The organism is Olivibacter sp. EAT-5, from assembly GCF_044784325.1.
GTDB classification, from domain to species: domain Bacteria; phylum Bacteroidota; class Bacteroidia; order Sphingobacteriales; family Sphingobacteriaceae; genus Olivibacter; species Olivibacter oleidegradans.
The window spans coordinates 4,151,669-4,382,354 of the sequence record NZ_CP173028.1 but is presented as its reverse complement, the minus strand read 5'-3'; the positions used below and the strand labels follow the sequence as shown (position 1 = coordinate 4,382,354).

The following is a 230,686-nucleotide window of genomic DNA, read 5'->3' as shown; positions in this document are numbered from 1 at the left end:
TACCAGCATCAACTAGATTATTGGACACCTGAAAACCCGAATGCATTTTATCCGCGTCCAACGGATCATGAGCAGAATAGAAGCAATAAAAACTTCCTTGTTCAAACGAAGTATCTTCTCGACATGTCTTATTTAAGAGTTAAAAATCTAACTTTTGGATATTCATTGCCTCAAAAATTAATTAGCAAAGCAAAAATTCAAAATCTCCGAATCTTTTTCAGCGGTGAAAACTTATTCGAATTGATAGATAATGTCGACATCCCAATCGACCCCGAAACAGATTATACCTCATTGGGATTAAATGATCCTAACTCTTTCGGAAGAGTCTATCCGTATCGGAGAACTTATTCATTAGGTGTTCAACTAACCCTATAAAAAATATTCTTATGAAACGCACAGCTTTAATATATGTACTAACCGTCCTCCTACTAGCAGGTTGTAAAAAAGATTTTCTCGAACGAGACCCGTTGGACGAACTTACTAACAACGATTATTGGACTAGTGAAAACAATGTTAGAACCTTTTCATATGGTTTTTATGAGCGTTATTTCCGCGGATATGGAAGAGGTAATACATGGGGAGACTATTTTTCGGGTGAGAGTTTGAACGATGATTTCGCTAATACAGCCCCAGCTCAATTCGTTCAGATTGTCCCTTCCTCAGCCGCAGATGCTCTTTGGACATTTGAATGGGTTAGACGAGCCAATGTGATGCTTGCCGGTATACCTCAGGTGCCGATGGATGAGGAGGCAAAAAATCATTGGACAGGTATTGCCCGTTTTTTTAGAGCCATGGAATATCATCGTCTCGTGAGTCGTTTTGGCGATATGCCATGGTACGATCAGGTTATTGACGATCAAGATACCGAGCTACTTTATAAAAAAAGAGATCCAAGACAATTTGTTACAGACAAAATGCTCGAGGATTTTCAATTCGCAGCAGAACATGTACGTCTTCAGAATGGTGAAAAAGGATTGACTGTTAACAAAGATGTTGTTTTGGCTTTTATGTCACGTGTATTTTTATTTCAGGGAACATGGCTTAAATATCATGACATTGATCAGGAAAAAGCAAAAACGTATTTGGAAGCAGCGAAATGGGCAGCCAATGAGCTTATTATTTCAGGACGGTATAGTCTTGGCCAAGACTACCGATCCCTCTTCAACTCACTGGATTTAAGCTCGAACCCGGAAATGATTATGTATAGAAAATATGCAATAGGAATTTTAACACATGCGTTGCATAGCAATAATAACAAAGAATCTCAAGCGGGTATCTCTAAAAATGCGATTGAAAACTACCTATGCACCGATGGGTTTCCTATAACCTTATCCAAAGTATACAAAGGAGATCACTCAATTGGTGACGTACTTGCTAACAGGGATCCACGAATGGCAGGCACGGTTATACCCGAGTTGAGGCTTCAAGGAATTGTAACGAACTATTCGACTTCAGGATATTCTGTGCATAAGTTCCTTAATGAATCTATTAAAGATCTTCCCGAAGGGAACTTAAGTGGAAATCCTACTGACGCTCCTATTATTAGATACGGTGAGGTACTAATCAATTATGCAGAAGCCTGCGCAGAACTCGGTACCATTAGCCAAGAGGATCTGGACAAGTCTATTAACGCACTCCGCAAAAGAGGAGGGCTTGCCAATAGACTACCTGATTTGCAAGTTTCCGGTTCTTCAGCTATGGTTAATAATGTTACCTACTCCGATCCGACAAAAGATCCGGACGTATCCTCTATTGTATGGGAAATAAGAAGGGAACGTCGAGCTGAGCTAATGATGGAGGGCTTTCGGCTTAACGACCTGAGGCGTTGGAAGAAACTCGCCTATACAGATACGAGAAACAACATGAGTATCAATCGTGGTGCTTGGATTAATAAAAATGACTATTTAGATGATGACGGAAAAAGTCGTGTAGCGAATTTGGTACTGGAAGGCGGTGGCGATATCGGATACATTATACCTGCCTTTAGAGCTGAATCTCAGCGAGTATTTGACAATGAGCGGGTTTATTTATGGCCCTTACCGATTGATCAAATTACCTTATATCGTGAAAACGGATCGGAGCTTAAACAAAATCCCGGCTGGTAATCGTTAAGCCGATTCCATTTATATAGGCACCATTTCGGCAAAAGATAAAATATTTATATCTTTTGCCGAAATACCATAAACAGTCCTTAATTAAGAAAAACGTCTATGAAACGCATACAACTTCTCCCCTTTATATTCTCCTTCCTCGCTCTTTTACATGCATCTTGCACGCAAGGTTCGCAAGGCAAGCGGGATACTAGACAAAAAGAAAGTCGCCAAGCCATTACGAAGGATAAAATTCTTACCGGCGCTGATCAGCTTGGAGCTTATTTACCATTGCTAAAAGGAAAAAAAGTCGGACTAATGGGCAATCAAACCTCAGTGGTTGGGCCGGATAAAAAACATCTGGTAGATGTGCTATTAGAAAACAAGATCGACCTTCGATTTGCATTTGCACCGGAACATGGTTTTAGGGGCAGTATTGAACGTGGTGAGAAGGTCTCCAATGAGATAGACGAAAAAACAGGTTTGCCATTATACAGTTTATACGGAAAAAACAAAAAAGCTGACTCCATCGTTAACTCCATCGATATCATGTTATTCGATCTACAAGATGTGGGGGCTCGGTTCTATACCTATATTGCATCTATGCATCAGGTTATGCAATTGTGTGCAAACCATGGAAAGAAAATAATCATTTTGGATCGTCCAAATCCAAATGGAGATCAAGTAGACGGCCCGGTAAGAAAGGATGATAAATTTAAGTCTAATATCAGTTTTCACAAAATAGCAATGATTCATGGCTTGACGATCGGTGAATTGGCTCAAATGATCAATGGCGAAGGATGGTTGGACAAAGGAAAAAAATGCGATTTGACCGTTATATCCTTGAAAAACTGGGATCATAAAACACCTTACTCATTACCCATAATCCCCTCCCCCAGTCTACCGAACGATGTCTCGGTTCGTTTGTATATGTCTCTTTGCCTCTTTGAGGCTACAGACGTGAGTGTAGGAAGAGGCACAGATTGGCCCTTTCAGGTATTGGGTTACCCGGATCCTTCCTTCGGCAAATTCACTTTCACTCCGGGCTCCAAGCCTGGTATGAGTGCCCACGTTGAACAGCAGGATAAAACATGCTATGGACTTGATTTGCGCGATATAGACCCCAAAAGTTCAACTTTTACGCTTAAATACGTATTGGATTTTTACAAGCTATTTAAAAAAGCAGGTATTGCTGACCAATTTTTCGCTCGCCCCGAATTCTTCAATAAACTGGCAGGCAATGATAAACTCATACAACAAATTAAGGCCGGTATGACGGAAGATGAGATCAAGGAAAGCTGGAAACCGGAGCTTGAAATCTATAAAAAAATGAGAAAGAAATATCTGCTATATCCGGATTTCGAATAGCCCCTGTATTAATCGCTCATCATACCCGATGACGTCATCCGGGTGCAAAAACAACTATAAGTGATGAAAAAAATACTCATCCTTCTTTTACTCCTTTTTGTTGAAAAGACCTATGCACAGGATTTTCATTTTGCACATGTTACCGACACACATGTTGGGAGCGAAACCGGTGCGGAAGATTTAAGAAAAACTGTTGCAGATATCAATAAAAATAAAGACTTAAAATTTGTAATTGTTTCGGGTGATATTACCGAATTCGGAGCGGATCATGAACTTAAGCTTGCCAAACAGATACTGGACAGCATAGATATTCCTTATTACGTTGTTCCCGGCAATCACGATGCGAACTGGTCAGAAAGTGGCGGCAATAGCTTCAGGCAGGTTTTCGGTTCAGAAACCTTTTATTTCACCCATGGAGGTTATCGATTTGCCGGCACCAATTCGGGACCAAATATGCGCATGGGACCCGGGCAGATACCTAGAGAAAACCTAGTCTGGCTAGATTCCGTATTAAAACTGAATGACGATTTACCACTGATCTACGTCAATCATTATCCACAGGATTCTTCCCTCAATAACTGGTACGAGGCGATAGACCGTATCAAAAAACATAATGTACAACTTTTTCTTTGTGGGCACGGCCACGTCAATAAAGCTTATGATTTCGAAGGTATTCCAGGTGTAATGGGACGTTCGAACCTACGGGCAAAAAGAAGCACCGGTGGTTATAATATAGTACGCATATCATCCGGCAAAGCTATTTACCAAGAACGAAATCCAGACAGTCTTACTCAATCACCCTGGTTAACTATCCTCTTGAAAAACCACCACTTTGAAAGGGACATTGATGTATATCCTCGACCTTCCTATGCTGTGAATGAGAAATTTAAACAGATACAGGAAGTATGGGGTTTCCAAGACCGGAGCGATATAGGCTCAGGGCTTGCCTTGGCTAAAAAAAAGCTGATTACCGGGAATACATCTGGCGAAATATATGCCTTAGACGTAAACAGTGGAAAGAAGCTCTGGTCTTTTCAAACGCAGGGAAAAATATACGCCACACCGACCATTTGGAAAGACATGGTAATTGCTGCCTCATCCGACAGTTATATTTACGGTATCGACTTACGAAACGGGGTGCAAAAATGGAAAATCAAAACAGGTAAAGCCGTGCTAGGATCTCCCGTGGTCCACAAAGGCATTGCTTATATCGGTGGGTCGGACGGCACTTTCAGAGCCATCAATATCCGCTCGGGTAAAATAAAGTGGTCATTTGAAGGATTAAAAGGCTATATATCTGCTAAACCGCTGATTTATCAAAACAAAATTTATTTCGGCACTTGGGGAAATGAGTTTTATGCATTGGATCTAAAAACGGGAAAAACGTGCTGGCATTGGAGCAATGGAGCCTCAAACAGAATGCTGTCGCCAGCTGCCTGCTATCCCGTAGGAGCCAATAACCGCATCTTTATTGTCGCTCCCGATCGTTATATGACAGCGCTCGACGCAGCCAAGGGAACAGTAATCTGGAGAAAGAAAATGGATAATTACCGTGTCCGTGAAAGCATTGGACTTTCGGCAGATCGTTCAATGGTATATGCCAAGACAATGGACGGGCAGCTCATCGGTGTATCGACAAAGGCTAATGATATGCGAATCGTTTGGCAATCGTCCCTTCAATTACCTTACGAGTTGGCCCCTACAGCTATTGAGGAGTCGAGTAATATCGTCTGGGTTCCAAGCAACTCCGGATTGTTAACGGCCATTAAACGCCAAGATGGAAAACTTATTTGGCAGCATAAAATTTCCAATTGTTTGATAAATCCTTTGTTGCCGTTAGACAAAAAACATATCGTAGTCAGTACAATGGACGGAAAAATTGTAAAATTAAGCGTTAGAAGATGAAAAAGCTTATCTTTTATTGCGCCATCTTTAGCTTTTGCTTTGCTTGCGCATCAAAAAAAATACGGCAAAATCAGCATACCGTGATTCGCATCAATCAATTGGGATATGGTCCAGAAAGTATAAAAGTAGCCGTTTGGGGCTCTTTAAATCAAGAAAGTATTGATTCTTTTAGTTTGATAGACGCCCGCAGTAAACGAAGCGTATTCACATCCGATGTAGGCAGAGACTATGGCGCATACGGTCCATTTAAGCAGAGCTATCGGCTAAACTTCTCTAACTTTGCGGATACGGGAAGCTTTTACATTGTAGCAGGTTCAGGAAAGTCACCGGTCTTTCGGGTAGCGCCCGATGTATATAAAGGAACGGCTGATTTTGTGCTTCGCTATATGCGTCAGCAGCGGACGCTATTCAATCCATTTCTAAAAGACAGTTGCCACACACATGACGGCTTTACCTTATATGCCGCCAAAGCGGGTCTACCTGATAGCACGAAGATTGACGTTGGAGGGGGCTGGCACGACGCGTCAGACTACCTACAATACTCCACTACGTCAGCTAATGCGATCTATCACTTGTTAGCTGCATATCGGGATTTTCCGGGTGTTTTTATCGATGAAAAACGAGCGAACGGGCTCAGCGGTCCCAATGGCATTGCAGATGTATTGGATGAAGCAAAATGGGGATTAGATTGGTTGCTCAAAATGCATCCCGAACCACATCTCATGTTCAACCAAATTGCAGATGATCGCGACCATGCCGGTATGCGGATGCCGGCTGAAGATCCTTTTTACGGCCGTGGCTATGAGCGACCCGTTTATTTCATTGATGGACAAGCCCAACAAAGAGGAAAATTTCTAAACAATACAACCGGCACCAGCTCGACGGCTGCTAAATTTACGAGTGCTTTCAATCTCGGCAGTTTATTATTTACACATGTAGATGAAAGCTACGCTTATAAATTAAGAAATAAAGCCGAAAGCGCATATGATTTCGCAAAAATAAAGCCGGGAGTAACACAGACCGTTTCTGTAAAATCACCCTATATTTATGCCGAAGACAATTGGGTAGATGATATGGAATTAGCTGCGGCAAGTAATTTACAAGTAACAGGTGATATTAAATTTAAGAACGAAGCGCTACAATACGCGAGGCAAGAGAAAATAACGCCATGGCTTGAAACCGACACAGCTTCACATTACCAATGGTATCCATTTATCAATCTAGGCCATTATGAACTGGCAAAACAATTGAATGGAAAAGATCGGGAAGAGCTAATTTCCTATTATCGGCAAGGTATCGAGAAAGTTTGGACGAGAGCAAAACAAAACGCTTTTTTTCGAGGAGTCCCTTTTATATGGTGTAGTAATAACTTAACGGTTTCTTTTGCTATCCAATGTTTATGGTATCGAAACTTGACAGATGACGAATCTTATACAGAACTTGAACAGTCAAATATCGACTGGCTATTCGGATGCAATCCCTGGGGAACAAGTATGGTATATGGTTTACCCCGCAATGGCGATAGTCCAACAGATCCACACTCGGCATTTACTCACTTAAAAAATTTCCCTATCGATGGCGGACTGGTAGATGGCCCGGTATATAGCAACATATTCAATAACCTAATCGGTATTGAATTGGTAGACCCGGATGAATACGAAGCGTTCCAATCCGACTTAGCAGTCTACCACGACGATTATGGTGATTATAGTACAAATGAGCCCACCATGGACGGAAGTGCGTCACTCATTTATTTATTGGCAGCCAAAGAACATGAGTTACAGGGAGGAACTCCGGGAAAAAAGTAGTTTTGGATCGCTATGGTGCTATAGTCAGAGGTGATTGTAGTCGCAAAGAGATAGCTTTAATATTCTCGGCCGACGAATTCTCAGAAGGGGCAACAACTATCCTTCGCCAATTGCAACAGCAGAACATTAAAGCTTCTTTTTTTTTAACGGGCAGATTTTTGGACAATCCAATAAACGAGCCATTGATTTTGAAAATGCTGGAAGATCAACATTATATCGGTGCCCATTCAGACCAACATTTGCTTTATTGCGACTGGACAAACAGAGACAGCTTATTAATTGATCGGCGCACTTTCGATCAAGATCTTTCTAAGGTTTATTACAAATTAAAAAGATTTGGCATCGATAAAACCAAAGCCCCCCTATTCTTACCCCCATACGAATGGTACAATAAAGAAATAAGTGAATGGACTAGTAATCATGGATTACAATTAATTAACTTTACGCCCGGAACGCTGACAACAGCTGACTATACAACGCCCGATATGGGTAAAAGATATCGCTCGTCAGAAGTCATATATGAGTCCGTTCTTTCTTTTATGAAACAAGACATACATGAACTGAAGGGATTTATTATGTTAATTCATTTAGGCGTAGGGCCACATAGGAAGGACAAATTTTACAATAGATTACCTAGCTTAATAAACACATTATTAGATAACGGATATCGTTTCGAAAGAATAGATGAACTGTTGAAATAGCTGTATGCACGTTTTTTAGTTTTGTACACATAAAAACGCATAAAAATGCATATATTAGCTGTGTGGATTTTTGACTGTAATAGTTAATAATAACGATGGAGAATACAACTGAAAAAGAATCTTACTACAACGACCTGGAAAAGATGTCGGTTAACGAGTTATTAACCAATATTAATCAAGAGGATCAAACCGTACCGGAAGCGGTAAAAAAATCGATCCCTCAGATCGAAGCACTCGTAAAAATTACGGTTGAAAGAATGGAAGAAGGTGGCCGTCTTTTTTACATCGGTGCAGGCACCAGTGGACGTTTAGGTATATTAGACGCATCTGAATGCCCGCCTACTTTCGGTGTTCCTTTTGATTGGATTGTAGGATTAATAGCTGGCGGTGATACCGCTATCAGAAAGGCGGTAGAATTTGCAGAAGATGACAAACGACAGGCATGGAAAGATTTGAGCGAACATGGCATTAATAATAAAGATGTAGTGCTTGGCATCGCAGCATCCGGTTCGACACCTTACGTAATTGGAGGGTTAGAGGCTGCCAATGAAGCTGGAGTTACGACCGGTTGCTTAGTCTGCAACGCAAATACACCAATGGCAGAAATTGCCAAATTTCCGATTGAAGTAATAACAGGCCCTGAATTTGTTACGGGCTCAACGCGCATGAAAGCCGGAACGGCACAGAAGCTCGTGCTAAACATGTTAAGTACTTCGGTGATGATTAAGCTGGGCAGAGTAAAGGGAAACAAAATGGTGGATATGCAGCTAACCAACACCAAACTATTCAATAGAGGCACTCGCATTATAATGGAAGAAACAGGCGTTAACCAGGAAAAAGCGAATGAATTACTGGAGAAATACGGTAGTGTAAGGAAAGCTATAGAATACATGCTTCACCTATAAAACCAGTTCAAGCGATTCAAAATCACATAATATAAATTGCAAAAACGTCTATTGAATTATGTCGCCTATTACCTTACTTAGTTTTCTTCTGATTTATTTTGGGGTTTTAATCTTAATTGCTTATTTAACTTCCAGAAAGTCATCAGACAATGCCACCTTTTTTATCGCCAACAAGAGCTCTAAATGGTATGTAGTAGCTTTCGGAATGATAGGTACAGCTTTGTCAGGTGTTACATTCATATCCGTCCCGGGAGCTGTTGGAAACGGTAGTTTCGGTTATTTCCAATTTGTATTGGGCAATGCGGTCGGCTTTATCATGATAGCGTTCGTGCTTTTGCCACTTTATTATAAGATGCACCTCGTTTCGATTTATTCATACTTGGAACACCGACTTGGATTTTATAGCTATAAAACGGGTGCCATGATTTTTTTGATTTCGAGAACGATCAGTTCGGCTTTTAGGCTTTATCTCGTAGCAATCGTATTACAACGCTTTATTTTTGACGCTTGGCATGTTCCTTTCGCCCTTACCATAATCATATGCCTACTGCTCATCTGGCTGTACACCCATAAGGGGGGGCTAAAAACCATTATCATCACAGATTTATTGCAAACCTTCTTTTTACTGCTTTCCGTAGTTTTATCGATTTATTTTATTGCCGACAGTTTAAATCTGAATTTTTTCGAAACGATCGAAACAGTAAAGGATAGCAGTTATTCAAAGATTTTCTTTTGGGAAGACTTTATGGAAAGTAAAGCGAATTTTTGGAAGCAATTTTTGGGCGGTGTTTTTGTTACCATCGCTATGACCGGTCTAGATCAGGATTTAATGCAGAAGAACTTAAGTATGAAAACCATAGGCGAAGCGCAAAAAAATATGCTCACCTTCACAACAATTTTCATATTTATTAACCTGTTTTTTTTGTCTGTTGGTGCATTACTATACATCTATGCAGCCAAAAACAACATTGATATCGCCCAATTGAGGACACCGGACCATCTATATCCGGAAATAGCCCTTAATCACCTCGCTATTGTACCTGGTATTATCTTTATGCTCGGACTAACAGCAGCTACCTTTGCTACAACCGACTCGGCCCTTACAGCACTCACTACGTCCTTTTGTGTCGATTTTTTAAACTTTAATAAAAAAGAAGATCCCAACGACCATAAACTGGTTAAAACAAGGAACATCGTTCACTTTGTGTTTTCTTTTCTCATGCTCGTGGTGATTCTCTTCTTTCGACTAATCAACAATGACTCCGTTGTAAACGCAATTTTCATTGCAGCAGGATATACCTATGGTCCTTTGTTAGGACTTTTTGCTTTTGGCATGCTATCTAAACGATCGGTACAAGATAAATTAGTTCCCTATATCTGCCTCATCTCCCCTGTATTTTCCTACCTCATTGAGTCTTGGCTAAAAAAATCACTTGGTTATACCGTTGGATTTGAGCTGATTTTACTAAATGGATGCCTAACCGCACTGATGCTGTTAATTACCAGCAAAAAAAGAAAGGCATAAGGCTGAGGGTGTGAGACTAATACACTATACCTTCACATAAATTCCTTTCTTGTCCATCACGTAACAAACAGCCCATAGTAAGGAAAGAAAACAAATAGCATACACAAAAGATCCAATCTCCGGAGGCCCGGGAAATTTCGCGCAGATTTCTGTATAAAACCACCGTAATGGCGAGGTATAAATGGGATTACCTGTTTCGTCAAACCCATTTTCAATTCGCATTAACGACAGTGTTTTAGGTATTAGCGCACTCATTACAAAAATGAACAATGGATTTTTGCCAAACACATCAAAGAATTTCGTAACGAAATTTTTATGCCCTTTAATTTCTACAAACCAGATTAATACGCCCAAAGCTGTAATCGCCAATCCGCTACTATAAAGAACATAGGAACTCGTCCATATTTTTTTATTAATAGGGAAAGCCAATCCCCATGTCATTCCTCCAAGTGTTAACAAGGCAGCCGTAACCATCAAGGTGCTGACTGTACGATAGATAGGCATTGGTCCTTCAATGGCTTTCGTGCCGGTTTGTATATATTGTCCCACTAAAAATCCGATAACAACCTGGATAACCGCCGTAAACGTGCTGGCAATACCTTCGGGCTCAAACGGAACGCCCTCCCCTTTGTACATATGAGCAATCTGCAATATAGACACATCGATTTTTGTACCAAACCAGCCCTGCAAACTATAAGGGTCTGAATCGCCCAAAAGTATACATATCAACCAATAAGTAAGCAGTATAAAAATACTTATGAGAACGACTGTTTTAGTTTTAAAGAAATACACTAAGATAGATGCGAAGCAATAGCAAAGTGCTATTCGCTGCAATACACCTAGTATTCGTATACCACTATCGGATTTTATCGGGTTTATCCAATATTTAAACAAAAGAGTGTCGTTACTCCACTGTACAAAAGGATACCAATTAAGTAAAAGACCTATTAGAAAAATAAGAATGGTTCGCTTTAATACCTTTTTCCAAAACACCTTGCCTGCCTGCGTTCGTAACCTTGGGATCACAAAAGACATCGCATTACCTACTGCGAATAAAAAAAAAGGAAATACCAGGTCTGTTGGTGTACAACCATGCCAAGGTGCGTGTTTTAAGGGCGAGAAAGCGTAGCTCCAACTTCCGGGGTTATTAACAAGAATCATGAGGGCGACCGTTGCTCCTCTAAAAACATCCAGCGAATAGTAGCGTTGGTTCATTTAATTTGAGTTTGTTCAGGCTATACAATATGGCGACAATTACATGCGAAATAAAAATACAGATAAGTAATCGAATATGCAATATTATTATAAAAACAAGCATAAAAACGCAGACAAAAACAACACTACTTGCTATTTACGATCGAGCAGATGCATATAATAATTTTTTGCCTTCGACGGCATGAGCGCTATGATTTATGTAACGACTTAGTTAATTAAAAGCTATTTTGTCACAGCTGATTCATAATATCTAAGCAGCGCTCTTAACCTTCGTGACAAAGACTGCCAGACGTTTGATTTGGCTCGTTTTTTGCTATAGAAATACTGCAAAAAAAACTGGATAAAACCCTAAAAATCAGACAACTTTTTTGCTTTTCATTCGTTAATAAGAAAAATAATTTTTGTACTTTTGCACACTTTATTAAAGAAAGGGGCATATAAATAATTAATGAGACAGCTCAAAATAACCCAGTCGATTACTAACCGTGAATCGCAATCGTTAGATAAGTATTTGCATGAAATTGGTAAAGTTGACCTAATTACAGCAGAAGAAGAAGTAATACTTGCCCAAAAAATCAGGGAGGGCGATCAAGCTGCTTTAGAGCGTTTAACTAAGACCAATTTACGTTTCGTGGTTTCGGTAGCTAAACAATACCAAAATCAGGGACTAACACTTGGAGATCTTATCAACGAAGGAAACTTAGGATTGATTAAGGCAGCTAAACGCTTTGATGAAACCAAAGGTTTTAAATTTATTTCTTACGCTGTTTGGTGGATCCGTCAGTCTATCTTACAAGCAATTGCAGAGCAATCACGTATCGTTCGTTTACCGTTAAATCAGGTAGGTTCATTAAGTAAAATCAGCAAGGCTTTTTCGCGCCTCGAACAAGAATATGAACGCGAGCCTTCACCTGAAGAGTTAGCGGATATTTTAGAAACTACGGTGGACAAAATCTCTGATACCTTAAGCAATTCCGGTCGCCATGTGTCCATGGACGCACCTTTTGTTCAGGGAGAAGAAAACACTTTATTGGATGTATTGGAGAATCATGATCCAAATACAGACAGCAATTTGATAGACGAATCACTTTCTGAGGAAATCAAACGCTCATTAGCAACCTTAACGGAACGTGAGCGCGAAATCATCGTGTTATTCTTTGGTTTAGGATCCAATCATCCACTTTCTCTTGAGGAAATTGGTGAGACCTTTAACCTTACAAGAGAACGCGTAAGACAAATCAAAGATAAAGCCTTACAACGTTTACGCCATACCTCACGGAGTAAAATATTGAAGTCTTATCTAGGATAAGTACTTCAATTTAATTCGTAAAAAATATGAAAAGCAGCCGTTTTGGCTGCTTTTTTTTGTTTACAATTGAAAGATGTTCAAAGATCATACCTCCGGTCTTACGGAAAATTAACTCCGCCTACCCGACAATATTTACAAAATTGACAAAAACAATGAATGTAAATCATAATAATTTATAGATTTGTCAAAAATAAACCTTATTAAATTTCAAAATGACAAATCAAAACCAAACGGAATTTCAAAATTGGATTGAAAAAGAAAAAGCAGCTTTACAGCTAATCACTACTGTAGGACAACTTTCGTTTGAACGTTCTATTGAACTCATGCTTTTTAGAAGGCCATTATTCGACATTGGAAGCAGTGAAGCGCTTGCGATTCATCAATACGCGCGCGACATAACAGAAAAAGACATTTCCGTTTATGAGACATTAGAGCTCGCAAAGGCCATTAAAACGAGCAATTTGGCTCCTAGTCGAATCGATTTGGGTATATTGACGCTTAAGTGGATCGAACAACATCAACGATACACTTCCATACACGATTTCATTACCAAGGAACTGGCAAAGCACATAGGTTCAAATAAAGCAAAACTAACACCAAAAGACGTGATTTTATTTGGCTTCGGACGGATAGGTCGGGTGTTAGCCAGAGAGATCATATCACAAACCGGGAAGGGCGAACAACTACGTCTTCGCGCAATCGTTGTACGCGGCCTTCAAGATGGCGATTTGCAGAAAAGGGCTGATTTGTTTAAATACGACTCCATTTATAAAGATTTTAAAGGAACTGTCAGTATTAATCGCGAAAAAAAAGCCCTAATCATCAACGGCCAATTTATTCAACTGATTACCGGCACCGAACCGGAAACCATTGATTACACGCAATATGGAATCGATAATGCATTATTAATCGATAATACAGGCGCTTTTCGGGACCGGAAAGGGCTTGAAAAACATCTCCGTGCCAAAGGGGTTTCCAAAGTGCTCTTGACAGCGCCGGGGAAAGACGACATACCGAATATCGTTGCCGGCATCAATGAGCACCTAATTGACTTTAAAAAAGAAAGCGTTTTTTCATGCGCTTCCTGCACCACAAATGCTGTTGCGCCGGTCCTGCTCATGATAAACAAGCATTTCATGATCAAAAAGGCACATATTGAAACGATTCATGCCTACACAAACGATCAAAACCTCTTGGACAATTTCCATAAGAAAGAACGACGCGGACGAGCTGCAGCTAGCAACCTGGTAATTACAGAAACAGGATCTGCGAAAGCGATTTCCAAAGTAATTCCAACGCTGAACGGAAAGCTGACCGGCAATGCGGTTCGCGTACCTGTACCAAGCGGCTCTTTGGCCATCTTACATTTACAGTTATCAAAAAGTGTGGTAAAAGAAACGATTGAAAGCATCTTAAAAACGGAAGCTTTATTTGGTCCTTTATCGGAGCAAGTTGATTATTCCATATCGAGAGAGCAGGTAAGTAGTGATGTCATAGGAAATAACCACACCTGTGTTATTGATGGTCCGGCTACTATCGTTTCGGACGATGGCAAAACGTTGGTCATCTATGTTTGGTACGACAACGAATATGGATATTGCAGACAAGTTATCCGATTAGCAAAAAAAATTGCAGAGGTAGTTCGTTTAACTTATTATTAATTCCAACATAAAAAAGGCGCCATTTTACCGGCGCCCTTCCTAGTATTTAAATAAGACTGTCAAGCTAATCAATTAAACTCACGCTTCTTTTCACAAAATTTGTCAATTCAGGCCCTGTCAACAAACCATTAGATAATAGTGCTAAATCAAAAGCTTGTTTTGCCAAATTCTCCTTCTCTTCGTCGTTTGAAGACGTTAAAATGCGCTTGATTAGCGGATGATTACCGTTAACCGAAACCTTATAGTTGTCAGGTAAATTGCCATAGAAGCTCATACCGCCGCCATTCTGTGCCATATCCTTCATTCTTCGCATAAATTCATCCATCGTAACCGTTACAGGCATCTCATCGGCGCTTAGGGCAGTAACCTCAACCTGCATGTTATCTTTCTTAATTGCTTTTTCAAAAAGACTTTTGACCGTTGTGCTTTCTTCTTCACTTAAGGCGAGTTCTTTTGTTTCATCCTTCTGGATTAGTTTATCCAATACATCTGAGTCGACGCGTTTTAACTGTGTTTTTTCTGTTTTTTGCTCCAAATAACTTACAAAGTGTCCATCGATCGGAGAATCCAATAGTAATACGTCATAGCCTTTCGTTTTAGCTCCTGAAATAAAACTATCTTGTTTAGCGGCATCATTTGCATACAAGTAAATTACCTGATCATTTTTATCCTTTTGAATATCCTTTACCTTTTCGGCATATTCCTTTAAGGTATAGAATTCCTTGTCTACATTTTGAACCAATGCAAAATCATTAGCCTTCTCCGCAAATTTATCTTCGCTAACCATACCATATTTTACGAAAAGGCCAATATCTTTCCATTTTTCCTCAAAGCCCTTGCGATCAGTCTTAAATAATTCGCTCAGTTTATCAGCAACCTTCTTGGTGATGTAATTACTGATACGCTTTACATTACTATCAGCCTGTAAGAAACTTCGCGAAACATTCAGTGGGATATCAGGCGAATCAATAACACCGTGCAAAAGCATTAAAAATTCAGGAACGATATCTTTCACCTCATCCGTGATAAAGACTTGACGCGAAAATAATTTGATTTTATTTCGCTGTAAGTCGAAATCGTTCTTAATCTTTGGAAAATACAAGATTCCGGTAAGATTAAAAGGATAGTCTACATTAAGATGAATCCAAAATAAAGGCTCTTCGGAGAATGGGTATAGTTCGCGATAGAAATTTAGGTAATCTTCATCCTTTAACTCAGAAGGGGCTTTAGTCCACGCCGGATTTGTGTTATTGATAATATTATCAACTTCAACAGATTTATATTTCGGTTTGCCCTCTTCGTCCTCACCGTCCGGTTCCGACGTTGTTTTTGTTCCGAACTTGATGGCAACCGGTAAAAATCTACAATACTTATTTAAAATGCCGTCTAGCTTCGCCTTGTTTAAAAACTCTTCAGATTCCTTATTAATATATAAGATTACGTCAGTGCCGCGGGTCGTTCTTTCGCCCTCGCTAATTTCATAAGAAGTACTACCATCACAGACCCATTTAGCAGCCTGTGCGCCATCCTGATATGAAAGGGTCTGAATTTCTACTTTATCAGCCACCATAAAGGCTGAATAAAAGCCAAGACCAAAGCGACCTATAATTTCATTAGCATCCTTAGCCTCCTTGAACTTTTCCATGAATTCGGTAGCACCGGAGAAGGCGATCTGATTAATATATTTCTTCACCTCTTCGGCTGTCATACCGATTCCCTTATCAGAAATCGTAATCGTTTTCGCCGTTTCGTCAAATGAAATTTCGATCGTCGTATCGCCTACTTCGCCGGCATATTGGCCCAAAGAAGCCAATCTTTTCAATTTTTGTGTAGCATCAACAGCATTTGACACCAGCTCCCGCAAAAATATTTCATTATCGGAGTATAAAAACTTCTTAATCACCGGAAATATATTCTCGGTATGAATTGAGATGTTTCCTTTTTCTTGCATAATATATCTGAATTAATAATTTCTGAATGGTGAACGAAAAGTCATCAACAAGCAATGTTCCAAAAAGCATACACGGTCAGTATGACAGTCTATACTGACAAAAAAGCCAGATTCGTACGCTGAATCTGGCTTTTCAATTATTTGAAAATATAATACTTGCTGCTACTGCGGAATATTCACAACGGTAGGCTGATCAATCCGATTTAAATGTTTATTAAAATTCTCAGCTAATGTGCTTATGGTTTGATAAGCATATTCACGTTGTTTGTTCCAGCTTCCCTGATTAATGTCTGTCATATCTTTCTCTAACGGAATTGGTTTCACTTTGGCAGGAACCACTTTGCCATAACGATCTTTGATATAGGGTTGGTAAGATAAATCGGTAAACCAATACCGATAGCCATCCCCTGTTTTCTCAAAAACCAGCTTATAATTTACCGCTCCTGCCACATAGTTTCCAATTGTAGCATGTCTCTTTAAAGCCGTTTTGCCTTCCACCGTTACACGTTCCTGACCCTCTGCGTTCAACTTTACTGCTTTCTTGTCAAAAAATTCACTAACATACGATTGAAAATCCTGCTTATCGTCAAGTTTTATTGCTTTCTCTTGATGATAAACGACGTACTTTCCATTTTGATCGGTTATGAATCCCCCGGTATTTTCTTGTCCTTTCACATCGGCAAAAAGCCCTGCAAATAAGAGCATAACAAAATTTACCATCTCAATTTAATTTAGCGTTATCAAATGTTTCTGTATCTTACATAGGGCAGCTCCCACCCTGCCACTACTTATCAAATATAGCAATTTTTACACCAAAAACCTATTTAAAACATTAAAATCCAATTAGAATCGAAATTATGTTCTGTTTGTTAAATTTTTCACTTCAAGTAATTTATAAGAAAACACCTCATTTGTTTTGAATTTCCGTTCAAAACAAATGCGTATTTCATAATGATTACTCACGAAACGAGCCGCAAGCGCACAAATCGAAGAAAACTTAAAATAAAGCGAAATTTCTCTTGATAACATAAGCTGTTTTTTTCCAAAAAAATATCGATATTTATACGCAATCCTAAATAAAAAACAAATCAAGCAATCTTGACTTAAAAAAACACAAAAGACACTCACTAAACTCTGTATTTTCACTGTAAAAATGCTCCAACTAGCTTACAAACCTTATTTTTTAAAAATGGAATATCCTTTCCGAATTGCGGATAACATCCGGACAGGAACTCCGATTATGCTTGTCAAAATTTCCTATAATGGCATAGATGGTTTCGGAGAAGCATCCATGCCTCCCCGTTACGGTGAAAATTTAGACACCGCCACTTCTTTCATAGAACGGCTGGAATTGACGCAATTTCGCTCTCCCTTACCAATCGACCCGATTTTATCCTATATAGACAATAGGCAAACAGGCAATCCTGCCGTTAAGGCAGCATTGGATATGGCGTTGCATGACTTGTGGGGAAAAATAACAGGTAAGTCCATTCATGAATTATACGGGTTATCCAACAGTAAGCTCCATACGGCAAAAACAATTAGTATTGAAACCCCTGAAATTATGGCGAGGCGAGTTACCGAGGCGAAAGATTTTCATTATTTAAAAATCAAGCTAGGCACAACTGACGACCAAGCAATTATCCGAGCCATACGAAATGTAACTGATAAACCTTTATATATTGACGCAAATCAGGGATGGGCAAATAAAGAAGAAGCGGCCAAATTAATTGACTGGTTGAGTACACAGGGCGTCATCTTTGTGGAGCAACCCATGCCTAAAAATAACTTTGACGCAATGGAATGGCTAAAAGGACGAAGCGCCCTACCAATTATTGGAGACGAGGGGATTCAGCGCTTAAAGGACATAGACAATGCCGAGTTATTTTACCATGGTGTAAATGTAAAACTCATGAAATCGGCCGGAATCCGGGAGGCGTATACCATGTTAACAACCGCTAGGAAAAAAGGGCTTCGTACGATGATTGGCTGCATGTCTGAAACATCATGTGCAACCGCTGCCGGCGCACAATTAGGAAGTTTGGCTGAATTTATTGATCTTGACGGAAATTTAGGTGTCACGAACGATCCATTTGTTGCTTTTCCATGCATTAATGGAGAAATCCAGGTTGATAATAGTCCAGGTTTAGGATTAAAAAGTCCGGCATGGGACACCATAGAACCATATATTGAAAACTAGTAAAGCTTATTCCCATTGATGGAAACAACACAGAGTACAAGCCCCTTAATAACAAACGATGCCGTCGTATTTGGTCTATTAATGACTGTATTGGCTTTGGTTTTTTACACTTCAAAACTACAAGCACCTTTTTGGAAACGCTTTTATAGTATTATACCCACAGTGCTACTATGCTACTTTGTTCCTGCTTTATTCAATACATTTAATTTAATTTCAGGAGAAAAGTCTGCTTTATATAGTGTTGCATCTCGTTATTTACTGCCAGCCAGTTTAGTTTTATTTACCATTGGCATCGACATAAAAGGTCTCAAACGCTTAGGCTCCAAAGCGGTTATTATGTTTTTTGCCGGCACTTTGGGCGTTATGCTAGGCGGCCCATTAGCCTTCATGGTAGTGGGATTTATTTTTCCGGACATATTACATTTCGGAGAAGAAGAAACCTGGCGCGGTTTAGCTACTATTGCCGGCAGCTGGATAGGTGGCGGTGCCAATCAAGCAGCTATGCTTGAAGTTTTCGGGGCCAGCAAGACTCTTTTTGCACAAATGATCGCTGTAGATGTACTGGTGGCCAATATTTGGATGGGGCTATTGTTATATGGTGCTCAAAAGAAAGAAAAGATCGATCGCTGGCTACGGGCCGATAACTCAGCCATCACCGATTTAGAAGAAAAAATGGAAGAGTTACACGCTAGCCAACCAAACTCATCTTCGGGGATATCAAGTTGGATCATCGTATTAGGAGTAGCCTTCGGTGCCACCGGCCTTTCCCATTTATTTGCCGATTATATTGCTCCATGGTTTGAAGTCCATTATCCACAAACTGCTCAATATTCGCTAACCAGCAGCTTTTTTTGGCTCGTAATTATCGCTACTACCTTCGGTATGGGTTTATCTTTTACAAAAGCACGTAAATTAGAACAGGATGGTGCTTCCAACATCGCTTCGCTATTTCTATATATTCTAGTTGCTACTATCGGAATGAGCATGGACTTAAAAGCACTGCTTGATAACCCAAAGTTTTTTCTAGTTGGAGTTATCTGGATTTTGAGTCACATCACCATTATGTTGCTGGTTGCTCGTCTTATCCGTGCTCCTTTCTTTTTTGTAGCCGTAGGAAGCCAGGCCAATATTGGTGGTGCCGCATCCGCCCCCATTGTCGCTGCGGCTTTTAGTCGCTATTTGACTCCGGTAGGTGTTTTATTAGCGGTTTTAGGCTATGCGGTCGGAACTTATGGAGCCTATATATGCGGAATTATACTCCAGGCGATCTCAAATTCAATATCCTAACCAAACGTGGCATGCGTTCTGAAATAAACCAATGTTAGTTCTGTTCGACTTTATAATCTTTTAAGATTAAAATAGCGGCATTTGTTTCATGATGAAAGATTTCATTTGTAACGCCGCCAACAAAAAGATTGGTCAGGCTTGAACTTCCTTTTACACCCATAATTATCATATCCATCTTGTAGTTTTGAGCGTGGACAAGGATGGCTGAAGCTATGTGTTTGCCATCTGCCCGCACAGTCTCTATCTTGCCTTCTATCTGATACTGCCTTAACCATTTTGACTTTTTCGCTTCGGTTTCTTCTTGCAAGAGCCTATTAATTTCGGATTGATTCAATCCAAGGAAAAAGTGAACGGGCGCTTTTGCTACGTGAATACAGGAAAACCGACCGTCCGGTATTCCTTTACTAAATGCCTCTCCTAAGGTATAAACTCTATTACTATATTTCGAGAAATCGATTGTACCCAAAATACGCTTTGGTTGAATAAATACGGTCTCTGGAACTAAAAGAATATCGCTAGATAATAACCGTGTGAGTTTTTGTGAAAGTGCCCCACTTCCCTCTAAATGTTGCTTGTTTCCTAAAATCACCAAATCGATCCGCTCATGTTTAGCTATTTGGTCAAAAGCATTTTCACTGAACTCCGCAGTTTCTACACGTATCTCATGGCTAATTGAAGCTAGCCTTACATCTTTCAACTGACGCATTATTCGCTCCTTTACGCGCTCCTTTATTTTGGACAAAGTAGATGGGTGTTTAAATTCGCTCGGTAATTCACGAAGACGGATATTATGTAAAAAAAATAACTTATTTATAGATAACACATCCAAAAGGCCGGAGAGATAATTGACGAGCACTTGGTCCATCCCGGACATATCCATTGCGATCAACACATTGTTTTTGTCTTTTGTTATCATTATTCTCTATCATGAATTGGATCGTTGCTGTCCAACAATCCCTGTACAATTTCCTTATAGCTTTTTTCTTGATGCAATCTTTGTTTTTTCAACTGTTTTCTATGCGCTTCACTTAAGCCTTTAAGTAAACTATAACACATCAACAAAATAATCATAGCGAAAGGCAACCCTGCTATGATTACCGCAGTTTGTAAGGCATTCAATCCTCCACCCCAGAGTAGTACAATAGCGATACCTCCTTGCAAGAAGGCCCAAAACACTCTTTGCAAAGCTGGTGTATGCTCCTTTCCTCCAGATGTTATATTATCTACAACTAAAGACCCCGAGTCTGAGGAAGTAATAAAGAAAAAAGCAACTAAACAAACAGCAATAGTTGACAAAATAGCCGTTAGCGGTATTTTTTGCAGGAAAACAAATAGGGCTGTTGAAATATTATCATTTACGGCCGTTATCATGGATAGGTCTCCATGCAAGATCATATGAAGTGCGGTACCTCCAAAGATAGTCATCCATAAAAGTGTTAATAACGCGGGGATTAGTAAAACACCTAAAACGAACTCCTTAATCGTACGTCCTTTTGATATACGCGCTATAAAACTTCCGACGAATGGTGACCAGGCAATCCACCACGCCCAGTAGAAAACTGTCCATTTATTTTGCCATCCACTTTCCTGATAAGCGTCATTCCAAGTACTTATCTCCACGAGATTTGCCAAATAAGTACCTACATTTTGAACAAAGCTCTTCAGTATAGATAAAGTTGGTCCTAAACAAAAAATGAGCAACATAAGTAAAAAAGCGAGAACCATATTTCCATTACTCAAGAGTTTAACCCCTTTGTCAAGGCCCGAAACAACCGATAATGTAGCAATTGATGTCACGGCAAAAATTAGTATCCCTTGCGTGGATATCGCCATATTCCAATCAAATAAATAATGCAGGCCGGCATTCATTTGTTGAACGCCCAAACCCAGTGAAGTAGAAAGGCCGAACAAAGTTGCAATGGCAGAAAAGATATCGATTGCATGTCCCCACCAACCGTGAATTTTTTCGCCTAAAAAGGGATAAAATAAGGATCTAAACGTTAACGGCAACCCGTGATTGAATGAAAAAAAAGCGAGGGCCAAACCAACAATTGAATAGATTGCCCATGCATGTAAACCCCAGTGCAAGCTTGTGTATTCCATCGCCTGTATAGCCTTTCTAGAACTGTCTAGTACTTCCCTGGGAGGGTTTGCAAAGTGAGAAACCGGTTCAGCAACACTAAAGAACATAATTCCGATCCCCATACCTGCGCTGAAAAGCATGGCAAACCATGAAACCGTGCTAAATTCAGGCTCTGCCTCTTCACCACCAAGTCTTATATTTCCAAACTTACTGAAGGCCAAGTACAAACAGAAACCTAAAATAGTATTCACCGTGATAATAAAAAACCATCCCAGGTTGTCCGTTATAATATACTGCGTTCTAGTGAACCATTCGTCCACCGAATCTTTAAAAATAAGACAAAGTAAGATGCTTAAGAACACGAACCCGATGGTGCAGTAAAAAACCGGCGGATTGATCTTAAAATTCAATATGCTTTTTTTCACCATAGTACATTCCTTCAGCAGGAAGTATAACTAAAAACAAGAACTTATCAAAGAAAAAAGGTTACTAATCAGAACATATTGCTCCTATATACAAAAATCGTCCACCGAAGTAAACAATTTTTTAAGGAAGACGTTTCCCTTCTGCACATAGTTTTCCAAATAGTTGGCATAACACCTCCATTTTATGAATGCTTATTGCGACTGATTTCTCTTATCCTCGTCAATTCTGAAGGAGACTTTACAAACGGCGCCATATGTTGTTATCTGATCATCCTTCACATGCACCTTGAAATCCTTTACATATACAGAGTCAACATTTTTTATTGTTTTTGTGACTTCTTTCACTGCATTTTTTATAGCATCATCAAAACTCACTTCTGATGAAGCAATCACTTCTATTACTTTTACTAAAGCCATAACTTACTCCATTTATATAGTTAAACATCTATTTATAATATTTTCCTGAATCATCTTGGATAATTTGTTCTATTTCCGCTGAGGTAAGGGCTACTACACTTCCATACTTCTTTGCTTCGCGGTCGTCTAAGTAAGGTTCCAATAAGATAAAAGGTTTCTCGGAGCCCTCTGTTAAACCGACATTTTCTGACCGAGTTAAATGCACATGCTTATATCCTGTATCTCTCCACTCCTTTAAGGCATATCGATCAAATCTATGCAGTTTCATACGGTTATATATTAACACATTAATACATCACTATTGATTAGAGCAAATATGTTTCCTTTTAACCGATTTAGGGATTTTTATTATGTTCTGAATTTGAGGATAAGGGTATCGCGCTATTATGGACAACAAGTAAAAAACGTTATAATTTGGCAAATTTTTGCAGGTGTCCTAAAAATAGCATAAAATGTTTACTATTGTAATCGCCTTGGAAAATAAACCGTAAGATATTAGAGTAGACGGGGCTGGCTACCAAGATGGTTCACATATGACTTTCTATAAGAATTTTGGCATAGCCTTTGTTTCTAAAAGAGTAGGTTTAGGTTGATTAAAAAATGAAAAGTCCGGTATCCCCAAAAGCCGGGCTTTTCTATTTAAAATTCCTTCCTTCAGGAAAGATCTTTTTCTGTGAAATATTCTGAATTTGACTTTCTTTATCATGGATGGGGCCCAATTCTTTATTAGTTTCATGAGCTGTTAGTAGACCCAAAAATCTTGAAAGATCAAAACAACGTCTTACAATAACGTGTACCACCTCGCCCTCGCGTTGAAGCTTTCCTTCTACCATCAGTAATTTAGCTCTGAGGATTTCCTTTCTATATTTCTCAAATAATTTTTGAAAGACCACTAGGTTGCTGCATCCAGTCTCGTCTTCCAATGTTATAAAGCAGATCCCACTTGCTGTTCCCGGGCGTTGCCGTACTAACACCAAACCCGCAACCTTTACCGTAACACCATCATTCCTCTCAGCTAAATCTTGAGCCGGCAACACATGAAGCAGGCGTAGTTTTTCCCTCACAAAACTTACAGGATGCGCTTTTAAAGACAAAGACATGGAAGCATAGTCTTGTAATACATGCTCGCCTGCGGTCATTTTTGGCAATTCAATCTGTACTTTAGATTCGTATTCAAGACCTTGATCTATAAACAATCCCTTTGGCCTTTGACGCAGCAGCGATATCTGCCACAAAGCTTGCCGACGGTCCAAGCCAAGCGACTGAAAGGCATCAGCATCCGCCAGTTTCTCCAAAGTTACCTGCAACACACCAATTTTCCATATAGAGTGAATACAAGTATAAGTCGTTTTTTTCCGAGCGTCAATTAGAACAGCGACTTCATCCTCCCGCAAACCTTTCACCTGACGGAAACCGAGCCGCATTGCATGAAACTCGCCTATTTTTTCCTCTAAGCTATTATCCCAATAAGAATAGTTCACATCAACCGGTAATACAGTAACGCCATGCTTTTCTGCGTCTATTACAATTTGAGCGGGTTGATAAAACCCCATAGGCATGCTATTAAGCAGTGCACAAGCAAAAACTTCCGGATGGTAACATTTTATCCAGGCAGAAACATAGACAAGCAGGGCAAAACTGGCGGCATGGCTCTCAGGAAAACCATAGCTTCCAAAGCCTTCCAATTGTTTAAAAATCCGCTTAGCAAAATCCAAGGTATATCCGTTTCTTACCATACCTTGGATCAGCTTTTCTTCAAAATTTGTGACAGTTCCCTTAGCCTTGAATGTAGCCATACTGCGACGTAATTCATCGGCCTCTGCCGCCGTAAAACCCGCTGCCACCATGGCTATTTTCATGGCTTGCTCCTGAAAGAGCGGGACACCTAACGTTCTTTTTAAAATTTCTTCAAGCGCCGGAGAAGGATACTCCACCGCTTCTTCTTCTCTACGGCGCCGCAAAAAGGGATGTACCATATCTCCCTGGATAGGCCCCGGTCGTACAATCGCCACCTCTATTACTAAATCATAGAAATTTTCAGGTCTGAGACGTGGCAACATGGATTGTTGTGCACGGCTTTCTATCTGAAATACACCAATTGTATCCGCACGACTGATCATCGCATAGACTTTAGGATTTTTCTCGTCAATTGAAATATTCGCCAATGAAAGATCGATACCTTTGTGCTGCTTAACTAAATTAAAAGCCTTCCGGATACAGGTAAGCATTCCTAAGGCCAGAACATCGATCTTAAGAAAACCCAACGCTTCTATATCGTCCTTATTCCATTCGATGCAAGTACGATCTTCCATACGGGCATTCAAGATTGGACATAAGTGGGAAAGTTTTCCCTGGGTAATGACAAAGCCGCCCGTATGCTGCCCAAGTTGACGAGGAAAACCAACGTATTGTTGCGTAAGCTGTAAAACTTTTCGAAGATGGGGATCCCTGGCATCAAACCCGTATTCGGTTATATGTCTTTCATCAAACCATTCAGGTGTAAATTCCCAAATCGACTTCGCGAGACGGTTAATGGTATCAACTGACAGCCCCATGGCCTTACCAACGTCTCTGATTGCACCTTTTTCATGTACTTGGGTGACTGTAGCCACAATGGCCGCACGATCTCTTCCATATTTGCGATAAATATATTGTATAATTTCTTCTCTGCGTTCATGTTCAAAATCGACATCGATATCCGGAGGCTCATTTCGAGCCGAAGAAATAAAGCGTTCGAATAATAAATCGAATTTTTCAGGATTAATTGCCGTAATTCCCAAACAATAACAAATGGTAGAATTAGCAGCTGAACCACGTCCTTGACACAAAATTCCTTGCTTATTCGCATAACGGACTAAATCATATACAGTTAAAAAATAAGCAGCATAATTCATCTCTTCAATAAACCCCAATTCATGCGCTATATTTCTTTTAATCTTGTCAGGAATTGTTTCACCATAGCGCTTTTTAGCGCCTAGCCATGCAAGATGGGTTAATTCTTCAAGTGGGCTACGTCCTTCCTCTGTAATTTCTTCCGGATAAACATATTTTAATGTATCCAATGAAAATTGGCAAGCCTCAACTATTTCCTGAGTCCGTAAAATAGCATCTGGGTATTGCCTAAAAATACGTTCCATTTCTTCCGAGGATTTGAGATGACGCTCCGCATTCTGGTGTAAACGAAATCCTGCGTTATAAATAGTACATTTCTCCCGTATGCAAGTCAAAATATCTTGCAGCTCACGGCGATCGGGGCTATGATAATACACGTCATTAGTTGCAATCAGGGGAATGTCATATCGGTTTGCAAGTTGAGAAAGGCGATATATTTTTTTCATATCATCACCTGTATAAGATCTGGTTATGGTCAAATAAAGATCCTTGCCTAATTTTATACGGTACTCTTCCACGTTTTGTATAAATAGCCGTTCAAAATTCAGATCATCATTTAACGTATCAGGCGGTACAATGACGAATTTTATACCTTCTTTAAATGCATATACGTCCATTTTACACAAATGACACGCTCCCTTTTCTGCTCTTAAATTGCCTGTACTGAGCAATGTTGACAAACGGCCGTAAGCAGCCATATCGGTGGGATAGGCCAATAAGCTCGGACCATCCAATAAATCCAACCGACAAGCCGGAATGATCCGTATACCTTTTGCCTTTGCTGCCACATGCCCTCGCACAATACCTGCCAAACTATTTCTGTCTGTAATTGCTAAGGTCTTATAACCATAAAGCGCTGCCTGCTCAATCAGCTCTTCCGGATGCGATGCGCCACGTAAAAAGCTGAAATTTGTAGTAACCTGTAATTCTGTATAATCAGCCATTTGCTTATGCACTTAAGCGAAGAAACCATGAAGGTACCAGATGTTCAATTTACCTTCATTATAATGTCCAACCCTAAAGAGCCAATAACGTTGCCCCTCTGCGTCTTCAACACAATAATAATCCCGATGTTCGTTGTCTTCCAGCCACCATTCATGAGCGATACGTTCAGGGCCATCAGCCTTTTTAACAGTATGTACTTTTCCTCGATAGCGAAAAAGCATGGGCGGATAATCAGGAACGGGGGCAGTCACTTCAATCTTTTCCGGTTTAGTGAGTATTCTGATGGGGCGTGGCCGTATTAGACTCCATTCCATCCCTGGCATTTCCTGTAAGGAACTTGTTGTTTTGAACGAACGCTCCGGCCAATAATGCGCTTCCGGTATATAACGCTTTACGCAATGATCACCCCACTTAGTCTTTATTTTATCAAGTAACTCTGCCACTTCTACATGCCCAACCCCGGCCCGTTCTATCCATAACACTTCTTGCTCGGCTACTAGATGTTCTACTTTTTTAGCTTCCAAAGTAAACAACTCAATGCCAAGCGCAGGCTCCATTGTAGCTATTTTAAGTTCAAACAACTTAAAAAGATGCTGACTATGACGAGAGGCTGCACTAGTTTCTATCTCAATTTTTTCGATTTTACCATCGACACGATATCCCATAAAACATGCGGTACGTAATCCTTTTTCCTCTCGCTCCAAGCGATCACATAATCCGTCCAATAGCTTTTTCAAGGCTATCTCAATCCCTCTAACGTTTATAATGGGTTCTAAGCAAGGTAAACGCTCCTGATAAGGTTGAATAGGCTGTATTGCCTGCACATTTTCTAATGCATGACCCAACGCTTGGTCAAGACGAATGCCTATTTCATTTCCAAAGCGTCTTCTTAAAGAAGCAGAGGGGAAATGGATAATATCGGCAATTTTATATAGTCCAAGCTTTTGAAGGAGAATAAGCAAATCTGAAGATAAACGAAGGGCTGAAAGAGGTAACCTAAGCAAAGCTGTATTCTGCTCCCCGGGAGGTATAATTGCATTTTCCCAACCAAAATGAGCTATGGCCCATGCCGCACCTATTGTGTCTGCCATTGCCATCCGTGTGTGATAACCCTGTTTTTTAAAGCTCATCTTAATGGCTTTGAGATAGGTACTCTCACCTCCCCATAGATGTGCACAACCACTAATATCCAAAACTAAACCATCAGGTGAATCAATAGCAACTACAGGCGTGTAACGAAGGCACCATTCACCCAAGCTTTTCAATAACTTTTCAGATAAATCAGGCCGGTCGTCCAACACTTGTAAAGTGGGGCAGATAGCTCTTGCGTCTGCCACTACCATCCCCACTTTGATTCCCTGTGTCATCGCCTCACGATTAACAGCTGTGATAGCCATACGTCCTCGTTGAGGCGTTGCTAGCACAAATGCTTTTCCACTCAATTCCGGTTTGTGAATGCTAAACCAATCTGTTTTTAAATACTTAAGCCATATGAAAACAAAACGTTGTTGCATATCACCCCCTTTTCAATAATCGCTCATGCACAGAATATTTCGGTTTTGTTATTAATTTAAAGGAATTAGCGCTCCATTCCATCTGCCAACTTCCCGGTCGTCCGTTCCGTATTTTAAGCAGCTCGACCTTCCAACGGGGAAATCCAATTCCCGGTATACCGTCCTCCTCCATCCCACTAGCCAGCGGAGAAATACTCCATCGGGAAATGCAACTTGTATTATTTAAATTTTTAGGCTTATGACGAAAAACAAACCCTGTGACCTGACTTTGTTCTACCGCAAGTTGCAAACGCCTGGAGGCCACCAGATTAATCTCTTGTAGTTCTGCTACAACAGCAATTAGTCGGTTACATTTTAAAGCTTCCTCCATCGCCCATAAAATGTCACGTTCTCGCTTCAGGTGAATAAATATAAGATGATGAGGTAGGATGTCGAATAGTTTACATGCCGGAGGGAAAAGTGTTGGTGAAGAGCTAATCCAAACACAAAGGCCTCTTTGCTGCATAAGTTTTCCTAAAATCCCACATATAAATCCACTGGTTGCGGCAGCCTGCTCATCGGACATACTGATGAACTCATGTATCGCTCCCGTGGGAAAACGAGCGTTGGGAAAGGCCTCTTTTATGGGTTCAAGCCCGGCATGAAAACCTGACTCGTCTAATGCCGGCTTGAACCCTTCTAAAAGAAGGATATCCTTTTGCAATTGGGCAATAATAGCTGCTCTATTTGATAATGTACGCATCAGGATTCTAAACCATAAAACCAAAAACTTTAGCAAAGTTACTAATATTATTAGTAAAACCAAATTTGATTTTATTTGGAATCCGAGTCCATTGCAACAGCTAAAAGGCTGTTCTAAAAGTTGAAAGATTCTTAAATAGATGAATGCGTCCTATTGCTTAAATAAATTTATGGTATAATCGAGCAATTCCTGACCTCCCGATTTTCCGTGCCCCGGAATGATTAGCTCTGCTTCAGGATATTTTTGTTTAATCTTCATAACCGTTTCAGACCAGCTCTCCACGTTTGAATCTCCCAGATATCCCTTTGAAGCATTCATTTCTTTAATCAAACAACCTCCAAACATAACTCTTCGACTTGGGAAATAACCTATTATATTATCCTTCGTATGTCCTTCACCATTGAATTCAGCAATAATTTTTCTTTCACCTACTTTTAGTTCGAGTTTTTTATGAAAACCATGTTGAGGCATGATCAGGTTTTTTGCTTTGGCAAAAGCTATTGTTTTATTGCTAGCATAAGAAGGAATTCGATTCTTATGAAAGGCCGCCAGACCGCCTAAGCAATCATCATGAAAATGGGTTGGAATAACTGCTACTATTGTGCAATCCAAACTATCTTTAACCCAATCAATCAAAATGTCGGCTATAGAATCATTGGTTGGTGTATCAAAAACAATGGCCTCTCCTCCATCATAAACAATCATACCATTGCAGGGCACTTTCCCAAAATCGTCTGTTAACAAATAACTGGTGTGCTCATAAACATTATCTTTTACCTTTTTAATGGTAAAGTCGTCGGAGACGTAACTTTTGTCAGTTTGCGCGCTCAATTTGCAGCTAAGTAAAAGAAAGGCTAATCCGTAAAAAAAACAGTGTTTCATGCAGCTTTATATTAGTAAAATGGTTAAATATCACCTGTAATTCCCCATGTAGCGTATTGCCCAGGAGAACAAAGATAGATTATTATGCTCCAAATCTATTCGATAAGCCTTTAAAAAATCACCGTAAGTGTTGATTGTAATGATTGATTCAGGGACTGCTTTTCCACAGTTATTTCACTCATCTTCACATACATATACATTTTTACGCAAAAAAAACACAAATACAAAATGCCATTTTAGGTTTCTCATCCTAAAGCTTTACCTTTGAAACGTACCAAATAGATTTTGTTATGGTAAGTTCAACAATAGGATCTGTTATAACCAACAACAGTGTACATCCCGCTCATCCTTTCATCAAAACACTAATGGCTATTGCCAGAGGAATGAAAAAAGACGGCTTTTCCGATGCTGAAATCGCAAAGGAGACTAATTTATCCCTTACATTGATCACTAAACTTAAGCAGAAACAACCAACAACACCATAAGTTGGATCGATAAGAACGGTGTAGACATACGAATCAAATTAGCCTAAAATGTTCCTAACTGTGTGATTGCAATTGTTTGGAAGATTCTACTGAACACGCACATATCGCTCGATAATCTCACGATTAATGCCTTCGCTTTCCACCTTTTCCGTTCCTTTCTGCACGAGTGTATCATTAAGAATAGTAACTTGAAAATTAAAGGTATTCCCCTCCCAATTTCGATTAGCATAAAAGTCTAAATATTCGGTATAAGCATTTCCTTTCAGCGTATATCTACCACCGCCGGCGTCAAAATGATGGGACGAATCTTTAGGTGTATTTTCATCATGTCTTAAAAAGGCGAAGTGAGAATCGTTAATAATTTTTATCATACTTGTCCCTTTGCTATAATCGGTCGTAACGCTGTCTTTGTCTGTAACGACGGTGGCAGACAGCAATTTCCAAGTACCCTTTATAGGTACGAGCGAATGATCAGATCCTGTGCAGGAGCATATTCCTACAAAAAGCGTTATAATTGGCCAGTTTAGTTTTTCCATTTGATAAAATTATAAATAAGAACGGATGAACGCAACATAAACATTATCAGATATTAGCCGTTCCACATGTCAAATTGTCCTTCAACGTAATTGCCTTACTACCTAAAGCCGCCAAATTGACCTAAGATCGCCTATACAACGATTTGGTATATTACTTGATAGCTTTAGGTAGAAATAGTTTCATTTTCTTGGTAAATAAATAATTAAATTTAAAAAAGGAGGTTATTTATGTCACTGATTAAAAGAAACGGAAGTAATTTTCCATCATTTCCAGCATTTTTTGATGATCTTTTTGCCAGCAATCTCTTTGACTGGAACAATAGCAATTATTCATCCACGCAAACAACAATCCCATCGGTAAACATCCGGGAAACCCATGACAATTTTGAAGTTGAAATGGCAGCTCCCGGCATGAGCAAGGATGACTTTAAGGTAGAGCTTGATGGCAATACCCTGACCATTTCTTCAAGTAAAAAGCATGAGCAAGAAGATAAGCAGGACGGCTACAGCCGAAGGGAGTTCAGTTATCAGTCATTCCAACGCAGTTTTACTTTACCCAAAGACGTCGTTGATGAAGATAAAATAGGTGCTCAATACGAAAATGGTTTGTTACGTTTAACCATTCCAAAAAAAGAGGAAGCAAAGAAAAAAGCACCTCGCCTTATTGAAATTTCTTAGTAAGAAAGGCTTGTAAATACAAGCCTTTCTTATATCTGCACTTCTTACAAAGAGTAAACACACGCATTCTTGTCATTATTAATTTATTAATTTCATATGTTCTATGAAGATTGCACAAGTATCCCCATTGTTTGAGTCTGTGCCTCCTAAACTATATGGCGGTACGGAACGGGTTGTCTCCTATCTTACAGAAGCCCTGGTAGATCATGGCCATGAGGTCACTTTATTTGCATCCGGTGATTCGGTAACTCGTGCGAAACTTGTCAGTCATACGCAAGAAGCACTGCGTTTAAACCCGAAAGTAATCGATCCCTTAGCCTTTCATATCTTACAGCTACAAGAAGTGATTGAACGCGCACATGAATTTGATATTATACATTTTCACACAGATTATCTTCACTTTCCCGCTTCACAACTTTTACAAAGGCCCTGTATTACGACACTACATGGCCGCTTAGATATACCTGAGTTAAAACCACTATACGATAAATTCGACACGCAAGCTATCATCTCCATTTCAAACAGTCAGCGGAACCCTTTACCGCAGGCAGCATGGATGGATACTGTGTATCACGGTCTTCCCAAAGATTTGTATCAAGCAATTGAAACAAAAGACGACTACGTGGCATTCATTGGCAGAATATCGCCGGAGAAAAGGCCTGATAGAGCTATCGAAATTGCAGAAAAAGCGGGCTGCAAAATAAAAATAGCAGCAAAAATCGATAAAGCGGATCTATCCTATTTTCATGATCATATAAAGCATTTGATCCAAAAGCCTTTTGTAGAATATATCGGCGAGATCGGGGAATCTGAGAAGAATGATTTCCTTGGAAAAGCCAAAGCGTTATTATTCCCGATCGACTGGCCGGAACCTTTCGGAATGGTTATGATTGAGGCAATGGCTTGCGGCACTCCGGTCATAGCGTATGCCCATGGGTCTGTTCCTGAAATTATTGAGCATGGAAAAAATGGCTATCTTGTTTCCTCGGTCGAAGAGGCTGCACATGCCATTGGAAAAGCGTCTGCTTTAGATCCACGAATCATTAGACGTTTGTTTGAAGAACGCTTTAGTTCAGATAGAATGGCCCAGGATTATGTCCGTAATTACGAACTATTATGTAATAGACATCGTATATCTGTAAGTCATCATTCAAAAAAATTCGATTCAATAGACAGCAAATTAACAGCGTAATATTGGAACTATGGAAAGTTACGAGGAGAAGTTTAACGTTTTAAATCATTGCGATACCTTTGCTATACTTAACCGTTGGGGCAATATAGATTCCGGCGGCAACCAAATTCAAGGAATATATAATCGGGATACACGCTTCATTAACCACTTACATCTGTTACTTAACGGAATGCCCCTTGATTTACTCAGCTCAAGCATTACCGAAGAGAACGGGACACTGTCTACCGACTTGAGCAATCCCGGGTTTACATCTTTAAATGGTATCAAGGTCGCCGCTGCTTCGCTACATATTCATCGAAGCCAATTTTTAAAAGATGAGGTTTTTCATGAAAAACTGGATATTCAAAACTATCTGGATCATCCCTGTTCTGTTAAGTTGTCTTTAGTTATTAAGGGCGACTTTGCTGATATTTTTGAAGTACGGGGTGTAAAACGCAAAGCAAGAGGACGACTTATGCCCTTGACCAAAAGTGAGGATGGGCAGTTAGTGATCAGCTATGAGGGACTGGACCATATTAGGCGGAAGGCGATTATATACTTTTCGCAGCCATTTGAAGCAGATTTAGCGCATCAATTGCTTCATTTTCCACTCGACTTAGCAGCCAAAGGTCTCGGTCAACTGGAATACGCCATTCATTTTGAGCAAACAGGACGAGCATCGCAACCGAAAATTGCCTATGAAATGGCAAAAGACGAACTGATACCTAGGTTAAAGCATAAAAATGCATACTTCCCTATTATTGAAACGAGCAACGAGCAATTTACACATTGGCTGAATCGTTCACAGGCTGATTTAGTCTCCTTAATGGCAGAAACACCTTACGGTAAATATCCTTACGCCGGTGTCCCTTGGTACAATACAGCTTTCGGACGGGATGGCATCATCACCGCTTGGCAGACATTGTGGCTCGCCCCACAATTGTCTAAAGAGGTATTGCTCTTTCTTGCCGCACATCAGGCCGAACAAGAAGACAAAGCTTCAGATGCTGAACCAGGCAAAATACTGCATGAGATGAGAAATGGCGAAATGGTTGCGTTAAACGAATTACCTTTTAAAAAATATTACGGAACAATTGATGCTACCCCGCTTTTCATTATGTTAGCTGGCGCTTACTATCAGCGCACAGGCGATCTTTCTACAATGAAGCAATTATGGCCCCACATTGAAGCTGCTTTAAATTGGATCGACAACTATGGTGATTTTGACGGTGATGGTTTTGTAGAGTATCAACATAAAGCGGAAAAAGGATTGACTAATCAAGGATGGAAGGATAGCTTTGATGCCATATCACATGCTGATGGTACACTGGCCAAAAGCCCTATTGCCTTATGTGAAGTTCAGGGGTATGTATATGCTGCCAAGAAATCCGCATCCTATATAGCCTACGACTTAGGTAAAACAGCCGTTGCACAAAAACTGAAAAAGAGTGCCCTTGACTTGAGAAAAAAATTCAACGAACAGTTTTGGATCGAAGAGAAGCAGTGCTTTGCTTTAGCGCTGGATGGCGACAAAAAACCATGTATGATAAACACTTCGAATGCGGGGCATGCGCTGTTTACGGGGATTGCCTATGAACATTTGGCATCAAAACTTGTAAAAACCTTACTCCATCCCGATCTATTTGCTGGTTGGGGTATCCGCACATTAGCAGCAAATGAAGCGAGATACAATCCGATGTCTTATCATAATGGCTCTATTTGGCCTCACGATGTAGCGCTGATAGCCAGTGGATTTGCAAAATACGGTTTTGTTGCTGAAGCAGCCCGATTAACAACTGCGTTGTTTGACGCTTCGCTCTTTATTCCTCTTCAACGATTACCTGAACTTTTTTGTGGTTTTGAAAGACGTCAGGGTGAAGGGCCAACGGCTTATCCGGTAGCCTGCTCCCCGCAGGCGTGGTCCGTGTCTTCGGTATTCTTGTTGCTACAATCATTGCTTGGTTTAGAAATTATTCCTGACAAAAAAGTTATTCATTTTAATAAACCTTACCTGCCGAGCTTTCTAAGCTGGATAAAACTAAGTGGTATCCAAGTAGACAGTTTACGAATCAACTTGGAGGTTCTAAGGCATAAAAGCAACGAGCACGTAAGCATACACTGGAGCAACCAACCCAAAGATTGGAAAATGGAAGTAAGCATGGAATAATGATCGATATATCCGGTATTAGTTCGATTAATAGTGAGGGTTTAGACGTCGTTTCGCTAAAGGCATTCGTAGGGTATAATCGAAAGACGTACAAAAATTGTAAATTAGCTGAGGTAATGATTAACGATGGCTTCAAAAGACGATATAATATTTTTAAAGAAGGCAATTGATTTAGCGGTAACAGGCGTTAAACAGAACAAAGGAGGGCCTTTTGGGTGTATCATTGTAAAGGACGGCAAAATAATCGGCAAAGGATGCAATTCAGTGACGTCTACTATAGATCCTACTGCACACGCGGAGATGGTAGCTATACGAGATGCCTGCAAACACCTTGGTGAATATCAATTGGATGACTGCACACTCTATGCTTCTTGTGAACCATGCCCTATGTGCCTAGGCGCGATCTATTGGGCGCGGCCATCGCGTGTAGTCTATGCGGCGACAAGATTTGTAGCAGCACAAGCTGGCTTTGATGATGCCTTTATTTATGAAGAAATAAATTTAACAGGAACAGAAAGAAGAATTCCCTTCGAATTTCGACAAATTAACGAATCACAGGCGCCTTTCTTAAGCTGGGAGCAAAAAGAAACGAAAGACCTTTATTAATCTACTCGTTAATCCTCAGCTAGTTCACTGTGTTAAAATATTAAAAGCGTTATTAATTAAGTAAGCGTTGCCAGCTCTATACAATATCGATCGATGCACTTGAGTTAGGCGTAGACATGTTGGCGATCTGTGAAATAAGTAGTTCTGCCACCTATCTTTTCCGTTCGGATCGGATTACCTTGTGGATCTTCTTTGGCCTTCACACGATGAACCTTCATAAAATCGCGAATTTCACCGCTTATGATATCGGGGTGTTCTTTTAATATCATTTTTTCCGCCTGCAATAAAACTTCTTTAATACTTTCCACTAATTCGCTTACTTTTTCTTTTGGTATTTTATTGGCGATAGATTGCGGTGCAATCTTTGCCTCCCAAAGAATTTCATCCGCATAGGCATTTCCAATACCACCGATTATATGTTGATCCATTAGAAGTGTTTTTATGATTGCCTTGCTGTTTTGAAGGATCATATACAGTCGTTCAACATGCAGATCATCCGACAAAGCATCTACCGACGCTGTCCGCTTCGGATTTAGCTGAATATGGGCCATCTTTTGAAAGTCTGTTATGAAGAGCGTTTGAGCCTTTTCGAATTTCAAGGATAATAGGGCATACTTAGGGTTTTCTTCGTTGGTATATACCAGTTTACCGTGAAGCATTAAATGAAGAGATAATAACGTATTTTTTCCGAAATCGAAATAAAGTTGTTTTCCTAAGCGATATACTTTCTTTAATTCACGTTTTTCCAAAGCTTCTTTGAGCTCTTTTTCCGGAACACTGACTTTTTTATGCTCATGAACATGTATCCGTTCCAGTTTTTTCCCCTTAAGGATTCTCGTAAGGTTTCTACTAAAAACCTCTAAATCGGGTAATTCCGGCATAACTCCTCCCTACTATAAATCAACGATAACTGTATCTAGGAACAGTTATAAATACAAAAAGTTGTATTTTTTTACAATCTTAATCGGAAAAGCAACTTATCGAACATGATTTGGTCGTCTACGATTAGCGATAAATTTAAGCCCTCTTCTTCGGAGTGAAATGTTAATTGTCCGTCGTTCACTTTTAGCCGATATTTCTTGAAAAGAGTTGAGCAATCGATCATAGGTAATAAGCCCAGCTATTTCACGCTTTCTATCGATGACCGGAAGGCAGTGCTTATTTTCTGTTAACATAACGTTCAATGCAGCTCGTAGGCTGTTATCTGTATAAAGGGGCTTAACCGATTTTTCAATTAGCGTACTTACTTGTGTTTTGTCATTGCCGGTAAATTTATATAGCTCTTTTGTAGCGATAAGCCCCACATATTGTTGTTCCTCATTAACAATGATCAAATAATCGGGTCTTTCCGTCGATTTATTGAACCAATCTTGTGCTTCCAGGATACTTACTGTCTCCAACACGGTCACAGCTACCTGCTGCATGATTTGGCCAACATTAACCATTTCCAATAAATTCGGTTCATATTCATCAGGGGTTAAAACACCGCGTCGACTAATTTTTTCAGTCATGATTGTATTGCGCATAAATAGATAGGATACCGTATAAGAAGCAACACAGGCAGCAAGCAAGGGAATAAGGGCGTTAAAATGACCGGTCGTTTCCAATGCGAATAAGATAGAAGTAAGCAAGGCTCTTGATGCACCTGCAAACATGGCTGACATGCCAATCAGAGCAGCCAGGGCCAGGTTAATATCCAAATCGGGCATTAAATGTTTAAAGACCATGGCAATTAGCACGCCTAAAGCAGCTCCAATCGTTAACAACGGAGCTAATGTCCCGCCTGACGTACCGCTACCTAAGGCTAAAACCCAGGAAAGATATTTAAAAACACACAACGTCAGAACAAAATACAGCGGCATCTTACCCGAAAGGAGATCCGTAATATTTTCATAACCAACGCCCAGTGTGCGAGGAAAAAAATAGCCAATCAGTCCTACAGCAATTCCACCGATTGCAGGCCACCATACCCAATGTATTGGCAATTTTTCAAACAAATCTTCAACCGCATAAACCGACTTGGTCACTAAAATTGCCAAAAAACCGATCAGCAATCCCATTAAACTATAAAGGAAAATCGATACGTTCGAAACCACATCGATGCTGGCACCGCTGAAAAACACAGGAACGGCGCTGAATAATAAGTGATGTCCTGCCGCACCCGTTATACAGGCCAGTGCTACAGGAATAATGGAACGAGGTGTAAATTCGAAAAGGAGTAACTCAATCGCTAGAAAAATGGCCGCTATCGGTGTCCCGAATATGGCTGTCATTCCTGCCACGGCTCCTGCTGAAAGCAAAATTTTCCGTTCCGTATGCGTGATGCGTAATAACTGACCTAAAGTCGAACCTAAAGCCCCACCGGTAGCAATAATCGGCCCTTCAGCACCAAAAGGCCCACCGGTTCCTATCGCTATTGCTGAGGAAATTGGCTTTAGGTAAGTGATAGTAGGACGTATCTTGCTCTCATTCGTCAGAATTTGCTCCATGGCTTCGGGAATACCATGACCTCGAATTGCCTTTGACCCATATTTAGCCATTAATCCTACAATAATGCCGCCCAACGCAGGTATAGCGATGACGATCATTCCCAATTGATTATGGGCAGGAGAAACCTCATGAAATGATAAGTTTTGATAGAACGATAAGTTGGTTATTAGACTGATTAAATAGACTAAAAAACGAGCAATTAAACTGATGGCTGCTCCTACAGCTACGGCATAACAAGATATCATGATTAATCTTTTCTTGTTCCTTACTTGCTGAGGATAAATGGCCTCCGACTCCAAAGTGGATGACAAGGAAACGGAAATAGGAATTCCGGACTTCTTAGTTGACATGTTATAAATTTGATGCAAAAATATGACTTATATCATATTTTAAAAAATCTTTCCATCAATTTTTGTTACATCACAGTCCGAATCACCTTTGAATCAATCTGATAGTGTTTAATTGGCACAATAGGCTTGTAATAGCTTCTTATCTAAAATCTTAATTTTCTTTCCATTTAATTCGAGCGTATTCTCTTCCTCCAGCTGTTTGAGCATTCTGAAGAAGGTTTCATAGACCGTTCCTGCATAATAAGCCAAATCTTGCCTCTTTAGTTCAATTGCAATAAATCCAAGGCTATCGCAGCCAAATTGTGCTTCCAGGGTAATAACCGTATTCGCTACCCTTCCCTTCACTTCCATTAATGCTAAATCACGCATTCTTTTTTCGGCGTCGCGTAATTCATTAATATGAAAGTTCAAAAATTTTCTGGCGAAAGCCGAGTCGGCATCTAACAAGCGGTCAAAGGAATCGAGGCTAAGCGAACATACGTAGCTTTTTTGGAGGGCAGTTGCGGAAATTGGGTATTTCAAGTCGCCTCCCATTCCCCGATATCCCAGAACTTCGCCTGGCCGATTAAAATGGAGTATAAATTCCCGATCTTCGCTCCATTTCATATGGGTCTTGATACAACCTTCTGTAATAAAATAAATGGTATCAGCTTTATCGCCTTCTTTAAAAAGTATTTGGCCTTTAGCTATTTGACCTTGGGTGCCTTTGGCCTTAATCGCTCTAAATATTTCATCGCTAACTTGATTACAGAGAAAACAGGTTGACGCACCGCATAGTCGTTTAATTGAATCCATATCTGCAAATGTAAAGGGAATAAGCCTATAAAGAAATAGTCGACTCAACCAATAGGCAGCTATTGATGAATTTTGCTTGGCTAGCATCATTCTCACGCATGAAATTTAAGGCATTTACAACATTATCTATCGTCATTTGTTCTTTTAGGGATAAGCGATCAGTTGACGGTAGCTGGTCATAATGCATCGAAGATAAAAGAGAAAACGATATGAAGTTCGCAATTAACATGTTAGGGGGGTTAGCAGGAGCCCTTATTTTAAATATCATTCACGAAAGTGCTAAAAAACTGTTTAAAGAAGCGCCGGAAATCGACAAGGTCGGGCAGGAAGCTATCAAGAAAACCAGTCGGACTGTTGGCATAACACCTCCAACCGGAAAAAAATTGTATGCAACTACGCTTTTAAGCGATCTTGCCAGTAATACCATGTATTACAGTGCTATTGGGAAAGGCGATTCACAGGGCTTGTTCTGGAGAGGCGCAGGTTACGGATTAACCGCTGGACTTGGAGCAATCGGTCTTACAAAACCTTTGGGATTAAACGACGCACCAATCAATAAAAGTATGGTTAGTAAAATTCTCACGGTAGCTTGGTACACCCTAGGTGGAATCGTTGCAGCATCAGCTATTAAGCTGTTGGATATGAAGAACGATCATGTAGTTGGCCGGAATAATTAAAATTAACGATTTTATCACTTAGCCATCTGAGATTCAAGGTTTATAAGAAGCATTGAATATCTGTTGTGATGATGAATATTTGCAATCGCACAGAGATGAAAGGATTCATAAAATGAAGTTAATTAGGCGTAACAACACAGCACTTTCACCGTCTATACTATAATAAACATTAATTCCGATTCCACATGCTGGCTTGTCCTCCCGTCCGATTTGAAATAGGCACTTATGTCGGTGAAAAAGTGAAACAATTGATATTTGACGGCATTATAGCAAGTGAAACAACGTTTAAGCCAGGCATGTCATCCGAATGGCATTACCATAGTAACCCACATTTCTCACATATTTTGTCGGGAGGCAGCAGGGAATTGAGAGAAAAGGGGACACAAATACAAATGGCTGGTACTAGTCTGTACTATTATCCCGGAATACCACATCAAAACCTGAACTATGTGCAGGGAACGCGGATATTTAATATGGAACTAACCGCTGACTTTTTCAAGAATTATGATATCTCGATACCGGATGAATCATTTATGTTCGAAGCGCAGCCATCAATCAATACCGCTTGCCTCATGCAGATTATGCGTGAAATTTACTTAAATGATGCGGATACTCCCCTGTCGCTTCAACAGCTTTGTTTAACACTAAACGGTAAATCCAACAAAAGGGAACATCTTTTTCCTGAATGGACAAAAAAAATTAAATCGATCCTGTATGACGAATGGGATAAGCCATTATCCCTTCATACATTGGCTCACTATCTACAAGTACATCCGGTAACAATTTCTCGGTATTTCGCTCGTTATTTTGGCTGTACAGCCGGTGAATATCTGCGCCAGATCAAAGTCGAAAAAGCGCTTATCCTACTGAAATCGCAGCACGCCACACTTACTGAAGTTGCTTACCGCTGCGGCTTTTCCGATCAAGCCCATTTCACGAAAATTTTTAAAAAGCTAACAGGATTCACTCCCAATCAATACAGAAAATTATAAGCAATACGGGAGGCTAATTTCATACAATTTTATATTGGAAAAGCTTTGTACCTTCGTTTACACCTTAATATCAAGCGATTTGTAATTTTTTACTTGTTGGTTTAAACAATGGAACAAAACATACAACAGCATCCTAATAGTTGGTGGAAACGAACCCGCAATTGGTTCCAAAAAGCAATTGCATTTTTCACGCCAAATAATCGAACGCTCAAAGCCAGCGGGATAGGAATTTTCCTTGTCTCATCGCTCTTTTTTGCTTTCAATACAATTGATGGTTTCCTATCGGCTGTCGGATTCGGTTATTATCTGCTCACTCTATTTTGTTACGTTATCGCATCTTATGTCATTGCTGTTATCATCAGTTTTGCCATAGGTCTTGCCGCAAAAACCCCACGCTATTTTCGACAATCCATCGCCTTTGTTATTTTCTTTATTTTATTTTTTGATCGACTGAGTTGGCCATACAATTGGATCGTTATCGGCTTCGTTATTATTTTCCCTGCCTTGATTTTTGGTGCCTTATCTTATTGGAGGCAACATAAAGAAAGCCAACATACAAGAAAAAGGCAATTACCGGCTATTATGATCTTTGGTCTGGGACTTGTTGGTTTGGGACTTGGTTTATTTCTTTTTCTATATCCCGGAAGAAGGGTCGAGTCCATCAAAAATTACAAGTTACTGGCAAAACTTCCCCCAACCATAAAGGCAGCCAATCCAGCGCAGAGAGGTAAATGGCAGGTTTCCTTTTTAAGCTATGGATCGGGGAACGATAAACATCGTACAATATATGGCAAAGATGCTACCATAAAATCCCCCACTGTAGACGCATCCTTTTTGTTAAAATCTTGGACCGGTATTTCAGGTAAATTGCGTACTTGGTATTTCGGTTTTAATGAAACGGCACTTCCATTAAACGCGATGGTCTGGTATCCAAACAACTTACAAGGGCCTGCTCCCCTTGTTTTGATTGTACATGGAAATCATCTGGCGCAAGACTGGTCAGAAAGTGGCTATGATTACTTAGGCGAACTACTTGCCAGCAAAGGCTATATCGTTGCATCCGTTGACGAGAATTTTCTGAATGGGAGTTTTACTGATATGCCCCGAGGTGGTTTGGAAAAAGAAAATGGCACACGCGGATGGTTAATGTTAAAACACTTGGAACTGTGGAAAAAATGGAATGAAGATCCATCAAATCCATTTTATCGGCGCGTTGATATGAATAACATCGCCTTAGTGGGCCACTCACGTGGCGGTGAAGCGATGTCTCATGCCGCCTTGTTCAATAGTCTACCCAGCTTTCCAGATAATGCAAATGAGAAGTTCGACTTTAACTTCTCCATCAAAGCTTATGTAGCGATAGCGCCCGTAGATGGTCAATACAAACCTGCATCCATCTTAGCCCCCCTTCAAGACATCAACTATCTTGTAATACAGGGAACACACGATATGGATATGCAGTCGTATGGAGGACTAAGTACATATAAGCGTATTCAATACAATCCCTCTTATCAAGGTTTTAAGGCAGGCCTGTATGTTCATCATGCCAACCATGGGCAGTTCAATACAAGCTGGGGTAAATATGACGCTAGTCGACCTTTCATCAACCAGTTTAACATGACCAACGTCATGGAGGCAAAAGATCAGGAACAAATAGCCAAGGTTTATATTAGCGCCTTCCTTGACGTACATCTAAGAGGTATGACAGCCTATACACCTTTATTTATGGACTACCGATCTGGTCGTGATTGGCTTCCCGAACAAATCTATTTTAACCAGTATGAATCAAGCAAGTCCATATTCCTGGCACGCTATGAAGAAGACTTGAATCTGACGACAGCTACCATACCTGGTGTAAATATAAATGCAACGAATTTAAGTGTGTGGAGAGAAGCACAACATAAGCTAATGTGGGGAGATCATCTCTCACGTGTAGCCTATATAGGGTGGAATTTGGAAGATGACAAGAAGCTAATTGGTAGATATACATTTAACTTTAATGACAGCATCCATTTGGCAACAGAAGATAAGGCGCTTGTCTTCAACCTTACAACAAGCGACGAAAGTTCGCTTCACCTAACAAAGGGGAAAAAGAGTAACCGAGAGAAAAGACAAGAAAAGGATGCAAGTAGGAAAGAGAAAAAACAAAAGCAAAATATCGAAGAAATGCCGCCCATTGATTTCACAATAGAATTGGTAGACCGTTCAGGAAATCGGCTTAATTTTTTGTTGAGCAACTGTTTCCCTTTACAACCGCAGATACAGAAAAAATTGACAAAATATGCTTTTCTCAATGCAAACGAAGATGCCGAAGCGATCCCCGACTTCTTCTACTTTGATCTAAGCAGGTTGAAAAAAAACAGCGCTTCATTCGATTTAAATAATCTGCAAAGCATCTCCTTTATTTTTGATCAGTCGCCCTCCGGTGTGATTGCTTTGGATGATATTGGCTTTATACCCTCTTTCTAAATTTCTTTTTCTTTACAAATCGCATTACCAACAATAAGCCAAAAAGGAAACCACCAATATGGGCGGCATAGGCAACGCCGCCCGCTTGCTGCCCACCTAGCGCACCAAGACCATTTGATACTTGGAAAAGAAACCATAGTCCCACCGCCAGAAAAGCCGGCACGGAGATCACAACGAATAAAATCCATACGTAAACGCTTCTTCGCGGGAACAAAACCATATATCCTGCTAATACAGCGGAAATGGCGCCCGACGCACCTAAACTGGGAATCAGTAGATCTTGTCCAAGAATAAAAGTACTGAACACATGACTCAAACCGGCTAATGCTCCTGTTAGCAGATAAAAGAGCAAATAGTTGATATGTCCCATACGGTCTTCCAGGTTATCGCCGAAAATACCGAGATACAGCATATTCCCTCCCAAGTGGGCCCAGCCGCCATGCATAAACATGGAAGTTATCAATGTTAAAAAAACCGGTACAGGTGTTTTTTGTAATCCCGGCAGCTCGAAAACATCTCCAGTAAAGGGGTCAGCAATCAGTTGACTCTCAGTGATAATATCCCTACCTGTTAATATTTCCGCGGGGATCGTTGCATAAGCAAAAGTGAAATAAATATTATTACCGAAATGTTGCCAAAAAACGAACACGAATATATTAATAGCGATAAGTGTATAATTTACAAAGGGGATCGTCTTCCGATCCCGATTATCGTCTCCAATTGGAAGAAGCATTTTTTTCTTTTTTTAGCCGTCTTTAAGAGAATCTTTTTAAAGACATTGCAAATCAAAGAAAAAACCCGCTATTATTATAATTGTTTGCATTGTTCCGTGCATATCGCCTCCAGATCCGATCTTACATACAACATTAATAGCATGTAGTTATGTCCTTTATTATTATTATAAACGCGTTCATTATGTATTACCGCCATTCAAAAAGATCGTCACCAAATCTTTTTGTTTGAAGCCTTTAATGCATCTACAACATAATTAGCTACTTCATCATTGTCGGAATGGTTCTTTATCCGTTCGTCTAAGTTACGTTGCCAATTCTTCAACGCCTCCTGCGGCGATAAACCACATGCAAAAATGCCTTTTTTCATATCAGGTCCCAACACACAACAAAAATCATTTCCGTCCTGGAATATGATGGGACGTAGTTCCCGCACCGTTTGCGGTACATCTTTCGCTTCATAATTGAAATGAACTAGCATTTCCTCAGGGATCCTCATTTGCTCCATATACAGTTTATTATCGGATGTATAAAGAAAACAGCCCGGAAATTCGTTTTGTTTACCCGCATGAAAAAAAATCCTAAAAAGCCTCTCCATTGAAAATATAGAAACCCGCGCCTTCTTGTGTGAAACCGATGTCCAAGCGGATATAAATATCCTTTTTTGGAAAGAGTAAATAACGAAGGCCAAAACCACCTGACCATTTTAGATTGGAAAAGCTAAGCGCGTCAATGCTCGGACCTACCGTTGCCATTGATCCAAATACAACCGCTCCTACCCTTTTACTGAACGCTAACGGCAACATTCTAAACTCAACCTGTGAGGCTAACATATTCTTATCTCGATACCGACCTTGGTAATAGCCACGCATCAGCATATCGCCCCCCATCAGGGCTAACAGGTTGAAGGGTACATCTCCACGGACAAAGTTGCCAAAAAGCTGCCAAGCAAGGGTATTGCGCTTGTTTAGCACATGAAAAGACCGTATATCTAAATTAACACTATTAAAGCGGTAATCACTGGCCAACGAGGGGCTGTAGTTCAAAAAAGAAAGCTCCCCAAAGAACCCTTTCCTTACATTTAACACATTATGCCTATTGTCATAAACCAAAGCCGCACCCAGTCCGAGGTTTAACGAACCATCCGCTCCCAAGGGAAGCATCGGCCCCCCTGAAGCAGGTCGATTAAAAGACACATCGGTGAGTTGTTGAAAATCAACCTCAGGGCCAACAAAAAAATCCTTACTGATTTTCCTTAAAACACGTTGCTTAAAGGCAATGCTAAAAGCGTCCACCACCGCATGATTAGATTCTCCGGTACGAGGCCCGATACCATAATAAAACAGAGGAAAACGCTGGATACGCGTTCTTCCCAGCAAAAACCACTTGTCTTTGTCGCCGTATATCGCATTATCAAGCCATAAGCCATACTGAGCCTTAAAAGTAAAGAAAGCGAACGCCTGCAGCTCGCTCAACCTGTTCAATGAATCGTTCTTAGCACGAAATAGCTGAAGGGCCGAAGCCCCCAGCTCTATCCCCGTTTCGGGCGCATAGCCAAAAGTGGGATAAACCGTAAAGCTTTTTTCCGCGGCAGAAGCTGTGTCATTAAAAATCCGGTGGACCTGGCGTCCCACCCAGCTATCTTTTAGACCTTGTGCCCGTAGGTTAGGATTTAGCAATAAGCATATGATTATAGGAGACCCAAAAATTTTTGCACCAGCTTTCATAGTAGATCGATCGCAGCACATGCGATTAAAAGCAAGGATACGCTACAAGTATTAGAATGCCATTATAAACTTCGGAGCAAGGATAAATGGCAACAGATGCAAGTCAATAGTGAATTCGGCTTTCTTGCTAGATTTATCCAAAACAAACAATCTAATCTTAAAAAAAAAGGCAAATAAGCAAAAAACATTAAAAAACAACGAACACTTCAGCACAAAAGCAACAAAAATCAAAAAGAAGTAAAAAAATATTTCCATACAATTACATTTAAAGAATAAAATACCTCACAAAAACCGCCATAAAACCAATAAAAACATCATCATATTATTTTTTTATCAAAAAAAGTCATTTTTTTTTGGAAATAACCAACAACAATTATAGATTTGACAAAAAATTAAAGATATATATATCAAAAAAATAACCTAAAACTAATTTATATAAAAAAAATAGAATAAAATTCCAGTTAAACAACAATTTTAAAAACCATAACAAAACAATTGCATGAAATAAAAAAGACTAAACAGTAAAAAAACCGTTATCAAATTATCCAAACACCGTAAACCAAACGAAAAAAATGAAATCGATTACCAAAATTTCTTCAACATTTATGTTTTGCGCCCTTGCCCTAGGTGCAAATGCTCAAGAGAATGAAACAAGTCCATTAGTCATAACCGGTTCGGCTGACATGTACTATAAGTACGATTTTTCCGGGTATAGAACGGAAAATGGGTATTCCAATATCCCTACCAGCTTTGCTAATGAGCAAAATTCTATTTCACTAGGTATGTTAGACCTAGCTGTCAGCAAAAAGGTGAATAAAGCTTCTTTTGTTGGAGAAATTTCTTTTGGCCCTCGCGGACAAGGTCAATCCATTGTTCCCGGCAAAGATGGCGATTCCTTCCATTTGCAAAACCTGTATGTTAGCTATGATTTTACCGACAAGTTTTCAATGACTGCAGGTTTCATGGGAACCTTTATAGGATATGAAATTATTTCACCTACGGGTAACTTTAACTACTCTACTTCCTATCTTTTTTCGACAGGCCCTTTTCAAAATGCCGGAATAAAGGGCACGTACACCTTTTCAGAGAAGGTAAGTTTAATGGTTGGTCTTTTCAATGACTGGAATCAATACCAGGATCTCAATGGCGTATCACATGTGGGGGCCCAACTTCACGTTTCGCCTGTAGAAGGCTGGGATGCATACCTCAATTTTCTTAATGGCCATTCGGCACCTGACGTAAGTGGTACCGGCACCATCTTCGACTTAACCACTTCTTACCAAATAACCGACGCATTCAAACTCGGTCTGAACGGTGCAAATTATAAGATTTCCGATGACGAAGGTGGTTATCACGGCGGTGCCTTGTACGCCCAGTACGCCTTTTCTGATGCCTTTGCCTTAGGTGCACGAGGCGAGTATTTCAAAAACAAGGACACAACGGTAGATAATGTAAAAACGGAAGGCACTTCGATTAAGGCTATCACTCTTAGCGGGAATGTAAAAGCGGGTCCTTTAACGATCATACCCGAACTCCGGCTCGACTCCGGTTCGGAGGAAATATTCTTCAAAAAGAATTTAAATACGACAAAAACAGCGTCACAGTTTTTAATTGCAGCTGTGTACGCATTCTAAAGAAAATAGTAGAAATCAACTTTAAGTACAATTATGGAAACAAATTCAATCAAACAATCGACACCCTTTCTGGTCTTGATTGCGGTGGCTATTGCCTCAATTTTTATTCAACCCGTCACAGCATTTAATGGTGAGGGCGTTTACAGTGGAGCTGACATTGCATGGGTAATTACGGCAGCAGCCTTGGTTTTCCTGATGACTCCCGGTTTGGCTTTTTTTTATGGAGGTATGGTGCATCGAAAAAATGTAATCTCCACGATGATCAAAAGTGTAGTTGCGGCCGGAATCGTAAGTGTAATCTGGGTTATTGTTGGGTTTAGCCTCTGTTTCGGTGATTCGATAGGCGGTTTCATTGGTGATCCAAAAACATTTCTGTTCTTTAATAACGTAATTTCCGGTGAACCTTGGGGCGGTGGACCTACGATTCCACTTTCCTTATTTGCACTTTTTCAGCTAATGTTCGCCATCATTACTCCCGGATTAGTAGTCGGTGCCGTTGCCGAACGCATCCGATTTACATCCTACATCCTTTTCATCGTATTGTTCTGTCTGTTTGTCTATGCTCCCTTGGCACACTGGAGCTGGCACCCCGAAGGCTTTTTAGCTAAGATGGGCGTGCTTGATTTCGCTGGTGGAACCGTGGTACATATATCTGCAGGCTGCGCTGCACTAGCAGGAGCATTGGTACTAAAACGCAGAAAATCGCACCTTGAACACCAAGAAGTACCACCGGCAAACATTCCCTATGTATTAATAGGCACCGGTTTGCTTTGGTTCGGTTGGTTTGGCTTTAACGCAGGGTCGGCACTGGCTGCAAATGATTTAGCGGTATCCGCGTTCGGCACGACGAATACAGCCGCCGCTGCAGCAGGCCTGTCCTGGATGTTTTTTGATGTCATTAAAGGAAAAAAACCATCTGTACTAGGTTTTTGTATCGGAGCGGTTGTCGGCCTGGTAGCCATTACCCCCGCAGCGGGCTTCGTAGCAATTCCGCAAAGCATTTTCATCGGCGTGGTTGCGGCCATCATTTCTAATCTTGTCGTTCAATGGAAATCTAAGTCAGCTTTGGATGATACGTTGGATGTATTCCCTTGTCATGGCGTAGGCGGTATGGTTGGCATGTTGTTGACGGGTGTTTTTGCCAGCAAAAAGGTGAATCCAATAGGTAACGACGGCCTCTTCTATGGCAATCCAGAGTTCTTTTTCACCCAATTGAAAGCGATGCTTATCGTTGTAGCCTTCAGCTTTGCAGTATCTTTCGTCATCTTTAAGCTGGTTAATTTGATTCAGCCACTTCGTGTTACTTCCGAGGAAGAAGAGCAAGGTTTAGATTTATCGCAACACAACGAAAACTATACACAGGGCACTTTGATTTCATCGCCAAGTGCCTAAACAACGATGCCTGATGCAGCCATTTTCTTTTGAAGAGAACTGCATCAGGAAAGAATATTTACATTTTTTTATTTTTTTTCTTGTTTCATAATAATTCTTACATATATTTGCGGTATCAAAAAGAAAAAATGAAATACACAGCTGCATATTGGTTCTTTGGTTACTTTTACTTTAGCAGTAAGGGCCGGGATTAATATGCATGTATAAAGAAATAAAATGTATAAGAAAGTCCCGGTTGTTCACCGGGACTTTTTTTTTTGAGATTTAAAATGAGCAAAATAAGAGTAGCTATTCAAGGAACACGTGCTTCTTTCCACGAAGAAGCAGCTTTCAAATATTTCGGTCAAGACATCCAGACGGTGGAGTGCGAAACTTTTAAACATACATGCGAGGCTTTAAAGAAGAATGAGGCAGACTATGTTGTGATGGCCATCGAAAACTCCATTGCCGGAAGTTTGCTTCCTAACTACACACTACTGCACGATTATCACTTCCCGATTGTAGGTGAGGTCTATTTAAGCATTCAGCTTAACCTGCTAGCTTTACCAGGAACTAAACTAGAACAGATCAAAAAGGTAGAATCTCATCCTATTGCCTTACGGCAGTGTGCTGATTACTTGGAGGAACACCCTCAATTTAAAATAACGGAAGGTACCGATACGGCCTCCTGCGCAAAAAAAATCGCCGAAAATAAATTAACTGACACGGCAGCTGTAGCGAATCAGTTAGCGGCAAAATTATATGGTTTGGAAATCATTGATCGGAGGATTGAAACAAACAAAAAGAACTATACGCGCTTCCTGATTCTCTCCAAAGAAAAAACAGAAAATCCCAAAGCCAACAAAGCAACGCTGCTCTTTCAAACAGACAATAGCATCGGATCCTTAGCTCGTGTACTCACTTTTTTTGCTGAAGAGCAAATAAACATGAGTAAAATCCAATCGATGCCCGTATTGGGAAAGCGCAATGAATATGATTTTTATGTGGACATTGAGTGGAAAAAACAAAACAACTACGATGCAGCGATTCGGAAAACGCTCAAACATACCATTAATTTTAACATTTTAGGCGAGTATATAAAAAACGATAAGGTATAATAAACTAGGAATTATTAACAGCAATACAAAATATAATACAATAGAACAATGAAGCTAAATTTAGACATCTTGCCCTTAAGCTCATGGTTAGCTACCGGCAAAGAACCCTTAGTAATTGCGGGACCCTGCAGTGCCGAAACAGAAGAACAAGTAGTTGCTACGGCTCATTTGCTGGCTGCCACCGGCAAGATCTCTGTGTTACGCGCAGGCATCTGGAAACCCCGTACTCGTCCGGGCGAATTTGAAGGCATTGGAAGCATCGGCCTGGAATGGTTAAAACGAGCTAAAGAAGAGACCGGCTTATTGACCGCAACAGAAGTGGCTACCGCCAAACATGTAGAGGAGGCGTTAGCTGCCGGTGTGGATATACTATGGGTAGGTGCCCGCTCAACTGCCAATCCTTTTACCGTTCAGGAAATTGCTGATGCCCTACAGGGCGTCGATGTTCCAGTCTTAGTAAAAAACCCGGTTAATCCCGACCTATCGTTGTGGATTGGCGCTTTAGAGCGTATCAATCGCGCAGGAATCAAGAAATTGGGCGCAATACATCGTGGTTTTTCTTCCTATGAAAAAACAGCTTTCCGTAACGAGCCTATGTGGGATCTAGCTATTCAATTAAAAACGGTGGCCCCCGAACTTCCTATCATCAATGATCCTAGCCATATTTGCGGCACAAGAGAATTAATACCTTACGTAGCGCAAAAAGCAGTGGATTTGGACATGCAAGGCTTTATCATTGAGTCGCACATCGATCCATCGGTAGCTTGGACAGACGCAAAGCAACAAGTAACTCCGGCAGCATTAGCAGATCTCATTAACAACCTTTCCCTTCGAAAAGCAGAATCAAATGACCCCGTATTCGAAGATAAACTTGCTGCCTTGCGGAAGGAGATTGATGCTATTGATGATCAGATCATCAAAAAAGTTGCAGATAGAATGAAAATCGTTGAAAAAATCGGTGAATACAAAAGAGACAATAAAGTAACGATTTTACAGGTAAATCGCTGGGAGGAAATCATCGAGAAACGCAGCAAATTTGCAAAGGCCTTAAACCTGGAGGAAGACTTTACTGTTAAATTATTAGAATTGATTCACGGTGAATCTATTCGCAAACAGAATCAAATCATGAACGCCAAACCAGCAGTGGAGGCCTAATGAACACGAAAACACTCAGCGTATCGTATCCGAACGGGGCCATACAAGGCACCGTTCAATTAACCGGATCTAAAAGTGAAAGTAATCGCGCGCTTATTTTAAGCGCGCTCAGCAAAGGAAAAGTTCGCATCGAGAATCTATCCAATGCAGATGATACTGTAACCCTGAAAGCTGTTTTGGACTCGCTGCATACACCGCAGGAAAACCGAACAATTGATGTCGGACCTGCGGGAACGGCTATGCGTTTCCTTACCGCCTACCTTTCAACCATTCCGGGCTCCTTCGTATTAACGGGGTCTGAACGGATGAAACAACGTCCCATAGGTATCTTAGTTGATGCGCTTCAAACCATTGGCGCGCATATAAATTACATTGAACAACCAGGCTTCCCTCCTTTGCAAATACATGGTAATTTCACGCAACAGCAGGAAGAAGTCTTTATAAAAGGTGATGTCAGCAGTCAATACCTATCCGCTTTATTACTTGTTGCTTCGTTTCTTCCTAAGGGGCTTCGTCTAAATATCCTAGGCACCTTAACATCCAAACCCTACGTCGATATGACCTTGGATATGTTAAGAGAAACAGGAATTACTCATGAGTGGAATGAAAATAGCATTACAATCCGCAAGCAACCCGTACAAGATTCGATCCTACACGTAGAGCCTGATTGGAGTGCCGCATCTTACTGGTATGCCTTAGTAGCACTTGCGCCACTGGGTAGTTGCTTATTTTTACCCGGACTTAAAGATCGCAGTCTACAAGGCGATCGTGCAATTGCTGGAATTATGGCAAACTTTGGTGTTCGTTCCACCTTTGAAAATAAAGGTGTTAAAATTGAGAAAACGACTACATCGGACAGCAAACGGTTTTTTGATTTAAAAGAATGCCCTGATTTAGCACAAACCATTATTGCTTGTTGTGCAGCTCTGGGATACGATGCAAGCTTTACCGGTTTAGAAACCCTTAAGATCAAAGAGACAGACCGTATTTTAGCGCTTCAAAATGAATTAGCTAAATTTGGAGTGCAATTGCTTGAAGACAATCAAATTTATCACTTGAGGACATCAAACAAAGCGATGCCAAAAAGCACCGTAATAAAAACCTACGAAGACCATCGTATGGCAATGGCCTTTGCTCCGTTGGCTCTTGCTTTTGACGAGATTGTAATCGAAGATCCTGCGGTGGTGGGTAAATCATACCCCGCTTTCTGGGAGCATTTGGCAAGCGTAGGTTTTATATTAGATTAAGCAAGCGTCCTTCGAAAACATACAATTACTTTAACAAAAATTATTACCTATGGCAGGAAATTCATTCGGACAGAGCTTTCGTATTACTACTTTTGGAGAATCTCATGGAGATGCTATTGGTGTAATCATTGATGGCTGTCCTCCAAATATAAGTGTCGACCTTGATTTTATACAGGCTGAGCTCGATAAACGCAAACCTGGTCAGTCAAAAATCACCACCCAACGAAAGGAAAGCGACACCGTTAAAATTCTTTCCGGCATTTTCGAAGGAAAAACTACCGGCACTCCGTTGGCAATGCTCATTCCAAACGAAGACCAACGCTCGAAGGATTATTCTCATATTCAGGATAAGTATCGTCCTTCTCATGCCGATTATACTTATCAAACGAAGTACGGCATACGTGATTATCGTGGAGGTGGACGTTCTTCGGCTAGAGAAACTGCGGCAAGAGTAGCAGCAGGGGCTGTGGCCAAACTTTTTCTTAAAGAACTTGGTATAAGCATTTTTGCCCACGTGTCAGCCGTTGGAAATATAGAAGCCCCTAATTTGGGAGATCTGGATGTAAATCAATTAGTGGCTATTCGGGAAGCAAACATTGTTCGATGTGCCGATCCTGCTACGGCCAACCAAATGATTACTTTTATTGATTCCGTCAGAAAAGAGGGAGATACCGTTGGTGGCGTGGTGAGTGCGGTTATAAAGGGAGTTCCGGTCGGTTTAGGTGAGCCGGTATTTGACAAATTGCATGCCGATTTAGGCAAAGCTATGTTAAGTATCAATGCGGTTCATGGTTTCGAATACGGATCAGGCTTTAGCGGTGCAAGCATGCGCGGTTCAGAACATAACGATATTTTCGTTAATCCTATTAAGCAGGCGACTTCGCTTAAAACCTTAACGAACTTTTCAGGTGGTATTCAAGGCGGTATCTCAAATGGTATGGACATCAATTTCAGGGTCGCGTTTAAACCTGTCGCAACGATTATGCGTTCACAATCTACGATTAACCAGCAAGGAGAAGAAACAGAGATTTCAGGAAAAGGTCGGCACGACCCCTGTGTTGTTCCCAGGGCGGTAGCGATTGTAGAAGCGATGGCTGCCTTAGTAATTGTTGATCACTATTTACGCAATTTGAATTTAGGTCGCGCGTAACGATCTCTATCTATCGTCGTCATTTCAGTTGAGACCAGTGCGATGAATATAAACTAGAAAATTTCCAGCTTCGCACTGCCTAATCGAAATGACGACTTTTAACTTCTTTTTTAGATAATTTCCGGAAATTTATCAGGATTGGATTCATGCATCATCGAGTAAATCATCTCGATGATATCATCTACAGATGGTTTCGTAAAGTAATCCCCATCCGAACCATAAGGTGGCCGATGTGCTTTAGCGGATAGAGTACGAGGTTTACAATCGAGATGGAAATATCCGTTTTGCTCTTCCAACACTTGTTGCAATATAAAGGCAGAAGCTCCGCCAGGAACGTCTTCATCTACTACCAACAGTTTGCTGGTTTTTGAGAGCGATTGCCCACAAGTATGTAGTTTATCAAAAGGCTGTAAGGTTTGTGCATCTACAATTTCAACCGAAATTCCCATTTCACTTAGTTCACCCGCAGCCTCCTGTACCAAGCGAAGTGTAGATCCATAAGAAACAACCGTAATATCGCTACCCACTCTCACCACCTCAGCGATTCCTAAAGGAACCGTGAAATCGCCCACATTGGCAGGCATTCGTTCTTTCAAGCGATAACCATTCAGACTCTCAATCATCAGCGCCGGTTCGTCCGACCGCAACAAGGTATTGTACATACCGGCAGCTTGCGTCATATTACGTGGTACACATACATGAAGTCCTCTCAAGCAGCCTAAGATCATCGACATAGGCGAACCTGAATGCCATATTCCTTCCAAGCGATGTCCCCTGGTACGAATAATTAAAGGTGCCTTTTGCCCACCCTTGGTACGATAACTTAAAGACGCCAAATCGTCACTCATTACCGTGAGTCCATATAGTAGATAATCTACATACTGAATTTCAGCAATTGGCTTCAGTCCTCTTAGTGCCATACCCAAGCCTTGTCCGATGATAGCCGTTTCCCGAATACCGGTATCAAAAATACGATGTTCGCCAAATTTAGCTTGCAAGCCTGCGAAACCCTGATTCACATCGCCGATAGCTCCTACATCTTCACCGAAAGCCAATAACCGCGGTTCACGACTAAAATTGGCAGCGAAGCAAGCGTTAAGCACCTCGCGCCCGTCTACCATTCTTGCATCTTCATCGTAAGCCACAGGTACCATCTCTACCTTATCCGGCGCCTCCGGCGTATCAGTAAATAGCTTTGAATTATAACGTTCGTAATTGACATTTTGCTGCTTTCTATACCATCGGATTAAAGCATCCTTTCCTTGGCTTTCTTGCCCCCTCAATTCTCTTAAAGCCTTTCTAATGGTACCGTAAATTTGCTTTAAATTCGGTTCTTTGATTGCATTTAGTCGATTAGCTAAAATTTTTGCCGACTTATGCTCAATCGCATTCAGCAATTCAATAGCCTTTGCTTTTTCTTCGGCAAAAGCGCCTATATAATCTTTCCAAGCTCTCACTTGCTCTTCCTTCACAAATTCTTTCGCCTGCTGCTCAATCATGACCAGTTCGTCTTCCGTTGCGATGGCCGATTCGAGCATCCATTTTCTCATCTGCACCAGGCAGTCATATTCAGCTTCCCAGTCGAGCCGGTCTTTTGATTTATATCGCTCGTGAGATCCGGAAGTGGAATGCCCTTGTGGTTGCGTCATCTCTATCACATGGATAAATACCGGAACATGTTCCTCCCTACACATACGAATAGCACGTTCGTAGGTTTCACAAAGGCCTGGATAATCCCACCCGCGCACTTTGAATATCTCATACCCTTCCCCCTTTTCATCTCGTTGAAAACCTCGCAATACTTCCGAAATGTCTTCTTTCGTCGTTTGGTACTTATTGGGGACCGAAATGCCGTAACCATCATCCCAAACAGAAATAGCTAAGGGAATCTGTAACACGCCGGCAGCGTTGAATGCTTCGAAGAAAACCCCCTCCGAAGTGGAAGCATTACCGATCGTGCCAAAAGCCACCTCGTTCCCATTGTTTGAAAAATGCGTTAAATAAGCAAGCTCCTTATTTTCTCGATATACTTTCGACGCCTGCGCTAAGCCAAGCAATCGCGGGATTTGTCCGCCGGTGGTAGAAACATCTGCCGAAGAGTTTTTAAGTTGCGTTTGATTGACCCAACTTCCATCGGCATTTAGCTCGCGTGTAGCAAAATGGCCATTCATCATGCGACCTCCTGATGCAGGCTCCGCCTCAATATCCGGATGTGCATACATCTGAGAAAAAAATTCATACACATTTGATATACCGGTAGCAAAAGCAAAAGTCTGATCTCGATAATAACCCGAACGCCAATCTCCCTCTTTAAAGACCTTTGCCATTGCAATCTGTGCCACCTCCTTGCCATCACCGAAAATGCCGAACTTGGCTTTTCCCGTTAATACCTCTTTCCGTCCTAACAAGCTAGCTTCCCTACTCTCGCATATAATGCGATAATCATTCAATACTGTAGCTTTAAAATCTTCAAAGCTAAGTTTCGAGGTATCAATCGGATCCGTATATTTCAAGTGAGTATCTGACATATCAAGAAATCATGCTTAAAATTCAAAAGTAATAAAAATTATATAAAATTCTGCGTTATGCCTACAAACCCCAAAGCTATTTTAAAATTTCACATAAAGAACAAACAAAATTTCAGCTGTGCACATAAAGCATTATATCATAAATTAAATTGGTTCATTCTTCCGTAAAAGTAACATTATTAGTCGACTATAAAAAAACGGAATTGTTTCGCACTAGTTGGCACCATAAAATGAAGCGCTTCACTATCAAATAGAAACAAATATATTACTTACTTTATTGGCATTATAATTGCCTTTTATCATATTTTTGTTATAAATTTATGCGAAGAATTGAAGTTTGCTTGCTTTTGGACAGCACCGGCAAAGGTGCTGTAAAGCATAGGAAATAGATTCTTATACAAAAACAAAAAGATGAGACTGTCTCAGATAACGGCAGATTACTTCATCGCTAAAAAATGTATGCAAATGAAAAAACTATTAACCATTTTTACGCTTTTAGTGGCTTTCACAGCCTTCACGGCTTGGAAAGTAGATGGCAATGCGGAGTTTAAGTTCGAAAAAGAGACTTATGATTTTGGCAAGATTCCCCAAGGTAAACCCGTTTCGTATGAATTTAAGTTTACGAATGTAGGAACTGAACCTTTGATTATTACCAAAGTCGAGTCTTCTTGTGGTTGTACCGTTCCTAAGTACACAAATGCGCCGATAAAGCCGGGTGAAGCGGGATCCATCAGTGTAACCTTCAACGCAGCCCAGGCGGCACCTTTCAGCAAGTCGGTAACCATCCGTTCAAATGCAAAGACGCCGCTAAAGTCCCTTTATATAAAAGGAGAAGTAGTAAAATAAAGCATTTAATAAGAACAACAGGAAGCCGCTTCATAAACTAAGCGGCTTTTTTTGTTGATTTACTTTAGTAAGTTTGTATCAAAATTGCCAACAATATATTATGCCAACAATATCCAACAAGGGTAAGCGCATGCCCGCTTCCCCTATTAGAAAATTGACACCCTATGCCGACGAAGCAAAAAAAATGGGCAAAAAAGTTTTCCATCTCAATATCGGACAACCTGACATTGAAACGCCGGAAACCATGCTCAATGCCGTTAAAAACATTAACTTCAAGGTGTGGGCCTATACTCCCTCACAAGGAAATGCCAGCTATCGCGAAAAGTTAAGCACTTATTATAATAACATTGGTTATAATATTTCAGCAGATAACATTCTCGTAACCACCGGCGGATCGGAGGCAATTACAATTGCCATGGAATCCTGTTTCGATCCCGGAGATGAAGTGATTATACCGGAGCCTTTTTACGCCAATTATAACGGCTTCGCATGTATGGCCGGTGTGGAAGTAAAGCCAATTCCTTCCAGTATAGATAATGGCTTTGCTTTACCCAATATTGCCGAATTTGAAAAGTTGATTGGTCCGAAGACGAAAGGCGTTATCATTTGCAACCCCAACAATCCTACGGGATACCTCTATTCGCAGGAAGAGATGGAGGCACTGAAAGGACTCTGCCTTAAACACGATCTTTACCTTTTTTCTGATGAGGCTTACCGAGAATTCTGTTACGATGGTAATACTTTCATTTCTCCGATGCATATGGAAGGATTGGAAAATCATGTCGTCGTTTTTGATACCGTATCCAAGAGATATAGCGCATGTGGTGCTCGACTAGGCTGTTTAATCACCAAAAACCGAGAGATACTGGAAGCCGGTTTAAAATTTGCACAGGCAAGATTAAGCCCTCCCGCAGTTGCCCAGATAGCAGGCGAAGCTGCTATTGACACGCCACAAAGTTACTTTGATAATGTAATCAGTGAATATACAAAAAGACGAGATTTACTGGTAGAAGGACTGAATAAAATCCCAGGTGTCTACTGCCCTACTCCGGGTGGTGCATTTTATGTAGTTGCGAAACTACCAATCGATAATGCGGATAAGTTCTGCCAATGGATGCTGGAAGAATTTGACTATAATAACCAGACGGTTATGATGGCACCGGCAACCGGATTCTATTCAGATACCCGTTTAGGTGAACAGCAAGTTAGGCTTGCTTATGTTTTATGCCTGGAAGACTTGGCCAGCGCCATAAGTTGCATTGAAAAAGGACTGGAAAACTATCCGGGTCGTACACAGTAAGTTAAACTATCTCATTTTAATAAAGGCCGGATAACCATTCGGCCTTTGCCTTCAAATAAGACCAACATCTGTTGAACATTGCAGGCCTAAGCAATCACTTCCTTTCGCCCTCGCATTTTTTTTGATTCCGCAACTTCAGTAGCACTTACTTCAATGTAAATCGAGGTGCCTTTATTCGGCGTTGATTGAATTTCGCATACACCCTTTAAAAGTTGTGTACGGGAGAGCAGGTTTTTCAGGCCGAGCCCCTTTGACTTCGATCCCCCGACATCAAATCCCACACCATTATCTTCTATAGTAATTGCTAGTCTATTTTCTGTGGCTACCAACTGTACAATCCCTTCCGTGGCCTCCGAATGTTTTACCATATTGGCAACGGCTTCTTGTATCATGCGATACAATAAAAGTTCGTCGTCTTTTTTGAATTTTGGCAATGTACCAATAACATAGCAATTCAGTTCAAGTGAGGAGCTTCGAACCCGACGGCAGAACTCTTCTATAGCATAGGCAAAGCCTTCCTCAAGTACAGCCTCCGGTGCAAGGTTATGAGAAATATTCCTGATCTCCTTTAGAGCCGATTCGAGCAGGCGATTGACATCATTCCCTTCGGTCTTCGGCTCATTGACGAGCTCCATACCTAAGTGAAGTTTTGCTGCTGAGAGTATGCTTGCTACCCCATCATGCAATTCACGTGCAGTCCGAGCGCGTTCTTCCTCTTCGCCTCTCAACTTCGCTTCCAACAAACGACTTTCTTGCCGTGACGCTTCTGCCTTCCGTTTCAATTTGTTGATAAATCTGCTAAAAATAAAGAAGACGCCGAGTATCACCATTGCCAATATAGAAAGGATTATCCACTTATTTTTGCGTTCGAGTTCACGTTGCTGCTTGCTGATCTTGAGGTCTCTTTCTACCAAAGCTTTTTGTTTCTCCGACGCTTGGTACTTCACTTCCAACTCCTGAATAGTATGATGTGTTTCGCTATTAAGCAGCGAATCACTGAGTTGCTCATACTGTTTACGTAGGTCAAGTGCCTCTCGATATGATCCGGTGGCTTCTTTAATCTCCGCTCCGGAAAGTAGCAGTTCCATTTGCTGCGGCTTAGCAAGCTCATTTTCGGCAAGGGCCAACGCCTTGCTAAAATAAGTATCCGCCTCTCCATATCGCTTCATGTTTTTATAAACTGTCGACAGTCCGGCAAGTATGTACACCTCATTGCCTGGCGGCGCTTTTGCAAGTAGAGCTTGCGCCTTATCGTAGGTTAAAAGTGCCACTTCATACCTTTTTTGTCGACAATAAATGTCAGCGAGATTAATAAGCGCCCTTAGTTGCATAGGCGGATCAGTTAAAGACCGACCAAGCGCCAATAGCTCTAGGCAGTGTTTTTCAGCATCAGCCAGCTTACCACTCATAGCCTCCGCAACCAGCATATTGACTAAACTACTCCCAATGCCGGCCGAATCCTGTAATTCTTCAGCGATTTGATACGATTTTATGGCATAGCGCAAGCCCTTCGCTAAATCGTTCATATCAAGTAGCAATGAACTGAGGTTGTTATAGTATTTTCGTAAAAACGAGCTATCCTGTCGCGTAGGACGATCGATGTCCGATAAAATATTCAGGGCACTCATCAACATTTCAGAGGCTCGTTGCATTTCCCCCAAAGCCTGATATTGCAAAGCCATGTTATTATACGCCGCAGCAGCCCGTGGTAAATCCTTAAGTTTAAGGCTGATTGCTAATTGCTTTTTAGCCATAGCTAATGCTTCATTATATCGAACCTCCTGGTACAAAAAGACACAATAATGACCAGCATACTGCAGCATTCCTTTATCAAATGCCAGACGCTGAGCCAGTTTACCTGCCTCTTTAAAATAGAATTCGGCGGAATCCGCTGATCCCTGCTGCTGTTTCTCTTTCGCCAGATTAACCAGCATATATACGCGGCTCGTATCAGCTTGGCTGATTTGTCCTAGCGCCTTGACCATCATGATACTTAATACAAATAGCAAAAAAAAGCGCTTTAACGTACAGATTCTTTTATAGGTAGGCAACAAAGGAATAACCGCCCGATTACCTGATACAGTTTCATTTTTGGTTTCCATTTAGGTGATTAAATTTCAAAACTAATTTAGAAAATTATTATGATAAAGGCGTATGTATCTGCTAAATACTCTATTCGTTCATGGCATCAATTTAACGCTTATCGCCATTTTTTGATACTTCATCGAATCCTATAAAAAGAGCTTGTTTAAAGGGTCATATTTGTTAAGCCCTTACGGGGGAAAACCAACTCAACTTAATTTAAATGGATACTTTAATCAGTAAAATATGGTATTATACCATACCCCTCTTTTCCCCGGCTATGCTCAAATTACTATTCTTCGGCTCCGTCGCAATTATATCAAACAGTCATTGCCTTTATGAATTACCGGGAAAAACGATTAAAATCCAGCAACGTATATATGGTAAACCAAAATTAAATTTCTTGATATTACACGATGACGAGAACACCGGAAAAGAAGCGGCAGAGATCTATTGCAGTTTAATTGGCGGCTCAATTACCGAACTCTGTTATGGCGAGGTACGCAATATTACGTTTAGGAACAAAAAGGGCAATTACGCTTTTGATCCGAATCAAATGTTTGAATCAACGGGATTATATAAAAGCATGCGGTTTTATAGCAAACAGGCCCCTACTGCCAAAGAAATACAACCAGTACGGTCCTTAGCTGATTCTTTACTCCAACGCTACAAAAACCTCCACACAAACTGTTTTATTACTTTGCATAATAACACCGAGGGCAATTTCAATATTAACTCTTACCTAAGCGGAAAGCTTAAAACTGTAGCGGATAGCGTTTATGTCAACCCACTTATGGACGCTGACGATCTGATATTCGTCACCGAAGCTAGCTACTATACTTATCTGCGGCGGATGGGAATAAACGTGGTGCTACAAAGTACCCAGGCAATAGACGGTTCGCTTTCGGTCTATGCGCAGCAACGTCGCATCCCTTATATAAATATTGAAATTCAGCACGGGCACCTTACCGAAAATCTTCGCTTAATATTGGTAGTAGAGCAGATGCTAAAACAATTAAAAATGATTTAACCTCTGCCAAACTTTAGTAAGGCATGAGCTATTTATTAATGCAAAAAAATGAGAAAGAAATCTTCAAAAAACAACTATGCAGAAATGTTCGGATTGCTGGGCCAGGTTAGACAAAAACGTGCGCTAAGAATTAAAGCCAACGATATGAGTTTGCAGCAGCGATTGCGTATTATTCAAATGATATTCCAACTGAGTGAAGAGCAGGTTGAAGATCGTAGCTTAGCCGAATAAACTGCTAGGCTACGATCCAAAAAATCGATTAGGTTAATTTCGTATTACACGCACCCTTTATTGAATACGGATAAATTCGACCCTCCGATTACGTGTCCTTCCCTTGACCGTTTGATTGTCAGCAACAGGCTCTGATTCACCTTTTCCACTCGTTTGCAAGCTGATTTCTGCGATACCATATCGCGTTGTTAATGCCCGCTTTACCGCTTCCGCCCTGCGCTCACTAAGGATCTGGTTGCTTTTATCATCCCCTACCGCATCCGTATGTCCTACCACCTGTATTTTGGCAGCCTGATCTTCGGCCAATATAGAGGCAATAAATTTCAAAACACCTTCAGACTCCGGAAGAATAGTTGCTTGCCCCGTGCTAAAAAGAATGCCGGTAGTGCTAAATTTTCCTTCTTTCTGTAACTTAGTCCGACCATCCGGCATACCTTTTGCAATTTTAACATTGCTTATATATACACCAACCTGTTCATCCTTATAAGGACTGCTCGACAGGCTGAAGAACACTTGATTAAATTCATTTTCGCCGGGTATTCCTTTTGGTACATCGTACAGCTTCTCGCCATTAAGCCAGATACGCAAGCGTTCCTTTTGGCCCTGGATCGCTATATGTACCGGCTTCCCGTACCATTGAGCTAGCTCAGTATGTTTTTTCGGCATACTATGAAAGTAGCGAGTATAAGCCTGATAGCTTTCCAAGGCGATATTGGCGCAATCAGCAAGCGGTGCCAGTTCAGTATAGAAAGATTTAACACCTTTCGGATCATTCAACAACGTATTGTCTGTAGAAGAAACATTACCCGAGGCCAATAGGCCAAACCGGAAAGATGGCGGCAACCAACCTTTTAAATCAAATTGCATAAGCAAATCAAATTCTACCGTAAAATCGGGTCCGAGTAGCTGATCATTACTACTGAGGCATACGCTGCGCTGGGCTAGTCGCAACCAATTACCCGGAATTTGATTGAGCTTTACAAGCACTGAACCCGCGTTGCTGTTCCAGCCTGAGGGCAGTTCACCATTCACATCGTCCGCAAAATCAGCTGCATAAATAATCGAATCTCCTGGCACAAAATCATATTTTGCAAAAGCCTTGATAAACGTGGTGCTGTCAGGCGTAACCTGTGTCAAAGATGCTTCCGGTTTTTCAGCAAGAACTTTCGTGTTTCCTTTCACGCTAGTGCCATCAATTGCTTTATCGACACCCTCTCCTACCACCTTATCGGCTTTGTTCAGTACTTTTTCTGTGGCCGTTTGTTCCACTCTGTTTTTGATTTTTTTAAAAAGGGACTGAGCTTGCGCGCTTGATCCTACGCCAAGACCTACGAGGTAAATACTCATCCCCAAACTTAGCCTTATTATTCCAAATGCATTCATGTTATTTAATTTATAGCTATCAAATTTACAGGCGTTTAAGAGTTTAGGTTATTATTTTCGACCAACTGCAGCATAAATGGATAAGCGCCTAATAACGTCGACTAAACAATCAAAATCCACACATCCTTTTATACGCATCTTCATCGCTTATAACAGCCATTCGTCGAAAAACTCCATTAACGAGCTGAGTGGATGGCTATACTTGCTCAAAAAAACATGAATCGCAATCAACTTTTCCATGTAGTCCTATTATTAATAGGCATCGTTTCAATTTCATCTTGTAGGAAAGATAAACTACCTGTAGATGAAGAAGTACAACCCGTTTTCGGGCAGCCGACTGCAAAACCAAAGGGTGAAGTGTTAGCTATAGGGGTATCCAAATCAATAGGTCCAGAAGGCGGTGTTTTGTCGCTCAACGATATAATCACCGTGCATGTTCCCGCAGGCGCAGTCGACAAGTCAACTTTATTTCAGATTCAACCTATACGGAATACATTAGACGATGAATCCATACATACGGGTTTCCGATTATTGCCCGAAGGCGTCCATTTCAAACAAGCTGTTCGCATTGCCTTTCCTTATGATACGGCAGATATATCAAATCCGGATACGCGTATGGTGGCCTACCAACGAAGTGATGGTGTATGGTGCGGAGTCCCTACGGTACTTGATAAAGAACGCCGACAGCTTACCGTAGAGACCACCCATTTTAGCGATTGGGTCTGGTTCGATTTCATTTCCTTACGAAAGGATAAAGAGCAGATCGGGGCCAATCAAGCGGTTAACCTGCAGTTACTGGAAATGGTTCTAGGATCACTTATGCCAGTAAACAGCATTGACAGCGTCCCTCTTGCGGCTTTCGATCCCATTGGGTATTCGAAGAGCATGAGCGTGAAAAACTGGAAAATCATCTCCGGCCCCGGCAGCCTGAAAGCAGAAAAAAATTCGCACGGCTTGATGGGAAATGCTTTATATACCGCTCCTGCTACAGTCACAAAAACCACCGATGTGGAGATTCAAGTAGAAATCGAAAGCAAAAACGGCTATATCAGCGACCCACTCGCACCCAACGGCCGGCGAAAGATGGAGAAACTCATTCTTATCACCAAAATCCGTTTAGAACCTAACAATTTTTTTTCTCTTAAAATGAATGGGGTAAGCTATGACATGTCTCATTTAGCGATAGCCGCCGTTCAAGAGAATCAGATCGTCATCAGAGGCACGAATCAAGCGCAATCGCTCGTGATAAACCTGCAATGCTTTGGTACGGCGCTCGGATCGTACGTTGGCGGTATGGAAAAGGGAAAATCCTTTATTGCACTCACACTTCCACGAAACGCAGGAGGCCTGAACAGTTATGTAAATGGGTATGACAAATGTCCCGGTTTTCAGTATAGCGGTACAACCAACATCACCTCTGTAGAGGGCTTCATTGAAGGGACATTTAAGGGGACCGCGTATTACAGAGAACAGATTTGTGGGTTTAGCGATGCCAGAGAACTGGAAATTTCCTTTAAACTAAAACGCAACTGAAACTGATGAATTTTTAATTTAAATCACCATGAAATATAAACTGAATTACCGCAAGCTTTGCGCCGCCCTTTTACTGCTAACTGTTATACCGAGCCTAGCAATTGGATGTACGAAAGAAAATAATTTAGGGTCATTAGACGATAGTGACTCGAAGGCACCTGAAACGGGTTATGTTAGTGGAACTATAAAAAATGATAGGGGTATTCCGATGGAAGGCGTTCGCGTGCTAATTGATCACAGTATCTTTTTTAATTCGGATCTCAGTACAATTACCGATGACGAGGGAAAATACAAAATAAAAGTACCAGCCGGATCTTGGTACGCGTTTGCACAACACACAGCTAAATATAATGGTAAAAATTTTACTTTTTATCTCCATCCTGAAAACGCAGGTGGTTTCGGGAATGAAGGAGCCGTTCGTAATTTTGTTTGGAAATTATCGGGCGACATGCCACAGCCACTATCTGGTTATTATGGAGGATTAGTAACAATTGACAGCTTCCCAGGAGTCTACATCAATGTAAAGGAGATCGATTTCATATTTACACCACTCGCGCCGCTCATTGACGGAAGTGAAGGTAAAATCCTTCATCGCATAAGTAAAGATAACCATCGCATTTTAGATGTTCCTATTGGCAAGTACCAATTAACAGCCCGCTATCAGGGAAAATCGTTGAAGTTCAGAACGTGGAACTCCGAGCAGGAATTTCAAGAGACCTACCACCTCGATTTCCTTCCTCAAGTGACCTCACAATGTGACAATTGTGCTAAAATAGAATATTATTGGGAGCCTTGATGATTGGCTCCCAAACAATAGCCATAGTAGTCTTCGTTATCCACAAAATATTCCATGGTTATTATAAAATAAGTTGTTTCATATTTTCCTGATAATGTTTGCCCACGTTTATCTGCCGGCCGTCTTCCATTGTTAAATACCATCTACCAATATCCCGATAGCAAGCATCAAGGTGTTCAATATTAATTATAAATGAACGATGTACGCGGATAAACAACGACGGATCCAACCTTTTTTCAATCGCACCAATACCAGAAGAGCTTAAATATTGTTTCATCGCGCAATGAATCACGGTGTAATCGCCAGCTGCTTTTAAATAGCAGACATCACCTAAGGAAACTCTTTTCAATCTTCCCCCTTCTTCAGCCAAAATGCTTTTCGGACGATCAGCCCAAAGCACCGCTTGGTGTGTTAGGCCTTCAAAAGCAGGTACCGTGCTAACGATCTGCAAGGCCGTATCGAGTTGTTTGTCATTATAAGGTTTTAAAAGAAACGTCGAATCTCTCCTATTTGCTAGCTGACTGACTCCACTATCGATAGCCGCTGTGTAAATTACCTTTGGCAGATGAGACGTAGTTTGCAAAAAATCAGTATCGTTAGCCTCACTCAACTGAATATCCAAGAAGAGCACGTCAGGTTCCAAGGCATTTACATATCGTATAGTTTCACATCGATTGCGACATTCTCCTACCACGCGGAATCCCGGACGACTGTTGATGTGTTGACGGATCAATTCCCGGTAACGAGACTCTCCGTCAGCGATTAAAATCGTTTTATTCATATTTAATATTATTTCTATGCAAAAACTAAAGGGAATAACCTTTCGACAGCCTATATGTCGTTGCCCAAAACTAGTACAAGGAGTTGGTGAATTTTAGCGCACTATTGCGGAGAAGAAGAATTCAGTAGTACTACTTAAATCCGTTAATCGGTAATGCACCCGAAAATTCAAGCTACCATTACCATTAATTTTGTGGAAGAAAAAAGAACAGAAATGAACCATAAAAACACTTTACGATCAATATCATTGGCGGCGGCCATCATGGTATGTTCAGCGGCTGGTAGACCGGCAGCCACAACAACAATAGTCGAGGAATCACCCTTTGGTAATCAGCACTGGACCATGCAGGCCGCAAGCATTCAGCCAGCCATCGACCTGAATGCTGATGGCAAGTTGGATACAGACTTAATGATCTTAATAAGGCCTTGCGAGCGCGATGATGCGGATCTATTTCGTGCAGATGGATTTATCATCACCCACAGAGGCGCTACCTCCTGCGAAGAAGACGAAGGCAAGGTCGAAGAAACCGGGACCTGGGCTTATAACCCGTCCACGAAAACACTGATTATGGAGCGATATGACGGCAGCAAACCCATTGAGGGCAAACTTGAAACTATTACTCCCAATAAAATCACCTTTGTTTCCACTCACCAATCGAGCAAGGGAAAGCATACTATACGAACCACCTATGTTGCTAAGAAGGTTTAAATACTAAGGTACATTCGCCAATACAACGACTAACATCAACAATACGCTAGTCGTTGTTTAAACGAAGGCGGCCGCGCTAAACCTATATACTCCGCTTTTTTTGTTATTTTGCCTACAAGAAAATACTATAAGATGATTAACGTTGGAATTGTGGATGATCATGCCCTTATCATCAGTGGCTTGGCTCATATGTTAAGCGAACAGAAAGACTGTCAACTAATTTTTACGGCCGGAACGGCTCAAGAATTAATGGAAGCCTTAACGCAGCAAGTACCACATGTACTCTTATTAGATATTGAACTGCCCGATGTTAACGGACTTGATTTATGCACGTTGCTGCAAAAGCAATTTCCAAGTATCCGAATTATAGCACTTACCAACCACGATGAAGTCGTTTATATAAAGAAAATGATGCGTAATGGTGCGCAAGGATATCTATTAAAGGGGACCGACAAAAACACGCTGATCACAGCTATCAAAATGGTATCTCAGGGCCAACAATTTATTGACAAACAGGTTGAAATAGCTGTTGTAAATCAAACAATCTCAGGCAAGCGAACAACCGTAGCGGTAAAACTGACAAGCCGAGAGCAAGAAATTCTCGCTTTGATAGCGAATGAGTATTCTAACCAGGAGATCGCCGATAAACTTTTTTTAAGCATCCGAACCGTTGAATCACATCGCCATAGTCTTAATCAGAAACTCAATGTAAAAACAATGGCGGGCCTCATTAAAGAGGCCTATTTACGTGGACTGATCTAACTGTCGGCTAAAGTCGATCGCAGCGCATTTATCCGTAGTGACACTCTTTTCTACCTTTACTACTTACGATGTCTAGGTATTATTGTATTATGCGTATTAAGGCAGTTTTCTGTAATCTCTTTTTGCCAGACATAGAATAGATAATTTATTCATAATATCGGCTTAACATACTACTTCTATATTTGGAATGATTTGACAACATAATAATAGAGTTCCAAGAAAAGGCTGGTTTGCATTGCAAAATCAGCCTTTTATTATTTTGGTTTTTCCGTGTACCACAATTTAGGAGAAGGGTAACAAGCATTAGGATAGATCACTTTTTCTCATCCATTGGGAAATCGGGTAACAATTAACGGAATGCCTAGAACGTTTCTTGCAATCATCTAATTCATCTAGTACTTTTATGATAAATAGGTTTAGGTTGAGCCCCTCCGCACTTCCCATAAGTGTTTTGGAGGGGCTATCTTTTTCTATTATTTGCGGTGCTGTCAAAAAAGCGTCTCACAAAAGTTGATTGCCGATGCCGGCATTTCTTTTAATATTCGTCCTAATCATAGTGGACGTTGAATTAATCTTTTGTATCTTTGTAACTTATGCAAAAACAGCTATTCACATATTATAATTTGGTGGTTGGAATGATTGCCTAATTCCGAGGGCTTGTTTCTAAAATCGCTGACTTGGTAATTCCTATATTACCAAGGGTGATTTATATGTTGCAAACCGTTCGGATGATAGAGAATTAAGCAATTTTATTTCATCATTTTAAATTATTAAGGCAGTGAATAACTTATCATTATATGGTTGGAACGACAGTTTATTCCAACTAAAACAAAATTCAGCATATAAACATCTTTTTCATGGCCGCGTTTCGGCAGTAAACAAGACCAATTACGAAGTTATCGCCGAGCATGGTGTACTATTATGCGAACTAAGCGGTAATGTGCTTTATGGAAGGTCATCATTTGAACTTCCCTGTACGGGCGATTGGATTATTTTTCAACCCTTTGACGATAACAAAGGAATAATCGTTGATATTTTACCACGTAAACATACCCTGTACCGAAGAAAGAGCGGAACCGTATCTGAAAGACAGGCCATTGCATCCCATATCGATAAGGCATTTATTGTACAAAGCCTTGATGCCAATTTCAGCGTTCGCCGAATGGAGCGCTTTATGTTTCAGGTATTAGAAGAAAACATACAGCCGATATTAATACTCACTAAATCTGATTTGGAATTCAATCGTCACCAAGTCAATGAGTCGCTGAAACATATTGATCGCCAGATACCGGTATTTTTCACGAGTATTCTTTCTCCCGAAACAATCCTTCCTATACGAAAATTTGTCAGCCAGGGAGAGTCGATTGTATTGGTAGGATCGTCGGGCGTTGGAAAAAGTTCATTAATTAATGCACTGTGTGAACGGACGGTATTTTTAACATCTGAAATAAGCAAGTCCTCAGGTAAAGGGAGACATACCTCAACACGAAGAGAGATGGTCTTGATGGATGATAGTGGCATTCTAATAGACACACCCGGTATAAGAGAATTCGGCTTAGCCTCAGACAATGCTGAGGCATTAGCAGATATGCTCGATGTTTCTGCTTTTGCAGAATCCTGCCGTTTTAAGAATTGTATGCATATCAATGAACCCGGGTGCGCCGTTGTTGAAGCTGTAAACAGTGGCATTTTAGAACCGGAAGTATACAATAGTTATCTCAAATTGCGAAAAGAATCTTGGCATTTTTCGACTTCTGAATATGAAAAGCGTAAAAGAGCCAAATCTTTTGCTAGAATTTCAGATGAGGCTAAGAGGATAAAAAAACGTTGATTTTCTGATGATTAAATCCAGGTGTTTCACTGTAAATACAACACCTGGATTAGCCAAGCTTCCTTATGTGTAAAACCATGAACATCAAAGCGAATATTGATATATTCAATTGGTAATGACGGAAATCCGTGTCCTGCGTTCCGCACACTCAAGGCACAGCCATCTCATTAAAGTGGAGTAAAATGTAAAAGACCCGGCAAAAGCCGGGCCTTTTAGGGTTTGGTGGAGCCGGAGGGATTCGAACCTTTATTCATCACAGAACAAGCCATTTCATTAAAAAGCTTTAAATATAGCTTTTACGCATGTTTAAACGAAAAATTTAGAAATAATTTGAAACGCAGATAAAGAAAAATATGCTACCATTTTTGCTACCCTATTGTTTTTAGGTAGCAATTTACGTACCTTTGAATTGAGTTTTAATTGCAGTAAAAATGAAAGGTACTACACGGTTAAACTTGCGGCTTGATAAAGCTAGCAAGAACGGAAAATGCCCTATTGAAATAATCTATTCGGTACGCGGCCAACGTAAATACATCTATCCTGGTGTTAGCGTTTTTCCTGAACAATGGGATGAGGAAAATCAGAAGTTCGTTTATTTTGCTAAAAAATCCCTGTACAAGATCGCTGCTCGCTTTAAGGCGTATAGGATCGCCAACAGTATCAGCATTAAGCAACTATCGAAAGAACTACACATTGACAAAAACGTTATCACCCAAATTGAAAAGGGTATGATAAAGCCTAGCAGCGATATATTAAAAGCACTTTATCAGAAGTACAAGATTGATCCCAATATTATAACTAAAGGAACCACCAGTGACGGTATAGCAATACTTCCGGACCGACAATTTGACAGCCTTGCAGATACTGATGATATTTCCACCTTTGAACGTATTATATCAGAAGCTTTGCTACAACTGGAAAGGATCGAAAAGAAATTCGAAGTCAATGACATACCATTTAGTGCGGAAATGGTTGCGGGCGCCTTCAAGGAGAGTAAAACCGGCCCAACAAAGAAAGAATCATCATCTAAGTTGGTTTACGAGTTTATTGATAGATATATTATAGAAAACGCTCCAAGTCGGGCAAAAGGCAGTTTGGGCGTATATAAGTCACTGCGAACACACCTACAGGCTTTTGAAGCTCACACCAAAAGAAAGGTCAGATTCGACGAAATCAATTATGCGTTCTTCCAATCATTTCACAATTTCCTTATCGAACATAAGACTGAAAAAGGAAAAACACTCAACAACATCACTATAGCAAAACAGTTAAGCACACTAAAAACATTTCTCGGCTACGCCAGAAAACATGGCATAGTTACTAATGATAGCTATCGGGACTACAGGGTCTCAAGACAAGACCTTGAAGTCATTGCACTTACAGAGAGGGAGTTTTTGACGCTTTACCACCTTGATCTATCAGATAACAGCAAAAAAGCTCCCTTATCATTTGATGAACAGGGGAACGTTATAAAATGGATTTCCTATGAATCACTTGCTAAGGTGCGTGACGTCTTTTGTTTCAGCTGTACAATGGGCCTAAGATACTCCGATTTAGCTCAACTTAGATGGAACCATATAAAAACCACCGAAATCAAGATAACCGTCAAGAAGACTAAAAAGCCTCTTATAGTTCCGATTAATGGTTATGCTGAGGAAATATTGTCTCGATACAAAGATTGCGTCTATCCCCTTCCCGTAATCAGCAATCAGAAATACAACGACTATATTAAAGCTTTATGTCGACTTGCAGAAATCAATGGAATGGAGCAGATCATAAGACTTAAAGGAGCTAAAGAAATATCTACATTTCATCCAAAATATGAATTAATCTCCGCCCATACAGGCCGGAAAACCTTCTGTACGCTATCTTTGGAAAGAGGTGTGCCTGCGGAAACCGTCATGGCTACCAGTGGGCACCATGATTATAAGTCATTTAAGCGCTATGTTAAGATTACTGAAGAGCGTAAGCGAAACGAAATGCAGAAAGCATGGGGCGCACCTAAAATATTGAAAATTGTTAATAAATAAAATGCGATGAAAAATCCCATAGAAGGTAAATATTCAACCAAACCGCCAATTAAAGGAGACAGAAAACACGACGCAGAGGCCGCTGCTAGATTCGTCGCTTTCCGGCTGTCAGTTGGCCGGACACAGGCTGAACTATCCGATGAAATTGGAATAAGCAGAAAGACGATAAGCCAAATCGAACGGGCTGTAAGTTCGATAAATAAAAAAGTTCGTGATCACATGCGGTTAAGGTACGGCATGAATTTGAATTGGCTAGACACTGGGTTAGGAGAAGATAGAACGGTAGATAATCGTATTAAAAACGATAACACGACCTTACTTGCTAAAATTTCCAGAATGGAAGTTGAGTTGAATGATTTGAAAAATCTAGTGGTAGACCTAATATCTAAACTTGACGGTTTGGATACGACAAATAAAAAATAAAGGGGGCTATTCAGCCCCCTTAAAAAACACTCTTGAAATCTTTAAATCGGAGGCCCTTGCAACTTCAAGTTCTGCCCTATCTAGCCTCCACTTCGTATTCTTTCCTGCTTGCCGTTTAGTCACCTTCTTTTTCTCAATCCATCTATCCACATTTGAACGGCCATATATCCTGTAAGCTTCGTTTTTACTTAAATCTGGCTTAATCGCGCCAGTTCTTCCAAGAACCTCCGTAACAGCTATTGTTACAGCAGATTGCAACAGGTGCATTGTCTCACGCTCTGAAAAAATCTTCTGTTCCATAATATCTTATTTTAAGTGGTACACAGTGAAATACCGTATATCTTTAAACGTGCACTTAAGTTAATTTAGTTTGCTATGTACGACTGATCCATTATATCCTTAGCCTTTAATATGGGAGCTAACACTAAACATTCTTCTCCCTCGTCATCGATTCTGTATTCCCACTGACGAAAATCATCGTATGGCCACGTGCCACCATGTACCATACAAAATTTCATAATAGCGCGCTCCTTATCTTTAAACGTCTTGCAATGTCTCATAGCCATTATAAACAGCTCGTTCCTAACTCCCACGCAAGCCTGTATACATCTATCGAAAGCGGACACAATGCTTCTTAAAGATTCTAGTGTTTCGGCACGTTTCCTATCTGATAGGTTAACATCCATTGTAGTGGTCCGTTTCATTGCTATAAAGAGGTTGTTTGTTTCTTACCTATTTCAGTATAGTGCGCGACTAGTTCAAACGATTTTTCCTCGCATTCAGAGGTCGACATTTGTTTACCTAAGTAAATCTGATTATATACTGCATAAATATCCATAAGTTTGTGGAAACATTCATTATCAAGAGCATCAAAGAAGCTATGAAGGTTTTTAAGCACATTCCCGGCATCATTGTAGAAGTTGCCCATAACCTCGTTTGCACCTTCAAGTATTAGACACCTGAAAAGTGATACCACCACCTGTTTATAGATCTGTGGGGACAGGTCACTACAGTCAAAGTTTAGAAGTTTAATTGCGTAATCGGTAGCGTCATTAACACTGACACTATCATAAATTTTAAGCAAATTATTTTTAGTGCTATCAGACAGCCAATCGGCATTTTTTACATCGATATTAATATTTTTAAACATAATCTTATGGATTAAAAGTTAAAGAATTTAGTCTTAGTTGCTTTAAGACATAGTGCCGTCCAAGTGTTTCCATACATATTCCCTGGTTGGAGCTACCCACTCACCGTAATTTCCGCTTACGAATATCTGTTCCGTTGGAATAATGAAGTCACGGTATTTTACGGTTGTTATAAATCCCTTCTTTTTATCAATGGATCCGAACTCGATACTGAAATGACTTATTTTAACCCAGTATCGGGTCAACCTATTGACATACTCAATCATAAGATTCGCCGCAATTTCGATTGGATCCATCCACCCATCGAATCGAGGGATTAATTGAACGATCTCTTTAATTTCTCCATCAAGACAGTACAGCGTAGCTTTAACGTACCGATCATTGGGCTTAACAGGAAGATTGTTGTTTGTTCCATTGCAGGTTTCGCTAGCCTGCGGTCTTAATTGGGTAGTTCCCATGGTAATTTTTATTAAACAGCCCGGTCGCTGCGAAACCACTCCAAAGCATGGAAAGTTTCGGTACTTGCAACCGATCGCCGGGCATTATTGTTAATAAATTTTTTTCTGAATTTCTTCAGAGTAGTTTCGCATTACAAACATGCGAACAATGACACAATATTACCAAATTTATTTTCAATTAACCTTAAGTGTTAAAAAATTGCTTACTGTGAGTATTTATTTGGTTAAAGTTGGACAATATTTACATATTAGTTACAAATATTTCACAATATACGCTAACTTCAGATTCCGTATATTTGAGTAAAAGTTCACGTTTGTTAATGATTTAGACAAAATGACTCAGCGGCTTAACTTATTACATAGTTTTACCATTCAGGATGTCCGGTGTTTGATGCCCTATTCGAAGATCCCTGCATCAGGAACACATGAATTTAGTTTAACGCTATGCAACAGAGCAGGTTTATTTATAGAGGTATCAGGTGATATTACAATAAAAGGGGACAGAGGTGTTGCGAACCTTTTGTACTCATTTAGCGGCTCTCAGATGCATCAAAGGATCGGTATAGTGTCGACACCCTCAAATATTGGGAACGGCCGAGTATGGTTCTTTTTTTGCCCTTTTAAAGGGAACAGATGTAGAAGGCTGTACCTATTCAAAGGATATTTCATGGATCGGCATAATTTTGATCATCTATATAAATCTCAAACCCTAACCCCGAACCAAAAGAATTACCTAAAGATTTCAAAAGCTGTAGAAAAACATCGGTTGCTTAATATAGTGGCAGTGGAACGGGATGGCCGCAAATTCTACTATAAAGACAAACCTACTAAGTGGTTTACTCCCCTCCTGTCCGCTCGAAAATTTATTGAAGGTATAGACGTGGAAGCCTACAAAAAAAGCGCATTGAAATACGATTGGGTACGCTATTTCTAAAGATTGACTATGTCACAATCGATAAACAGTTAAAATGTTTAAAATCAGCATATTAAAATGTGATTAATACTACGCAATTGCTAAAATTTGATAAGTATAATGAGCTATCAAATTTTGAGTTTAATACCCACCAAGAGTTTTGCACCTCCATAAAAAAAGGTGATAAAAATCAACTTCACTAATTTAACTCTACTAAAACTAATCAACTCCCCTAGTAGACTTAAAAAACCAGTGGAGTTAATGAAACTTAACTTACCTAACGGAACTTCCCTATAGGGGGTTCCAGGTTAGTAGAGTTGAACTCTGAAAAAACATCAACTCAACTAAACTAAAATTGCTAGGCTAGTAGGTTAACTTAAGACAATCAGCCGTCGGTAATGCCTACATCCAAAGGTGAATCAAAAACACACCTTGACGGAAAAATATCATAAAATTGCCACCATAAACGCTACCAATTAATTCAATGATCTATAATTCAATAATTTACATGTCTAAAATTGGATAAATGTGGATTATAACCTAAAATGGAGAATATCACAAAAAGTTACACGTATAAACCATATATTCCCATATTTTTCAGAAATGTTACATCGTTTTTCAATACATTATATACCTATAAATCAATAATTTATTCACGAATTTGTGCTGCATTTTATTATTTTTTGGTTTATACATGTAACCTACGTAAATTTGTAATACAAAATAGTCAAACTATGTTAGTAGTAAACAACAAAGAAGAATTCAAACATTTGCTTATTGAATCACTACTTGAAGCTGGACTGATTCATGAAGCAAAGCCGGTAAGTACTGAATCTAAACAGCAGGAAATTATCGATAATCTAACACTTATGAGTCGATTAAATATTTCCCAGCCTACTTTGAGGCAATGGCGAAATAAGGGAAAGATAAGATTCATGAAGATAGGCGGATGCTATCGGTACAATTGGAAGCATGTGTTGGAAGATTTAGAAAGAAAGGGGGCTTAGATGGACAAACGAACAACCCCCACTCTACATTCAGAACAACACAAAGATAGCGAGGAAAAGCTTATCTACCAAGCTCTATCTCAAAAACAACCACGAAGTCGAAGGGATCTGTCTAATGCGACCAATCTTGAGATTGCATCACTTTGTAGGGCTTTACACGGTCTAGTCTACTTTACAGGAACCGTAAAAATTGCCTATTACAAAAAATGTCCATTAACAGGGCGATCAGTGATGCACTTTGCTCTAAAAGATTGGGAGGACAAATAATGAAGATCCTTGAAGGTAAGCAACCAATAGCTGACTTTGGCGCTCATATTAGTGATGATGGCTTAGATTGCTCTATTGAGGCGCTGAAAAGCTCATTTCAGATCAATACAGCGGGTGACCTTCTTGCTAGAAACATTAGAGAAATACCAACTCTACTAGACGGTTTTTTCCCCTCCGTGGGGTTAGTTCTTTTAGCCGGTAGTTCAGATGCAGGAAAATCAATGTTTACCAGAAATCTCGCTATCAACCTTTGCGCAGGCAGAGATGAATATATAGGTTTCAAGTTTAATCCTATCCATAGAAAAGCAATAGTAGTGTGCTCAGAAGATGATGACTTAGCGATAAGCTATGTACTGAACAGGCAAACGAAAAACTTTACACCAGACGAAAAGAAGAATTTAAACGACTCCCTGCAGTTCATATTTGACAGCGAAGAGTTGATAGAGAATATTGAAGCCATCCTTAAACGCCAACCAGTGGACCTAATAGTGATAGACACGTTGGGAGACCTTATAAACGATATAAAGGACAATAGTGAGATGCGTAAGTATCTTACTAAATTCAGAAAGCTCACATTGGATCATCGGTGTTTAATTTTATTAATGCACCACACAAATAAAAAGACCGAACACCTGGCTCCAAGCAAGAGTAACATAATGGGTGCAGCCGGTCTAGAGCAAAAAGTAAGACTGGCTCTTGAGTTAAGGTCAGATAGCAACAATCCCGATTACAAACACCTTTCAGTTCTTAAAGGAAACTACCTAAGCAAGGAATATAAAAATGCCAGTTACGTCCTAGCATTCAATGAGGAAGATTTCACATTTTCCAACACAGGAGACAGAGTCGATTTTGACAACCTTGTAACCCAAGAGCCAAACGCTAAGAAGCCTGACCAAAGGAAGTTACCTGATTACTCTGAGATAGATATAGAAGAGTTAAAAGGAATTCTCAGGCCTACGTTCAATGTACGGAAAGAAGGCTATTTGACTACTCAACTTATCCCAATATTCGCATCCAACCTGAAGGCCCATTTTAACTTACCTAAAGCTCCTGGAAGAGATAAGGTAACTGAATTCATAGAGCGACTAAAGAACGACGGAGTACTTGACCAGCGCGCCAAGAGTGGAAGATACGCACAAATAACCTTTAACGATGTAAGAGATGAATAAGACTTTACTACAATCTCAGTGCTCTTTATTCAGGCCTTATGAGATACAAGGACAATGGGCTATGGGTACGACGCCAAACGTGGTAAACTTTGTTGATGTTTTAACAAAACCTGCTCAAACTGAGTTGATAGCGAAGATAAGGTCATTACCGTACAAATCGGATGAGCAAAAAGCACTAAAAAAACAACTTCTAGCTATAACACCTTCAAGTATACAGGTAGGCGGAAGAGGATCGGATTTTCACGAATCACACACGGGCTTTATGGCTTTCGACATCGACAACATTGAAGGTAAAATAATCTCGACTTTTGATCTTATCTCAAGAATACCCTACGTCCAATATTTAGCCAGATCAGCAAGCGGTAACGGTTTGTGGGGGCTGATGAAAATTTCCGATACAGATAAGCATAAAGAGCATTTTGATGCCATGGAGTCATCATTCTTGCGTATGGGCATAAAAATAGATCCTGCCCCAAGCAATGTTGCCTCCATTCGCTTCTTAGCGTTCGATGAAGATGCTTATTTCAACGAATCGGCATTGACATTTGATAAATTAATCAAAGCGCCTGAGACGTCTAAAAAAAGCCTTAAAACAAATGGGTCAAAATCGTTCAGTACATCAGATGGAAGGATGCTTATAGAATGGTTTAATCGTAACGTAGATGAAAGCACGATCGACACCATTTTGGTTAACTACGGATTCACCTTTCATAGCAGGAAAGGTGATAGGATAAGATACACTAGACCTGATAAAGCGGTAAGAGCTGGACTAAGCGTAGATTATCATGTAGATCGCCGCACGCTCTTCGCTTTTAGTAGCGAGACACCGTGCATAGAACACTTTAAAAAAGATAACGGAGGCTGGAGCGCATCGCCTATAACCTTGCTCTTGCATTATTACTGCGGAGGCAACGGTAAAGACGGCTGGCGAAAAGCTTTCGAAACAATTAAATCACTTCAATAAACAATTAAATTCAGAACAAAATGAGTAAAAGAAAAAAATCAGAAAACAGGGTCAAAAGACGATCTAAACTCAAGAAAAAACCGGACAGTGGATATATTATGGTATCGGTGGGCAGCCCGTATTTCTCTCAAGCTATAGCCAGACTTTATGAAGACATCCAGGCTAATTTGGAGTTTGGGATGACTTCTAAGGTTTATGGTGGGATCATGTTTATCAGGCTTTTGACCAACGGTAAAGAGGATATATTCATAGGGGTAAGAAACGGTTATTTAATTACCGTTGTGCAGGAGATAAAAACCAGACACTTTTCAGCAACGATTGATCTTCCCTTTGTGAAGTCTTTGGGTTACAACTCGGTAGAGGAGTTCGTTGGCAGTGACGAGTTCTTAGATGACGTAAATGCGCACAAGGAGGCAAGAGGATTCTTCCCGTTACAGCAAACCGCAAGTGACTTATTTAGGGTTATCAGGGAGGCAAGGTTATGAGCAAAATAGAAAAAATATCAATCCTCGATTACGGAAAGGCTGTAACAGCGTTGAAAAACACTGCCCTCGACAACTATCATGTTCCATTCGTAAAACGTGTCTTCGCCGGTATCATTTTTCTTGAAGTGTACACTGACGGTAAACAATACATCTTCGAGTGCGATAGAAATGACCATGAAGTGTGGTTGTTACATGATATTGAGACGAAAGAGAATTCCTTTTATCTGAGCAAGCCACTTGCATTGTCTCTGGACTACGAATCACTTGAAGCTATGCTCGCTAGCGACGAATTCTTGGACAGTTTAAACGACGTGAAAAGAGATAAAGGGGTGATGCCGATTCAAGAGGATAGCGCCTGCGTGATAAAATCTATAATAAATCAAATTAAAAACCAAAAACAATAAATATGAAAACAGGAAACAAAACCTTTGAACCTATTTTAATCCACGACGGAACCAAAGAGGCTGATAATTTTATACTGAAAATTCAGCGTTTAGCATCTGAGTTAAAGAAATTAAAAGCCGATTTCATTGAATTCGCTGAGCCTTTAGGGGGCGTATGGAATAAACAAACAGCCAAAACCGCTATCAATGGTGTAATGGTTACCTTGATAGATAACCTATGTATCGATTTCATTGGGAAGCAGAATAAATATCTTAGGAACGCTGTGGATAAAGAGCTGGCTAGGTCACGAGGGGGCTTCGATAGCAAATTATACGCTTTTAATAACGCCGTTGAGAGATCAAGAACGGATAGCATATATGGCTACTACCCTAGCGAATTAATCAGCTCAGATTTTCTACCTATCAACGATGTAGGTGAAATTGTTGTTACAGATGAATACAAAGCATTAGTAAAGGAGCAATTCAATAAATACATAACAAATGAAGAAGATGCTATAATTCTATCATCGGTGAAATCACTATTAAAGGAATGGGAGGAGATGAAGTCTAAGCTCGGGAACTTATCTCTCAAGCTATTGGCCAGCATGAAAAAGGATGGTATCGATGGGTCAGATCTAAAGATGCCATCAGGTAAAACCCTAGCGTGGGCAGTTGAACAAAATAAAGAAAAATTAAACAAATAAGGAGGTAATATGAATTTAAGTGAAATAGCTCAACAGGTTGCGGCTGACGTAGAAAAACAAGAAGAAGCAGCCAAAAAATCGGATGCAAACGGAATGCCTGAATGGGCGAAGCAGATGGCGTCGGACATAAAAGCTTTAAAGGGTTACTCGGAAGGTGTAGCACAAAATGAAAACAATAATAGAGTAGCTGAATTATTGATGGCCTTAGCAGAGTCCACCCAATCTCATAAAGAAAAAGCAATTAAGAACATGAAACGTATGAGATTTGAATCAGACGATGATTTTAAGGCGTTTCTAGAAGATGAAAAATCTTATGCTCAATTCTTAGAGCAGGAGTCTACAAATTCAAAATTAGGCAAAGATTTCCCTAAGCCGGGAGTGCCTGGCTTTCGAGAATACGACGGCGGTAATGTGATTGATGAGGTATTTAAACTTTTAAATATTTAAGTATGTACACCCCTCCTTACCAGGGGTGATTTTACATTAAATGCAAATGATAAAATTCAAACTAAAAGCCAAGTTCACGAACGCCGACATAAAAAAACGGGCAAAAGAAATAATAGAGGCAAACCACCGGTACATACACACTTCACTCGATGCGGTTGGACTTCAGTTCATCATAGACGCTAGATCGAAAACCCCTGATCAAGGCGGATTTAATGATGATACAGGTAATCTTAGATCTTCAATAGGCTACCTTATCGCTTTCAACGGGAAGGTTATAGGTAGCAAATTTGACGGTCAAAAATCGGAGGGAAGAACAAAAGGTAAGGAAGCTGCTGAGAAAGTTACAAACGAACATCCCGTTGGGTGGGCAATAATTTTCGTAGCCGGTATGGAATACGCATCGTATGTGGAGGGCTATGGTTACGACGTAATAACAGGATCCGCTATTAAAATAAGTGCAAATGTAAAAGACATGCTGGACCGTCTTGCCTCCAGTGTGTTCGAAAAAATATAGGTTATAATCCTCCTGACTCTTTTAAAATAATCCAAAATTCACTATCAGGCCGATATACAACGGAATTATTGAGGTTTGGTAGTGAAATTGGTAGTAATCCCCCCCTACCCCACAACATTAAATTACTTTTTTGACGGTCTACTTTCCCGTCTCTTCTGGAAAACACGACCGATTTACCACGCTGTATTTAAGGGTTAATTTTATGTGTTTCCTATTGTGTCATTTGGAAACACGAGTGTTTCGTTCGGTTTCATTTAGAACCGAAATTTACATCAAATACAAGCGACATGAATAAAGAGTATTTACGCACACCACAGGCAGCAGAATTTCTTAGCATTTCTGAATTAGCGTTACGCCTTAGAGTGTCAAGAGGATCGATAAGAGCTCACAAAGTCGGTAACAAGCTTTACTTTAAGACTGATGATTTGAGGAATTTTATAGAGAATGGAGGTAAAAGTTGCCATCGCTAAAATATGTGTTAGAGGTTGACGATAGTGCGTTAGAAAGGGCTATAAGAAACGCAGAGAGACGTTTGCATGGTCTTGAGGGGTCAACTACGCAAGCAGCGAACCAGTCTGCCAATGCCATGACCAGGCTAGAGAAAGCCATCATAGGCGCATTCTCTGTTCATACAATCCAAAGTTTTGTATCAGAGCTAGTTAAGGTTCGTGGTGAGTTTCAGCAACTAGATATAGCATTCACCACGATGTTAAAGAGCAAAGAGAAATCAGATAAGCTAATGGCCGAGCTGATCCAGTTTGCTTCTCAAACTCCTTTTGGGCTTAAAGATTCGGCTAAAGCAGCAAAACAACTACTCGCGTACGGATCATCCGCTGAGACTGTCGTAGATGAGCTAAGAATGCTCGGTGACGTTGCCGCCGGTGTATCTGCCAACATCGGCGACATTGTATATCTTTACGGCACATTGAGAACACAGGGACGCGCATATGCGGTGGATATAAGACAATTTGCGGGCAGAGGAATCCCTATTTACGAGGAACTTAGCAAGGTCCTTAAAATAAACACAGAAGACGTTGCGTCATTTGTGGAAGCGGGCAAAGTTGGCTTTAAGGAGGTGGAGCAGGCCTTCAGGAACATGACTGCCGTAGGGAGTATGTTTGGCGGATTAATGGAAAAACAGAGCGCATCTCTCACAGGTCAGATAGAAAAACTCGGTGACGCATGGGACGTAATGTTGAACAAGATTGGCCAATCTAATGAGGGCACTATCGGTAAGTCAATAGAATTGCTTGCGGATCTTGTAGAGAACTATGAAAAGGTGGTGGAAGTTATTTCGCTACTGATAGGCGCATACGGATCCTATAGGGCTGCTTTACTTGTTACAATTGCCCTTGAGAAGTTAGCTATCGCCAATCGCGCAGGTGTAACGGCTTCTTTCGCGCTTCAATATGCTCAATTAGCATTGTTACAAAAAGCTCAAGCCGCTTACAACGCAATACTGGCAGCATCTCCGGTGGCCGCTTATACTGCTATCATAGGTGCTTTAGGGCTAGCTATTTATTCGCTCACTCAGACAGTAACCGCGGCGGAAGAAGCCCATCAGGCGTTAAATAAGGTTCAGGAGGAGAGCGCAAAAACTGTATCATCGGAAATACGCTCCATTGAGAACCAAATTTCAGTCCTTAAGTCCAGCACCGCATCGGCGGAGCAGAAGGCATCTGCTTACGACCGCTTGAACGGTATGACGAAAGGTGCAGTCAAGGGATATTCCCAAGAAGAAATAGCGGCTGGAAAAGCAAAAACAGCAATTGATGAATATATTAAAAGTGTTCAACGTGCTGCTGACGCAAGATTGGCCTTCGCTGAATTTAACAGATTAGGTGATGAGATTGATGAACTGGAAAGAAAGGGTATCGACGCACTTTCTTGGTCGCAAAAGTTAGGCCAGTCTTTGAAGAACACCTTTGCTCCAACTTCCCAAGGTCTTAGTGCCGGCGAATGGTGGGACGGACTGTTTGGTAGCGATTCAGCAAATAAACGGATTGTAGATCAAGTAAGGAACGCCAAAAAGACCGCACAGGAAGAGATAAAGAAACAGTTCGCGGATATTTGGAACGAGGCCGTAACCGGTACTCCTGATGACCAACCTAAGACGAGGTACACCCGACCTCGCACTGTTGATGTTATAGAGGCAGAGATTAAATCCTTGAAGGAAAAACAGGCAGCAGAATCAACAACACAGGAGCAATATAAAAAATTCCAGAAAGAGATAATAGCCCTTGAGAAAGAATTGCAGGCCATTACAGGGAAAGCAAGTAAAGAGAGCAAGAAAGAGTTGAGTGATCGAAAAAGGTTCCTTCTAGAGTTAGCTAAAATTGAGGACGAAGTATCCCGCAAATCCCTGACCGCAACGGAGGAAAAAATCCAGGCAGAACGCGATAGGTTTGCGCAATTACGCAGGGAAGCACAAGAGCTTGGCCTCGGTGATGGAGTCGAAGTGCGTATAGATCGGGCTGAGGCCAAGGCAACTAATGATATTACCTATTCAGAAAATACGGGCATACTGACCAAACAACTTGAACGCCAAAAGCAAATGTGGGAAGATTATTACACCGCATTAGATGGTATCAGCGAGGAATATGCAAAACGAAAATACAATATTGACCTGGACTATGAGAAAAAATTACAGGACGCTATTGCGCCGCTAATGGTGAGAAAACTAGATGGGACTATCACTGGTGTTGAGGAAGAACGGTTAAAAAAGTTCGTAGACCTACAAGAGGACTTCGGGCGTTTACAGGAGCAACGAGAACAAGAAAGGTATGCGAGAGCTTACGATGCAGCCAAGACTTACGGGCAACGTATTGAGGAAATCGAACGCCAGTACCAGGAAAATATAACGGCACTTGGTGATTCTGCCAGTAAAGAGCAGTTAAATCAATTGAAACGTAACAGGGACGAACAGATCAGCCAAGAAACATCCGCCGCAATACGTCTTGAAACTAGTTGGGAGGATACCTTCATGAATATGTTCCGTATGGGACAAAAAGCTACTCGTCAATGGCTGAAGCAAGCTCGTGATAGAATCGAAGTAGCAAAACTTGAAGGCAAGATTACAGCGCAGGAGTACAGCCGGATAGTTAATGAGATCGAGGATAAAACTCATGAGCTAAATCTTCAAAATCCTTTCAAGGGGATTGGCGATTCACTGGACAATTATCGTAAAAAAGTAAAGCAATTCGGGAAAGGAAGCGACGAGTCAAAACTTGCTTTCAAAGATCTTGCGGACGTTGCAAGCGAGTCGTTTAATATTGCTGCTCAATCACTATCGGAATTAGGACAGGGATTGCAGACACTTGGGATAGGCAGCGAAGGATTGCACGAGACTTTAGGCAAGGTCACTAACCTGTTGGGTGGTATTGGCGAATTAGGTAAAAGTATCGCCAATGGAAATGTTGGCGGAATTGTTACCGGTACAATAAAAACGTTAACCTCTGTAATTGACTTGTTCAATACCAAAGATAAGCGACTACAGAAGCAGATAGAAGGATATAAGGTTGCCTTAAAGGCGCTTGAGGTTCAATATGATTCATTACAGAGAAAAATAGATCAAAGTGTTGGTAAGAGCTATTATGATGATAGTGAGGCGGCAATAAGAAACCTTCAAGAACAGATACGCAATCTTGCCGCTCAAAGGGATGCCGAAAGCAAGAAGAAGAAAAAAGATAAAGATGCTATTGAAGCATACAACGACGCAATACGTAATGCTGAATTCGCTATTGAAGACATACAGCGGGCGATAAGTGAAAATCTATTGCAGACAAACTTTAAACAATTATCTGATAACCTCGCCAATGCCTTACTAAGTGCGTTTGAGGCAGGAGAAAACGGTATACAGGCGTTGAATAAGACATTTGATCAGTTCATTAAAAATGCGCTCGCTAACAGTCTTAAGCTAAAGCTTATTGAGCCTCTAATAAAAAATATGACTGATGATCTCACGGAGTATATGTTAGATCACAACAAATCACTTTCAAGTTATGATTTTACTGGATGGAGAGAGCAGCTAAACAAAGCCGGTAAGGATTTCAATCAGGCTCTAGAAGAAGCTTACAAAGGTTTGGGATTGAAAAAAGAAGGTAATACCTCGGCAAGCTCAGGCTTGGCCGGCACAATAGGACGTTCAATCACCGAAGACACGGCCAATAAATGGATGGGAGTTCAGCTAAACATCTATTCGATCAACAAGAACCTTCTTTCGGAAGCACAGACACAGACTAAAATCATGCAATCACACATGGGCTTTGCGCAGCGCAATTTGGATGCAGCACTTAACATTGAAAGAAACACTGCCGGTACGTGGGATGAGATGAAAAACGCTGTGTATGAGCTGAAAGCAATAAATAAAAACACATCTTCTCAACCCTCCTTAAGAGGATATACGGCTTAATTTATGGAATTCATACAAGTTTATAGAGAAGGCAAAGAAACGATCAAGCTTAAACCCACAAGGGACATCTCCTTTCAGCATGGATTAATGGCGGAGCATGCAATAAGTGTAAATAACTATCGGGTTCCTAAACCTATCAATATTCAAATAGGCGATTATATTGAATATAAGGGGATAAGATATACCGTCAACACTGTGCCTGATTATTCAAAGGTAGAACATACCATCCAGCATCAATATAATATTGTTTTTGAGGCACCTATTTTTAGACTTTATGATAAATTCTTTCGACATCTGGGGAATTCCGAATTTGCATTTTTCGGTACCGCTGAGGATCACGTAAGTCTTTTGATCGGCTCAATAAACGAAATTGACGATGGATGGACAATGGGAGATGTCTCTCCTACTGGTGAACAGCATACATATTTCGACGGCGTTTCCTGTAAAGTTGCTCTAACCCAAATCGCCGAAACTTTCGGGTTGGAATGGTCAGTAAACGGAAAGGAAATCACGATGATCAAACAGATCGGTGTGGATCGAAACATAACATTACAGTACGGACGCGGTAATGGCCTTTATAACATTTCCAGAGAGTACGTGCAGGAAAAAAATGTAATAACCAGAGTATACGGCGTTGGTGGGTCTCGCAATTTACCTCAAGCCTATCCATTTAGTAGGTTACAACTTCCCAATGCATTAGAAGCAAACATCGATTTATATGGAATTAAAGAAGGCGAATATAGAAACGATGATCTTTTTCCAACCAGAACGGGAATGGTAACAAATGTTGAGACGTTTGATCCGCAAAGTAAATTTCATTCTCTTCAAGACATTGACCTCGATTTTAACATTAATGATTATCTGGCTCCGGGATTAACTGCAAAAATAGGTTTTCAAAGTGGCGAACTAGCAGGTTATGAATTCGAAATTACCAAATACGACCACACAACCAAAACCATCTCATATTTGAGCAACACCGATACAAGTACCGGATTGACTTTGCCGAATGAGAATTTCAAAGCTGCGGTTGGCGATAAATACAAATTGCTGGACATCTATCTACCTCAATCTTACGTTGATTTTGCATTGACAAGACTTGAAGATGAAACCAGATTATTTTTAGATGAGAATAAAGCTCCTCAAGTTAGATACGGATTAAGTATTGACGTTTTGCATTTCAAGCGCAACGGTTATGACCTTAATCCAGGTGATAGGATAAGGATAATAGATCCAGATATAAAAATAGATACAACAGTTCGCGTCACGTCTGTCAGCTATCCCCTCTCATTATACATAACCGATAGTCTGTGGAACGGAATACAGTACAGTGCAGAGTTGGCTAACTTCGTTCCGTATACTGTGCAAGAGCGAATTCTGAAAGATACAGCGAAAAACAAAAGAGAAATTCGCCAGGTGTCTCGCGCTTCCGAACAAGCTAAACGGGCCTCGGACGAAATATCCCGAGCTGCTGCAATCAACCAGTTCCTACGTACGTATGTAGGTGAATTGGCTGTTTTATCGGGTGCTTTTGTTGCAGGTAATCCCGACCTAGGTGCGGTTGCAGGCATTAGTGGGCTGGAAGACACTTTGGACGCAATAAGAATATGGTCTGGAAGTGATTTCGATAGCCGCGATAGTGCCCCCTATCGTGTAAATCAGGCAGGACAATTTTGGGCTACAGACGCGTTCATAAAAGGAGTTATCGAGGCGTTAAGCGGTAAAATAGGCAATTGGAATATTACTGATGGAGGAATTATTAACGAAGACGGATCGGCATACATTATTGCCCGTGAAAATTTAGGGGTAGACCAAGAAGCGACTGCCATGATCGGGGCAAATGTCCTGTCTGCTGTTACCGGACTGAGAGCAGTAGGATTATTTCGTAATACAGAAAACGCGCCTTTATTTACAAACTATGGCCTTATACTTGAAGTTAATGGAGGTGGCGATAATATCGCATTAGACATTCTATCAGGACAACTTGCATCACTTAACCTTAGATCAAGACAGATAAATTCAACATCTACATTGATGCGTACAGATGTATGGATTTCATCATACAATACTGATCCAATTACAATTTCACTTCCGTCATCACCTAATAATGGAAAGATTGTATACGTACGACAAATGAACAGCTCATCGATTACGTTCAATGGCAACGGAATAAACATCCATGTTGCGGGAAATGTCGGAACAATTTATACTAACATGAATGCAAATATAGGAGATTGTCACCAGTTTGTTTACGACGGCCAATTCTGGTGCTACAATCAACTTTATAGGGAGGTACCTGCTTAATGAAAACAGATCAACTGGCCGAAATGGCCAAATCACATGGTATTTGCGATCCAGGGTTGCAGAGAATACTATCAAGTAAAGACGAAGAATCCTTACTCGAATACTACATTGAAGGGATAGATTTTTGCTTGGAAAATGACTTTCCCTCTAAAGATTATTTAAAAGCCAATGGAGCTGATTTACTGGCCCGTTACGGCGTTTTTATCGACGAGGCCGTACAATTAACCAACCAAAGCATTTGTGTGCTTCTGGGAGCTTGCAGAGCGTCGATTGAATTAACAGAATATTCAGTGAGCCGTATGTACATCAAGCATAAATCAGAAGCTGTTATAACGCTGACTGGTAACAGTTTTGCGATCATTGACATTTTTGACGGCAGTAAATTGAACATTGATGCTTCAGGTAACAGTAAAGCCGTTGTCAACGTATACGGTGATGCGGTTGCCGCAATCCGATTTAAAGAAAATGCACAGGTAAGGGAAATACGAAAGAATAAAGTTACATACTGAAAAAAATAGCCCGACATAGATCGGGCCGTTTTGTTTACTTGGGGAGCTGAACTGCTATTTGTGAGAGCTTCCTATTGAAGCTCGAATTTAATTCAGAGCTACGTTGGTTATACGACATTAACGATCCTTCAGGAGCTTTAGCTAGTCGGATGAATTCGCTTAGGTCGCCGTAGCATTCGGAAATATCCTTGCTTAGTTTCTCATACTTCTTAGGTGGCTCATTTAAAGTCCTCATTATACTGTCTACGACAGCAAAAGAACTATCTAGGCTACCCTCCAATCCTGAATGTTCCATTTCTGATTTAACCAGCACTAATGCATCGTTAAAATCAATGTACGACTTAACTTCCTTCCCATCTATTTTATAATAGACTTCTTTACTAATGGCATCCCTCCATACTTTGGAATACCTGCCTGTAATTGCCTCAGCATAAGTCTGCGCATAAACCATACTTGCAAGTAACTCTCCGGAAGATTTTTCATATTTCTTTTCACTGTTGCATGAAAAAAGTACCAAAACGGCCGTCAAGGAAAGTAAAGATTTTTTCATCTCTAATAAGTTTAAGTTAATAATGAGTGAAGTTAGCGAGAAAAAATGAGAAATGATACGGGAAACCTTATTTGAAAATATTATTTTAGCACCAATAAGTTTAGGTTGATAAAAGCCCCTCCGATCTCCCAAAGTGACGAGGGGTTATTGTTTCTTTTTGTCTTCAACTTTCTTTAATATAAAGACAGTCAATAGCGTTCCTAAGGCAGATACTACGCCTATCATTCCTGCGATACTATGCCCGAGGAACATAAGCCATCCGCACATTCCTGCTATAAAAATAACGATAAAGAATCCTAGCCATTGTCCAGTTGAGCTTTGATTCAATTCCCTTCTAGATATAGTATTGTTCAGATCGTGGCGGTGGTTTTGCTCTTTCTCAGCCATAGCCATTATTCTTTCCGCTCCGTTTGGAATTATGTTGGCATACTCAGCCAAATCTTCAGGAGAAGGCAATGGGCCTGACCTAGATTTTTGTATTGATACTGCAGCCTGACTAAATACCTGAATAATTTCCGCCTTCTTTTTCTGAGAAACCCCTTCTAACACTTTTGGATTTATAGACTTAACAGCCTTAATTAAATCTACCTTTTCCTCGTGGATTTCTTTTTTATCGTCTGACTTTTGGTTTTCGGTATTGTCGGCAGTCATTGATAATTAAAAAGAAAAGTTATTCTTCGATTTTTTAAAGTCGTCAGCTATGTTTTGCCAATCTCCATTTAAAGATTCTTTATCACTTTTGATAAGTGACATAATCTCCTTATGGTAGTAACCGCCAAAAATACCTAACAGGCTTCCTGCCCCTTTAAGATAACTGTTGGTTTTATGTCTTTTAGATGCTCTAAGCTTTTTTGACATATTCCCTCCTTTCTTGATTTTAGGATGTGTGGTACTCATTTGTATGATACAAACATAATACTTTTCGTAAAGTTTTCAACATTGTGTAATAATATTTTTGTTATTATTTTGTAAAACAATAGTAAACCAATAGTAATCTTGTAGTAATGCGCTACCTTGCACCCCATTACCCCTACTTGCGACTAAGCCGCAGCCATCAGCGTAACAATATAACCCCTAGTCTCAAAGGGCGCCCGGCACCAGCGTTATGGTGCCACTCTACAGCTCCCACCAAGACTTGTACTCCCACATGCGTTTGCCTGCATTCGTCGTAACCTCCTTTGGCTGTAGCTTTTCAAATTCAGAGAACAGTATGTCCTTAAACTCCCTGTCCCATTTTTCGGTATCTTTACCGTGCCATTCTCCCGGTACGTACATACCTTTATAAAACACGTGCTCGTCTCCGTTCTTATCGAGTATGAATATTCGCTGCAATCCATATTCCGGGTAGTAGTAAGGTATCTCAATATTACGTCCCTTGTACTGAAATCTGATTTTAGGGAGGTCGGGATTGATTTGTTTCATTGCCAATATTTTTAGCAAAACTAAGCAGAAACGGGTGATTTGTAAAGATTTTACTTGATAAAAAAGCCCTCATGCAAATGCAAAAGGGCTGATGAGTTTTAACCTTACAGTTGAAAGTTGTTACAAATATAGTAAATTATATTCGTGGATAGCTTCTTGTTGTTCGATTTACCACCATTCTTACCACCTATCACTAAAAACAAAAAGCAACTAACTCATTTATAGCCAGTTGCCTTTTATATCAGTGGAGCCGGAGGGATTCGAACCCTCGTCCAAACATGGTACTGTATATGCTTTCTACATGCTTAGCTTCCGTTTAATTGTCGGGAAGTGGAAGGTCGGTCGCTTACCTATACCAGTTTCCGTAGGCACTTAATTTTGCCAACTCATCGTGCCGCTAAGTCAGCTAGCTTCGTTGATCGATGCTCCCGATGTTACAGCACGAAGCAGACTGCAACGGAACAAAAGCTATGCTAATTCTAAATTAGGCAGCTAAGGCGTAGTTATTTTCGCCATTTATAAGGTTGAAAGTTCAGATTATAGTGCTAGACTAACAACGCACTGCATGCTTACATAACCGTCTCCATCCTGTCAATTCCGGTCGACCCCATGTAATATATAGCCTACAAAGATATAAAAAATTTTGCTTTCTATCAAGCCTTCGTGCGTCCCCCCTCCCCGTCTATTTACATTAAATCAACCATAAAGACCCAAGCTATATTTTAACTGAACGATTCTATATTTCACAAGTTTATTTTGCAATTTTTCTTAGATTTATCCATTTTTTTATTAGATTAGTAGTTATATTAACTAATATACAATGGCAACATTCTCCGAAATCATCAAAGGAAAAACCCCCGTACTGGTTGACTTTTTTGCAGAATGGTGTGGTCCCTGCAAGATAATGGCCCCGATATTAGATGAAGTCAAATCGCAATTTGGTGATAAAGTCACCATACTAAAAGTTGATGTAGATAAAAATCCGAAAGCCGCGTCTAATTATCAAGTTCGAGGCGTTCCCACACTGATTCTTTTTAAAGAAGGGGAGATTAAATGGCGACAAAGCGGCGTAGTGCCACAAAATCAACTAGCACAAATCATCGACAGCTACGCGTCATAAGCACATAAAATAATGAGGAACAGGATATTAATTCTCGACGACGATGAGGATATATTATATTTTTGCTCTGTCGTATTTGAGGGCCTGAACTTTGAGGTAATATCGTCTCCTCACAGTAAGGATATTATCACACAAGTAGAACAGGCAGCTCCGGATATAGTCTTAATTGATAATTGGATACCGGGTATGGGGGGCGTAAAAGCGACACAAATACTAAAAAATACACCCCATTTAAAGAATATACCGGTTATTTTATTCTCTGCTAGCAGTAACCTACCTAGTTTGGCGGAAGAGGCGGGAGCAAACAACTATTTGAAAAAGCCATTTGACTTAAGCGAACTGGAAGACTTAGCTTTATCGCTCTTGCAAAAAAAAGCATAAAACCTTTAAGTCTTACGAAACAAAGCCTATAATGCTTTATAAGCATTTCATGAAATCAATCTTGCAAAGTAATAAAGAATGTTCTATATGACGACAAACAAACCTGTAATTAGCAGAAGCGAAAGTGAAATGATGGAATTAATTTTGCGCGTTGCGGCAAAAGACACAAAGATCCTCGGCGTTTTACAAGATGGTTCTCGATCAAATCCCAATGTAAGCAAGGATATATTTCAGGATTACGACATTATTTACGTAGTTGAAAGTCTTGAACCACGTTACCTAAATGCAGATTGGTTGGAGGTATTTGGCGAGCTTATGATTATGCAAATACCGGAAGACATGGAATTATACCCACCAACGCCTGAGATGGCTGGCGCATTTTCTTATTTATTGCAATTTAAAGATGGTAATCGCATTGATTTAACCATCGTGCCGCTCGAACGTTTGCACCATTTTACGAACGATAGTCTTTGTAAGGTAATTTGGGACAAAAACGGCCTTTTCAAAGAAAGGCCACTCCCTCCTGCTAGTGATGCTAGCTATATAGTAAAAAAGCCTTCGGCACGTTCGTTTGAAGATTGCTGCAATGAATTTTGGTACACCACTGCCGGCTTAGCTAAAGGCTTATGGCGTGGTGAATTGGTACTGGTTAAAGAATTATTCAGCCAAGTGATCCATGCTGCTTTGATGCAGATGATGGACTGGTATATTGGATGTCGTCACGATTTCACGGTTAATCCGGGTAAATTTGGCAAATTCTATGAGCGATACCTAGAAAGGGAAGTATATAAAAAGTTCTTAGCCACTTACTCAGATGCACATTTAGATAATACTTGGATTGCCCTCTATAAGACAATCGAGCTATTTAGGGAAGTTGCAACGTATGTAGCTCAACAATTAGGATATAACTACCGTAGGGATTGGGATCAAAATGTAACCAAATATTTACTGCATGTGCAACAGTTGCCAAAAAATGCCATGCGTATTTACAGTGAGCATCAAGACTAGAGAAATATAAATTCAACTCAAAGAAAGGCGCCTTGTCTAGGTTGCAGCATTGTAAGCCAGACAGATGTTTCTGTCATAAAAAGTAGGTATTTACTTCTGATTTGGATGCACACCCATTCAAACCCTATGGGATGTTGCGTAAAATATTAGTAGAAAATTTAGGTGCTTAACATGAAAAAAGTATTTTTGTAAAAAGCAATAAGAAAAGAGAATGCGGAACAAGATACTGATTCTTGATGATGACGAGGATATCCTTTACTTCTGCTCTGTGGTATTCGAGAACTTAGATTTTGAGGTTATATCATCTCCTCACAGCAAGGATATTATCGAACAGGTAGAAAAGGCTAATCCGGACATCATCTTAATAGACAACTGGATACCTGGACTGGGCGGTGTAAAAGGAACGCAAACTTTAAAAGCCACCTCCCATTTAAAAGATATTCCGGTTATTATATTTTCGGCTAATAGCAATTTACCTACTTTGGCGGAAGAAGCAGGTGCCGACAGTTATCTTAGAAAACCGTTTGATCTGGACGAATTAGAAAACTTAGCCCTTTCATTGTTGCAGAAAAAGGCATAACACTTCACTTGTATTTATGTCGTTCCGTAAGATTATTCATGTAGATATGGATGCATTTTATGCATCGGTAGAACAACGGGATAATCCAACATATAGAGGCATTCCCATTGTTGTTGGCGGACAACCGGACCAGCGCGGTGTGGTAGCTACCGCCAGCTACGAAGCGAGGGCCTATGGTATACACTCGGCTATGTCTTCCCGAAAGGCGCAACAACTCTGTCCACAGGTCTTGTTTGTACGCCCGAGATTCGAAGTCTATAAATCTGTTTCCAATCAAATACGATCAATATTTCATCGCTATACCGATATTATTGAACCTTTATCCCTTGACGAGGCTTATTTAGATGTCAGCGAAGATAAACTGGGAATTGGCTCTGCAATAGAAATTGCGAAGGAGATAAAGAATGTTATTCGAACCGAACTTCATCTTACAGCTTCGGCAGGTGTATCCACGAATAAATTTGTTGCTAAAATAGCGTCGGATATGAATAAACCCGACGGGCTTACTTTTATCGGTCCGTCAAGAATCGAAGCGTTTATAGAAGCCTTGCCAATTCAAAAATTTTACGGAATCGGTAAAGTGACGGCAAAAAAGATGAATAGTTTGCAAATCTATAAAGGAGCCGATTTAAAAAAGTTATCAAAGGACCATCTACTGAATCTCTTTGGTAAAGTAGGAAATTTCTACTACAATATTGTCCGCGGAATAGATGAACGTCCCGTTCAAACTTTTCGGGAGCTTAAATCAATTGGTGCCGAGGATACCTTTACAAGCGACTTAATGGAAGAACAGGAACTCATAACGGAACTAAAACTGATCGCGCAACGGGTGGTTAAGAGATTGGAGGCAAAACAAGTACTGGGCAGCACCTTGACACTTAAAATTAAATTTGCTGATTTCAAACAAATTACCCGCAATTACACCCATTCCAATCTCATCCATCTGGACCAAGTGGAAGCCTTTGGAATTGACCTTTTAAAAGCAGCACCCATAGACGGCAAACCTATAAGGCTGCTGGGGCTAACTGTATCCAATTTTAACATTGCTAAATCGGAAGACAATCAGCTCTCATTGTTCTAAAAGCTCGTCAGATTTTTCTAACATTAAGATCACTGTCTAAAAATAAGTACAGCTGTCCAAAAAATTAAATAAAATTTAAAAAGCTTATTTACAGATAGTTGCATTTTTTGGCTTAGCTATTGTAATTTGACTAACAACAATAAAAAGTTAAAAAATAAGAAAATCATGAAAAAGTTATTATTATCGATTACAGCTTTACTTTTTGCAACAGGAGCATTTGCTCAACAGGAAATGGGCTTTGGTTTAAAAGCAGGTGTTAACTTTCCTAAGTACAATTTCTCCAACAATGGAGAAAGCGTATCATCTACCGGTTCAACGACCAATTTCCATATAACTGCTTTTTTGGATGCGCCTATTGCGACTGATTGGTTTTATGTACAGCCTGGTATCTCTTTACAAGGAAAAGGCGGAAAACTTGAAGAAAATCAATTTGGCTCTTACAAACAGAATACTATGTGGATAGAAGTGCCAGTAAACTTTGTGGCTAAATTTCCAACTGCTGATGCAGGTAGCTTCTTCCTTGGGGCTGGTCCTTACATCGCTTTTGGTATTTCAGGTAAGAACAAATGGGAATCTAACAATGGCGGCTCTTCGGAAACAGACATTCCTGATTTTGAATTCGGAGGCGACGGTGCATTGAAATCAACTGATTTTGGTTTGAACTTCATCGGCGGGTTTGAGTTTACCAACGGCTTAATGATCCATGGTGGTTATGGCTTAGGATTGACTAACTTAAACGCACGATTCGAAGGAACAGATATGAAGCAAACCAATCGCGTTTGGACTGTTGGTTTAGGATTTAGAATCTAAACCGAACATTCTCTTCTAAAGAAAACGCTATCGAAGTTCGATAGCGTTTTCTTTTTATATTAAATAAACATAAGATTGTTTAATAGTCAAGCGCCACGCGGAACATAAGCGCTCCGACCGTCAAGTTGGTTCGACTATCAATCAATATGGCTGCTCCATTTGCTTTGTTGTCATCATATAAATCAAATGGAAGTACATCAGCGGTTTTCAACCGTACCCGACCAATATCGTTCAACTTAAATTCGTCAGCACTATGTTTTTCCAGTGTGTTAATATCTACATTGTAGACGATTTCTTGAACTTTACAACGAGATAATTTACTATTGTGTTGTATAAGATAGGTTAACGACAGGTCTAAAGGTCTTGTATCCATCCAACATAAATCGGCTTCTACGGTCTGTGATTGATAAGGTAAACTGTCGCTGTTTACAATGACATCCCCTCTGCTGATATCAATATCATCTTTTAAATGAATGGTTACCGATTGACCGGCAAAGGCCTCGTTTAGGTTTTTATCAAGCTGTTCGATTTTAGTGATTGTCGACTTCGATCCCGAGGGCAACACTGTTACTTCATCATGCACTTTAAAGGTCCCGCTGGCAACTTTACCGGCATAGCCACGGTAATCATGAAGCTCTTCTGTTTGTGGCCTAATAACCCATTGTACGGGCAGACGCGCGTATTCTACATCTAAATCATGGCTGACATCTACGTTTTCCAAATAATTTAACAAACTTTCTCCTTGATACCAAGGCATGTGTTCAGACTTTTGCACGATATTATCTCCTTTAAGCGCGCTCACGGGAATGTAATTGACCTGTTGCAAATTTAATTGATGAGCCAGTGCCTTGTATTTTGAAATAATGGCATCGAAAACCGTTTCACTATAGTCAACCATATCCATCTTATTGATACAAACAATTAAATGTTTGATACCCAATAAAGACGCAAGGTAAGAGTGGCGAATGGTCTGCTCCACAACGCCATTACGTGCATCAATTAGAATAATTGCTAAGTCGGCGGTAGATGCCCCCGTCACCATATTGCGAGTATACTGTATATGGCCCGGCGTATCGGCTATAATAAATTTACGTTTTTCTGTCTGAAAGTATTTATAGGCAACATCAATCGTAATACCCTGCTCCCGCTCTGCCCGTAAGCCATCGGTCAATATGGCTAGATCGATACTGCCATCGTCATTTTTACGTTTAGAATTCTGCAATGCTTCCAGTTGGTCAGCCAAAATGGAGCCTGTATCATAAAGCATCCGTCCAATAAGCGTACTCTTGCCGTCATCCACGCTACCAGCCGTAAAGAATTTCAATATATTCATTTCTCTCTTTGTATTTTAGTACCTTTTGGCACCTTTTTTTATTTCCTTTATCTGCTATACTTACAATTGGCAACCATTAAAAATAACCGCCTTTTTTACGATCTTCCATAGCGGCTTCCGAAACTTTATCATCCATCCGGGCGCCACGCTCACTGATTTTCGATTGACTGATCTCGTCGATGATATCGTCAATTAAGGTTGCGCTCGACTCCACTGCCGCCGTGCAAGTCATATCTCCTACCGTACGAAAACGCACTTGTTTTCTGACGACCTTGTCTTCCTCGTCCATATTGAGAAAGGGTGAAGCAGCCATCAACTGTCCATTGCGTGTAATACAATCCCGCTCATGAGCGAAATATATAGAAGGAAGCTCAATCCCTTCCCTTCGGATGTAATTCCAGACATCCAATTCAGTCCAGTTACTAATGGGAAATACGCGGACGTTTTCGCCTTTGTGAATTTTCCCATTGTAAATATTCCATAATTCAGGGCGTTGTCGTTTAGGGTCCCATTGTCCGAACTCATCCCTAACCGAAAATATACGCTCCTTGGCACGTGCTTTTTCCTCATCTCTCCGAGCACCACCAATACAGGCATCAAAACCATTTTTCGCTATGGTATCTAGCAGTGTTACAGTTTGAAGCGCATTACGGCTGGCATTTTTTCCTTTTTGTTCGATGACCTTTCCTTCATCGATCGAATCTTGTACATAGCCGACGATTAGCTTTTCGCCAATTCGCTCAATCATTTTATCGCGATAAATAATAGTCTCTTCAAAATTATGGCCCGTGTCTATATGTACCAATGGGAAAGGAAACTTCCCCGGTCTAAACGCCTTTTCAGCCAGACGAACCAACGTAATAGAATCTTTCCCACCGGAAAAAAGGAGAGCAGGCTTTTCAAATTGACCAGCCACTTCTCTCAGAATATGTATAGCCTCTGCTTCTAGCTGATCTAAATAATCTAAACTGTTTTTACTCATTTTAATTACATTATGATTGAGCGGCATGTAGGCCGCATTCTTTCTTTGATTGATCTTCCCACCACCATCGTCCCGCACGGAAATCTTCTCCTTCTCTAACTGCTCGGGTACACGGGGCACATCCAATGCTAGGAAAACCCTTATCATGCAAGGTGTTGTAAACGATGTGATTTTCTTTTATATAAGCCTTTACATCAGCCAAAGTCCAATCGAAAATAGGATGAAATTTAATGATCTGATTTCCTTCATCCCATTCGATGTTATCCATTCCTTGTCGATTAGCTGATTGCTCAGCCCGAATACCGGTAATCCAACAAGCATTACCTGCTAAAGCGCGCTTCAACGGTTCAATTTTGCGAATATAGCAGCATTCTTTCCGATTTTCAACCGACTCATAAAAACTGCTGGGCCCTTTCGTGCTCACCATCTCTTCCAGCAAGTTTTTGTCAGGATAGAAGGCGTGAATGGGTTTATTATAAATTTCCAATGTTCGATTCCAAACATAATAGGTCTCTGGAAATAACCTCCCTGTTTCCAGCGTAAATACTTTTATAGGTATATTATTACTGAAGATGATATGCGTTAAAGCCTGGTCTTCCCAACCGAAGCTGGTAGAAAAAACAATTTTGTCATTAAATTCTTTTGCCAAAAATGTTAACGACCCAACTATGTCTAGTCCCCTCAGCTTCTCTTTCAAATCGTGTAAGTCCATTTTGATTTATTTTTGTTCAGCTATTTTTTCTGAACCTCCTTAAAACTTTATCCAACAAATAAATGCGTCAGAAATAGTACAATATTTCTTAAGCTTACGATCAGGACAATGACACCAACTAATACCATAATTGTTTTTGCCGATATCCTATTAGAAACCTTAGCCGCAATAGGTGCTGCCAGTGCGCTTCCCAGAATCAATCCCAAAACAGCTTCCCAATGAGCACCCCCAAGCATGGAAATAAAGGTAAGGGAGCTTAATATAGCGATAAAAAATCGCGTGATCTTAACCGTTCCTAAAGAAAATAATGGATGTCGGCCACCTGCAATTAAGTTGGATAGTACGATGGATCCCCACCCTCCGCCAAATGCCGCATCAATAAAGCCTCCAAAGAAACCCAGTAAGCCAATACGCTCAATTTTTTTTCTTTTTTTATTTTTCTTGATATTAAAGGCCTTCATTAGAATAACTACTCCTAAAATACCGGTATACAAAGCTACTAAAGGTTTTGTATATGCGCTGTAATGCTCTAAGGATGAAAGTAGATAAGCCCCAATCACGGCTCCAACCACACCGGGAATGAGCAGCAACTTAAAAAGCTTCCAATTTACATTGCCCATGCGGTAATGCATCCATCCGGCAATACCATTACTAAGCACTTCTGATAAGTGTATTCCCATACTCGCCGGTGCAGGCGGTATGCCCATTGCCAGGGAAAAAGATGAGGAAGTAACTCCATAGGACATTCCTATTGCACCATCCACCATAGCAAAGACAAAGCCTGCTCCTAAAAAGTAATAGAATACAGGGTCAAGCTCCATTAAAAATGATTGGAATTCCGGCTCTTTATGCCAAAAAACCAAGACACCAATCGTCATCGAAAAAATTATAGCCAACCAGATAAGCCACTTAAAATTCCGACGAACACTTTCCGTTGGTTCCGATGTAACAAGCGTCGCAGTTACTGCATTTAATTTTTTGACTTTGTCAGAAAAATCCCCTTTCAGTTTCCCCCGTAAAGCACTCATTTGCTGAAGCGTTTGGTCAATTTCATCCGGTATGCTTTCAGCTAGTACTTCTTTTAATCGTTTAGCAATTGTGGGTGATTTACCGTTCGTTGATATTGCTATTTTGAGATCTCCCTTTTTAACGACAGATCCAAGATAAAAATCACAAAGCGATGGTTTATCGGCTATGTTGACCAGAAGCTTCCGTTCGTGCGCAGCTTTTCTGATCTCTGCGTTTAATTCATTGTTGTTTGTGGCCGCCACGATTAACTGAACGGCATCCATATCGGTCGGCTCAAATGCCTTTTGGAAGATTTGAAGTTGTGTGTGCGTTTCAGCAAATTGATATACTTCCGGAATGATTTCTTTCGCTACAAGCTTGACTTTTACCTGAGGACTGTTTCCAAGAAGTGCCTGTAATTTCTCCAATGCAACAGGGCCACCCCCGATTACGAGGGTGTGCAAATCGTTTAATTTTAAAAAAACGGGAAACAATTGATTTCCTATAGCGTTTTCATTGCTTGCAGCTAAAAGGGCTGCATCATTCTCCAATAACTGAGGCATACTCCTTTACAATCGATTTATATGATGGGTGCAAAGAAACCACCTCTCCGAATACCAATATAGCTGGAGCTGTAATCGTTTCCTGTTGCGCTTTATCTACGATGTTATGCACGTTTCCTACCACCAACTTTTCGTCCTGCGTTGAGCCTTTCTGTATAATAGCCACCGGTAATTTGTCCTTACCCGCTGCTTTAAAAATTTCTACGATTTCCTTGAGCTTCTTCAATCCCATGAGTACAACTACCGTCGCCTTTGTTTGTGCCGCTTGATAGACATCATGCGAAACCTCTCCTGAAGACGTGGTACCGGTAATCACCCAAAAGCTTTCACTCAGTCCGCGATGCGTAACAGGAATATGTTGCAGACCCGGAACACCGATAGAGCTGGATATACCAGGGATAACAGTTACCGGTATACGGTAAGCGGCAGCAAATTCAAGCTCTTCGTAACCTCGTCCGAAAACAAAAGAATCACCTCCCTTTAGTCGTACCACGTGCCCGAAATTCAAGGCATAGTCCACCATCAATCTATTTACTACCTCTTGTGAGTAGCTGTGATCACCTGAGCGTTTCCCTACATATACCTTTGTAGCGTTTGGTGGAATAAATTGCAAAAGTTCTTCACCAACCAGTGCATCATACAGTACAACATCCGCCCCTTGCAAAGCCTTTAAACCTTTTAAGGTGATCAGTTCGGGATCGCCGGGCCCCGCACCCACCAAGGTTATTCTAGGTGCGTTATTCTTTTTTATATCATTCATGATTGTAATACCGTCTCTCGTTTAGTTCTCGTTAGTTTTAAAAATTCCTCGGCCTGTTTAAAATAGGCCTGAGCAAAATTGGCAGAAGGTTCTTCTTTATTAATTTTCAACACCATTTCCGCGAAGCTTGTTGGAAGATCGATTTCACCACTGTCCACATATTTTGCATCAAAATCGTTGATAACACCGATATGCGTACTGCTATTCACTCCTTTATCCAACAACATCGCTTTTGCACTACTTATCAAGGTGCTATAGGCATGGTAAATGGCGTCTGACCAAGCGCCATTATCCAAGGCTTGGTTAGCCCAGCTAAGTTTCTCTTCTGCTTCCAAAAGTAGGGTCGCTACTAAATCTATCACCACGCCCGCACATTCGCCTACCCCAATAGCCGTCTTGAAGGTTTCCTCATGCCCCCAGTCTACAAATTCCTCCTCGTTCAGGCTGGAAAGATCTGCCAGCGGTTTCAACAATTGATAAAAGTAATCCTTCCCTTGGCGATCGTAATATTGCTGAAATCGCTCCCCCTTTTCCGCATTTGCCTTATAATCATCCAGTAAAGATCTTAAAACGTCTGTAGCGCGCTTTGACGGCGTCTTTATAACGCGCTCAGCTGCACGGCCGACACCATCCCCTACCGTTCCCCCACCAAGCATTACCTGTACAGCAGGCACCACCTTTCCAGCTGCCTTTAACGAACTACCGTGAAATCCTATTTCGGCAAGTCCGTGCTGTCCGCAGGAGTTCATACAGCCACTGATTTTGATCTTGATGTCCTTGTTGAAGACAAACTCGGGGTATTCCTCATACACGAGGTCTTCCAACACCGTTGCCAAGGTCATACTATTGGAAATTCCCAAATTACAGGTATCCGTACCCGGACAAGTAGTAACATCCGCTACCGAATCAAAACCAATTTTAGCAAAGCCGATTTTATTCAATGCGTGAAATAAAGCTGGTAAATGCGCTTCAGGTACGTATTTCAGCAATAAGCCTTGATTTTGGGTGATACGGATTTCATCGGCTACCAAGGGCTGAATCAAGGAAATGAATTCCCTTGCCAGATCCGTTTTTATATCTCCAATAAGCACTTTGATGTATACGCCATAGTACCCCTTCTGTTTCTGTTCAAATACATTGGTTTTTAACCAGTATTCATATTGAAGACGCTCTGCGTCCGATACATCCTCTAAAACTGTATTCACCGGAATATTCGGTGCTTTTACCGCATCAATATCTATTGGAAGTTGTTTAGCTTTGATGGCAATTTTTTCTTTTTCTATAAGCTGTAAGACTTCATCCAAGCCTAATTTTTGAATCAGGTATTTCATTCTCGCCTTATTACGGTTATTGCGTTCACCATACCGATCGAACACGCGTATAACAGCTTCAATGAAAGGAATCAACTGATCCTCAGGCAAGAACTCATAAATAAGATGCGCCAAAATAGGTTGTGCACCTAAGCCACCGCCTATAACGACTTTAAAGCCCCGTTTGCCACTTGGATCAATTTTAGGTATCAACCCGACATCATGCACATAACTGTATGCAGTATCTTTTTCACTGGATGAAAAGGCAATTTTAAACTTGCGCCCCATTTCCTGACAAATTGGGTTTCTCAAAAAATAATCGAAAGTAGCGTAAGCGTAAGGAGAAACATCAAAAGGTTCGTCCGGATCGATACCAGCTGTAGGAGAGGCTGTAACATTTCGCACGGTATTACCACAAGCCTCACGGATAGTCACATCATCGGCTGCCAATTTGGACCAAAGCTCCGGCGTCCGATCCAAACTCACGTAGTGTATCTGTATATCTTGACGCGTAGTTAAATGCAAATTACCACTTCCATATTCGTCGGCGATATCAGCTATTCTCAAAAATTGCTTAAAAGTCACTTTTCCAAACGGAAGCTTTATGCGTACCATTTGTACACCGGGTTGGCGTTGTCCATAAATCCCTCTAGCAAGCCGGAGACTTCTAAACTTTTCGTCATGAATAGAACCTTGTCTAAAGGCATGGATTTTCTTTTCAAGATCTATAATATCTTGCTCCACTACTGGATTCTCTAATTCCGTTCTGAAACTTTGCATCGTTTACCCCTTATTAAATGTTGATGTCGAGTTCATTTGTCAAATGCTCAACCTAATCGATTGCTAAAAACACAAAAAAACTTAAATAACATTAAAAAATCGTTAAGCCAAAAAACAGTATCGAAACGACTTGATAATATTTCCATTTAGCAAATATATAAAGTATACCGTATTAGTAGTATTAATTTTCGACTTTTTTTTAATTTTTACATTCAGCGCACTTATTGCGTGCCCTGAACACGTTATTCAGCATCGCTAATTTACGTAGCCCTAAACTAAACATTTCCCGGAGAAGAACCTAACAAAGAGCGCATCATTATATTATACGACCTTTCACAAAAAAATGGCCATAACCTCAACATACTTAGATTCATCGTTGCAAATAAAGCGCATTTTATCTAAGTTTGAGCGCCTAATCCTGTATGTAGAATGCGGTGGGTGGTATCAAATGAAACAGATGAAACAAAAGAGCTCGATTTTATTGCTATGTGCTATCTATTTCTTTTCCTTTACAAATTTGGTATCGGCAAAGCAACGATATCATTTAGATAATTTTATTGTTAAGGAGAATCTGATCAAAAATAACAAATTAGCCATTATCGCCTGCGATTCGCTGGATGAACCAACAGATAAGCTTAACGGTACGTTCCTATTTGTTATTAATGGATTTAAACAGCAGCTTAATTTTTCCGGAGGGGTCGCCATTTCTCCACAAGAGATTGATAAATCTTCTTTTGTCTTTCTTAAGCATCAAAATGAGCATGGTACGCATAGTAAGTTGTATTATGTCATGAAGAATGATGACGGGCTAAAGCCAATTAAAATCAGTTGGGTCTTCTTATTGTTGATTCCGCTTGTCATAATATTTATAGCAACTATTTATAAAAGGCTTATTTTGTTGGCCATCGTCGCGCTGCTGGCTTTTGCTTATTTCAATTATAACAAAGGACTGAGTTTCGAAGGTCTTTTTGAGACGGTATCTGCGGGGATAAGGAGTTTTTTCTAATATAACTGTTACTTTGTAACGTTGCTGTCAAGGCACAGTATCTATGTCTCTTTATTGTTATGTGCTGGACTTCAAAAGCAACGTTCCGTCGCCGATAGCTAACGCCTAACAACTTACTACTAATACCTAAAAAGGCATACCAATACCAAAATTATATTGAATGAAATTATAAGGATCCGGCCAGTTGGTTAGTTTATAGTTTCGTTTAAATTCGCGACTATTGAATAAATCCGTGATAACCCATTGATCAGCGCCTTCGAATTGTGGGTCTTTGACTTTAATACCTGCGTCAAAACGGAAAACAAAGTACTGCAGGTCAAACCGTAAGCCGGCTCCCGCCCCAATGGCCATTTGCCCCAAGAACTTATTAAACTTAAATTCACCGCCGGGGTTTTCAGCGCTCTCCTTTAATCGCCAAATATTACCGATATCTGTAAAGGTTGCTCCTTTCAATTTAGCGCCGAAGAAATCATTCAACAACTTAAACCGATATTCAAAATTGCTGAAAATCTTAATCTCTCCCAGTTGATCAAGATTTCGGAGTCGATTTCTCAAATCTTCTGTTAAAATCGATCGATTATAGTTGCCGGGACCTAAAGTTCTCGCCTGCCAGGCACGCTGATCATTCATCCCGCCCCCGAAAAACTGCTTTTCGAAAATCAGGAACTCTGAATTATTGCCAAAAGGAACGCCTATACCGGCGTTTATGCGGGCCACAAACTGGCGTTCTCCCCCTAGATGCCTATATATTCTGAAATCAACCTCCGTTTTAACATATTGCAAATACGGAACATTCAATATGGTATTTTGGCCGATATCATTCTTCTTAAAATTAATGATCTTACTGAGTAAGTTAAGCGTATTACCACTTAAATCCAATGCACCCCGGAAATATAAAAAGTTATCGTAAGTATTCAACCGCAAAGTATTGAACGTATAAGTATATTGGCTGCCAATACCAAAATAGGCACGGTCATTACTCTTTACATAAAGTTCGTAGCCATTATTCTGCAGGGAATCCTTGAACGCGTTGTCTAATCGTCCCAGTCGATATTCGAGGGATATTGGCGTAACACTGTGCAATTTATATTTCGTATCATACCAGTTATAGGAGATCGAATTAATAATATAGCGATTGCTATAGGTATTCAACTGATCAAATATCTGCCAGTTGGTTGAAAAAATCGTATGAGGCATACCATTTTTACCTACTAACGGGATACGAAAAGGAACGATCAATCGTGGAATGGATAAATTAGCGCCAAACTGTAAGTCGCGGTTCCAGATCCTGCTCCACAAAGGACCTCCGAGTTGCGAATCGAACAAAGCGCCAAAACGTGCCTTGATCTCAAGCTGCTCAGAACCGCCGAATAAATTTCGATTCGTATAAGTATTACCAATATTGAAACCACTCCGACCCGAGGTGAATACATATTCACCTTCCACACGGTTAGACATCCGCTTCAAGGGCGTCAACTCATAATGAACAGTGAGATGCGTGGAGTCTTTTTTCTTATAGCTGGTTCTTATTCCCCTAAAGCTATTTAATTCATATAATCGATCATAAGTCAGGTTCTCCTTTTCGATGTCGAAGATATCGCCAATTTTGGGATAAATGTACCGCGCAAGTGGCTTTGGCCGAAAACGTTGTGTATAATCCTTTACCTCTAAGCCATGAGCTAACTGAGTGCTATCCGGTTTGTTTATTCCGACTTCGCCATCACTGTTTTTTATGACGACATAACTACTATCGATTTTAAAAACAGTGTGCCCACTCTTGCCCTCGGGATTATCGATGAAAAGCCTAAGATCAGCCTGGCTACTGTTCATATTGGTATCCACTTCAAACCGAACATATTGACGTAGATAATCGTAATATCCATTATGTTTCATAAGGTTATAGATTGACTCACGCTCCTTTACCAGAGTATCTGCATCGAAGCGCATACCCGGTCGCAATACGGGAAAGCGTGCAATATGTTGTTTGTACAATTTATCAGCCTGTGGATCACCAATCTCATGCTCAATATAACGGATCTTAAAAACGCCTCCCTGCTTCACGTCGAAGTCAATTTCCGCCTTTTTACGTCTCACGTAAATATGGCTTTTGACTTCTGCATTAAAATAACCCTTGGATACCAGGAACCTTTCGATTTGGTTTCGGGAAATCTCAACTAAGGAACTGTCTAGTATACTGGGAGGTTCGCCGACATTCCTAATTTTATCCGTTCGATATTTTCCACCTTTACTGTTTGCAAAATTATAAATGAAGAGATTTATCTTGGAGTTCGGACGGATTTCCCGTTGAACATAAGCTTCAGCACCCTCTTTAAATTCTTTATTTATCCCATTTAACTTTACCTTTGTAACCAATGCCTGGTCATCATTCAACAATCTCGTGGATCTGCAAGACGAGAAAAATAGTGATGTGAGCACTATGAATACAAAAAAATACAAGTAAGATAATTGCGATGCTCTCAAAGTCTCAGCTTCAATTTGTTAAATCCTTACATCAAAAAAAGTTCAGAAAAGAACATGGTCTCTTTATTGTAGAGGGTTTTAAATCCATAACGGATTTTTTTCACTCAGATTATGTAATACATAGTATTTACTATACTCCAAAAGTAGGGCCAAAGATCGATATTTTCGGAGAGAAAATAAAACATTATCCCATATCGGAACGTGATTTGGAGGCAATTAGCACACTGAAAACGCCACAGGGAATCGTGGCACTAATAGAAACGCCAAGTGAAGTTGCCATTCAGGAGGATGAATTACGAGATCAATTTTCTCTAGTATTAGATACTATTCAAGACCCCGGCAATCTGGGCACGATTATCCGAACGGCAGATTGGTTCGGCATCAAACATATTATCTGTTCGGAAGAAACTGTAGAATGTTTCAATCCAAAGGTGGTACAGGCTACCATGGGTTCTTTAGCACATGTTTCTATACACTACACAGACCTGCATGCTTTTCTTAAGGATGTCACGCTGCCGAGTTTTGCGACGGTGTTGGACGGCCAATCCATTTACGAAACCGATTTCGGCAGTGAGGGATTCATTATTTTAGGCAATGAAGGGAATGGTATTGCGCCTGATCTGATCAGCAATAAAACACAACGTATCACGATTCCAAGTTTCGGAAACGCTGAATCGCTCAATGTAGCAGTTTCAGCCGCTATATGTTGTTCGGAAATAAGCAGAAAAGATAATTTGCATAAAAGTTGAAAAAAATTAGTAAAGAAAGATAATTTTACTATTTTTGCAAGCCTAAACGGAAAGGGTCGGATGGCCGAGTGGCTAGGCTGAGCTCTGCAAAAGCTCCTACAGCGGTTCGAATCCGCTTCCGACCTCATTAAAAGATTTATTAAAGAATAAAAGCCATGGGAGTTACACGCTTAAAAAGAAAAGATAGAAGAAATAAAACTGTATCACGTTTAGAGGTACAATTCTTAAAGCTTGGCCGCAATATTGAAGTTGGAAGTAGATCGAAAGAGCCAAAAAATAGCCAAGTCGCCAAAAATAATGCTGTTTTAGATAAACTTACTGCAGAAAGCAAATAAGAGGCTAATAACAAAATATTAAAAAAGACCTGAATAAAAATTCAGGTCTTTTTTCTTTATAAGACCAAAGGATGCGTAAATTATCAATGGACGAACTGGGGCGCCCCAGTGTTGACGAATTCAAACAATTAGATAAGTTGCCGGTAACGGTTGTACTTGATAGTGTGCGAAGCCTACATAATGTAGGATCTGTTTTTAGAACATCTGATGGCTTTGCGGTGGAACGCATTCTTCTCTGTGGAATTACCGGTACCCCTCCCCATCGGGATATAGAAAAGACAGCTTTAGGAGCTACACAATCTGTGGCCTGGCAATACAAAAAGAATATTGAGGAAGCGATAATTAATTTAAAACAGGAAGGAAAAAAAATAATCGCCATAGAGCAGGCGGAAGGCAGCACTATGCTGCATCGTTTCACCCCGGTGCTAGGCGAAAGCTATGCGTTAATCTTCGGCAATGAAGTAAATGGTGTTTCAGAAGAAGCAATGAAGCTGATCGATTATTGCGTTGAAATCCCCCAATTCGGGACCAAACACTCCTTTAATGTTGTCATTTCGGCGGGAATCGTTTTATGGGATTTCTATCGGAAACTAAAACTAAAAAGCGGCGACTCCTAGGAGTACCGCCGCTTTTACAATTAGAAAAATCTTATGCGTATGACGCAATCGAATCTTTACTTTCGAGTACCGATTTCCCCATAAGAAATTCATCTACTTTCCTAGCACATTCGCGTCCTTCAGAAATTGCCCATACGACCAATGATTGCCCTCTGCGCATATCACCCGCTACAAACACTTTATCAACAGTTGTCTTATAGCTGCCTTCAGCTGCATTGACATTGCCGCGTGCATCTAAAGAAACACCAAGCTGTTTTAACAAGCCTTCATGTTGTGGATGTAAGAATCCCATAGCCAATAAAGCCAGCTCGCAAGGTATTTCACGTTCCGATCCAGGCACTTCTGCAAATTTAACCGGTCTGCCCAGGGTATCAGTTTCCCATTCCAAATCAACCACCAGTGCACCTTTTAAGTTACCATGCTCATCACCTAAAAACGCCTTGGTATTGATGCTCCAAAACCGCTCACAGCCTTCCTCATGTGATGTGGTATTTTTAAGAAGCATTGGATAAGTAGGCCAAGGCATCGCGGACGTGCGCTGAGCAGGCGGCTTAGGCATTAGTTCAAACTGCGTAACCGTTTTTGCTCCATGACGATTTGAAGTACCTACACAGTCAGATCCGGTATCACCGCCACCGATCACCAATACATTCTTATTGTTTGCTAAGATATCCTCTTCCTGATAGGCAGACTCACCAACACGCTTATTCTGCTGTTTCAAAAATTCCATTGCAAAATAAACGCCTTTCAGTTCTCTTCCGGGAATATTCAAATTTCTTGGAATGGTAGAGCCCCCTGCCAACACGATGGCATCAAAGGCTTTCAATTCATCGGCCGGCACATTGACGCCCACCTCCGCATTACATCTGAAAACAACGCCTTCTTGTTTCATCAGCTCAATACGCCGGTCGATTACCCACTTGTCCAGTTTAAAGTCTGGTATGCCATATCGTAATAAACCGCCCGGTTTATCATCTCTTTCAAACACCGTTACCTCATGACCCGCCTTAATCAGTTGGGCTGCCGCGGCCAAACCGGCAGGGCCTGAACCAACAACCGCAACGCTTTTACCCGATTTAATAGCCACCGGTTTTGCTTTGGCAAAACCTTTTTGATAAGCTATTTCCGCTATGTGTTTTTCAATTTCTTCAATTGCCACCGGTGAGCGATTGATACCCAATACACAAGCCGATTCGCACGGTGCCGGACAAATACGCCCGGTAAACTCAGGAAAATTATTGGTTGAGGATAGTATTTCAAAAGCCTCTTCCCATTTACCGTCGTACACAGCGTCATTAAATTCAGGTATAACGTTTCCGAGCGGACAACCTGAATGGCAAAAAGGGATGCCACAGTTCATACAACGGGCAGCCTGTGTATTTAATTCTTCCTCACTGTACGTATGAACAAATTCTTTATAATTTTTAAGTCTCTCTTCAGGAGTATCTTTTGTGGGGAGCTGTCTTTCAAACTCTTTAAACCCGGTTACTTTTCCCATTTCTCTTACCTAATAATATTATGCTTCAACCAATTTCGTCTGTAAAACACGCTTGTATTCTTTCGGGAATACTTTTACAAATAGACTACGCTCGTTCTTCCAGTTACTTAGAATACTTGAGGCCAGTTTACTATTTGTCAAATTAATGTGCCGTTTCAACAAATTAATAATTTGTGTTTCATCTTCTTCATCCAGCGGATCTAGATCAACCATCTCAAGATTGCAACGATCTTTAAAGGTACCGTTGATATCATATACCCAAGCAATACCACCGCTCATACCGGCAGCAAAATTACGACCTGTTTCGCCTAATATCAGTGCCCGTCCACCGGTCATATATTCACAGCCATGATCACCGACTCCCTCTACAACGGTTGTTGCTCCTGAGTTACGTACTGCAAAACGTTCACCTGCCTGGCCGCATACAAACAAGTGCCCGGAGGTAGCGCCGTAAAGTGCTACGTTACCAATAATAATGTTCTCATGTGGAACCAGCTGACTGCTGCTTGCAGGATAAATTGCCAATTGTGCACCGGACAAGCCCTTACCTACATAGTCATTTGCTTCGCCCTCTAACTCAAAAGATAAACCTTTTGCGGCAAAAGCACCGAAGCTCTGCCCTGCCGATCCAACAAATTTGAAGTTAATGGTATTATCGGGCAGTCCTTCTGAACCATATATTTTTGAAACCTCGTTAGATAATAACGTTCCGATGGTACGATCTGTATTTTTTACATTGAATGTACCGAATACAGGTGTCTTACTTTCTAAGGCTTTAGCAGCCTGTTTCAACATACCCCAATCCAAAATCATATCCATGCCGTGATCTTGTGATTCGGTTTGGTATAGACTCTTACCGGATGGGTTTTGGGGTGCATATAGAATGCCGGACAAATCGAGCTTATTGACCTTCCAGTGATTAATATCTTCACGGACTTTAAGGAACTGTGCCTTTCCAACCATTTCATTAATGGTTTTGAAACCTAAGCTTGCCATGATTTCGCGCAATTCCTCTGCTAAAAATTTGAACAGGTTAACAATATCTTCCGCCTTGCCTGTAAACAACTTACGCAATTCCGGATCCTGCGTTGCAACGCCAACCGGGCAGGTATTCAAATGACATTTACGCATCATGATACAGCCTCCCGCAACCAAAGCAGCGGTAGCTACGCCCCATTCCTCAGCGCCCAATAAAGCGGCAATTGCTAAGTCTCTTCCCGTTTTAAGTTGTCCATCGGTTTGCAATACCACACGGCTACGGAGCTGGTTTTTGACCAAGGTTTGTTGCGCCTCGGCTAAACCAAGTTCCCAAGGTAATCCTGCATGCTTAATTGAGCTAATCGGAGAAGCACCCGTACCCCCATCGTAACCGGCAATGAGAATAACATCGGCATGCGCCTTCGCTACGCCCGCAGCGATAGTTCCTACACCCGCTTTTGACACCAGTTTCACATTGATACGGGCTGCGCGGTTTGCATTTTTCAAATCGAAAATCAGTTGTTTTAAATCCTCAATAGAATAAATGTCGTGATGCGGAGGAGGCGAAATCAGACCTACACCCGGCGTTGCGTGACGAACTCGGGCAATCCACTCGTCCACTTTATGTCCCGGAAGCTGACCACCTTCACCCGGCTTCGCCCCTTGTGCCATTTTAATTTGTAATTCATCGGCTTGCGTTAAGTAATTTGACGTTACACCAAAACGAGCAGAAGCAATTTGTTTGATTGCCGAACGCATTGAATCACCATTAGGCAATGGCTTATAACGGATCTCATCTTCACCACCTTCGCCTGTATTACTTTTCCCTCCTATTCGGTTCATGGCAATAGCCAGCGTGCTATGCGCCTCATGAGAGATAGAGCCGAAAGACATGGCGCCGGTAGCAAAGCGTTTCATAATATTTTCTGCCGGCTCTACTTCGTCTAACGAAATGGGAGCACGGTGTTTAGCAAAATCAAAGAGACCGCGTAAGGTGTACATACGCTCCTTCTGGTTATTGATATGCGCTGCATACTGCTTGTAAATTTCATAGTTACCGGTTCTACAAGCCTGCTGAAGTAAGTGTACCGTCGTGGGGTTAAACAAATGTGCCTCCCCTCTTCTACGCCAAGCATAAATTCCCCCTTCGGGTAACAGATTGGTTTTCTTTTCACTACGGAATCCACGATCATGCTTACTTAAAACTTCTCGCGCAATATCGTCCAATCCTAAGCCACCGATTCGGGATACCGCACCGCAGAAGTATCGATCCACAACATCTTTATGTATTCCCAATACTTCGAAAATTTGCGCACCATTATATGATTGCAAAGTAGAGATTCCCATTTTTGAGAATATCTTAAGTAATCCGCTACAAACAGCTTTAACGTAATTCTTAGACAGCTCAGGCCAAGTGAGGGATGTTTCGATCACACCTTCCTCTTTCAATGTCCTTATAGATGCAAGAGCCATGTACGGGTTAATAGCCGTAGCACCAAAAGCAAGTAAACAAGCAAAATGATGAACTTCCCATACATCACCTGCTTCAACCACTAAACCTACTGCGCCCCGATAGCCCGTTTTTATTAAATGGTGATGAACCGCCGATACCGCCAATAACGAAGGGATCGCTGCGTGTTGCGAATCAATTGCTCTGTCAGACAATATCAACACTTCAAATCCGTCGCGGACGGCGTCCTCGGCGTAACGACATAGACGTGCCAGGCCCTCTTCCAGTGAACCTTCTTTTCCGTCCGCCTTAAAATAGGTTTGCAATGTTTTTGCCTGAAAGATTCCGGTATCGATACTACGCAATTTTTCCAGATCCCTGCTAGTAACAATAGGATGCTCCAAAGCAACGCAATGGCAATGCATTTTATCTTCATCCAAAATATTTCCGGAGTTTCCGATAAAGGTAGATAAGCTCATCACCAAACGTTCCCGAATCGGATCGATCGGTGGGTTGGTTACTTGCGCAAAATATTGTTTAAAATAACTGCTAAGATGTTGTGGATGTTCAGACAGTACAGCCAGGGGCACGTCTGTTCCCATAGAACCTACCGGCTCTTTTCCATCTAGTGCCATCGGAATCAAGATACCCTCGATATCCTCTCTTGAGTAGCCGAATATTTGTTGATATTTAAATACAGATTCTTTCGAAAGATAGGTGAAGGTAACACGCGGTTCTGCCAAATCTTTAATATGGATTTTATACTTGTCAAGCCATTCGCCATAAGGTTGTTTAGTGGCTAATTCATGCTTGATATCCGCATCACTCAAAATTTCCCCTTTTTCCATATCAACCAAGAATATCTTTCCCGGTTGTTGGCGGCCCTTTTTTATAATAATGCTCTCATCTATTGGCAAGGCGCCCGCCTCCGATGCTACCACTACCCGATCATCATTCGTTACCGCATAACGAAGGGGTCGTAATCCATTTCGATCGAGCGTAGCACCAATGGTTTTTCCGTCTGTGAAACATAATGCCGCCGGGCCGTCCCAAGGCTCCATAATAGTGGCATGGTATTCGTAAAAGGCTTTGCGCAACGGATCCATTGAAGTGTTTCCATCCCATGCTTCAGGTACCAACATAAGCATCACGTGCGGCAGAGAACGCCCACTATGTAAAAGCAATTCTACCACATTATCCAAGGAAGCAGAATCCGATAATCCCGGATCTACTACAGGAAGTAAAATATCAAGCTCTTCATCCGAAAAATAAGGTGAAGAAATAGACCTTAAACCAGCGTAGAAGCGATTCAAGTTTCCTGTAAGCGTATTTATTTCTCCATTATGAGCAACAATACGGAATGGTTGCGCCAATTTCCAGGAAGGAAAAGTATTAGTTGAAAAACGCGAGTGCACCAGGCCAAAGGCAGAAACCACCCGCTCATCCGACAAATCATTGTAATAAGAACGCACCTGATAAGTGGTTAGCTGTCCTTTATAAATAAGTGTTTTACTGGATAGGGACGGCATATAGAATTGCTCCTTTGCTTCTGCCAGCTCTTCTTTTATTCTTTTTACAAGTAATCGCCGAAGCACAAACAGTTTTCGGTCGAAATCTTCCGTATTACGAACCTCTTTAGGACGCTCAACGAAAAATTGAATAATGTTAGGCTCAGCACTTAAGGCGGTCACTCCCACTCCTTCCGGCGTTACAGGCACTTCGCGTACGCCGAGAAAATTAAGCCTCAATTGGGCACAGGAGTCCTTAATAAGTTCTCTGCAACCTTCGTTCAGTGATTCCTCCTTGGGTAAAAACGTCATCCCCACGCCGTAGTAACCCGGTTCTCCCAGTCTTATATCCAGCTTACTACATTCTTCCCAAAGAAACTCATGCGGTATCTGAATCATAATACCGGCTCCATCGCCGCTTTCCTCATCACAACCACAGGCCCCTCGGTGCTCCATGTTCTCCAACATCGTCAACGCGTCCTGAACCTGACGGTGACTTTTTAATCCTTTTAAATGAGCCACAAAACCAACCCCGCACGCATCATGCTCAAAATCAGAACGATACAATCCCTGTTCTTCCATATCTTCAACTGTCATTGTTATTGCTTAGTTTAAATAGATTGCTAAAATAACATTAATATTCGACAATATTAAATTTTTATTATTTTTTGTGATAAAAACTTGATGAAATATCTAGAATAACACAATAAACTTAAAAAAATCGTAAACCATGTTTTCGCAAGCGCTTCAAATATGAAAATGCATACAGCATAAAAAAAAACAGTCTGATCTCCAATGATCTAGCACTATTTCAATAAAAAAACTTAGTAAATTAAGTTTTTTTCCTATTTTTGCGATGGGTAAGTCTTTTACGACCAGCTCCCTTTGAACTCCCCCAGGGTGGGAACACAGCAAGGGTAAAAGGTTGAGCGGTGCGATAAAAGGGGCTTGCCCTTTTTTTATTTCCTCTTTTTACACTTATCTTTTACTAAAATAGCAAATATTGGTTACTTTTGTTGCAATCAAAACCAAGTTTTAACAATAATATCTTATGAAATTTTTTATAGATACCGCCAATCTTCAGCAAATCAAAGAAGCGCAAGATTTAGGGGTTTTAGACGGAGTTACAACAAATCCAAGCCTAATGGCTAAAGAAGGCATTAGCGGTGAAGAAAATGTGATCAATCATTACAAAGCTATATGCGATATTGTAGATGGCGACGTAAGTGCGGAGGTGATTAGCACTGATTATGAAAATATTATTAAAGAAGGGCTTGCACTAGCAAAACTGGACGACAAAATAGTCGTTAAAGTACCTATGATAAAAGAAGGGGTAAAGGCGATCAAATACTTCAGCAGTGAAGGTATCAAAACGAATTGCACCCTTGTTTTCTCTGCCGGACAAGCACTCTTGGCTGCAAAAGCCGGAGCCACTTATGTTTCTCCGTTCATTGGCCGTTTAGACGATATCTCTACCGATGGCTTAAGCTTGATTGAAGATATTCGCCTGATATATGACAACTACGGCTATGAAACGCAAATCCTAGCAGCTTCCGTACGTCATGCCATGCATATTATTGAGTGCGCCAAAATAGGAGCAGACGTAATGACAGGACCGCTTTCAGCTATTTTAACATTGTTGAAGCACCCGCTTACTGATAGTGGTCTGGCTCAGTTTTTGGCTGATCATGCAAAAGCCGCCGGTAAATAGGCTATCAAGTATTTCCTCCGGATAGTCTTCCGCATAGGCTGTTCGTCCTAATTTTGCTCTGTACAAGCAAATTGTTTATAGTTACTTAAAGGACCTTCATTGATCGTTCCCTTAAGTAACTTCTTAGTTTAGATACTATGGATATTTTCGACATCGTCATTGTAGGCGGCGGCCCCATTGGTTTGGCTTGCGGAATTGAAGCCGAAAAAGCCGGGCTACGTTATGTGATTTTAGAGAAGGGTTGTTTAGTGAATTCACTCTTCAATTATCCACAGCACATGACCTTTTTTTCGACCTCTGAAAAGCTGGAAATCGGGGGCGTGCCCTTTGTATCCACTAATCCAAAACCAAAGAGACTGGAGGCATTGGAATACTACCGGAGAGTACAGCAAAAATTTTCGCTAAACGTTCGCTTGTTCGAAGAGGTAATAAACGTCACGAAAAAGGATGATCTGTTTACCGTCCAAACCATAAAGAATGTCTTTGGGGCAAAGAATGTGATTCTTGCTACAGGCTTTTACGACAAACCTAACTTGATGCAAATACCGGGAGAGAATTTACCGAAAGTAAAACACTATTATAATGATCCCCATTACTATGCAAATCAGCAGGTAGTGGTAGTAGGTAGTAGCAATTCATCTGTAGATGCCGCGTTGGAAACGTATCGCAAAGGTGCCAAGGTGACTATGGTGATAAGAAGAAATGAAATCAGTCATCGTGTAAAATATTGGGTGCGTCCGGATATCGACAACCGTATAGCAGAGGGTTCAATCAAGGCCTACTTTAATAGTTGTTTAACAGCCATTGAAGAACATGTGGTTCATATCGCTACGCCTGAAGGTCCGATTACTATTAAAAATGACTTTGTGTTAGCTTTAACCGGCTATCAGCCTAATTTTGACTTTCTGAAAAAACTGGGCATTAGGTTATCTCCTGATGATTTATTGATTCCGGAGCATGACGAATTAACAATGGAAACTAATATTCCACATTTGTACCTCGCAGGCGTAGTTTGCGGAGGCATGAATACACACCTCTGGTTTATCGAGAACTCACGCGTTCACGCAGAACAAATCATAAGACATATTAGCGGATAAAGCTTGAACTGTAAACAGGGAAAAGAAATTCGACATCTTTTTGAGCAATTTTTTTATTATTTTTGAACCTATGGAAGATGGTTCTCAAATAACGGAATTTGGCAAGGTCTTTATTTATCTGATCGTTGGAACGTTCTTGGTTCTCTTCACTTTATTGTTAGGAAAACTATTGTCTCCCCGTAAACCTAGTTCGGCAAAAAGCAGCACCTATGAATGTGGCGAAGTGGCGCGGGGAAGTTCGTGGGTTCAGTTTAACTCACGGTTCTATGTTATAGCCCTCGTATTCCTTTTATTCGATGTGGAAATGGTGTTTATTTTTCCATGGACAACCATTTTTGGTGCTGCTGATTTAATCCATGCAGATGGTAGATGGGGCTGGTATACCTTGGCGGAAATGTTCATATTCATTGGAATTCTATTGGTTGGTTTACTTTATGTTTGGAAAAAAGGCGATTTGGAATGGATAAAACCTAACCCGAGCCTCCCTTCCTTACCGGGTACAATCCCACTCGAAGTTTATGAGAACATTAACAGAGCGACTTATAACCTAAGGCCATTTCAAGCAACGAATAAGACGGAGGATATACAGTCGGATAAACCGTCTGCTCTCGCTAAACCTGCTTTTAAACCTAAATTTGTAAAGAAGGATTCGTAATGAGTACAAGCACGCAAACAGATAGTGGTATTGTTGTAGCAAAGTTGGACGACCTCCTTAATTGGGCACGGTTATCGTCCATGTGGCCCGTGAGTTTCGGTATCGCTTGCTGTGCCATCGAAATGATGGGCGCAATGGCCGCTACTTACGACTTGGATCGATACGGTGTTTTTCCGCGGGCTTCTCCAAGGCAGGCAGATGTTATTATTATAGCGGGTACCGTTACATTTAAGATGGCTGATAGAATACGGCTTTTATATGAACAAATGCCCGAACCAAAGTACGTTATATCCATGGGGTCCTGCTCCAATTGCGGGGGCCCGTACTGGCAACACGGTTATCATGTAGTAAAAGGAGTAGACAAGATAATTCCGGTTGATATATACGTGCAAGGGTGCCCTCCCCGACCTGAGGCGCTGATTGGTGCATTTTTAGAACTTCAAAAGAAAATAGGATCGGAACACATTATTAACGAAAAAATAAACTCTTAAAAAATACAATTATTAGTTAAGCTACTCCTTAACTAAACACATCTATGGAAAAAGATTTTTATGGCGATTTACGCTTGGGCATCCTTGGTGGCGGACAGCTCGGACGCATGCTTATCCAAGAAGCGATCAATCTGAACATAAGTGTTTCAGTATTGGATCCAGACCGGGATGCCCCATGTAAAAAATTATGCGATCGGTTTGAAGCAGGATCACTAATCGATTTTGACACAGTTTATAAGTTTGGTAAGCAAGTAGATATGCTTACGATTGAAATCGAAAAAGTAAATGTAGATGCGCTGGAAAAACTAGAGGAAGAGGGTGTTGTCGTTTTTCCTCAGGCGCGTGTCATCCGCTTAATTCAGGACAAAGGACTTCAAAAACAGTTTTTTAAACAAAACGATATTCCAACAGCACCATTTCAGTTGATTTCTTCAAAAGATGCATTAAAAGATTTAACCATCCCTTTTCCTTATATACAAAAATTGAGAAAAGATGGCTATGATGGAAAAGGAGTGCATAAAATTGCAGATGAAGCTGATTTAGCAAATGCCTTTGAGGCACCGAGCTTGATTGAACAATGGGTGGCTTTCGAAAAGGAAATCGCCGTCATCGTAGCGCGAAATGATAAAGGTGATGTATCGACCTTTCCAATGGTTGAAATGGAATTTAACGCAGAGGTTAATTTGGTTGAGTTTTTAATTTCCCCATCCATTTTACCTTTCGAAATACAGGAAAGAGCCGAACAGTTAGCCATAAAGATTGCAGAGGATCTTCAAATCGTAGGACTTCTTGCAGTGGAAATGTTCTTAACGCCGGATGGAAATATTCTGGTAAATGAACTCGCCCCCCGACCGCACAATAGCGGACATCATACAATTGAAGGAAACTATACATCGCAATTTGCACAGCATTTGCGCGCAATCTTCAATTTGCCGCTAGGCAACACCGCTGCACGTAGCAATGCGGTGATGATTAATTTGCTCGGTGAAGCCAATTATGAAGGACTGGCGATTTATGAGGGGCTTGAAGAGGTATTGGCGGAAGAAGGGGTTTATATACACCTCTACGGTAAGAAATTCACGAAACCTTTTCGTAAAATGGGACATGTAACTATTGTGAACGAAGATCGTGAAAAGGCGGTTACCTTAGCTAGAAAAGTACAGGCTACCATTAAAGTAAAGGCCTAAATAAAAATCAAATCCATTATTATGCAAACAAGTCAACTTCCTTCAGTAGGAATCATTATGGGCAGCAAATCCGACCTCCCCGTAATGGAAGACGCGATTAAAATATTAAAAGAACTGGGTGTTCAAATAGAGGTTTCTATCGTATCGGCGCATAGGACTCCGGAACGTATGTTCGACTATGCGCAAACGGCTGCGTCGCGCGGACTGAAAGTAATCATTGCAGGAGCCGGAGGGGCCGCTCATTTGCCGGGTATGGTAGCATCGATTACGCACCTGCCGGTGATCGGGGTACCCGTCAAATCTTCCAATTCTATTGACGGATGGGATTCCATTTTGTCTATATTACAAATGCCTAATGGCATTCCCGTTGCTACGGTAGCATTGAATGCAGCAAAGAATGCAGGCCTTTTGGCTGCGCAGATTTTAGCTACTGCTGATCAGCAATTGGCACAGAATCTTATCCATTTCAAACAAGAGTTGAAGAAAAAAATAGAAGAGACCGCACAAGAAGTGGAAAACATGAACTTCTAGACCGGAAAACAGCCATAACGATAATCGTAATGGCTGTTTTTCATTATTCAAAAAATTAAACCATCCAGCCTATCTTTTTGTGCTAGCTCCGGCACCAACAATTTGCGCTTTCTATTGTTCCATCATAGTATAAAAAAGAACAATCAATTCATTTAAGATTTATGAGTAAATTGAAAGACAAAGTGGCTCTAATAACCGGATCTGATTCCGGCATTGGTCGTGCAATCGCCGAAGCGTATGCTTCCGAAGGCGCTCAGGTTATTATCACCTACCATTCTGACCGGGAAAGTGCTAAAGAGGCTGAACAAAAGATAAAGAAATTAAAAACAAAAGTTTCAACCTATCAATTGGATGTGAGTGATGAGACCAGTGTTCAATCGGTTTTCGGAAAGGCTGTAAAGGAATTTGGTCAAATCGATATACTGGTCAGCAATGCAGGCGTTAACGGCAGTAATATCCCCGTAGTGGAAATGGACACAGAAACTTTCGATACGTGTATCAAAACGAATCTGTATGGTGCATTCTATTGCTGTAGAGAATTTTTGAGGCTGCGAAAAAACAAACTTAAGGGAACTAAAATAATCATTGTCAGTTCTATCCACGAAGAAGTGTGTACAGCAGGCAATGCCGATTATAACGCATCTAAGGGTGGGGTTAGAAACTTCAGCAAAAGCCTCGCTTTGGAGCTGGCACCTAAAGGTGTGTGTGTTAATAACATCGCCCCGGGGATGATACTAACTCCTATGAACCAGCAAGCCATGGATAACAAAAAGGTACGGGAGGAGAAGGAGCAGCACATTCCCATCAAGCGTGCCGGCAAACCCGAAGAGATTGGCCCTTTAGCGGTATACCTTGCGTCGTCAGATAGTGATTATGTTACGGGAACGACTTTTACTATTGATGGCGCCTTAAGTATAAATTTGGGACAGGGAGCATAAAAGGCCTATATTACATTTAACTGACTGCCAAAGAGCTGGCTTTACAAAAATTTAGACTTATCTTTGCGCTTTATTTTTAAGATATGAGCAAGCACGGACGAATTTTAGTAGCTATGAGTGGCGGGGTAGACAGTTCAGTGGCCGCAGTGATGCTTCATGAGCAAGGTTATGAGGTTATTGGGTTGACGATGAAAACCTGGGATTATGCATCTTCCGGAGGAAGCACCAAAGAAACCGGTTGCTGTAGTTTGGATAGCATTAACGATGCCCGTGCTTTAGCAGTTGGTTATGGTTTTCCTCATTATATCTTAGATATTCGAAATGAATTTGGCGACTTTGTGATCAATAATTTTGTGGATGAATACCTGGCGGGAAGAACGCCTAATCCCTGTGTTCTTTGCAATACCCATATCAAATGGGAGGCTTTATTAAAAAGAGCGGACAAACTGGATTGCGAATTTATTGCAACGGGTCATTATGCAAATATTCGCTTACAGGACAGCGGTCGGTATGTCATATCCAAAGGCCGAGATGAGCATAAAGATCAGTCGTATGTGTTGTGGGGCGTTTCCCAAAAAAATCTGGCTAGAACAAAATTTCCCTTGGGAAGCTTTACCAAAGCTGAAATCAGACAGATGGCGCTTGAAATGGGACAAGTAGAATTGGCCAATAAATCGGAAAGCTATGAAATCTGCTTCGTTCCGGACAACGATTATCGATCTTTTTTACGCCATCGCGTAGAGGACATTGATGAGCGTATAGGTGCTGGTAACTTTATCTTATCGGACGGTACGGTAGTGGGCAAACACGCGGGATATCCCTATTATACCATCGGACAGAGAAAAGGCTTGGGGATTGCTCTGGGACGTCCTGTTTTTGTTATTCAAATACTACCTGAAAGCAATACAGTAGTGTTGGGTTCAGAAGAGGAACTCCAAAAAGATACGGCATACGTCAGAAATATCAATCTGATCAAATACGAGCATATACCTGAACCGATGGAAGCAGTAACCAAAATACGCTATAAGGATGCCGGTGCTATTAGTCGGATTGTTGAAGAAAACGGAAGTATGAAAGTGGACTTCGAACATTATGTAAAAGGAATAGCTCCGGGCCAATCGGCGGTTTTTTACGAAGGGAATGATTTGTTGGGCGGTGGATTCCTCATGTAAATTTTAATGCAATTTTAATTAAAAAAATTTGGTGATCTTTATTTCCAATATTTAATTTGATCCATAAATTGATTAGACTGGCAACGAAAACGAAAGATAAAATCAACTAACTATTATACAAATAACGAACAATTTTATCTATGTTTGAGCGATAAAACAAAAAGCCGAAGCGTGTATACTTCGGCTTTTTGATCAAAAAGGCGAAGGCAGTTTGCTAAAACATGAATAAATCCCTTTATTTGCAAAAATCAAGATACTGAATGGCAAAGAACTTATTAATTGTAGAATCACCGGCAAAAGCAAAAACAATAGAAGGATATTTAGGAAAAGATTTTTTAGTTAAATCAAGTTATGGACATATTCGTGATCTGGTAAAAACGGATGATGCCATTGATACTGCAAATAATTTCGAGCAGAAATATGAAGTCCCGGCGGATAAAAAAGCGGTTGTAAGCGAGTTAAAAAAGCTGGCCAAATCTGCTGAAACTGTTTGGCTCGCGTCCGATGAAGACCGGGAAGGAGAAGCGATTTCCTGGCACTTATACGAAACGTTAAACCTAAAAGAATCCAGCACAAAACGGATTGTTTTTCACGAAATTACCAAGCCTGCCATTCTTAAAGCCATTGAACAGCCGCGAAAAATTGATTTTAACTTAGTAAATGCCCAGCAAGCCAGACGCGTATTGGATCGTCTAGTTGGTTTTGAATTATCTCCCGTATTATGGAAAAAGGTTAAACCCTCCCTCTCGGCCGGTCGCGTACAGTCGGTAGCAGTACGGCTGTTAGTTGATAGAGAACGGGAAATAAACAAATTTGAGCCCGAAGCAGCCTTTCGGGTTGTTGCAATCTTCTTTACGGAAGAAAATAAAAAAGAACTTTTCAAAGCGGAATTATCGAAACGATTCGCAACTATAAATGAAGCCGAAAAATTTCTTAATGACTGTATTCCGGCATCATATCATGTCAAAAGCCTAGAAACAAAGCCAAGCAAGCGAAATCCTGCTGCACCTTTTACAACTTCGACCTTGCAACAGGAAGCCAGTAGAAAACTTGGCTTTTCAGTAGCTAGAACCATGACAGTGGCGCAACGTTTGTATGAATCGGGAAAAATTACGTATATGCGTACCGATTCTGTCAATCTAAGTGATACGGCCTTACAGGCAGCCGAACAAGAGATCCGTTCTGCCTATGGCGATAAATATCATAAGAGAAGGCAATATAAAACTAAATCAGCCGGTGCCCAAGAAGCACACGAAGCGATCCGTCCTACCTATTTTAACCAACACACCATAGAGGGGGATCATTCAGAAAAGAGACTCTACGAGCTTATATGGAAACGAGCGATCGCTTCGCAAATGAGCGAAGCTGAATTTGAAAAAACCACCGCAAAAATTAATATTTCAACGCGTAACGAAGAGTTTACGGCTAGTGGCGAGGTCATGAAATTCGATGGTTTCTTAAAAGTCTACTTTGAGTCGACTGATGAGGAAAGCGAAGTCAATTTAGAAGAATCTGATGACAATGCACTTCTACCTCCTCTTAGAAACGGTCAGCAGCTCGGTTTAAAGGAAATGACCGCTACAGAACGTTTTAGTAGGCCACCTGCCCGCTATACTGAAGCAAGTTTGGTAAAAAAACTAGAAGAGCTCGGTATTGGCCGACCCTCAACCTATGCTCCTACGATATCGACTATCCAGAATAGAGGCTATGTGGTAAAAGAAGATAGGGAGGGAAAACAACGCGAATACAATGTACTGACATTAGGCCATGGTAAAGTAAATACTACTAAGAAAACCGAAATCACAGGAGCCGAAAAATCAAAACTATTTCCTACCGATATTGGGATTTTGGTTAATGATTTTCTAGTAGAACACTTTAAGGATATCGTCGATTTTAATTTTACGGCTACGGTTGAAAAAGAATTTGACGAAATCGCTAATGGACTGAAAGAATGGACCGCTATGCTCCACAATTTCTATGGCCCTTTTCATAAAGAAGTAACCGATACCATTGAAAACGCCGACCGAGCAAGCAGTGAACGGATTTTAGGGACGGATCCACAAACGGGTAAACAGGTAAGTGTACGAATAGGCCGTTTTGGCCCTTTGGTACAGATTGGTTCGGCAGATGATGAAGAAAAACCGGTATTTGCCAGTCTGCGCAGCGGACAAATGATCGAGACCATCACTTTAGAGGAAGCCTTGGAATTATTTAAGTTGCCAAAAAAAGTTGGAAAGTACGAGGATAAGGAGATGACGGTAGCAATTGGCCGATTTGGACCATATATCCGCCACAACAATGCTTTTTACTCCTTACCCAAAGGAATAGATCCAATGGATGTAAACGAGACCCAAGCGATAGAAATCATTGAATTGAAACGAAAAAAGGACATTGAGAAAGTGATCAAGACCTTTGATGAAAATCCGGAGGCACGAATTGAACAAGGCCGCTGGGGACCTTTCATCCGTTTCGGAAAACAAAACATTAAGATTCCTAAAGATAAGGACGTAGACAAAATAACATATAATGATATTTTGCAATTAGCGGAAAGTGATAAGTCTAACACCGGCACCAAAAAGAAGGTACCTGCGAAAGGCAAAAGTAAAACGGCAAAGAAAAAATAGCGGAAGATATATGAAGAAGGACCTTCCTCCAAACGTTGTAGAAGATATATATGTAGCTGTTGTATTGGAAAGTGATTCGCCTACCAGCAGACACTGGAATGTTTACTTAATCAACCAAAAGGAAGAACCCATAAAGAATGTGCTTATCAGCAGCAAGGGCTATGGTTTGAAGGATGAGCGCGAAGTAAAAACTTCCGTATTACGCCATTTTATCGGAGATATAGAGGCAAAAGAGTTTGCATTAGTAGAAGCAATTGACGAACAGGTTTTCGGTTTAACCAATGAATATTTGCTGAGTTATTATATTGGTGGAACTATTTATGATAAGAAATTTATTTTCTTACCGGAAAGTATTGTTGACACCAACCTGATCCGTATTCCAATCATTAATAAACCGGGCATTTTAATTGGGATATAAAAATAAAGAGCGGATTTATACAATCTGCTCTTTATTTTTATAGACCCGCAAGCAAGCCTATACTTATACTATTTCATCACTATAAACATAACGAATTTCGTCTCGTAGGTTGTATTTTGAAGCCATTACCTCACCATATGCACCCGTTGTGCGAATGGCAATCAAATCCCCGCGCTTAGACTCCGGAAGCTCGACTTCCTTCCCGAAACAATCGGTACTCTCGCAAATAGGCCCTACAACATCATAGTTAACCGATCTGTCCCTCCTCTCTTCACTTAGCTGCTTAGCAGATAAATGCTCTATTTTGTGATAAGCTTGATATAAAGCGGGTCTCATTAATTCTGTCATACCTGCATCGAGAATCAAAAAATGTTTTTTAATACCATTCTTGACATACAAGACCTTACTAATTAAGCTTCCGCTTTGCGCAACCAGAGCTCTTCCGAGCTCAAAATGCACCTCTTGCTCTCCCTTGCGCTCCAAAAATTGATCAAAGATTTCAAAGTAACGTTTAAAATCAACAATAGGTTCACCATCGGGATCGGTATAGTTAACCCCCAATCCTCCGCCTACATTAAGTACTTTTAAACGATATCCACGCTCGTCAAACCAATTGTTAAACTCATTTACTTTTACACACAGGCTTTTGAAAACATTGAGATCGACTACTTGTGAGCCCACATGAAAATGTAGTCCGATTAATTCCAGCGAATCAAAGTTCCTGATAACATCCAAGCATTCATTTAGTTCCCAGGTTTTAATACCAAACTTGTTCTCGTCTAAACCGGTTGTAATATACTTGTGTGTCTTCGCATCCACGTTTGGGTTGATTCTAAGTGCAACTTTCGCCACCTTGCCTTCCTTCTTCGCTAAATCGCCGATGACGCACAACTCCTGTACCGATTCAACATTAAAAGCAAATATATCGTGATGAAGTGCAGCTATGATTTCTTTATCAGCTTTACCAACACCTGCAAAAACAATTTTATCAGGGGAAAAACCCGTTTCTACCGCCTTTAGTACTTCATTACCACTTACACAATCGGCTCCAATACCGGATTCTTGGATAATTTGTAAAACGCGTTCATTAAAATTCGCCTTAAGCGCATAATGTATGTGAAACTTGTACTTATCAGCCTCAGTAAGCGCATTATCTATTGTTGCTTGGAGTAGCTGTAAATCGTAATAAAAAAAGGGGGTTTCCTTCTGCTCAAAAGCAGCTATAATATCTCTGTTAAACATGTAATTCTGTAGCGTAAATCGCCATTATAATTAAAATAAACGATTGTGTAAAGAACGAAGCACTTCAACCTTATCTTCAGCGTTAATCAGCAATGAGATGTTAAAATTGCTGCCACCATACGAAATCATGCGCACAGGGATGTGTTTCACAGCGTCCAATACACGGGAAGCGTAACCATGCGTATTTAAACTGAAATCGCCGACGACGCAAACGATGGTTTGATTAACGTCAATTTCAACTGAACCAAAATCCTTTAATTCCCTTTCAATATCACTGAGAAAACGGGTATCATCAATGGTCAACGATACCGCGACTTCCGAAGTGGTAATCATATCGATAGGTGTTTTGTAACGCTCAAAAACTTCGAAAACTCTTCTTAGAAAACCAAAAGCTAAAAGCATACGCGAAGAATGAATTCGAATTGCGGTAATACCATCCTTAGCCGCAATAGACCGAACTTCTCCCCTCACGGCCCCCTCTTTACTGATCAAAGTGCCCGAGGCATCGGGATCCATGGTATTCAGTAGCCTTACGGGAATGTTATATCGTTGAGCTGGAAATACACTTTGAGGATGTAAAATTTTTGCTCCGAAATAAGCTAGCTCCGCAGCTTCATCAAATGTTAAATGGGCAATGGGCTTTGTACCCTTTACGATACGCGGATCGTTATTATGCATACCATCAATATCTGTCCAAATTTGGACCTCTTCCGCACGTATGGCTGCACCTATTAACGAGGCGGTATAATCGCTTCCACCTCGTCTTAGGTTATCAATCTCACCAAAAGCATTTCTGCAGATGTAACCTTGCGTAATAAACAACTGGTGGTCATTTGAAGCTGCTAATAAAGTCGACAAATGCTCGCCGATAAAATCAATAGTAGGTTCATTATCTTCATCGATCTTCATGAAGTCTAAAGCCGGTAGCAGCTTAGAGCGCACGCCAATTTCCGTAAGATAAAAATGATAAAGGGTCGTTGACAATAACTCCCCTTGCGCCAAAATAATCTTTTCTTCTATAGGTGTAAAAAGGTCATGGGCAAAAGATTCTATAAAGTTAAAATGATAATCGATCAGTTCCTTTCCATTTTCTTTACCTTCTTGACTTGTAAATAGCTCTTCAATAAATTCCTCATACTTCTCGTGCAAACCCTTAATTAGTGCTTCGGCCTTTCGCTTATCACCCGCCGCAAAAGCTTGTGATATTTCAACTAATGCATTGGTTGTACCTGCTACTGCAGATAAAACAACGATCTGTTTCTCTTCACCGGGTTGGATGATGTCCAGTAATTTCTTCATACGCTCGGGACTACCAACCGATGTTCCACCGAATTTTAAGATTTTCATTGAATGTTTAATTTGTTTTTATCGATACTATTCACTGTTTTTAGGTATCAATGAGCTCGCAAGCTCGGTTAACGGCGACGAAGCTTGTCTGAGCTAAAGTACCCCTCTGGCAGCTCAGCCATTTTTCGTCAGAATAAGTTATTTTTTAGTCGACCTAACCGCTATAAGGGCGACTTTCTTGACCATGCGCAAAAATAGCAACAAAAAACCCGTATAAAAAGTCTTTTCATACGGGCGCCAAAGATACTCAATTTTATTATATCTATAATATATTTTCAGTTATATTTAAAAAAAAACACCATAACGCCCGATAGGTTTAATTTTTTTTATTCAAAATCGGTATTATCGAGCTTTTTCTTATTTATTTTCCATGTTCGTCGATGAGCGTTTGGATAATTCCATCGACAAGACCTACCCTAGGCACAACAATATTTTTTACACTTCCCCATTTCATAACATTCAGGAAGATTTCACAAGCCGGAATAATCACATCGGCACGGTCGTTATTTAATCCGAGAACATTGATACGTTCTTTTAGGGAAAAAGAATTTAAATATTCGTATAGCGACTTAAGTTTATTGAAAGATAAGGGCTTAGTTCCCTTTTCGTCGGCTAGACGATGCAACTTATTAATATTACCGCCGGTTCCAATGCCTATAATTCCTTTATAATTCTTGGTGTTTTCTTTTATCCATTCCTTCATTTCAGTCCAGGTTTCCTCGCTATCCTGATTATCTAGGATCCGAATAGTTCCTATATTAAATGACCTCGATGCGCTTAAAGCTCCATTATTAAATACCGATAACTCGGTGCTACCACCACCAACATCAATGTATAAATAGCTTTTCCGTCTTTCCAATTGCTGTTCAACATGGCTATTATAGATGATACTAGCTTCTTTTACGCCATCAATGATTTCCAGGTTGATACCGACTTTTTTTATTTCTTGCACCAACTCGGAACCATTGACAGCTTCTCGCATGGCAGAAGTTGCACAAGCCATGTATTCACTAACCTTATAGACGTCCATCAGTGATTTAAACGCCGACATAGTTTTTATTAAATCTTCTGATTTTCTCTTAGAGATGTTCTTATCAATAAAAGCGTCGTCACCTAAACGTAAGGGTACTCGAATGAGTGTATTCTTCTTAAAAGAAACTACTTGGCCATTCTCGATTATATCAGCAATTAATAATCTGATAGCGTTTGAACCAATATCAATAGCTCCATATCTCATATCTTTATTTATTCTTTTGTTTCAAATAATGGTAAGTATCCAGTTGGGCCCGATAACTCATTTCGTTTTTTCTCTTCTTTACGTATCTGTTATCGTTTGCCGCATTAATTACCCTTGCTTTAGTATTATCGCGAAGTTGGAGATCAAGAATATCTTTTATTTCCTTAACCAATAAGGGATCTACTACGGGAAAGCTAACTTCCAATCGTCTATCTATGTTTCTGGTCATCCAATCAGCGGACGATAAATATATTTTTTCATTGCCATCGTTCCCGAAGATCCACACACGAGCATGCTCCAAAAATCTGTCTACAATACTAATAACCGTTATATTTTCGCTGAAACCTGGTTGTTGCGGAACCAGACAGCACATACCGCGCACAATTAGTCGGATCTTGACTCCCGCGTTACTAGCTTCATACAATTTCAAAATCATACCTTCATCAGAAAGGCTGTTCATCTTTAAAATCATATATGCATCCTTGCCCGCTTTAGCAAGCTCTATTTCCTTATCGATTAATTGATAAACTGCATTGCGCATTTCCAAAGGCGAAGTGATAAGGTATTTATAGCCTTTGTAAAAAGATTTTTTTTCCAGTCCTTTAAAAAGCCTTTTTAGATCTGCCGTTATACCTTTATGAACGGTGAACATACTATGGTCGCAATAACTTCGCGCGCTCTTTTCATTATAATTTCCTGTTGCCAGATTCGCATAATACGTAAGTCTCCCCTTTTCCCTCCTGCTTATCAAACATATTTTGGAATGTACCTTATAAGCCAAAAGACCATAATGTACATGCACTCCACCCTCTTCCAATTTATTACTCCAGAAAATATTGGCTTCTTCATCAAATCGCGCTTTTAATTCAATCAGGCAGTTTACTTTTTTTCCGTTCTTTGCTGCGTTGATTAAGGCATTGATAATCTTTGAATTTTCGGCCAAACGATAGAGGGTAATATTAATTTCCACCACTTTTGGATCAATGGCAGCCTCTCGCAAAAAATGAATGATATAGTCAAATGACTGGTATGGCAAACTGATCAGATAATCTCTTTTTGCAATCTGGTTAAAAATGCTATTACTCAAGTCGAGCTCTTTTACTTCGAGCGCAGGAAGCGTCTCATACTCCAAGGATGGTCCTCCTACATTTGGAAAGGCTATGAAGTCTTTGAAATTGTGGTAACGATTGCCTGGAATAAGTACACCATTGCTCAAATTCATTCTCGAAACCAAAAAATTCAGCATGTCCAATGGGATCTCACTGTCATAAAGCAAGCGCATTGGCTTTCCCTTCGATCGCCTTTGAAGGCTCTTACTTAAGGCTTCGATAAATTTCTCACTTACATTGGGATCGATATCGAGTTCCGCATCACGGGTCAGTTGAATCGTGAAGGCTTCAATGGTATCGTATTTAAAAATAAAAAACAATTCATCAAGACAATATCGAATGATATCATCCAAAAGTATAATGAATTTCAATTGATTACTATGAGGAAGCACCAAAAAACGGTTAATGCTTTTGCTGGGCACCTCCAATAGGGCATATCTGATTTTCTTATGATATGTTAACTTAATAAGGAAATAAATTCGGCGATCTTTTAATTCAGGGAATGGTTTGGTATTGTCCACATCCAACATAATCGGAACCAGATTAGGAAGTACTTTCTCTTGAAAATACTTCCTAACAAATTCTCCTCGACTAACGTTCAGTTGTTTTTCATTAATAATAAAAATCTTCTCTTCCGCCAGCTCTTTAATTATTTCGTGCTCATAAAGGTATTCAAACCGCTTTTCCTGTTTAACAACGATATTCTTAATTTCATTTAATACTTTCCGAGGGTTAAAGCCCAAGAGCTCCTTCGCTTTCGTATTTACGTTTGCCAACCTATTAAGTGTAGCCACTCTTACGCGATAGAACTCATCTAAATTGGAAGAGAATATCGAAAGAAAGCGAAGACGCTCTAGTAGAGGCACTGATTTATCCGCCGCTTCCTGTAATACGCGCTCATTGAAATATAACCAACTTATCTCTCTATTAATTAAAGGAGCTTTGCTCTTAAAAGATGCAGACATTTATCAGAATACCATTTATAGACAGCAAATTTTGCATAAAAATGTTAAGTACATGTTAAGTAAACATTACCTTTTATGAATCAAAATTAGGAAATTGCTGGTTTATCTGACGGTTCTGATGGTTTACTTGCTGTTTTGCTCGCGGTTGCAGGCGTCGCTTTTTTGGGAGCAATTTTTGGCTGACTATTAACATTCGTTGCCGGCTTTGCTCTTGTTTTATTACCCGTAACAACTGCCTTCTTTTCCTCTTTAACAGCGGGTTTTAATTCTGCTTCTTTTTTCGCTTGGTTTGCAATTTGATTAGGAGTAACAACTTTTTTTGGTTGCGATACTGCTTTAGTGGCTGCTGATGCTACCGCCGATTGCTTACTATCTGTTTTAGCGCTGCCAGTTGATGAAGAAGCGCTTCGCTGCGGAACAGCTTTTTTTACCGTTGTTGTTGCTGACGGGTTCTTTTGCGGGCTTGTCTTCTTGCTTGTGCTTGCAGGTGGCGTGGCGGCGGCTACCGGTTTGGTTGGAGTAGCCTTTGGAATGGGTAATTTTGCAGGAGCTACCGATTGAGTTTTGCCACTAACTTTGCTAACCTCTGTCTTTCCAACCTTGTCATCCTTCACAGGCTCCTTTTTCGAAGTGTTGCTGGTTTTAGTTGCAATTTTTACTTTCTGCTCTACTGCTTTTGCACTTTTTTCGGCCTTCTCTTTTGATTTCTTTTCTACCTTTTCTCCGACAGTTTTGACTTTCTTTTTGGAAGCCTCTGCTTTTTTCTTCGTTTGACCTTTAGCACCTTCTATTTTATCCGACAGCTTTTCCGCGAGTTTCTTACTGGCTTTCTTAATATCTTTTGCCAAATCTTTCGTTTCATGCCCTAAATCATTTAATAGAGCCGTAACACGTTTAGTTAGCGATTTGGTAACTTTTTGCTTATCCGCTTTCTTTTGTTTTTTTGTGATTTTCTTAGCCATAACCGTTTATTTAAGTTATATAAAGCTAAGCAAATTAAATACCGGAAACAAAGGATTATTTATTCCACGATTTTTTCTCAAGTAGCTCCATTTGCCATATAATCTGTTCCTCTGTGATGGGATAAGGTTTGTCTTTCCGGATTTGTTCATATACAGCATTAAACAAGCCCTTATAATTCCCTTTAAGCGCCTCTTTATAAAAAATCTGTTTTTGATTAGTTTTATTGATAATAGTTAATAAGCCCTCTTGACCAACGGCTTCCAGTCCGAATTTTTCGTCAGTCGGCCACATCCCTTTGTCCAATTGTTCCTCTTGCACATCTGCTCGGCTTTTTTGAAAAGAGCCTTTTGTGCCATGTATCACATACGCGGGCAAGGGCTGTGCAACTAACAAACTTGCATGTGCAAAAACAGTAAGTCCGTGTTCATAAGTTAATACAAAGGTGAAAAAATCATCTACCTCTGAATTTTCTCTGTGAATGCTTGTCAGCTTGATGCTATCTTTAGGCTTACCGAACAGCGAGATTACCTGGTCAAGCAAGTGCGGACCTAAATCATAGGTTAAACCAGCGGCTGCCTGATTGATTTCTTTAAATGTTTTAGGACTCTTTTCTTTCCTATAACGATCGAAACGAATATGAAATTCAATTATATCTCCAAGCGCACCACTTTCAATAATTCTTTTAACAAGTTTGAAATCACTGTCCCATCTCCTGTTCTGGAACACCATTACATGCTTACCTTGTTCTCTGCCAAGATCAAAAAGCTCTTTTACTTCCTGACTTGTGGCAGCACAGGGCTTTTCGATTAGCACATGCTTTCCTTTCAGCAAAGCCTTTTTAGCATAGTCGAAATGTGTCTGGTTAGGGGTGTTTACCACAACCAGTTCTATGTCCTTATCATCTAATAACTCATCAACGCTATCATAACTGATAATATTGGGGTATCGTTGCTGTGCCGTTTTTTTACTTCTTTCTACAACCGCTTTGAACTTAAACCGCGTATTTGTTTCAAGAAAAGGCGCATGAAATATTCTACCAGACATACCATAGGAAAGTATGCCTGCTATTACCGGATATTTTGACATATACTTATAAGTTTTATTGTTTAATAAAACGCTAAATCCCGTAAATAGTTTTGTTAGTCTGATTAGCTTTTATCTCAACAAAATTTTATCCTATTTCTAGGTTCTGGTAATAATACCGAGCCGAATCCAAGGAAATACAAAAGAAAAAGGTGTCTTTAAAAGTTACTTTTTATCGTTATCCCGACTTGTACCTTTTAAGACACCTTCCTAAGGCACTCTGAAAAAGCCTACAGTAAAGTTTTTGTCTCTTCTATGCTTTTTTCAAGAACAGGAAGTGCCTCTTTTGCATATTTTCTCACACTGACATCTGTGGTGCGGGCTGCGCCCTCAAATTGGTGAAGAATAGCTTCCTGATTATGTAGCGAGTGTTTTAGAAATTCTTTATCCAATATGCTTGCCTGAGCAGAATCCAAGCCGGCAGGTAATTCCAATGAGTGCATAGCCGGGAAAGGAATCAGTACATCAGATTTGGTAGCCAATTCCTGAACTTTTGCTAACACATCTTTATATTGGGTGCTTAAATTTGTAGCTAAGGATTTTACACTCGCATTGCTTCCTCGCTGTGAAATGATATTAGCAAACTCAATTTCCTCATTCGCCAATTGATATACCGTACGATAAAATCTATATTCTTCGGTATCTGCTTTCGTGATGTTTGTGTAGTATAACTCTGCGCTGGCCTTATGTTCACCAACACTTGTACAGGAGCTCATCGATAAAACACATGCAAAAGTTGACAAGCCAAATAAAGCTATCTTCCTATTCATTTTTAATTTCTATTTATGTATGTACAGTTTTGTCCAGCAAACCTAACATAAAATTTTCCTATTATCAATTTTTATGTACAAATCCACTGTGAATACCACTCAATTATACCAAATTCCTTCCGGCGTTGACAATACCATATACCGTGCGGGTGAGTAATTTACCATAAATCTCATAATTCGGATCATCCGTACTCAAATTATGCATTTTTTTAATCGCATAATGTTGAATAATGACAAGAGGTAGAACAATTTTCTCTCTCGTAGCAATCGATTTCCTTTCTACGGGATATCGTTCCATAAGCATCGTGGTACCCGTTAATTTTAAAAAGTATTGCTTAGTTAACTCAAACTCTTCGCGAAGCATATTCCAAAATGTCCCAAACTTTTCGTCGTCTTTTAAATAGGCAGTGATATTAAAATTTGATTTCGTCATAGACATAATACTATTGTCAATGATTGTTTTGAACATACCGGAAGTATTATAAAGTTCTTGCACTTTATCCCACTCGCCCGAATCGTCTGCATTTTTAAGCGCCGTTCCCACGCCGTAACAACCAGGGACACTTTGCTTCAGTTGGCTCCAAGCGGTTACAAAACTGATTGCCCGTAGGTCCTCCAATCGTAATTCAGAATTTGAATTTCTTTTTACCGGTCTACTGCTGATGTTAAGAGATGACAGGAACTTCAATGGACTAAGTTCTTCCAGATATTTTAGGAATAAGGGGTGTTTCCTTAGCTCCATAAATTTATTATAGCTCGCTCCAGCCATACGATCAATCAACATTTTCTTCTCCTGACTGAGGGTATCGCCAGGTTTGGTTTTTATTCCTGAAGTTATACCGGCATTCAACAATTGCTCAATATTGTAATGTGCAGTATCAAAAGAGCCATACTGACTACTTATCGTTTGCCCCTGAATCGTTAATTGTATATGATCATTCGCTATTTCATCACCCATAGAAGCATAAAACCGCTGGGTTTTCCCTCCTCCTCTAGCCGGAGGCCCGCCCCGTCCATCAAAGAAGGTTAAATCGACATCGTATTTACGCGCCATCGCAGTAAGCTCCATTTTTGCTTTGTAAATAGACCAATTGGCCATTAGGTATCCACCATCTTTTGTGCTATCTGAAAACCCGAGCATAATTGTTTGCTTATTCCCACGGTGTTTAAGATGGGATTGATAAGCCTTATTGTTATAGAGGATTTCCATCACTTTAGCCGCACGCTTCAGATCATCTACCGTCTCAAACAATGGTACAAAATCAATTGAAAGCGTCTCTTTCTTCCAACCGTTCCATAGGAAAAGTTCCATAAGAGACAGAATATCTGACGCTTGTTGACAATTACTGATAATAAATCGATGGCAGGCCTTCGGTCCTCCCGACTGCTGGATTTTTTGAACAAAACGAATCGTTTCTACCATATCCAGAATTAAAGGATCCTTAATATTGTCTGTTGGTAAATCAGCCTCACGGAAGCGAGCGGACATAATCTTGTCTGCCTCCTCCAACGTTTCAAAATCTGCATCAATTCCTGTCTCTTCCGGATGAGCTTTGTAGAGGTATTGATATGTTTTGCGGAGAATGCTGCTATCCTGGCGAATATCCAAGCTCGAGAAGTAGGTCCCGAAAATTTTAACCTTCCGCAAAAGATCGTCCACAAGGTTCACAAAAAGACCGTCGTGATAGTCGGTAAGCACTCGTTTTACTTCACTTAAATTGAAGATGATAGCGTCTTTTACATTCTTTTGATTTTCCTGTGGGTTAAAGCTATTCTCGTAGAAAATTTCCTGCAAAGCTGCCATATACTTTTCCACTCCTCTGAAAGTAATACGGCGTTTCATCACTCTAAAATCCCGGTAGTAACACCTGAACAAGATGGTTCTCAACAAAGCAGAAACCTCTTTTGTACTTTCTGTAGTCACATTAGGATTTCCATCGCGATCCCCCCCCGGCCAGAAGCCCAACTCAACGATTTGTTTTTCCGCTTCCCTAATAGAACCATTGGCATCAAAGTCATTATCCACCATACATTGTATATCCGAAACAACCAGGTAAAACACATGCTCCAAAAACCAGGCTAAGCTCCTGGCTTCGTCAACGGGAGTTGGCTTATTTTTCTGTAGGAACGGTGTCTTGCCTAACTGCTGTAACAATAAATGGATATCGTTAATGTCATTCTTTTTTAGAGCCCCTGTTAAGTCGGTGATAATACCCAACACTTCGCCCGGATAGAACTGTGTAGGATGGGCGGTAAGAACCAATCGCAGCGAAAAATCTTTCAACCGATTAACGATCTTATCACGTAATACGTTATTATTTTCAGCACGTTTAAATAAAGATTCCAAAGATCCGGCATCATCGGCCCTACCGGTCTTCGAGAAAGCGGCATCTTCTATCGCATCAAATAAAACGACCTGTCTTTCGATATATTGGATGATCCGGAAGAGTAAATCGAAGCGATCGGCCTTGTGAATATATTGTTCGTATTGTCCAAAAAAACTTTCAATTATTGCTTCGGGATCCATTTTATCATTTACTCCCTTTTCGATATGCGTTGAAAAGAAAGGTAATAAGGTCCCGGTATGCTTGACTTGATAAAATGGTAATGTTAAAAAAAGACTGTTATAGAGTTCAAAGCGTGTCAAGACCTCATTCTCATAAACAGCTTCTTTCTGACTTAGTTTCATAAATACCTCAAAGATTAATACGTGGTTAAAAACAAAAATTTATTGTTTTTTCAACAAAACGGCACAAAATACAAATAAATATCAAAACAATCTAAACTTAACTACAATTCACCAAGCAATTACCCTCGTTATGATAACATTTTTCAATTTAATTACTCAAACAATAAACAGCATAATGCGGTTAGTGTCTATGCAATAACAGGTACGATACTGATAAGTTTTGCTTGACGCTTTTTTATTACGGTTCTCAATAATATGGATAAAAATGCTTTACGCCGTTTAGAAAAAATAAAATGACTTTAATCAGTCAAAATATCTAAAGCAAAAAATAAGTCGGCCGGATTTTTGTATATTCGTCAGTAAATCCCAAAATGGCAAGGGGAAAGTCATTCATACATTATTACTGATTTTTTCTAGTGAAACAAACACAAGCTATTAAGACATTTTTATATAGTCAGTATTTTGCCGATGGTTTGCGAATTGCTTTTGGGGCCCTGGTTCCTGCTTTAATCTTTTCCTATTTAGGGGACATAAGAACGGGGATAGCTGTCTCTTTAGGGGCGGTAATTACCAGTATTGTAGATACCCCTGGCCCTACAAAAGACCGAAGAAATGCGATGCTGGTGTTAGTAGGCTTTATCTTTGTGATATCGTTTATCACCAAATTGATTAACCCTTTCGATGTAGCTGTTATTATCTTTCTGTCTGTCCTCAATTTTTCTATGTGTATGATAGCGGTTTACGGAACGCGGGCAGCTTCTTTGGGCACGGCCGCAATTCTAGTGATGATCCTTAATATGGATGATTTAAAGATGACTGCTGACAGCTCGCTTATGCATGCTGTCTATGCAACGATTGGAGGAGCTTGGTACATGCTTTTGAGTCTTACCTTAACTCAATTTCGTCCATTCAGACTTTCCCAGCAGGCCCTAGCTGAATGTATTCAAGATACCGCTGCTTATGTACGATTAAAGGCCAATTTTTATGATATAACCGTTGATAACGACAAAAACTACCAAAAATTGATTGACCAGCAAGTGATCGTTCATCAACATCAGGATGTCGTGAGGGAGTTACTTTTTAAAAGCAAGGCGATTGTAAAAGACTCTACGCGCTTAGGGCGCGTATTGGTCATTATATTTACCGACATGGTAGATATTTTTGAACGAACGATGGCTACACATTACGATTATGAGGCCATTCGCCATAACTTCGGAGATACAGATGCTTTAAGGGCTATTAGAATAACGGTTAACAGATTAGCCAATGAGATGGACAATCTGGCTTATCATATCAATGCGAATCATCGACCAAAGAAATTATACGATTTCAAATCGGACTTAGAACATATAAAAGGGGCAATAGATCGCGTAGAAAACACAGGCAAAAACACGGTAATCTTAAAAAAGATATTAGTCAATATCCGGGATTTAATTAACAAGCTCAACAACATTTATCAATACTTTGATACGCAGACCGCTCAATTTAACAATCAGGAAACAGATTTAACTAAGTTTTTATCACATCAGTCATTCAATCCGAAGGTTCTAAAAGACAATTTAAGTTTAAAATCGTCTACTTTCAGACATGCCTTAAGAATGGTGATTGTGATGATTGCAGCTTTTTTTATTTCGAAACTAATCCCTTTTGGCAATCATAGTTATTGGATTTTAATGACCGTCCTGGTTATTCTTAAACCGGGTTGGAGCTTGACAAAGCAACGCAATTATCAACGTATGTCAGGCACTATAATCGGCGGACTGGCGGGTATTGCGATTCTACTTGGCATTGAGCAAGAGATTGCCAGATTCATTTTTTTAATGATTTTTATGGTATTAGCTTACAGCTTCATTCGCATTAACTACATTCTAGGTGTCATGTTTTTAACACCTTACCTTTTACTTTTATATAGCTTTCTCGGCGTAAGCACCTTTGAAATTCTTCAGGAACGTGTGATAGACACCATAACCGGTAGTTTATTGGCTTTTACTTCCAGTTACATCATTTTCCCGAGTTGGGAAAGTAAAAATGTACAAACCAGTATGCGAAAGCTCCTTATTGCTAATTACAATTACTTAGTCAAAGCACTGGAGTATATTATTGGTATAGAGGTAAGTGAGACTGAATACAAATTGGTTAGGAAAGATGTCTATGTTAATATGGCCAATATGACCTCGATTTTTCAGCGAATGATTACCGAGCCAAAAAGCAAACAAAAAAACGCTAAAGAACTAAATAAGTTCTTAATATATAATCACATATTATCCTCTTACTCAGTTGCATTGGTAGCTGTTGTCAAAAATGCTGCTCAGCAGTCACTCACCGCTGAACACGTTAGATTGACACGAAAATCGCTTAAACAACTTTCTCAAACGATTTTGCAGTTTAAAATGACTGAAGACGATGAACCTTTTATCGAAACAGATATCAAAGTGGTTACTGCTTTGCCGGAGGATACGGGAGAAAACGAAGAAACAAAGTTAATAACAGAGCAAATTTCCTTTGTAAGCAAAATTACTCAAGATTTGAATAAAATATGTGAGCGCATGGATTTGCTAAAAGAAGCAGCCTAGCCCGATATTTTGTTGTTTTATCGATTCGGCATCCAAACCAACGACTGAGCAATAGTTTCGAAAGATTAGATTGTTCGCAATTATAAAAAATTTAAACTATTAGGGCCTTGGTTAAACAGTAAGTCAACAATACTTAGATTTGGAAGGAATCCATGCTTAGGTTCAAACACCTGAAAATACGGCTTGAATTCCTTGGCTTGATAGGTCTGTTTTGGGTGAATGCGGTTTCTAAAATCGTGAATACCGGCATCATTATCCTGATATGAGGTCGTAAACGTTAACGCCTTTCGTATTTTTAACAACCGAAGCAGCATACTTGTCAGATCGGTATTGAAATCAAATAAAAATTCATATTTTTTTTCGTAAAATGGCGCGAAGTCATCCTCATAAAATTCAAAATAAGCTGACCGTCTGTAGGAAGTTTGCAAACTCATCCAATGTAGGCGTTGCCAGTCACTCTCATAACTTATCCGTACATCCTTCATCACCGTGTGTACTTTTGCACCCTTCCTAACAGGAATGATCAAGTCCAATTTACCATTTGGAGAGTAGATACTCGCCCTATTTCGATAGGTTTGCTTGGGGAAGTGTTCGAATTTTTCGACTAGAATTTCATCTCCGTCGGCGCTTAACATCTCGCTCACCGCAGCAATCGGAGCCAAATAAAAGCAGGGAAATAGTTTGTCTGTTTTCTCCATGATTTTGGAATTAAACCGCGAAAATACATATTAGCCGATAAATAAACTGCAATCTTCTGAAAAAGAAAAGACATGCTTTAATCAGAACTGCTTATAAGTTTGTAAAAAATTTCCTTTTCAAAATAAAGAAATCGGATATTTGCAAATTCTTTAGTAATTCGGTCTGGCTAAAATTAAGATGAACTTAGGGAATCGCATTGTATCTTTTTTTGTATTTATAATCTCTTTACTTCCCTTTTGGGTATTATATTGCTTGAGCGATTTTCTTTTTTTTATCCTATATTATGTAGTAGGTTACCGAAAAAAGGTGGTATACGAAAATCTATCAAACTCGTTTCCCTCAAAATCAGATGAAGAGATAAAGCAAATTGCCAAAAATTTTTTTGTTTTCCTCTCGGATATGATCATTGAAACGATTAAAATGAGGACGATTACGGCAAAAGAAGTGGAAAAGAGAATGGTGGTTCACGCCACACACGAAATTTACCGCCATTTAGAACAAGGAAAGCCTGTAATCGGTACAACCGCACACTACAGTAACTGGGAGCTGGGTATTCATCGATTGTCTTTGATGCTGAAAGACCCTTTATTGATCATTTATAAACCTCTCTCAAACAAGGGATTTGAACAAACATTTAACAATATACGATCGAGATTCAATGCCCAGATGGTACCGATGAAACAGACACTCCGGCAGATCCTTGCCTATAAAAACACGCCACATATGAGTATGTTTCTCTCAGACCAAACACCTGCGCGTTCGGAATCTAGCTTTTTTACGCCTTTTCTGGGACAAGATACGCTAATGTTTCTGGGGATGGAAAAAATAGCCAAGCGTACTGATTTTCCTGTTGTTTATTGCCATATTAACCGGATAAGGCGTGGATATTACGAATGCACCTTTTCTACTTTATTTGAAACACCGAAGGCTACGGATAACCACGAAATCACGTTGGCATATAACAAGTACCTCGAAAAACTGATACATGATAAGCCCGAACAGTGGCTATGGTCTCACCGTAGATGGAAACATAAACCCAGTGCATGAATAAAAAAGTAGCCGTCGTAATACTGAATTGGAATGGAAGGAGTTATTTGGAAAAATTCCTTCCCTCGGTTTGCGCAAGCACCTACCCAAATCTAGAAATAGTAATAGGCGATAATGGTTCAACAGATGATTCCGTTTCATTTATACAGACCCAATATCCGTCTTTAACGCTCATAAACAACAAGGAAAATTTTGGTTTCGCCGAAGGATACAATCGTGTCCTTGAACAGGTTGAGGCCGATTATTTCGTCCTCCTTAATTCCGATGTACAGGTCGATCCTTATTGGATAGAGCCTGTCATCGAACTGATGGAAGCAGACAGTAAAATAGGAGCTGCTCAACCGAAAATACTTTCTTTTTACGACAAAAAGAAGTTTGAACACGCTGGCGCAGCAGGTGGATTTATCGATTATTTAGGTTATCCTTTTTGTGCAGGAAGAATACTTGAGAAAACGGAAGTCGATCAAGGGCAGTACAATCATCCAAAAGAGATATTTTGGGCAAGCGGTGCAGCTTTTTTTATAAAAAGGGATGCCTGGAGAAAGGCGAAAGGCTTTGACAAAGATTTCTTTGCTCACATGGAGGAGATTGACCTGTGTTGGCGGCTGAAGCTCTTTGGGTATAGCATATATTATTGTCCGAAATCAGCGGTTTATCACGTTGGTGGTGGTACGCTGAGTAAGGAAAATCCATTCAAGACATACCTCAATTTTAGGAATAACCTCGTTATGTTGCAAAAAAATCTGCCCTTAATGCAAGCAATATTCGTTATATTTATTCGTTTTTGGCTAGATTTCATTGCCCTGCTCCGTTTCATATCGGAAGGAAAACGAAAAGATGCACTTGCAGTCAGCAAAGCACATGTGAATTTTTTCAGGAATTTTAGAAAAAACGCTCGTAAAAGAAAACGAACCAAATCAAAAAAAGTATCGTCTGGCATCTATCGCGCGAGCATTATTTGGGCTTACTTTATACTTCAAAAGCAGAAGTTTACTGAATTGAATAATAAAAAATTCTAGAAAGGCAAACAAAAAGAGCGGATCGTAGTTTATAAATAAACCTTTTATAACAACCCATGAAGATACTTTTTTATATTCTATTGTTTTTACCATGCTTGTCGACGGCTTATGGACAAACAAGTTCGCTCGCAGGAGCTTGGCAGCTTAAAAAAGACGACCTTCACCATACATTGGTTTTTGTAGACAACTACCTGTCTTATGCCTTATATGACTTAAATGGTAAAAAATTTATTAATACCTGGGGTGGCCCCTATAAGCAACAAAATAAACAGATCGTGGTATCTATTGAGTACAACGCTACAAAGCCCGAAGAAGTACAAAAATCACATACCTTTCAGTTCGATTTAACTAAAGACCTTTCTATTAATGTAACCGGCAACAAAGAAAATTGGCAACGAATAGATAGTAATGATGCGCCTTTGGCAGGCGTGTGGCGAATTACCAACCGAAAAGTAGACAACCAAATGAATGAAATGCCATTGAGGGATCGGAGAACATTGAAGATACTCAGTGGCACTCGGTTTCAATGGGTAGCAATTAATGTGAAAACCGGCGAATTTTCAGGTACGGGAGGTGGGACCTATAGTTTCAAAGATGGTAAGTATATTGAGAATATCGACTTTTTTTCCCGGGATGACAGCCGTGTTGGAGCGAACCTGACTTTCAATGGGAAATTAGACAATGGTCAATGGCATCACAGCGGGTTGAGCTCAAAAGGAGCACCCATTTATGAAATATGGAGTCGCATGTATCAGTAGCGAATAGCGTTAGTAGATAAAGCTATGCACCGCCAAGCGATAACTATCTAATCCAAAGCCACATAGAACCCCTTTACAATATTTAGCCAAATACGAATGATGTCTGAACGCTTCCCGCGCATGAACGTTCGAAATATGCACCTCGATAACCGGTGTTTTTATAGCAGCGATTGCGTCACCTATTGCCGCTGAAGTATGCGTATATGCTCCGGCATTTAAAACGATACCATCATAAGAAAAACCCACTTCATGCAATTTGTCGATAATTTCACCTTCATGATTACTTTGAAAATAAGACAGATCGATTGAATCAAAGTACCCTTTCAGTTCTTCGAAATAGCTCTCAAACCCTTTATTTCCGTATATTGATGGTTCCCGCACGCCAAGTAAATTGAGGTTTGGGCCGTTAATGATTTGAATTTTCATCTTTATAATCGTTTTGCGCAACGCTTTTTAAGCGGTAATCCATGCAGGTTTCATTAATTAATAATAGCTTTGCATGAAATGTTATGGCGGTATGCTTTACGGCAAAGATAATATTTTCATTAAAAGTTTATTCGTCTTTTCCTATTAAAACGCGGCCCGCTTATGGGAGTAATATCGTTTGATGCCATCGTTGATTTGAGCAAGGTAAATGATTACCTCAAATAGGCGGGCTAATTAATAAATTAATACTGATGAAAAACACGTTTCTCTTCATCTCCTTTTTCCTATTAGCAGGGATTATTATCACAGGCATTTGGTGGACGCCAATATATTGGTCGTTCATCATCGTTATACCCTTGTTCTTTCTCGGTCTCTTCGATGTTTATCAGTCAAAACGAGCCATCAGACGCAACTTCCCTGTTTTCGGTAGACTCCGTTATGTGATGGAAGGCCTCCGCCCCAAGGTACAGCAATATTTCATCGAAAGTGACACGGACGGACGACCTTTTAGCCGAATTCATCGTAGTGTGATCTATCAACGTGCAAAAAAAGAAATGGATACTACTCCTTTTGGCACCCAACTAAATGTGTATGAAAACAATTATGAATGGCTTAATCATAGCATCAATGCTTTACATATGGATGCGTCATGTGAAGATCCAAGGGTTATTATAGGTGGTCCCTCTTGTTCACAACCGTACTCAGCGAGCATATTGAATATATCGGCAATGAGCTACGGTGCCTTAAGTAAAAATGCCATCATGGCACTAAACAAAGGTGCTAAAATCGGCAATTTTGCTCATAATACCGGAGAAGGTGGCATAAGTGATTATCATTTGGAAGGTGGTGGTGATTTAATTTGGCAGATAGGAACAGGCTATTTTGGATGCCGCTACCCGGATGGAAATTTCAATCCGGAAGCATTTGAACAAAAGGTGAATCTCCCGCAGGTTAAGATGGTTGAAATCAAACTATCACAAGGTGCTAAACCAGGGCATGGAGGCATATTGCCTGCGGCAAAGCTAACGGAAGAAATTGCGCGTATACGGTTAGTTGAAATGGGCAAAGACGTTGACTCTCCCCCCTATCATCGCGCATTTAAAACACCGATTGAGCTATTAAATTTCATCCAACAGTTACGTGAGCTATCTAATGGGAAACCCATTGGTTTCAAGCTATGTATAGGACATCGAAGTGAATTTGTAGCCATCTGCAAGGCGATGACTGAAACGAAGATTTGCCCTGATTTTATTACCGTCGATGGTGGTGAAGGAGGAACAGGCGCCGCTCCCTTGGAGTTTTCCAACAATGTTGGGATGCCTCTAAGAGATGCCTTAGCCTTTGTTTACGACACACTTACAGGCTTTGACCTGAAGCAACACATTAAGATTATAGCTTCCGGGAAGATCGCCACGGGTTTCGATCTTGTTAAGAATTTCGCGCTTGGTGCAGATATCTGCAATAGCGCGCGGGGGATGATGATGGCCCTTGGCTGCATACAGGCTTTAGAGTGTAATAGCAACAAGTGTCCTACCGGCGTAGCTACACAAAACGCTCATCTGGTACGTGGCCTCGTAGTAGAAGATAAAAAAACAAGAGTTGCCAATTTTCATCAGCAAACAATAAAAAGTGCCATTGAGCTTATGGCAGCGGCGGGCATCAGACACCCCGATGACATTCATAGAGCTTATATCCATCGAAGAATTTCTCCGGATAAAATTTTGACTTATTTAGACAGCTATCCCTATATACCCAAAGGTTCATTACTCAAAAAGCCATATGCTAAACAATTTGAGCTGTTGATGACAATAAGTGATCCACATTCTTTCACACCAAACTTCAGCAATCTTAACTGGGACGAATTAGAGTGGGCAAGAAAACCGATGACAAACTGATAATATTGACATAAAGATAATATGGGCCCAATAGGTATTTTCGACTCCGGTTATGGAGGATTAACAGTTTTTAAAGAAATCAGCCATACGCTTCCTCAATACGACTACATTTATTTTGGCGATAATGCTCGAGTTCCCTATGGTACACGCTCGTACGACACTGTGTATCACTATACGATGGAATGTGTAAACCATTTATTTGATTTGGGTTGCCATTTAGTTATATTGGCTTGCAATACGGCTTCTGCAAAAGCCTTAAGGACTATTCAACAAAAAGATTTACCGAAACGCACAGACTTACGAAATGTTTTAGGTGTTATCAGACCAACGACCGAAATTATCGATCGCTTCACTATAAGCAATCACGTCGGTATTTTGGCTACTTCGGGAACGGTCAATTCAGCGTCCTACGTGCTGGAAATCCATAAGTTTTTCCCTCAAATTAAGGTGTATCAGGAAGCATGCCCCATGTGGGTTCCTTTAGTCGAGAATAATGAAATGGGTTCGCCTGGCGCCCGTTATTTCGTAAAACAACATATCGATCGCCTCTTGCAACAGTCTACCGAAATTGATGCCGTCATTTTAGCTTGCACACACTATCCCCTATTGTTACCTACAATTAAGGAATTTATGCCAAAAGGTGTACAAGTGATTTCACAAGGAAGCATCGTAGCGAAAAGTTTAGCGGATTATCTGTATAGACATAAGGAAATAGAAGCTCTTTGTACAAAAAATGGCGCACGGCAGTTTTTTACAACGGAAAGTGTTGAGAATTTCAAGGAAAAGGCCAGCATTTTTTATGGTTTACCGGTTGAGGCAGCACAATTTGACCTGACCCATAAAATACCTTAGCAATACAGTGTTCAGCAAGTTGGCGATTAATCGGCAAAAAATTTATCATGAAAATTCACAAAAAACAGTTCCTTTGTGGCTCTCGTGCAAGCGGTATAGAGCCAACGAAGGAAATCCATATTAAGCATTTCATCCGTTAAAAAGCCTTGATCAATAAAAACGGCGTCCCATTGCCCACCTTGTGCCTTATGGCAAGTAACTGCCATAGAAAATTTGATTTGCAATGCGTTATAATATGAGTCGTTTTTAATAGCCGTTATTTGCTCTTTCTTACTTCCCAATTCTTGATAGTCTTCCATCACCGAGTCGAACAATTTTCGCTGACTTTCTGTAGGTAAATTAGGAGAGTCTGTGTATAAAGAATCTAGTAGGACTCTACAGGATAAAGGCTCCAAATTATCTTGGTCGACGAAAGCCAAACTTACATCGGCAAACCGAAAACCATGTTGTTCATGTACATTACGAACCCGTTTTACAATTGCCATATCTCCATTAGCAATAAACTGCTGCGCATTGCTTTCTCCACTTGTCCAATAATAATTGTTTCGCACCACCATTACATGATCTCCTCCGGTCAATTCCTCTTCTCGATAGAGTATCCGGTTACGTATTTGCTGATTATATAAATTGGCACTTTTATTTGATCTACAAATAACCAATGTATTTTCGATTCCATATTTGTCATAAGCATAATGAAGCCCTTCGATAAAACGCTCACCCCTCATCCGATAGACATCGGCGAAGTTTCTTACCTTTAGTTTCGGAAAGTGGAGCTTTTTATTGCTACCGTCTAGCCTAATTTGTTCGCGAATAGCGGTGGCATTACGCAAAATACCGGAGTTACTCGTTTGTCGCACCACCTCGGTCAATTCGCAGCTCATTACGTGATAGCCAAAATGGTCTCTTATATACCTCGGGTTTAAGGCGGGACTTTCCAATAATCCCACCGGGGGGAGCTGGGCGGTATCTCCTACAAACATAAGTTTGCAATTATCACCGCTTTCAACATAAGTTATCAGGTCTTCCAACAAGCCGGTCTTTCCGAAACCACTCTGCTCATTTGAAATCATAGAAGACTCATCTATAATAAATAACGTATTTTTATGTAAATTATCAGACAAAGTAAAAGACATATCCGGTGTGCCGGCGACTTTCTTTCGATAGATTTTTTTATGGATAGTAAATGCCGGTCTTTCTGCATAAGCACTCATTACTTTAGCTGCTCTTCCCGTAGGTGACAATAGGATCGACCGCATATTTAGGGCCGGCAATACACGTACCAAGGTGCTAATAAGCGTAGTTTTACCCGTACCGGCATAGCCCTTTAAAATAAAACAAGTCGCCTGTTGTTTAAAACTTAAAAAAGTGGCCAGTTCTTTAAATGCTTCCTTTTGCTGCGGAGTGGGTGTAGCGGGAAACGATTGCTCGAATTTGTTAATTATTTCCACATTCAAACCTAACACAAAAAAATGCTTTTTGCAATATCGTTTGTAAAGGGTACTTTTGCTAGCCATGAGTGAATTATTGCAAATAGAATTTATTGACGACAACTTCACCGTAGATAAAAGTGAGGATTACCAATTATTAGTAAGACAAGGCAACCATCGATCACAAATGGCCATTTTTAGTCAGCAAAATCGCCTATTATTACTGCTCTCTTGGCAAAAAGATGTCAGGGAAGAGCGTGTCGACCAATTGTTGCACTTGGCTTATCAATCCAAAGTTCTATCAATTGACACGAATTACAAGATGTTAATACCTAATGAATTATACAATCCATCTCAAGAAGTATATTACTTAAATGCTTTTTTTTTAGACAAGGAAAATCATTCGTTATTAAGCAATTATATAAAGCCATTCGCCGCGCAGTGCATCTACGGCATATCAAAAGAAGAGCAAAGGCAATTACTTTTGAATTTTCCGGATTTCATGATTCAATCCGGTAGTACAGCCATATTAAGTGCACTCGCAGCTATTGCTTCAGATCACAAAAACTATCTCTCTATTAACTTTGGCGAAGGGTATGCAGACTTCTCTTACATCTCAGACGGGAAACTGATATACCACCATATGCAGCCAAGTCAGGATGCAGACGAATTTAACTACTTTCTATTGGCTATTGCCCAAGAATACAACATCAACCTTTCTAGTATATCAATAATAATTTCAGGTCAAATAGAAGTTGACGATCCAACCTATCAACGCCTGAAAAAATACAGTAATCAATTGTCTTTTTTGGATTTGTCCGGTGTAATGGAATGTAGCAATTTCAATGTACTGAAAAAGGGGTATCAAAAGTTATCATTATTCGGATTATTATGCGCATAATTGGTGGACGTATTAAGGGGGTAAAACTTTCACCCCCCACAAATTTACCGGTTCGTCCAACAACCGATCTAGCAAAAGAGGCCTTATTCAATATATTGGAAAATCGACTTGTATGGAGCGAAACGGACGCATTGGATTTATTTAGTGGCACAGGCAATATTTCAATTGAATTGGCCTCACGAGGCGTCAAAAGTCTTTTATCCGTAGACATTCACGGTAAATGTTGCACATATATAGATACTCAAAAGAGCAAATATCAATTGGAGCAGATGAAGATTCTTAAAGCAGATGTGCTGAAGTTTATAACCGGATGCAAACAATCTTTTGACTTCATTTTTGCTGACCCCCCTTATGATTTGCCACAACTCCCTTTGTTACCTAACATGCTCTTCGAGCATAAACTATTGAATCCAAAAGGATTGTTCGTTTTAGAGCATCCCACTACTAGAAAGGTGGATCAGCATGTTAGCTTTGTGGAGCAACGCGTGTACGGTTATTCATCATTTAGCTTTTTTGAACTTTCCTAGCGCGCTTTATATTCGAATTATTTTCGATAAGTTTGAGCTTAAATTGATAGCAATAAACATACACCACCATGAAGAAGCGAGTTGCTGTATTTCCCGGGTCTTTCGACCCTATTACTAATGCACACATGGATATCATATTAAGAGCCATTCCTTTGTTCGACGAGATCCATATCGCAATTGGATTAAATAGTTCAAAAACGCCTCTTCTAAGTAGTGATATGAGAAAAACAATTCTTGAAGCTATTTTCAAGGGTAAACCTTCAGTTCATGTTTCAAGCTACACCGGTTTAACCGTAAATTATTGCAAAGAGGTGGGCGCTTCCTATATTCTTAGAGGGCTTCGGAATGCAGCAGATTTTGATTTTGAGAATGCAATAGCGCAGAATAATCGACAACTTGAACCGACTATTGAAACTGTTTTATTATTTGCAAGCCCCGGCTTTGGGCATATCAGCTCCACCATTGTAAGAGATATACTTAAGCACCGAGGCTCTATCAAACATCTTGTACCAAAGGAAGTGCTAAATTATATATAGGCTTTTTTCTCAAGCACATCCTTAATAATGCCGTAGGTATTTGACAAAACATCGCCTACACGATCAGGATGGACCCATTGCGCATCCGTAATATCTTCACTTGTCTGAGGAATCAGTTTTGGCTTTTTGTTCACCCCCATTTCATACCAATTTGTCTTTTTAAGCACTACACTGCCTTTCATCTCATAAGCATGGTAAGATGATATAATTTTTGGCCCCAAATAGTCGACATGTATACCACATTCTTCTTCAACCTCACGAAGAGCAGCGCGCTTACTTTTTTCTCCCGGATCTATCTTTCCTTTTGGTAAATCCCATTTTCCCAATCGATGTATAAAAAGGATATCTCCATCTCCGTTCCGCACCAAGCCGCCGGCTGCACCGATTAACCTTACCGACCTTTTGATCATTTTAAGCATCGCTTTCGGATCTTCTACTAAAAGTAAAAATTTAGTGGCACTTTCAAGTGATAAACTTTTCTTAAAAAGTTTTACAAAATCAAAAGACTGTAAATCAATTTGTTGAAAAGCATCCAAGTAGCTAGGCGTAAAATCGGTCAAGAGAAGGACCGATTCGTTCATATAAATTTTATAAATTTGCATCATGAATCACAAGAGTGAGATTGAACAAAAAGTTGCTGAATTTTTATTGCAAATTAAAGCAATTAAATTACAACCTTCCAAACCTTTTACTTGGGCATCGGGTTGGAAGTCCCCAATTTATTGCGACAATCGCATATCATTATCACATCCTACCGTAAGAACGTACATCAGACAAAAGCTTTCTGAAGTTATCCAAGAAGAGTTTGGTTCTATCGGAATGATAGCCGGTGTAGCGACGGCGGGTATCCCACAAGGTGTACTGGTGGCACAAGATCTCGGCCTGCCTTTTGCCTATGTACGATCAAGTGCAAAAGAGCATGGACGACAAAACATGATTGAAGGAGAAATTATAGAAGGGCAACGGGTAGTAGTTATTGAAGATTTAATATCTACAGGAAAAAGTAGTTTGAAAGCGGTAGAGGCATTGAGAGAAGCCGGATGCGATGTAGTGGGATTAGTAGCTATTTTCAGTTATGGATTTGATGTAGCGGATGAAAATTTCAAAGCGGCTAAATGTAGGTATACTACGTTGTCAAACTACAATGCTTTAATAAAATATGCTTCCGAGAATGGCTTCGTCCATCATGAAGAAGAAGATTTGCTACGTGAATGGCGAAGAGATCCGGCAAATTGGGAACCTAAAACTGTATAGATTTTCGTAAAGAAGCATATCGATGACTGTTATAGAAAGCAAAAGCATTATCAATCAACCCGTAGAGAAGGTATATAACTTTCTTGCCGATTGCAATAATCATGAAAAACTGATGCCCGAAAATGTTTACAATTGGTCATCTACTAAAGACGAGGCAAGTTTTACTGTTCAGAATATGGCTAAACTTGCCTTAAGAGTTAGTGAGCGTAAAGAAAATCAAGAAATATCCATTGTACCTTCGGAAAAGGCCCCCTTTGATCTCACATTAAGTTGGAAGGTTAAATCAATTGACCCTAGCACCAGCGAGGCTGTTTTCACTATTCAGGCAGATCTAAACATGATGATGAAGATGCTTGCCAGCGGGCCTTTAAAGAAATTGACGGATTACCAGACAACGAAATTAAAAGAAGAATTGGAATCCTAGCTTGGGACACTCCTTTAGTAAAAAAACCTGTCTATTTTAGGCAGGTTTTTTTATATAGAGACAGGGATTTACTCCGCCATTTTTTCATATAAAACTTTAAAGAACAGACAGTTAGTCATTGAAACCAAATCACGTAGCGACAAAATGTCTGTTTTCGTCAAACTACTTTTGATGGTATTCGTTTTGATATAGTCTAGCAAATCTTTATAAGACTATTAATAAAACGAAAATGAATTTAAACAACTTTACAATCAAGGCGCAGGAAGCTATTCAAAAAGCTTCGGAGATTGCGGGTGGAAACCAACACCAAGCTATTGAAAATGCGCACTTATTGAAGGCTCTTCTTTTAGTTGATGAAAACGTTGTAAGTCATTTATTAAAAAAACTCAATGTCAATATAAATCGCTTGAACGAAGCCTTGGATCAACAAATCAGCGGTTTCCCTAAAGTAAGCGGAAGCAATATATATTTATCTTCTTCTACTAATACAGCTTTACAAAAAGCACAGGGATACCTGAAAGATTTCAAAGATGACTTTGTATCGGTAGAGCACTTATTATTGGGCATCCTAAACGCGGGTGATAAAACCGCTGCTGCATTAAAAGATCAGGGTGTCACGGAAAAGGACTTAAAGAAAGCCATCATTGAATTAAGAGGTAACACACGGGTAACCGATCAGAATGCGGAGGCTACTTATAATGCCTTGAACAAATATGCACGTAATCTGAATGAATTTGCCGAATCGGGAAAGCTCGATCCGGTGATAGGACGAGACGAAGAAATTCGACGGGTTATCCAAATACTCTCCCGCCGGACCAAGAATAATCCAATCTTAGTTGGGGAGCCAGGTGTCGGTAAAACAGCGATAGCAGAGGGTATTGCCCATCGTATTATCAAGGGTGATGTGCCGGAGAACTTGAAAAGTAAAACGGTCTTTTCTCTAGATATGGGGGCCCTAATCGCCGGTGCCAAGTATAAGGGTGAGTTTGAAGAACGGTTAAAAGCTGTTGTAAAGGAAGTAACTGATAGCGATGGAGAGATCATTCTCTTTATCGACGAGATCCACACGCTCGTAGGTGCAGGAGGTGGTGAAGGGGCCATGGATGCCGCCAATATTTTAAAACCGGCTCTGGCGAGAGGAGAGCTACGTGCCATAGGGGCCACTACACTCAATGAATTCCAGAAATATTTTGAAAAAGACAAGGCTTTGGAACGCCGATTCCAGAAAGTCATGGTAGACGAGCCCGACACACAAGATGCAATCTCTATTCTAAGAGGTATTAAGGAGCGGTATGAGACGCACCATAAGGTGCGAATAAAAGACGAAGCGATTATCGCTGCCGTTGAACTTTCACAACGCTATATTGCAGATCGTTTCCTACCGGACAAGGCCATTGACTTGATGGATGAGGCTGCATCTAAACTTCGATTAGAAATGGATTCCGTTCCGGAAGCAGTTGATGAAATCGAACGCAAAATCATGCAACTTGAGATTGAGCGCGAAGCAATCAAGCGGGAAAACGACACCCATAAAGTAGAAGAGTTAAGTCGCGAAATAGCAAACCTAGCCTCGGATAGAGACTCCTTGCGCGCCGCTTGGCAAAGTGAAAAATCACTTGTCGACAATTTGAACCATCACGTACAGCAAATTGAAGATTTTAAGCTGGAAGCCGAGCAGGCTGAAAGGGCGGGCGACTACGGAAAAGTTGCTGAAATTAGATACGGTAGAATAAAGCAGGCACAAGATGAGCTTGAAAAGTTAAAAAAAGAACTTGAAGAAAAACAAGGCACTGGTCGTATGCTTAAGGAGGAAGTTACCGCCGAAGATATAGCTGATGTGGTTTCGCGTTGGACGGGGATTCCCGTAAGCAAAATGGTGCAGAGCGAAAGGGAAAAGTTGCTTCATTTGGAAGAAGAACTTCATAAACGAGTTGCAGGACAAAGTGAAGCCATAGAAGCCATCTCGGATGCCATTAGAAGGTCGCGTGCAGGTTTAAGCGATAAAAGAAGACCGATCGGATCTTTTATATTTTTGGGAACAACAGGGGTTGGTAAAACAGAATTGGCAAAAGCGCTCGCCGAATTTTTGTTCAACGATGAACATTCAATGGTCCGGATTGATATGAGCGAATACCAAGAGCGGCACGCCGTTTCACGATTAATCGGTGCGCCTCCCGGTTATATTGGTTATGATGAAGGTGGCCAGCTAACCGAAGCTATCCGCCGCCGCCCTTATTCGGTTGTGTTATTGGACGAAATCGAAAAGGCGCATCCTGACGTATTCAATATTCTTTTACAAGTTTTAGATGATGGACATTTAACCGACAACAAAGGACGTGTGGTGAATTTTAAAAACACCATTATCATTATGACCTCAAATATTGGTTCTCATCTGATCCAGGAAAATTTCAGTGAATTGAATGAAATAAACCGAGATGAGATTATAGCCAAGACAAAAAATGAAGTATTCGAGCTATTGAAGAAATCGATTAGACCAGAATTTTTGAATCGGATCGATGAGGTTATCATGTTTACTCCACTAAATCGTGATGAAATCGGTGAGATCGTTCGTCTTCAATTTAATGGGGTACAAAAACAATTGGCTGAAATGGGTATACAGCTGGAAGCCTCGGATGAAGCGCTCGATTGGTTAGCTCAATTGGGTTATGACCCTCAATTTGGCGCACGACCGTTGAAGCGCGTCATACAAAAACGAATTTTGAATGAGCTGTCAAAAGAAATCCTTGCCGGAAAAATTGACAAAGACAGTAAAATCAAATTAGATATGTTTGATCACAAATTCGTTTTCTTACAGGAGAATAGCTAATATTCATTTTTCAGGAAAAGAGGGTGTCTCCGCTTTGTCAAAGACAAATATTGCGAGACACTCTTCTTTTTTATGTTATATATAGTATACGACTTACTGTTTCTTCCAAAAGCATCGGAGTACTACCAAAATGACTTTGCTGCAACGACTCTTGTCACTATCTCTTTCCAACCACTACCCTACTTACCATTATCCTACTTAACTAATTACAAAATTCGTAACTTTACATTAATGGTTGATCAAAAGCTATCAAATAAAGGAGTCAGACGAAAGGTTCTTTTTGTCTTTATCTGTTGTTGTATTGCCCTTGCTCTGGCATGGACCATCAGCAAGGATGCTTTTAATCAAGTGCTATCGGCTGTAGATAATATTGCGAAGCCAAACGAAAAGATGCGCTTGGTTAGTAAAGTATCGCGAGACATTATGCAGCTCGATCAGTTGCAACGGTCTCAAGTATTGACAGATGGAGATAATTCATATGAACAGCTACAAAAAGAATCAAAATTAGTTTCTGCCTCCCTCGATTCGTTAAAGAATCTATATTCGCAAGACAGCAATCAAACCAAAAGGATCGATTCCATTAAAACGCTGTTGAAAGAACGTGACAAGCTTTTTAAGGCTTATGTTCAAGTTCGTGAAAAAATGGTTGACAGTCATGAGTTTTCTAAACAATTACAAAGCATTGGAGAGATTGTTCAAAACACCCCGAATAGCGATAGTACTGTTGTAACGAGAAGGAAAATTACGGAAACAACCACCATCGAACCGGGGGAGATAGTGAAGGCTGATTCGATGCAAGATGACCGCTCTTTCTTCGGAAAGATATTCGGATCGAAACGAAAAAACCCGCCCCGCCCGAATACGATTACGCAATCGAGACGGATCGTTAAAGAAGGTATTGAGGAACTGATAGATACAATTGCAACTTCAAAACAAGACAGTGCCATTAAATTAATTGATAGCGTCTTGAGAACCATTGAAGAAACCCAACGAGCACAAAGCGATTCATTTATAGACAGAGAAGTGGAGCTGACTTATGCAGGGAATCTATTGATCAGCAAGATGCTTAGTATACTGAATGCAGTGGAAAAAGAGGGAATGCTGCAGATGGAAAACGAGAATATGGGAGCCAGAACGGTGATGAACCATAGTTTGAGTCGGATTAATTTGGTGGTATTAAGCTTTTTAGGCGTTACAATTATTCTCGTCTTACTGATCTTGTCGGATATTAGAAAAAGTAATCGCTATAGGCGAGAGCTCGAAATTGCCAAAGAAGAAGCCGAATACCATAGTGCAGCCAAGCAGCGGTTCCTTTCCAACATGAGTCATGAGCTTCGTACACCTCTACAATCGATCATTGGTTATGCCGAACAATTACGGGACGAACACCCCGAGGATAGCCGTAAGGTGAACGTAATATATCAGTCTTCAGAACACCTATTGCAGATAGTAAATGAAGTATTGGATTACAATCGTATCAATTCCGGTAAATTTCATTTTAATAACCAGGATTTTTACTTGTCACAATTAATTGAAGAGGTAGTTGCAGCTATGCAGCTACAGGCCGAAGAAAAATCACTGTCCTTAAATTTGAGCAAAGAGATTGAAGGGACGGGTTATCTATTTGGCGATCCTTTTCGGATCAAACAAATCCTTTATAACTTGCTTAGTAACGCCATTAAATTCACCGATCAGGGATCGGTTACCTTGATGGTTAGTACCGCCATAAAAAATGAGCTAACCGAATTAAGAATAACGGTTGAAGACACCGGAAAAGGTATTCCTGAAAGTGATATTCATCGAATTTTCAACGAGTTTGAACAAGCGGAAAACTCAAATTCCGGCACCCATTTTGGCAGTGGCTTGGGGCTGAGCATTGTAAAGACGCTATGCGAAGCCATGGGAGGAAATATTAGGATAAAAAGTCAGCTGGGTAAGGGATCCACATTTGACGTATTTATCCCTTTAAAAACGTCTACGTTAATCGAAACAAGTAGAGAGGAAAACAACCTGATCCCTATAAAAGATTTCACAGGAACTATTTGGGTGATAGACGATGATAGTTTTATCCTCGAGCTCTGTCACAATATTTTCAATAAATATAAAATCAACCATCGTACCTTCTCCGATCCGAATGATTTATTGAATACACCATGGGACCCAAGTGTTAGCATTGTCTTAATGGACATGCGTATGCCGGGAAAAACGGGCGTAGAATTAAACCATGAGTTACGACCAAGAATCGAAGAGGATGTGAAAATATATGCCTTCACAGCCCAGGCACTACCGGAAGAGCGTGAAAAAATAATTTCTCAGGGTTTTGATGGTTTATTGCTGAAGCCATTTAAGGAAACCGATCTTTTGCATCTGCTTGGTTTACGTAAAACAAACGAAGAGCCCCTTAAAATAAAAAACCGGAACGATTTGAGAGATTTTGATTTTTCTAATCTGAAGAAATTGACCTACAATGACAGTAATCAGGTTACCAAAATACTAAACATTTTCATTAAAGATACGGGAAAAGATCTTATTAATCTACGCAATGCTTTGCAGGCTAACGAGAGAGAACAACTCGCGTTGATTTGTCATAAACTAGCGGGAAGAACATCCCAGATCGGCGGACAGAAGATAGCTATTAAACTTCGAAAGCTTGAGATTGACATCAGAAATAATGAATTCGACATTCTGGAAATTCAAGGGATTATAGATCAATTATACCGCCTATTGGATTATCTGAAAGAAGAGTTGCATAGCCGATCCTTCATCAATGGAACGGTTCTATAACCTTGAGAAATAAATTACGCGGATTAGGAAATACCGTACTTATCTAATTTATTATAGAGGGTTTTTCGATCTATATTTAAGACCTGTGCCGCCTTACTTTTATTATATTTCACCTGCTGTAAGACATCCATTATAAGCTGTCGCTCATGTGCCTCACTTTGGGATTTAAGATCAGCAGCCACATGCTCGGAATTCGGATGGCTTTCATGATGTTTATGCTGATTGATCGACAATACCATCTCATCCGGTAACGCGCTCGATTCCGCTGTATCACCCGGTGTCAATAGCACCATCCTCTTTATTACATTTTTAAGTTCCCGTAGGTTGCCGGGCCAATCATAAGCTTTGAAAATATCTTTTACCTCTTTAGAAAGGTGAACAACCTGTCGATTCAATTCTTTATTAGCTTTAGCTACAAAAAACTCAATAAACGTATCCATGTCACTTCCCCGGTCTCTTAGAGCCGGTACAATAATTTCGAATTCATTGATCCGATGATATAGATCTTCTCTAAAATTTCCCGATGCTGAACTACCCAATAAATCATCGTTCGTTGCGGCTATGACACGAACATCAACTTTAATTTGCTTATTAGCACCAATAGGCTGTATTACTCTTTCTTGTAAAGCTCTTAATAATTTCACCTGCACATCATACGACAAATTCCCTATTTCATCTAAAAACAGCGTACCGCCATCAGCCTCCTCAAATTGTCCTTTTTTATCCGTAAGTGCTCCTGTAAACGACCCCTTAATATGTCCAAACAGTTCGCTGGCTGCCAGCTCTTTGGAAAGGGTTCCACAATCAATGGATACAAAAGGTTTATTGGCTCGGTTGCTTTTTAAATGAATGGACCTTGCCACGTACTCCTTTCCCGTACCGCTTTCCCCCCTTACCAACACAGACATGTCGGTCGGTGCAACTAAATTGATGTATTCTTGAAGCTTTTTAGATTGGGTACTAACGCCTTTTACAAAGTCTGACGACTCTTCTTCTGGTAATTTTTTGGTGGTCGAAGGGATTTGTTCTTCACTATTATGGTTTAATGCATCTTTTAAAACCATTAATAATTCATCGGGGTTTACCGGTTTCGTAATATAATCAAACACCCCCAAACGCATGGCCCTTACTGCAGTGCGTACGTCATTGAAACTGGTCATGATAATAACAGGGATATTTAGGCCCCTGTTCCGAACTTCTTCCAATACATCCAAACCCGTTCCATCCCCCAGACGATAATCCAGCAACATAAGGTCAATAGATTCGTCCAATGATTTGACACTACTTTTGACATTGTACCTCATTTCAACTTGATGACCATTTTTTTTCAAAAAGCCTTCGAGAATAGTCGAAAAGGTAGTATCATCTTCTACAAGCAGGATTTTGGCCATATTTATTTGTCTTTATCCTCCAACGGAAACAATTCGTTTTTTAGTATATTACGTTAATCTACAAAACTACTATTTTTTCGCCGATTAGCACTTAATTATTATGAATTAGTTACCCATATATCGAATAATCGCATCTGCAAATTGACTCGTTTTAAGTAAGGTAGCCCCTTCCATCTGATTATAAAAGTCTATGGTAACTTGTTTTGAACGAATGGTTTTAGCCAGTCCTTTTTTAATGATTGATGATACCTCGTGCCATCCCATATAATCAAACATCATCACGCCGCTCAAGATAACTGATGAAGGGTTCATACTATCTGTATTTGCAAAACGAGGGGCTGTTCCATGCGTTGCTTCAAACACCGCATGCCCTTTAAGGTAATTAATGTTCGCTCCCGGAGCTATGCCGATTCCGCCAACAATGGCCGCCAATGCATCTGAAATGTAATCACCGTTGAGATTTAATGTAGCAATCACTGCATAGTCTCTTGGGTTTAGCAAAATCTGTTGCAGAAAATTATCAGCAATTACGTCTTTTATAATAACTTTCCCTTGCTGTTGTGCTTTTTGTAACGCATTGTTTGCAGCTTGTTCACCGTCGGTAGCCTTTAATCTTTCCCATTGAGTCCAGGTAAACACGTATTCGGCGTATTCATTTTCCGCTAATTCATAACCCCAGTTCTTAAAGGCACCTTCTGTAAACTTCATAATATTCCCCTTATGAACTAAACTCACGGATGGAAGTTTCTCCTTTATTGCATATTCTATAGCTGCCCGTATTAAACGAACGGACCCTTCCTTCGATACCGGTTTTATGCCAAGAGCCGTCTCTTCTTTGAAGGGATAGTCCACACCAAACTGATTTGTTAGGTACTCTTTTAAAACTTGGGCTTCCTTACTGTCAGCTTCGAATTCAATGCCGGCATAAATATCCTCTGTATTTTCACGAAATATGACCATATCTACATTTTCCGGGTGTTTAACCGGTGAGGGGACTCCCTCAATCCAGGATAACGGGCGCTGGCAAACAAATAGATCGAGCAACTGCCGAATAGCCACATTTAACGATCGGATACCACCTCCAACGGGTGTAGTTAGTGGTCCTTTTATCGAAACAACGTACTCCCTCATGGCCTCAATTGTTTCCTCAGGAAGCCAGCTGCCAGTTTGGTCATAGGCTTTTTGCCCTGCCAAAATCTCTTTCCATTCGATCTGCCGCTTCGCTGCATAAGCCTTTCGTACACCTTCATCAAAAACACGAACGGCTGCATTCCAGATATCAGGCCCTATTCCATCACCGATGATAAAGGGTATGATTGGATTATCAGGAACGGTTAAATGTCCTTTTTCATTTATGGTTATTTTCTGTCCCATAACTTTTTCATTTAGTTGATCCCGGTAAGTTTCTGTTTCTTATATTCAATATGCTTCCTAAACCTTTGCCCATCCTCTGTAGACGAGTATAGCCCCGGTTTGTCGACATGGCACTCACCTCATCATAATTATCAAACACGCTAGTTGGTCGCCTACTCGGATAAATTAGTATTCTATTATTATTTTCATATTTCCGAGCGAGTTTTTTCGGTATACCGTCGAATTCTCGATTATAAGAGACTTCACCCGCTCTCGCCGAAACGAACACCAGTAGGTCGGTATCGCTTATATAGCCTCTAAGAGATGCCAGGTCGTCCCAATCAGTATGGTTAACAAACCGGATATTGCAATTGATTTTGCTTTTCTTGAGAAAGGACGTAACCGCCGACTCTGATCGGGCATTCGCAATGCAAACGACCGGTAACGTAAGCTCAATCGCCAATTGACCAACTTTTGTCAGCCAATAGGAGAACCCTTTTTCGTCTTCCGCCATTGGCGGGCAAACCAATGTGATTTTATCATTACTTACAAAAGGCTTACCGAAATGACACATAAAGATATTGATATCTGTACGGTTAAGAATACTTTCCGTTTTTTCTCCAACCATCTTTTCAATAATGCCAACCTGGCTGGGCCATCCAAGTAAAATACTATCCGCTATAATCTCTCGCGATGCCCTGCTAATCCCGCCGGCAATATTATAGTCGATCGTAGCCATCATATTCACTTCTATCTCACTACCCGAAGCATATTTAGCTGTAGAATCCAGATTTTTCCTTGCTTTCTTTAAATTAGCCTCAGCTAGTTCGTTATTAGGCACAACAGATAATATAGTAACCGGATGAGGTGATTTTTTGTTTTTAATCATTGTAGCGAAATCCAAAAGGATTTCCATATTATTCAGGTTGGCTATTGGCACTAAAATATGTTCATCCCGAAGCATATCCTTATCCTCTTCAACTACATCTTGCTCCCCCGCCAGGACCACTTTCTTTGAGGCCGATTCCGTGGCAATAGAAGCAACTATACAGGTGATGAGTATCAGTACGATGGTTCCGTTTAATACATTTTCGTCAATTATATTATTGGCATAGCCCACCATAATGATAGCAAGTGTGGCAGCGGCATGTGCGCTACTCAATCCAAAGATCACCTGACGCTGCGCGCCACTATATTTAAAAGTGAGCTGAGTGAACCAAGCAGCTATCCATTTGCCACAAACTGCCACCACAGTCAGCGTGCCCGCCACGATAAGTGCTTCCGGACCTTTGAAAAGAACTTTGATGTCGACAATCATACCAACGCTAATCAGGAAGAACGGTATGAAAATCGCATTGCCAATAAACTCAATCCTGTTCATAAGTGCCGACGAGTGCGGAATGAACTTGTTCAAGGCCAACCCCGCAACAAAAGCACCAATAATCGGTTCGAGTCCGGATACCTCAGCAATAAAGGCGGCAAAAAAAACAATGAACAGAACAAATATATAATGAGATGTTTTTTCACTCTCTACTTTCTGGAAAAACCATTTGGCAATCCTCGGTACGATTCCAAACATAATGGCCAAAAACACGGCAAAAGAAAAAGTCAGCCTCATCCAAAATTGCTGATCAAGCTGTCCTTGTGATGAACCAACGATAACCGCCAAAATGATTAGAACAGCCGTGTCCGTTAAAATGGTTCCGCCGATGGTTATAGCAACTGCTTGATTTTTAGCAATTCCATAGCTATTTACCACCGGATAAGCCACCAGCGTGTGCGTAGCAAACATACTGGAAACCAATATACTGGCACCTACATCAAATCCCAGGATATAGTAACAAACCGGATATCCGATGGCAATGGGAATAAAAAAAGTATAAACACCAAAAACAATACTTTTATGCCTGGTTTTACGAAACTCATTCATATCCAACTCGAGCCCCGCAATAAACATAATATAAAGCAAACCTATTGTTGAAAATAGCTTGACCGCATCTGTTTGCGCTAATATATTCAATCCGTGAGGCCCAATAATAACCCCGGAAAGAATCAATCCTATAATACCTGGAATTTTAATTTTCCGCAATAAGATAGGAGCCAAAAGTATGATCAGCAAAATCAGGGAAAAGATCAGTACGGAATTCGTTAAAGGTGTTTCAAAGGCGTGGGAAATATGTTCTATAAAACTCTTGTTCATAAACTAACACTAACGACAATCATTTGCACTTTTTAAACAGTATGCCTTAAATATAGTTTTTTTCTTCCGAAGATAAAGGCCCCCGCAGGAATCTTGACTTGAAATACACATAAAGAATATTTAGTGAACCCTTTTTAATAAAAAAATCTATTTTGATTATTTGGGTATTTTCTTTTTTTTTGAGATCGAATTAAGCAGTGGATCAACAAGAAACTTTTTTGTAAATTCACCTGCAAATATCCATAAAATATGCCTTATAAAGAACGAGAAATCAACAAGCTCTATTATACCATGGGAGAGGTTACGGAGATGTTTGAGGTGAACGCATCGCAAATAAGATTTTACGAGCGCGAGTTTGATATTATCCAGCCAAAGAAAAACAAAAAAGGTAATAGACTCTTTACACCGGAAGATATCGAAAATCTCAAGATCATATTTAATTTGGTAAAGAACAAAGGATATACCTTACAAGGAGCGCGTGATTATTTAAAGGCGAATAAAAACCAAGCGAAAGAGAACCAACGGGTGATTGATTCTCTTGAAAAGTTAAAGCAATTTTTAATTGAGGTTAAGGAGCGCTTATAGCACTATCAGCCTTATAGGTCATCAAATTACTGCCGCTTAAAAACTCCATAAGCTTGTTAACCATGTTTTCTGAACCGAGAAAAATAGCCGAACGTTGATGAAGATGATCGGGAACGATATCTAAAATGCGGTTGGAACCATCGATGGCAATTCCCCCAGCCTGCTCTAATATAAAGGCCATCGGATTACATTCATAAACAAGCCTTAATTTCCCTTTCGGATAAGCTGATGATACCGGGTAGAGAAAGATTCCCCCTTTAATGAGATTTCGGTGAATATCAGCTACCATCGATCCAATATATCGGGATGTATAAGGACGTCCCGAATTTATATCTTCCTCCTGACAATATTTGATGTAATCTTTTACTCCTTGCGGAAAGTGAACGTAATTGCCTTCGTTTATTGAATAGATTTTACCCTCCTTTGGAATTCTCATATTAGGATGAGACAAACAGAATTCTCCGATTGACGGATCTAATGTAAAGCCATTCACACCTTTACCTGTGGTATACACTAGCATGGTTGATGAACCATAAATCACATAACCGGCCGCAACCTGCTCACTACCTTTTTGCAGCACATCACTTATTAGCGGCTTGCCGTCCAAACTTTGCCGGCGATAAATAGAAAAGATCGTCCCTATCGCTACATTTACATCGATATTTGAAGATCCATCCAAGGGATCTATGGCTACTATATATTTGGCATTTTTTGATATTTCGGATTCAATATAGATGCACTCATCGTTTTCTTCAGAAGCAACTACGCAGCACTCTCCTCCGCTCCTTAAAGCCGCGATGAATTGCTCATTAGCATATACGTCCAATTTCTTCTGCCCCTCTCCTTGCACATTCGTTGTCCCTGCGTCTCCAAGTATATCAACCAATCCAGCCTTATTGACCTCTCTGTTTACTATTTTTGCGGCTATACCAATATCTCTTAATAATCTGCTTAATTCACCTTTTGCATACGGAAAGTCAGCTTGCTTTTCAATAATAAATTGACCCAGGGTCTTTACGGCTGTCATAATTTAGTCTTTAAAATTTACAATAAGAAACGATTTTTATTTTTAACAACAACAAAAAATTGCGCTGTAAAAATACTAAAAAAACAACACTTAGTGTAAAACACCCTAATCAAAATATGTGTACAAACTACACAAATTGTACACATACTGCATTGATAAAAAACAATTTACAAATAAAAAAACATCATCAAATAAATTTAAATTAGTGTAACTAAGAACCTGAAAGTTCAATCACTTCAAGATCTTTAATAAGGTTTTTGTCGATGCTAAAACGCATAAGTGTTCTAACTTTATGCCAACCTTGTTTGCCTGCGGCACCCGGATTTAAGTGTAAGCAATTAATTTTTTTGTCATATATCACTTTCAATATATGAGAATGTCCCGAAATAAATAGTTGGGGAGGATTTGAGTAAATAGTTGCTTTTACGCGAGGTGCATATTTATTAGGATAGCCGCCAATATGTGTCATCCACACATCAACCTCTTCACATCTGAAGCGTAAATCCTCCGGGTAACGTATCCTGACATCTTTATTGTCAATATTTCCATATACGCCCCTTAAGGGTTTAAAATCAGCTAATTTATCAACTAATGTAATGTCCCCGAAATCACCCGCATGCCAAACTTCATCACATGATGCGAAGTGTTTAAATATGGCATCGTCCAGATAGCTATGTGTGTCGGCAAGCAAGCCTATTTTTGTCATCCTTTTCCCTTTAGCGTTATAATTTCACCAGTTCTTTATAAAGTTTTGCCGTAGGCAATCCCATTACATTCGTATAGGAGCCTTCTATATGATCAACAGCAACCGCACCGATCCACTCCTGGATACCGTAAGCCCCGGCCTTATCATAGGGTTCAAAAGTCTTAATATAATAGTTTATTTGCTCATCGCTCAGTTCATTAAAATAAACCGCCGTCACCTCATAAAAGGATCGAACTTTTTCTATTGTTTTTAGCGCAACGCCCGTGATTACCTCATGTCTTCGCCCCGACAGCAACTTGAGCATCTTAAACGCATCATCATAATCAACCGGTTTCCCGAGAATCCGATCATCAATACTAACAATGGTATCAGCAGTGATTAAAATATCTTTATCCGATTTTAAACCGAACGCCTCCGCCTTCTTGGTAGCGATATACAGTGCAACGGCTGCCCCTCTCATGGTATCGGGATATGTTTCTTCAATTTCCTTTATTTCCACCTTGAAATCAAGTCCCAATGAGGTCAACAACTCTTTGCGTCTGGGTGATTGCGAGGCTAGAATAATATTCTTTTGATCCAAATTTTCCATAACTTAAAAAATTTCAGGCAATCGTTTTTGCCTTATACGCTTTTTATATATTGATCTGCATCCCAAGCTCCCTGTAGCTTTAAAACCTTCTCCATAATTTCTCTGACAACCCCTTCCCCACCGTTTTTGGTACCGATGTAGTGAGCGATTGCTTTAATTTCTTCTGCAGCATCATTCGGGCATGCAGCAAGACCTACTATTTTCATCACTTCAAGATCAGGAATATCGTCACCTATATATAAAACATCTTCAGGATGTAACTCCAACTTGGTCAACCAGTTTTTAAATACAGCGACTTTATCGCTAACACCCAGCTCAATATCCTTTATTCCCAAACCTGCTAAACGCTTTCTAACGCCCTCAGACTGGCCACCGGTTATCACTAGCAATGGAAAACCTTTCTTAACCGCAAGCTGCAAGGCGTAGCCATCGCGAATATTAAACCTTCTCAGTTGATGCCCTTCTTCATTAACCAATACAAGCCCATCAGTAAGCACGCCGTCTACATCTAACGCAAAGGCTTTAACCGACTTCAATTTTTCAAATAACATTCTTTCTTTTTACTTGGTTTCGTTCTGTTTGTCTTCCTTCCAATATTTGCGCACGATATCTTCACTAATCAGCTCATAAACTTGCTGCCAGTTGGGATGGGCTTTCAATAAATCCAGATGCTTACGAATAATATTCCCGTCATTCCTTACTGCCGGCCCTGTTTGCACTGCATTCGGATCATGACTTTGTATTTTATGAGCTGTCTCGCTAATTAGCGGTTTTAACAAATCAAAATCCACTTTCTTTTCTGTTAAAAAATCGTGAGCAATGGCATATAAATAATTACTAAAATTACAAGCAATAACGGCTGCAAGATGTAAGCATCGTCTTTGTTCCGAGTTATATTCGTGAATAATCGGCGACAATTTAAAGGCCATGTTCAATATCTCCTCCTTTGTTCTTTGATCGGAAAATTCCAAAATCAACGGCACTTTTGAGAAATCTAACGCTACTTCTTTCGAGATGGTCTGTAAGGGGTACAATACGCCGTACGATGACGAAAAGGGCTTTAGCACATCCATATCAGTACTCCCCGAAGTGTGCAATAAAATCTTGTTCCGTAAACGCAGCTCGGAAGCTACTTCAAGAATCGCTTCATCTTTAACAGCGATAACATATACATCTGCTTCGGTAGTAATGTATAGTAAGTTGTCGATGGGCTCAGCACCTATACCGTCTGCCAAATGTTTTGCATGATCGATATCGCGACTATATACTTGTTTAATATGGTACTCCGCTTTTTTCAGGGCAAAAGCTAAATGGGTCGCCACGTTTCCACTACCTAGAATAACTATCTCCATAAATTAAAGAATAACGGGGACTGAGATTTTCACTGCAGTCCCCGTGGGATAAAATTAACAATAAAAGGAAATAAATGTTTACACTATTTTTCCTTTTAATTCCTTGTTTCGCCTAAAGATTGAAAGCACAAAACCAATGGTCATAATGATTGTTCCACACCAGAAGAAGTTTATATAGGGAAACTCGATGGCTTTCATAACGATCCATTTTTTTTCCGGCAATGGCTTTTGGTAAATCATCAATTCCATACCTTTATTGGGAGCAATCTTTGTAAACCGCAAACGTAAACCCTGTTCCTCTACATCTTTAGCAAAATCAAAGCTATTCCCGTTTTTTATCAAATATTTTGGATCTGCTTGATATACTTCACCGGTAACTGCATGCACTTCTAATTGCAATGCAAAGAGCAAATCACCATTGGCTAAAGGCATATTTTGCAAAGTCGCATTTCTATTTACACCTTTGACTACAATAAAGCCGTTCTTATAACGCAGTGTATCTCCGATATTGACCAATTGCGTTGTTGGCTCTTCATATCCCTCATTCGGATCATGCCCTTCATGATTATGTTCCTGCTCTTGCGGATCATCTAACTTAGGAGCAGAAGTTACAATTGTATAAATGTCTTTTGTTATATAATGCCTTGTGCTCGGCGTTCCTATTAATCCCATTTTCGGATTTTGCTGCGCGTTGGGTGTTAACTGAAACTTTTCGATGACCTTACCGGTCTTCTCATCCTTGCGTTCGTAATTTACTTTATAATAAATATTAGGCATCGCAATACTATCGCCAATATAGGTGATTGTATAACCACCCATCTCAACCGGCTGGTTGATATATAAAAACAGATTTTCACCGGGTTTTTCGCGCTCCTCAAAACCTGCTATAGGAATGGAACCTCCGGCATTTAAAGAAACGACCTTATTTGTTGCAGCCGCAACCAATGCACCGATAATCAATAGTGCAAATCCGATGTGCGCTACTGAAGAGCCCGCCAACTTCCATTTTCCTTTAAAAGCATCTCCTAGTATTCTTGCATTGGCAACCAGCGCAAATACAGCTCCGAAAGACAACAACACGTAAATAAAATTGGTATAAACCTTTGTGAAATAGAGTAAAATACCGGTAACAACAAGCGAAACGACGAATGAAGCCAGCAAATTAGCATAAAAGATCTTCGGGGTAGTTTTTTTATATTTTAGAAACTGTGCGATGGCCGACAGAATAAGTACCAGGATCGCAAAAGCAGCTTGCCACTTATTGTAATGCGCTATCGCATCAACGGGCGGCGCTATCTTTGTTCCAAACATTGCATTAAAGACCGGAATTGATGTCGTAGCGATAATTTGGACACACGCCACTACCAAAATTAAAGCGCCAATAAACAACCAGAATTCCCTTGAATACGTTTCCTCATCCTTTTTAGTGATCGGTAGTTCTTTCCATCTACTAGCAAGGAAATAAACCATAAGGGCGAAAAAGATCAGGTTAAAAACAACAAGCTGCCAGTACATGCCCAGATCGGTAAAGGAGTGAACAGATGTTTCGCCCAATACGCCGCTACGGGTTAAGAACGATGCGTAAATAACCAATACGAAGCTTATTAACACTAAAAAAGTAGCCGTAAAATAAGAATGCCCCGAGTTTTTATAGGCGACAATAACATGCACTGCAGCAATTAATGTAAACCAAGGTATAATGGAAGCATTTTCAACCGGGTCCCAAGCCCAAAATCCACCAAAATTAAGTGCTTCATAAGCCCAAAATGACCCCATAATAATACCGGCACCTAATACCATTACAGCGAAGAGAGACCATGGCAAGGCCGGCCGCAGCCATTCCTTATATTTCCGTTGCCATAAGCCGGCTATCCCGTAAGCAAAAGGAACCACCATAGAAGCAAAGCCTAAAAATAACGTTGGTGGGTGGATTACCATCCAGTAATTCTGCAATAAGGGGTTCAAACCGTTACCGTCGGCAATCATGCTAAGATAATTCGGATTAGAGAAAATAGGCGCTTCTAACGCTTGTCTCAACAAAATAAAGGGCGAGCTCCCCACTCGCTCACCTAAAACTTCGATTCCTATAAGCATGGAGGCCAAAACAGTTTGGCATAACATAATTGTCGTCATAACAGGACTTTCCCAACTTTTACCTCGAGCCACTACTACGAGCGCTAAGACAGCCTGCCAAAACATCCAAAGCCAAAAACTACCTTCCTGTCCTTCCCAAAAACTTGAGATTATGTAATATACCGGCAAGGTTCGTGAAGAGTGAGACCAAGCATAGTGATATTCAAATAAATGATTATAAATAATATAGAAAAGGCTACTTCCAATGCCAATTACCGCTATTATATTAATAAAAAAAGCAATACGACCTATTTTATGCCAAGATGCATCATCTTTATATCGGGTAGCGAAGCAGTAACTAATGCACGATAAAAGCGCTGCGCCAAAAGAAAGAATGATAAAAAACTGGCCGAGCTGGCCGGGAAGGAGGTTTTCACCTTGATACTGAATATCCATTAAATTTTATAAAAGTTACGATTAGGATTGGAAATACAACAATATTTTAAACATTAGTAGAAGCAGACTCCGTAACTTCTACCTGATCTTTGTTATACTTGGAAGGACACTTCATCAAAATTTTGGATGCATGAAACTCTTTTCCTACCATTTTTCCTGTCAAAACAATTTGCTCCGAACGTTCGAAGTCCTGCGGCTTGGATCCATTAAAAACAACTTTACATTCCGTACCATTATTATCAAGCATATAAAAAGCGAAATAATTGGCATTCTCCGTCGGGTTGTAGTATAAGGCTTTTGTTTTATTCAATTCTCCTACCACATGTATTTCTGATTCTGTCTTCTGCGCATCGGTAAATGTCGCATATGTACTGGAATCCGTGTAAATACTAATGATCATCGCTATCGCTACTGCAATAATTATAATACCTAAAATAGCTCCCTTCTTCATGTAATATTTCAGTTTTTTAGTGTTGTCTCTTGCGTCTTTGCCGGTTTATCATTCCGATATACCACTTCTCCTTGCACTAAAAACAGTGCAGATTTCTGATACAGATTTTGCGCAAAAATACTAAATACTAAATACATACAGGCAACATAGCAAGGGCAAGGCTTTATTAAGAATCATTCTAATCTACATTTCCGCTTCTTTTCATTTTTATCAGTGCCCGATATCGTTTATCAGCCAACCTTTTCTCGACCGAAGCTTTACTTCTTTTAGTAGGCTTCCGCAATTTTTGCACACTTGATGCAGCAGCGAGTATATGCAAAAGTTTTTCTTGTGCTGAGGCTTTGTTCTTAAATTGGGATCGATCCTTTTGGCTAATAATTTGCAACTTACCTTCGGATGACAATCGATTACTCAATTTTTGCCGTAGGTGCGTTTTTTCTTCTTCATTCCATAATTTACAAGCTTCGAAATCAAATTGTAACTCAACCTTCGAAGAAACCTTGTTCACATGCTGGCCACCGCTTCCTCCGCTTCTTGAAGTTTTATATTGAATATAAGGACTTAATTCATCTATACTGTACATAATTACCCATTAAACCACAAAGATAAGCATGTAATAAATAATCTAGTGGTTTTACTACCATAGAGTTAAGTAATAACAGACATTAAACTACTTATTACTGTTCGTGAATACCAAGCATTTTCTCTAGTTTTGTGCACCCATGACAAAGAAGAATATTATTATAGCGATTGATGGTTATTCATCCTGCGGGAAAAGCACGGTCGCAAAGGCTTTAGCAAATAAACTTCATTATGTATATGTAGACAGTGGTGCCATGTACCGAGCTGTAACCTTATACTTTTTGCGAAACAACATTGATGTGACTAATGAAGAGCAGGTGCAAAATGCGCTTGAACACATCCACATCGATTTTCATAAAGAAGAAGGGGTAACCCATGTCCTTTTAAATGAGGAGGACGTCTCCGACGAAATCAGACAAATGCCTGTTTCTGAAAATGTGAGTACCGTAAGCGCTATAAAATCGGTCCGACAGGCAATGGTAAAACAGCAGCAGAAAATGGGTGCACGAAAAAATGTGGTGATGGACGGACGAGATATAGGAACTGCTGTTTTTCCACATGCGCAGGTTAAAATTTTCATGACCGCTGACCCTAAAATACGAGCTGAACGCCGGTACTTGGAACTAAAGAACAAAGGTGAAAACATCACACTGGAAGAGGTTTTCGAAAATATCGCCCATCGTGATTATCAAGATACTACGCGAAAAGAAAGCCCGCTGGTACGAGCCGAAGATGCTATTATTTTAGATAATACCGATATGACTGAGGAACAACAGCTCGACTTTGTACTAGATAAAGTGGGGAAAGCGAAAAGTTAGTTATAAGTTAAACGTTATGCGTTGTGGGTAGTTAAATTACTGATCGTTAGCGAACGCAAGATAGCCTGATCAACTTCTAACTAAATGCTGCGTTCTATTTGCTTTTTACTTACTCCTGATCGGCTTTTTATCGGCAATTTCCCGATCAGGCCACGATACCGCCCCGATAAAATCCCGATAACGTTTAGAAGAAAGAGCAGAGTTGGTTGCTCGTTTCGGAGACGTTACGCAGGGAAGCACTTAAGTGGTTAACCAGTGGCAGCACCATTAGTGCTAAGACGAAAAACCTAAAAACACCGAGCAGTAATACAGACTTTCTTATGAATCGCCTTTGCAACGCATAATGGACAAACTCTCTTGGTTAAGTTACCTGATAATCACCACTTTTTGCTAATAAAACTCATAATTTTTGCTTTATTTAGAAATAATTTTTGCACCTTTGCAGTCCTGATGAATTTCAGGAAAAGGAGACAAAATAATTAATGGCAAAAAAACAAGAAGCAGAAAAAGAATTAAAAGCTAAACAAGCTGAAATCCAAGATGCTGATTTAAAATCAGTTAAGGAAAGAGAAAACATTGAATCAGAAGCTGATTCGACGTTCATCGACGAAATCAAATCCAATACTTGGATCACACCTGAAGGCGACTTCGACTGGGATCAAGACGAAAAAGGTTTCGGAAATTACAGCGCAGACGAGCGTGCTAAATTAGAAGAGCAATACGCTGGTACTTTTAACTCCGTCAATAAAGGAGAAATTGTTGAAGGAACCGTGGTTTCCATTAACAACAAAGACGTGGTACTTAACATCGGTTTTAAATCAGATGGCTTGGTATCTCTTTCTGAATTCCGCGATCTACCTGACCTGAAAGTAGGTGATAAGGTAGACGTGTTCGTTGAATCACGCGAAGACGAGAACGGACAATTAGTTCTTTCCCGCAAGCGTGCTAAAACACAAAAATCTTGGGAAGCAATCAATGAAGCTTTAGAAAACGACACCATCATCAACGGTTACGTAAAAAGCCGTACAAAAGGTGGTTTGATCGTGGATATCAAAGGTGTTGAAGCTTTCTTACCGGGTTCTCAAATTGACATCAAACCCATTCGTGATTATGACATCTATGTGGGTAAGACAATGGAATTCAAGGTAGTTAAAATTAACCATGAGTTCAAGAACGTGGTGGTTTCACACAAAGTGCTGATCGAGGATGATTTAGAAAACCAAAAATCAGAAATCGTTGCAAAACTTGAAAAAGGACAAGTACTGGAAGGTACTGTTAAAAACATCACAGATTTCGGTGTATTCATCGATCTTGGTGGTGTTGATGGTTTATTGCACATCACAGATATTTCTTGGGGCCGTATCGAGCATCCAAAAGAAGTATTGTCATTAGACGAAAAGATCAACGTGGTTGTTCTTGATTTTGATGACGAGAAAAAACGTATTGCATTAGGTTTAAAACAATTGACTCCTCATCCTTGGGAATCCTTAGATCCGGCATTAGCGGTAGGTTCTAAAGTAAAGGGTAAAATTGTTACTGTTGCAGATTATGGTGCATTCTTAGAAATCACTCCCGGTGTTGAGGGCTTGATTCACGTATCTGAAATGTCATGGTCTCAAAATTTACGCAGCCCGCAGGAATTCCTGAAAGTAGGTGACGAAATCGAGGCAGAGGTGTTAACCTTGGATCGCGAAGAGCGTAAAATGAGCTTAGGTATTAAACAATTAACTCCAGACCCTTGGAAAAACATTGCTGAACGCTATCCTATCGGAAGCAAGCATAAAGCAGTGGTTAAAAACATGACTAATTTTGGTGTGTTTGTTGAAATTGAAGAGGGAGTTGATGGTTTAATTCACATTTCTGACTTATCATGGTCTAAGAAAATCAACCATCCAAATGAATTCACAAAAGTAGGTGAAGAACTAGATGTAGTTGTATTGGAACTTGATGAAGAAAATCGTAAATTAAGTTTAGGACACAAACAATTAGAAGAAAATCCTTGGGATACTTTTGAAACGATCTTTACGGTTGATTCTATTCACGAAGGTACCGTATTAAAAGTAACTGATAAAGGTGACATCGTAGCACTTCCTTATGGAGTTGAAGGCTTCTGCCCTAGTAAGCACAGCATCAAAGAAGATGGTAAAGCTTTAAAAGCAGAAGAATCCGCTCAATTTAAAATTATCGAATTCAATAAAGAAGCGAAGCGTATTGTAATTTCACATTCTCGTATTTGGGAAGATGAAAGAGCAGAAGCCCGTATTGAAGAATTCAATAATCGTAAGAAAGAAGCGAAAGCTGCATCAAATGCCGTTAAAAAGGTAAAAGATTCTGTTGAAAAATCTACCTTAGGTGATTTAGATGTATTGGCTCAGTTAAAAGAGCAAATGGAAGACGAAGAAGGTTCTAAGAAATCTAAATAAGCTTCCCTTCAATAAAAGTATGTGCCGCCCCATAAAAAGGGCGGCATTTTTTTTATAAATTCTTTAATGGTCATACCTACACTTTCTGGTACTTTTGGTAAATTAGAATCAAATTATCAGCACAATACCTTATGATAAAAAGACAGATCAACTTAGTTTTAATACTCATTATTATTTGCCCACTCCTCTCTTTTAAGTATGTTAAACCGCAACCCATCTATAAAGATCCTCGAAAGCCGATCAGCGAACGCGTCAAAGATTTGCTTAATAAAATGACAGTGGAAGAGAAAGTAGGACAACTTGCTACTTTATTAGGTTGGGAAATGTATACAAAGAGCGGTAAAGGCGTTACTGTCAGTACTAAATTTAAAGAAGCCGTGCAAAGAGAGCACATCGGCATGCTTTGGGCTACCCTACGTGCTGATCCATGGACTAAAAAGACATTAGAAACAGGATTGTCGCCTCAAGAAGCGGCGATGGCTACCAATGCTTTGCAAAAATATATGGTCGATAGTACACGTTTGGGAATACCACTTTTACTATCCGAAGAATGTCCTCATGGTCATATGGCAATCGGAACCACTGTTTTCCCAACTGCTATCGGACAAGCTAGCACATGGAATCCGACGCTAATACAAGAGATGGCGCAGGCAATCGCGGCGGAAACTCGCGCTGTTGGTGGACATGTGGGTTATGGGCCTATCCTCGATTTGGCGCGAGAGCCACGCTGGTCACGCCTGGAAGAAACTTACGGGGAAGATCCTGTTTTGAATGCAAAAATGGGAAGGGCAATGGTTACCGGTTTCCAAGGAACCGATTTGAGCAGTGGAAAAAATATAATCTCAACGCTAAAACATTTTACTGCCTATGGAGTACCCGAAGGCGGCCACAATGGCGGTAGTGTTACCGTAGGTCAAAGAGAACTTTATCAAAGCTACCTCCCTCCTTTCGGGGAAGCAGTTAAAGCGGGTGCTTTATCCGTTATGACCGCCTATAACTCGATAGATGGTATTCCTTGTTCTGCCAACCCCTGGTTATTAAAAGATTTATTAAGAAATCAGTGGAATTTCAAAGGTTTTGTCGTATCCGACCTCGGAAGTATCTCCGGTTTAGTAGGCAGTCATCATGTAGCAGCCAATGCCGCAGAAGCTGCAAGCCAAGCTATCAACGCCGGGCTCGACGCTGATTTGAGTGGTTACGGCTATGGCCGGGCCCTTTTGGCAGCAATTAAGGAAGGAAAAGTTACGGAGGCAACCTTAGACACCGCTGTGAGCAGGGTTTTATATCAGAAATTCGCTTTAGGTCTTTTTGAAAACCCTTACGTAGACATAAAACAAGTAAGTAGAACAGTACGAATTCCCAACCATATTGAGTTGGCGCGAAAAGTGGCGCAACAATCAATTATTCTATTAAAAAATAATGGAAATCTTTTACCCCTGAGCAAGTCTATAAAAAAATTGGCCCTTATCGGTCCTAATGCCGACAATATATATAATCAACTAGGAGATTATACGGCTCCGCAAGCGGAAGAAAACATTGTGACGGTATTAGAAGGCCTACAAGCTAAATTAGGAGCCGGCACCAGGATTGATTATGTAAAAGGCTGTGATATTCGAGATACATCGGAAATAGCTATCAGTACAGCAGTTCAAGCTGCCGAAGCTGCCGAAGTAGTCGTTATTGTCTTAGGGGGCTCCAGTGCACGTGATTTTAAAACTTCTTATCAGGAAACAGGGGCGGCGCAGGTAACTGCCACACAAGGAAAAATAAGTGACATGGAAAGCGGTGAAGGTTTTGATCGTGCGACGCTAGATTTGTTAGGAAAGCAATTAGAATTACTAAAAGCAGTTAAAGCGACGGGCAAACCGGTGGTGCTGGTTACCATTAAAGGACGTCCGCTAAATTTAAATTGGCCACAAGAGCATGTAGATGCCATTATAGATGCATGGTATCCGGGACAAGAAGGTGGAAACGCCATTGCAGATGTGCTGTTTGGCGATTACAATCCTGCGGGCCGCCTCTCCGTTTCTGTTCCTAAATCTGTTGGTCAGCTACCGGTTTATTACAATTATAAAAACCCCACAAAACACGATTATGTAGAAGTAGACGCTAAGCCCCTTTATTCGTTTGGTTACGGATTAAGTTATACCACTTTTGCTTACACCGATATTAGACATCAATTAACAGAAACACCGGATGATTTTAATTTAAGCATATCCTTTAAAGTAAAAAATACAGGCAAATACGCTGGTGATGAAGTGGTTCAACTTTACGTGCGCGATGAGATCTCAAGCGTAGTAACGCCTATTTTACAACTGAAAAACTTTCAACGGATTCATCTGAAGGCAGGAGAAGAAAAAAAGATGGAATTTGTTCTTCATGCGGAAGATTTAAAGTTATTAAATGCGCAGATGAAATGGGTTACCGAAAAAGGTAGATTTAAGATTATGATCGGTTCTTCTTCGGACAATATCCTATTGACAACGGATGTTGAATTGAATAAGGATTATAACTTGTAGTCCTTTCTATAAAAAGAGAGGGTGGACTGATGTGTCCACCCCTCAAACATTTATAGACCAATTTTAATATTTTCTGCTAATGGTTCGCATTAATTTACGTCCCAAAACAGTTTAGTGTTAACATTGTCTTGTCCTGCAACAGCTTGGTAATTCGTCGAATTATATACTTGCTCTGATGAGGGTAAATTAAATTTAACAGGAACAGTTTTCTGAATATCCGAATTTTGCACTCGAAATAAAAACGTTGGATAATCCAAGCGTCTTACTTCAGCCCAATTCTCAACGGGTTGCATCATATTGAAGTGCAACCATTTTTGATAGGCTATGAGCTCAATTTTATTTGTATTGCCATCCCAATTAACATTATTAATATATGTATTAATTTGTGTCGCAGTTGGAGCTGCCGCTGCAGGAACAAGAATATCATTACTTACTGCCCTAATTTGTTGAAAAAGCGCGATAGACTCTTTAATACCGTTTTCAAAAAAGGTCTTGGCGGAAGCCATATTGCCCGCTTTCAAGAAGTATTCTGCCAAAAGAAAGTTCACTTCTGAAGCTGAAATCAGCATACCAGGGAAATAATCGTTTCTTGAAAATGTTGACCGGTTATAGATGGCTATCGTTCCACCCCCGCTAGCAGCTGGTCCAGTAATCAAATTTGATTGAACGGATCCAGTCAATGACTGATCCAATCCAATATATCTTCCATCAGCCTCAGCTCCAGGTTCAAAAATAAAGGGAAGTCGAGGATCAAGATTGGCCAGCATATGGTCTATCATTACTTTTCCAGCAATATTTCCATTCCAACTTTCTAGTGCATCTTGAAAACCAGTAGCATTAATTCCAGTCGACGCATCAAAGACGTCTAGCTGTGCATTATCGGCATTGGTTAAGATCAATGATGAAAGATCATTCGCAATTTCTGCGATTTCCGATTGTGCTCTAGAGCTAAATTGCGAAGATGCCGAAACTCTAGTTAACATTCTCAAACGTAAAGAATTACAATATTTTTTCCAAAGTTCTACATCTCCATTATTGACCAGATCTTGAGAAGAAAAGTTTGAAGTACTCGGGACTGTGAGACTATTCAACTCTTCTTCAATGGTCGCAAGATCATCCAACATGGCAGTGTAGATGTCTATCGCCGTGTCGTATGGCGCATAAGAAATCGAATAATCACCTCCGTTTGAACTTAGCTTACCTGCTTGGCTCCATGGGATGTCACCATGCAAATCAACAATTTGTTGCGTCTGATCATAGAACAAGATCTTAGCTGTTAAATAGAAAATTCGTGTTTCTCCCTGTATTAAAGGATCTGAATTATTGTAGGTTGTTTCCAGTTCTCTAAATTGTGCAAGACCTTCATAGTATCTTGACCATCGGTCGTCAATAGCTGCCGCGCCAGGTGTTAATTGATTTGCCTCATTTGCCCAACCATCTATTTGGATATACCGTGCTATAGTAGGAAGTATGGTTACAAAATAATTACGGTAATCCGGAACTATAAGCTGTCGGTAACCATATATCATGCCCGCAAATTGTTTATCTACCGTTGTTTCTGTTACTTTTGAAGGATCTCTGTAAAATTCATCGAAAGATGACTTTTTGCATGAAGAGATCGATAATGTGGCTGTACATAGCCCTATGATAAAATATTTTTTCATTTTCTGTTAGTTTAAAAACTTGCACGTAACATTAAACCATAAGTTCTGGTAGCTGGACTTGTTCCCGCATTGGTTACCTGATCCATCCAAAAGGATCCTCCAGTCATTTGTTCAGGGTCCAGATCTTTAATAGATCTATAGATGAAAAACAAATTTCTACCGAATACTGAAAGCTGGAGATTTTTTGCTTTCAATTTAGATGCAATAGACGCTGGTAGCCTATAACCTAACGATAGCTCTCGCATTTTGATATAATTGTTTTTCTGTACATATAATTCATAGCGAGAATTCGAATATTGTGGACCGCCCCAGTTGTACGTATTTGCATAGTAAGTAACTTGCGAAATCACATTGCTATTAGGTGTACCATCAGCCAGTACACCTTCCATTAGCATTCCGTCGTGGTATATCTTTTGACCATTAGGACCAACAGTCCCTTCGAAGGCAACTCCTCTTTCACCATCTATGTAATAGCTAAGACCTCCATGTTCGGCATCCATATAATTTAAGCTTTCTTCCAATAAGCCACGACTGATCATCCAATTGATACCTGTTGGCATTACATGCCCTCCCCAACGAAAATCAATCAGGGCGTCTAATGTGAAGTTTTTATACGTAAACGTATTGGTTAAACCTCCTACGACCTTTGGCATAGCGTTCCCTGCTTTAACCCAGGTGTCGGCGTCTAATTGATACAGACCGTTATCCTGAACAATCTTATTCCCATTAGCATCCGTTGCAACAGGATGCACCATAATATCGCCAATAGGTTGTCCTACGTTGGCTACCAATTGAGCTGCGGCACCGTCATAGTCTCTCAGCGTTAACCTATCAGCACCCCCAGGCAGGGCCTCGACCTTATTTTTATTCATCGAAAAATTCAATACCGAATTCCAACGGAAGTTATCCGTTTGCACAGGAACTCCTGTGATTGCGAATTCCCAGCCTGAATTACGCAACGTACCTACGTTGGCTAAAATGGAAGAAGCCCCCGAAGTTATAGGTAAAGTATAATTCAAGATTTGATCGCGAACCTGACCATTGTAGTAAGTAATGTCAAATCCTAATCGGTTACTTAGTAAGCGAGTTTCTAATCCAAACTCAAATTCATATTTTGTTTCTGGCTTTATTCCTTCATTACCAAATGCTGAGGTAGGCACTAAAGTATATGTTACAGGTCGCCCCCCCTCTGCCTGAATGCCCAAACTTGTTTGCGTTAAACTAAGAGCACTTTGATAGATGTCAGGATAATTACCTACTATACCCCATGATCCCCTTAATTTGGCATAGTCAAAAACCTCAGGCAACTTAAAGGCCTCGTTTAGAATTAGACTCGAATTTACTGACGGATAATATAATACATTATCATCCGGATGCATTGTAGAAATGCGTTCCCTGCGTAATGTTCCTTCCACGAACCAGTAATCCTTTAAGTTAAAATTTAAGGTTCCAAATAACGCATCTCTCAACATATTTCTTCTATAGTTATATCGATCATCCCATCTAGCTAGATTTACCGAAGCGTTCAAGTCGAACCAATCTCTTACACTTAAACCGCCATCTGTTCTCCTTTGTACATAGGTATCCTCCGTTTTAGAAGCGGTATAGCCGAGCATAGCTCCTAATTTTACGTCACTCGTTATTTGCTTGTTATAGCTCGCTAATAAATCGGTATAGTATACATTGGCGTTTTGGTTTCCTAAGAAATAGGAACCTGTATTTGGATCTATTGAAATTGGCCTTTCTGTCGGATTTTTATCTTCTCGTTTCATAGAGGTCATGTCCGCTGAAATTCGTGCTCTAAGAGATAAATCAGGTGTTACTTGCCATGTATTAGTAAACGATCCGATTACCCTATTGGAATACTCATCCGACTGATTGGCCAAAGTGTTCCACATATAATCCAATACATCGGTTTTATAACCATTATAAGTAAGGTTTTCCTCTGGTGTCAGGCTTGGATTGGTCCCTGTCACATACTTATAACCTTGACTAGTTCTGTACTTATTCATATACCACTCAGGATTATCGAAAGTGGAAATCATTCCTGTAAAATTGTTAATTAAACGATCTGTCAAGAATGGCCGATTATGCGTATGTTGATTGACATAGTTGATTACCACGTCGGTGGTTAATTTATCCCAAAGTTTGAAGGATGTATTAAGACTGGCAATATTCCGTTTATTATAGGATTCCAAAGATGTCATCTGATTGTCTTGGCGCGTTAAGGAAAAACGCGTATTTGAGCTTTTTCCTGTATGTCCCAAAGCAAGGTTGAAGATGGTATTATTTGGATTATTAAAGAATTTACTATAAGCATTTTGGGCATTATAGGGGCGAATCTCGCCATCCCAAGAACGAATAGGCTGACCATCAAATTTAGGTCCAAAGTTTAAACTAGTATTAGCGACACCTCTTACACCATCAGGATAATAAAAAAACATATCCTCTGCTTGTCCAATATCTGCGTAGGAAACATCATATCCTGGCCCGCGCACATCCTGAAATCTAGGCAAATAGGCGATTCTATCCGCAGTATAGGTAGCATTGAAATCAACAGTGAAACCTTCAGCTCCTTTTCCTGATTTGGTCGTAACTAGCACAACACCATTCATCGCCTCCGAACCGTAAAGCGCTGCAGCCGAAGCGCCTTTCAAGATGGTGATCGATTCAATATCTTCTGGATTTAAATCTTCCAATCCGTTACCTCTCGCTCGCTGATCGCCCCAATAATCGGAGTTGTTAAAAGCTGTTTGGCGCATTGGGACACCATTAATGATCACTAAGGGCTGTGAACTTTTTGTGATTGAATTAATACCCCGAATATTAATATTAATACCTGAAGTCGCTCCACCTGGTGCCGCTGAAATTCGCACGCCTGGTGCTTTTCCGTATAATGCGCCAGCAAAGTTGGGAGAACCTGTCTTTGTTAGTTCCTGCGCACCTACAGTACTTGTCGCATATCCCAGTGATTTGGCTTCTTTTTTAATACCGAGTGATGTTACGACCACTTCTTCCAGTGCATTTTCATCATTCTGCATGGAAACGGTTAAACTACTTTGATTGGTAATCGCTATTTCTTGCGTGATATAACCGATCATCGAAAAGGTTAATGTTTCGCCTGAAGTCGCCTGAATGGAAAAATTACCTTTTGCGTCTGTAGAGGCTGCCTTACTGGTTCCTTTTACACGTACGGTGACCCCCGGCAAGGGGCCTTGAGCATCCGAAACGGTTCCTGTGACCGCTTTCTGTGCAAAGCTGCTGATAGTTATCATACAAAATAACACTGCAGCTAGTGCTCTTAAATAGATTTCTTTCATGATTTGATTGGTTTGTTAAAATTCGACTTAGTTGATTGATTCTTGATTAATTTTAAATTTAGATTTGGTTTTGACTTTATATCATAGGCAATTATTTAGCTTTTTAAAATCGATCGGTTCTTTCCATTACCAAGGTGGCTGCTCCCAATAACTCGGCTTCTTTATTTAGCGATGAAGACAAAATCGTACATTGCTCTGCTAACATGGGTATGCTAAACTCATTTACTGCTTGCTGTATCGGCGCCATCAGAATCCGGGATGCAACGGCTCCTCTACCACTTACCACGACGCCTTGGGGGTTCATGATGTGTATCAACGTAGCGATCCCTTTTCCAATAAGAAATCCTGCTTTCGAAAGTAAATTAACGGCTAATTGATCCCCTGCGTTAGCGGCATTTAAAATAACATCCACATCGGAAGCACCATCACCGGAAAACATGCCTTCCATTTTCGATGCATACCCATTTTGTATTTCTTTTCGGGCTTTTCCGGTCAGCACTAACAGCGAAGCATCAACTTCTAAGCAGCCTCTTTTCCCGCATACGCAAAGATTATTACTATCTGCTAAAGGGATATGGCTAAATTCGCCGGCAAAGCCACTATGTCCTCTAAATAACTTCCCATTCACAATCATACCCAAGCCAATCCCCCAGCCAACGTTTACCACCATCACGTCCTGCATTCCTCGGGCCACGCCGAAATTTAATTCCGCCAGTGCAATAGCGCTTGAATCATTGTCAATAAAGACTTCACAACCGATCCGTCTTGCTATATAATCGGCTAAGCTCTTGTCGTCCAAACCGAAGTGCGTATTATTAATTCCCCTCTCTGCGTTTACAAAACCAGGCATTGCAATTCCAATCCCCAGGATATCAACCAGAGATAAGGGAAGTCCTTCTATATATTCTTTGATAAAATTGATGAGATCATTCAACGATTCACTGGCATTTTCAAGATTGATTACCCTCTCGTCAGGCTCTTTAATCTTTTCATTATGCAAGTTGAATACGGCTATTTTAGTGATGAGCTGATCCACAGAAACCGCTATTATGTATTTTCCTGAATCTCTATTAAGCTGATATTCATGAGCCCTCCTACCACCTGTCGACTGTGCATATTGGCTATTTATTATCAATCCTTGTTCCTTCAGGAGGTTGACATTGCTTGTAATCAGAGGTAAGCTTTTACCCGCAAGCTTACTGAGCTCATTGATAGCCATCGGTCCCCGATAATACAGATACCGCACAATATCTAGCTTTAATGCATTTTGCTTTTTAGGCTTTTCTTCCACAACAATTTAGATTGATGTAGCAAACATAAGTAAGTATATATCAAAAAGCAATAGACTTATTAATTTTTTTATCAAAGTTTAATATACTTATATAGGTAATAGAATAAAAATGGCTTTTTTTGTAACAAAAACGAAGATATTTTAAAACGCTTTTTATTTCCTATCTTTGCCGCAATTGTAACAAAAAAGAAAAAAGCACTTATCAAATGGCACTTCAATGTGGTATTGTTGGTTTACCCAACGTCGGAAAATCTACTTTATTTAATTGTTTATCAAATGCAAAAGCACAAGCCGCTAACTTTCCGTTCTGCACGATTGAACCGAACGTCGGTGTTATTTCTGTTCCTGATGAACGTTTGAATAAACTAGCTGAATTGGTTAATCCCCAACGCGTGGTTCCCAATACAATCGAAATAGTTGATATAGCAGGCTTGGTGAAAGGAGCGAGTAAAGGCGAGGGATTAGGAAATCAGTTTTTAGGTAACATCCGAACAACCAATGCCATTATACACGTATTACGCTGTTTTGATAACGGTAATGTGATTCACGTAGACGGATCCGTCGATCCGATTCGCGACAAGGAAATTATCGACACTGAATTGCAACTTAAAGATTTAGAAACGGTATTAAAGCGCATTCAGAAAGTGGAGAAAATGGCTAAAACCGGTGGTGATAAGGACGCAAAAAAAACCTTTGATATTTTATCCATCGTAAAAGTGCATCTCGAATCCGGTAAATCAGCTCGGACCGCTCCCATAACGGAAGACGATTTTGAGTATATCGGTGATTTAAGTCTCCTCACCGTAAAACCTGTTTTATACGTATGTAACGTAGATGAAGCGTCGGTAGTTAACGGCAATGCTTATGTAGATCGAGTAAGAGAGGCAGTAAAAGACGAGAAAGCAGAAGTTTTGGTTATATCAGCGCAAATCGAATCAGAGATCAGCCAGTTGGAAAGTTACGAGGAACGTCAATTGTTTTTGGAAGATTTGGGCCTTACAGAATCGGGCGTACATAAGCTTATACGGGCTGCTTATAAACTATTGAACTTAGCTACTTATTTTACGGCAGGCGTGCAGGAAGTTCGCGCTTGGACAATCAATAAGGGATTTACTGCTCCGCAAGCTGCCGGTGTGATTCATACCGATTTTGAGAAAGGTTTTATCCGAGCCGAGGTCATCAAGTATGACGATTTTGTTAAGTACGGTTCAGAGAATGCCTGTAAAGAGGCCGGAAAGCTAAGTGTAGAAGGAAAAACTTATATAGTGGAAGATGGTGATATCATGCACTTTAGGTTTAATGTATAAGAATTGAAGACCGGACCCTCCCAATAAAAAAGGCTATCCCCATTTGCGAGATAGCCTTTTTTGCTCACCCGAAGACATTGTTGGCGTCGCACCTTCCCCGCACCTAAGGCCGCCAAGAGAGTGTTCGAACCCTGCCTGCCCTACTGTTCTCATCCCTTCTTATACACGAAAAGCCTCTCTCTCGAAAGGCTTTCTTTGTTCACCCGAAGGGATTGTTGGCGTCGCACCCTCCCCGCACTTAAGGCCGCCAAGAGAGCGTTCGAACCCTGCCTGCCCTACTGTTCTCATCCCTTCTTATACACAAAAAGCCTCTCTCTCGAAAGGCTTTCTTTGTTCACCCGAAGGGATTGTTGGCGTCGCACCCTCCCCGCACTTAAGGCCGCCAAGAGAGCGTTCGAACCCTGCCTGCCCTACTGTTCTCATCCCTTCTTATACACAAAAAGCCTCTCTTTCGAAAGGCTTTCTTTGTTCACCCGAAGGGATTCGAACCCCCATCATCAGAACCGGAATCTGACATTCTATCCATTGAACTACGGGTGAAAAAATATTCGGCAAACATAGATAAAATTGTTATCATATGCAATCATAAAAACACCTCTTATTTAAATATTGAGATAGTAAACTGACAGTTAATCGATTAATATCATTTATCATCCAATTGGAGAAAAACTTTATTTTTTCTATGTTTGAATAGCTAAATCAGGACGGTAACCTCTATTATGTTATACGACAGGCCTAATCTTCTTTTTAAAAAACATGGACAATGGGCTCCTCTGTTTATAAGACTGGTTGCCGGGTATCACTTAGTACAGGGCGTAATTGATAATATACTCAGCCAGGCGCGGATGCAGGAGTTTATTTCCTTTCTAAATGCGCATCAGTTTCCCTATCCATGGGCAGCATATGTATCAGTATATGCTCAGTTTATCAGTGGGTGCTTGTTCGTGCTCGGATATTATCAACGCTTTGCCGCTGCTTTTATGGTCGTTAACTTTATTTCAGCCATCTTGATTGCACATATAGGGGATGCTTATTCCGATACTTTTCCCGCGCTATTTATGCTCGCTGCCTCGCTTTCTCTCTTCTTTAGTGGCGCGGGGAGACTGTCCGTTGATTATTATCGACACAGAATGGGCAAACACAGAAAACGCTCATTGTTTTGATTGATTGTTATAGTTAAGCATCTTGTTCCCGTATATAAAAGATATAATCGGTGCTTGGCAAGTTATGTCCGCATAATTTCAAATGCTGTCCAATTTGGGCACGATGATGTGTGCCATGATTAATGACATGGGCAAGAACATCCTCCAGTCGATTGGCAAAGGCCGTGCCTCTTGAATTTTTGTAGCTAACGGATTTAACAAAATCCTGCTCGTTCAATGTATTTAAAAAGTTTACCCAATCGGTATTATTCCTAAGCACAATGGCCTCCATCTCCATGATGTCCCAGTCTGGCCATAAACTCCCTCCAACGGTATTTTCCCCCTTACATCTTTTTAACCAAATTTGCTGTGCAACCAGTAAATGTGCCATTAGTCCGATAGCTTCATCACATTCCTTCGCTATTTTCAGCAATTCAATAAGTTTTAAATTGGTAGCCTTGTCATAACCAAAAAGTTTGATAAAATAGGCTGACATTTTCATCATATATTATTTTTTTACAGATAACAAAAATGAACATTCTAATACGATCAACCAATTTATTTCGAAGTTTCCGTCAATTGTAATTTTAAACTGCTACAAATAGGTAGACCGTATTTTCCTTACATCCTTGCATTTTAGGATGCGAAGGATTAATTTTATGTCCAAAGCGCATGACGAATATGCTACAAGGCCCTAAGACATATTGCTTTAAACCGATTCAACCGAGCAGTTTACATGAATGGGCTGACATTTCTTATAAGGAATATATGCCGGCCCCGAGCTTACGGGGGTATATATATTGCTATTGGGAATTAAAAAGCCTTGAAAGATTGTCGACACCTCTTCCCTACTATGTTGTTTCAGATGGATGTATTGACATCTTCATTGATGTACATACCCTGTCGGACATAGATATTATGGGACTTTCCAACAAATACCATGCTTTTTCGCTCTCCCACGATTTCCATTACATTGGCATCCGGTTTTTACCCGCAGCTTTCTCATCCCTATTTAAGTTCAACGCGAGCGAATTAACCGATTATTGCGAGCCGTTAAATTTTGTAAACCGAGAACTGCATAAGCGTCTGAACAATTTGATCGCTCGGCATTGGGAGGCAGCTTATCGCCAACCCGACATGGTTTTTAATCTCCATCAACTTATCGAACCATTTAACGCCTTTTTCAATCAAATAGCAAGGCAAGCGACTGAAGTCGACTTTCGGTTTAAACTGGCTTTCGATAAAATAGTAAATACAAGAGGTATCATTGATATTGAACACCTAAATGTACCGGTAAGCTCAAGACATTTACGGCGCTTATTCAAGTTCTATGTTGGCGAATCGCCTAAAGCGTTTAGTAAAATAGTGCGTTTTCAAAGTTTATTGAGCCTCAATCCTACTGTGGAGACACTAAAGACGGAAAAGTTTTTCTATGAGTTGGGGTATTACGACCAGGCCCATTTCATTAAAGAATTTAAAAGAATGTGTGGTTTCACACCGGCTAAAGCATTCAAATAAATGTCCGTTAAATGTCCGTTTTTTACAATGACTATATGAAGACAGTTCGCATCTTTGTTAAAAAGAGACGATATGAAATTCTTTATGACAGCTATTTTCATAAGCCTAAGCGGTTTATCTTCAATTAATGGTCAAACAAAAGAAACCAATCTGAAAACAATGAAACTGAACGCCGGTATTATTACAGACAAGATTCAAGAGAGCAAAACGTTCTACACTGAAATTCTTCAATTTGGAATTACTTTTGAAAACGATTTTTATCTTTTGTTGCATACCCCAAATGAATCAGCAGAAATAAGCTTTTTAAAACCTTATCACGCCAGTCAACAACCGTTATTTCATGATCCATTTAATGGCAAAGGCCTTTACCTGACGATAGAAGTAGATAATGTTGAGGAGATGTATCGACAATTGAAGAGCAAGGGGGTAGAAATAAAAATAGACTTGCGTGAAGAGCCGTGGGGTGATCGACATTTTGCAATTCAGGATCCCAATGGTATCGGAGTCGATATAGTACAGTATACCGAACAAAAAAACTAACCCGCATTTTTATCTGTCTGTCCGTTTTCAACACATTTTATGCAAACCAATATATTTTCTATTTTAGCTGAAAATTTGGCATTGCTAAAGATGCCCTTAAATTTTAAGGATAGGAAAACCCTTTTTAGGTAATACAAGTTAGCGTTTGTTATTGCGATCACCACTATGGAAAGCATACAGATAAATCGAGAGGCTTTAATTGAACGGTTTCCCGGCAAAGGAGGATGGTCATATATTTTGATTCCGGAGATATCGCCCGATTATCGTAATCATTTCGGACAAGTAAAAGTAAGCGGATCTATTGACAGTTACATGCTTGACAAAGTGATCCTCATGCCTATGGGCGACGGCAAATTATTTCTACCACTTAATGCCGGTATTCGCAAACAGCTGCAGAAGCAAGTAGGCGACACCGTACAGCTCAAAATCTATTTGAACAAATCCGCTCGGATAACAGAAACGGATTTCATAGAAATTTTAGCGGATGAGCCGGCTGCATTCCGGTTTTATGCTGCACTAGCGGACACGGAAAAGCAGTCATATCTCGATTGGATCAATGAAACAAAAAACGAAGAGGCGCAAATTGCTCGCATAGCCGATTCTGTAAACGCGCTTTATGAACGGAGCCGGTACGATAGGTCCGGCAAATAATTAGGCCGCCCATTTTTTATTCAAAAAATGAATGGACAACAAATTGCTCATAGCGTCCTATTGGCGTTACACCTGCATTCCCCTGTAAATTGAAAATATAAACTTCTAAAAGATATTTCAGAACTAGCAGCAGCGGCTATAACATACTGAAATCCCGTGCTTCCTCTCGTTTGTAATCCCTGTCTTTCCCAACGAATCTTCTTTCAACAAATCAGTGCAACACACGATAAAGGGAAAATGTGCGTTGAAAAAAGATGATATTTCGTAGAATGTACTAACTTTGGCGTACCATGTATATCATTAAGGTAAAAGGTGTAGCAAAAATTCCGGACTATGTACAGCTGCGAGATGAAAATTTTACGCTCTTAGCATATTTTCGTGTAGACCGACCGGATAAGTCGTTAGAAAAAATAGGACTGGGAGATAAAGCATCGTACATAATGAAAATAGTTGAGGAGTTACCTTTTGGAAAAATAAAAGAAATAGAACTGTAACATGATTCCAAGTACCGTTATCAAACTTAAAAATATAGATATCTATCAACAGAAGCATCTTGTACTGTCAAATGTAAATTTACAGATTGATTCGGGCGAGTTTGTTTTTATGATCGGTCAAACCGGCTCGGGAAAGAGTAGCCTACTGAAAGTTATTTATGGCGATCTTCCCATATCGACAGGAGACGGATTAGTTGCCGGCTTCGACCTTGGTCGATTACATGACAGAGACATTCCATTCTTACGAAGAAAACTAGGGATTGTTTTTCAGGATTTTCATTTACTGACTGACCGCACAGTTGAAAAGAATCTGGAATTTGTAATGCGAGCCACTGGTTGGAAAGACAAGAACTTAATAAGAGAACGTATGTTTGATGTCTTAGATAAAGTTGGTTTACGTTCAAAGTTGAAGAAGATGCCCCATGAATTATCCGGCGGTGAACAGCAACGGGTAGTAATCGCCCGTGCGTTACTGAACGATCCGGAAATCATTCTTGCCGACGAACCTACAGGTAATTTAGATCCTAATACATCAGAAGAAATTGTCTTATTGCTAAAAGAAATCAGTCGGGCAGGTACAGCCGTTTTAATGGCTACCCATGATTATCAGATTATCCGCAACATGCCTTCCCGCATTGTTAAAACAGAATCCGGTATACTACATGATAACGTAACCATTTCCTAGCGACATTTTGCTTTAGCTGCCTACTGACAATCGTTGACATAATGCGTCATTATGTTCGTATTGAGTAACAAAGACTGACAGACTGGCTGTCTGCTATGCATTGGCAGAGGTTTTGTGCTGAAAAAAATATTTTTGAACTGCTTTTTAGAATTATGGAAGAACAACGCAAAAAGGAAAATATTGAGGAAAATCAAAATCTCGAGAACAAGGATATCGCGGAAGAGTTGGAATCAGTGAATGAAGCGCGCCAACATACGAAAGCAGGTCTTAACGATGATGTAGAAGAGGCCGAAGCGGATGTAGAAGTGGAGCAAGAGGAAAAACTTCAGCAAGAATTGACAGAAGCCAACAATAAATATCTTCGTTTGTACGCAGAGTTTGATAATTATAAGCGCCGGACCTCCAAGGAGCGAGTGGAGCTATTGCAAACAGCGGGTAAAGAAGTTATCGGCGACTTATTGACGGTATTGGACGATTTCGAGCGTGCACGTAAATCAATGGAAAATGCGCAGGACATCCCTTCTGTAAAAGAAGGTGTCGAACTCGTTTATCAAAAGCTTAAGTCTATCCTTAACAGAAAAGGATTAAAAGAAATGGAGTCAGTTGGACAAGAATTTAATGCTGATCTACATGAAGCAATAACGCGAATTCCTGCCCCAACACCCGAGCTGGTTGGAAAGATAATCGATGAGGTAGAGAAAGGTTATTTCCTTAACGATAAAGTTCTGCGCTACGCCAAAGTAGTAGTAGGTAGCGAATCATTATAAAGATGGCAAAGAGAGATTATTACGACGTATTAGGTGTATCAAAAAATGCAGAACAAGCTGAAATAAAATCAGCTTATAGAAAACTGGCAATAAAATATCACCCTGATAAAAACCCAAACAACAAGGAAGCGGAAGAGAAATTTAAAGAAGCTGCCGAGGCCTATGAAGTGTTAAGTAATCCGGAGAAACGTCAACGCTATGATCGTTTTGGTCATGCCGGGAACAGTGCGAGCGGCGGTTATGGAGGAGGTATGAATATGGAAGATATCTTCAGTAATTTTGGGGATATCTTTGGAGGAGGCAACCCCTTTGAAAGTTTCTTTGGAGGGGGGCAATCACGCGGAGGAAGGCGAGCTGTAAAAGGAACGAATCTTCGCATAAAGGTAAAGCTTACCTTGGAGGAAATCGCAAAAGGCGTTGAGAAGAAAATCAAGGTAAACAAGCAAGTTGTTTGTAAAACTTGCGATGGCAGCGGTGCTAAAGATAGGTCTTCAACTTCTACTTGCCGCACATGCGGCGGTACGGGGAGTGTAAGACGGGTGACTAACACCATATTAGGGCAAATGCAAACAACAAGTACTTGCCCTACCTGTAACGGTGAAGGAGTTGAGATCACAGCTAAGTGTACTACCTGCCACGGCGAAGGATTGGTACGTGGAGAAGAAACCATCAGCATCAATATCCCTGCAGGTGTAAGCGAAGGCATGCAGTTATCGATGAGCGGTAAAGGAAATGCCGCTCCTCGCGGAGGTGTACCGGGCGATCTCATCATATTGATAGAGGAAATTCCGCATGAGATTTTGAAACGTGACGGAAATAATGTTATATATGATCTTTATATAAGTTTCGTAGATGCCGCGCTTGGCGCCAGTATAGAAGTACCAACTATCGACGGTAAAGCGAAAATAAAAATAGATCCTGGCACGCAGGGAGGTAAAATTCTTCGTCTAAAAGGCAAAGGCATTCCAGAGGTAAATTCTTATCACAAAGGAGATCAGCTAATATACGTAAATGTGTGGACGCCAAAAGCGCTTTCCCAAACAGAGAGAGAGCAATTAGAAAAATTAAGAGAATCGCCGAATTTCAAGCCCCAACCCGGGAAAAATGAAAAAAGCTTTTTCGAACGTGTAAAAGAATTCTTCGAATAAGATGTTAGCATAAAATAAAAAAACGCCGAACGCAATGGTTCGACGTTTTTTTTTGCTTCTTGGTAACCACCTATTTTAACTTATGCCTGCCAATCTCTATACTGTCATTGTCAATGTTGACAAAAATAGACAAATAGTCAGTTTATACCGCATAATCGATTTTGTCATTTAAAAAACATACGATCAGTAAACGAGTAAGTTATATAATTATTGTAAAAAGCAAATAAAATTGCACTTTCTTTTAATTGTCATAGAAGTTTAAGATTGGTTGCTTATACAACTTTATACAAGCTCTACGTCATATTTGGCACATAAGTTGACTAATGCACGGTGAAAGTCAGTCGAAGCACTGACTATAACGTTAACAAATTTATATTAAACATGAAAAAATTATTTTTAACTCTAACTGCCGCTGTAGCACTAGCTTTTACAGCCAACGCACAAACTGAAAAAGGTAAACTCTTCCTAGGAGGATCTGTTGGTTATAATTACAACAAAGTGAATGGCACGGACCATTCAAACCAGAGTTTCAACATTGTTCCTAATGTAGGATACTTTATCAGCGATAATTTCGCAATTGGTACCGGTGTCGGTTATCGCTATGGTCAGTACTACACTGACGGTGCAAATGATGTGGATTTGAAAGTTAAGCAAGGAGCTTTTGTAGTCGCACCTTTTGCTCGTGCCTATAAAGGAAATGAAATGTTCAAATTCTTTGGTCAACTTTCTGTTCCCATGGCTTTTGGAAGCACAAAAGTAGATGGCACAAAAGTGTCTAGCACAACTAGTTTCGGAGCACAGCTTTCTCCCGGTTTAGCATTCTTTCCACATAAAAATGTAGGTATTGAATTAAGTGTACGTGGTCTTTACTACGGTAATGACAGGATTAAAGATGAGGCGACCGGATCTAAACAAATTACCAATTCTTTTGGTTTAGCTAGTGATTTCTTTGCACCTCAATTAGGAGTACAATTTTATTTCTAAACTTTTACGCAGCGAAACCAAAAGGGATGTGCTTTGCACATCCCTTTTTTTATATATCATATGTTGTAACAAATAAGCACCTCGCCTATCTAAACGGTACAAGATAAAATGCTCATGCTGTCAATCAACAACATCGTAAAGCAATATGCGGAGCATCGAGCCTTAGATGACGTGTCCATGCATATTGAAAAGGGCACCATCTTTGGATTACTCGGTCCGAACGGTGCAGGAAAAACTTCTCTTATTCGAATTATCACACAGATTACCGCTCCTGATAGTGGATATATAATGTTCAATGGTGATGTGCTCCAACCGGAACACATTAGCAAGATAGGTTATTTACCGGAAGAACGCGGACTCTATAAAAAAATGCAGATCGGTGATCAATTGCTTTACTTAGCTCAACTAAAAGGTTTGTCAAAAGAAGAGGCGAAAAAGCGAATCAAACATTGGTTCGAGAAGATGGAAATGCAGTCTTGGTGGAGTAAGAAAGTGGAAGACCTAAGCAAAGGAATGCAACAAAAGGTACAATTTGTTGCAACGGTACTTCATCAACCGGAGCTACTGATTTTGGATGAGCCTTTTTCCGGTTTCGACCCGGTAAATGCTGAAATTATAAAAAAAGAAATACTGGAACTACATAGCAATGGCACCACCATTATTTTTTCTACTCATCGTATGGAATCAGTAGAAGAACTTTGCGATAATATTGCGCTCATTAATAAGTCCAGAAAAATCTTGGATGGCCCGGTTATTGACATAAAAAACAGTTATCGGGAAAACAAATATAAAATAACATATATAGGCGCGCAGGTTATCGATCCAAATGATACGCTATTTACCGTGGAAAAACGACTTACGGATAATCATGTAACCACACTGTATCTAAAAATAGCAGAGGGAAAAACGATCAATCATATGCTCTCCTACCTAATCCCCCAGGTTGAAATACAACATGTAGAAGAAATCATTCCTACCATCCATGAGATTTTTATAAAAGAAGTAACGTCTATCAACGCCAACTAGCAGCATAATGAATAAAATAGTTCTTATTATACAACGAGAGTATTTAAGCCGTGTAAAAAAGAAATCATTTTTAGTGACGACCTTCCTTGTTCCCTTCTTGTTTATCGCTATGTACGCGCTTATTTTTTATGTCGCATTAAACAATCGAGAACCTATTACAACGGTTTATGTAGTAGATCAGTCAGGCTTTGTGGCGAACAAATTAGAAGACACGGAACATCTGTTATTTCTAAGCACAGATGAATCAATTGCTAGCTTGAAAAAGAAAATGGAACGTGGTGAAACAAGCTCGCTACTCCTGGTTGTCCCGGCCGGTGTGGCGACCTCCCAAACTGTTGAGCTATACGACACCGAAAAAAAAGGTATAGGTACCATCAACACGCTTGAGTCAAAATTAAATGACATACTAAGAGCGAAAGCTCTAGCTGACGCAGGAATTGACATAAATACCTTAAACGGTATAAAGCCGGCTGTGTCCATCAAATCAAAAGAACTTACGGTGGATGGAGAAAAGGACAGCCATGTTGGGACGGCCATCGGAATTAGCTTTGGCTTATCAATCCTAATCTACATATCCCTGTTTTTATATGGAAATCAGGTAATGCGTGGCATTATAGAAGAAAAGAGTAACCGGATTATCGAAGTAGTTATTTCCTCAGTAAAACCTTTTCAGCTGATGATGGGTAAAATTATCGGCGTTGGCCTGGTCGGAGTTACCCAATTTGTTCTTTGGATTATTCTCTCTGTAAGCTTCATGGCCGCAACCTCTGCCGTAATGATCAATTCTAAACCCGAAATGCATACGTCCGTTAAGATGCAAGATGGGGTTGGTAACGGTGAGGTAAAGCAGAACAATCAAGAAAGGCAGTCAAAAATGGAGGCTATTGTACAACAGATCAAAGCCATTGATTATCCTTACGTATTAGGTTGTTTTTTGATCTATTTCATTGGCGGTTATCTGCTATACAGTGCCCTATTCGCCATGGTAGGATCAGCGGTAGATAGCGAAACGGAAACCCAACAATTTATGCTGCCCATTATCATGCCGCTATTGTTTACCTATATGCTTTCTTTTTCCGTACTAATCAATAATCCACATGGTTCCTTGGCCTTTTGGTTAAGCATGGTTCCCTTCACCTCACCTATCGGTATGTTGGTTAGAATTCCATTTGGAGTCCCCGTTTGGCAACTATTGCTGTCAATCGCCTTGTTGGTTATTGGCTTTTTGTTAACAACTTATGCAGCCGCGAGGGTTTACCGCGTTGGAATTTTAATGTATGGTAAAAAGGCAAGCTATAAAGAACTATTCAAATGGTTTAGGTACAAAGGTTGAACGCTTTTTCGAACGCTAGTTTTGTCATTTTTGCAATTCCATTAGGAAACAAAATAAATAAAGGACAACTTTGCGCTATTTATTTTGAACACTATATAGATGAATCAAGAAACGCTCGATAAGCTAAACATACTTAATGAAAAAACAAGCGGTAAATATAAAGCGCTCCTTTATGATTGCGATGGAACTTTAGCAGACAATATGCTTGCTCATAAATTGTCATACAAAGAGGCCGCAGCTAAATATGGAATAAATTTGGACACCGACATTATCGATGAACTGGCCGGCTGGCCAACCAGACTTGTTGCCGATGAAATCAGTAGACGTTATAATGTGATGTTGCCGGATACGTTCTCCAAAGAAAAGACGGCAGTATTCTTCGAAAAATACATTGATACAACCGAACCTATCGCTTACGTTACTGAGCACTTAAAAGCAAATGCAGGCAATGTACACATCGGTGTTGTATCAGGAGGTACGCGCACTACCGTACAGCGGACGCTATCAGTACTCGGTTTGACAGACTACATAGAAGTGCTTGTTTGTGCCGGCGAAACGCCTAATGGAAAACCCTTTCCGGATCCTTTTCTCGCCGCCGCCGAAAAATTAGGAGTGGCGCCTAAAGACTGCATTGTTTTCGAAGATGGTGATCCTGGAGTAGCCGCTGCAGAAGCTGCCGGCATGGATTGGGTCCGAATTGACAAAATTTGATGTAAAGAATTCCCTGTTTAGCATCTGTTTTAATGTTAATAAAGTTTACGCTGCCACAATAAAACTTCAGATTTTTTATAGAGATTTGCTTGACAGGTCTAGTATTAACGCTCGACACGCTAACCGGAAAAGCTATTTAACATTTTTTTACATTTATTTTAACTATTCATTTTAGATATTTACCGCATGTTTAGAAGAATTAAGAGTAGGTTTCTTCGTTACTTATTGATTTTCATCTATTTCGTCATAATCTTCTTATGTGCGATCGAGTTAAATTTTTTAGGTCTCTTCGGCTATTCCCCTACTGCACAAGATATTAAAGCACCTACGCTTCACGTAGCCTCCGAATTATATACAGCGGATGGTAAGTTAATCGGTCGTTATTTTAAAGAAAACCGATCCCCCGTAGTTTATGATAGTATTTCAAAAAGCATTACACAAGCTTTAGTCGCCACAGAGGATATACGATTTTTTAAACATAACGGTGTCGACTTTATTGCAGTAGCATCCAGTCTATTATCTACTGCACAAGGAGATAAACGCGGAGGCAGTACCATTACCCAGCAGTTGGCAAAGAATCTCTTTCGGACTCGTTATAATCAATCGGCCGGTTTATTAGGTAATATTCCGGGTGTTCGAATGCTAATCATTAAAATAAAAGAATGGTTTACAGCTATCAAATTGGAGCGTCGCTACAGCAAAGAGGAAATCCTGACAATGTATTTAAATACGGTGTCATTTGGCAATAATACGTATGGTATCAAAACGGCGGCAAAACGATACTTCAATCAAAACACCAATGATGTTACGCCGCCCCAGGCAGCCCTTTTAATAGGCATGCTCAAAGCAACCACTCTTTATAATCCGGTACGAAATCCCAAACGCTCTTTAGAAAGACGGAATATCGTCCTATCTCAAATGCAAAAGGCAGGCTTCATTTCACCTTCACAACTTAAACAATACAGGCAATCACCTATTGATCTAAGCTTAGGTACAGTAGATGAAGTGGGGAAGGAAGATTCTTATCTGCGTGGTGCGGTAGAGCGGTTTATCGAAAAATGGTGCGATGAGAACGGTTATGACCTTTACGAAGATGGGCTTAAGATTTATACAACCATTGATTCCAGATTGCAGCGCTATGCGGAGGAAGCAGCCTACGATCAAATGGCTGTTCTACAAAAAAGGTTGGAAAATACTTGGGGGAAAGAGCTACCATGGCGCGATTCCAAAGGAGAAGTAATTGAAAACTTTTTGGAAAATTTGGCAAAAAGGCTTCCAATTTACTCTTTTCTTGACAAGAAATTCAAGCACAACCAAGACAGTATTCTTTTTTACCTGAATCAACCAAAACCGATGAAAGTTTTCACTTGGGACGGTATGAACGAAGTTGAGTATTCCACGATGGATTCGCTTGCACATTATGCGAAAATGCTTAACACCGGCATGATGGTAATGGACCCTTATAGTTCGGAGATAAAAGTATGGGTGGGTGGTATTAACCATCAATTTTATAAATATGACCATGTTAATCAAGCGAAGCGCCAAGCGGGGTCGACATTTAAACCATTTGCCTATTTAACCGCCCTGGAACAGGGGATGTCACCTTGCGATAAATTTCAGGACAAGGCGGTAAAAATCAATTATGTTGAGAACGGTGAAGCAAAAACATGGGAACCGAAAAACGCCGATTGGACCTTTTCGGGCATCAATATGTCTTTACGCTGGGCTATGGGTAGGTCCATTAATTCCGTAACGGCCCAAATAACAGAAAAAGTTGGCTGGGATAATGTGGTAAAGACTGCCCACAAATGCGGCATAACCAGCCATTTAGAATCGGTGCCGTCGGTAAGTTTAGGATCAAATGACGTAACGGTTTATGAGATGGTAAGCGCCTATGCTACCTTTTTGAATAAAGGGAATCATGCAGAACCCATTTTGGTCAAGCGTATCACAGACCAAGATGGTCATTCTTTAGCAGAATTTAAACCAAAGACAAAAAGGGTCATTAGTGAAGAAATCGCTTGGTTGATGACTTATATGCTTCGCGGGACGATGGAAGAACCGGGAGGGACATCGCAAGCCTTATGGGAATGGGATCTGTGGAAAAAGGGTAATCAAATAGGCGGAAAAACGGGAACCTCTTCCGACTATGTGGATGGATGGTATATGGGTATCACGAAAGACTTAGTGGCCGGTGTTTGGGTTGGAAATGATGAACGCAGCATACACTTCCGAAATTCGGCAACCGGAGAAGGTTCGCGCACGGCCCTTCCAATCTTTGCTAAGTTTATGGAAAAATTATACCACGACCCGGAAAGCGGCTATACTTACGGCCCTCTTCCCGAGCCAACTGTGGCGATTACACGCGAATATAAGTGCCCAAGCCCGCGGATACGGATTCCGGACAGCACACGAGCAGATAGCCTCCCTCCCATTCTGAGTCCGATTTTGGAACCGCACAGTGAAGATGAGCTTCAACGAATCAATGAACAGCTTAAACAACAGCCGAATGAATAGAAGAAACCGAGTTTAAGTTGCGCAAATAAATTCTAAACGCTAAATTAGTATCCCAAATTGTACCTAAGCATCATATGAAGCACCTTATTCCGGCAAAAAAGAGATTTTACAAAACTATTTGGGCAATAGCCTTTACATTTTGTTTCATACCTACCGTTTTTGGACAATATTTTGGCCAAAATAAGATGCGATATAAAGCATTGGATTTTAAAGTAAAGCAATCACCCCATTTCGATTTCTATACTTATCTAAAAAACGATAGTCTATTAACTCGTTTCATGCAAGAAAGTGAGCTTTGGTACGAACTGCATCAGCAAGTTTTTAGAGATACATTTCTTCGGAAGAATCCCCTCATACTTTATAATAACCATCCGGACTTTCAACAAACTACTGCTATTGGCGGAGAAATAAGTATAGGTACGGGAGGTGTTACAGAAGGGCTCAAGAATCGCGTAGTAATGCCGATTATGCAAATCAATAACCAGACACGCCATGTTCTGGGGCACGAGTTGGTCCACGCCTTTCAATATCATTCCCTTATTGAAGGCGATTCAACCAAGCTGGAAAATATAGGAAATCTCCCTCTTTGGATGGTGGAAGGAATGGCCGAATATTTATCCGTCGGAAAAAAGGATGCTTTTACCGCCATGTGGATGCGAGATGCTTATTTAAATAAGGATATTCCGAGCCTTAGAGACTTAACAGAAAGCAATAAGTATTTCCCTTACCGCTATGGTCAAGCATTCTGGGCTTACATCGGTTCTACTTACGGGGATACAGTGATTGTGCCTTTCTTCAAAAACACCGCTAAGTACGGATATCAAGCGGCGATTAAATACACCTTTGGATATGACGAACCTACGCTGTCAAATTTATGGCGTACAAGTATCGAAAATGCCTATAAACCGCTTCTAATCGATACGGCTCAAGTACCAAGGGGGCAAATGATCATTAATAATAAAAACGGGGGTAATATGAATGTTTCCCCAACCATTTCCCCCGACGGTAAATACGTCGCTTTCTTATCAGAAAAAGATCTCTTCAGTATTGATTTATTCTTAGCAGATGCCGGAACAGGTAAAATCATACGAAAGCTGAGTAGTCGACAGAATAATTCGCACATTGATGAGTTCAGTTATATAGAAAGTGCAGGATCCTTTTCCCATGACAGCAAGAAATTTGCGTTTAGTGTGTTTAGCCAAGGGCGCACGAAATTGTTGATAGTCGACGTGGAGACCGGTAAAACACTTGCTACAGAAAGTATGGGAGATATCGGTGAGTTTGCTAACATAACCTGGTCGCCCGATGGAAACCTCGTGGCATTCTCGGGACTTAAAAACGGATATAGTGATATCTACTTATATGATTTGTCAAATAAGAGCTCGACCCAACTTACCAACGACTGGTATTCCGATTACCATCCTAGTTTTTCAAGAGATGGTAAAAAAATTGTTTTCAGTACCGATCGTTTAAGCTTAGAAAGTGGTTACGAAGGAGTTGATATTCCATTGGGCTTAGCCATTATCGATATAAGTACAAAAGAAATCCGGAAGATCGATATCTTTCCGGGCGCCAATAACCTGAACCCCCAGTTCTCGGCAGATGATAAGCAACTTTATTTCCTGTCAAACCGTGATGGTTTCAGGAATCTATACCGTTACACGTTTTCGTCCGGAAAAACTGAACAGCTTACCGATTATTTTACAGGAATTAGCGGAATCACCGAATATTCACCTGCTTTAAGTGTATCTGCAAACGATGATATTCTCTACTCATATTACCGTTCGCAAAAATATACCATCTACAATGCTAAACCAAGCGACTTTACGGCGAAGGAGGTACCAAATAACGAAGTAAATTTTAACGCAGCGCTACTGCCACCTCCTCAATCACTGGGTGTAGATGTAGTTAATAGTAACCTTCGAAACTACAATATTTTTCAGCGTATTGGTAAGTCGCTCATAAAACCGGTACCATACAAACCAAAATTTCAATTAGACTATTTACAGGGAAGTGGTGTCGGCGTAGCCGTTGGCAGTAGATATGGCGCGGGCTTATCCAGTGGGATCCAAGGTATTTTCTCCGATATTTTAGGACGAAATCAATTATTTGCCGGGGTTGCTATTAATGGGGAGGTATATGATTTTGGCGGTCAATTTGCCTATATCAATCAAAAGGGAAGAATCAGTTGGGGAGGGTCTATTTCTCATATTCCTTTTATGTCCGGATTGATGAGCTATGGGAATGAGGAAATTAACGGAAACACCTATTTTACGGAGAATACGGATATTATACGTACTTTCCAAACACAGATAGACGCTTTTGCCGCTTACCCCCTATCGAGAACAACTAGATTTGAACTGGGGGGCGCAGTAGCCCGCTACAGCTATCGGATTGATCGATTCTCTAATTATTACGACCCCAATACATTCTATTTCTTAGGCAGTGACAGAAGAAAATTATCAAAAGAAGAAGCGAGCAGAACCTATGGAGGTAATTTTAATTCTTTTACCTTGCAGCAACTAAATGCGGCCTTTGTTGGTGATAATTCTTATTTTGGTGTAGCTGCCCCTTTAAGTGGTTATCGGTATAGATTAGCTGCCGAAAAGTATTTCGGCGATTTTAATTTTACCGCCTACACCGCTGACCTGCGCAAGTATCACCGTATTAAGCCTATCTCCCTGGCTGCGCGTGCTTACACATACATGCGTGTTGGTAGTGGTGAGGATCAATTATATCCGCTCTATATAGGCTATCCATTTCTCATCAGGGGCTATGAATCTGCGTCATTCTACAATAATAACGGCAACGTTTATCAAGGGTACAATGTGAATCAATTGATGGGTTCCAGAATAGCGGTAGTGAATCTAGAAGCAAGGTTACCATTTACAGGCCCGGAAAAGCTGGCAGCCATTAAATCCGGGCTACTATTCTCTGATTTAAATGTATTTTTTGATATGGGACTCGCTTGGAGTGCCGGAGATAAGATTGCTTTCAAAAGTAATCCGGATAAAATTGGCGAACAGGTTAACCCAGATGGATCAACTGTTGACATCTACGAACGAGTTCCTGCTATGAGTGCCGGAGTCTCTTTACGGGTTAACATCTTTGGTTACTTTGTTTTAGAACCGTATTATGCTGTTCCTTTTAACAGAAAGGATCTAAAATTTGGTACTTTTGGTCTTAACTTCGCGCCGGGATGGTAAATTGTTTTAATTGATTTGACCTTACACCGGCTTCATGCACACCCATCATCACCAAGCTCTCATCGAGGAAAAGCGAAGAGGTTGTTGTGGATTAGCAACTAAATTATCTATGCCTAAACATAAACTTAGATCCTGCCAATCTTTATTTTTTGCTCTAATAAGACGTTCTTTTTGAGAACGCGTAAAAGCAGATAACACATTGAAGCGAGCAATACCTAACTCCTCTGTATCAATTTCCTCAAAATAAACCAATCTGGAAACCTTGGCAGCTGTATCAAAAAAAAGTTGCCTATGCTCCTTATAAAATGTCATTGTTTTAAACAAATCATCGGTTAATCCTACATGTAAATATTGTCGGTTACAGTCTGTCAATATATATACAAATCGCTTCATAACAAAATACACTAATATTTTTCGCTAATTGAATTTTATTTACTAACTTTATTGGCACAATGATACTAACAATTTTAGTAAAAACAAAATTATTTTAAAAATGAGCAATATCGCATCAAATCTTAAATACCTCAGAAGAAAAAAGGGGCATACACAACAGCAATTCGCTGATTTAATGGAAATTAAGCGTTCTCTTGTTGGCGCTTATGAGGAAGATCGTGCGGAACCGAAATACGAGTTGCTAAAAAAATTCGCATCCTATTATGAGTTAACTATGGACGAACTTGTCAATGAAAAAATTGACGATAAATGGAAGCCTACTCCGAAGGGTGATTCATCCAGTGTCCGTGTTTTAAGTATTACGGTCAATGAGGATGATCGTGAAAATATTGAGCTTGTACCGGTTAAAGCGAGCGCAGGTTATCTAAATGGCTATGCCGATCCGGACTATATTAGTGAATTGCCAAAATTCAGATTGCCTTTCTTTAAACAAGGAACTTACCGCGCATTTGAATTGAAGGGAGATTCCATGCTTCCTTTACAACCTGGTACGGTTGTTATTTGCGAGTACGTTGAAGATTGGTTTGATGTTAAACCCAATCAGACTTACGTCATTATTTCGAAATCCGATGGAATTGTTTATAAAAGGATAGCGCATAAATTTAAGGAAGAGAAAGGATTGAAATTGCTTTCGGACAACAAAGTATATGAACCTTACTGGGTAGAAACACCGGATATTTTAGAAATATGGAAAGCCAAAGCATTTATTAGTACAGAATTTCCAGAACCGACGGCAGAGCCAAGCTTAGAAACTCTTACCACCATGATGGCACAAATGCAAAAAACAATAAGTGGTATGAAAACCGAATAAAATACTGTTCATCAAACCGAAAAAACAATATAACAGATGAAAAACATAACGGTAATTGGTTCAGGAACCATGGGTAACGGTATTGCGCACACCTTTGCTCTTCATGGCTATTCGGTATCTCTTGTAGACCTAAATGAGCAGGCCTTAACAAAAGCCATAGATATTATACAAAGAAATTTAGATAGGCAGATTAGTAAAAGTAAACTAACTGAAAATGAAAAAATCGCTACTTTAAATAATATAACGACGTTTACAGATTTAAAAGGAGCCGTTGCCGAGGCGGATCTGGTCATTGAAGCGGCAACAGAAAATGAGGCTGTCAAATCGCGCCTCTTTAATGAATTGGACGACCTTTGTGCTGATGCTACCATTTTAGCTTCTAATACTTCGTCTATTTCCATTACACAACTCGCTTCTAACACAAAAAGACCGGATAAAGTCATTGGTATGCATTTTATGAATCCGGTTCCAATGATGCAATTGGTTGAAGTGATAAGGGGTTATCGTACGAGTGAAGCAGTTACCAATACAATTTTTACTTTGGCAGCCAAACTTCAAAAAACACCTGTCATTGTACAAGACTACCCTGGTTTTATAGCCAATAGAATCCTCATGCCGATGATTAATGAAGCAATTTACAGCCTATATGAAGGCGTTGCCGGTGTGATGGAAATTGATACGGTTATGAAGCTCGGTATGGCGCATCCAATGGGCCCACTGCAATTAGCAGATTTTATAGGTTTGGATGTGTGTTTAGCTATTCTAAAGGTATTACACGAAGGTTTCGGAAATTCTAAATATGCGCCATGTCCGCTATTGACCAATATGGTAGCTGCGGGCCATCTGGGAAAAAAATCAACTATTGGATTTTATGATTATCGACAATCTGATGCCAAGGAACTTATAGTTGCTAGCAGGTTTTCGAATTCGAGATTCTAATATTTTCCTGATTCACTGACTTATAAATTCTTCACTCCTTTAGATTGTTGAAAGGTAGTGCGTTCTGTCAACGGCTGGCTCATCAGTTTAGCTATCAAATCGCTCCAACTGTTTTAATAAAGTTGCGAAATCTTTAGGGTACGGGGCCTCAAAACTATAGTCTTTTCCATTTATAGAGAAACTCAATGCTCTAGCATGTAAAGCAAATCGTTTCATAATTGGGAGTTCTTCTTGTCCTTTACTTAATGTATAGCCCCGTTTAATCTGTGAGAGATAAACGGGTTTGCCTTTATAAAGACTATCTCCTACAATAGATGCATGTTGCGTAGCGAGGTGAATTCTAATTTGGTGCATGCGACCCGTTATTGGCCTACACTCCACCAAAGTATAATGCTTAAAATAAGCAAGCGACTTAAACCACGTTTCGGCTAATTTGCCATTCGCTTTATCAATGGTAACGTTTTTATTACCCAGATTCAGAATTGGAAGGTCCACCTTTAGGTCCTCAAAGATGTGAGTTCCCCCAATAATAGCATGATAAATCTTTTTCACTCTTCTCTTCTCGAACTCGATAGAAACAGAGCGATAGGTATCAGGATTTTTAGCAATTAATAATAAACCGGAAGTTTCTTTGTCGATACGATGACAAACTTGCGCGTCCGCATGGTATGACTTCGCCATTCGAAGTATGTTAATTTCTCGCCCCTCTCTTTCATCCAGCGATGCAATAAATGGTGGTTTATTTACGACGATTAGATTATCATCTTCGAAAATGATGAGCTGATTGAACTTCGGAAATTTAAAATTAAGCGCTTTTTCTTCCATAGAAGTGCAAAGGTATAAAAAGAGGACGACATGTTCGTCAAAGAGCGATCATTTACTTTAGGCTTAAAGTTCCGCCAAAGGTAAAGCAATGAAAAAAGAGGATCCTTTTTCCTTCCCTTGACTTTCTGCCCAAATCTTTCCACTATGAAGTTCCACCAAGGTTTTAACGATCGATAGTCCTAAGCCATTACTTCCTTCTTTGCCCGTTGGCACAGAACTTAGACGGGCAAATTTTTTGAACAGTTTCTTCATATCCTGTTCAGAAAGGCCTTGCCCTTGATCTCGAATTTCAATTAAAGCCTTGTTATCTACCTCCTTAGCTATCAAATTAATCGTTGTATCAGCATATGCGTATTTGGAAGCATTACTTAACAGGTTTTCAAATATCTCGCGTAATCGTGCTTTATCACCGGCGACAGGCCGTTGAATAGTATTTTCGAAAACTACCCGCTGTTTTTTTTGGTTGGCAATAATCTCAAAATCCGTCAAAAGATCTTTAAGCAATGAATCAAGCACACACGGCTCTATCTTAAGCTTCATTTCGCCATCTTCTATCTGCGATAAATTTAACAGATCGTTCAAGCTCGAAAGGATAAAATCGGATGATTTGATAATTCGCTCGGTCATTGCCTGCGTCCCTTTATTCTCCTTTGCCTCTCGCTGAATCAACTGCGCGTAAAGCTTGATGGATGTTAGCGGATTTTTAAGGTCATGAACGGCTGCGTTCATTAAATCAGTTTGTACCCGTACCGCATTGCGTGTAGCTAAACGAAATTTCAACTCATCCATTACTATGGACGCAAGACTCTTCAACATTTCCAACTGCTTCTCTGACGGATATTTAGCTGTAGGATGACTAACACAAAGTGCGCCGATTTTATACCCATCAGGCGTCTGAAGTGGCGCAGCAGCATAGAATCCGATACCAAGCGCTTTTAAATGTTCCGGATTTTCAAGTATCTCCGAAGCCTCTTCTATATTATTAATCACGGCTACTGTGTCCTGTAAAATCGCCCAAGAACAAAGACTATCAGTACGGTTAGTATAGCGTTCAAAATGGCCTGTAGTATCTGATTTTAAGAATACCGTTTTTTCGTCGACAAAGGATATAAATGCGCCCGCAACTTCAAAAAACTCCATAGCCAACTTCGCAATCTTATCGAACGCGTCTTCCGGCGGCGTATTCAGAATATCATACTTATACAGCTTCCGCAAACGGTCCTGCTCGTTCGGAGGAATTATATTGAGCCACTGACGATAGATTCCCATAGGTAGCAATTATGTCGTAAAACTATAATTATAATTTCAACTATCTTCTTTGAGATCATTGATATCCCTTAAGATGATTTTTTATTGACACAATTGCAAGATACAAAAAATGGGCGACCTCTTTTCGGTAAAGGAAAAATTTGTAAGGCTTGGATGACTTTACTTCCTATATATCCCGAAAATGAAAAGGATCAGGTAAAATTCGAAATCTCAAAGGGCGCCACAGAAAGATTAAATGGAAAAGGGGCTAAGCACCCCCTTTAGAAATATAATGAATTAGGCATCAAATTTATACCCAACTCCCTTTACGGTAGAAACATAATCATCCCCTATCTTCTCTCGCAGCTTTCGAATGTGCACATCAATGGTTCTGTTAGTTACCACAACAGAATCTTCCCAAATACTCTTCAATATTGTTTCTCTAGTATAAACTTTTCCAGGTTTAGAAGCTAATAAGTATAACAATTCAAATTCTTTTTTTGCAAGAACAATTTTCTCATCGTTCTTATATACCAAAAAGGTTTCCCTATCGATTACAAGGTCGGCGATTTCAACTTTATTTTCTAAAGTCTCTTCTCCTTTGCTGTTTCTTCTCAAAATTGCATTAATCCTGCTAATCAACGCCCTTGGTTTAATAGGCTTCGCGATATAGTCGTCAGCACCAACATTAAAGCCTGCAATTTCGGAATACTCTTCACTTCTTGCTGTAAGAAATACCATAAAAGTGTTTTTAAACTCCGGCATGCTTCTCATAATCCGACAAGCTTCAATACCATCCATTTTCGGCATCATGATGTCAAGTATGATGAGATCCGGGTTTATCTTCCGTGCCGTTGATACAGCTTCCTGTCCGTTAGTGGCCGTAAAAACCGAATATCCTTCACGCTTTAAGTTATATTCAATTAGTTCGACTATATCGGGCTCATCGTCAACGACTAATATCTTGTATTTAGCACTGCTCATGTTCAATAATTTTAGGTCTAAATTATGTACTTAATTGCAAATAAAAGTTAAGACAGTATTAACAAATTGTTAATGATCACCCATTGCTTGACATCTAGTTAAAATTATAGCGTTTTTTCCAAAAAATCTGCCAGTTTTTGTCCTCTTAGATTTTTAGCAACAATAATACCCTCCGGATTAAGCAGAAAAGACGCAGGAATACTTGAAATTTTGTATAATTCTGCAGCTTTACTATTCCACGCCTGCAAATCTGATACATGTGTCCAAGTTAACTGATCATCTTTTATTGCTTTCAGCCAAGCAGCTTGATTATTATCCAAGGACACCCCTAATATCGTAAAATTTCTATCTTTATAAGTATTGTATTGTTTTACAATATTGGGGTTTTCCTCTCTGCAAGGCACGCACCAGGATGCCCAAAAATCGACAAGGGTATATTTACCACGGAAGTCCGACAGCTTGACTGTCTTCCCTTTTTGATCCATTAATTCAAAATCGGGCGCTTTCTGCCCCACCATTAGCGGTTTCAATTCAGCCATATGGGTAACAAAATCTCGCACGGCAGCATTTTTAGGAAATTTATCCTTTATAGTGTCGGCATAGGCCATCATTTCCGCTTCGTACTCTGCGGGATCTAATGAACTTATTGCATAGAAGCCCGCTAAATTGTTAACATTTCGATTAGCGAAGGCCAATACCTCTTTTGAAAATTGGTCCAGGTTGTTTTTATATTTCACAAACAGTTCATCCCTAATCTCTTTTTCTTTTGACGGCTCCCTTTTTAATCGCATTTGAAATTCGCCTTCTATTTCCCTGGATATGGCAGAATAACGGGTATTAATTTCACTAAACTCCTTTATTTTGCTAGAAATTTCGGAACCAATAACTTCGTAATTTCCACTCGGATCTTTGATATTGGCCTTAAAGCTCACCTCTTCGCCGTTGGAAAGAACAAAAAAGTAATTATTTTCTCCAACTTTTAAATTGTAAAACTGCGGGATAGGTGCCGTTCTCCGAAAGCGAAACTTATTATCGTCATTCAAAAAAGCTGAATCTACAACCTCCCCTCCTTCATATAAAAAAACTTTTTTGACCTGATCGTTGTTGATAAGCTCGCCGTTCAAGACAAACTGATCCTTATTACTGCAAGCAGCCAAAACAAAAATACTTAGAGCTCCTAATATCTTCTTCATCCGTAAATATTTAGTTCAAATTCATTTAACCAACAAAAGATTTCGCTTTTTCAAGAGCAACGGTTAAACCTGAAGAATCCTTTCCTCCTGCTGTTGCATAAAAAGGTTGACCACCACCACCGCCTTTTATTTCTTTTGCCAGCTCCCTAACAATTTTTCCCGCATCCAGCCCACGGCTCACTAAATCATCCGATAATACTACAGTTAAATTAGGTTTACCATCAAAATCAGCGGCTAATACTAAAAACAGACCATTATCGATTGCCTTTTTTATAGCAAAGGCTAAATTTTTAACAGCATCTGCATTTGGTAACTCCACTTGCTCACCGATAAAACGCACTCCATTAATGTCAATTGCCTTTTCTACAAGCACCTGCCTTAACTGTTGGGCCTTTTCCACCAATGATTTTTCTACCTCTTTTTTCAGTTTACTGTTTTCCTGTAAAAGACCGGTAATAGCGGCACTCAGATCTTTAGGATGTTTAAGTAAGTTTTTCAACTCATTGATCAACTCATCCTGCCTATCAATAATTTCTTCTGCCCGTCTACCGGTAATAGCTTCAATGCGTCTTACACCTGCGGCAACGGCACCCTCGCTCAAAATTTTGAAGAAGCCGATATTTCCGGTATATTGGACATGCGTTCCGCCGCATAATTCTTTTGAAAAGTTTTCATCGAAAATTATCACCCGTACAAAGTCACCGTATTTCTCACCGAATAAGGCTGTCACTCCCATATCAATAGCATCATTATACGGTACATTCCTTCGTTCATCCAAGGCTAAATTTTCTCTGATTTTTGCATTGACAACTTGTTCAACTCTTCTTAATTCTTCATCGGAAACTTTAGCAAAATGGGAAAAATCAAAACGGAGCACCTCTTCGCTTACTAAAGATCCTTTTTGATTTACATGTTCTCCCAAAACTTGCTTTAGTGCTGCGTGTAACAGATGGGTCGCTGAATGATTACTTTGGATATCCCGACGCCGATCTTCAGCTACCTTCGCAAAAAAAACACCTTCAAGATGCGAAGGGATTTCATCAGAAAAATGGATAATCAATCCATTTTCCTTTTTCGTATCAACAATCTGAATCGTTTCTTTCGATGTTTCATGTATTAAAATTCCGGTATCTCCCACCTGTCCACCACCTTCCGCATAAAATGGTGTTTGCGACAACACTAATTGGTATTGAATCTTTCCCTTAGCTGAAACTTTACGATATTTAAGTATCTTCGTTTCGGTTGCTAAGTTATCATATCCTACAAAGTGTGTTTCTCCATCTTCACTTACGGTAACCCAGTCGCCCGTATCAATCGCAGTCGCAGCTCGTGAGCGCTCTTTTTGTTTATTCAACGCATTTTCGAATCCCGGCATATCTACTTTCCATCCCTTTTCCCGAGCCATCAAATCAGTCAAGTCGATCGGAAATCCATAAGTATCATATAATTCAAAAGCGAAATCCCCACTAACCAGCCCCTGATCAGTGTGATAGCTTTCAAAGCGCTGGATACCGGTTACTAAAGTTCGTAAAAAAGATAACTCTTCTTCCAAAACAACTTTTTGTACGAAATCCTGCTGTTTGTAAAGTTCATCAAATACGCCTTCAAACTGCTGAGCCAGCGGAATCACTAATGTATTTAAGAAGGGCTCTTTGAAATTTAAAAATGTATAAGCATAACGAACGGCTCTCCGCAAGATCCTTCTAATTACGTATCCCGCTTTGTTGTTAGACGGAAGCTGTCCATCTGCAATAGCAAACGAAATGGCACGAATATGGTCAGCCATTACGCGCATCGCAATGTCCTGCTGCTCGTTTTCGCCATATTGTACCTTCGCCGCTTTCGCAATTAACTGGATAAGCGGCTGAAAGATGTCCGTATCATAATTGGAAGTTTTGCCCTGCAATACACGTACCAGGCGTTCAAAGCCCATACCCGTATCCACATGCTTTGCAGGAAGAGGTTGCAAGGAACCATCTTTTAAACGATTAAACTGCATAAAGACATTATTCCATATTTCAATTACTTGCGGATGATCAGCATTGACCAAGGTGCTCCCATCAATCATCCGACGCTCTTCGTCGCTTCTACAATCCACATGTATTTCAGAGCAAGGCCCACACGGCCCGGTCTCCCCCATTTCCCAGAAATTATCCTTTTTGTTTCCCTTCAGGATGCGGGTTGAATCAATATGTTCTTTCCAATAACCATAGGCTTCGGTATCTTCCGGTAAACCTTCCTCGCTGTCTCCTTCAAATACAGTAACATATAATCGGTCTTTATCTATTTTGTAAACATTGGTTAAGAGCTCCCAACTCCAGGCTATTGCCTCTTTTTTGAAATAATCACCAAAGCTCCAATTGCCCAGCATTTCAAACATAGTATGATGGTACGTATCGATACCAACCTCTTCTAAATCATTATGTTTCCCCGACACCCTCAAACAACGTTGCGTATCTACAACCCTTGAATACTTAATGGGAGCCTCACCCAAAAACAGTTCTTTAAACTGGTTCATCCCGGCATTGGCAAACATCAGGGTTGGATCATTCTTTACTACGATCGGTGCAGAAGGTACTATTTCATGTCCCTTGCTTTTAAAAAAAAATAAAAATGCTTGTCTTATTTCTCTACTAGTCATTCACTAGAATAATTAAATATGTTCCAACGGCTATCTTAAAGATGCACAAAGTTAAGCTATTTCAAGCACGATCGCTAACAGAATCGGCTCTTATTAAAAAAGCTGTCCAAAAACCACTTACCATGTGCTTCCAGACAGCTTACTAGACAAAATCAAAATTGATTATTTGCTTAATTCCGCATAATACTTATGAAACAAAGGAATGGTTTCAATACCTTTAAAATAGTTAGCGATATCATACTTTTCATTTGGTGAATGAAGATTATCACTATCTAGTCCAAAGCCCATTAAAACCGTCTTCAATCCTAATTCCTTTTCGAATAAGGCAACAATTGGAATACTGCCACCACCTCTACATGGAATCGGTGCCTTTCCAAAAGCCTCCTCAATTGCTTTTTCGGCAGCTTTGTAGGCCGTACTATCTGTTGGTGTTACAGCCGGTTCTCCACCGTGATGAGGTGTCACTTTCACTTTTACATATTTCGGAGCTAAGCTTTCGAAATGCTTTTGAAATAAACTCGTAATAACAGCAGACTGCTGATTGGGTACCAGTCGCATCGAAATTTTTGCTGATGCCTTTGATGGAAGAACTGTTTTTGCCCCTTCGCCGATATAACCACCCCAGATTCCATTAACTTCCAAAGTAGGGCGAATCCCCGTGCGTTCAATACTTGTATAACCTTTTTCACCCCATAGCTCCTCAACTCCAAGATCTTTTTTATATTCATCTTCATTAAAAGGAGCTTGGTTTAGTGCTTCTCGTTCTTCCGCACTTAATTCAATGACATCGTCATAAAACCCGGGAATGGTAATATGGTTATTCTCGTCATGAAGTGAAGCGATCATTTTTGCTAAGATGGTCGCCGGATTTGCCACAGCTCCACCATAAACGCCGGAATGAAGATCTCTATTGGGACCTACCACTTCTACTTCTAAATAGGAAAGTCCTCTTAAGCCGGTTTCGAGTGATGGGGTTTCCAAACTGATCATGGCGGTATCCGATATTAGGATAACATCAGCGGCTAATTTTTCTCTATTTGCTTTAACAAAAACGTCTAAATTTTCAGATCCTACCTCTTCTTCTCCTTCGATCATAAACTTGATATTACAAGGCAGTCCACTCGTTTGTTGCATAACTTCGAAAGCCTTTATATGCATATACATTTGTCCTTTATCATCACAAGCACCACGGGCAAAAATTTTGCCGTCGCGCACGGTAGGTTCAAACGGTGGCGTGTGCCACAATTCCAGTGGTTCCGGTGGTTGCACATCATAATGTCCATATACGAGAACAGTAGGTTTAGTTGGGTCTATAATTTTCTCCCCATAAACAATTGGATTGCCAGCTGTCGGGCAAACTTCTACATTGTCCGCACCGGCAACCTTTAGTTTTTCAGCAATATAATCGGCCGTTTTTAAGACATCGCTTTTATACTTTGAATCGGCACTAACAGATGGAAAGCGTAGCAATTCAAACAATTCATCCAAAAATCGTTGCTTGTTTGCTTCAATATAGTCTTTAATGTGTGACATAATTTATTGTGTTTGTTGCAAACCTACATAAAATCGGTTAAAATCCCATGTAAGCTCACGATGTCTCCATATTAGTTCCGTACTATATTCACACTATATCGGCTATATAGAAATGCAGGAAAACAAGAAGCGAAAGCGGATACATACTAAATGACAGGTGGGCCTGACGTGGAAATAAGGTGGACTTCACGTGGACTTGACGTGGATTCGAAAATTGAGATAGAAGATTTAAGATTAGATCAGGGAGACTAATACGAATCTAAGCCAATTCTATCAATTTACAAAATTCAAAGGATTGGATTTAAAGTATAAATATTTCGTAAACTCATCTTGCTTTTAATTAAGTTTGCATTGTCGCTTCCCAACCCTTAAAAGGGCTAACTCCGAATATTCTTAAGCGTTTTTTATCACAACATATACATATTGTAATGATTCGTTTCTTACAAATTTATTTAGATGCCTACCGTGGTTTATCCCGCCCGGCCTGGATGCTGGCACTTGTCATGTTTATCAATAGAAGTGGAGCCATGGTACTCCCTTTTTTAGGTGTCTATATGACAAACAAGCTCAACTATTCTATAGAAGATGCAGGAATCATTTTAAGTTGTTTTGGTATTGGCGCGGTTAGTGGCTCTTGGCTTGGCGGGTGGCTAACCGATCGTTTTGGGCATTTCAGGATACAAACGTGCAGCTTATTCTTAACCGCTCCACTTTTTTTCATTTTGCCTCAATTACAATCCATGGAATCACTGGCTTTTGGAATTTTCTCATTGAGTCTGATATCAGAGACTTTCCGACCTGCCAATTCAGTATCCATTACCCATTATGCGAAGTCCGAAAACATTACAAAAGCCTTTTCCCTCAATAGAATGGCTATTAATTTAGGTTTTTCAATTGGTCCTGCCCTAGGTGGTTTCCTGGCTTCCGTTTCTTATGATCTTCTATTTTATGGAAATGGCATCACCTGTTTAGTGGCCGGTATTTTGTTTTTCTTTTATTTCAAAGGAAAAAAGGGCCACCAAAAGAAAAGAGAAAATAACATTGAGCATACTTTTCCTCGACGCTCACCTTATCGTGACACACCTTTTATGCTATTTAGCATTCTATGCACGCTTTACGCAATCTGTTTCTTTCAATTGCTTAATACGCTTCCCTTATTCTACCGTTCTGTCTATCAATTGAGCGAATCACAAATTGGACGGATACTCGCTTTTAGCGGTTTAGTGGTTTTTTCCCTGGAAATGCTGGTAGTACATATTGCCGAAAAAAAGCTATCGACCGCAAGCGTTATTATAGTTGGCACATTATTATGCGGCGTATCCTACGTGCTTTTAAATCACCACACCGGCCAGTGGATATTATATTTTTCCATTTTCATTCTTTGCTTATCTGAAATTTTGGCTATTCCTTTTATGGCAACGGTTACTGCCAATAGAAGTGGCAAAAATAATCAGGGAGCGTATATGGGATTAAATGCTTTGGCGTTTTCCGGAGCGCATATTATATCTCCTTACATTGGAACGCATATCGCTGCTACTTATGGTTTCACTGCCTTGTGGTGGGGAACCGGAGCAATGACAGTAATCACAGCTATTGGGTTTTTATGGGTATTCCGGTTAATGAAGCGTTGAAAAGCACAACGCTTCATTGATGTTTGCTACCTCCGCGCTTGACTATACAGCAACATTTCCCTTTATACCTCCTATAAATGAAGAAATCTGTTCTAAATAATCCTTTTGACTGAGCAAACGAACAAAAGCACTGCCCACGATGGCCGCGTCTGCATACTGTAATGCATGATCAAAACTTGCCTGATCAGTAATGCCAAAGCCAACAACCAAGGGATTGCGAAGATTCAAGGCGTCGACGCGTTGAAAATAATGCGCCGTTTGTTCAGATACTACAAGATTTTTACCTGTAGTGGCATATGAAGATACCATGTAGATGAAGCCCGTGCTTAATTCATCGATTTTTCTAATACGCTCTTCCGAGGTTTGTGGTGTAATCAAGAAGATATTACTAATATTATATTTCTTAAAAACTTCTTGATAAAGCTCTTCGTATTCATACATTGGTAAATCGGGAACAATAACCCCATCGACACCCGCTTCCGCGCAAGCCCGACAAAACCTCTCCACTCCATACTGCAACATTGGATTTACATATCCCATTAACAATACCGGAATCTGTACCTCTTTCCTTAACTCTTTTAATTGGTTGAACAAAAGATCAAGTGACATACCATTCTTTAAAGCTTCTTCCGAACTGTGCTGAATTACGGGACCATCAGCCACCGGATCAGAATACGGGAAACCGATCTCTAAAAAATCAACACCGGATGCTTCCAATATTTTAGCTAACGCAATGGTACTATCTATATGCGGATAACCGGCAGTATAATAAATAGAAAGCAATTTTTTATCGCCCTTGTTATCAAATAATTGTTTTATTCTGTTCATTCTAGTGCTTTTTCTATGCTTATCTAAAAATTGAAATATTTCATATAATTGTCCAAATCTTTATCTCCGCGACCCGACAGGCATACAACTACATTATCCGAAGGTTTAAATGACATTTTTTCCAACTGTGCCAAAGCATGAGCACTTTCAATGGCTGGAATAATCCCTTCTAATCTGGTTAATAAGAGTCCCGCTTGCATCGCTTCATCATCCGTTATGCTCACATATTTTGCACGGCCGATTTTATGTAAAAATGCATGCTGAGGACCAATACCCGGATAGTCTAAGCCAGCGGAAATAGAGTAAGGTTCAATCACTTGCCCATCACTAGTCTGCATCAAAATAGTTCGACTACCGTGTAAAACTCCTTCTTTTCCAAGCACGGAAGTTGCTGCCGAGTGGCCGCTATTTACCCCTTTCCCGGCAGCCTCTGCGGCAATCAACTGTACCTGCTCATCGTCTAAAAAATGGTAGAACATTCCCATTGCATTACTTCCTCCACCTACACAGGCAATCGCATAATCAGGTGTTTCCCGACCGGTTTTTTCTAAGAGTTGGCTACGAGTTTCGGCAGAGATGACCGCTTGAAATCTTGCAACCATATCAGGATAAGGATGTGGGCCTACTACAGAGCCAATGATATAGTGCGTGTCTACCGGGTTATTAATCCAATCGCGCATAGCTTCATTTGTAGCGTCCTTCAAGGTTTTACTTCCTGACGTTGCGGGACGGACTTCTGCTCCCATCATTTTCATGCGGGCTACATTAGGCGCTTGCCTATTGATATCTATTTCGCCCATATAAACCACGCACTCAATTCCCATCAGTGCACATACCGTGGCGGTGGCAACACCATGCTGACCCGCTCCGGTTTCAGCGATGATGCGTTTCTTTCCTAAACGCTTTGCCAGCAAAATCTGTCCGATGGTATTATTTACTTTATGAGCACCTGTATGGTTCAAATCTTCTCTCTTCAAAAAGATATTGGCACTGTATTTTTCAGAAAGCCGCTGAGCCAAATAAAGCGGAGAAGGTCTTCCAACGTAATCTTTCAGCAGCTGCTCGAATTCTTTTTTGAAGCCATCTTCGTTCATAATTTCCAAATAACGAAGCCGTAGCTCCTCTATATTCGGGAACATCATTTCCGGGATGTACGCCCCCCCGAAATCCCCATAATATCCTTTTTCATTGACCTGATAACTACTCATTTTATTCTTTCAATTTACATTCTTTTTATACTGTATCCTCTATAAAAATAAGCCCACAATGGTAGAGGGGAACCAATTTGGATTTGTTGGAAGCACTCATCGTAATAAACAACAAGTCTGGTTAAGGTGCATGTACTGCAACATTTTAACAGCGGCTACTAGAGAATATTGATCGCAGTAGCGTTAAATCCTTGAGTCCCGGACTTTCTTCAAATTTTGAATTTACATCAAGGGCATAAAGGCGCGGATCGTTTAAAGATAAGGCGCTCGCGATGTTTTCCGGACCAAGACCACCACTCAAAAAGAAAGGTTTTTCCAGTTTATATTGTTCGATTAGCGACCAGTCGAAAAGTTGTCCTGTTCCTCCGTATCCCTGGCTTTTCGTGTCGAAAAGAAAAAAATCAACTAAAGCTTCGTATGCGTCCAATTGTTGCCAATCAAAATCCTGCGAAATACCGAAGGCCTTAATAATCGGCACGTTTAAATCTTTTAAGGTCTTCACAAAAGCAGGGTTTTCATTTCCATGTAACTGTATAGCCTGCAAGTTGTAACTATTTTTTGCTGCCCTTATCCGATCGGTCGAATCATTGACAAATACACCTACCTTTTTGACCGATGATAAAGCGCTCAAAAATTCAGGTGATAGATCAGCAATATAACGTTTCGATTGCTCATAAAATATAAAACCTAGGTAATCCGGCTTTAACAAAAGGACTTCCTCTATGTTTGCAGGATATTTCATGCCGCAAATTTTCAGCTTAGCTTGCATATTAATAAATTGCTTTTTCTTTTTTAACCAATCGATTAAAGCTAAGGAGCGCCTTTTTTGACAATAAAGATGCCTCTGCTTCATAATAGCAATCGGCAAAAGACTTACTTGGACAAATGGTTTGTATCGCTATAGCCGCATTGCACAACACTACATTTTTTTGCGCAAACGATGCCGTACCATTTAAAACATCCATAAAAATGCGTGCGGCCTCTTCAATCGTTTCTCCTCCATTTATTTCATTGGCTCGTACCTTATCAAATCCAATAGATTCCAAAGACACATACTGTTCTCCCTTGTTTCCAATCACCTTAAAATCGCCCGTCAATGATATCTCGTCGTAACCATCAAAAGCGTGCAGTATTGAATATCTCTTGTTGGTCTTCTGATAAAGATACCCGTAAAGCCTAGCTAATTCCAAGCTAAATACACCAACCGATTGGTAAATTGGTTCTGCTGGATTAACTAGCGGCCCAAGCATATTAAAAAAGGTCTTCACGCCTAGCTCTTTTCGTATAGGAGCCACAGTTTTCATTGCCGGATGAAATAAGGGGGCATGTAAAAAGCAAATGCCGGCTTCGTCCAAGCTTCGATAAATTTCGCCAGGTTCATTTGTAAAACGATAGCCCAAAAATTCCATGACATTAGAGGAGCCGCATCCCGAAGATACTCCATAGTTGCCGTGTTTTGCAACCTGATACCCAGCTCCGGCCACTACGAAGGAAGCAAGCGTTGAAATATTAAAAGTGTTTTTTCCATCTCCCCCCGTTCCGCATAAGTCAATCAGTTTATAGTCTTTAAAATCTATTTTTAGACATAAGTCAAGCATGGCATCCCGGAAACCGGCTAATTCCTCTACCGTAATATTGCGCATACAATATGCCGTCATAAATGCTGCCATTTGTGATGAATTGTATTTACCGGAAGTAATATTGGTTAGTATTTCGTAAGCCTCTTCCTTTGTAAAAGTTTTACTTTCAAACAAATGTGTTAATATTCTTTTCATCTAATGTTAATTTTTATATACTGCACGCCATTTTGACCTTTTTAAAAGATAGTTTCGCGCAATTTTATCTGTGAAGAAACTAATCCAAATCAGTTTGCTTTAAGCCATAAAAAAAGGCTTGCGATATGGCAAGCCTTTTTGTTATTTCTTATTTAGATGCACTACAAAATGGTTTTGCCACGATTATCCCTCGTGCCACCACCAATTTATATGAGCAAATGTTGTATTCATACTTTCTAAAGCAAATATGAATAATTAGATTAATATTTGCAAATATTTTTGGCATTACCCTTTAAGCTTTGATTAGAGGATTCTTTTCTTTTGCAAAAAGAGTAAACACTTTTTTATCCACCCAAGCAGGGAAAAATTTATTCATCCATACAGCAAGCTTTCCTTGAGTTGTCATAATCAAGGTGCGTTTTCTTGCGGCAATTCCATTTGCAATAAGTGTAGCCACTTCCTCGGCGGTCATCATCTTTTCTTCCTCCATACTTGTTTCTCCGAATTGCACGCCATCTTTATTAAGCGCCGTATTTCTAATGTTGGAGGCTGTAAAACCCGGACAAGCAAGCATTACGTGCAACCCGGTTTTTAAATTTTCTACGCGTAACGACTCCATAAAGCCATTCATCGCAAATTTAGAAGCTGAGTAACCCGTGCGTCCCGGTAAACCCCGATAACCGGCTATTGAAGAGACTGCTACAACTGAACCTTTAGATTCTAGCAATGCAGGCAATGCATATTTCGTACAATAAACCGTACCCCAGAAATTTACATTCATTAGATTATGTAACACGGATAAATCCAGGTCCTTGAACAAAGCCCTCATGCTCAATCCGGCATTATTGATCAGGACATCTATTTTTTTAAAGGTTAATAAGGCTTGCGCGACGAGTTGTTTACAAGACTCCTCATTAGCCACATCGCATTGAATAGCAACTACCTGAACATGAAATTCTTTCTCAAGATCTTGCGCAATCTGACATAAGGCAACATATTTTCGAGCAGCCAGCACCAGGTTAGCACCTCGTTTGGCCATTTCTCTCGCTAAAGCCAGTCCAATACCAGATGAGGCGCCGGTTATAATAATCGTTTTATTTGTCATCATTATCGTTATACGGCAGTAGGCACTTTTTTGTAAACTCAGTTTATAATCACGGAAATGACATTATTTTACGCTATACTGCGTTCATAGGGTACTCTGGTAACGATGGATCGACCCAGTGTAACTTCATCAACATATTCCAATTCACCGCCGAAGGATATTCCCCGTGCTATTGTGCTAATTTGAACATTAAAATCCTTCAACTTTTTATAGAGGTAAAAAATCGTCGTGTCCCCTTCCATTGTTGCACTCAGCGCTAGGATGATTTCATGGACATCATTTTCACGTAAACGGTTTATCAGACTATCAATACTCAAATCGGAAGGCCCAACTCCATCCATTGGTGAGATTAGCCCTCCCAAAACATGATACACTCCGTTAAATTGATTCGTATTTTCGATTGCCATTACGTCTCGCGTATCTTCAACCACGCAAATCAATCCCTTATCCCTTTTGGGGGCGTTGCAAATTTCACAGATCGCTTCGTCAGCGATATTATGACAAACAGCGCAATAGCATATTTCTGATTTCAATTTAGTTAACGCGTCACTAAATTTAGTAACATCATCGGCAGGTTGATTTAGCAGGTGCAATACCAAACGCAAAGCTGTCTTTTGTCCTATACCAGGTAAACGACTGAATTCATTAACCGCGTTCTCTAATAGCTTAGAAGAAAAGTTCATAACACAAAGGTAAGCGAAAACTGACAGAAAAGTTCATAGATAAAAAGGTAAAAAATTTCATTACATTAGCAGAAAACAGTTTCTAGCGTATGAAGAGACTATTTATTACTGAAATATAAGCGTATGATAACAAGTGAAGACAAGATAAGAAAAGCGTTTGAGAATAAAACCTGGCAAGAAATTAAGGTAAAAGATTCTTGGCAGATTTTTAAGATTATGGCCGAATTTGTAGAAGGTTTTGAAAAATTAGCAAAAATAGGCCCCTGTGTTTCGATTTTCGGATCCGCTCGCACTTCGAGGGATCATAATGACTATAAAATTGCCGAAGCGTGTGCCCGTTTACTTACAGAAAGAGGTTACGGTGTAATATCCGGTGGTGGCCCAGGTATCATGGAAGCGGCCAACAAAGGTGCTTACGAAGCTGGCGGAAAGTCTGTAGGCCTGAACATTGAACTTCCTTTTGAGCAATTCCACAACAAGTACATTGACCGAGATAAGTTACTGGAATTCAATTATTTTTTTGTAAGGAAAGTTATGTTTATGAAATATTCCCAAGGCTATATTGTGCTACCTGGAGGCTTTGGAACCATGGACGAGTTATTTGAAGCCATTACGTTGATACAAACAGGCAAAATTGCTCGCTTCCCGATTGTTTTGGTTGGTAAATCATACTATGGCGGCTTGTTCAATTGGATAAAAGATAGAATGTTGGAAGAGGGGAAAATCAGTGCGGAAGACCTTAATTTATATCGGTTGGTGGATACGGCTGAAGAAGCTGCGGGCCATATATTCAAATTCTACGACAAGTATTTACTTAAACCTAACTTCTAACGAGCAGCTTATAAGCTTTATATTCGTTGCCTGCCATAATCGGTAACGAATATTGAGTTTCCAAACAAGGAAACAAGGTTGCATATTGAACAATTTTATCTATGTTTGTACATCACATAAACACACAGATCCCTATGTTCGGTTTTTTATCAAGCATACATTGGAATATCGAACCCGAGATTTTCCGCATCGGTGGATTCGGTCTTCGTTATTACACGTTATGCTTTATGTTGGCGTTTTTTTTTAGTTATGTAATATTACTAAGGATTTTCAAAAAAGAGGGAAAGCCACAAGACTTGTTAGATCAGCTGACCATTTATGTGTTTATAGGAACGGTATTAGGAGCTCGTTTAGGCCATTGCTTATTTTATGAATTCGATTACTACAAAAACCATCTACTGGAAATGATACTCCCTATTAGGAATGTAAACGGGCATATTACTTTTACAGGTTTCCAGGGTCTAGCAAGCCATGGCGGGGCTATTGGTATCATAATAGCTTTATTGCTTTATTGCCGCAAAACAAAAATAAATTTCTGGTGGATAGCCGATCGCCTGGTAATCGTTGCTGCGCTTTCGGGCGCCTTTATTCGAACCGGCAATTTTTTCAACTCCGAAATTATTGGAAAACCAAGTCAACTCCCTTGGTCAGTTATTTTTTCGCAGGTCGACAACATTCCTAGACATCCTGCGCAACTTTACGAAGCAATAGGTTATTTAATAATATTTATTTTATTATTAAACTTGTATAAACAAGGGAAACATGTCAAACCTGCTTTTTTGTTTGGCTGTTTCATGGTCTTGGTGTTTGGGCTCCGCTTTATAGTTGAATTCGTCAAAGAAAATCAAGAAGCCTTTGAAAACAGCATGGCATTCAATATGGGACAATTGTTAAGCTTACCTTTTGTGGCTATTGGTTTATATCTCATTTTTAGAAAAAGAGACCAAACAGGCTTAAAGACTAAATAGGTGTTGTTTTTTCTATTATTCAATACAAGCAGTGATGAGAGAAGATAAAATAAAGACGTTTGAAAATATCTTGCGAAAACATGGCCTGAAAGTTACCCACCCGCGGCTATCAGTATTGGAGAAGATTTTCAACAAAGACACCGCGACCTCCCAACCCGATTTGGAAAGATCAATTGGAGAGGATATTGATCGGGTTACGCTTTATCGGGTTTTAAGCGCGTTTGAAGAAAAAGGTATTATTCACAAAATTTTCGATTTACATGGCACAGCCACCTATGCCCTTTGTTCAACACAGTGTAAGAGTCACGAGCATCACGATGAACACGTACATTTCACTTGTTCGAATTGCAATAGTGTGTACTGCTTAGAGGAAATCACGTTGCCAAACATCAGTACGCCATCAGGTTTTACGATAGAGCAGGTGTCGGTTAATGCCATCGGCATATGCAATAAATGCAAAACGTTAAAGGACGCTTCTGACGCCTGAATTTGATATAATTTTAGAACTATCGAGTAGTTCGAATGTTATTGTAATTAATAAGCATAGATTTTACCTTAAGCTAAGGCAATCCTATTTAAAAGCTGTTATATGTCTACAAAAAAAGCAAATGCAATTAAGCAGGTACTTTCCCAACTGATAGCCGATGTGTTCGAAAAGTCAGGAAATAAAGCCTTAAATTATAAACAAGTGTCTGCTAAACTAAATATTGCAGACCCAACTTCAAAAAACACTATATTATCGATCCTTCAAGAAGAGTCGAAATCAAAATCAGGTCTATTTAAAGAAGTTGAAACAGGCAAATTTACCTTGCGGGAGTTGCATACCTTCATCGTTGGCAAAGTAGATATGACAGCCGATGGTTCTGCTTATATTGTTACCGAAGATGAATTCGAAGAGGACATTTTTGTAGCGCCTAGAAAGCTTCGGAATGCACTGCATGGGGATACCGTAAAAGTTTACGTTTATGAAAAAAGTAGAGGCCGCAAAAAAGAAGGCGAAGTTGTAGAAATAATTGAACGATTTAGAAGTGATTTTACCGGTATACTGAGCATATCCAAACGATTTGCTTTCCTAATTGCCGATGACCGAAAAATGCTTCATGATATCTACATTCCTATTGAGGATTTAAATGGAGCGAAAGATCAGGATAAAGTCGTTGTTACTATTACTGATTGGCCGCAGGGCAGCAAAAATCCCGTTGGCCGTGTAAAGCATGTACTAGGGAAGCAAGGGGAAAACAACACTGAAATGAATGCTATCCTTGCTGATTTTGGTTTCCCTTTAGCATTTCCAACAGCGGTAGAGCAAGAAGCAGACAAAATAGAAGAGGTTATTAGTCCAATCGAAATAAGTAGAAGGAAAGATTTCCGAAGCGTTCTAACCTTTACGATCGACCCAGCCGACGCAAAGGATTTTGATGATGCCATTTCTTTCCGAAAAATGCCAGATGGCAATTACGAAGTAGGTGTGCACATTGCCGACGTAACACACTATGTTCAGCCGGACAGCGCCTTAGACAAGGAAGCATACGAAAGAGGAACGTCAGTTTATTTGGTAGATCGTGTGATTCCTATGTTACCCGAAAGGTTATCAAATAATTTGTGTTCATTAAGACCTAACGAAGATAAACTCTGTTTTTCTGCCGTATTTATCATCGATGATCAAGCTCACGTGAAAGAGCAATGGTTCGGAAGAACCATCATTCATTCGGACAGACGCTTTACCTATGAAGAGGCACAAGAGATTATTGAGAACAAGGAAGGCCAGTTTAGCGAAGAGCTTCTGATTCTCAACAAGCTCGCATATATTCTTCGTGATCGTAAATTTAAACAGGGGGCGATCAATTTTGAATCAACTGAAGTTAAATTTAAACTCGATGAAAACGGCAAACCACTAGGTGTTTATACCAAAGAGCGAAAAGACGCCCATAAATTGATTGAGGATTTTATGCTTCTAGCCAACAGAAAAGTGGCGGAATTCATAGGCAAACAAGGCAAAGGAAAGAATAAATTGCCTTTTGTTTATCGGAGTCACGATGCGCCCAATGAAGAAAGTTTGGCATCGTTTGCACAGTTTGCCGCTCGCTTTGGATACAAAGTCAGTACTAAATCAGAAAAAGAGATTGCAAAATCTTTAAATGCGTTAATGCACGACGTTGAAGGTACCAAAGAACAAAATGTCCTTACTACGTTGGCCATCCGATCAATGGCAAAAGCCATTTACACTACAAAAAAGCATAGTCATTACGGACTGGCTTTTGACTATTACACACATTTCACTTCACCTATCAGACGGTATCCGGATGTGATGGTACATCGCTTATTAGCGCACTATCTGGCAGATGGAAAGGCTGTAAATGAAGAAATGTACGAGAAGATGTGTACCCACGCATCACAAATGGAAAAGAAAGCGGCAGATGCAGAGCGCACTTCCGTAAAATATAAACAAGCAGAATTTTTACAGGATCAGATCGGCAGTGTTTATTCCGGCATTATTTCAGGCGTCACAGAGTGGGGAATGTATGTTGAAATCGAAGAAAACAAATGTGAAGGGATGGTGCGACTGCGGGATATTACAGATGATTTTTATTCGCTTGACGAGAAGAATTATGCTATTATTGGCCAGCGCAAAAAGAAACGCTATCAGCTAGGCGATGAGGTACAGATAAAAGTGAAAACGGTCAACTTAGCAAAACGTCAGATTGACTTTACACTCATGAGTTAAGCACAAGTTTCGCTTTTAAGGCAAGGATTTCTTTAATAGTAACACATGAAAGGTGATGTGAACTAATTTTTCTATCTTCGTGTCATGCATTCTATAGCAGCATTACAGACTATTATTGGCGAGGCCTTAACAGAAAGAAATTTTCCAGACAATCCAAATACCCTATACGAACCGATCAAATATTTTTTGGCAATCGGAGGCAAGCGTTTAAGACCGGTTCTCACTTTATTGGCAGCTGAATTATTTGGGGCAACAATAAAAGAAGGCCTTCCAGCGGCCTTGGCTATCGAAATGTTCCATAATTTCACCTTAATGCATGACGACATTATGGATGAAGCCCCACTGCGACGAGGACGGGAGACCATCCACAAAAAGTGGGATATCAATACCGCTATCTTATCCGGGGATGCAACCTTGATTCGGGCATATCAATTGCTTGCTGAGTGCAAACCTGAGTTGCTTGCTGAATTGCTGAAAGTTTTTAACAAAATGGCTCAAGAGGTATGTGAAGGCCAGCAACTGGATATGGATTTTGAAAAACTGGCGACGGTAACCGAAGAAGAATACCTCCATATGATTCGTCTAAAAACGTCCGTATTATTGGGTGCGGCTTTAGAAATTGGGGCCATTCTGGGAGGAGCAGACAAGCAGGATCGATCGAACCTTTACACCTTTGGCGTTAATATAGGAATCGCTTTCCAGCTACAGGACGACATATTGGATGTATATGGAGATCCTAGTAAATTTGGGAAACAGGTTGGGGGTGATATCATTGAAAATAAAAAAACTTATTTACTTATCAATGCGCTACAATTAGCTAAAGGATCAGATAAACAAGAGTTAATCCATTGGACTGAGATTAACGAATTTGATCAGCAACAAAAAATAGATCGTGTAACGGCCATATACAACGATCTTGGCATAGAAAAGTTAGCTCATAAGAAAAAAATGAGTTTTGCTGAGCAAGCCTATCAAGCCTTAGAAGTAATGGCGGTCGCACGTGAGAAAAAACTTTCTTTAATTGAATTTACCGAAACCCTGTTGATTAGGGAGCACTAATAATTTACTTAGAAATTCGTTAAAAATAGGTTAAGCGACCTTTTTGTGAGGTCGTTTCTTTATAAAAAAACGGTAAAAAGATCGGATTTAGACAATCATAGGCCTTATATCAATCTTCCTTTATATGGTTTACTTTTAGGCACGATTTGTTTACATAAAATTAATTTACAAGAAATGAAGGAGTTACTTTAAATGAACGAAAAAAGGTAAAATTAAATTTGTTAAAACGGATGGAGTTTGTACTTTTGTCCCGGAAAGTTGGCAGAGTGGTCGAATGCGGCGGTCTTGAAAACCGTTGTCTGTAACAGGACCGGGGGTTCGAATCCCTCACTTTCCGCCAAAGCAACATCAACCCGGCAACAGCCGGGTTTTGTTGTTAATAGGCTTTTGTGAGCTTGCTCAAACAAAAGCCTATTAACAACAAAGTGTGACGAACGCAGTGAGTCGTTGATGTTGCTTTGAAGCCCTCCTCCCGGGGATCACCGAGCAAAGCGAGGTAATCCCTTTTGTGAGCTTGCTCAAACAAAAGCCTATTAACAACAAAGTGTGACGAACGCAGTGAGTCGTTGATGTTGCTTTGAAGCCCTCCTCCCGGGGATCACCGAGCAAAGCGAGGTAATCCCTTTTGTGAGCTTGCTCAAACAAAAGCCTATTAACAACAAAGTGTGACGAACGCAGTGAGTCGTTGATGTTGCTTTGAATCCCCCCTCCCGGGGATCACCGAGCAAAGCGAGGTAATCCCTTTTGTGAGCTTGCTCAAACAAAAGCCTATTAACAACAAAGTGTGACGAACGCAGTGAGTCGTTGATGTTGCTTTGAATCCCCCCTCCCGGGGATCACCGAGCAAAGCGAGGTAATCCTGGAAGGAAGGCTTCAAACAAAAAAAGGGAAACGTTTTTAGTTTCCCTTCTCATAATTAAGAATGAATGGTTGTTTAAACTACCCTTTAAAATATCCAATTATGATATTGGCCAATTCTTCTCCGATTCTTTCTTGCGCCTCGTTTGTTGCAGCACCAATATGAGGTGTTAGCGATACTCTTGGATGAGTAAGTATTTCTTTTCTTGGCGTCGGCTCGCTATCAAAAACGTCAAGACCTGCAAACGAAACCGTCCCATTATTCAATGCTTCGATTAAAGCTAATTCATCAATCGTACCACCTCTAGAGGCATTAACAATACCTACCCCATTTTTCATCAGGGCAAATTCAGCTGTACCTAAAACCGGCTTATCTAAGAAAGGCACATGCAAGCTAATAAAATCTGCTTGTTTGATCAGTTCATCAGTACTTACCTGTTTTACCGGCACATCAACAGAAATACCACCTGATAACGTTAAAGTTAACGCCTTGGGTATAGCCACAAAATCACTGGCAATAACATTCATACCAACGCCCAGTGCTACTTTTGCAGTTTCCTGACCAATACGGCCAAAACCAATTACACCTAGCGTTTTCCCCTTCAGTTCAACCCCCTTTGCATAAGCCTTTTTTAATCCGGCAAAATTCGTATCTCCTTCTACAGGCATTTTGCGATTAGCATCATACAGAAATCGAACACCATTATAAAGATGTGCGAAGACAAGCTCCGCTACTGATTGTGAAGACGCTGCAGGAGTATTGACAACGGCAATCCCTTTTGATTTTGCATATTCGACATCAATATTATCCATGCCTACACCTCCCCTACCAATCAATCTTAGATTTGGGCAAGCGTCGATTAAATCCTTTCTGACTTTGGTTGCACTTCTAACCGTTATGGCATCATAAGCCTGTAATTTCACAGCTAACTCATCCTGAGGGATATGGTTAGTATCAACAGTAAATCCAGCTTTTTCTAACAATTCCTTTCCTAGTGGATCTATACCGTCGTTTGCTAATAGTTTCATACTATGATATTCTATCTATAAAAATTCATAAAACTCCTGCTGTCCATGTTGACAAACAAGGAAATAATTTAAACATAGCATAGAGAATTCGGCAGCAATTTTATCAAAAAACCTTTATCTATATGCCATTCATCATTAATTCGGGCAGTTATGTTCACTAAGCATTTTTCTCAGCAAACTCTTGCATCAAATCAACTAATGTATTAATACTAGTAATAGTAAGCGCGTTGTAAATAGATGCCCGGAAACCACCTACGCTTCTATGTCCTTTCAACCCGACTAACCCGCGCTCTTCCGTTAGGGCAAGGAATGATTTTTCCAGTTCAGCGTTTTCCATAACAAAAGTAACATTCATTCTTGAGCGATCTTCTAGCTTGGCTGTTCCCTTAAACAATGGATTACGATCGATTTCATCGTACAATGTTCTTGCTTTGATAATATTCTCACGTTCGATTTCCTCTATACCCCCCTTCGCCTTCAGCCAACGGAGATTTAATAAGGAGACATAAATAGCATAAACCGGCGGTGTATTATACATAGATCCGGCTTCTGCATGTTTACGATAATCGAATATTGATGGGATATCCCTACCGGTTTTTCCTAAAATATCGTTTTTAACAATAACGAGCGTCACTCCCGCAGGCCCCATATTCTTCTGTGCCCCTGCATAAATGAGTCCGTAATCAGCAACGTTAATCTTACGACTTAAGATATCGGACGACATGTCACAGACTAATGGAATAGGCGACTGTGGTGCTTCGAAGAGCTCAGTTCCATAAATTGTATTATTAGAAGTATAATGAAAATAAGCCGCATCCGCCGGTATCGTATACTCCTTAGGAACGTAGGTATAATTCGCATCTTTGGACGAAGCGACCACCTCAATAGCTCCGAATTTCTGAGCTTCTTTATAAGCTTTTGACGCCCAGGTTCCTGAGTCTAAATAAGCTGCTTTTCCATTTTGAGGAAGTAAATTCATCGGCACCATTGCGAACTGTTGGCTAGCCCCCCCCTGCAAAAACAACACCGAATACCCATCGGGGACAGATAATAAATCCTTTACTAACGCCTCAGTTTCTTCTATAACGGCTTCAAAGGCTTTGGAACGATGGGAAATTTCTAAAATGGATAAACCGGAATTATTAAAATCAATTATTGCTTGAGAAGCTTCTTGGAAGACCTCTGAAGGAAGTATGCATGGCCCCGCACCAAAATTGTGTTTCATTATTCTTTCTATAGATTTAAAAAATGAGCATTAATTAACAATTTCACTTAAAATAGCTTTTTATACTGGTATAGCAATAAATCATTTTATTCCTCTATAAAAATGCCTTCAATGGCAGAGGAGAATTAAACAGATTCATTTTACATGTCAATGCAGTAGATACTGCATATAAACGAATTCATCTATGTTTGGCAAATGTAAACTTTTTATAAAAAAAATTCAAAGTTTTTGAGGTTTTATTGTCAAAATAATGACAATCTTTTCGTTGGCTTAAATAGATAACAAAATTAAATTCTGTATTTTATCCAAAAACTAAAAAGGGGCCATCGGCCCCCTTTACATTTTGTATTGTCTTTAAACGGCTTTTCTTGTTATCGACACGTCTTTAAGTTGTTTTATGGACGCCATTTGATCATCTGCGCCAAAAACAGTATTACCAGCCACCAATACATTGGCCCCCGCTTGCAATAAAGATAACGAATTTTGATGGTTTACACCGCCATCAATTTCTATTAACAGATTTGGATTTCTATCCTGAGCAAGCAAACGCAATTCGCGAATGCGCCGGTAGGTGCTCTCTATAAATTTTTGCCCCCCGAAACCCGGGTTCACGGACATCATACAGACTAAATCAATATCTTCAACAATATCGCTCAATTGGGCGATCGGTGTGTGAGGATTAATCGCTACCCCTGCCCGACATCCCAATTCTTTAATCTTTTGTATAGTGCGATGCAAATGGATACAGGCTTCAAAATGAACGGAAATGTTGTTCGCGCCAGCCTCCTTAAATTCGTTTAAGTAACGATCCGGATCTACGATCATCAAATGCACATCCAAAGGTTTAAGGGCGTGTTGCTTTACGGCTTTTACAACAGGAAACCCAAAAGAAATATTGGGAACAAATACACCATCCATAATATCTACATGGATCCAATCAGCGTCGCTTTTATTGAGCATTTCAATATCGCGTTGAAGATTAGCAAAATCGGCAGACAAAATTGAAGGAGCTACTAAATGTTTCATTGGTAAAATCTTTTGTGAAGGACCAAAACGGTAGAAAAGCAAAAGCCATTGCTAAATGCTCAAACGCAAAGAAAGCAATGGCTTCTAGTATTTAACTATTGTTCTTGTTTATTTTCCGGTTCCTGCTTTTTTTCGGGACGAGGCAAAAGTGCTTTTCTGGAAAGCTTCAATTTACCTTGTTTATCGATATCTAACAGTTTAACCTTAACAATTTCACCGACTTGAAAAATTCCTTCCATGGTTTCATAACGTTTCCAATCGATCTCAGAAATGTGCAACAATCCATCTTTACCCGGTAAGATTTCGACAAAGGCACCGAAAGGCATAATAGATTTCACTTTGCCTTCGTAAACATCGCCTACTTCCGGTTTTGCTGCAATCGCTTTAATGCGCCTAACAGCGTCATCGATAGAAGTTTTATTGTCTGCAAAGACTTGTACGATGCCCTTACCTTCAATCTCCTCGATCGAAATGGTAGTACCGGTTTCCCTTTGCATTTCCTGGATGATTTTGCCTCCGGGGCCGATAATAGCACCAATAAACTCTTTATCAATTGTTAAGCTCACAATGCGCGGAGCGTGTGGTTTAAAATCTTCACGAGGAGCTTCGATCGTTTTGAGCATCTCGTTTAAGATATGTAAACGTGACTCCTTAGCTTGATATAGTGCTTCTTTTAGAACCTCCCATTTCAGCCCATTGATTTTCAAGTCCATTTGACAAGCAACGATACCTTTGCTAGTTCCAGTGACTTTAAAGTCCATATCTCCCAAATGATCCTCATCACCAAGAATATCACTTAATACCGCATACTTACCTGTTTTTTCATCCGTAATAAGTCCCATCGCGATTCCTGATACAGGCGCTGTGATTTTTACACCTGCATCCATAAGTGCCAATGTTCCGGCGCAAACGGTAGCCATAGAGGACGAACCATTGGATTCCAAAATATCAGAAACAACTCGTATCGTATAAGGATTTTCCTCTTGACTGGGCAGCACTTGTTTTAATGAACGCATCGCCAAGTTACCATGTCCAACCTCTCTACGACCCGGGCCACGATTTGGTCTCACTTCACCGGTGGAAAAACCAGGAAAATTATAGTGTAAAATAAATCGGCTATAGCCATTAATAAATGCACCATCGATCATTTGCTCATCTTCCTTCGCTCCTAGTGTGACTGAAGTAAGCGACTGCGTTTCACCCCGGGTGAAAATTGCCGATCCGTGTGCGGCAGGTAAATAATCGACTTCACTCCAAATAGGTCTCACGGTACGCACATCACGTCCGTCGAGCCGTATACCTTCATTAAGAATGAGGTTTCGCACAGCATCATATTGTACGTCATGGAAATATTTCTTTGCTAAGAATACGGTTTCTTCATCCACATCTTCGCCCAATGTAAGGGCAAAAGCCTCTGCAATGTCAGCAAATTTGGCTGATCGCTCTTTTTTAGACAAACCGGATTTAGCAACGGCATACACACTGTCGTAAGTAGCTGCGTAAACACGTTCTTTTAATTCCGGGTTACTAGGTTCGTGGTTGTAAACCCTTTTCTCAAGTTTACCAACCATTTCTGCCAATTCGAGTTGTGCTTGTACCTGCACTTTAATAGCCTCATGGGCAAAAGCAATGGCTTCCACCATTTCTTCTTCGGAAATCTCCTTAGCCTCGCCTTCTACCATCACAATATCGTTGGCCGAACCTGCAACAATAAACTCAAGCGTAGCTCTCTCCAAGTCACTTAATAATGGATTAATTACGAATTTACCGTCAATTTTTGCTACGCGAACTTCCGAAATGGGCCCGTTAAAAGGAATATCGGAAACAGCTAAAGCTGCGGATGCTGCTAATCCAGCTAATGCATCCGGCATAATATCTTTATCAGCTGATATCAGTGTTATCATAACCTGTGTATCTGCATGATAATCATCAGGGAATAAAGGGCGTAGCGCTCGGTCAACCAAGCGTGAAATTAAAATTTCATAGTCGGATAAGCGTGCTTCTCTTCGCAAAAATCCGCCGGGAATGCGACCGGTTGCCGCATATTTTTCTTGATAATCAACAGATAGAGGAAGAAAATCAGTTCCTGGTTTTGCTTCTTGAGCGGATACCACGGTGGCTAAAAGCATGGTGTTCCCCATCTTAACCACAACAGAACCGTCAGCCTGTTTCGCTAATTTACCGGTTTCAATTTCGATCTGACGGCCATCGCCAATATCGAATGTTTTTTTAATTGCGTTATAACTCATGTTTTCGTTCAGTGATGCGTTGGTCGTCTTAAAAAACGCATCCATTTTTAATTATTAGACTCTTATTTTGCCACAAAGGTAAATAAAAAAAGCCATCACTTTATAGTGTGGCTTCTGTAAAATGTATAGGGATTTGACCAATCGGACCCTCATTATAACTATGGGCTCGATCGGCCATAAAAGCTTCTTAATATTTGTATTTGCAATTAAAATCCATAACGTACACCTAATTGGAATTGGTAAGGATTTCCTGAAGGATTCACAATGCCTGTATTGTTTACACGGTAGTTATACTGTTGCGTTGCTGCATCAAAACCAGTCAAGGCATACAAAGCTTGATTTCCTAAAGATTCGTTTGCTCCCCAAGTCTTTTTAAACAGATTAGCGACATTAAAAATATCACATGATAATTCCAAAGAGTGTGTTTTGTAGAGCATAAACTTTTTTGTTACCCTTAAATCAATCACTCCATAGAACCCATTAACACCACCATTTCGCTCCGCAATCTTACCCGAATACTTGTTGATATAATCCTTTAAACTTTGGCTTGCTTCCGGATTATCCAATAAAGCTTGTAAACCCGTACGTATCTGTTCGGCAGTGCTCGGGTCGTTCCGATCGAAAACGAACGCTAAGTCATTGTCATTGGTAACAAAGTCACCATTGGTATTACCACCAGCCAGAAGACTGTAGCGGGTACCTGCAACACCGGAATAACGAATGCCGATATTGAAACCATGGAAACTAGGTGAGGTACCATAGAAAACCACCTTATGCCTAAACTGACTGTTCGAATAACTCATCACGCTAAGATCACGCGGATCATCTTTCACCGGAAGGGATAAGGTCGCTGAATTTGCCACATTTCCATTATAAGATGTATTATCCTTGGTATCATTCCATGTATAGCTTACCGATATCTCTCCATCTTTAAAGTATTGATAGGTACCGTCAACCACCACCGCAAATTGATTTACTTTCCCTTCGCTATTCAATTCGAGCACGCGGCCAAAGCGTTCACTAATTCGCCCGGCTTTCCAATCGGCAGCTCCATTAACGATGGCCCTCGCTGGTACATACACGCCACGGTTATCTTCGTTACTTAAGCGAAAAACCGGATCAGCCACCATATTACGATCTACATACATATAGTTATTTCTTCCTAATGTAGCATAGCCTGTCACACCTACTTTCAGTTTATCGGTAATAAAACGGGTGTAAGAGATGTTCCCCTTGTAAACAATTGGAATTTTTGCATCTGACGAATAGGTATTAATGGTTGGCACCTGGTAGTCTGCATAAGTCGGAATAGTAGACGGGTCATTTCTATAGGCAATGAAATCGGGCCTTAATATAGAAGCATCCCTTACATCCACCGTAGCAAAATGTCGACCATCAAATGTTAAATTATTAATGGTCATGTAATTATTGATATCCGAAGCAAAGACACCTGCTCCTAGGCGAATATAATCCCTATGTTCCTCATTAACATCCCAGGTAAACTGGAAGCGTGGCTGTATTACAAAAGATTTCAACTTATGATCGGTACGTACGCCTAAGGCATCGTATAATTCCTGGTTTAAAGGTGATTTTGGATAATGCCCGTAATCCACACGCAAACCGGCCATCATTTCCAGACCTGTGGCTAACTTTGTTTGCATTTGTCCGTATATACCTGCATTAAAAATCTTTCCAACAACAGTTGGGTCTGCTACCAAAGGGACTTCACGATAGAACGCATAAGGAGCGAGATTATTAAAATTCTCTAAAGCCGTAGCTCCGGGGGTAGTCTCCGTTGCCGCTGTTGGCCTAAATTGGAAACGTCCATTCACCTCACTACCATATAATGATTTGGCATGCGTATACATCAAGTCGACGCCAAATGTATAATTGATTTTATCGGTATTATAATAAATGTTATCGATCAATTGAATCACATTATTTGTAAACCCTTCTTGCGCAAAGCGATGGCCACCTAATTGAATGTTGGTGAACAAGTTGTCTTCGCCAACCTGGGAAGCCACGTTTTCAACAATAGCACGTGGAATATTGGCTTCCGGTAATTGACTACCCGGACTACTTTTTTGATGCGTATATAAATGCTGTACCTTCAACTCATTTGTAAGTCGAGGACTTAGTGTTGTACGTAAAGTAGCCAAAAAGCTATTGTCAATATTCTTATCATCTCCATAAGACTCATACAAATTAATTCGCGTGTTATCGGCTAAACCTAATTTATTTCGGTCGTTGGTATAGTTATCACGGATTGTTAATAAGTTACGATCATTCAACTGCCAATCAATACGAGCAAAAACAGCGTCGGATCCTCTTTTTTTACCGAAAGAACCGTATTGCGGACCAGCACCTAAACCGTATTTTGAACGACCGATTTCGACAAATTCATCCAATGTCGATTGTGTAACATTAAAACGTCTTTCATCTGTAGGGGAATTGATATCTGCAATAATTAAAGGTCTTGCGTCCCGCTGATGATCCCAAGCTACAAAGAAGTGAACCTTATCTTTAACAATGGGCCCTCCCAAGGTAAAACCATATTGATAAGTAGAAAAATCATCGTTGCGTTTATTGCCACGGATGTCATAAGGACTCGATAACCAGTCGGCACGCATGTAATTCCAGGCACTACCACTCAGTGTATTCGTACCAGCTTTGGTTACAGCGCTGATAGTACCACCTCCAGCGCGCCCCAATGTAACATCATATTGATTGGTCACAACTTTAAATTCGCGTACCGCTTCAATGGAAATTGAAAAGGGTGCACCGCTTCGACTGGTTGTAGATCCCGCCGAGGTGGGATTCTTCGAATTCATCCCATCAATTGTAAAGTTGGTTGATGAGCCCAATTGCCCGGCGATGCTTCCTCCACTTGCCAAGGGCGATAAATCGGTAAGGGAAGTAAAATTCCTCCCATTAACCGGCAAGCGGGTCACATCCTTAGCACTAACCGCGGTTGCCGCTCCCAGATTCTCAATCTTATCCTTCAAACCGGTGGCAGCAGTTATTTCTACCGCATCTAAGTTTTGGGAAGATTCAGCCATTTTTACACTAATACGAACCACATCTCCCTGATTGAGGGTATACCCTGTACGGATTTGCTCGCCATAACCTATAAATTGTACACGTACCGTATAGGGTCCTCCCAGTGGCAGTTCTTTAAAATTGAAATCACCGCTTGTGCTGGTAGACGTTTTTGTCGTAAATCCGGTTGATTCATTTCGCACCTGAACCGAGGCACCCGCTATGGGTTGATCGGTTTCGTCACTGACTTTTCCGGCGATAGAGGCTTGCGTAGTCTGTGAAAGGATCGGCTGTTTAGCAATTAAAAAAATAAATAGTAGAAGAATTAGCTGTTTCATCTCAATTTTTTGCGATATAGTATTCGACAAAACTATTCTCTCTGTGTTAATTCTTTAATGCTTTTATATTAACAAATCATCAGCGCGATTTAGACGAGTCAGCTCTTTTGGCTGTTTACATCAGTATAACCGCTC

194 protein-coding genes, 3 tRNA genes and 2 other RNA genes (1 of these 199 only partly in view) are annotated in these 230,686 nt (G+C 40.2%); 113 read left to right on the top strand and 86 right to left on the bottom strand.

Annotated elements, in window-relative coordinates:
- From ACH11B_RS18175 to ACH11B_RS18140, 8 genes are all read left to right on the top strand, one after another.
- Positions 1 to 375: the end of a TonB-dependent receptor gene (locus ACH11B_RS18175; RefSeq protein WP_149105666.1), read on the top strand. 2,925 nt of this gene lie to the left of the window's left edge; only the last 375 of its 3,300 coding nucleotides appear in the window; its start codon lies off the left edge, out of view; its stop codon occupies positions 373 to 375.
- 11 nt (positions 376 to 386) lie between these two features.
- Positions 387 to 2,105 carry a RagB/SusD family nutrient uptake outer membrane protein gene (locus tag ACH11B_RS18170; protein ID WP_149105665.1) on the top strand — a complete coding sequence of 573 codons (1,719 nt, stop codon included), beginning with the start codon at positions 387 to 389 and terminating at the stop codon, positions 2,103 to 2,105.
- A gap of 105 nt (positions 2,106 to 2,210) precedes the next feature.
- Entirely contained in the window at positions 2,211 to 3,458 is a 1,248-nt protein-coding gene (locus ACH11B_RS18165; RefSeq protein ID WP_377609152.1) for an exo-beta-N-acetylmuramidase NamZ domain-containing protein, read from the top strand.
- Between the two features lie 63 nt (positions 3,459 to 3,521).
- Positions 3,522 to 5,363, top strand: coding sequence for a PQQ-binding-like beta-propeller repeat protein (locus ACH11B_RS18160; protein ID WP_149105663.1), 1,842 nt, complete (start codon positions 3,522 to 3,524; stop codon positions 5,361 to 5,363).
- A complete protein-coding gene (locus ACH11B_RS18155) occupies positions 5,360 to 7,171 on the top strand; it encodes a glycoside hydrolase family 9 protein (RefSeq protein ID WP_377609154.1) in 1,812 nt (603 codons plus the stop codon). Before ACH11B_RS18160 ends, ACH11B_RS18155 begins: the two co-directional genes overlap by 4 nt.
- A 2-nt stretch (positions 7,172 to 7,173) precedes the next feature.
- Positions 7,174 to 7,872, top strand: a complete 699-nt coding sequence (locus tag ACH11B_RS18150; protein ID WP_242627369.1) for a polysaccharide deacetylase family protein — start codon at positions 7,174 to 7,176, stop codon at positions 7,870 to 7,872.
- Between the two features lie 95 nt (positions 7,873 to 7,967).
- Positions 7,968 to 8,777, top strand: coding sequence for an N-acetylmuramic acid 6-phosphate etherase (gene murQ / locus ACH11B_RS18145; RefSeq protein WP_149105662.1), 810 nt, complete (start codon positions 7,968 to 7,970; stop codon positions 8,775 to 8,777).
- A gap of 58 nt (positions 8,778 to 8,835) precedes the next feature.
- A complete protein-coding gene (locus tag ACH11B_RS18140) occupies positions 8,836 to 10,302 on the top strand; it encodes a sodium:solute symporter (protein WP_013666520.1) in 1,467 nt (488 codons plus the stop codon).
- A 24-nt stretch (positions 10,303 to 10,326) separates the two neighbouring features.
- Here the strand turns inward: ACH11B_RS18140 and ACH11B_RS18135 are convergent, their stop codons facing one another.
- Complete coding sequence (locus ACH11B_RS18135; protein WP_377609155.1) at positions 10,327 to 11,517, bottom strand: acyltransferase family protein; 1,191 nt, start codon at positions 11,515 to 11,517, stop codon at positions 10,327 to 10,329.
- Positions 11,518 to 11,965: 448 nt separating this feature from the next.
- On the opposite strand from ACH11B_RS18135, the gene ACH11B_RS18130 reads away from it, so the two are divergent.
- A complete protein-coding gene (locus tag ACH11B_RS18130) occupies positions 11,966 to 12,826 on the top strand; it encodes an RNA polymerase sigma factor RpoD/SigA (protein ID WP_013666518.1) in 861 nt (286 codons plus the stop codon).
- Positions 12,827 to 13,038: 212 nt separating this feature from the next.
- Entirely contained in the window at positions 13,039 to 14,487 is a 1,449-nt protein-coding gene (locus tag ACH11B_RS18125; protein WP_377609157.1) for a glyceraldehyde-3-phosphate dehydrogenase, read from the top strand.
- Positions 14,488 to 14,551: 64 nt separating this feature from the next.
- Here the strand turns inward: ACH11B_RS18125 and htpG are convergent, their stop codons facing one another.
- Together htpG and ACH11B_RS18115 are read right to left on the bottom strand one after the other, a co-directional pair.
- A complete protein-coding gene (htpG, locus tag ACH11B_RS18120) occupies positions 14,552 to 16,438 on the bottom strand; it encodes a molecular chaperone HtpG (RefSeq protein ID WP_013666516.1) in 1,887 nt (628 codons plus the stop codon).
- Positions 16,439 to 16,600: 162 nt separating this feature from the next.
- Complete coding sequence (locus tag ACH11B_RS18115) at positions 16,601 to 17,158, bottom strand: hypothetical protein (protein WP_013666515.1); 558 nt, start codon at positions 17,156 to 17,158, stop codon at positions 16,601 to 16,603.
- A 469-nt stretch (positions 17,159 to 17,627) separates the two neighbouring features.
- Between ACH11B_RS18115 and ACH11B_RS18110 the strand changes: the two genes are divergently transcribed.
- Together ACH11B_RS18110 and ACH11B_RS18105 are read left to right on the top strand one after the other, a co-directional pair.
- Complete coding sequence (locus ACH11B_RS18110) at positions 17,628 to 18,638, top strand: dipeptide epimerase (protein WP_377609159.1); 1,011 nt, start codon at positions 17,628 to 17,630, stop codon at positions 18,636 to 18,638.
- An 18-nt stretch (positions 18,639 to 18,656) separates the two neighbouring features.
- Positions 18,657 to 19,925 (top strand): DUF819 domain-containing protein, encoded by a 1,269-nt coding sequence (locus ACH11B_RS18105; protein WP_130857853.1) that lies wholly within the window; start codon positions 18,657 to 18,659, stop codon positions 19,923 to 19,925.
- A gap of 34 nt (positions 19,926 to 19,959) precedes the next feature.
- On the opposite strand, the gene ACH11B_RS18100 is transcribed toward ACH11B_RS18105, so the two are convergent.
- The 8 genes from ACH11B_RS18100 to bla form a co-directional block, all read right to left on the bottom strand.
- Positions 19,960 to 20,841: a universal stress protein gene (locus ACH11B_RS18100; RefSeq protein WP_149105658.1), complete on the bottom strand. Its 882-nt coding sequence runs from the start codon at positions 20,839 to 20,841 to the stop codon at positions 19,960 to 19,962.
- The gene (locus ACH11B_RS18095) at positions 20,841 to 22,436 is read right to left on the bottom strand and encodes a BCCT family transporter (RefSeq protein WP_377609161.1); all 1,596 of its coding nucleotides are present in this window, start codon (positions 22,434 to 22,436) and stop codon (positions 20,841 to 20,843) included. Before ACH11B_RS18095 ends, ACH11B_RS18100 begins: the two co-directional genes overlap by 1 nt.
- A gap of 189 nt (positions 22,437 to 22,625) precedes the next feature.
- The gene (locus ACH11B_RS18090; protein WP_013666510.1) at positions 22,626 to 22,850 is read right to left on the bottom strand and encodes a dodecin family protein; all 225 of its coding nucleotides are present in this window, start codon (positions 22,848 to 22,850) and stop codon (positions 22,626 to 22,628) included.
- 28 nt (positions 22,851 to 22,878) lie between these two features.
- A complete protein-coding gene (locus ACH11B_RS18085; protein ID WP_149105656.1) occupies positions 22,879 to 23,118 on the bottom strand; it encodes a hypothetical protein in 240 nt (79 codons plus the stop codon).
- Between the two features lie 367 nt (positions 23,119 to 23,485).
- Positions 23,486 to 26,686: an error-prone DNA polymerase gene (locus ACH11B_RS18080; RefSeq protein WP_377609163.1), complete on the bottom strand. Its 3,201-nt coding sequence runs from the start codon at positions 26,684 to 26,686 to the stop codon at positions 23,486 to 23,488.
- A 12-nt stretch (positions 26,687 to 26,698) separates the two neighbouring features.
- On the bottom strand, positions 26,699 to 28,201 hold the full coding sequence (locus tag ACH11B_RS18075; RefSeq protein WP_130857858.1) for a DNA polymerase Y family protein: 1,503 nt from the start codon (positions 28,199 to 28,201) through the stop codon (positions 26,699 to 26,701).
- Position 28,202: 1 nt separating this feature from the next.
- On the bottom strand, positions 28,203 to 28,943 hold the full coding sequence (locus ACH11B_RS18070) for an ImuA family protein (RefSeq protein WP_377609165.1): 741 nt from the start codon (positions 28,941 to 28,943) through the stop codon (positions 28,203 to 28,205).
- Positions 28,944 to 29,093: 150 nt separating this feature from the next.
- Positions 29,094 to 29,825, bottom strand: a complete 732-nt coding sequence (gene bla / locus ACH11B_RS18065) for a subclass B1 metallo-beta-lactamase (RefSeq protein ID WP_130857860.1) — start codon at positions 29,823 to 29,825, stop codon at positions 29,094 to 29,096.
- 290 nt (positions 29,826 to 30,115) lie between these two features.
- Between bla and ACH11B_RS18060 the strand changes: the two genes are divergently transcribed.
- A complete protein-coding gene (locus tag ACH11B_RS18060; RefSeq protein ID WP_013666505.1) occupies positions 30,116 to 30,310 on the top strand; it encodes a carbohydrate-binding protein in 195 nt (64 codons plus the stop codon).
- A gap of 86 nt (positions 30,311 to 30,396) precedes the next feature.
- Here the strand turns inward: ACH11B_RS18060 and ACH11B_RS18055 are convergent, their stop codons facing one another.
- Positions 30,397 to 30,846: a hypothetical protein gene (locus tag ACH11B_RS18055; protein ID WP_377609167.1), complete on the bottom strand. Its 450-nt coding sequence runs from the start codon at positions 30,844 to 30,846 to the stop codon at positions 30,397 to 30,399.
- A gap of 228 nt (positions 30,847 to 31,074) precedes the next feature.
- Between ACH11B_RS18055 and ACH11B_RS18050 the strand changes: the two genes are divergently transcribed.
- From ACH11B_RS18050 to ACH11B_RS18035, 4 genes are all read left to right on the top strand, one after another.
- Positions 31,075 to 31,524, top strand: coding sequence for an Hsp20/alpha crystallin family protein (locus ACH11B_RS18050; protein ID WP_013666503.1), 450 nt, complete (start codon positions 31,075 to 31,077; stop codon positions 31,522 to 31,524).
- 103 nt (positions 31,525 to 31,627) lie between these two features.
- Positions 31,628 to 32,716, top strand: coding sequence for a glycosyltransferase family 4 protein (locus ACH11B_RS18045; protein WP_149105650.1), 1,089 nt, complete (start codon positions 31,628 to 31,630; stop codon positions 32,714 to 32,716).
- 10 nt (positions 32,717 to 32,726) lie between these two features.
- Positions 32,727 to 34,862, top strand: coding sequence for a glycogen debranching N-terminal domain-containing protein (locus ACH11B_RS18040; protein ID WP_377609169.1), 2,136 nt, complete (start codon positions 32,727 to 32,729; stop codon positions 34,860 to 34,862).
- Positions 34,863 to 34,988: 126 nt separating this feature from the next.
- Positions 34,989 to 35,468, top strand: a complete 480-nt coding sequence (locus ACH11B_RS18035) for a nucleoside deaminase (protein ID WP_377609171.1) — start codon at positions 34,989 to 34,991, stop codon at positions 35,466 to 35,468.
- A 104-nt stretch (positions 35,469 to 35,572) separates the two neighbouring features.
- Here the strand turns inward: ACH11B_RS18035 and ACH11B_RS18030 are convergent, their stop codons facing one another.
- The 3 genes from ACH11B_RS18030 to ACH11B_RS18020 all read right to left on the bottom strand — a co-directional run bounded on the left by ACH11B_RS18030 (position 35,573) and on the right by ACH11B_RS18020 (position 39,103).
- The gene (locus ACH11B_RS18030) at positions 35,573 to 36,349 is read right to left on the bottom strand and encodes an Fpg/Nei family DNA glycosylase (protein WP_377609173.1); all 777 of its coding nucleotides are present in this window, start codon (positions 36,347 to 36,349) and stop codon (positions 35,573 to 35,575) included.
- Between the two features lie 96 nt (positions 36,350 to 36,445).
- Entirely contained in the window at positions 36,446 to 38,308 is a 1,863-nt protein-coding gene (locus ACH11B_RS18025; protein WP_377609175.1) for a chloride channel protein, read from the bottom strand.
- Between the two features lie 108 nt (positions 38,309 to 38,416).
- Positions 38,417 to 39,103 carry a Crp/Fnr family transcriptional regulator gene (locus ACH11B_RS18020; RefSeq protein WP_377609177.1) on the bottom strand — a complete coding sequence of 229 codons (687 nt, stop codon included), beginning with the start codon at positions 39,101 to 39,103 and terminating at the stop codon, positions 38,417 to 38,419.
- 209 nt (positions 39,104 to 39,312) lie between these two features.
- On the opposite strand from ACH11B_RS18020, the gene ACH11B_RS18015 reads away from it, so the two are divergent.
- The 3 genes from ACH11B_RS18015 to ACH11B_RS18005 all read left to right on the top strand — a co-directional run bounded on the left by ACH11B_RS18015 (position 39,313) and on the right by ACH11B_RS18005 (position 43,241).
- The gene (locus tag ACH11B_RS18015; protein ID WP_013666496.1) at positions 39,313 to 39,780 is read left to right on the top strand and encodes a hypothetical protein; all 468 of its coding nucleotides are present in this window, start codon (positions 39,313 to 39,315) and stop codon (positions 39,778 to 39,780) included.
- 185 nt (positions 39,781 to 39,965) lie between these two features.
- On the top strand, positions 39,966 to 40,772 hold the full coding sequence (locus tag ACH11B_RS18010; RefSeq protein ID WP_377609179.1) for a helix-turn-helix domain-containing protein: 807 nt from the start codon (positions 39,966 to 39,968) through the stop codon (positions 40,770 to 40,772).
- Between the two features lie 108 nt (positions 40,773 to 40,880).
- The gene (locus ACH11B_RS18005; RefSeq protein WP_377609181.1) at positions 40,881 to 43,241 is read left to right on the top strand and encodes a chlorophyllase/cutinase-like alpha/beta fold protein; all 2,361 of its coding nucleotides are present in this window, start codon (positions 40,881 to 40,883) and stop codon (positions 43,239 to 43,241) included.
- Here the strand turns inward: ACH11B_RS18005 and ACH11B_RS18000 are convergent.
- From ACH11B_RS18000 to ACH11B_RS17990, 3 genes are all read right to left on the bottom strand, one after another.
- Entirely contained in the window at positions 43,225 to 43,974 is a 750-nt protein-coding gene (locus tag ACH11B_RS18000) for a rhomboid family intramembrane serine protease (protein ID WP_377609183.1), read from the bottom strand. The two genes, ACH11B_RS18005 and ACH11B_RS18000, sit on opposite strands and share 17 nt — an antisense overlap.
- Before the next feature lie 209 nt (positions 43,975 to 44,183).
- A complete protein-coding gene (locus tag ACH11B_RS17995; RefSeq protein ID WP_130857871.1) occupies positions 44,184 to 44,480 on the bottom strand; it encodes a hypothetical protein in 297 nt (98 codons plus the stop codon).
- Positions 44,481 to 44,553: 73 nt separating this feature from the next.
- Positions 44,554 to 45,606 (bottom strand): BamA/TamA family outer membrane protein, encoded by a 1,053-nt coding sequence (locus tag ACH11B_RS17990; protein ID WP_242627372.1) that lies wholly within the window; start codon positions 45,604 to 45,606, stop codon positions 44,554 to 44,556.
- A gap of 665 nt (positions 45,607 to 46,271) precedes the next feature.
- Between ACH11B_RS17990 and ACH11B_RS17985 the strand changes: the two genes are divergently transcribed.
- From ACH11B_RS17985 to aroC, 6 genes are all read left to right on the top strand, one after another.
- Positions 46,272 to 47,333 carry a porin gene (locus tag ACH11B_RS17985; RefSeq protein ID WP_130857481.1) on the top strand — a complete coding sequence of 354 codons (1,062 nt, stop codon included), beginning with the start codon at positions 46,272 to 46,274 and terminating at the stop codon, positions 47,331 to 47,333.
- Positions 47,334 to 47,366: 33 nt separating this feature from the next.
- Positions 47,367 to 48,725, top strand: a complete 1,359-nt coding sequence (locus tag ACH11B_RS17980) for an ammonium transporter (protein WP_130857480.1) — start codon at positions 47,367 to 47,369, stop codon at positions 48,723 to 48,725.
- A gap of 269 nt (positions 48,726 to 48,994) precedes the next feature.
- Positions 48,995 to 49,822 (top strand): prephenate dehydratase, encoded by an 828-nt coding sequence (locus ACH11B_RS17975; protein WP_130857479.1) that lies wholly within the window; start codon positions 48,995 to 48,997, stop codon positions 49,820 to 49,822.
- A gap of 48 nt (positions 49,823 to 49,870) precedes the next feature.
- Positions 49,871 to 50,977 (top strand): chorismate mutase, encoded by a 1,107-nt coding sequence (locus ACH11B_RS17970; protein ID WP_013666484.1) that lies wholly within the window; start codon positions 49,871 to 49,873, stop codon positions 50,975 to 50,977.
- Positions 50,977 to 52,224, top strand: a complete 1,248-nt coding sequence (aroA, locus tag ACH11B_RS17965) for a 3-phosphoshikimate 1-carboxyvinyltransferase (RefSeq protein WP_130857478.1) — start codon at positions 50,977 to 50,979, stop codon at positions 52,222 to 52,224. Before ACH11B_RS17970 ends, aroA begins: the two co-directional genes overlap by 1 nt.
- Before the next feature lie 49 nt (positions 52,225 to 52,273).
- A complete protein-coding gene (aroC, locus tag ACH11B_RS17960; protein WP_013666482.1) occupies positions 52,274 to 53,374 on the top strand; it encodes a chorismate synthase in 1,101 nt (366 codons plus the stop codon).
- 110 nt (positions 53,375 to 53,484) lie between these two features.
- Here the strand turns inward: aroC and ACH11B_RS17955 are convergent, their stop codons facing one another.
- The gene (locus ACH11B_RS17955; protein ID WP_377609186.1) at positions 53,485 to 55,902 is read right to left on the bottom strand and encodes a thiamine pyrophosphate-dependent enzyme; all 2,418 of its coding nucleotides are present in this window, start codon (positions 55,900 to 55,902) and stop codon (positions 53,485 to 53,487) included.
- A gap of 465 nt (positions 55,903 to 56,367) precedes the next feature.
- Between ACH11B_RS17955 and ACH11B_RS17950 the strand changes: the two genes are divergently transcribed.
- The gene (locus ACH11B_RS17950) at positions 56,368 to 56,748 is read left to right on the top strand and encodes a DUF1573 domain-containing protein (protein WP_013666480.1); all 381 of its coding nucleotides are present in this window, start codon (positions 56,368 to 56,370) and stop codon (positions 56,746 to 56,748) included.
- Between the two features lie 100 nt (positions 56,749 to 56,848).
- Complete coding sequence (locus tag ACH11B_RS17945; RefSeq protein ID WP_130857476.1) at positions 56,849 to 58,048, top strand: pyridoxal phosphate-dependent aminotransferase; 1,200 nt, start codon at positions 56,849 to 56,851, stop codon at positions 58,046 to 58,048.
- Positions 58,049 to 58,134: 86 nt separating this feature from the next.
- Here ACH11B_RS17945 and ACH11B_RS17940 read toward each other — a convergent pair whose 3' ends face one another.
- Positions 58,135 to 60,150, bottom strand: a complete 2,016-nt coding sequence (locus ACH11B_RS17940; protein ID WP_377609188.1) for a tetratricopeptide repeat protein — start codon at positions 60,148 to 60,150, stop codon at positions 58,135 to 58,137.
- Between the two features lie 203 nt (positions 60,151 to 60,353).
- Here ACH11B_RS17940 and ACH11B_RS17935 point away from each other — a divergent pair, with 203 nt between their 5' ends.
- Together ACH11B_RS17935 and ACH11B_RS17930 are read left to right on the top strand one after the other, a co-directional pair.
- Positions 60,354 to 61,160, top strand: coding sequence for a hypothetical protein (locus ACH11B_RS17935; protein WP_130857474.1), 807 nt, complete (start codon positions 60,354 to 60,356; stop codon positions 61,158 to 61,160).
- 48 nt (positions 61,161 to 61,208) lie between these two features.
- Entirely contained in the window at positions 61,209 to 61,391 is a 183-nt protein-coding gene (locus tag ACH11B_RS17930; protein WP_013666475.1) for a hypothetical protein, read from the top strand.
- Positions 61,392 to 61,448: 57 nt separating this feature from the next.
- Here the strand turns inward: ACH11B_RS17930 and ACH11B_RS17925 are convergent, their stop codons facing one another.
- Complete coding sequence (locus ACH11B_RS17925; protein WP_377609190.1) at positions 61,449 to 62,774, bottom strand: OmpA family protein; 1,326 nt, start codon at positions 62,772 to 62,774, stop codon at positions 61,449 to 61,451.
- A gap of 216 nt (positions 62,775 to 62,990) precedes the next feature.
- On the opposite strand from ACH11B_RS17925, the gene ACH11B_RS17920 reads away from it, so the two are divergent.
- Both ACH11B_RS17920 and ACH11B_RS17915 read left to right on the top strand, forming a co-directional pair.
- Positions 62,991 to 64,307, top strand: coding sequence for a hypothetical protein (locus tag ACH11B_RS17920; protein WP_377609192.1), 1,317 nt, complete (start codon positions 62,991 to 62,993; stop codon positions 64,305 to 64,307).
- Between the two features lie 28 nt (positions 64,308 to 64,335).
- Entirely contained in the window at positions 64,336 to 65,103 is a 768-nt protein-coding gene (locus ACH11B_RS17915; protein ID WP_377609194.1) for a carboxypeptidase-like regulatory domain-containing protein, read from the top strand.
- Between the two features lie 61 nt (positions 65,104 to 65,164).
- Here the strand turns inward: ACH11B_RS17915 and ACH11B_RS17910 are convergent, their stop codons facing one another.
- The gene (locus ACH11B_RS17910) at positions 65,165 to 65,884 is read right to left on the bottom strand and encodes a LytR/AlgR family response regulator transcription factor (protein ID WP_377609196.1); all 720 of its coding nucleotides are present in this window, start codon (positions 65,882 to 65,884) and stop codon (positions 65,165 to 65,167) included.
- Between the two features lie 153 nt (positions 65,885 to 66,037).
- Here ACH11B_RS17910 and ACH11B_RS17905 point away from each other — a divergent pair, with 153 nt between their 5' ends.
- From ACH11B_RS17905 to ACH11B_RS17885, 5 genes are all read left to right on the top strand, one after another.
- On the top strand, positions 66,038 to 66,592 hold the full coding sequence (locus tag ACH11B_RS17905) for a hypothetical protein (protein ID WP_130857469.1): 555 nt from the start codon (positions 66,038 to 66,040) through the stop codon (positions 66,590 to 66,592).
- A 132-nt stretch (positions 66,593 to 66,724) separates the two neighbouring features.
- Positions 66,725 to 67,354 (top strand): response regulator transcription factor, encoded by a 630-nt coding sequence (locus ACH11B_RS17900; protein WP_013666469.1) that lies wholly within the window; start codon positions 66,725 to 66,727, stop codon positions 67,352 to 67,354.
- 778 nt (positions 67,355 to 68,132) lie between these two features.
- Positions 68,133 to 69,185, top strand: coding sequence for a ribosome small subunit-dependent GTPase A (gene rsgA, locus ACH11B_RS17895; protein ID WP_377609198.1), 1,053 nt, complete (start codon positions 68,133 to 68,135; stop codon positions 69,183 to 69,185).
- A gap of 431 nt (positions 69,186 to 69,616) precedes the next feature.
- The gene (locus ACH11B_RS17890) at positions 69,617 to 71,215 is read left to right on the top strand and encodes a phage integrase SAM-like domain-containing protein (protein ID WP_377609200.1); all 1,599 of its coding nucleotides are present in this window, start codon (positions 69,617 to 69,619) and stop codon (positions 71,213 to 71,215) included.
- A gap of 6 nt (positions 71,216 to 71,221) precedes the next feature.
- Complete coding sequence (locus ACH11B_RS17885) at positions 71,222 to 71,638, top strand: helix-turn-helix domain-containing protein (RefSeq protein WP_377609202.1); 417 nt, start codon at positions 71,222 to 71,224, stop codon at positions 71,636 to 71,638.
- Positions 71,639 to 71,644: 6 nt separating this feature from the next.
- On the opposite strand, the gene ACH11B_RS17880 is transcribed toward ACH11B_RS17885, so the two are convergent.
- The 4 genes from ACH11B_RS17880 to ACH11B_RS17865 form a co-directional block, all read right to left on the bottom strand.
- Positions 71,645 to 71,938: a hypothetical protein gene (locus ACH11B_RS17880; RefSeq protein ID WP_377609204.1), complete on the bottom strand. Its 294-nt coding sequence runs from the start codon at positions 71,936 to 71,938 to the stop codon at positions 71,645 to 71,647.
- A 65-nt stretch (positions 71,939 to 72,003) separates the two neighbouring features.
- Positions 72,004 to 72,342: a hypothetical protein gene (locus ACH11B_RS17875; RefSeq protein ID WP_377609206.1), complete on the bottom strand. Its 339-nt coding sequence runs from the start codon at positions 72,340 to 72,342 to the stop codon at positions 72,004 to 72,006.
- Between the two features lie 2 nt (positions 72,343 to 72,344).
- Positions 72,345 to 72,788, bottom strand: a complete 444-nt coding sequence (locus ACH11B_RS17870; RefSeq protein WP_377609209.1) for a hypothetical protein — start codon at positions 72,786 to 72,788, stop codon at positions 72,345 to 72,347.
- A 42-nt stretch (positions 72,789 to 72,830) separates the two neighbouring features.
- A complete protein-coding gene (locus tag ACH11B_RS17865; RefSeq protein ID WP_377609211.1) occupies positions 72,831 to 73,244 on the bottom strand; it encodes a hypothetical protein in 414 nt (137 codons plus the stop codon).
- A 667-nt stretch (positions 73,245 to 73,911) separates the two neighbouring features.
- Between ACH11B_RS17865 and ACH11B_RS17860 the strand changes: the two genes are divergently transcribed.
- The 13 genes from ACH11B_RS17860 to ACH11B_RS17800 all read left to right on the top strand — a co-directional run bounded on the left by ACH11B_RS17860 (position 73,912) and on the right by ACH11B_RS17800 (position 87,318).
- Positions 73,912 to 74,178 (top strand): hypothetical protein, encoded by a 267-nt coding sequence (locus ACH11B_RS17860; protein ID WP_377609213.1) that lies wholly within the window; start codon positions 73,912 to 73,914, stop codon positions 74,176 to 74,178.
- A gap of 713 nt (positions 74,179 to 74,891) precedes the next feature.
- Entirely contained in the window at positions 74,892 to 75,164 is a 273-nt protein-coding gene (locus tag ACH11B_RS17855) for a helix-turn-helix domain-containing protein (protein WP_377609215.1), read from the top strand.
- 206 nt (positions 75,165 to 75,370) lie between these two features.
- Entirely contained in the window at positions 75,371 to 76,600 is a 1,230-nt protein-coding gene (locus ACH11B_RS17850) for an AAA family ATPase (RefSeq protein WP_377609217.1), read from the top strand.
- On the top strand, positions 76,593 to 77,564 hold the full coding sequence (locus tag ACH11B_RS17845; RefSeq protein ID WP_377609219.1) for a BT4734/BF3469 family protein: 972 nt from the start codon (positions 76,593 to 76,595) through the stop codon (positions 77,562 to 77,564). The genes ACH11B_RS17850 and ACH11B_RS17845 overlap by 8 nt, the downstream gene beginning before the upstream one ends.
- Positions 77,565 to 77,584: 20 nt before the next feature.
- A complete protein-coding gene (locus tag ACH11B_RS17840; protein ID WP_377609221.1) occupies positions 77,585 to 78,049 on the top strand; it encodes a hypothetical protein in 465 nt (154 codons plus the stop codon).
- Entirely contained in the window at positions 78,046 to 78,453 is a 408-nt protein-coding gene (locus tag ACH11B_RS17835; RefSeq protein WP_377609223.1) for a hypothetical protein, read from the top strand. The genes ACH11B_RS17840 and ACH11B_RS17835 overlap by 4 nt, the downstream gene beginning before the upstream one ends.
- 2 nt (positions 78,454 to 78,455) lie before the next feature.
- A complete protein-coding gene (locus tag ACH11B_RS17830) occupies positions 78,456 to 79,136 on the top strand; it encodes a hypothetical protein (protein WP_377609225.1) in 681 nt (226 codons plus the stop codon).
- A gap of 9 nt (positions 79,137 to 79,145) precedes the next feature.
- Entirely contained in the window at positions 79,146 to 79,583 is a 438-nt protein-coding gene (locus tag ACH11B_RS17825) for a hypothetical protein (RefSeq protein ID WP_377609227.1), read from the top strand.
- A gap of 46 nt (positions 79,584 to 79,629) precedes the next feature.
- Complete coding sequence (locus ACH11B_RS17820; RefSeq protein WP_377609229.1) at positions 79,630 to 80,097, top strand: hypothetical protein; 468 nt, start codon at positions 79,630 to 79,632, stop codon at positions 80,095 to 80,097.
- A 287-nt stretch (positions 80,098 to 80,384) separates the two neighbouring features.
- The gene (locus tag ACH11B_RS17815; RefSeq protein ID WP_377609231.1) at positions 80,385 to 80,567 is read left to right on the top strand and encodes a helix-turn-helix domain-containing protein; all 183 of its coding nucleotides are present in this window, start codon (positions 80,385 to 80,387) and stop codon (positions 80,565 to 80,567) included.
- Positions 80,555 to 84,508, top strand: coding sequence for a tape measure protein (locus ACH11B_RS17810; protein WP_377609233.1), 3,954 nt, complete (start codon positions 80,555 to 80,557; stop codon positions 84,506 to 84,508). The genes ACH11B_RS17815 and ACH11B_RS17810 overlap by 13 nt, the downstream gene beginning before the upstream one ends.
- A gap of 3 nt (positions 84,509 to 84,511) precedes the next feature.
- Entirely contained in the window at positions 84,512 to 86,809 is a 2,298-nt protein-coding gene (locus ACH11B_RS17805) for a phage tail protein (protein ID WP_377609235.1), read from the top strand.
- Complete coding sequence (locus ACH11B_RS17800; protein ID WP_377609237.1) at positions 86,809 to 87,318, top strand: hypothetical protein; 510 nt, start codon at positions 86,809 to 86,811, stop codon at positions 87,316 to 87,318. The genes ACH11B_RS17805 and ACH11B_RS17800 overlap by 1 nt, the downstream gene beginning before the upstream one ends.
- Positions 87,319 to 87,352: 34 nt before the next feature.
- Here the strand turns inward: ACH11B_RS17800 and ACH11B_RS17795 are convergent, their stop codons facing one another.
- The 5 genes from ACH11B_RS17795 to ssrA form a co-directional block, all read right to left on the bottom strand.
- Positions 87,353 to 87,868, bottom strand: coding sequence for a hypothetical protein (locus ACH11B_RS17795; protein ID WP_377609239.1), 516 nt, complete (start codon positions 87,866 to 87,868; stop codon positions 87,353 to 87,355).
- Between the two features lie 144 nt (positions 87,869 to 88,012).
- Positions 88,013 to 88,519 (bottom strand): DUF2335 domain-containing protein, encoded by a 507-nt coding sequence (locus ACH11B_RS17790; protein WP_377609241.1) that lies wholly within the window; start codon positions 88,517 to 88,519, stop codon positions 88,013 to 88,015.
- A gap of 6 nt (positions 88,520 to 88,525) precedes the next feature.
- Entirely contained in the window at positions 88,526 to 88,765 is a 240-nt protein-coding gene (locus ACH11B_RS17785) for a hypothetical protein (protein ID WP_377609243.1), read from the bottom strand.
- A gap of 219 nt (positions 88,766 to 88,984) precedes the next feature.
- On the bottom strand, positions 88,985 to 89,290 hold the full coding sequence (locus tag ACH11B_RS17780) for a hypothetical protein (protein ID WP_377609245.1): 306 nt from the start codon (positions 89,288 to 89,290) through the stop codon (positions 88,985 to 88,987).
- Positions 89,291 to 89,532: 242 nt separating this feature from the next.
- Positions 89,533 to 89,899: a transfer-messenger RNA gene (ssrA, locus tag ACH11B_RS17775) on the bottom strand.
- Positions 89,900 to 90,110: 211 nt separating this feature from the next.
- On the opposite strand from ssrA, the gene trxA reads away from it, so the two are divergent.
- From trxA to ACH11B_RS17745, 6 genes are all read left to right on the top strand, one after another.
- Entirely contained in the window at positions 90,111 to 90,410 is a 300-nt protein-coding gene (gene trxA / locus ACH11B_RS17770; RefSeq protein ID WP_013666464.1) for a thioredoxin, read from the top strand.
- 12 nt (positions 90,411 to 90,422) lie between these two features.
- Positions 90,423 to 90,791, top strand: a complete 369-nt coding sequence (locus ACH11B_RS17765) for a PleD family two-component system response regulator (RefSeq protein WP_013666463.1) — start codon at positions 90,423 to 90,425, stop codon at positions 90,789 to 90,791.
- An 87-nt stretch (positions 90,792 to 90,878) separates the two neighbouring features.
- Positions 90,879 to 91,799, top strand: coding sequence for an aminoglycoside 6-adenylyltransferase (locus ACH11B_RS17760; protein WP_377609247.1), 921 nt, complete (start codon positions 90,879 to 90,881; stop codon positions 91,797 to 91,799).
- Positions 91,800 to 92,010: 211 nt separating this feature from the next.
- Positions 92,011 to 92,379, top strand: a complete 369-nt coding sequence (locus ACH11B_RS17755; RefSeq protein WP_013666461.1) for a response regulator — start codon at positions 92,011 to 92,013, stop codon at positions 92,377 to 92,379.
- A gap of 16 nt (positions 92,380 to 92,395) precedes the next feature.
- The gene (dinB, locus tag ACH11B_RS17750; protein ID WP_377609249.1) at positions 92,396 to 93,460 is read left to right on the top strand and encodes a DNA polymerase IV; all 1,065 of its coding nucleotides are present in this window, start codon (positions 92,396 to 92,398) and stop codon (positions 93,458 to 93,460) included.
- Positions 93,461 to 93,625: 165 nt separating this feature from the next.
- Entirely contained in the window at positions 93,626 to 94,270 is a 645-nt protein-coding gene (locus ACH11B_RS17745; protein WP_130857462.1) for a porin family protein, read from the top strand.
- Positions 94,271 to 94,349: 79 nt separating this feature from the next.
- Here ACH11B_RS17745 and ACH11B_RS17740 read toward each other — a convergent pair whose 3' ends face one another.
- The 6 genes from ACH11B_RS17740 to ACH11B_RS17715 form a co-directional block, all read right to left on the bottom strand.
- Positions 94,350 to 95,603 carry a sulfate adenylyltransferase subunit 1 gene (locus tag ACH11B_RS17740; RefSeq protein WP_013666458.1) on the bottom strand — a complete coding sequence of 418 codons (1,254 nt, stop codon included), beginning with the start codon at positions 95,601 to 95,603 and terminating at the stop codon, positions 94,350 to 94,352.
- 76 nt (positions 95,604 to 95,679) lie between these two features.
- Positions 95,680 to 96,585, bottom strand: coding sequence for a sulfate adenylyltransferase subunit CysD (gene cysD / locus ACH11B_RS17735; RefSeq protein ID WP_041387458.1), 906 nt, complete (start codon positions 96,583 to 96,585; stop codon positions 95,680 to 95,682).
- 10 nt (positions 96,586 to 96,595) lie between these two features.
- Positions 96,596 to 97,297, bottom strand: coding sequence for a phosphoadenylyl-sulfate reductase (locus ACH11B_RS17730; RefSeq protein ID WP_130857461.1), 702 nt, complete (start codon positions 97,295 to 97,297; stop codon positions 96,596 to 96,598).
- A gap of 47 nt (positions 97,298 to 97,344) precedes the next feature.
- On the bottom strand, positions 97,345 to 98,868 hold the full coding sequence (locus tag ACH11B_RS17725) for a TSUP family transporter (protein WP_130857460.1): 1,524 nt from the start codon (positions 98,866 to 98,868) through the stop codon (positions 97,345 to 97,347).
- On the bottom strand, positions 98,846 to 99,628 hold the full coding sequence (gene cobA, locus ACH11B_RS17720; protein WP_013666454.1) for a uroporphyrinogen-III C-methyltransferase: 783 nt from the start codon (positions 99,626 to 99,628) through the stop codon (positions 98,846 to 98,848). The genes ACH11B_RS17725 and cobA overlap by 23 nt, the downstream gene beginning before the upstream one ends.
- Complete coding sequence (locus tag ACH11B_RS17715) at positions 99,625 to 101,718, bottom strand: HEPN domain-containing protein (RefSeq protein ID WP_377609251.1); 2,094 nt, start codon at positions 101,716 to 101,718, stop codon at positions 99,625 to 99,627. Before ACH11B_RS17715 ends, cobA begins: the two co-directional genes overlap by 4 nt.
- A 457-nt stretch (positions 101,719 to 102,175) precedes the next feature.
- Between ACH11B_RS17715 and ACH11B_RS17710 the strand changes: the two genes are divergently transcribed.
- The gene (locus ACH11B_RS17710) at positions 102,176 to 102,724 is read left to right on the top strand and encodes a hypothetical protein (protein WP_041388341.1); all 549 of its coding nucleotides are present in this window, start codon (positions 102,176 to 102,178) and stop codon (positions 102,722 to 102,724) included.
- Between the two features lie 126 nt (positions 102,725 to 102,850).
- On the opposite strand, the gene ACH11B_RS17705 is transcribed toward ACH11B_RS17710, so the two are convergent.
- A complete protein-coding gene (locus ACH11B_RS17705) occupies positions 102,851 to 105,097 on the bottom strand; it encodes a BamA/TamA family outer membrane protein (RefSeq protein ID WP_377609253.1) in 2,247 nt (748 codons plus the stop codon).
- A 98-nt stretch (positions 105,098 to 105,195) separates the two neighbouring features.
- Between ACH11B_RS17705 and ACH11B_RS17700 the strand changes: the two genes are divergently transcribed.
- The 4 genes from ACH11B_RS17700 (at position 105,196) to ACH11B_RS17685 (ending at position 106,906) form a co-directional block, all read left to right on the top strand.
- Positions 105,196 to 105,954 carry a TrmH family RNA methyltransferase gene (locus ACH11B_RS17700; RefSeq protein ID WP_377609255.1) on the top strand — a complete coding sequence of 253 codons (759 nt, stop codon included), beginning with the start codon at positions 105,196 to 105,198 and terminating at the stop codon, positions 105,952 to 105,954.
- A 54-nt stretch (positions 105,955 to 106,008) separates the two neighbouring features.
- Positions 106,009 to 106,079: transfer RNA gene (locus ACH11B_RS17695), tRNA-Cys, on the top strand.
- A gap of 30 nt (positions 106,080 to 106,109) precedes the next feature.
- Positions 106,110 to 106,289 (top strand): spore protein, encoded by a 180-nt coding sequence (locus ACH11B_RS17690; RefSeq protein WP_377609257.1) that lies wholly within the window; start codon positions 106,110 to 106,112, stop codon positions 106,287 to 106,289.
- 71 nt (positions 106,290 to 106,360) lie between these two features.
- A complete protein-coding gene (locus tag ACH11B_RS17685; protein WP_377609259.1) occupies positions 106,361 to 106,906 on the top strand; it encodes an RNA methyltransferase in 546 nt (181 codons plus the stop codon).
- A 31-nt stretch (positions 106,907 to 106,937) separates the two neighbouring features.
- Here the strand turns inward: ACH11B_RS17685 and ACH11B_RS17680 are convergent, their stop codons facing one another.
- On the bottom strand, positions 106,938 to 108,404 hold the full coding sequence (locus ACH11B_RS17680) for a glutamate synthase subunit beta (RefSeq protein ID WP_377609261.1): 1,467 nt from the start codon (positions 108,402 to 108,404) through the stop codon (positions 106,938 to 106,940).
- 18 nt (positions 108,405 to 108,422) lie between these two features.
- A complete protein-coding gene (gene gltB, locus ACH11B_RS17675; protein ID WP_377609263.1) occupies positions 108,423 to 112,937 on the bottom strand; it encodes a glutamate synthase large subunit in 4,515 nt (1,504 codons plus the stop codon).
- A gap of 261 nt (positions 112,938 to 113,198) precedes the next feature.
- On the opposite strand from gltB, the gene ffs reads away from it, so the two are divergent.
- The 11 genes from ffs (at position 113,199) to ACH11B_RS17620 (ending at position 123,164) form a co-directional block, all read left to right on the top strand.
- An RNA gene (gene ffs / locus ACH11B_RS17670) (signal recognition particle sRNA small type) lies at positions 113,199 to 113,297 on the top strand.
- A 94-nt stretch (positions 113,298 to 113,391) separates the two neighbouring features.
- The gene (fsa, locus tag ACH11B_RS17665) at positions 113,392 to 114,051 is read left to right on the top strand and encodes a fructose-6-phosphate aldolase (RefSeq protein WP_013666445.1); all 660 of its coding nucleotides are present in this window, start codon (positions 113,392 to 113,394) and stop codon (positions 114,049 to 114,051) included.
- 137 nt (positions 114,052 to 114,188) lie between these two features.
- Positions 114,189 to 115,148: a YpdA family putative bacillithiol disulfide reductase gene (locus tag ACH11B_RS17660; RefSeq protein WP_013666444.1), complete on the top strand. Its 960-nt coding sequence runs from the start codon at positions 114,189 to 114,191 to the stop codon at positions 115,146 to 115,148.
- 70 nt (positions 115,149 to 115,218) lie between these two features.
- Entirely contained in the window at positions 115,219 to 115,803 is a 585-nt protein-coding gene (locus ACH11B_RS17655) for an NADH-quinone oxidoreductase subunit A (protein ID WP_377609265.1), read from the top strand.
- Positions 115,803 to 116,294 (top strand): NADH-quinone oxidoreductase subunit B, encoded by a 492-nt coding sequence (locus ACH11B_RS17650; protein WP_013666442.1) that lies wholly within the window; start codon positions 115,803 to 115,805, stop codon positions 116,292 to 116,294. Before ACH11B_RS17655 ends, ACH11B_RS17650 begins: the two co-directional genes overlap by 1 nt.
- A 44-nt stretch (positions 116,295 to 116,338) precedes the next feature.
- On the top strand, positions 116,339 to 117,481 hold the full coding sequence (locus ACH11B_RS17645) for a 5-(carboxyamino)imidazole ribonucleotide synthase (RefSeq protein WP_377609266.1): 1,143 nt from the start codon (positions 116,339 to 116,341) through the stop codon (positions 117,479 to 117,481).
- Positions 117,482 to 117,502: 21 nt separating this feature from the next.
- Positions 117,503 to 118,012, top strand: coding sequence for a 5-(carboxyamino)imidazole ribonucleotide mutase (gene purE / locus ACH11B_RS17640; protein ID WP_013666440.1), 510 nt, complete (start codon positions 117,503 to 117,505; stop codon positions 118,010 to 118,012).
- 161 nt (positions 118,013 to 118,173) lie between these two features.
- Complete coding sequence (locus ACH11B_RS17635) at positions 118,174 to 118,950, top strand: SDR family NAD(P)-dependent oxidoreductase (protein ID WP_289552975.1); 777 nt, start codon at positions 118,174 to 118,176, stop codon at positions 118,948 to 118,950.
- A gap of 83 nt (positions 118,951 to 119,033) precedes the next feature.
- Positions 119,034 to 120,122 carry a tRNA 2-thiouridine(34) synthase MnmA gene (gene mnmA, locus ACH11B_RS17630; RefSeq protein WP_377609268.1) on the top strand — a complete coding sequence of 363 codons (1,089 nt, stop codon included), beginning with the start codon at positions 119,034 to 119,036 and terminating at the stop codon, positions 120,120 to 120,122.
- Between the two features lie 260 nt (positions 120,123 to 120,382).
- A complete protein-coding gene (gene topA, locus ACH11B_RS17625) occupies positions 120,383 to 122,746 on the top strand; it encodes a type I DNA topoisomerase (protein WP_130857450.1) in 2,364 nt (787 codons plus the stop codon).
- A gap of 10 nt (positions 122,747 to 122,756) precedes the next feature.
- A complete protein-coding gene (locus ACH11B_RS17620; protein ID WP_013666436.1) occupies positions 122,757 to 123,164 on the top strand; it encodes a hypothetical protein in 408 nt (135 codons plus the stop codon).
- A 63-nt stretch (positions 123,165 to 123,227) separates the two neighbouring features.
- On the opposite strand, the gene lysA is transcribed toward ACH11B_RS17620, so the two are convergent.
- The 8 genes from lysA to ACH11B_RS17580 form a co-directional block, all read right to left on the bottom strand.
- Positions 123,228 to 124,406 (bottom strand): diaminopimelate decarboxylase, encoded by a 1,179-nt coding sequence (gene lysA / locus ACH11B_RS17615; RefSeq protein ID WP_377609270.1) that lies wholly within the window; start codon positions 124,404 to 124,406, stop codon positions 123,228 to 123,230.
- A gap of 30 nt (positions 124,407 to 124,436) precedes the next feature.
- Positions 124,437 to 125,753: an aspartate kinase gene (locus tag ACH11B_RS17610; protein ID WP_377609272.1), complete on the bottom strand. Its 1,317-nt coding sequence runs from the start codon at positions 125,751 to 125,753 to the stop codon at positions 124,437 to 124,439.
- Positions 125,754 to 126,114: 361 nt separating this feature from the next.
- On the bottom strand, positions 126,115 to 126,990 hold the full coding sequence (locus tag ACH11B_RS17605) for an ethanolamine ammonia-lyase reactivating factor EutA (protein ID WP_130857447.1): 876 nt from the start codon (positions 126,988 to 126,990) through the stop codon (positions 126,115 to 126,117).
- Positions 126,991 to 126,994: 4 nt separating this feature from the next.
- Positions 126,995 to 129,064: a polyphosphate kinase 1 gene (gene ppk1 / locus ACH11B_RS17600; RefSeq protein ID WP_377609274.1), complete on the bottom strand. Its 2,070-nt coding sequence runs from the start codon at positions 129,062 to 129,064 to the stop codon at positions 126,995 to 126,997.
- Between the two features lie 86 nt (positions 129,065 to 129,150).
- Entirely contained in the window at positions 129,151 to 130,026 is an 876-nt protein-coding gene (locus ACH11B_RS17595) for a hypothetical protein (RefSeq protein WP_377609276.1), read from the bottom strand.
- Positions 130,027 to 130,081: 55 nt separating this feature from the next.
- On the bottom strand, positions 130,082 to 131,113 hold the full coding sequence (locus ACH11B_RS17590; protein ID WP_377609278.1) for a Gfo/Idh/MocA family oxidoreductase: 1,032 nt from the start codon (positions 131,111 to 131,113) through the stop codon (positions 130,082 to 130,084).
- Between the two features lie 227 nt (positions 131,114 to 131,340).
- Positions 131,341 to 131,880: a DUF4142 domain-containing protein gene (locus tag ACH11B_RS17585; protein ID WP_130857443.1), complete on the bottom strand. Its 540-nt coding sequence runs from the start codon at positions 131,878 to 131,880 to the stop codon at positions 131,341 to 131,343.
- 103 nt (positions 131,881 to 131,983) lie between these two features.
- On the bottom strand, positions 131,984 to 134,569 hold the full coding sequence (locus ACH11B_RS17580) for a phosphoenolpyruvate carboxylase (protein WP_377609281.1): 2,586 nt from the start codon (positions 134,567 to 134,569) through the stop codon (positions 131,984 to 131,986).
- A gap of 416 nt (positions 134,570 to 134,985) precedes the next feature.
- Between ACH11B_RS17580 and ACH11B_RS17575 the strand changes: the two genes are divergently transcribed.
- On the top strand, positions 134,986 to 137,142 hold the full coding sequence (locus ACH11B_RS17575) for an FUSC family membrane protein (RefSeq protein ID WP_289552971.1): 2,157 nt from the start codon (positions 134,986 to 134,988) through the stop codon (positions 137,140 to 137,142).
- An 80-nt stretch (positions 137,143 to 137,222) separates the two neighbouring features.
- On the opposite strand, the gene ACH11B_RS17570 is transcribed toward ACH11B_RS17575, so the two are convergent.
- On the bottom strand, positions 137,223 to 137,840 hold the full coding sequence (locus ACH11B_RS17570; protein ID WP_377609284.1) for a WbqC family protein: 618 nt from the start codon (positions 137,838 to 137,840) through the stop codon (positions 137,223 to 137,225).
- A gap of 178 nt (positions 137,841 to 138,018) precedes the next feature.
- On the opposite strand from ACH11B_RS17570, the gene ACH11B_RS17565 reads away from it, so the two are divergent.
- From ACH11B_RS17565 to ACH11B_RS17555, 3 genes are read left to right on the top strand one after another with little or no spacing between them, the layout of a single operon-like run.
- On the top strand, positions 138,019 to 138,888 hold the full coding sequence (locus ACH11B_RS17565) for a lysophospholipid acyltransferase family protein (RefSeq protein WP_013666425.1): 870 nt from the start codon (positions 138,019 to 138,021) through the stop codon (positions 138,886 to 138,888).
- A complete protein-coding gene (locus ACH11B_RS17560; protein WP_377609287.1) occupies positions 138,885 to 139,907 on the top strand; it encodes a glycosyltransferase family 2 protein in 1,023 nt (340 codons plus the stop codon). The genes ACH11B_RS17565 and ACH11B_RS17560 overlap by 4 nt, the downstream gene beginning before the upstream one ends.
- A gap of 56 nt (positions 139,908 to 139,963) precedes the next feature.
- Positions 139,964 to 140,665 (top strand): hypothetical protein, encoded by a 702-nt coding sequence (locus ACH11B_RS17555; protein ID WP_377609289.1) that lies wholly within the window; start codon positions 139,964 to 139,966, stop codon positions 140,663 to 140,665.
- Between the two features lie 9 nt (positions 140,666 to 140,674).
- Here the strand turns inward: ACH11B_RS17555 and aroQ are convergent, their stop codons facing one another.
- Entirely contained in the window at positions 140,675 to 141,091 is a 417-nt protein-coding gene (aroQ, locus tag ACH11B_RS17550) for a type II 3-dehydroquinate dehydratase (RefSeq protein WP_041387448.1), read from the bottom strand.
- Between the two features lie 251 nt (positions 141,092 to 141,342).
- Between aroQ and ACH11B_RS17545 the strand changes: the two genes are divergently transcribed.
- Entirely contained in the window at positions 141,343 to 142,986 is a 1,644-nt protein-coding gene (locus tag ACH11B_RS17545; protein WP_130857436.1) for an FMN-binding glutamate synthase family protein, read from the top strand.
- A gap of 21 nt (positions 142,987 to 143,007) precedes the next feature.
- Complete coding sequence (gene murI / locus ACH11B_RS17540; RefSeq protein WP_377609292.1) at positions 143,008 to 143,838, top strand: glutamate racemase; 831 nt, start codon at positions 143,008 to 143,010, stop codon at positions 143,836 to 143,838.
- Between the two features lie 26 nt (positions 143,839 to 143,864).
- Here the strand turns inward: murI and ACH11B_RS17535 are convergent, their stop codons facing one another.
- A complete protein-coding gene (locus ACH11B_RS17535; protein WP_377609294.1) occupies positions 143,865 to 145,301 on the bottom strand; it encodes an ATP-dependent RecD-like DNA helicase in 1,437 nt (478 codons plus the stop codon).
- Between the two features lie 49 nt (positions 145,302 to 145,350).
- Between ACH11B_RS17535 and ACH11B_RS17530 the strand changes: the two genes are divergently transcribed.
- The 3 genes from ACH11B_RS17530 (at position 145,351) to coaD (ending at position 147,229) form a co-directional block, all read left to right on the top strand.
- The gene (locus ACH11B_RS17530) at positions 145,351 to 146,166 is read left to right on the top strand and encodes a DUF3822 family protein (RefSeq protein WP_377609296.1); all 816 of its coding nucleotides are present in this window, start codon (positions 145,351 to 145,353) and stop codon (positions 146,164 to 146,166) included.
- Complete coding sequence (locus ACH11B_RS17525; RefSeq protein WP_130857432.1) at positions 146,157 to 146,693, top strand: RsmD family RNA methyltransferase; 537 nt, start codon at positions 146,157 to 146,159, stop codon at positions 146,691 to 146,693. Before ACH11B_RS17530 ends, ACH11B_RS17525 begins: the two co-directional genes overlap by 10 nt.
- Before the next feature lie 68 nt (positions 146,694 to 146,761).
- Positions 146,762 to 147,229 (top strand): pantetheine-phosphate adenylyltransferase, encoded by a 468-nt coding sequence (gene coaD, locus ACH11B_RS17520; RefSeq protein ID WP_013666416.1) that lies wholly within the window; start codon positions 146,762 to 146,764, stop codon positions 147,227 to 147,229.
- On the opposite strand, the gene ACH11B_RS17515 is transcribed toward coaD, so the two are convergent.
- Positions 147,220 to 147,810, bottom strand: a complete 591-nt coding sequence (locus ACH11B_RS17515) for an NUDIX hydrolase (RefSeq protein ID WP_207303790.1) — start codon at positions 147,808 to 147,810, stop codon at positions 147,220 to 147,222. The two genes, coaD and ACH11B_RS17515, sit on opposite strands and share 10 nt — an antisense overlap.
- Before the next feature lie 22 nt (positions 147,811 to 147,832).
- On the opposite strand from ACH11B_RS17515, the gene pyrE reads away from it, so the two are divergent.
- From pyrE to ACH11B_RS17495, 4 genes are all read left to right on the top strand, one after another.
- Positions 147,833 to 148,483, top strand: coding sequence for an orotate phosphoribosyltransferase (gene pyrE, locus ACH11B_RS17510; RefSeq protein WP_130857430.1), 651 nt, complete (start codon positions 147,833 to 147,835; stop codon positions 148,481 to 148,483).
- Between the two features lie 22 nt (positions 148,484 to 148,505).
- Positions 148,506 to 148,907 carry an SRPBCC family protein gene (locus ACH11B_RS17505; protein ID WP_377609297.1) on the top strand — a complete coding sequence of 134 codons (402 nt, stop codon included), beginning with the start codon at positions 148,506 to 148,508 and terminating at the stop codon, positions 148,905 to 148,907.
- A 229-nt stretch (positions 148,908 to 149,136) separates the two neighbouring features.
- The gene (gene clpB / locus ACH11B_RS17500; protein WP_377609299.1) at positions 149,137 to 151,734 is read left to right on the top strand and encodes an ATP-dependent chaperone ClpB; all 2,598 of its coding nucleotides are present in this window, start codon (positions 149,137 to 149,139) and stop codon (positions 151,732 to 151,734) included.
- A 72-nt stretch (positions 151,735 to 151,806) separates the two neighbouring features.
- Positions 151,807 to 154,518 carry an ATP-binding protein gene (locus tag ACH11B_RS17495; protein ID WP_377609301.1) on the top strand — a complete coding sequence of 904 codons (2,712 nt, stop codon included), beginning with the start codon at positions 151,807 to 151,809 and terminating at the stop codon, positions 154,516 to 154,518.
- Positions 154,519 to 154,541: 23 nt separating this feature from the next.
- Here the strand turns inward: ACH11B_RS17495 and ACH11B_RS17490 are convergent, their stop codons facing one another.
- The 3 genes from ACH11B_RS17490 to ACH11B_RS17480 form a co-directional block, all read right to left on the bottom strand.
- Entirely contained in the window at positions 154,542 to 155,909 is a 1,368-nt protein-coding gene (locus ACH11B_RS17490) for a sigma-54 dependent transcriptional regulator (protein WP_013666410.1), read from the bottom strand.
- A gap of 105 nt (positions 155,910 to 156,014) precedes the next feature.
- Complete coding sequence (icd, locus tag ACH11B_RS17485; protein WP_289552964.1) at positions 156,015 to 157,283, bottom strand: NADP-dependent isocitrate dehydrogenase; 1,269 nt, start codon at positions 157,281 to 157,283, stop codon at positions 156,015 to 156,017.
- A gap of 7 nt (positions 157,284 to 157,290) precedes the next feature.
- Positions 157,291 to 159,462, bottom strand: a complete 2,172-nt coding sequence (locus ACH11B_RS17480; protein WP_013666408.1) for a cation:proton antiporter — start codon at positions 159,460 to 159,462, stop codon at positions 157,291 to 157,293.
- Between the two features lie 249 nt (positions 159,463 to 159,711).
- Here ACH11B_RS17480 and ACH11B_RS17475 point away from each other — a divergent pair, with 249 nt between their 5' ends.
- Complete coding sequence (locus ACH11B_RS17475) at positions 159,712 to 160,047, top strand: MerR family transcriptional regulator (protein ID WP_013666407.1); 336 nt, start codon at positions 159,712 to 159,714, stop codon at positions 160,045 to 160,047.
- Here the strand turns inward: ACH11B_RS17475 and fbp are convergent.
- The 8 genes from fbp to arfB form a co-directional block, all read right to left on the bottom strand.
- Positions 160,031 to 161,074 carry a class 1 fructose-bisphosphatase gene (gene fbp / locus ACH11B_RS17470; RefSeq protein ID WP_013666406.1) on the bottom strand — a complete coding sequence of 348 codons (1,044 nt, stop codon included), beginning with the start codon at positions 161,072 to 161,074 and terminating at the stop codon, positions 160,031 to 160,033. The two genes, ACH11B_RS17475 and fbp, sit on opposite strands and share 17 nt — an antisense overlap.
- A gap of 211 nt (positions 161,075 to 161,285) precedes the next feature.
- Positions 161,286 to 161,780, bottom strand: a complete 495-nt coding sequence (locus ACH11B_RS17465) for a metallophosphoesterase (protein ID WP_013666405.1) — start codon at positions 161,778 to 161,780, stop codon at positions 161,286 to 161,288.
- A 16-nt stretch (positions 161,781 to 161,796) separates the two neighbouring features.
- The gene (locus ACH11B_RS17460; RefSeq protein WP_130857424.1) at positions 161,797 to 162,369 is read right to left on the bottom strand and encodes a Maf family nucleotide pyrophosphatase; all 573 of its coding nucleotides are present in this window, start codon (positions 162,367 to 162,369) and stop codon (positions 161,797 to 161,799) included.
- Between the two features lie 32 nt (positions 162,370 to 162,401).
- Positions 162,402 to 162,920 (bottom strand): HAD-IIIA family hydrolase, encoded by a 519-nt coding sequence (locus tag ACH11B_RS17455; protein WP_013666403.1) that lies wholly within the window; start codon positions 162,918 to 162,920, stop codon positions 162,402 to 162,404.
- A gap of 9 nt (positions 162,921 to 162,929) precedes the next feature.
- A complete protein-coding gene (locus ACH11B_RS17450; protein ID WP_377609304.1) occupies positions 162,930 to 163,721 on the bottom strand; it encodes a Rossmann-like and DUF2520 domain-containing protein in 792 nt (263 codons plus the stop codon).
- Between the two features lie 78 nt (positions 163,722 to 163,799).
- A complete protein-coding gene (locus tag ACH11B_RS17445; protein WP_149105644.1) occupies positions 163,800 to 166,250 on the bottom strand; it encodes a heme lyase CcmF/NrfE family subunit in 2,451 nt (816 codons plus the stop codon).
- A gap of 46 nt (positions 166,251 to 166,296) precedes the next feature.
- Positions 166,297 to 166,701 carry a cytochrome c maturation protein CcmE gene (locus tag ACH11B_RS17440; protein WP_013666400.1) on the bottom strand — a complete coding sequence of 135 codons (405 nt, stop codon included), beginning with the start codon at positions 166,699 to 166,701 and terminating at the stop codon, positions 166,297 to 166,299.
- Between the two features lie 178 nt (positions 166,702 to 166,879).
- A complete protein-coding gene (gene arfB / locus ACH11B_RS17435; protein ID WP_013666399.1) occupies positions 166,880 to 167,284 on the bottom strand; it encodes an alternative ribosome rescue aminoacyl-tRNA hydrolase ArfB in 405 nt (134 codons plus the stop codon).
- A gap of 139 nt (positions 167,285 to 167,423) precedes the next feature.
- On the opposite strand from arfB, the gene cmk reads away from it, so the two are divergent.
- The 3 genes from cmk (at position 167,424) to ACH11B_RS17420 (ending at position 173,043) form a co-directional block, all read left to right on the top strand.
- The gene (gene cmk / locus ACH11B_RS17430; protein WP_013666398.1) at positions 167,424 to 168,101 is read left to right on the top strand and encodes a (d)CMP kinase; all 678 of its coding nucleotides are present in this window, start codon (positions 167,424 to 167,426) and stop codon (positions 168,099 to 168,101) included.
- A 482-nt stretch (positions 168,102 to 168,583) separates the two neighbouring features.
- Entirely contained in the window at positions 168,584 to 170,524 is a 1,941-nt protein-coding gene (rpsA, locus tag ACH11B_RS17425; RefSeq protein WP_013666397.1) for a 30S ribosomal protein S1, read from the top strand.
- A 131-nt stretch (positions 170,525 to 170,655) separates the two neighbouring features.
- Positions 170,656 to 173,043, top strand: a complete 2,388-nt coding sequence (locus ACH11B_RS17420; protein WP_130857419.1) for a glycoside hydrolase family 3 N-terminal domain-containing protein — start codon at positions 170,656 to 170,658, stop codon at positions 173,041 to 173,043.
- 89 nt (positions 173,044 to 173,132) lie between these two features.
- Here the strand turns inward: ACH11B_RS17420 and ACH11B_RS17415 are convergent, their stop codons facing one another.
- The 3 genes from ACH11B_RS17415 to ACH11B_RS17405 all read right to left on the bottom strand — a co-directional run bounded on the left by ACH11B_RS17415 (position 173,133) and on the right by ACH11B_RS17405 (position 179,318).
- Positions 173,133 to 174,707: a SusD/RagB family nutrient-binding outer membrane lipoprotein gene (locus ACH11B_RS17415; protein ID WP_130857418.1), complete on the bottom strand. Its 1,575-nt coding sequence runs from the start codon at positions 174,705 to 174,707 to the stop codon at positions 173,133 to 173,135.
- A gap of 11 nt (positions 174,708 to 174,718) precedes the next feature.
- The gene (locus tag ACH11B_RS17410) at positions 174,719 to 178,027 is read right to left on the bottom strand and encodes a SusC/RagA family TonB-linked outer membrane protein (protein ID WP_130857417.1); all 3,309 of its coding nucleotides are present in this window, start codon (positions 178,025 to 178,027) and stop codon (positions 174,719 to 174,721) included.
- 103 nt (positions 178,028 to 178,130) lie between these two features.
- Positions 178,131 to 179,318: an ROK family protein gene (locus tag ACH11B_RS17405; protein ID WP_377609308.1), complete on the bottom strand. Its 1,188-nt coding sequence runs from the start codon at positions 179,316 to 179,318 to the stop codon at positions 178,131 to 178,133.
- A 206-nt stretch (positions 179,319 to 179,524) separates the two neighbouring features.
- On the opposite strand from ACH11B_RS17405, the gene ychF reads away from it, so the two are divergent.
- Entirely contained in the window at positions 179,525 to 180,625 is a 1,101-nt protein-coding gene (gene ychF / locus ACH11B_RS17400; protein WP_130857416.1) for a redox-regulated ATPase YchF, read from the top strand.
- Positions 180,626 to 181,093: 468 nt separating this feature from the next.
- Here ychF and ACH11B_RS17395 read toward each other — a convergent pair.
- Positions 181,094 to 181,165, bottom strand: a tRNA-Arg gene (locus ACH11B_RS17395).
- A 179-nt stretch (positions 181,166 to 181,344) separates the two neighbouring features.
- On the opposite strand from ACH11B_RS17395, the gene ACH11B_RS17390 reads away from it, so the two are divergent.
- The gene (locus ACH11B_RS17390) at positions 181,345 to 181,788 is read left to right on the top strand and encodes a DoxX family protein (RefSeq protein ID WP_130857415.1); all 444 of its coding nucleotides are present in this window, start codon (positions 181,345 to 181,347) and stop codon (positions 181,786 to 181,788) included.
- A 13-nt stretch (positions 181,789 to 181,801) separates the two neighbouring features.
- Here ACH11B_RS17390 and ACH11B_RS17385 read toward each other — a convergent pair whose 3' ends face one another.
- Positions 181,802 to 182,272, bottom strand: coding sequence for a DinB family protein (locus tag ACH11B_RS17385; protein ID WP_013666390.1), 471 nt, complete (start codon positions 182,270 to 182,272; stop codon positions 181,802 to 181,804).
- 167 nt (positions 182,273 to 182,439) lie between these two features.
- On the opposite strand from ACH11B_RS17385, the gene ACH11B_RS17380 reads away from it, so the two are divergent.
- From ACH11B_RS17380 to ACH11B_RS17320, 13 genes are all read left to right on the top strand, one after another.
- Positions 182,440 to 183,285 (top strand): helix-turn-helix domain-containing protein, encoded by an 846-nt coding sequence (locus ACH11B_RS17380; RefSeq protein WP_049795023.1) that lies wholly within the window; start codon positions 182,440 to 182,442, stop codon positions 183,283 to 183,285.
- A 72-nt stretch (positions 183,286 to 183,357) separates the two neighbouring features.
- Positions 183,358 to 183,825 (top strand): VOC family protein, encoded by a 468-nt coding sequence (locus ACH11B_RS17375; protein WP_207303789.1) that lies wholly within the window; start codon positions 183,358 to 183,360, stop codon positions 183,823 to 183,825.
- A gap of 165 nt (positions 183,826 to 183,990) precedes the next feature.
- The gene (locus ACH11B_RS17370; protein WP_013666387.1) at positions 183,991 to 184,476 is read left to right on the top strand and encodes a YdeI/OmpD-associated family protein; all 486 of its coding nucleotides are present in this window, start codon (positions 183,991 to 183,993) and stop codon (positions 184,474 to 184,476) included.
- A 290-nt stretch (positions 184,477 to 184,766) separates the two neighbouring features.
- The gene (locus tag ACH11B_RS17365) at positions 184,767 to 184,970 is read left to right on the top strand and encodes a hypothetical protein (RefSeq protein WP_013666386.1); all 204 of its coding nucleotides are present in this window, start codon (positions 184,767 to 184,769) and stop codon (positions 184,968 to 184,970) included.
- A gap of 1 nt (position 184,971) precedes the next feature.
- On the top strand, positions 184,972 to 185,655 hold the full coding sequence (locus tag ACH11B_RS17360) for a cell division ATP-binding protein FtsE (RefSeq protein ID WP_013666385.1): 684 nt from the start codon (positions 184,972 to 184,974) through the stop codon (positions 185,653 to 185,655).
- A gap of 152 nt (positions 185,656 to 185,807) precedes the next feature.
- Entirely contained in the window at positions 185,808 to 186,422 is a 615-nt protein-coding gene (locus ACH11B_RS17355; protein WP_013666384.1) for a nucleotide exchange factor GrpE, read from the top strand.
- A gap of 2 nt (positions 186,423 to 186,424) precedes the next feature.
- On the top strand, positions 186,425 to 187,570 hold the full coding sequence (gene dnaJ / locus ACH11B_RS17350; protein WP_013666383.1) for a molecular chaperone DnaJ: 1,146 nt from the start codon (positions 186,425 to 186,427) through the stop codon (positions 187,568 to 187,570).
- 381 nt (positions 187,571 to 187,951) lie between these two features.
- Positions 187,952 to 188,554 carry an acyloxyacyl hydrolase gene (locus ACH11B_RS17345; RefSeq protein WP_130857413.1) on the top strand — a complete coding sequence of 201 codons (603 nt, stop codon included), beginning with the start codon at positions 187,952 to 187,954 and terminating at the stop codon, positions 188,552 to 188,554.
- A 114-nt stretch (positions 188,555 to 188,668) separates the two neighbouring features.
- Entirely contained in the window at positions 188,669 to 189,580 is a 912-nt protein-coding gene (locus ACH11B_RS17340) for an ABC transporter ATP-binding protein (protein ID WP_377609311.1), read from the top strand.
- Between the two features lie 7 nt (positions 189,581 to 189,587).
- Positions 189,588 to 190,913, top strand: a complete 1,326-nt coding sequence (locus ACH11B_RS17335) for an ABC transporter permease (RefSeq protein WP_130857411.1) — start codon at positions 189,588 to 189,590, stop codon at positions 190,911 to 190,913.
- 99 nt (positions 190,914 to 191,012) lie between these two features.
- Positions 191,013 to 191,624: an HAD family phosphatase gene (locus ACH11B_RS17330; protein ID WP_013666379.1), complete on the top strand. Its 612-nt coding sequence runs from the start codon at positions 191,013 to 191,015 to the stop codon at positions 191,622 to 191,624.
- Positions 191,625 to 191,810: 186 nt separating this feature from the next.
- Positions 191,811 to 194,141, top strand: a complete 2,331-nt coding sequence (locus ACH11B_RS17325; protein WP_130857410.1) for a transglycosylase domain-containing protein — start codon at positions 191,811 to 191,813, stop codon at positions 194,139 to 194,141.
- Between the two features lie 74 nt (positions 194,142 to 194,215).
- Positions 194,216 to 197,347, top strand: a complete 3,132-nt coding sequence (locus tag ACH11B_RS17320; RefSeq protein ID WP_130857409.1) for a basic secretory protein-like protein — start codon at positions 194,216 to 194,218, stop codon at positions 197,345 to 197,347.
- A 48-nt stretch (positions 197,348 to 197,395) separates the two neighbouring features.
- Here the strand turns inward: ACH11B_RS17320 and ACH11B_RS17315 are convergent, their stop codons facing one another.
- On the bottom strand, positions 197,396 to 197,740 hold the full coding sequence (locus ACH11B_RS17315) for a GIY-YIG nuclease family protein (RefSeq protein WP_130857408.1): 345 nt from the start codon (positions 197,738 to 197,740) through the stop codon (positions 197,396 to 197,398).
- 100 nt (positions 197,741 to 197,840) lie between these two features.
- Between ACH11B_RS17315 and ACH11B_RS17310 the strand changes: the two genes are divergently transcribed.
- Both ACH11B_RS17310 and ACH11B_RS17305 read left to right on the top strand, forming a co-directional pair.
- Positions 197,841 to 198,611: a helix-turn-helix domain-containing protein gene (locus ACH11B_RS17310; RefSeq protein WP_013666375.1), complete on the top strand. Its 771-nt coding sequence runs from the start codon at positions 197,841 to 197,843 to the stop codon at positions 198,609 to 198,611.
- Positions 198,612 to 198,647: 36 nt separating this feature from the next.
- Positions 198,648 to 199,550: a 3-hydroxyacyl-CoA dehydrogenase family protein gene (locus ACH11B_RS17305; RefSeq protein WP_289552945.1), complete on the top strand. Its 903-nt coding sequence runs from the start codon at positions 198,648 to 198,650 to the stop codon at positions 199,548 to 199,550.
- Between the two features lie 87 nt (positions 199,551 to 199,637).
- Here ACH11B_RS17305 and ACH11B_RS17300 read toward each other — a convergent pair whose 3' ends face one another.
- The 6 genes from ACH11B_RS17300 to ACH11B_RS17275 form a co-directional block, all read right to left on the bottom strand.
- On the bottom strand, positions 199,638 to 200,375 hold the full coding sequence (locus tag ACH11B_RS17300; RefSeq protein WP_013666373.1) for an RluA family pseudouridine synthase: 738 nt from the start codon (positions 200,373 to 200,375) through the stop codon (positions 199,638 to 199,640).
- A gap of 63 nt (positions 200,376 to 200,438) precedes the next feature.
- A complete protein-coding gene (locus tag ACH11B_RS17295) occupies positions 200,439 to 201,644 on the bottom strand; it encodes a GAF domain-containing sensor histidine kinase (RefSeq protein ID WP_130857406.1) in 1,206 nt (401 codons plus the stop codon).
- A gap of 276 nt (positions 201,645 to 201,920) precedes the next feature.
- Positions 201,921 to 202,607, bottom strand: coding sequence for a response regulator transcription factor (locus ACH11B_RS17290; protein ID WP_013666371.1), 687 nt, complete (start codon positions 202,605 to 202,607; stop codon positions 201,921 to 201,923).
- Positions 202,608 to 202,711: 104 nt separating this feature from the next.
- Positions 202,712 to 203,800, bottom strand: a complete 1,089-nt coding sequence (locus ACH11B_RS17285) for a peroxiredoxin (RefSeq protein ID WP_130857405.1) — start codon at positions 203,798 to 203,800, stop codon at positions 202,712 to 202,714.
- A gap of 25 nt (positions 203,801 to 203,825) precedes the next feature.
- Positions 203,826 to 206,441: an alanine--tRNA ligase gene (gene alaS / locus ACH11B_RS17280; protein ID WP_377609313.1), complete on the bottom strand. Its 2,616-nt coding sequence runs from the start codon at positions 206,439 to 206,441 to the stop codon at positions 203,826 to 203,828.
- A gap of 162 nt (positions 206,442 to 206,603) precedes the next feature.
- Positions 206,604 to 207,974, bottom strand: coding sequence for a dipeptidase (locus ACH11B_RS17275; protein ID WP_013666368.1), 1,371 nt, complete (start codon positions 207,972 to 207,974; stop codon positions 206,604 to 206,606).
- Between the two features lie 428 nt (positions 207,975 to 208,402).
- Between ACH11B_RS17275 and ACH11B_RS17270 the strand changes: the two genes are divergently transcribed.
- Positions 208,403 to 209,605 carry an MFS transporter gene (locus tag ACH11B_RS17270; RefSeq protein ID WP_130857403.1) on the top strand — a complete coding sequence of 401 codons (1,203 nt, stop codon included), beginning with the start codon at positions 208,403 to 208,405 and terminating at the stop codon, positions 209,603 to 209,605.
- A 42-nt stretch (positions 209,606 to 209,647) separates the two neighbouring features.
- Here ACH11B_RS17270 and trpA read toward each other — a convergent pair whose 3' ends face one another.
- The 6 genes from trpA to recR form a co-directional block, all read right to left on the bottom strand.
- Positions 209,648 to 210,433: a tryptophan synthase subunit alpha gene (gene trpA / locus ACH11B_RS17265; RefSeq protein ID WP_377609315.1), complete on the bottom strand. Its 786-nt coding sequence runs from the start codon at positions 210,431 to 210,433 to the stop codon at positions 209,648 to 209,650.
- A gap of 23 nt (positions 210,434 to 210,456) precedes the next feature.
- Positions 210,457 to 211,641, bottom strand: coding sequence for a tryptophan synthase subunit beta (gene trpB / locus ACH11B_RS17260; RefSeq protein WP_130857402.1), 1,185 nt, complete (start codon positions 211,639 to 211,641; stop codon positions 210,457 to 210,459).
- Between the two features lie 145 nt (positions 211,642 to 211,786).
- Positions 211,787 to 212,383, bottom strand: coding sequence for a phosphoribosylanthranilate isomerase (locus ACH11B_RS17255; RefSeq protein WP_242627323.1), 597 nt, complete (start codon positions 212,381 to 212,383; stop codon positions 211,787 to 211,789).
- Between the two features lie 28 nt (positions 212,384 to 212,411).
- Positions 212,412 to 213,416, bottom strand: coding sequence for an anthranilate phosphoribosyltransferase (trpD, locus tag ACH11B_RS17250; protein ID WP_130857401.1), 1,005 nt, complete (start codon positions 213,414 to 213,416; stop codon positions 212,412 to 212,414).
- Positions 213,417 to 213,708: 292 nt separating this feature from the next.
- Positions 213,709 to 214,524: an SDR family oxidoreductase gene (locus ACH11B_RS17245; protein ID WP_013666361.1), complete on the bottom strand. Its 816-nt coding sequence runs from the start codon at positions 214,522 to 214,524 to the stop codon at positions 213,709 to 213,711.
- A 65-nt stretch (positions 214,525 to 214,589) separates the two neighbouring features.
- Positions 214,590 to 215,204 carry a recombination mediator RecR gene (recR, locus tag ACH11B_RS17240; RefSeq protein WP_013666360.1) on the bottom strand — a complete coding sequence of 205 codons (615 nt, stop codon included), beginning with the start codon at positions 215,202 to 215,204 and terminating at the stop codon, positions 214,590 to 214,592.
- 126 nt (positions 215,205 to 215,330) lie between these two features.
- Here recR and ACH11B_RS17235 point away from each other — a divergent pair, with 126 nt between their 5' ends.
- From ACH11B_RS17235 to ACH11B_RS17210, 6 genes are all read left to right on the top strand, one after another.
- Positions 215,331 to 216,035, top strand: coding sequence for a TIGR00730 family Rossman fold protein (locus ACH11B_RS17235; RefSeq protein WP_041388330.1), 705 nt, complete (start codon positions 215,331 to 215,333; stop codon positions 216,033 to 216,035).
- A 101-nt stretch (positions 216,036 to 216,136) separates the two neighbouring features.
- The gene (gene lgt / locus ACH11B_RS17230; protein WP_242627321.1) at positions 216,137 to 217,003 is read left to right on the top strand and encodes a prolipoprotein diacylglyceryl transferase; all 867 of its coding nucleotides are present in this window, start codon (positions 216,137 to 216,139) and stop codon (positions 217,001 to 217,003) included.
- Positions 217,004 to 217,037: 34 nt separating this feature from the next.
- On the top strand, positions 217,038 to 217,490 hold the full coding sequence (locus tag ACH11B_RS17225) for a Fur family transcriptional regulator (RefSeq protein WP_013666357.1): 453 nt from the start codon (positions 217,038 to 217,040) through the stop codon (positions 217,488 to 217,490).
- A 102-nt stretch (positions 217,491 to 217,592) separates the two neighbouring features.
- Positions 217,593 to 219,728, top strand: coding sequence for a ribonuclease R (gene rnr / locus ACH11B_RS17220; RefSeq protein WP_377609317.1), 2,136 nt, complete (start codon positions 217,593 to 217,595; stop codon positions 219,726 to 219,728).
- 84 nt (positions 219,729 to 219,812) lie between these two features.
- Positions 219,813 to 220,787, top strand: coding sequence for a polyprenyl synthetase family protein (locus ACH11B_RS17215; RefSeq protein WP_377609319.1), 975 nt, complete (start codon positions 219,813 to 219,815; stop codon positions 220,785 to 220,787).
- 252 nt (positions 220,788 to 221,039) lie between these two features.
- Positions 221,040 to 221,127, top strand: a tRNA-Ser gene (locus ACH11B_RS17210).
- Between the two features lie 599 nt (positions 221,128 to 221,726).
- On the opposite strand, the gene ACH11B_RS17205 is transcribed toward ACH11B_RS17210, so the two are convergent.
- From ACH11B_RS17205 to ACH11B_RS17185, 5 genes are all read right to left on the bottom strand, one after another.
- Positions 221,727 to 222,674, bottom strand: coding sequence for a D-2-hydroxyacid dehydrogenase (locus tag ACH11B_RS17205; RefSeq protein WP_013666354.1), 948 nt, complete (start codon positions 222,672 to 222,674; stop codon positions 221,727 to 221,729).
- A gap of 157 nt (positions 222,675 to 222,831) precedes the next feature.
- A complete protein-coding gene (gene serC, locus ACH11B_RS17200) occupies positions 222,832 to 223,899 on the bottom strand; it encodes a 3-phosphoserine/phosphohydroxythreonine transaminase (protein WP_013666353.1) in 1,068 nt (355 codons plus the stop codon).
- 354 nt (positions 223,900 to 224,253) lie between these two features.
- Positions 224,254 to 224,925 (bottom strand): ribulose-phosphate 3-epimerase, encoded by a 672-nt coding sequence (gene rpe / locus ACH11B_RS17195; protein WP_013666352.1) that lies wholly within the window; start codon positions 224,923 to 224,925, stop codon positions 224,254 to 224,256.
- 95 nt (positions 224,926 to 225,020) lie between these two features.
- A complete protein-coding gene (pnp, locus tag ACH11B_RS17190) occupies positions 225,021 to 227,174 on the bottom strand; it encodes a polyribonucleotide nucleotidyltransferase (protein WP_041388329.1) in 2,154 nt (717 codons plus the stop codon).
- Positions 227,175 to 227,380: 206 nt separating this feature from the next.
- Positions 227,381 to 230,551 (bottom strand): carboxypeptidase regulatory-like domain-containing protein, encoded by a 3,171-nt coding sequence (locus tag ACH11B_RS17185; protein ID WP_377609322.1) that lies wholly within the window; start codon positions 230,549 to 230,551, stop codon positions 227,381 to 227,383.
- Positions 230,552 to 230,686 lie beyond the last annotated feature (135 nt).

Coding starts and splice junctions, on each gene's coding strand:
- ACH11B_RS17940 (WP_377609188.1), bottom strand. CDS start 60,150: ATGGAAACCAAAAATGAAACTGTATCAGGTAATCGGGCGGTTATTCCT.
- ACH11B_RS17850 (WP_377609217.1), top strand. CDS start 75,371: ATGTCCATTAACAGGGCGATCAGTGATGCACTTTGCTCTAAAAGATTG.
- ACH11B_RS18130 (WP_013666518.1), top strand. CDS start 11,966: ATGAGACAGCTCAAAATAACCCAGTCGATTACTAACCGTGAATCGCAA.
- clpB (WP_377609299.1), top strand. CDS start 149,137: ATGAATTTAAACAACTTTACAATCAAGGCGCAGGAAGCTATTCAAAAA.
- ACH11B_RS17690 (WP_377609257.1), top strand. CDS start 106,110: ATGGGAGTTACACGCTTAAAAAGAAAAGATAGAAGAAATAAAACTGTA.
- coaD (WP_013666416.1), top strand. CDS start 146,762: ATGAAGAAGCGAGTTGCTGTATTTCCCGGGTCTTTCGACCCTATTACT.
- ACH11B_RS18020 (WP_377609177.1), bottom strand. CDS start 39,103: ATGGATTCAATTAAACGACTATGCGGTGCGTCAACCTGTTTTCTCTGT.
- ACH11B_RS17545 (WP_130857436.1), top strand. CDS start 141,343: ATGAAAAACACGTTTCTCTTCATCTCCTTTTTCCTATTAGCAGGGATT.
- ACH11B_RS17950 (WP_013666480.1), top strand. CDS start 56,368: ATGAAAAAACTATTAACCATTTTTACGCTTTTAGTGGCTTTCACAGCC.
- ACH11B_RS17285 (WP_130857405.1), bottom strand. CDS start 203,800: ATGAAGAAGATATTAGGAGCTCTAAGTATTTTTGTTTTGGCTGCTTGC.
- ACH11B_RS17865 (WP_377609211.1), bottom strand. CDS start 73,244: ATGGGAACTACCCAATTAAGACCGCAGGCTAGCGAAACCTGCAATGGA.
- topA (WP_130857450.1), top strand. CDS start 120,383: ATGGCAAAGAACTTATTAATTGTAGAATCACCGGCAAAAGCAAAAACA.
- pyrE (WP_130857430.1), top strand. CDS start 147,833: ATGAATCACAAGAGTGAGATTGAACAAAAAGTTGCTGAATTTTTATTG.
- ACH11B_RS17655 (WP_377609265.1), top strand. CDS start 115,219: ATGGAAGATGGTTCTCAAATAACGGAATTTGGCAAGGTCTTTATTTAT.
- ACH11B_RS17685 (WP_377609259.1), top strand. CDS start 106,361: ATGCGTAAATTATCAATGGACGAACTGGGGCGCCCCAGTGTTGACGAA.
- ACH11B_RS18105 (WP_130857853.1), top strand. CDS start 18,657: ATGGAAACAACACAGAGTACAAGCCCCTTAATAACAAACGATGCCGTC.
- ACH11B_RS17860 (WP_377609213.1), top strand. CDS start 73,912: ATGGATCGGCATAATTTTGATCATCTATATAAATCTCAAACCCTAACC.
- ACH11B_RS17740 (WP_013666458.1), bottom strand. CDS start 95,603: ATGAATATATTGAAATTCTTTACGGCTGGTAGCGTGGATGACGGCAAG.
- murQ (WP_149105662.1), top strand. CDS start 7,968: ATGGAGAATACAACTGAAAAAGAATCTTACTACAACGACCTGGAAAAG.
- aroA (WP_130857478.1), top strand. CDS start 50,977: ATGAACACGAAAACACTCAGCGTATCGTATCCGAACGGGGCCATACAA.
- ACH11B_RS17565 (WP_013666425.1), top strand. CDS start 138,019: ATGAACTTAGGGAATCGCATTGTATCTTTTTTTGTATTTATAATCTCT.
- ACH11B_RS17825 (WP_377609227.1), top strand. CDS start 79,146: ATGAATTTAAGTGAAATAGCTCAACAGGTTGCGGCTGACGTAGAAAAA.
- ACH11B_RS17645 (WP_377609266.1), top strand. CDS start 116,339: ATGGAAAAAGATTTTTATGGCGATTTACGCTTGGGCATCCTTGGTGGC.
- ACH11B_RS17985 (WP_130857481.1), top strand. CDS start 46,272: ATGAAATCGATTACCAAAATTTCTTCAACATTTATGTTTTGCGCCCTT.
- ACH11B_RS17610 (WP_377609272.1), bottom strand. CDS start 125,753: ATGAAAATCTTAAAATTCGGTGGAACATCGGTTGGTAGTCCCGAGCGT.
- ACH11B_RS17275 (WP_013666368.1), bottom strand. CDS start 207,974: ATGTCACACATTAAAGACTATATTGAAGCAAACAAGCAACGATTTTTG.
- icd (WP_289552964.1), bottom strand. CDS start 157,283: ATGGGACAGAAAATAACCATAAATGAAAAAGGACATTTAACCGTTCCT.
- ACH11B_RS17340 (WP_377609311.1), top strand. CDS start 188,669: ATGCTGTCAATCAACAACATCGTAAAGCAATATGCGGAGCATCGAGCC.
- recR (WP_013666360.1), bottom strand. CDS start 215,204: ATGAACTTTTCTTCTAAGCTATTAGAGAACGCGGTTAATGAATTCAGT.
- ACH11B_RS17450 (WP_377609304.1), bottom strand. CDS start 163,721: ATGGAGATAGTTATTCTAGGTAGTGGAAACGTGGCGACCCATTTAGCT.
- ACH11B_RS18100 (WP_149105658.1), bottom strand. CDS start 20,841: ATGATAACAAAAGACAAAAACAATGTGTTGATCGCAATGGATATGTCC.
- ACH11B_RS17300 (WP_013666373.1), bottom strand. CDS start 200,375: ATGGAAGAAAAAGCGCTTAATTTTAAATTTCCGAAGTTCAATCAGCTC.
- mnmA (WP_377609268.1), top strand. CDS start 119,034: ATGAGCAAGCACGGACGAATTTTAGTAGCTATGAGTGGCGGGGTAGAC.
- fsa (WP_013666445.1), top strand. CDS start 113,392: ATGAAATTTTTTATAGATACCGCCAATCTTCAGCAAATCAAAGAAGCG.
- ACH11B_RS17845 (WP_377609219.1), top strand. CDS start 76,593: ATGAATAAGACTTTACTACAATCTCAGTGCTCTTTATTCAGGCCTTAT.
- ACH11B_RS17380 (WP_049795023.1), top strand. CDS start 182,440: ATGACGAATATGCTACAAGGCCCTAAGACATATTGCTTTAAACCGATT.
- ACH11B_RS17185 (WP_377609322.1), bottom strand. CDS start 230,551: ATGAAACAGCTAATTCTTCTACTATTTATTTTTTTAATTGCTAAACAG.
- ACH11B_RS17870 (WP_377609209.1), bottom strand. CDS start 72,788: ATGTTTAAAAATATTAATATCGATGTAAAAAATGCCGATTGGCTGTCT.
- ACH11B_RS18015 (WP_013666496.1), top strand. CDS start 39,313: ATGAAGTTCGCAATTAACATGTTAGGGGGGTTAGCAGGAGCCCTTATT.
- ACH11B_RS17800 (WP_377609237.1), top strand. CDS start 86,809: ATGAAAACAGATCAACTGGCCGAAATGGCCAAATCACATGGTATTTGC.
- ACH11B_RS17975 (WP_130857479.1), top strand. CDS start 48,995: ATGAGCAAAATAAGAGTAGCTATTCAAGGAACACGTGCTTCTTTCCAC.
- ACH11B_RS17715 (WP_377609251.1), bottom strand. CDS start 101,718: ATGCAAAGTTTCAGAACGGAATTAGAGAATCCAGTAGTGGAGCAAGAT.
- trpD (WP_130857401.1), bottom strand. CDS start 213,416: ATGAAAAGAATATTAACACATTTGTTTGAAAGTAAAACTTTTACAAAG.
- ACH11B_RS17875 (WP_377609206.1), bottom strand. CDS start 72,342: ATGAAACGGACCACTACAATGGATGTTAACCTATCAGATAGGAAACGT.
- ACH11B_RS17370 (WP_013666387.1), top strand. CDS start 183,991: ATGGAAAGCATACAGATAAATCGAGAGGCTTTAATTGAACGGTTTCCC.
- arfB (WP_013666399.1), bottom strand. CDS start 167,284: ATGTACAGTATAGATGAATTAAGTCCTTATATTCAATATAAAACTTCA.
- ACH11B_RS17830 (WP_377609225.1), top strand. CDS start 78,456: ATGAAAACAGGAAACAAAACCTTTGAACCTATTTTAATCCACGACGGA.
- cmk (WP_013666398.1), top strand. CDS start 167,424: ATGACAAAGAAGAATATTATTATAGCGATTGATGGTTATTCATCCTGC.
- ACH11B_RS17620 (WP_013666436.1), top strand. CDS start 122,757: ATGAAGAAGGACCTTCCTCCAAACGTTGTAGAAGATATATATGTAGCT.
- ACH11B_RS17795 (WP_377609239.1), bottom strand. CDS start 87,868: ATGAAAAAATCTTTACTTTCCTTGACGGCCGTTTTGGTACTTTTTTCA.
- ACH11B_RS17465 (WP_013666405.1), bottom strand. CDS start 161,780: ATGACAAAAATAGGCTTGCTTGCCGACACACATAGCTATCTGGACGAT.
- ACH11B_RS17590 (WP_377609278.1), bottom strand. CDS start 131,113: ATGTCAAAATATCCGGTAATAGCAGGCATACTTTCCTATGGTATGTCT.
- ACH11B_RS17375 (WP_207303789.1), top strand. CDS start 183,358: ATGAAATTCTTTATGACAGCTATTTTCATAAGCCTAAGCGGTTTATCT.
- ACH11B_RS17525 (WP_130857432.1), top strand. CDS start 146,157: ATGCGCATAATTGGTGGACGTATTAAGGGGGTAAAACTTTCACCCCCC.
- ACH11B_RS17710 (WP_041388341.1), top strand. CDS start 102,176: ATGAAACAAAAGAGCTCGATTTTATTGCTATGTGCTATCTATTTCTTT.
- ACH11B_RS17790 (WP_377609241.1), bottom strand. CDS start 88,519: ATGACTGCCGACAATACCGAAAACCAAAAGTCAGACGATAAAAAAGAA.
- murI (WP_377609292.1), top strand. CDS start 143,008: ATGGGCCCAATAGGTATTTTCGACTCCGGTTATGGAGGATTAACAGTT.
- ACH11B_RS17925 (WP_377609190.1), bottom strand. CDS start 62,774: ATGAATGCATTTGGAATAATAAGGCTAAGTTTGGGGATGAGTATTTAC.
- ACH11B_RS17650 (WP_013666442.1), top strand. CDS start 115,803: ATGAGTACAAGCACGCAAACAGATAGTGGTATTGTTGTAGCAAAGTTG.
- ACH11B_RS17305 (WP_289552945.1), top strand. CDS start 198,648: ATGAAAAACATAACGGTAATTGGTTCAGGAACCATGGGTAACGGTATT.
- ychF (WP_130857416.1), top strand. CDS start 179,525: ATGGCACTTCAATGTGGTATTGTTGGTTTACCCAACGTCGGAAAATCT.
- ACH11B_RS17635 (WP_289552975.1), top strand. CDS start 118,174: ATGAGTAAATTGAAAGACAAAGTGGCTCTAATAACCGGATCTGATTCC.
- ACH11B_RS18115 (WP_013666515.1), bottom strand. CDS start 17,158: ATGGTAAATTTTGTTATGCTCTTATTTGCAGGGCTTTTTGCCGATGTG.
- ACH11B_RS17745 (WP_130857462.1), top strand. CDS start 93,626: ATGAAAAAGTTATTATTATCGATTACAGCTTTACTTTTTGCAACAGGA.
- ACH11B_RS17980 (WP_130857480.1), top strand. CDS start 47,367: ATGGAAACAAATTCAATCAAACAATCGACACCCTTTCTGGTCTTGATT.
- ACH11B_RS17330 (WP_013666379.1), top strand. CDS start 191,013: ATGAATCAAGAAACGCTCGATAAGCTAAACATACTTAATGAAAAAACA.
- alaS (WP_377609313.1), bottom strand. CDS start 206,441: ATGACTAGTAGAGAAATAAGACAAGCATTTTTATTTTTTTTTAAAAGC.
- ACH11B_RS17455 (WP_013666403.1), bottom strand. CDS start 162,920: ATGTTATTTGAAAAATTGAAGTCGGTTAAAGCCTTTGCGTTAGATGTA.
- ACH11B_RS17445 (WP_149105644.1), bottom strand. CDS start 166,250: ATGGATATTCAGTATCAAGGTGAAAACCTCCTTCCCGGCCAGCTCGGC.
- ppk1 (WP_377609274.1), bottom strand. CDS start 129,064: ATGTCTGCATCTTTTAAGAGCAAAGCTCCTTTAATTAATAGAGAGATA.
- ACH11B_RS17585 (WP_130857443.1), bottom strand. CDS start 131,880: ATGAATAGGAAGATAGCTTTATTTGGCTTGTCAACTTTTGCATGTGTT.
- htpG (WP_013666516.1), bottom strand. CDS start 16,438: ATGCAAGAAAAAGGAAACATCTCAATTCATACCGAGAATATATTTCCG.
- aroQ (WP_041387448.1), bottom strand. CDS start 141,091: ATGAAAATTCAAATCATTAACGGCCCAAACCTCAATTTACTTGGCGTG.
- trpB (WP_130857402.1), bottom strand. CDS start 211,641: ATGAGTAGTTATCAGGTCAATGAAAAAGGATATTATGGGGATTTCGGG.
- ACH11B_RS17855 (WP_377609215.1), top strand. CDS start 74,892: ATGTTAGTAGTAAACAACAAAGAAGAATTCAAACATTTGCTTATTGAA.
- ACH11B_RS18000 (WP_377609183.1), bottom strand. CDS start 43,974: ATGCTTCTTCCAATTGGAGACGATAATCGGGATCGGAAGACGATCCCC.
- ACH11B_RS17595 (WP_377609276.1), bottom strand. CDS start 130,026: ATGGCTAAGAAAATCACAAAAAAACAAAAGAAAGCGGATAAGCAAAAA.
- ACH11B_RS17225 (WP_013666357.1), top strand. CDS start 217,038: ATGAGAGAAGATAAAATAAAGACGTTTGAAAATATCTTGCGAAAACAT.
- ACH11B_RS17440 (WP_013666400.1), bottom strand. CDS start 166,701: ATGAAGAAGGGAGCTATTTTAGGTATTATAATTATTGCAGTAGCGATA.
- ACH11B_RS17570 (WP_377609284.1), bottom strand. CDS start 137,840: ATGGAGAAAACAGACAAACTATTTCCCTGCTTTTATTTGGCTCCGATT.
- ACH11B_RS18160 (WP_149105663.1), top strand. CDS start 3,522: ATGAAAAAAATACTCATCCTTCTTTTACTCCTTTTTGTTGAAAAGACC.
- ACH11B_RS18155 (WP_377609154.1), top strand. CDS start 5,360: ATGAAAAAGCTTATCTTTTATTGCGCCATCTTTAGCTTTTGCTTTGCT.
- ACH11B_RS18025 (WP_377609175.1), bottom strand. CDS start 38,308: ATGTCAACTAAGAAGTCCGGAATTCCTATTTCCGTTTCCTTGTCATCC.
- ACH11B_RS17890 (WP_377609200.1), top strand. CDS start 69,617: ATGAAAGGTACTACACGGTTAAACTTGCGGCTTGATAAAGCTAGCAAG.
- ACH11B_RS17345 (WP_130857413.1), top strand. CDS start 187,952: ATGAAAAAATTATTTTTAACTCTAACTGCCGCTGTAGCACTAGCTTTT.
- purE (WP_013666440.1), top strand. CDS start 117,503: ATGCAAACAAGTCAACTTCCTTCAGTAGGAATCATTATGGGCAGCAAA.
- ACH11B_RS17910 (WP_377609196.1), bottom strand. CDS start 65,884: ATGAATAAAACGATTTTAATCGCTGACGGAGAGTCTCGTTACCGGGAA.
- aroC (WP_013666482.1), top strand. CDS start 52,274: ATGGCAGGAAATTCATTCGGACAGAGCTTTCGTATTACTACTTTTGGA.
- ACH11B_RS17335 (WP_130857411.1), top strand. CDS start 189,588: ATGAATAAAATAGTTCTTATTATACAACGAGAGTATTTAAGCCGTGTA.
- cysD (WP_041387458.1), bottom strand. CDS start 96,585: ATGAGTAAAAACAGTTTAGATTATTTAGATCAGCTAGAAGCAGAGGCT.
- ACH11B_RS17215 (WP_377609319.1), top strand. CDS start 219,813: ATGCATTCTATAGCAGCATTACAGACTATTATTGGCGAGGCCTTAACA.
- ACH11B_RS17880 (WP_377609204.1), bottom strand. CDS start 71,938: ATGGAACAGAAGATTTTTTCAGAGCGTGAGACAATGCACCTGTTGCAA.
- ACH11B_RS17840 (WP_377609221.1), top strand. CDS start 77,585: ATGAGTAAAAGAAAAAAATCAGAAAACAGGGTCAAAAGACGATCTAAA.
- ACH11B_RS17580 (WP_377609281.1), bottom strand. CDS start 134,569: ATGAAACTAAGTCAGAAAGAAGCTGTTTATGAGAATGAGGTCTTGACA.
- ACH11B_RS17755 (WP_013666461.1), top strand. CDS start 92,011: ATGCGGAACAAGATACTGATTCTTGATGATGACGAGGATATCCTTTAC.
- ACH11B_RS17605 (WP_130857447.1), bottom strand. CDS start 126,990: ATGAGATATGGAGCTATTGATATTGGTTCAAACGCTATCAGATTATTA.
- ACH11B_RS17815 (WP_377609231.1), top strand. CDS start 80,385: ATGAATAAAGAGTATTTACGCACACCACAGGCAGCAGAATTTCTTAGC.
- ACH11B_RS18005 (WP_377609181.1), top strand. CDS start 40,881: ATGGAACAAAACATACAACAGCATCCTAATAGTTGGTGGAAACGAACC.
- ACH11B_RS17885 (WP_377609202.1), top strand. CDS start 71,222: ATGAAAAATCCCATAGAAGGTAAATATTCAACCAAACCGCCAATTAAA.
- ACH11B_RS17295 (WP_130857406.1), bottom strand. CDS start 201,644: ATGGGAATCTATCGTCAGTGGCTCAATATAATTCCTCCGAACGAGCAG.
- ACH11B_RS17365 (WP_013666386.1), top strand. CDS start 184,767: ATGTATATCATTAAGGTAAAAGGTGTAGCAAAAATTCCGGACTATGTA.
- ACH11B_RS17205 (WP_013666354.1), bottom strand. CDS start 222,674: ATGAAACTATTAGCAAACGACGGTATAGATCCACTAGGAAAGGAATTG.
- lgt (WP_242627321.1), top strand. CDS start 216,137: ATGTTTGTACATCACATAAACACACAGATCCCTATGTTCGGTTTTTTA.
- ACH11B_RS17725 (WP_130857460.1), bottom strand. CDS start 98,868: ATGCCTCAGTTATTGGAGAATGATGCAGCCCTTTTAGCTGCAAGCAAT.
- ACH11B_RS17460 (WP_130857424.1), bottom strand. CDS start 162,369: ATGGAAAATTTGGATCAAAAGAATATTATTCTAGCCTCGCAATCACCC.
- ACH11B_RS17955 (WP_377609186.1), bottom strand. CDS start 55,902: ATGTCAGATACTCACTTGAAATATACGGATCCGATTGATACCTCGAAA.
- ACH11B_RS17495 (WP_377609301.1), top strand. CDS start 151,807: ATGTTATATATAGTATACGACTTACTGTTTCTTCCAAAAGCATCGGAG.
- ACH11B_RS18060 (WP_013666505.1), top strand. CDS start 30,116: ATGGTAAGTTCAACAATAGGATCTGTTATAACCAACAACAGTGTACAT.
- serC (WP_013666353.1), bottom strand. CDS start 223,899: ATGAAACACAATTTTGGTGCGGGGCCATGCATACTTCCTTCAGAGGTC.
- ACH11B_RS18165 (WP_377609152.1), top strand. CDS start 2,211: ATGAAACGCATACAACTTCTCCCCTTTATATTCTCCTTCCTCGCTCTT.
- ACH11B_RS17660 (WP_013666444.1), top strand. CDS start 114,189: ATGGATATTTTCGACATCGTCATTGTAGGCGGCGGCCCCATTGGTTTG.
- ACH11B_RS18110 (WP_377609159.1), top strand. CDS start 17,628: ATGGAATATCCTTTCCGAATTGCGGATAACATCCGGACAGGAACTCCG.
- ACH11B_RS17325 (WP_130857410.1), top strand. CDS start 191,811: ATGTTTAGAAGAATTAAGAGTAGGTTTCTTCGTTACTTATTGATTTTC.
- ACH11B_RS17415 (WP_130857418.1), bottom strand. CDS start 174,707: ATGAAAAAATATTTTATCATAGGGCTATGTACAGCCACATTATCGATC.
- ACH11B_RS17410 (WP_130857417.1), bottom strand. CDS start 178,027: ATGAAAGAAATCTATTTAAGAGCACTAGCTGCAGTGTTATTTTGTATG.
- ACH11B_RS17935 (WP_130857474.1), top strand. CDS start 60,354: ATGGATACTTTAATCAGTAAAATATGGTATTATACCATACCCCTCTTT.
- ACH11B_RS17360 (WP_013666385.1), top strand. CDS start 184,972: ATGATTCCAAGTACCGTTATCAAACTTAAAAATATAGATATCTATCAA.
- ACH11B_RS18050 (WP_013666503.1), top strand. CDS start 31,075: ATGTCACTGATTAAAAGAAACGGAAGTAATTTTCCATCATTTCCAGCA.
- ACH11B_RS18010 (WP_377609179.1), top strand. CDS start 39,966: ATGCTGGCTTGTCCTCCCGTCCGATTTGAAATAGGCACTTATGTCGGT.
- ACH11B_RS17310 (WP_013666375.1), top strand. CDS start 197,841: ATGAGCAATATCGCATCAAATCTTAAATACCTCAGAAGAAAAAAGGGG.
- bla (WP_130857860.1), bottom strand. CDS start 29,825: ATGAAACACTGTTTTTTTTACGGATTAGCCTTTCTTTTACTTAGCTGC.
- ACH11B_RS18035 (WP_377609171.1), top strand. CDS start 34,989: ATGGCTTCAAAAGACGATATAATATTTTTAAAGAAGGCAATTGATTTA.
- ACH11B_RS17945 (WP_130857476.1), top strand. CDS start 56,849: ATGCCAACAATATCCAACAAGGGTAAGCGCATGCCCGCTTCCCCTATT.
- ACH11B_RS18170 (WP_149105665.1), top strand. CDS start 387: ATGAAACGCACAGCTTTAATATATGTACTAACCGTCCTCCTACTAGCA.
- pnp (WP_041388329.1), bottom strand. CDS start 227,174: ATGAGTTATAACGCAATTAAAAAAACATTCGATATTGGCGATGGCCGT.
- ACH11B_RS18085 (WP_149105656.1), bottom strand. CDS start 23,118: ATGAAACTGCATAGATTTGATCGATATGCCTTAAAGGAGTGGAGAGAT.
- ACH11B_RS17490 (WP_013666410.1), bottom strand. CDS start 155,909: ATGGCCAAAATCCTGCTTGTAGAAGATGATACTACCTTTTCGACTATT.
- ACH11B_RS17290 (WP_013666371.1), bottom strand. CDS start 202,607: ATGAGCAGTGCTAAATACAAGATATTAGTCGTTGACGATGAGCCCGAT.
- ACH11B_RS17760 (WP_377609247.1), top strand. CDS start 90,879: ATGACGACAAACAAACCTGTAATTAGCAGAAGCGAAAGTGAAATGATG.
- ACH11B_RS18030 (WP_377609173.1), bottom strand. CDS start 36,349: ATGCCGGAATTACCCGATTTAGAGGTTTTTAGTAGAAACCTTACGAGA.
- ACH11B_RS17835 (WP_377609223.1), top strand. CDS start 78,046: ATGAGCAAAATAGAAAAAATATCAATCCTCGATTACGGAAAGGCTGTA.
- ACH11B_RS18040 (WP_377609169.1), top strand. CDS start 32,727: ATGGAAAGTTACGAGGAGAAGTTTAACGTTTTAAATCATTGCGATACC.
- ACH11B_RS17680 (WP_377609261.1), bottom strand. CDS start 108,404: ATGGGAAAAGTAACCGGGTTTAAAGAGTTTGAAAGACAGCTCCCCACA.
- rpsA (WP_013666397.1), top strand. CDS start 168,584: ATGGCAAAAAAACAAGAAGCAGAAAAAGAATTAAAAGCTAAACAAGCT.
- trxA (WP_013666464.1), top strand. CDS start 90,111: ATGGCAACATTCTCCGAAATCATCAAAGGAAAAACCCCCGTACTGGTT.
- lysA (WP_377609270.1), bottom strand. CDS start 124,406: ATGTTTAACAGAGATATTATAGCTGCTTTTGAGCAGAAGGAAACCCCC.
- ACH11B_RS17765 (WP_013666463.1), top strand. CDS start 90,423: ATGAGGAACAGGATATTAATTCTCGACGACGATGAGGATATATTATAT.
- ACH11B_RS18095 (WP_377609161.1), bottom strand. CDS start 22,436: ATGGTGAAAAAAAGCATATTGAATTTTAAGATCAATCCGCCGGTTTTT.
- ACH11B_RS17785 (WP_377609243.1), bottom strand. CDS start 88,765: ATGAGTACCACACATCCTAAAATCAAGAAAGGAGGGAATATGTCAAAA.
- ACH11B_RS17780 (WP_377609245.1), bottom strand. CDS start 89,290: ATGAAACAAATCAATCCCGACCTCCCTAAAATCAGATTTCAGTACAAG.
- ACH11B_RS18075 (WP_130857858.1), bottom strand. CDS start 28,201: ATGCAACAACGTTTTGTTTTCATATGGCTTAAGTATTTAAAAACAGAT.
- ACH11B_RS17560 (WP_377609287.1), top strand. CDS start 138,885: ATGAATAAAAAAGTAGCCGTCGTAATACTGAATTGGAATGGAAGGAGT.
- ACH11B_RS18045 (WP_149105650.1), top strand. CDS start 31,628: ATGAAGATTGCACAAGTATCCCCATTGTTTGAGTCTGTGCCTCCTAAA.
- dinB (WP_377609249.1), top strand. CDS start 92,396: ATGTCGTTCCGTAAGATTATTCATGTAGATATGGATGCATTTTATGCA.
- cobA (WP_013666454.1), bottom strand. CDS start 99,628: ATGAATGATATAAAAAAGAATAACGCACCTAGAATAACCTTGGTGGGT.
- ACH11B_RS17930 (WP_013666475.1), top strand. CDS start 61,209: ATGAGAAAGAAATCTTCAAAAAACAACTATGCAGAAATGTTCGGATTG.
- ACH11B_RS17390 (WP_130857415.1), top strand. CDS start 181,345: ATGTTATACGACAGGCCTAATCTTCTTTTTAAAAAACATGGACAATGG.
- ACH11B_RS17915 (WP_377609194.1), top strand. CDS start 64,336: ATGAAATATAAACTGAATTACCGCAAGCTTTGCGCCGCCCTTTTACTG.
- ACH11B_RS18140 (WP_013666520.1), top strand. CDS start 8,836: ATGTCGCCTATTACCTTACTTAGTTTTCTTCTGATTTATTTTGGGGTT.
- ACH11B_RS17995 (WP_130857871.1), bottom strand. CDS start 44,480: ATGGAGCAAATGAGGATCCCTGAGGAAATGCTAGTTCATTTCAATTAT.
- ACH11B_RS17700 (WP_377609255.1), top strand. CDS start 105,196: ATGCTCTCAAAGTCTCAGCTTCAATTTGTTAAATCCTTACATCAAAAA.
- ACH11B_RS17480 (WP_013666408.1), bottom strand. CDS start 159,462: ATGAACAAGAGTTTTATAGAACATATTTCCCACGCCTTTGAAACACCT.
- ACH11B_RS17920 (WP_377609192.1), top strand. CDS start 62,991: ATGAATCGCAATCAACTTTTCCATGTAGTCCTATTATTAATAGGCATC.
- ACH11B_RS18090 (WP_013666510.1), bottom strand. CDS start 22,850: ATGGCTTTAGTAAAAGTAATAGAAGTGATTGCTTCATCAGAAGTGAGT.
- ACH11B_RS18080 (WP_377609163.1), bottom strand. CDS start 26,686: ATGGCTGATTATACAGAATTACAGGTTACTACAAATTTCAGCTTTTTA.
- ACH11B_RS17530 (WP_377609296.1), top strand. CDS start 145,351: ATGAGTGAATTATTGCAAATAGAATTTATTGACGACAACTTCACCGTA.
- ACH11B_RS17245 (WP_013666361.1), bottom strand. CDS start 214,524: ATGATGACAAATAAAACGATTATTATAACCGGCGCCTCATCTGGTATT.
- ACH11B_RS17315 (WP_130857408.1), bottom strand. CDS start 197,740: ATGAAGCGATTTGTATATATATTGACAGACTGTAACCGACAATATTTA.
- ACH11B_RS17355 (WP_013666384.1), top strand. CDS start 185,808: ATGGAAGAACAACGCAAAAAGGAAAATATTGAGGAAAATCAAAATCTC.
- dnaJ (WP_013666383.1), top strand. CDS start 186,425: ATGGCAAAGAGAGATTATTACGACGTATTAGGTGTATCAAAAAATGCA.
- ACH11B_RS17730 (WP_130857461.1), bottom strand. CDS start 97,297: ATGGACTTACACGATTTGAAAGAGAAGCTGAGGGGACTAGACATAGTT.
- rnr (WP_377609317.1), top strand. CDS start 217,593: ATGTCTACAAAAAAAGCAAATGCAATTAAGCAGGTACTTTCCCAACTG.
- ACH11B_RS18070 (WP_377609165.1), bottom strand. CDS start 28,943: ATGCGTACATTATCAAATAGAGCAGCTATTATTGCCCAATTGCAAAAG.
- ACH11B_RS17255 (WP_242627323.1), bottom strand. CDS start 212,383: ATGAAATATCCTGCAAACATAGAGGAAGTCCTTTTGTTAAAGCCGGAT.
- trpA (WP_377609315.1), bottom strand. CDS start 210,433: ATGAACAGAATAAAACAATTATTTGATAACAAGGGCGATAAAAAATTG.
- ACH11B_RS17555 (WP_377609289.1), top strand. CDS start 139,964: ATGAAGATACTTTTTTATATTCTATTGTTTTTACCATGCTTGTCGACG.
- ACH11B_RS18135 (WP_377609155.1), bottom strand. CDS start 11,517: ATGAACCAACGCTACTATTCGCTGGATGTTTTTAGAGGAGCAACGGTC.
- gltB (WP_377609263.1), bottom strand. CDS start 112,937: ATGACAGTTGAAGATATGGAAGAACAGGGATTGTATCGTTCTGATTTT.
- ACH11B_RS17970 (WP_013666484.1), top strand. CDS start 49,871: ATGAAGCTAAATTTAGACATCTTGCCCTTAAGCTCATGGTTAGCTACC.
- ACH11B_RS17905 (WP_130857469.1), top strand. CDS start 66,038: ATGCACCCGAAAATTCAAGCTACCATTACCATTAATTTTGTGGAAGAA.
- ACH11B_RS18055 (WP_377609167.1), bottom strand. CDS start 30,846: ATGGAAAAACTAAACTGGCCAATTATAACGCTTTTTGTAGGAATATGC.
- ACH11B_RS17820 (WP_377609229.1), top strand. CDS start 79,630: ATGATAAAATTCAAACTAAAAGCCAAGTTCACGAACGCCGACATAAAA.
- ACH11B_RS17385 (WP_013666390.1), bottom strand. CDS start 182,272: ATGATGAAAATGTCAGCCTATTTTATCAAACTTTTTGGTTATGACAAG.
- ACH11B_RS17320 (WP_130857409.1), top strand. CDS start 194,216: ATGAAGCACCTTATTCCGGCAAAAAAGAGATTTTACAAAACTATTTGG.
- ACH11B_RS17900 (WP_013666469.1), top strand. CDS start 66,725: ATGATTAACGTTGGAATTGTGGATGATCATGCCCTTATCATCAGTGGC.
- rpe (WP_013666352.1), bottom strand. CDS start 224,925: ATGAAACATTTAGTAGCTCCTTCAATTTTGTCTGCCGATTTTGCTAAT.
- ACH11B_RS17270 (WP_130857403.1), top strand. CDS start 208,403: ATGATTCGTTTCTTACAAATTTATTTAGATGCCTACCGTGGTTTATCC.
- fbp (WP_013666406.1), bottom strand. CDS start 161,074: ATGACAGCCGTAAAGACCCTGGGTCAATTTATTATTGAAAAGCAAGCT.
- ACH11B_RS17505 (WP_377609297.1), top strand. CDS start 148,506: ATGACTGTTATAGAAAGCAAAAGCATTATCAATCAACCCGTAGAGAAG.
- ACH11B_RS17805 (WP_377609235.1), top strand. CDS start 84,512: ATGGAATTCATACAAGTTTATAGAGAAGGCAAAGAAACGATCAAGCTT.
- ACH11B_RS17475 (WP_013666407.1), top strand. CDS start 159,712: ATGCCTTATAAAGAACGAGAAATCAACAAGCTCTATTATACCATGGGA.
- ACH11B_RS17515 (WP_207303790.1), bottom strand. CDS start 147,810: ATGAACGAATCGGTCCTTCTCTTGACCGATTTTACGCCTAGCTACTTG.
- ACH11B_RS18125 (WP_377609157.1), top strand. CDS start 13,039: ATGACAAATCAAAACCAAACGGAATTTCAAAATTGGATTGAAAAAGAA.
- ACH11B_RS17420 (WP_130857419.1), top strand. CDS start 170,656: ATGATAAAAAGACAGATCAACTTAGTTTTAATACTCATTATTATTTGC.